General features: G+C 37.5%; 169 protein-coding genes, 1 tRNA gene, 1 other RNA gene, 4 pseudogenes, 1 riboswitch and 2 other annotated features (2 of these 178 cut by a window edge). Of the genes and pseudogenes, 50 read left to right on the forward strand and 125 right to left on the reverse strand.

The window, feature by feature from the left end:
• Positions 1-639, forward strand: the 3' portion of a protein-coding gene (locus KFD70_RS03440; RefSeq protein WP_336453385.1) for an EamA family transporter. The gene continues 264 nt to the left of window position 1, outside the view; only the last 639 of its 903 coding nucleotides appear in the window; its start codon lies beyond the left edge, outside the window; the stop codon is at positions 637-639.
• Positions 640-665: 26 nt separating this feature from the next.
• Here KFD70_RS03440 and metG read toward each other — a convergent pair whose 3' ends face one another.
• Entirely contained in the window at positions 666-2,300 is a 1,635-nt protein-coding gene (gene metG, locus KFD70_RS03445; protein WP_336453384.1) for a methionine--tRNA ligase, read from the reverse strand.
• A gap of 52 nt (positions 2,301-2,352) precedes the next feature.
• Positions 2,353-2,627 (reverse strand) — a binding site (T-box leader).
• Between the two features lie 117 nt (positions 2,628-2,744).
• Here metG and KFD70_RS03450 point away from each other — a divergent pair.
• A complete protein-coding gene (locus KFD70_RS03450) occupies positions 2,745-3,566 on the forward strand; it encodes a class I SAM-dependent methyltransferase (RefSeq protein ID WP_336453383.1) in 822 nt (273 codons plus the stop codon).
• Between the two features lie 215 nt (positions 3,567-3,781).
• Here KFD70_RS03450 and KFD70_RS03455 read toward each other — a convergent pair whose 3' ends face one another.
• The gene (locus KFD70_RS03455) at positions 3,782-4,867 is read right to left on the reverse strand and encodes a TIGR04053 family radical SAM/SPASM domain-containing protein (RefSeq protein WP_336453382.1); all 1,086 of its coding nucleotides are present in this window, start codon (positions 4,865-4,867) and stop codon (positions 3,782-3,784) included.
• A gap of 138 nt (positions 4,868-5,005) precedes the next feature.
• Between KFD70_RS03455 and KFD70_RS03460 the strand changes: the two genes are divergently transcribed.
• Positions 5,006-5,320: a metal-sulfur cluster assembly factor gene (locus KFD70_RS03460; protein ID WP_000076465.1), complete on the forward strand. Its 315-nt coding sequence runs from the start codon at positions 5,006-5,008 to the stop codon at positions 5,318-5,320.
• A gap of 47 nt (positions 5,321-5,367) precedes the next feature.
• Here the strand turns inward: KFD70_RS03460 and KFD70_RS03465 are convergent, their stop codons facing one another.
• The 4 genes from KFD70_RS03465 to KFD70_RS03480 all read right to left on the reverse strand — a co-directional run bounded on the left by KFD70_RS03465 (position 5,368) and on the right by KFD70_RS03480 (position 8,885).
• On the reverse strand, positions 5,368-7,017 hold the full coding sequence (locus tag KFD70_RS03465) for a M4 family metallopeptidase (protein ID WP_336453381.1): 1,650 nt from the start codon (positions 7,015-7,017) through the stop codon (positions 5,368-5,370).
• Between the two features lie 160 nt (positions 7,018-7,177).
• A complete protein-coding gene (locus tag KFD70_RS03470; protein WP_336453380.1) occupies positions 7,178-7,876 on the reverse strand; it encodes a pirin family protein in 699 nt (232 codons plus the stop codon).
• 49 nt (positions 7,877-7,925) lie between these two features.
• Positions 7,926-8,336: a MarR family winged helix-turn-helix transcriptional regulator gene (locus tag KFD70_RS03475; RefSeq protein WP_336453379.1), complete on the reverse strand. Its 411-nt coding sequence runs from the start codon at positions 8,334-8,336 to the stop codon at positions 7,926-7,928.
• Between the two features lie 114 nt (positions 8,337-8,450).
• Positions 8,451-8,885, reverse strand: coding sequence for a DUF3920 family protein (locus tag KFD70_RS03480; RefSeq protein WP_336453378.1), 435 nt, complete (start codon positions 8,883-8,885; stop codon positions 8,451-8,453).
• 217 nt (positions 8,886-9,102) lie between these two features.
• Here KFD70_RS03480 and KFD70_RS03485 point away from each other — a divergent pair, with 217 nt between their 5' ends.
• The gene (locus tag KFD70_RS03485; protein WP_336453377.1) at positions 9,103-9,540 is read left to right on the forward strand and encodes a Dps family protein; all 438 of its coding nucleotides are present in this window, start codon (positions 9,103-9,105) and stop codon (positions 9,538-9,540) included.
• A gap of 429 nt (positions 9,541-9,969) precedes the next feature.
• Positions 9,970-10,167 (forward strand): hypothetical protein, encoded by a 198-nt coding sequence (locus KFD70_RS03490; RefSeq protein ID WP_336453376.1) that lies wholly within the window; start codon positions 9,970-9,972, stop codon positions 10,165-10,167.
• 18 nt (positions 10,168-10,185) lie between these two features.
• Here KFD70_RS03490 and KFD70_RS03495 read toward each other — a convergent pair whose 3' ends face one another.
• Positions 10,186-10,764, reverse strand: coding sequence for an LOG family protein (locus KFD70_RS03495; protein WP_336453375.1), 579 nt, complete (start codon positions 10,762-10,764; stop codon positions 10,186-10,188).
• 73 nt (positions 10,765-10,837) lie between these two features.
• On the opposite strand from KFD70_RS03495, the gene KFD70_RS03500 reads away from it, so the two are divergent.
• The 3 genes from KFD70_RS03500 (at position 10,838) to KFD70_RS03510 (ending at position 13,068) form a co-directional block, all read left to right on the forward strand.
• On the forward strand, positions 10,838-11,161 hold the full coding sequence (locus KFD70_RS03500) for a MazG nucleotide pyrophosphohydrolase domain-containing protein (protein WP_336453374.1): 324 nt from the start codon (positions 10,838-10,840) through the stop codon (positions 11,159-11,161).
• A 55-nt stretch (positions 11,162-11,216) separates the two neighbouring features.
• Positions 11,217-11,723 carry a ferritin gene (locus KFD70_RS03505; RefSeq protein ID WP_016112449.1) on the forward strand — a complete coding sequence of 169 codons (507 nt, stop codon included), beginning with the start codon at positions 11,217-11,219 and terminating at the stop codon, positions 11,721-11,723.
• Positions 11,724-11,895: 172 nt separating this feature from the next.
• On the forward strand, positions 11,896-13,068 hold the full coding sequence (locus KFD70_RS03510; protein ID WP_336453373.1) for a DUF418 domain-containing protein: 1,173 nt from the start codon (positions 11,896-11,898) through the stop codon (positions 13,066-13,068).
• Between the two features lie 25 nt (positions 13,069-13,093).
• On the opposite strand, the gene KFD70_RS03515 is transcribed toward KFD70_RS03510, so the two are convergent.
• The 3 genes from KFD70_RS03515 to KFD70_RS03525 form a co-directional block, all read right to left on the reverse strand.
• Positions 13,094-14,275, reverse strand: coding sequence for a NupC/NupG family nucleoside CNT transporter (locus tag KFD70_RS03515; RefSeq protein ID WP_336453372.1), 1,182 nt, complete (start codon positions 14,273-14,275; stop codon positions 13,094-13,096).
• A gap of 529 nt (positions 14,276-14,804) precedes the next feature.
• The gene (locus tag KFD70_RS03520) at positions 14,805-15,986 is read right to left on the reverse strand and encodes a NupC/NupG family nucleoside CNT transporter (RefSeq protein ID WP_336453371.1); all 1,182 of its coding nucleotides are present in this window, start codon (positions 15,984-15,986) and stop codon (positions 14,805-14,807) included.
• Between the two features lie 324 nt (positions 15,987-16,310).
• Entirely contained in the window at positions 16,311-17,738 is a 1,428-nt protein-coding gene (locus tag KFD70_RS03525) for an alanine/glycine:cation symporter family protein (protein ID WP_336453370.1), read from the reverse strand.
• A gap of 315 nt (positions 17,739-18,053) precedes the next feature.
• On the opposite strand from KFD70_RS03525, the gene KFD70_RS03530 reads away from it, so the two are divergent.
• Positions 18,054-18,692: an NAD(P)-dependent oxidoreductase gene (locus tag KFD70_RS03530; protein ID WP_336453369.1), complete on the forward strand. Its 639-nt coding sequence runs from the start codon at positions 18,054-18,056 to the stop codon at positions 18,690-18,692.
• Positions 18,693-18,724: 32 nt separating this feature from the next.
• On the opposite strand, the gene KFD70_RS03535 is transcribed toward KFD70_RS03530, so the two are convergent.
• The 4 genes from KFD70_RS03535 to KFD70_RS03550 form a co-directional block, all read right to left on the reverse strand.
• A complete protein-coding gene (locus KFD70_RS03535) occupies positions 18,725-19,645 on the reverse strand; it encodes a thioester domain-containing protein (RefSeq protein WP_336453368.1) in 921 nt (306 codons plus the stop codon).
• A 139-nt stretch (positions 19,646-19,784) separates the two neighbouring features.
• Positions 19,785-20,345 carry a biotin transporter BioY gene (locus tag KFD70_RS03540; RefSeq protein ID WP_336453367.1) on the reverse strand — a complete coding sequence of 187 codons (561 nt, stop codon included), beginning with the start codon at positions 20,343-20,345 and terminating at the stop codon, positions 19,785-19,787.
• 149 nt (positions 20,346-20,494) lie between these two features.
• Positions 20,495-21,334 carry an aldo/keto reductase gene (locus KFD70_RS03545; protein WP_420792370.1) on the reverse strand — a complete coding sequence of 280 codons (840 nt, stop codon included), beginning with the start codon at positions 21,332-21,334 and terminating at the stop codon, positions 20,495-20,497.
• On the reverse strand, positions 21,334-22,518 hold the full coding sequence (locus KFD70_RS03550; RefSeq protein ID WP_336453494.1) for an MFS transporter: 1,185 nt from the start codon (positions 22,516-22,518) through the stop codon (positions 21,334-21,336). Before KFD70_RS03550 ends, KFD70_RS03545 begins: the two co-directional genes overlap by 1 nt.
• A 367-nt stretch (positions 22,519-22,885) precedes the next feature.
• On the opposite strand from KFD70_RS03550, the gene KFD70_RS03555 reads away from it, so the two are divergent.
• The 3 genes from KFD70_RS03555 (at position 22,886) to KFD70_RS03565 (ending at position 25,328) form a co-directional block, all read left to right on the forward strand.
• A complete protein-coding gene (locus tag KFD70_RS03555; RefSeq protein WP_336453366.1) occupies positions 22,886-23,233 on the forward strand; it encodes a winged helix-turn-helix transcriptional regulator in 348 nt (115 codons plus the stop codon).
• A gap of 431 nt (positions 23,234-23,664) precedes the next feature.
• Positions 23,665-24,105 (forward strand): DUF1641 domain-containing protein, encoded by a 441-nt coding sequence (locus KFD70_RS03560; protein ID WP_336453365.1) that lies wholly within the window; start codon positions 23,665-23,667, stop codon positions 24,103-24,105.
• 44 nt (positions 24,106-24,149) lie between these two features.
• Positions 24,150-25,328 (forward strand): NAD(P)/FAD-dependent oxidoreductase, encoded by a 1,179-nt coding sequence (locus tag KFD70_RS03565; protein WP_000043198.1) that lies wholly within the window; start codon positions 24,150-24,152, stop codon positions 25,326-25,328.
• A gap of 464 nt (positions 25,329-25,792) precedes the next feature.
• Here the strand turns inward: KFD70_RS03565 and tyrS are convergent, their stop codons facing one another.
• The 11 genes from tyrS to psiE all read right to left on the reverse strand — a co-directional run bounded on the left by tyrS (position 25,793) and on the right by psiE (position 36,804).
• Positions 25,793-27,055: a tyrosine--tRNA ligase gene (gene tyrS, locus KFD70_RS03570; RefSeq protein WP_336453364.1), complete on the reverse strand. Its 1,263-nt coding sequence runs from the start codon at positions 27,053-27,055 to the stop codon at positions 25,793-25,795.
• Positions 27,056-27,121: 66 nt separating this feature from the next.
• Positions 27,122-27,343, reverse strand: a binding site (T-box leader).
• Between the two features lie 74 nt (positions 27,344-27,417).
• Positions 27,418-28,335 (reverse strand): UDP-N-acetylmuramate dehydrogenase, encoded by a 918-nt coding sequence (gene murB, locus KFD70_RS03575; protein ID WP_336453363.1) that lies wholly within the window; start codon positions 28,333-28,335, stop codon positions 27,418-27,420.
• A 475-nt stretch (positions 28,336-28,810) separates the two neighbouring features.
• Positions 28,811-30,205, reverse strand: a complete 1,395-nt coding sequence (locus KFD70_RS03580) for a DUF4179 domain-containing protein (RefSeq protein WP_336453362.1) — start codon at positions 30,203-30,205, stop codon at positions 28,811-28,813.
• A complete protein-coding gene (locus tag KFD70_RS03585) occupies positions 30,175-30,735 on the reverse strand; it encodes a sigma-70 family RNA polymerase sigma factor (RefSeq protein ID WP_336453361.1) in 561 nt (186 codons plus the stop codon). The genes KFD70_RS03580 and KFD70_RS03585 overlap by 31 nt, the downstream gene beginning before the upstream one ends.
• 114 nt (positions 30,736-30,849) lie before the next feature.
• The gene (locus KFD70_RS03590; RefSeq protein WP_336453360.1) at positions 30,850-31,245 is read right to left on the reverse strand and encodes an SET domain-containing protein; all 396 of its coding nucleotides are present in this window, start codon (positions 31,243-31,245) and stop codon (positions 30,850-30,852) included.
• 163 nt (positions 31,246-31,408) lie between these two features.
• Positions 31,409-31,660, reverse strand: coding sequence for a DUF3955 domain-containing protein (locus KFD70_RS03595; RefSeq protein WP_336453493.1), 252 nt, complete (start codon positions 31,658-31,660; stop codon positions 31,409-31,411).
• A gap of 259 nt (positions 31,661-31,919) precedes the next feature.
• Positions 31,920-33,113: an MFS transporter gene (locus KFD70_RS03600; RefSeq protein ID WP_336453359.1), complete on the reverse strand. Its 1,194-nt coding sequence runs from the start codon at positions 33,111-33,113 to the stop codon at positions 31,920-31,922.
• A 47-nt stretch (positions 33,114-33,160) separates the two neighbouring features.
• Entirely contained in the window at positions 33,161-34,699 is a 1,539-nt protein-coding gene (locus tag KFD70_RS03605) for an ABC-F family ATP-binding cassette domain-containing protein (protein WP_336453358.1), read from the reverse strand.
• Positions 34,700-35,165: 466 nt separating this feature from the next.
• Entirely contained in the window at positions 35,166-35,495 is a 330-nt protein-coding gene (gene csaA, locus KFD70_RS03610; protein WP_098508589.1) for a chaperone CsaA, read from the reverse strand.
• Between the two features lie 96 nt (positions 35,496-35,591).
• Positions 35,592-36,314 (reverse strand): AraC family transcriptional regulator, encoded by a 723-nt coding sequence (locus tag KFD70_RS03615; protein ID WP_098508590.1) that lies wholly within the window; start codon positions 36,312-36,314, stop codon positions 35,592-35,594.
• Positions 36,315-36,399: 85 nt separating this feature from the next.
• Entirely contained in the window at positions 36,400-36,804 is a 405-nt protein-coding gene (gene psiE, locus KFD70_RS03620; protein WP_098508592.1) for a phosphate-starvation-inducible protein PsiE, read from the reverse strand.
• A gap of 219 nt (positions 36,805-37,023) precedes the next feature.
• Between psiE and KFD70_RS03625 the strand changes: the two genes are divergently transcribed.
• Both KFD70_RS03625 and KFD70_RS03630 read left to right on the forward strand, forming a co-directional pair.
• The gene (locus tag KFD70_RS03625) at positions 37,024-37,353 is read left to right on the forward strand and encodes a PadR family transcriptional regulator (protein WP_098508593.1); all 330 of its coding nucleotides are present in this window, start codon (positions 37,024-37,026) and stop codon (positions 37,351-37,353) included.
• Position 37,354: 1 nt separating this feature from the next.
• Entirely contained in the window at positions 37,355-38,122 is a 768-nt protein-coding gene (locus tag KFD70_RS03630) for an NADH dehydrogenase subunit (protein ID WP_336453357.1), read from the forward strand.
• A gap of 466 nt (positions 38,123-38,588) precedes the next feature.
• On the opposite strand, the gene KFD70_RS03635 is transcribed toward KFD70_RS03630, so the two are convergent.
• The 10 genes from KFD70_RS03635 to KFD70_RS03680 form a co-directional block, all read right to left on the reverse strand.
• Positions 38,589-39,461: a YitT family protein gene (locus KFD70_RS03635; RefSeq protein ID WP_336453356.1), complete on the reverse strand. Its 873-nt coding sequence runs from the start codon at positions 39,459-39,461 to the stop codon at positions 38,589-38,591.
• Between the two features lie 1,051 nt (positions 39,462-40,512).
• Positions 40,513-42,051: a pyridoxal phosphate-dependent decarboxylase family protein gene (locus KFD70_RS03640; RefSeq protein ID WP_336453355.1), complete on the reverse strand. Its 1,539-nt coding sequence runs from the start codon at positions 42,049-42,051 to the stop codon at positions 40,513-40,515.
• 86 nt (positions 42,052-42,137) lie between these two features.
• Entirely contained in the window at positions 42,138-42,485 is a 348-nt protein-coding gene (locus KFD70_RS03645; RefSeq protein ID WP_336453354.1) for a hypothetical protein, read from the reverse strand.
• A 22-nt stretch (positions 42,486-42,507) separates the two neighbouring features.
• Entirely contained in the window at positions 42,508-43,044 is a 537-nt protein-coding gene (locus tag KFD70_RS03650) for a hypothetical protein (protein WP_098508600.1), read from the reverse strand.
• Between the two features lie 12 nt (positions 43,045-43,056).
• The gene (locus tag KFD70_RS03655) at positions 43,057-43,371 is read right to left on the reverse strand and encodes a hypothetical protein (RefSeq protein WP_098508601.1); all 315 of its coding nucleotides are present in this window, start codon (positions 43,369-43,371) and stop codon (positions 43,057-43,059) included.
• Positions 43,372-43,453: 82 nt separating this feature from the next.
• The gene (locus tag KFD70_RS03660) at positions 43,454-46,963 is read right to left on the reverse strand and encodes a condensation domain-containing protein (protein ID WP_336453353.1); all 3,510 of its coding nucleotides are present in this window, start codon (positions 46,961-46,963) and stop codon (positions 43,454-43,456) included.
• A gap of 43 nt (positions 46,964-47,006) precedes the next feature.
• Positions 47,007-47,474 carry a thioredoxin family protein gene (locus KFD70_RS03665; RefSeq protein WP_098508604.1) on the reverse strand — a complete coding sequence of 156 codons (468 nt, stop codon included), beginning with the start codon at positions 47,472-47,474 and terminating at the stop codon, positions 47,007-47,009.
• A 3-nt stretch (positions 47,475-47,477) separates the two neighbouring features.
• On the reverse strand, positions 47,478-47,909 hold the full coding sequence (locus tag KFD70_RS03670) for a disulfide oxidoreductase (RefSeq protein ID WP_098508606.1): 432 nt from the start codon (positions 47,907-47,909) through the stop codon (positions 47,478-47,480).
• 179 nt (positions 47,910-48,088) lie between these two features.
• Complete coding sequence (locus tag KFD70_RS03675; protein WP_226608114.1) at positions 48,089-48,298, reverse strand: hypothetical protein; 210 nt, start codon at positions 48,296-48,298, stop codon at positions 48,089-48,091.
• 1,199 nt (positions 48,299-49,497) lie between these two features.
• Positions 49,498-49,971, reverse strand: a complete 474-nt coding sequence (locus KFD70_RS03680; RefSeq protein WP_098508609.1) for a Rok-like winged helix domain-containing protein — start codon at positions 49,969-49,971, stop codon at positions 49,498-49,500.
• A 1,455-nt stretch (positions 49,972-51,426) separates the two neighbouring features.
• On the opposite strand from KFD70_RS03680, the gene KFD70_RS03685 reads away from it, so the two are divergent.
• A complete protein-coding gene (locus tag KFD70_RS03685) occupies positions 51,427-52,677 on the forward strand; it encodes a tetratricopeptide repeat protein (RefSeq protein ID WP_336453352.1) in 1,251 nt (416 codons plus the stop codon).
• 951 nt (positions 52,678-53,628) lie between these two features.
• Here KFD70_RS03685 and KFD70_RS03690 read toward each other — a convergent pair.
• Complete coding sequence (locus tag KFD70_RS03690) at positions 53,629-54,546, reverse strand: DMT family transporter (RefSeq protein WP_098508614.1); 918 nt, start codon at positions 54,544-54,546, stop codon at positions 53,629-53,631.
• Positions 54,547-54,801: 255 nt separating this feature from the next.
• On the opposite strand from KFD70_RS03690, the pseudogene KFD70_RS03695 reads away from it, so the two are divergent.
• Positions 54,802-54,921: pseudogene (locus KFD70_RS03695) on the forward strand (GntR family transcriptional regulator); the annotation flags it as partial.
• A gap of 300 nt (positions 54,922-55,221) precedes the next feature.
• Here the strand turns inward: KFD70_RS03695 and KFD70_RS03700 are convergent.
• From KFD70_RS03700 to KFD70_RS03735, 8 genes and pseudogenes are all read right to left on the reverse strand, one after another.
• Positions 55,222-55,989, reverse strand: coding sequence for a thioesterase II family protein (locus tag KFD70_RS03700; protein WP_336453351.1), 768 nt, complete (start codon positions 55,987-55,989; stop codon positions 55,222-55,224).
• Positions 55,990-56,041: 52 nt separating this feature from the next.
• Positions 56,042-56,773: a 4'-phosphopantetheinyl transferase family protein gene (locus tag KFD70_RS03705; protein WP_336453350.1), complete on the reverse strand. Its 732-nt coding sequence runs from the start codon at positions 56,771-56,773 to the stop codon at positions 56,042-56,044.
• A gap of 61 nt (positions 56,774-56,834) precedes the next feature.
• Positions 56,835-67,118, reverse strand: coding sequence for an amino acid adenylation domain-containing protein (locus KFD70_RS03710; protein WP_431612935.1), 10,284 nt, complete (start codon positions 67,116-67,118; stop codon positions 56,835-56,837).
• A 29-nt stretch (positions 67,119-67,147) separates the two neighbouring features.
• Positions 67,148-74,743: an amino acid adenylation domain-containing protein gene (locus KFD70_RS03715; RefSeq protein ID WP_431612937.1), complete on the reverse strand. Its 7,596-nt coding sequence runs from the start codon at positions 74,741-74,743 to the stop codon at positions 67,148-67,150.
• A gap of 32 nt (positions 74,744-74,775) precedes the next feature.
• Positions 74,776-82,416 (reverse strand): amino acid adenylation domain-containing protein, encoded by a 7,641-nt coding sequence (locus KFD70_RS03720; protein WP_431612939.1) that lies wholly within the window; start codon positions 82,414-82,416, stop codon positions 74,776-74,778.
• Positions 82,417-82,465: 49 nt separating this feature from the next.
• A complete protein-coding gene (locus KFD70_RS03725) occupies positions 82,466-93,166 on the reverse strand; it encodes a non-ribosomal peptide synthetase (RefSeq protein WP_431612941.1) in 10,701 nt (3,566 codons plus the stop codon).
• 27 nt (positions 93,167-93,193) lie between these two features.
• Entirely contained in the window at positions 93,194-105,862 is a 12,669-nt protein-coding gene (locus KFD70_RS03730) for an amino acid adenylation domain-containing protein (RefSeq protein ID WP_431612943.1), read from the reverse strand.
• Between the two features lie 1,761 nt (positions 105,863-107,623).
• Positions 107,624-107,743: pseudogene (locus KFD70_RS03735) on the reverse strand (group II intron maturase-specific domain-containing protein); the annotation flags it as partial.
• Positions 107,744-108,772: 1,029 nt separating this feature from the next.
• Between KFD70_RS03735 and KFD70_RS03740 the strand changes: the two are divergent.
• The 3 genes from KFD70_RS03740 (at position 108,773) to KFD70_RS03750 (ending at position 114,693) form a co-directional block, all read left to right on the forward strand.
• Positions 108,773-109,000, forward strand: coding sequence for a mersacidin/lichenicidin family type 2 lantibiotic (locus KFD70_RS03740; protein ID WP_336451716.1), 228 nt, complete (start codon positions 108,773-108,775; stop codon positions 108,998-109,000).
• A gap of 219 nt (positions 109,001-109,219) precedes the next feature.
• The gene (locus KFD70_RS03745; protein WP_336451701.1) at positions 109,220-112,441 is read left to right on the forward strand and encodes a type 2 lanthipeptide synthetase LanM family protein; all 3,222 of its coding nucleotides are present in this window, start codon (positions 109,220-109,222) and stop codon (positions 112,439-112,441) included.
• Positions 112,442-112,509: 68 nt separating this feature from the next.
• A complete protein-coding gene (locus KFD70_RS03750) occupies positions 112,510-114,693 on the forward strand; it encodes a peptidase domain-containing ABC transporter (protein ID WP_098507776.1) in 2,184 nt (727 codons plus the stop codon).
• 727 nt (positions 114,694-115,420) lie between these two features.
• Here KFD70_RS03750 and KFD70_RS03755 read toward each other — a convergent pair.
• From KFD70_RS03755 to KFD70_RS03785, 7 genes are read right to left on the reverse strand one after another with little or no spacing between them, the layout of a single operon-like run.
• Positions 115,421-116,164 (reverse strand): ABC transporter permease, encoded by a 744-nt coding sequence (locus tag KFD70_RS03755; protein ID WP_062821225.1) that lies wholly within the window; start codon positions 116,162-116,164, stop codon positions 115,421-115,423.
• A 10-nt stretch (positions 116,165-116,174) separates the two neighbouring features.
• Complete coding sequence (locus KFD70_RS03760; RefSeq protein ID WP_336451700.1) at positions 116,175-116,951, reverse strand: ABC transporter permease; 777 nt, start codon at positions 116,949-116,951, stop codon at positions 116,175-116,177.
• The gene (locus KFD70_RS03765; RefSeq protein WP_098541833.1) at positions 116,951-117,874 is read right to left on the reverse strand and encodes an ABC transporter ATP-binding protein; all 924 of its coding nucleotides are present in this window, start codon (positions 117,872-117,874) and stop codon (positions 116,951-116,953) included. The genes KFD70_RS03760 and KFD70_RS03765 overlap by 1 nt, the downstream gene beginning before the upstream one ends.
• Positions 117,875-117,916: 42 nt before the next feature.
• Positions 117,917-118,585, reverse strand: a complete 669-nt coding sequence (locus KFD70_RS03770) for a GOLPH3/VPS74 family protein (RefSeq protein WP_098507779.1) — start codon at positions 118,583-118,585, stop codon at positions 117,917-117,919.
• Between the two features lie 16 nt (positions 118,586-118,601).
• Positions 118,602-119,078: a small multi-drug export protein gene (locus KFD70_RS03775; RefSeq protein WP_098507780.1), complete on the reverse strand. Its 477-nt coding sequence runs from the start codon at positions 119,076-119,078 to the stop codon at positions 118,602-118,604.
• Positions 119,079-119,093: 15 nt separating this feature from the next.
• On the reverse strand, positions 119,094-119,534 hold the full coding sequence (locus KFD70_RS03780) for a hypothetical protein (protein WP_336451699.1): 441 nt from the start codon (positions 119,532-119,534) through the stop codon (positions 119,094-119,096).
• Positions 119,535-119,539: 5 nt separating this feature from the next.
• Positions 119,540-119,743, reverse strand: a complete 204-nt coding sequence (locus KFD70_RS03785) for a helix-turn-helix transcriptional regulator (RefSeq protein WP_098507782.1) — start codon at positions 119,741-119,743, stop codon at positions 119,540-119,542.
• Between the two features lie 285 nt (positions 119,744-120,028).
• On the opposite strand from KFD70_RS03785, the gene KFD70_RS03790 reads away from it, so the two are divergent.
• Complete coding sequence (locus tag KFD70_RS03790) at positions 120,029-120,811, forward strand: 2OG-Fe dioxygenase family protein (protein WP_098507783.1); 783 nt, start codon at positions 120,029-120,031, stop codon at positions 120,809-120,811.
• Positions 120,812-121,224: 413 nt separating this feature from the next.
• Here KFD70_RS03790 and KFD70_RS03795 read toward each other — a convergent pair.
• From KFD70_RS03795 to KFD70_RS03830, 8 genes and pseudogenes are all read right to left on the reverse strand, one after another.
• Positions 121,225-121,605 (reverse strand): annotated as a pseudogene (locus KFD70_RS03795) (ATP-binding protein); the annotation flags it as partial.
• A 235-nt stretch (positions 121,606-121,840) separates the two neighbouring features.
• Positions 121,841-122,199, reverse strand: a transfer-messenger RNA (tmRNA) gene (gene ssrA, locus KFD70_RS03800).
• Positions 122,200-122,326: 127 nt separating this feature from the next.
• The gene (gene smpB, locus KFD70_RS03805; RefSeq protein ID WP_017153345.1) at positions 122,327-122,794 is read right to left on the reverse strand and encodes an SsrA-binding protein; all 468 of its coding nucleotides are present in this window, start codon (positions 122,792-122,794) and stop codon (positions 122,327-122,329) included.
• Positions 122,795-122,886: 92 nt separating this feature from the next.
• Positions 122,887-125,298: a ribonuclease R gene (gene rnr, locus KFD70_RS03810; protein ID WP_336451698.1), complete on the reverse strand. Its 2,412-nt coding sequence runs from the start codon at positions 125,296-125,298 to the stop codon at positions 122,887-122,889.
• Positions 125,299-125,836: 538 nt separating this feature from the next.
• On the reverse strand, positions 125,837-126,577 hold the full coding sequence (locus tag KFD70_RS03815) for an alpha/beta hydrolase (protein ID WP_336451697.1): 741 nt from the start codon (positions 126,575-126,577) through the stop codon (positions 125,837-125,839).
• Between the two features lie 199 nt (positions 126,578-126,776).
• On the reverse strand, positions 126,777-127,010 hold the full coding sequence (secG, locus tag KFD70_RS03820; protein ID WP_017153348.1) for a preprotein translocase subunit SecG: 234 nt from the start codon (positions 127,008-127,010) through the stop codon (positions 126,777-126,779).
• Positions 127,011-127,105: 95 nt separating this feature from the next.
• A complete protein-coding gene (locus tag KFD70_RS03825) occupies positions 127,106-127,798 on the reverse strand; it encodes an LrgB family protein (protein ID WP_336451696.1) in 693 nt (230 codons plus the stop codon).
• Positions 127,795-128,163, reverse strand: coding sequence for a CidA/LrgA family holin-like protein (locus KFD70_RS03830; RefSeq protein ID WP_174100998.1), 369 nt, complete (start codon positions 128,161-128,163; stop codon positions 127,795-127,797). The genes KFD70_RS03825 and KFD70_RS03830 overlap by 4 nt, the downstream gene beginning before the upstream one ends.
• A gap of 425 nt (positions 128,164-128,588) precedes the next feature.
• Here KFD70_RS03830 and KFD70_RS03835 point away from each other — a divergent pair, with 425 nt between their 5' ends.
• Entirely contained in the window at positions 128,589-129,539 is a 951-nt protein-coding gene (locus KFD70_RS03835) for a nucleoside hydrolase (RefSeq protein ID WP_336451695.1), read from the forward strand.
• Between the two features lie 48 nt (positions 129,540-129,587).
• Here the strand turns inward: KFD70_RS03835 and eno are convergent, their stop codons facing one another.
• The 9 genes from eno to KFD70_RS03880 form a co-directional block, all read right to left on the reverse strand.
• Complete coding sequence (gene eno / locus KFD70_RS03840; protein WP_336451694.1) at positions 129,588-130,883, reverse strand: phosphopyruvate hydratase; 1,296 nt, start codon at positions 130,881-130,883, stop codon at positions 129,588-129,590.
• Between the two features lie 33 nt (positions 130,884-130,916).
• Positions 130,917-132,446, reverse strand: coding sequence for a 2,3-bisphosphoglycerate-independent phosphoglycerate mutase (gene gpmI / locus KFD70_RS03845; RefSeq protein WP_336451693.1), 1,530 nt, complete (start codon positions 132,444-132,446; stop codon positions 130,917-130,919).
• Positions 132,443-133,198, reverse strand: a complete 756-nt coding sequence (gene tpiA / locus KFD70_RS03850; protein ID WP_336451692.1) for a triose-phosphate isomerase — start codon at positions 133,196-133,198, stop codon at positions 132,443-132,445. The genes gpmI and tpiA overlap by 4 nt, the downstream gene beginning before the upstream one ends.
• A gap of 32 nt (positions 133,199-133,230) precedes the next feature.
• On the reverse strand, positions 133,231-134,415 hold the full coding sequence (locus KFD70_RS03855) for a phosphoglycerate kinase (RefSeq protein ID WP_336451691.1): 1,185 nt from the start codon (positions 134,413-134,415) through the stop codon (positions 133,231-133,233).
• Between the two features lie 134 nt (positions 134,416-134,549).
• The gene (gene gap / locus KFD70_RS03860; RefSeq protein ID WP_000161231.1) at positions 134,550-135,554 is read right to left on the reverse strand and encodes a type I glyceraldehyde-3-phosphate dehydrogenase; all 1,005 of its coding nucleotides are present in this window, start codon (positions 135,552-135,554) and stop codon (positions 134,550-134,552) included.
• Between the two features lie 26 nt (positions 135,555-135,580).
• Positions 135,581-136,609, reverse strand: coding sequence for a gapA transcriptional regulator CggR (cggR, locus tag KFD70_RS03865; protein ID WP_336451690.1), 1,029 nt, complete (start codon positions 136,607-136,609; stop codon positions 135,581-135,583).
• Between the two features lie 135 nt (positions 136,610-136,744).
• Complete coding sequence (locus KFD70_RS03870) at positions 136,745-136,990, reverse strand: glutaredoxin family protein (RefSeq protein ID WP_336451689.1); 246 nt, start codon at positions 136,988-136,990, stop codon at positions 136,745-136,747.
• 9 nt (positions 136,991-136,999) lie between these two features.
• The gene (rpoN, locus tag KFD70_RS03875) at positions 137,000-138,307 is read right to left on the reverse strand and encodes an RNA polymerase factor sigma-54 (protein ID WP_336451688.1); all 1,308 of its coding nucleotides are present in this window, start codon (positions 138,305-138,307) and stop codon (positions 137,000-137,002) included.
• 511 nt (positions 138,308-138,818) lie between these two features.
• Positions 138,819-138,894 (reverse strand) — tRNA-Arg (locus tag KFD70_RS03880).
• A 182-nt stretch (positions 138,895-139,076) separates the two neighbouring features.
• On the opposite strand from KFD70_RS03880, the gene KFD70_RS03885 reads away from it, so the two are divergent.
• The 10 genes from KFD70_RS03885 to KFD70_RS03930 all read left to right on the forward strand — a co-directional run bounded on the left by KFD70_RS03885 (position 139,077) and on the right by KFD70_RS03930 (position 145,644).
• The gene (locus KFD70_RS03885; RefSeq protein WP_174101008.1) at positions 139,077-139,283 is read left to right on the forward strand and encodes a DUF1657 domain-containing protein; all 207 of its coding nucleotides are present in this window, start codon (positions 139,077-139,079) and stop codon (positions 139,281-139,283) included.
• 115 nt (positions 139,284-139,398) lie between these two features.
• Positions 139,399-139,887, forward strand: coding sequence for a YhcN/YlaJ family sporulation lipoprotein (locus KFD70_RS03890; RefSeq protein WP_336451687.1), 489 nt, complete (start codon positions 139,399-139,401; stop codon positions 139,885-139,887).
• Positions 139,888-139,921: 34 nt separating this feature from the next.
• Positions 139,922-140,398, forward strand: a complete 477-nt coding sequence (spoVAC, locus tag KFD70_RS03895; RefSeq protein ID WP_174101010.1) for a stage V sporulation protein AC — start codon at positions 139,922-139,924, stop codon at positions 140,396-140,398.
• A complete protein-coding gene (spoVAD, locus tag KFD70_RS03900; RefSeq protein ID WP_336451686.1) occupies positions 140,399-141,412 on the forward strand; it encodes a stage V sporulation protein AD in 1,014 nt (337 codons plus the stop codon).
• Positions 141,413-141,763, forward strand: a complete 351-nt coding sequence (gene spoVAE, locus KFD70_RS03905) for a stage V sporulation protein AE (protein ID WP_336451685.1) — start codon at positions 141,413-141,415, stop codon at positions 141,761-141,763.
• Positions 141,764-141,774: 11 nt separating this feature from the next.
• Entirely contained in the window at positions 141,775-141,981 is a 207-nt protein-coding gene (locus KFD70_RS03910; protein ID WP_336451684.1) for a DUF1657 domain-containing protein, read from the forward strand.
• A gap of 20 nt (positions 141,982-142,001) precedes the next feature.
• Positions 142,002-142,871, forward strand: coding sequence for a DUF421 domain-containing protein (locus KFD70_RS03915; protein ID WP_336451683.1), 870 nt, complete (start codon positions 142,002-142,004; stop codon positions 142,869-142,871).
• A gap of 251 nt (positions 142,872-143,122) precedes the next feature.
• Complete coding sequence (clpP, locus tag KFD70_RS03920) at positions 143,123-143,704, forward strand: ATP-dependent Clp endopeptidase proteolytic subunit ClpP (protein ID WP_174101014.1); 582 nt, start codon at positions 143,123-143,125, stop codon at positions 143,702-143,704.
• Positions 143,705-144,174: 470 nt separating this feature from the next.
• A complete protein-coding gene (locus KFD70_RS03925; protein ID WP_336451682.1) occupies positions 144,175-144,402 on the forward strand; it encodes a DUF1858 domain-containing protein in 228 nt (75 codons plus the stop codon).
• Between the two features lie 12 nt (positions 144,403-144,414).
• Positions 144,415-145,644, forward strand: coding sequence for a DUF438 domain-containing protein (locus KFD70_RS03930; RefSeq protein WP_336451681.1), 1,230 nt, complete (start codon positions 144,415-144,417; stop codon positions 145,642-145,644).
• Between the two features lie 176 nt (positions 145,645-145,820).
• Here KFD70_RS03930 and KFD70_RS03935 read toward each other — a convergent pair whose 3' ends face one another.
• From KFD70_RS03935 to KFD70_RS04040, 22 genes are all read right to left on the reverse strand, one after another.
• On the reverse strand, positions 145,821-146,078 hold the full coding sequence (locus KFD70_RS03935) for an HPr family phosphocarrier protein (RefSeq protein WP_006096515.1): 258 nt from the start codon (positions 146,076-146,078) through the stop codon (positions 145,821-145,823).
• Between the two features lie 22 nt (positions 146,079-146,100).
• Positions 146,101-147,051, reverse strand: a complete 951-nt coding sequence (gene whiA, locus KFD70_RS03940) for a DNA-binding protein WhiA (RefSeq protein WP_003201892.1) — start codon at positions 147,049-147,051, stop codon at positions 146,101-146,103.
• Between the two features lie 87 nt (positions 147,052-147,138).
• Positions 147,139-148,092 (reverse strand): gluconeogenesis factor YvcK family protein, encoded by a 954-nt coding sequence (locus tag KFD70_RS03945; protein WP_336451680.1) that lies wholly within the window; start codon positions 148,090-148,092, stop codon positions 147,139-147,141.
• A 3-nt stretch (positions 148,093-148,095) separates the two neighbouring features.
• Positions 148,096-148,977 carry an RNase adapter RapZ gene (rapZ, locus tag KFD70_RS03950; protein ID WP_336451679.1) on the reverse strand — a complete coding sequence of 294 codons (882 nt, stop codon included), beginning with the start codon at positions 148,975-148,977 and terminating at the stop codon, positions 148,096-148,098.
• A gap of 19 nt (positions 148,978-148,996) precedes the next feature.
• Entirely contained in the window at positions 148,997-149,455 is a 459-nt protein-coding gene (locus KFD70_RS03955; protein ID WP_001190078.1) for an NUDIX hydrolase, read from the reverse strand.
• Between the two features lie 193 nt (positions 149,456-149,648).
• On the reverse strand, positions 149,649-150,455 hold the full coding sequence (locus KFD70_RS03960) for a DUF368 domain-containing protein (RefSeq protein ID WP_336451678.1): 807 nt from the start codon (positions 150,453-150,455) through the stop codon (positions 149,649-149,651).
• A gap of 174 nt (positions 150,456-150,629) precedes the next feature.
• Entirely contained in the window at positions 150,630-151,586 is a 957-nt protein-coding gene (gene trxB, locus KFD70_RS03965) for a thioredoxin-disulfide reductase (protein WP_336451677.1), read from the reverse strand.
• Positions 151,587-151,663: 77 nt separating this feature from the next.
• The gene (locus KFD70_RS03970) at positions 151,664-153,175 is read right to left on the reverse strand and encodes a tetratricopeptide repeat protein (protein WP_336451676.1); all 1,512 of its coding nucleotides are present in this window, start codon (positions 153,173-153,175) and stop codon (positions 151,664-151,666) included.
• Positions 153,176-153,305: 130 nt separating this feature from the next.
• A complete protein-coding gene (locus KFD70_RS03975; protein WP_336451675.1) occupies positions 153,306-153,827 on the reverse strand; it encodes an acyltransferase in 522 nt (173 codons plus the stop codon).
• 21 nt (positions 153,828-153,848) lie between these two features.
• Entirely contained in the window at positions 153,849-154,487 is a 639-nt protein-coding gene (gene ppaX, locus KFD70_RS03980; RefSeq protein ID WP_336451674.1) for a pyrophosphatase PpaX, read from the reverse strand.
• A 65-nt stretch (positions 154,488-154,552) separates the two neighbouring features.
• A complete protein-coding gene (lgt, locus tag KFD70_RS03985; RefSeq protein WP_336451673.1) occupies positions 154,553-155,365 on the reverse strand; it encodes a prolipoprotein diacylglyceryl transferase in 813 nt (270 codons plus the stop codon).
• A gap of 23 nt (positions 155,366-155,388) precedes the next feature.
• Positions 155,389-156,318 (reverse strand): HPr(Ser) kinase/phosphatase, encoded by a 930-nt coding sequence (hprK, locus tag KFD70_RS03990; protein ID WP_174101025.1) that lies wholly within the window; start codon positions 156,316-156,318, stop codon positions 155,389-155,391.
• A gap of 162 nt (positions 156,319-156,480) precedes the next feature.
• On the reverse strand, positions 156,481-156,855 hold the full coding sequence (locus tag KFD70_RS03995; protein WP_336451672.1) for a phage holin family protein: 375 nt from the start codon (positions 156,853-156,855) through the stop codon (positions 156,481-156,483).
• A 444-nt stretch (positions 156,856-157,299) separates the two neighbouring features.
• Entirely contained in the window at positions 157,300-160,170 is a 2,871-nt protein-coding gene (gene uvrA / locus KFD70_RS04000) for an excinuclease ABC subunit UvrA (RefSeq protein WP_336451671.1), read from the reverse strand.
• A gap of 5 nt (positions 160,171-160,175) precedes the next feature.
• Entirely contained in the window at positions 160,176-162,152 is a 1,977-nt protein-coding gene (uvrB, locus tag KFD70_RS04005; RefSeq protein ID WP_336451670.1) for an excinuclease ABC subunit B, read from the reverse strand.
• Positions 162,153-162,312: 160 nt separating this feature from the next.
• The gene (locus KFD70_RS04010; RefSeq protein ID WP_336451669.1) at positions 162,313-162,741 is read right to left on the reverse strand and encodes a DUF4362 domain-containing protein; all 429 of its coding nucleotides are present in this window, start codon (positions 162,739-162,741) and stop codon (positions 162,313-162,315) included.
• 91 nt (positions 162,742-162,832) lie between these two features.
• Positions 162,833-163,453 (reverse strand): hypothetical protein, encoded by a 621-nt coding sequence (locus KFD70_RS04015; RefSeq protein WP_336451668.1) that lies wholly within the window; start codon positions 163,451-163,453, stop codon positions 162,833-162,835.
• A complete protein-coding gene (locus tag KFD70_RS04020; RefSeq protein ID WP_336451715.1) occupies positions 163,450-164,205 on the reverse strand; it encodes a MerR family transcriptional regulator in 756 nt (251 codons plus the stop codon). The genes KFD70_RS04015 and KFD70_RS04020 overlap by 4 nt, the downstream gene beginning before the upstream one ends.
• Before the next feature lie 104 nt (positions 164,206-164,309).
• Positions 164,310-164,537 (reverse strand): hypothetical protein, encoded by a 228-nt coding sequence (locus tag KFD70_RS04025; RefSeq protein ID WP_336451667.1) that lies wholly within the window; start codon positions 164,535-164,537, stop codon positions 164,310-164,312.
• Positions 164,538-164,578: 41 nt separating this feature from the next.
• Positions 164,579-164,794, reverse strand: a complete 216-nt coding sequence (locus KFD70_RS04030; RefSeq protein ID WP_336451714.1) for a hypothetical protein — start codon at positions 164,792-164,794, stop codon at positions 164,579-164,581.
• A gap of 21 nt (positions 164,795-164,815) precedes the next feature.
• Complete coding sequence (locus KFD70_RS04035) at positions 164,816-165,013, reverse strand: helix-turn-helix transcriptional regulator (RefSeq protein ID WP_336451666.1); 198 nt, start codon at positions 165,011-165,013, stop codon at positions 164,816-164,818.
• A 119-nt stretch (positions 165,014-165,132) separates the two neighbouring features.
• Positions 165,133-166,155 carry a YeiH family protein gene (locus KFD70_RS04040; protein WP_336451665.1) on the reverse strand — a complete coding sequence of 341 codons (1,023 nt, stop codon included), beginning with the start codon at positions 166,153-166,155 and terminating at the stop codon, positions 165,133-165,135.
• Positions 166,156-166,388: 233 nt separating this feature from the next.
• On the opposite strand from KFD70_RS04040, the gene KFD70_RS04045 reads away from it, so the two are divergent.
• From KFD70_RS04045 to KFD70_RS04055, 3 genes are read left to right on the forward strand one after another with little or no spacing between them, the layout of a single operon-like run.
• Positions 166,389-167,282 (forward strand): LysR family transcriptional regulator, encoded by an 894-nt coding sequence (locus tag KFD70_RS04045; protein WP_336451664.1) that lies wholly within the window; start codon positions 166,389-166,391, stop codon positions 167,280-167,282.
• A gap of 51 nt (positions 167,283-167,333) precedes the next feature.
• Positions 167,334-167,702, forward strand: coding sequence for a MerR family transcriptional regulator (locus tag KFD70_RS04050; protein WP_336451663.1), 369 nt, complete (start codon positions 167,334-167,336; stop codon positions 167,700-167,702).
• Positions 167,703-167,706: 4 nt separating this feature from the next.
• On the forward strand, positions 167,707-168,249 hold the full coding sequence (locus KFD70_RS04055) for a flavodoxin family protein (RefSeq protein ID WP_336451662.1): 543 nt from the start codon (positions 167,707-167,709) through the stop codon (positions 168,247-168,249).
• 369 nt (positions 168,250-168,618) lie between these two features.
• Here KFD70_RS04055 and KFD70_RS04060 read toward each other — a convergent pair whose 3' ends face one another.
• The 16 genes from KFD70_RS04060 to KFD70_RS04135 all read right to left on the reverse strand — a co-directional run bounded on the left by KFD70_RS04060 (position 168,619) and on the right by KFD70_RS04135 (position 188,164).
• Complete coding sequence (locus KFD70_RS04060; protein WP_174101036.1) at positions 168,619-168,930, reverse strand: heavy metal-binding domain-containing protein; 312 nt, start codon at positions 168,928-168,930, stop codon at positions 168,619-168,621.
• 120 nt (positions 168,931-169,050) lie between these two features.
• Positions 169,051-170,766: an ABC transporter ATP-binding protein gene (locus KFD70_RS04065; RefSeq protein WP_336451661.1), complete on the reverse strand. Its 1,716-nt coding sequence runs from the start codon at positions 170,764-170,766 to the stop codon at positions 169,051-169,053.
• Between the two features lie 150 nt (positions 170,767-170,916).
• Positions 170,917-172,119, reverse strand: a complete 1,203-nt coding sequence (locus KFD70_RS04070) for a PDZ domain-containing protein (protein ID WP_336451660.1) — start codon at positions 172,117-172,119, stop codon at positions 170,917-170,919.
• Positions 172,120-172,416: 297 nt separating this feature from the next.
• Positions 172,417-173,853 carry a S41 family peptidase gene (locus KFD70_RS04075; protein ID WP_479846052.1) on the reverse strand — a complete coding sequence of 479 codons (1,437 nt, stop codon included), beginning with the start codon at positions 173,851-173,853 and terminating at the stop codon, positions 172,417-172,419.
• A 118-nt stretch (positions 173,854-173,971) separates the two neighbouring features.
• Entirely contained in the window at positions 173,972-174,865 is an 894-nt protein-coding gene (ftsX, locus tag KFD70_RS04080) for a permease-like cell division protein FtsX (RefSeq protein WP_336451658.1), read from the reverse strand.
• Positions 174,855-175,541 (reverse strand): cell division ATP-binding protein FtsE, encoded by a 687-nt coding sequence (gene ftsE, locus KFD70_RS04085; RefSeq protein ID WP_336451657.1) that lies wholly within the window; start codon positions 175,539-175,541, stop codon positions 174,855-174,857. Before ftsE ends, ftsX begins: the two co-directional genes overlap by 11 nt.
• A 643-nt stretch (positions 175,542-176,184) precedes the next feature.
• A complete protein-coding gene (gene cccB, locus KFD70_RS04090) occupies positions 176,185-176,508 on the reverse strand; it encodes a cytochrome c551 (protein ID WP_336451656.1) in 324 nt (107 codons plus the stop codon).
• Between the two features lie 453 nt (positions 176,509-176,961).
• Positions 176,962-178,063, reverse strand: a protein-coding gene (prfB, locus tag KFD70_RS04095; protein WP_336451655.1) for a peptide chain release factor 2 whose coding sequence is annotated in 2 segments (ribosomal slippage) — positions 176,962-177,990 and positions 177,992-178,063 — 1,101 coding nt in all. Because the reading frame shifts where the segments join, the coding sequence is not laid out codon by codon here.
• A gap of 376 nt (positions 178,064-178,439) precedes the next feature.
• Entirely contained in the window at positions 178,440-180,950 is a 2,511-nt protein-coding gene (gene secA, locus KFD70_RS04100) for a preprotein translocase subunit SecA (RefSeq protein ID WP_336451654.1), read from the reverse strand.
• 338 nt (positions 180,951-181,288) lie between these two features.
• Positions 181,289-181,831: a ribosome hibernation-promoting factor, HPF/YfiA family gene (gene hpf / locus KFD70_RS04105; protein ID WP_336451653.1), complete on the reverse strand. Its 543-nt coding sequence runs from the start codon at positions 181,829-181,831 to the stop codon at positions 181,289-181,291.
• Positions 181,832-182,288: 457 nt separating this feature from the next.
• On the reverse strand, positions 182,289-182,486 hold the full coding sequence (gene cspC, locus KFD70_RS04110) for a cold shock protein CspC (RefSeq protein ID WP_001990088.1): 198 nt from the start codon (positions 182,484-182,486) through the stop codon (positions 182,289-182,291).
• A gap of 319 nt (positions 182,487-182,805) precedes the next feature.
• Positions 182,806-183,510 carry a ComFC family protein gene (locus KFD70_RS04115; protein WP_336451652.1) on the reverse strand — a complete coding sequence of 235 codons (705 nt, stop codon included), beginning with the start codon at positions 183,508-183,510 and terminating at the stop codon, positions 182,806-182,808.
• The gene (locus KFD70_RS04120) at positions 183,510-184,856 is read right to left on the reverse strand and encodes an ATP-dependent helicase ComFA (RefSeq protein WP_489618137.1); all 1,347 of its coding nucleotides are present in this window, start codon (positions 184,854-184,856) and stop codon (positions 183,510-183,512) included. The genes KFD70_RS04115 and KFD70_RS04120 overlap by 1 nt, the downstream gene beginning before the upstream one ends.
• A 416-nt stretch (positions 184,857-185,272) precedes the next feature.
• Positions 185,273-186,559, reverse strand: coding sequence for a C40 family peptidase (locus KFD70_RS04125; protein ID WP_336451650.1), 1,287 nt, complete (start codon positions 186,557-186,559; stop codon positions 185,273-185,275).
• A gap of 276 nt (positions 186,560-186,835) precedes the next feature.
• Positions 186,836-187,150, reverse strand: a complete 315-nt coding sequence (locus tag KFD70_RS04130) for a winged helix-turn-helix transcriptional regulator (protein WP_016112543.1) — start codon at positions 187,148-187,150, stop codon at positions 186,836-186,838.
• Between the two features lie 171 nt (positions 187,151-187,321).
• Positions 187,322-188,164 carry a DegV family protein gene (locus KFD70_RS04135; protein WP_336451649.1) on the reverse strand — a complete coding sequence of 281 codons (843 nt, stop codon included), beginning with the start codon at positions 188,162-188,164 and terminating at the stop codon, positions 187,322-187,324.
• A gap of 240 nt (positions 188,165-188,404) precedes the next feature.
• Here KFD70_RS04135 and KFD70_RS04140 point away from each other — a divergent pair, with 240 nt between their 5' ends.
• Both KFD70_RS04140 and KFD70_RS04145 read left to right on the forward strand, forming a co-directional pair.
• Complete coding sequence (locus KFD70_RS04140) at positions 188,405-189,046, forward strand: YigZ family protein (protein WP_336451648.1); 642 nt, start codon at positions 188,405-188,407, stop codon at positions 189,044-189,046.
• A gap of 25 nt (positions 189,047-189,071) precedes the next feature.
• Positions 189,072-190,181: an LCP family protein gene (locus KFD70_RS04145; protein WP_336451647.1), complete on the forward strand. Its 1,110-nt coding sequence runs from the start codon at positions 189,072-189,074 to the stop codon at positions 190,179-190,181.
• Between the two features lie 61 nt (positions 190,182-190,242).
• On the opposite strand, the gene wecB is transcribed toward KFD70_RS04145, so the two are convergent.
• Both wecB and KFD70_RS04155 read right to left on the reverse strand, forming a co-directional pair.
• Positions 190,243-191,361, reverse strand: a complete 1,119-nt coding sequence (wecB, locus tag KFD70_RS04150; protein WP_336451646.1) for a non-hydrolyzing UDP-N-acetylglucosamine 2-epimerase — start codon at positions 191,359-191,361, stop codon at positions 190,243-190,245.
• Between the two features lie 476 nt (positions 191,362-191,837).
• Positions 191,838-193,163 (reverse strand): UDP-glucose dehydrogenase family protein, encoded by a 1,326-nt coding sequence (locus tag KFD70_RS04155; RefSeq protein WP_336451645.1) that lies wholly within the window; start codon positions 193,161-193,163, stop codon positions 191,838-191,840.
• A 783-nt stretch (positions 193,164-193,946) separates the two neighbouring features.
• On the opposite strand from KFD70_RS04155, the gene tagO reads away from it, so the two are divergent.
• From tagO to KFD70_RS04170, 3 genes are all read left to right on the forward strand, one after another.
• Entirely contained in the window at positions 193,947-195,020 is a 1,074-nt protein-coding gene (gene tagO / locus KFD70_RS04160; RefSeq protein ID WP_336451644.1) for a UDP-N-acetylglucosamine--undecaprenyl-phosphate N-acetylglucosaminephosphotransferase TagO, read from the forward strand.
• A 194-nt stretch (positions 195,021-195,214) separates the two neighbouring features.
• On the forward strand, positions 195,215-195,952 hold the full coding sequence (locus KFD70_RS04165) for a polysaccharide deacetylase family protein (RefSeq protein ID WP_336451643.1): 738 nt from the start codon (positions 195,215-195,217) through the stop codon (positions 195,950-195,952).
• Between the two features lie 101 nt (positions 195,953-196,053).
• A complete protein-coding gene (locus tag KFD70_RS04170) occupies positions 196,054-198,729 on the forward strand; it encodes a sigma-54-dependent transcriptional regulator (RefSeq protein ID WP_336451642.1) in 2,676 nt (891 codons plus the stop codon).
• Positions 198,730-198,772: 43 nt separating this feature from the next.
• Here KFD70_RS04170 and KFD70_RS04175 read toward each other — a convergent pair whose 3' ends face one another.
• Positions 198,773-199,201: a CHRD domain-containing protein gene (locus KFD70_RS04175; RefSeq protein WP_336451641.1), complete on the reverse strand. Its 429-nt coding sequence runs from the start codon at positions 199,199-199,201 to the stop codon at positions 198,773-198,775.
• Positions 199,202-199,429: 228 nt separating this feature from the next.
• Here KFD70_RS04175 and KFD70_RS04180 point away from each other — a divergent pair, with 228 nt between their 5' ends.
• Positions 199,430-200,590, forward strand: coding sequence for a chromate transporter (locus KFD70_RS04180; RefSeq protein WP_336451640.1), 1,161 nt, complete (start codon positions 199,430-199,432; stop codon positions 200,588-200,590).
• Positions 200,591-200,813: 223 nt separating this feature from the next.
• Here KFD70_RS04180 and chbG read toward each other — a convergent pair whose 3' ends face one another.
• From chbG to KFD70_RS04225, 9 genes and pseudogenes are all read right to left on the reverse strand, one after another.
• Positions 200,814-201,518, reverse strand: coding sequence for a chitin disaccharide deacetylase (gene chbG / locus KFD70_RS04185; RefSeq protein WP_336451639.1), 705 nt, complete (start codon positions 201,516-201,518; stop codon positions 200,814-200,816).
• Between the two features lie 239 nt (positions 201,519-201,757).
• The gene (celF, locus tag KFD70_RS04190; RefSeq protein ID WP_336451638.1) at positions 201,758-203,083 is read right to left on the reverse strand and encodes a 6-phospho-beta-glucosidase; all 1,326 of its coding nucleotides are present in this window, start codon (positions 203,081-203,083) and stop codon (positions 201,758-201,760) included.
• A gap of 3 nt (positions 203,084-203,086) precedes the next feature.
• The gene (locus KFD70_RS04195; protein WP_241818773.1) at positions 203,087-203,410 is read right to left on the reverse strand and encodes a PTS lactose/cellobiose transporter subunit IIA; all 324 of its coding nucleotides are present in this window, start codon (positions 203,408-203,410) and stop codon (positions 203,087-203,089) included.
• 182 nt (positions 203,411-203,592) lie between these two features.
• Entirely contained in the window at positions 203,593-204,900 is a 1,308-nt protein-coding gene (celB, locus tag KFD70_RS04200; RefSeq protein ID WP_336451637.1) for a PTS cellobiose transporter subunit IIC, read from the reverse strand.
• A gap of 17 nt (positions 204,901-204,917) precedes the next feature.
• Positions 204,918-205,220 (reverse strand): PTS sugar transporter subunit IIB, encoded by a 303-nt coding sequence (locus KFD70_RS04205; protein ID WP_336451636.1) that lies wholly within the window; start codon positions 205,218-205,220, stop codon positions 204,918-204,920.
• Between the two features lie 484 nt (positions 205,221-205,704).
• Positions 205,705-206,118 carry a DUF3021 domain-containing protein gene (locus tag KFD70_RS04210; protein ID WP_336451635.1) on the reverse strand — a complete coding sequence of 138 codons (414 nt, stop codon included), beginning with the start codon at positions 206,116-206,118 and terminating at the stop codon, positions 205,705-205,707.
• A 4-nt stretch (positions 206,119-206,122) separates the two neighbouring features.
• A complete protein-coding gene (locus KFD70_RS04215; protein WP_336451634.1) occupies positions 206,123-206,572 on the reverse strand; it encodes a LytTR family DNA-binding domain-containing protein in 450 nt (149 codons plus the stop codon).
• A gap of 132 nt (positions 206,573-206,704) precedes the next feature.
• Positions 206,705-207,022 carry a PTS lactose/cellobiose transporter subunit IIA gene (locus tag KFD70_RS04220; RefSeq protein ID WP_336451633.1) on the reverse strand — a complete coding sequence of 106 codons (318 nt, stop codon included), beginning with the start codon at positions 207,020-207,022 and terminating at the stop codon, positions 206,705-206,707.
• Between the two features lies 1 nt (position 207,023).
• Positions 207,024-207,745, reverse strand: a pseudogene (locus tag KFD70_RS04225) (PTS sugar transporter subunit IIC); the annotation flags it as partial.
• 481 nt (positions 207,746-208,226) lie between these two features.
• Between KFD70_RS04225 and KFD70_RS04230 the strand changes: the two are divergent.
• Together KFD70_RS04230 and KFD70_RS04235 are read left to right on the forward strand one after the other, a co-directional pair.
• Positions 208,227-209,444 carry a dicarboxylate/amino acid:cation symporter gene (locus KFD70_RS04230; protein ID WP_336451713.1) on the forward strand — a complete coding sequence of 406 codons (1,218 nt, stop codon included), beginning with the start codon at positions 208,227-208,229 and terminating at the stop codon, positions 209,442-209,444.
• Positions 209,445-209,789: 345 nt separating this feature from the next.
• Positions 209,790-210,938 (forward strand): acyltransferase, encoded by a 1,149-nt coding sequence (locus KFD70_RS04235; RefSeq protein ID WP_336451632.1) that lies wholly within the window; start codon positions 209,790-209,792, stop codon positions 210,936-210,938.
• A gap of 17 nt (positions 210,939-210,955) precedes the next feature.
• Here the strand turns inward: KFD70_RS04235 and KFD70_RS04240 are convergent, their stop codons facing one another.
• From KFD70_RS04240 to KFD70_RS04250, 3 genes are all read right to left on the reverse strand, one after another.
• Entirely contained in the window at positions 210,956-211,780 is an 825-nt protein-coding gene (locus tag KFD70_RS04240) for a class C sortase (protein WP_336451631.1), read from the reverse strand.
• Between the two features lie 470 nt (positions 211,781-212,250).
• Complete coding sequence (locus KFD70_RS04245) at positions 212,251-213,336, reverse strand: transcriptional regulator (protein ID WP_336451630.1); 1,086 nt, start codon at positions 213,334-213,336, stop codon at positions 212,251-212,253.
• A gap of 108 nt (positions 213,337-213,444) precedes the next feature.
• Positions 213,445-213,588 carry a hypothetical protein gene (locus tag KFD70_RS04250; RefSeq protein WP_033664840.1) on the reverse strand — a complete coding sequence of 48 codons (144 nt, stop codon included), beginning with the start codon at positions 213,586-213,588 and terminating at the stop codon, positions 213,445-213,447.
• Positions 213,589-213,862: 274 nt separating this feature from the next.
• On the opposite strand from KFD70_RS04250, the gene KFD70_RS04255 reads away from it, so the two are divergent.
• Entirely contained in the window at positions 213,863-215,218 is a 1,356-nt protein-coding gene (locus tag KFD70_RS04255) for a cytochrome ubiquinol oxidase subunit I (protein WP_336451629.1), read from the forward strand.
• Positions 215,211-216,236, forward strand: a complete 1,026-nt coding sequence (locus KFD70_RS04260) for a cytochrome d ubiquinol oxidase subunit II (RefSeq protein ID WP_336451628.1) — start codon at positions 215,211-215,213, stop codon at positions 216,234-216,236. Before KFD70_RS04255 ends, KFD70_RS04260 begins: the two co-directional genes overlap by 8 nt.
• A 169-nt stretch (positions 216,237-216,405) precedes the next feature.
• Here KFD70_RS04260 and thiC read toward each other — a convergent pair whose 3' ends face one another.
• The 4 genes from thiC to KFD70_RS04280 all read right to left on the reverse strand — a co-directional run bounded on the left by thiC (position 216,406) and on the right by KFD70_RS04280 (position 221,891).
• Complete coding sequence (gene thiC / locus KFD70_RS04265) at positions 216,406-218,166, reverse strand: phosphomethylpyrimidine synthase ThiC (protein ID WP_336451627.1); 1,761 nt, start codon at positions 218,164-218,166, stop codon at positions 216,406-216,408.
• A gap of 417 nt (positions 218,167-218,583) precedes the next feature.
• Positions 218,584-218,699, reverse strand: a riboswitch (TPP riboswitch).
• 232 nt (positions 218,700-218,931) lie between these two features.
• Positions 218,932-220,593, reverse strand: coding sequence for an L-lactate permease (lldP, locus tag KFD70_RS04270; RefSeq protein WP_336451626.1), 1,662 nt, complete (start codon positions 220,591-220,593; stop codon positions 218,932-218,934).
• Positions 220,594-220,981: 388 nt separating this feature from the next.
• A complete protein-coding gene (locus tag KFD70_RS04275) occupies positions 220,982-221,476 on the reverse strand; it encodes a metal-binding protein (RefSeq protein WP_336451712.1) in 495 nt (164 codons plus the stop codon).
• A 49-nt stretch (positions 221,477-221,525) separates the two neighbouring features.
• A complete protein-coding gene (locus KFD70_RS04280) occupies positions 221,526-221,891 on the reverse strand; it encodes a YkvA family protein (protein ID WP_174100393.1) in 366 nt (121 codons plus the stop codon).
• A gap of 695 nt (positions 221,892-222,586) precedes the next feature.
• Here KFD70_RS04280 and KFD70_RS04285 point away from each other — a divergent pair.
• From KFD70_RS04285 to KFD70_RS04310, 6 genes are all read left to right on the forward strand, one after another.
• Complete coding sequence (locus tag KFD70_RS04285) at positions 222,587-224,515, forward strand: LTA synthase family protein (RefSeq protein WP_336451625.1); 1,929 nt, start codon at positions 222,587-222,589, stop codon at positions 224,513-224,515.
• A gap of 476 nt (positions 224,516-224,991) precedes the next feature.
• Positions 224,992-225,876 (forward strand): D-amino-acid transaminase, encoded by an 885-nt coding sequence (locus KFD70_RS04290; RefSeq protein WP_336451624.1) that lies wholly within the window; start codon positions 224,992-224,994, stop codon positions 225,874-225,876.
• 210 nt (positions 225,877-226,086) lie between these two features.
• Complete coding sequence (locus tag KFD70_RS04295; protein ID WP_336451623.1) at positions 226,087-227,787, forward strand: C40 family peptidase; 1,701 nt, start codon at positions 226,087-226,089, stop codon at positions 227,785-227,787.
• A gap of 487 nt (positions 227,788-228,274) precedes the next feature.
• On the forward strand, positions 228,275-229,486 hold the full coding sequence (locus KFD70_RS04300) for a NupC/NupG family nucleoside CNT transporter (protein ID WP_336451622.1): 1,212 nt from the start codon (positions 228,275-228,277) through the stop codon (positions 229,484-229,486).
• A 107-nt stretch (positions 229,487-229,593) separates the two neighbouring features.
• Positions 229,594-230,346 (forward strand): dGTP triphosphohydrolase, encoded by a 753-nt coding sequence (locus tag KFD70_RS04305; protein ID WP_336451621.1) that lies wholly within the window; start codon positions 229,594-229,596, stop codon positions 230,344-230,346.
• On the forward strand, positions 230,343-230,686 hold the 5' portion of the coding sequence (locus KFD70_RS04310) for a glycosyltransferase family 2 protein (RefSeq protein ID WP_336451620.1). Its footprint extends 952 nt past the window's final position; 344 of the gene's 1,296 nt are visible here — the first part of the coding sequence; its start codon is at positions 230,343-230,345; its stop codon lies off the right edge, out of view. Before KFD70_RS04305 ends, KFD70_RS04310 begins: the two co-directional genes overlap by 4 nt.

A 230,686-nucleotide genomic window follows, 5' to 3' on the forward strand; every position in this document is an offset into this window, starting at 1 on the left:
GAATTACCAGCATCTATTGCCGTTGTCTTACTCTTTCAATTTACATGGATTGGGGTAGTCATTGAAGCAATCGCGAACAAAACATTACCAAGTCGCGAAAAGGTGATCTCGATTATCATTTTATTTGCCGGAACATTACTTGCAGGTGGTGTGTTCGAAGGTCTTGGCCAAAACTTCTCTACAAAAGGCATTATTTTTGGACTATTAGCCGCTGTTTCTTTTTCCTTTTATATTTTTGCAAGCGGACGCGTTGCTACAAATGTACCACCGTATACGAAAAGCTTTCTGATGACAACAAGCGCTACACTTATCGTTTGCTTAATTTTCCCGCCAACCTTCTTAACAGACGGTGCCTTGCAAGCTGGATTATGGAAATATGCATTCTTCCTTGGACTCTTCGGTGTTGTTGTACCGGTCATTTGTTTCTCCATTGGCGTACCAAAAGTAGGAATAGGACTTGGAACGATTTTAGGAGCAGCTGAATTACCAACAGCAATCATCGCTTCCATTACACTTGTTCATGAAGTCGTATCGCTATTACAATGGCTTGGTATCCTTTGTATATTAATCGGTATTTTCACACCGCAATTTCTTATTGTACGAAAAGAGAAGAAACGTAATATAGAACAAAGCGCCTAAAAAAAGAGCACATCATGTGCTCTTTTTTACTTTAATGCTCCGTACAGCTTTTCTACTTCCCTTTCAATTTGTTTCACATCGATTCTTTCAAACAATGGCTGTACATGACCAATCTGCTTTGGCAACACATTCTTACATTCCCAGCTCACACTCGAAATAGATAATATGTTCCGCACCCTTTCACTAGAAAAAGGTAAAAATGGCTCAAGTAACTGCGCAAAGTTCACAATCAAGTATACACAGGTGTAAATCGTCTCTTCACAAGCAGCAGGGTTTTCCTCTCTTTGTTTCCAAGGTTGCTCTTCATCAAAATATTTATTGGCAAAGCGTACCGTTTCAAAGATTGTTTCTAACGCTACTTTAAAATGAGCTTGCTCAATTGCACGTCCTACACTGCGATATAATCCCTCCACTCTTTCTTGCAATTCTAAATTCACATGACCTTTTGGCACAGCACCATCATAATATTTCTCAATGAACTTTAGTGTACGATTTACAAAATTCCCATATGCCCCTAAAAGCTCACTATTATGGCTATAAATAAATTCGCGCCAAGAAAAATCAGTATCACGATTTTCTGGTGCATTAATTGTTAAGAAATAACGAATCGAATCTGGATTATATCGCTCTAATATATCCGGCACCCATACCGCCCAGTTTTTACTTGTCGATAATTTTCGTTTCTCAACAGTCAAATATTCATTTGAAACGATATGACGCGGGATCGCCTTTTCTCCTATCCCAAGTAATACAGCTGGCCAAATAATAGAATGGAACGGGATGTTGTCCTTCCCGTGCACATAGTATGTCTTCGCACTACTACTCCAGAACTCCCCATCATCTTTCCCTGTTTCTTTAGCCCATCGTTTACTTGCTGAATAATAACCTGACACTGCTTCAATCCACACATAGATTTTCTTATCCTCATATCCCTTAACTGGAATTGGTACTCCAATTGGTAAATCACGTGATACAGCTCGGTCCTGTAATCCTTCTTGTAAGTAACGCTCTGTTAGTTGAACCGCATTATCACGCCATGCTCCTTTTTGTTTCGCAACCGCTACTGCATCTTTCATCTGCTCCTGAAATTTATGCAACGCAAAGTAGAAATGCTCTGTTTCCTTAACTGCTGGTGTACTTCCGCATAACTTACATTTCTTTTCTAATAAATCAAGCGGATCTAAAATGGCTGAGCACGCATCACATTGATCCCCGCGTGCTGGTTCCTGACAATGTGGACAAATTCCTTCTACATATCGATCCGGCAAAAATTGTGTACATGTTTCGCAATATGCTTGTTCAACTGTCTTTTTATAAATGAATCCTTCTCCTAATAAGCGTAAGAAAATCTTCTGTACCGTTTCATGATGGTGCTGTGTATCTGTACGTGTATAACAATCATACGTAAACCCAAGATGCTGAAAACATCGCTGGAATTCTTCATGATAATGGTCTGCAATTTCTTTTGCGCTAACTCCCTCTTGTTTGGCCCGAATCGCAATTGGTGTTCCATTACAATCACTACCTGATACATAAAGGACCTGTTCACCTTTCGCTCTATAATAACGCGCTAAAATGTCCCCTGGTAATAAACTCGCAACATGACCAAGATGTAACGATCCATTCGCATACGGCCAAGCGCCTCCAATAAAAATACTCATCATCTATTCCTCCTTTTAAATATAAAAAAGCCCCGCCCCTATCTTCAGAAAAGATAAGGGCGGGGCTTTATAAACAGTCGCGGTACCACCTTATTTCGCCAGCTATTCACATAACCGACCTCATCAAGTACGGAGCATTACTTACACTCTTATACTGTGGTTTTGATAACGAGAACCAACTCTCGTCGCCGCCTACTATTATCATTTGATAAGTTCAGGACGCAGCTCAAAGGCCATTGTTCAAATGAATATTCTTGCTTCTTCTCAGCTCCCGAAGCTCTCTGGAAAGAATGGTTTCATTCTACTTTTCCTTTTCAACGCTTTTCATATATAACACGTATTTTACGACTAAACTACAGAAAAATCAATTTTTTATTTAGAGAAAAAAAGGAAATAGAAAACCCCTTCCGAATATTTATATGTTCAGAAAAAGGAGGAGTTCTATTGAATCAAAAGCAATTAAGCACAATGAATAAAAAAGGCTGGAGTGCAGCAGCCTATGAAGCATGGACAAATCGGCATGGCATTCCAAAAGAATACGCAAAGAAACTTATGCAAGATCCTGCTCATGAAGTAGCCTACTACTTACCTTATATACAAAACCCCAAAGGGAAACGAATCATCAATTTACTTGGCTCTAAAGGCAATAAAGCTGTCGCACTCGCATTATTAGGTGCTGACGTCACTGTTGTAGATATTTCTGAGAGCAACGCCAAATATGCAAATGAGCTCGCAAACGCCGCAGGAGTATCTATCGAATATATCGTTTCAGATGTACTAGAAATCACACCTTCTCCAACATTTGATGTTGTTTTGTTAGAACTCGGTGTACTTCATTACTTTTTAGATCTCAAGCCACTTTTCAAATTAATCTCAAGACTTCTAAAAGACGATGGGACTTTTATCCTTCGTGACTATCATCCTCTTTATACAAAATTATTAGCAATAGATGATCAAAAGTTTAAGGCAAGCGGAGATTATTTCTCTGAAGAAGTAATAGAGGATAACGTTGCTTATAGCATTCTACTTGATAAAGCGCAGCAAGAATCACTTCCTAAAACGATGATTCGCCGCTGGACGTTAGGAGAAATTATTACAGAAGTTGCAGGGGCAAATCTACGCATTGAAAAGCTTATTGAAGAGCATGGTCCACATCAACGCTGGGTCTTTCCTTCTTCAGCCCCAGAAGGAATGGAAGAACGTATTCCAGGACTTTACACGTTAATTACGACAACAGCATGCAAAAAAGGATCCCTTCACGGATAGGATCCTTTTTGCATGCTTAACGCATATAAGTTGAGGTTGGAGATTACCATAATTCTGTAGAATAGGACACAAGGTATTTCAACATTTTGTCTCTGACTTACGCAGTCAAAAGGGGTATGACCAACATAACGAAGAGTAATGTTTAGTTGATACTGATAATCGTTATCAACTAATTAGAAGTATACATGATGTATCCTAAAAAGACAATAGGAATTTCACATTTTTCTTCGTAAAGCTTTCGGTACATATACACAATAAGGTTCGCTTTCTAAATAATCACCAGTTATCGCATATGCTCTTGAACGAGAACCACCACAAATATAGCGGTATTCACACTTCCCACACTTCCCTTTATAGCCATCTGGATTACGTAATGCTTGAAAAATTGGGGAGTGACGATAAATATCCCGTAAACGTTTTTCTCTCACATTTCCAGTTTGAATTGGTAATAGCCCGCTCGGATACACATCGCCAATATGTGAAATAAAAACAAAACCGTTGCCATCATTCACGCCTTTTGGTGCTCGTCCTAAGCCATCAATTTTGCCGGTTAAGCCATTTTGAAGGGCATCTTCATAACGAATTTCTCGATTCTTTCTTTGTTGCATGATAACGCGCCGATAATGCTGCGCAGCTGTTGTCTTTATATCAAATGAAGCCCTTTTCCCTATTTCATATAATTTACGAAATACAAGTTCATGTTCTACTGGTGAAATCATATCTTCTACACTTCCCCTTCCAGTTGGAACAAGGAAAAACACGCTCCATAGTACACCACCTAACTTTTCAACAAGCGCCGCCATCTCTTCTACTTCATGAATATTGTACTTAGAAATAGTGGTATTGATTTGCACAGGAATCTGTAGCTCATTTAAATATTGAATCGCATCCATCGTAAGCTGAAAAGACCCTGCCACGCCGCGAAAACGATCATGTGTCTCAGCTGTAGCACCATCCACACTAAAAGCCCAGCGAGCAAGCCCAACCTCTTTTGCTTTTCGAATTGCCTCTTTCGTCACATTTGGAGTCGCACTAGGCGTCATCGAAACGCGTAATCCTTTTTGCACTGCATAATCTGCTAGTTCATAAATATCTTTTCTCATAAGCGGGTCCCCACCAGAGAAAACTAGCATTGGCTGATTCATTTCATATATTTCATCAATTAATCTCTTCCCTTCAAGAAAAGTCAATTCTCTCGGGTCTCTCCTATACTGCGCTTCAGCTCGGCAATGCAAACACTTTAGTTCACAAGCTCGTGTAACCTCCCATATCACAATAAAAGGATTTTCATCATAATTCATTTTCCATCTCGCTCCTCCCTACATACTTATAATCAGTATAGGGAAGATTCTAAAAAACACTGTGAGCTATTTCACTGCATCTTTATCTTATTTCCTTTATAATGAGAATGGATATCATTAATATTAGGAGTGTTGTGCATGTCGCAAGAATTCGAAGAGAAATTATATGCCAATTTAGAAGCGGTTATTGATCCTGAATTAGGCGTTGATATCATTAATCTTGGATTAGTATATGACGTTACAGCAGATGAAAATAATAATGCTGTTATTACAATGACGATGACTTCTATCGGTTGCCCGATGGCGGGGCAGATCGTATCAGATGTCAAAAAAGTATTATCGACAAATGTACCAGAAGTAAATGAAATCGAGGTCAATGTGGTTTGGAATCCACCTTGGTCAAAAGAGCGTATGTCACGTATGGCGAAAATCGCACTGGGCATTCGCGATTAGTTAATAAGAAAAGACCTGACTTTATAAAGTCAGGTCTTTTTCACGTCTTATTTTACACCAACTGCATCATAAGCTTTCGTTACAGCTTGTACTTCTTTAGAGTTTTTGCCATATAAATCTGTCGCAGATTGAATTGCAGCTTGACGCATCATTTTAAAGTTAGAGTTTGCAGTTAAATATTTTGAAAGCGCACGGTAATAAATTTTTTCTGTAGCTTCGCGGCCAACGCCATTTACTTTCACACCATAATGAGTGCCACCTTCAGACACTAAATATGCTGCTTTATTATTGATACTACTGTTAATATGAACGCCGCCGTTATCAGCTGTACCTTTATAACGTTTGTCGTAATGATCTGGATAGCCTTCAGTTGGTTTTAATGGGTTTGGAATAGAAGCAGGATCACTTAAGGAACGTAGTGAATCTCCTGGTTTACCTGGTGTATAAATATCTTCTCCGAGCTCCCAATCATCACGGTCTACCATCGCACCAAAAATATCTGATAACGATTCGTTTAGTGCACCAGATTCATCTTTATATACAAGATTTGCTGTGTGCTCTGTTACAGCATGCGTTAACTCATGGGCAATAACATCTAGACCTGCAGATAATGGAATAAATGTGTTTCCATCCCCATCTCCATACATCATTTGTATCCCGTTCCACGCAGCGTTATTCCAATTTTCCCCTACGTGAACAGAAGAAATTAACTTCGCACCTTGATTATCAAAAGAATTACGGTTAAATACCTTTTTATAATAGTCATATACTTTTCCTGCGTTTACATGCGCATCAACAGCAGCTTTATCTTCAAAGAACTTCGATTTACTTTCTACTTCTTCACCTGTATATCCAAACCATTGTGAGAAGAGATTAAACAAGTTCTCATCCATATTTTGTGCATCAAATGTATGAACACCATTTCCACGTTTACCATCAAATAAATTAAATGCTCCTGTTTTTTCATCTTGAGCAATTTCAAATGATTGTCTTTCTCCTAGCACACCATATCCAAAACCAGTAATATGATCGATTGCATTATATTTCTCAATCACATTTCCATTTGTTGCATCAACAAAGTAATGCCAGTAACCCGGAGCTGGTTTTGAAACAGATGCTTTTACAAGGTATGAAAGATAATATTTCCCATCTTTTTCATACACATATAAATCTTTTTTCACACCATCATATTGATTTACTTTGCCAATTTCTTTCTCAATATCAGCTTTCGCAATTTCTACCGCTTTCTCATCGGTAATGCTCGCTGCAGCTGGAATATTTTTATCTTCTAAATTCGGGATAACTTGCCCGAAGAATGCTTTCACATTATTGTCTTTATCAAGCGCAACTGTTTGATCAGATCCATACACAGGAATATTATTATGTTTCTCTACTAGTTTCACGTGTGTTGTACCCGATTCAGCATCCTTTTCTTCCCCTACAACACTAAAATGACTTTCTATATTTCCTGCTAGTTTAAACATATCCTTTTTGCTTTCTAAATACTGAAATACTGTTTCTTTTTTATCTAATCCTTCTGGTGCTTTCCATTCCTCACCTATGTAAGCTGGTGTTTTAAATTCTTGGTGATATTGAATTTGCCCTTCTGCCGCTTTTGTGTTTGTTGCTCCAAATGCTCCAAAACCTGAGGCGATAACGGATAAAGCTAATGCTGATGAAACGACTTGCTTTTTCAATCTAACACTCCCCATTCCCCAAAAATTTTTTGACACTCTTATACATTTCAAAAAAAGGAAAATATCTCCTGCCAAAAAAATATTGAGAAACATTTTTCTTATAATTTCATCCCCTCAAAAAAGAGAGTGTCACATTAGACACTCTCTTTTCATTCACTCATTATTGTTTTTTCATCTCAATCGCTAAATAATGTGATTGCTCTTTTGCTTGAATGCGAATGTCTTCTTCAACTGCTTCTGCTGCATCTCGCATCACAAGTGTTTCACCATTTACTACGCCACTTCCTTCAATTTGTACAAGGTACACTTGACGCCCTTCATCAACAGGTAAGCTAATTTCTTTTCCTGCTTCTAACGATAGAGAGTATAAGTTTGCATCTTGATGAATAGCAATTGGTGCACCGCCATCAACCGGAGAAACCATATGGAACCATACATTTTCACGCTTGTTCCAATCAAATTTAAACTCACCATAGTTTGGCTTGTGACCAGCACGATCTGGTAAAATCCAAATTTGTAATAAACGTAATGTCTCATTTCCTAAATTATGTTCACTATGAAATACACCTGTACCAGCACTCATATATTGTACATGTCCCCGCTCAATCGTACCGCGGTTTCCCATGCTATCTTGGTGTGTTAATTCACCATCTACAACGTAAGAAATAATCTCCATATCACGATGCGGATGCATATCAAATCCTGTTTGCGCTGCTACTAAATCATCATTAATAACGCGAAGTGCCCCGAAGTGCATATTGTCTGGGTTGTAATAATCTGCGAATGAAAAATGAAAATGTGTATTTAACCAGCCATGATTTGCTCTTCCCATATTTTTATGATCAATTTTTTTAAACATATCCTTCACCTCATATTATCTCGAATTCGAGATATTTATTTAAAATTTTTTATTGTAACTTTCGCAGTAATTCTAATAATTGTTTTTGTTCATTATGATCTAATTTATTAAATTGTTCTGCTTGAAACGTTTCTTGCGGCGGAACAGTTTCTTCATATAAAGTTTTTCCCTTTTCTGTTAACGAAAGATATTTCGTAGTCCCTTCTTGTTCTCGCTTAATCCAACCTAGTTGTTCCATCTTATTTAAAAGCTGCGTAATATTCCCTTTTGTAACAAATAGCTTTTTTCCAAGCTCCTGCTGCGTTAAGCGATCGTTTCCTCCGATTTGGGCTAACACATCAAACTGAGCAGCTGATAAACTCCACTCTTTCAAATGTTGATTTGTCTCGCGAATGCTCCTGTTATAAAAACGTGATAAACGAAACCATAATAACAACCCAAGTCTTTCTTCTGCTTTCATTTCATCACCTCGCTTGCTTGATATACATAGTTTAGAACTAAACTATGTAATTGTCAACTACTTTATTCTAGTAAGTAGAAAGGAAAAGTATAATGATGTTCCCACCACTATACTTTAGTTTATATTCCTGCGCATATATTCATTCATTTTACGTTCAGCAAATGTCCTAGCATCCCTTTCAATCCAACGTGCTTCGTATACTTCTTTTTCGATATACAATACATTGTTTTCATGCTGCATAGAATGACGAAACTCGTGTAATAAAGTTTTGAGCACTTGTTCATATTGTTCCCACATGCAAACAAAAATCATTTGTCTTTCTTTATGATAAAAACCGTTTAAAGGAAATAAAAATTCTTCCTCTTCTTCTCCTAAGTTCACGAGCACATCATTTGTATCACACGTATCGCAAAAAACAACTGGAATGTCGCGCTTCTCAATTAATGAAAACACATCATTTTGCACCTGCTGAATATCCCACGGAAATTCTGAATCCAGCACATACCAATTCCCAGCTTGCTGATATACGTTTTGAAACTGGAGTTCCATTGACCTCCATTCTCCTTTCTAAAATCCCTTTTCCTATACATATGCCACAATACGAAAAAAAATAAACACATATTGCAATATCACATTACACCTAGTTCAAAAAATGTTCAAAAATAATGTTTGGAAAAAGGTTGATTTATACAAATTACTAGATTATAATAATTATAAATTAATAAAAAATACAACATAATAAATAACTCAGAAGGAGATTGATCATATGAACACACAAGTAATCGAAGTATTAAACAAACAGGTAGCAGACTGGAACGTATTATTTACAAAACTACACAACTTCCATTGGTATGTAAAAGGACCTCAATTCTTTACACTACACGAGAAATTTGAACAATTTTATACAGAAGCAGCTGGACACATCGATGAAATTGCAGAGCGCATTTTAGCAATTGGCGGCAAACCAGTAGCGACAATGAAAGAATACTTAGAACGATCTTCTATTCAAGAAGCGGCTTACGGAGAAACTGCAGAAGGGATGGTCGAAGCAATTATGAAAGACTACGAAATGATGCTAGGCGAACTAAAAAAAGGTATGGAAATCGCACAAGACGCTGACGACGAAATGACATCTGACTTACTACTTGGTATCTACACAGAACTAGAAAAACACGTATGGATGCTACGTGCATTCTTAAACTAAAAGCGCAAGCGGCTCGTTTAGAACAGGAGGGCATTGGAACTCCTGATTCCGAGGCGCTTTTTGCCTTCTTATGCGGAAGGTTCTTAGACACGAAGAGCTTGCCACCGGAGCTGGATGCCACTAAAAGCGCAAGCGGCTCGCTCAGAATGTGAGGAGGATGGAGTTTCTGACGTAGAGGCGCTTTTTGCCTCGCAGGAAGAAGCGAAGCCACCGAACATTCTAGCCGCTGAAGCTGGATACCACTAAAAGCGCAAGCGGCTCGCTACGCTAAAGAACCCCATAAAACCCTCTCAATTTATGTTGAGAGGGTTTTATTATTATATCTATATATCTCAAACGTTTTTATGTTAAAATATAGAAAAGTCCGATATTTCCTTCTACGTAATATCATTTAGGTAGATATACCATTAAATGACGGGAGTGGTTCAGTTGAAAGACTATTTGATTCGAGCATTTTTCGCCTTATTAACTGTTGGAATTGCTTTAGGAATAGCGAATATTTTCAATCTGACCGTAGACACAAGAAGCTATCCTTTCCTCATTGTCCTCGCCATCGCTGGTGGTTGGGGCGGTTGGTACTTATATAAGAAAACTAAGAAAGACAACTCTAAAGGCATTCCTAAATGAACGGAATGCCTCTTTTTATTATGATAACTGCTTCCACTTATTCCCCATAACAGGTCGTTTATAATCTTGCATTTTCTGAATCAATTCATCCGCAGTAGTTGCTGAAACAATTAACTCTTTATTAGATGGATTCATAAATCCTTCTTCTGCTGCACGATCGACCATTTGCAGAATTGGCCCGTAAAAATCTTTAATATTTAATAACCCAACTGGTTTATCATGAATCCCAATTTGTGACCAACATACAACCTCGAATAATTCTTCAAATGTTCCATAGCCACCTGGCAATGCAATAAATGCATCCGCAAGCTCTCCCATTTTTGCTTTACGTTCATGCATTGTTTCTACTTCAATTAATTCTGTTAATCCTTCATGAACAATCTCCCCACGAAATAAACCACGAGGCATAACGCCCGTTACACGCCCGCCTAAGCGTAACACTTCATTGGCCACTTCCCCCATTAAACCAACACATGAACCGCCGTATACTAATTCACAATTATTTTGAACCAGCACCTCTCCAAGCTTGATTGCTTGCTCCTTAAACTCAGATCTCTCTCCTAAATTAGAACCTGCAAACACACAAATCTTTCTCATACCTACACCCCAAAACTATATATTGTTATGATACAATTAACATTGTACAACATATTGAGGGGATGAGGAAGAAGTGAATATAGTCGAATTTCAAAGATGGATCGAGGATTTTTACGAAAAACGAAGCTGGTCACAATATAACTCTTTTATTCGCTTAAATTTCTTAGTGGAAGAAGTAGGCGAAGTTTCACGCGTTGTGCGCGCGATTGAAATTGGACGTGATCGCCCAGATGAGCAGGAAAAGCAAGAAAAAGAATTGAAAATAGAGTTAAAAGAAGAACTTGGGGATGTACTTTCCAACCTCATTATTCTTTCTCAAAAATATGATTTAGACTTACAGGATATTATGGAAGCACATGTAGAAAAACTATCTAAACGTTTCCAAGAAACTAAATGAGAACATTTATCAATTATGATATAATATTCCCGATATTATACAAGGGAGGATTTTTATGTTATCTACTAAATTACACGATGCACTTAATGATCAAATGAACTTTGAATTTTACTCTGCCCATGTTTATATGGCAATGGCTGCTTACTGCACGGCAGAAAGCTATGATGGATTTGCAAACTTTTTCCTTGTACAAGCAGAAGAAGAGCGTTTCCACGCAATGAAGCTTTATAATTATATTAATGACCGCGGAGAGCGTGCGATTATTACTGGATTCGAAAATCCGAACAATGAGTACGAATCTGTTTTAAGTGCATTTGAAATCGCACTTGAGCATGAACGTGAAGTAACAAAGCGTATTTATAATCTATCTGATATCGCTTGGGATGAGCGTGAGCATGCAACAATTACGTTCTTGAAATGGTTCGTTGACGAACAAGTTGAAGAAGAAGCTTCTTTCGACAGCATCATTCAGAAACTAAAACGTATTACAAGCGATTCTAACGCTTTATTTATGTTAGATGCGGAATTAGAAAAACGTACTTTTACTCCTCCTGCTGAGTAATAAGCCGATCACCTTAACAAGTTTGTTAAGGTGATTTTTATTTTCTCTCCCCAATATCCACTTACCTTAAGCTTCCATTAAAATCACCTTAAATTTCCATTCATTCTGCATAGGACTTCCATTATTAATGGTATTATTTTCAAAGAAAAACAAAAAGAAAAGGAGAAAAACTATGAAACAACGCCTAGAGGCAATCGACTCAGTTCGCGGCTTTTCTTTATTCGGCATTTTGCTCGTTAATATGACATTAATTCAGTTTGGAATGTTTAGCGCTGACCAACCTACTTATGTGTTCGGAAAGATTGATGAAGGAGCCAACTGGTTTATTGAATTTTTTGGTACACACAACTTCATTTCCCTATTCTCCTTTCTATTCGGTCTTAGTATTATTCTGCTGCAAAAGAGCATTCTCGCAAAAGAAAAGCGTTTCTTTCCGATTTATATACGACGAATTATTATTTTACTAATTCTTGGATATATTCACGGTATATTTATTTGGAGTGGAGACATTTTATTTGCATATGGGATTGTAGGGATTTTCTTAATGATGTTCATCAATCGAAAACCAAAAACATTGCTTATTTGGGCCTTTATCTTACTAGCATTTACTATGTTTATTTCTTACCCTTTTGAGTCCAATGCAAATGTAGATGATTTTTCCTCCTATATTGAAAAAGAACAAACAGTCCACAAAACCGGGAGTTATACAGATCATATAAAATTCCGCCTCTACGAAAATCCATTCGAAGATATTGGAATCACTGGATTTTCCGGGGGATTTCTTCTAACCTTTTTAATGATCATTCTAATGGCTCCGCTGTTCTTGCTAGGAATATATGTCGGGAAAAAAGGATGGCTGTTTGAAATAGATAAACATGTATCTTCCCTCAAAAAACTTTGGCTTATCAGTGGTATCTTTTCTTTCACAGTAAAAATCTTAGCATTATTAACACAGCAACCGATCCTCATTATGCTAAAAGACAGTGTTTCACCATTAGGAATGGCCCTTTTTTACGGAAGCTCAATTATTCTCTTATTCCATTACAAAAAAGCATTACGCTTACTTGAGTATGTGGCTAATATGGGTAAAATGTCAGTTAGTAACTATTTAGCACAGACTATCATTGCTACTACGATTTTTTATGCGTACGGTTTCGGATTATATGGAAAAATCGGTTACTTCTTTGGCATCGTATTGACGATTGGAATTTATAGCATTCAATTATATGCTAGTACCTATTGGCTACAAAGGTATCGTATAGGGCCTGTTGAATACGTATGGCGGCTTGGAACTTATTTGAAAAGGCCTGCTTTTAAGCATAAGGTAATGAAAAAAAAGCAATGAGCCCAAGCTCATTGCTTTCCTTATTTTATAGCATAACCCCAACGATAACCGCTGATAATATACTTACTAACGTTGCACCATACACAAGTTTTAATCCGAAAGAAGATACAACATTCGCTTGTTTTCCATCGATACTCTTCGTTGCTCCTGCGATAATCCCAATAGATGAGAAGTTTGCGAAAGATACAAGGAAGATTGATAAAATACCTACTGTACGAGCTGATAAATCACCAGCTACTTTTCCTAAATCAAGCATCGCAACAAATTCGTTTGTTACTAATTTTGTTGCCATAATTTGTCCTGCTGCTAGCATCTCTGATGTTGGAATACCCATTACAAATGCTAATGGTGAGAACACATATCCTAAAATGCTTTGGAATGTAATGCCGAAAATAGAATCAAATACACCGTTAATTGCTGTAATTAATGCTACGAAACCAATTAACATCGCCGCTACTGTTACTGCGATAGAGAATCCAAGCATAATATACTCGCCTAACATTTCAAAGAACGTTTGCTTTTTATCTTCTTGTAATTCTAAAATGTCCTCTTCTTCACTAATGTCATAAGGATTAATAATATGAACGATAATGAATCCACTAAATAAGTTTAAGACAAGTGCCGTTACTACATATTTTGGATCAATCATTTTCATATAAGAACCGACGATTGACATCGATACCGTTGACATTGAAGACGCACAAAGTGTATATAAACGATTTTTTGGTAATTTACTTAATTGGTCTTTTACTGTAATAAATACTTCACCTTGACCAACGATTGCCGCTGCTACTGCATTATATGATTCTAGTTTTCCTAGACCATTTATTTTACTTAATACGAAACCGACTGCACGAATAATAATCGGTAAAATTTTAATATGTTGCAAAATACCAATCAATACCGCTAAGAAGATAATTGGTAATAATACCGTTAAGAAAAATGGTGCTTGTCCATCATTTGCTAAACCACCAAATACGAAATTAACCCCTGCTTCTGCATATTTTAAAATGGCACCAAAACCATCCGAAATTCCTTTTACTAATACAAATCCAATCTTTGTATTTAATAAGAAGTATGCCAATGCTAATTGAATAACAAGCATAATTGCAATTGGTTTATACTTAATTTTCTTACGATCTGAACTTACAAGGAAACCTAGTACAAATACAACAAGTAAACCAACTAGAAACATAACTAGTTTCATATGTGAATCCTCCACTTCCATAAGTTATCTGTCGTCCAACGAATGACGTCTGACCATTGATATTAAAAAAATAAGAACCCCTAAATACTATTTACTTTAAACTATAACCTAAAATCAGTAAGCGTTTACATAAATTGCAATTTATAACAGGTAGTCTCTTCTTCCCTACCGTATTTAAAGTCTGAAATTGATACCACCTACAAACCAAATTGTAAGCGTTATCTAATTGAAATGCAACATAAATTTCAAAGAAATCATATGTAAATTTATCCCTTCCCTCTCTCTCGATGCAATATACTTCTTGTCGTTATTCGCCGAAACATCGATATCCCTTGTCGAATCGCTGATATATTTTAATTTGCGCCGATATATGCTGAGAAATAGTCGATATATTTGAAAAATCGCCGATAAAATTTCATTTACTATTTTCTCGTCCCCTTCCCATCTATATAGTAACATGTTTTTTCTAATTATATTATTTTTAATGAATACAAAAAAGCAGTAAGCTCATGCTCACTGCTTTTTATTTCTATAACATAACCCCAACAATAATTGCTGATAAAATACTTACTAACGTTGCACCATATACAAGTCTTAATCCAAATGAAGAAACAACGTTTGATTGATTTTCATCAATCCCTTTCGTTGCACCTGCGATAATTCCAATAGATGAAAAGTTTGCAAACGATACAAGGAATACGGATAGAATACCAACTGTACGAGCTGATAATTCTCCCCCTACTTTTCCAAGATCAAGCATCGCAACAAATTCGTTTGATACTAATTTTGTCGCCATAATTTGTCCCGCTGTTACCATTTCTGCTTGTGGAATACCCATTACAAAGGCAAGTGGTGAGAAAATGTATCCTAGTATAGCCTGGAATGTGATACCGAATACAGAATCAAACAAGCTGTTAATTGCTGTAATTAATGCAACAAATCCAAGTAACATTGCAGCTACTGTTACTGCTATTGTAAAACCAAGCATAATATATTCGCTAAGCATTTCGAAGAACGATTGCTTTTGTTTATTTTCTAACTTAAGTGTATCTTCTTCTTCAGTAATGTCATAAGGATTAATAATATGAATAATGATAAACCCACTAAATAAATTTAATACAAGTGCTGTTACTACATATTTTGGATCAATCATTTTCATATAAGAACCAACGATTGACATCGATACTGTCGACATAGACGACGCACAAAGTGTATATAAACGATGCTTTGGAATTTTACTTAATTGATCTTTCACCGTAATAAACACTTCTGCCTGTCCAACAATCGCTGCCGCTACGGCATTATATGATTCTAGTTTTCCTAGACCATTTACTTTACTTAATAAGAAACCAACTGAACGAATGAATAACGGTAAAATTTTAAAGTGCTGCAAAATGCCAATTAATACAGCAAAGAATACAATTGGTAATAATGCTGTTAAGAAGAATGAAACCTCTCCTTTATTAACAAGACCACCAAATACGAAAACGATTCCAGACTCCGCATATGCAAGCAATGCTCCAAAGCCGTCAGAAATCCCTTTTACTAAAATATAACCAATTTGTGTATTTAATAAGAAGTACGATAATGCCAACTGAATAACAAGCATAATCCCAATTGGTTTATACTTAATTTTCTTTCGATCCGCACTTATAAGAAAACCGAGTATAAATACAACGAGTAATCCTACAAGAAACATAACAAATTTCATAGATAAAATCCTCCATTTAAACCTTATTCAACGCTCTAGAAAATTATTTAACGTTGAACGTCTGACCATAGAAAACAAGAAATAATCCGAACTTTTATTTAACACATAAAAATATGTATATTAAGAATTAAAACCGCCTTACCTCTTATCTGGAAAGACCTTATACATTCTAACATAAATTCTAATTCACATCTTCATATTTCTAAAAAAAATACATTTTCTTATAAAACTCAATTTAACGTTCGCTTTTCACCTCATCCCCTCTAACTTATCCCCACCAAAAAACGAGCATCAAGTTCGACTTGATGCTCGTTTTCCATTTCACTATACAGCTTTTTCTTTTTCAACTACTGGCTTGTCCCAACACTCTGTATTTGTTAAACCTGGAATAGAATCTGCACTGAAGACTGGATCTTTTCCTTGTTTCTTTTGCTTTACATAGTCTGCCAACGCAGCATATGCGAATCGGCCAAGAAGCGTAATCGCAATTAAGTTTGTGATTACCATTAGACCCATAAATAAATCTGCCATATTCCATACGACTTGAAGCGTCGCAACAGAACCGAATAGCACCATTCCAACTACCGCAGCACGATAAATCATTAACCAAGTTTTACTTTGTTTAATGAATTCAATATTTGTTTCACCATAATAATAGTTTCCTAGAAGTGAACTGAACGCAAATAAGAAAATAATAATCGCTAAGAAGCTACTTGCCCATGGGCCAATTTGCGAGCTTAGTGCTTTTTGCGTTAATTCAATTCCTTCTAAGTTCGTTGCCTTATATGCACCAGAACATAATACGATAAACGCCGTTGATGTACATACTAAAAATGTATCTACTAAAACTCCAATTGTTTGAATAAATCCTTGTTTCGCTGGATGCGTTACATCTGCTGTCGCAGCCGCATTCGGCGCACTACCCATACCTGCTTCGTTCGCAAATAATCCACGTTGAATACCATACTTCATTGCCGCTCCAATACCGCCACCTACAGCTGAATCTAAGCCAAATGCACCTTTAAAGATTTCTGTAAAAACATCTGGTAGTAAATAGAAGTTTTTAATAACAACAAAGATAGCTACTCCAATATAAAGGATTGCCATTGGTGGAACAATCATTTCTGACATGCGCGCTATACTCTTAACACCACCAAAAATAATAACTGCGACTAATACAGCTAATACGATCCCTACAACATAACGCTCTAAACCGAATGCATTTTTAAATGCTAGCGTAACTGTATTTGCCTGTACTGAGTTAAAAATTAAACCGTAACTAATTGTGATAAGAATAGAAAACCATATTCCCATCCAACGTTTATTTAAACCTTTTTCCATATAATAAGCAGGACCACCACGGAATCCACTGCCATCTTTTATTTTATAAATTTGTGCAAGTGTACTTTCTACGAAACTGGAAGATGCTCCAATAATTGCGATTACCCACATCCAAAATACTGCGCCGGGTCCTCCCATAGAAATCGCTAACGCTACACCAGCTAAGTTACCAATCCCAATGCGGGCTGCTGAACTCATACAGAAAGCTTGGAAAGAAGATACGCTGCCCTTTTTACGTGTCTTTCCAGTTAACCCGTCACTCATCAAACGTACCATTTCCCCTAAATGGCTAATTTGTACAAATTTTAACTTGATAGAAAAATAAAGCCCTAGACCTATTAACATTGCAATAAGAATATATGACCAAAGAATCGTATTCGTTGATGAAACGAACTGTTCTAAAATATTCATACGATTAGTCCCCTCCCTTTTCTCTTCATAAATTGAATTATATTCAAAAAATATTCAAAAATCAACATCTTTCGACAGGATATTACTTCCATATGTTAGATTTCCTAACATACACATGTTATATGGAAGAAAATCTAACTCTTTATTTTTAGAAACGCACATACTATATACAGAAATATTTTTCATAGACAAAGCAATTGACAAAAAATAAATCTGTAACTATAATAGTTACAACTAGTGGTTACAAACCTACTTAAAAGACATTCATTCATTTTTCAGATATACACTTATAACAATTATTTGGAGGGATTCCTTATGAAAATCGGAATTATCGGAGCAAGTGGAAAAGCTGGAAGTCGCATTTTAAAAGAAGCATTAGATCGCGGACATGAAGTAACCGCAATCGTAAGGAACGCTACAAAAATTACAGAAGATGATGTAAAAATTTTAGAAAAAGATGTTTTCGATCTTACCGCTAATGATCTACAAACATTTGATGTAGTAGTGAACGCATTTGGCGCTCCTGCAGGCAAAGAACATCTTCATGTAGAGGCAGGAAACGTATTAATTGAAGCAATGAAAGGTGCACCTAACACAAAATTACTTGTTGTTGGAGGCGCTGGAAGCTTATTTGTTGATGAAGCAAAGACAACACGTGTATTTGACACACCAGGTTTCCCGAAAGAATACCTTGCAACGGCTCAAAATCAAGGTAAAAACTTGGAAATCTTACAACAAACAAATGATATCACTTGGACATTCATTAGCCCTTCTGCCCTATTCGCATTAGGAAAACGTACTGGTTCTTACAAAGCAGGTAAAGATCACCTTCTTGTTAACGAAAAAGGCGATAGCTACGTAAGCTACGAAGACTTTGCCGTAGCAGCACTTGATGAAATTGAAAATCCAAAACATGTGAACGAACGCTTTACAGTTGTTTCTGAAGCTGAGTAATAATAAAAAGTGCTGGCAAACGCCAGCACTTTTTATCTTTTGTACGGTGTAGAAGGTTTATTAGGTTGATTCGGCTTCTGAGGAACTTCAGCTTTTTTCCAACTTACCGCTAAATCCGGGCTTGTTTTCTCTTCACTACGCTCTAATAACACTACTGCATCTTGAATCGTTTCCGTTCCCTTATGTTCAATACCTTGTAATTTCGTTAAATTACCAGATACTTTAAAGCTAAATTCACCAGATGGTGCCGCTTTTGGAATTAAAATACGGAACTTTTCACCTACGTTAAATTGTGTTTTTTCTTCGCCTTTTTCATTCACAAACTTAGCTCCTTGTGGCGCACCAGTTGCTTGCACTGTGTATGTTCCACTCTTTGCATTTGTTTGCACTGTATATAAAACAGTCTCAAAGAACTCACCTTTTAATACTGCTTCTTGTTTTTCCGACGGCGTAACGCTCATTGTGATTTCTTGTACTTCTTCACTACTATTTGCTTTTGCAACAATGTCTTTCGTTAATTTCTCTACATTTTTATTACGAAAATCTAAATCATCGATACTCACTTGTCCAAGCGCATTCCATACAGCAAGTTGCGTCGCATAGTGCGCCTCTCTCCAATCAGATACACCTAATTCTTGTGGACTTTTTTGTGGGTAACCATTTAACAATACACGGTACACACCTATGTCCACCTTACCTATTTCAGGTAAATCTTGACCGCTTGGTGATTTCAAAAACACATCTAAGCAGTACGCTATTTTTCCATCTGCTGTTTTAATAAGTTCCGTTCGGATTGGTTTCTTTAATGATTTACTATAACTCCAATCCATTTGATACTTTGTATGATCCATGACTTCTGCGGATGCTTTTTGGAGTGGGAATAATAAGTTCGCAAATACAAATAAAACACTCAAAAAAGCAACCAATAACTTATACGATTGTTTAATATTCATGTTTACAACCCCTTATGAAATAACAAATTTACTACTGTATAGTATCTAGTTAAAAGAATTTTTTATACATTACTTCCTCTTTCTTAGAACACTAAAAAAACACGCGCAGGAATCAGCTTGCGCGTGTTTCTACCATCATTTAGTTTTCTTGTAACAATAATTTTGAACGCACTAATGCTCCTCGCACTTTTATTCCAATCCATGCAGCTAACGCAGCTTTTATTACACCTACAATTAGGAAAGGAACAAAACCGCCCAGGAAAGCTGCTTGCCATCCTAATGAAGCCACATACTTTAAAAACACAGTTCCAATCGTTAATGTCACAAGCATCCCTAAAATATTTGCCATTAATGAATTCCAAAATGTTAGTTTTGTTTTTTCAGTTAATAAACCAATTAAAAAAGCCGTTGGGATAAAGGCTAACAGAAAGCCACCTGTGGGACCGAATAAAACAGATAGACCGCCACTAAATCCAGCATAAACAGGAATTCCAGTTGCACCAATTAAAACATATAATAATACAGATAAAGTGCCATAACGTGAACCTAAAATTGTAGCAGTAAGACCAATCGCTAGCGTTTGACCTGTTATCGGAACGAGCGGCAAAGGAATTGTAACTTGGGCCAAAATACCAATAATAGCAGCAAATAGTGCAGTAACAATTAACATGCGAAAATGGTTTGTACGATGATTATTCATATGTGCCTCCCTAGGAAAAGTTTATATTATAAATTTAAGATATCTTATTCAATATAAGGAGTAAACACTTTTGTTTGAATATTTAGTTTTCTAATAACACAAAAAAGGGCGCAAATCTTCTTTTTTGCACCCTTTTTTTCTATTCTCTATTAAAAATCAAAGTTATCTGGATCTGGACCAACGCGATGATTTTGGTTTAATGCATCGATTTGTTCCATATCTTCTTTTGTTAATTCAAAATTGAAGATATCCGCATTTTGGATAATACGATGCTCTTTCGTTGATTTTGGAATTGTTACAACTTCATTTTGCAGGTCCCAGCGCAAAATAATTTGCGCAGTTGTTTTTCCGTATTTATCTGCAATTTCTTGTAATGTAGAATTATCTAGTAACTGCCCTTGCATAAGAGGTGACCATGCCTCCATTTGAATACCTTGTTCACGACAGAAGCCCTGTAATTCTTTTTGGGTTAAACGAGGATGGTACTCGACTTGGTTAATCATTGGTTTCACTTCTGCACCTTCCATTACATCTTTCAAATGATGAATTTGGAAATTACTCACGCCAATCGCACGTACGCGTCCTTCTTTATATAGCTTTTCTAATGCTCTCCATGTATCTTTATATTTTCCCTCTACAGGCCAATGAACAAGATATAAATCTAAATAATCAAGCTCCAGCTTTTTCAGACTTTCGTCGTATGCAGCTAATGCTCCTTCATAGCCTTGATCTGAGTTCCAAACTTTTGAAGTAATGAATAAATCTTCTCTAGAAATTCCCGCTTCTTTTATCCCCGCACGAATACCTTCTCCTACAGCTTTTTCATTTCCATAAATTGCAGCTGTATCAATACTACGGTATCCTTCTTTAATTGCTGTTTTTACAGCCTCTACAAGTTCTGGTCCATCCTCTACTTTAAATACCCCTAAACCAAACCAAGGCATCTCTACGCCGTTATGCAATGTTGTTGTACTTTGTAAATTTTTCATTATACTCTTCTCTCCTTTACATTTTTCATTTGATCTCTCTTTTCTAAACTCATACTCCATGCCGTTAAAACAACTGCACCGACTACCATAATCGCACCTACCCACGCTGTATGAATTAACCCTAATGAATTCGTTACAATACCGCCTAAGTAAGCCCCAAGAGCGATTCCTGCATTAAAGGCCGCAATATTCATAGCAGATGCAATATCGACAGCGCTTGGTACGAAGCGCTCAGCTAATATCACGACATATACTTGTAATCCCGGAACATTCATAAACGCGAATAATCCCATTAAAATAATTGTAATTAACCCTGCTACCTTAAATGGCGCTGTAAATGCAAGCACAAATAACACAATTGCCTGAATGAAAAACATAAAAAACAATGCACGAATTGGGTTGCGATTAGATAGCTTACCGCCAATCATATTTCCAATTGCGATTGCAATCCCATACACTAACAAAATAACCGTAACTGTACTTGCTTTAAAGCCTGTTACTTCTTGTAATAATGGGGACAAATACGTAAACGTTACAAATGTTCCACCGTATCCTAATGCAGTAATAACGAAAACAAGTAATAGCCTTCCATTTGTTACAAGCTTTAATTGATCGCGAAAAGATACCGATGCACCTTTTCGTAAATTCGATGGAATGAGCATACCGTTAGCTACTAAAGCAACAACTCCAATTGCCACAATAACCATAAACGAAGCTCTCCAGCCAAATTGTTGACCAATAAATGTTCCAATCGGGACACCTGTAATGGTTGCAACTGTTAAACCCGTGAACATAAAAGCAATCGCACTAGCTCGTTTATGTTCTGGTACAAGAGCTGCCGCAATCGTTGAACCAATCGACATAAATACACCATGAGCAAATGCAGATATAACCCTCGCAACAAGAAGTACACCAAAACTTGTTGACATCCCTGCAATACTATTACCAATAATGAAGACAATCATAATCCACATTAATAACGTTTTCCGTGACATACTAGCTGTTAACGACGTTAAAACAGGTGCGCCAAATGCCGTTCCTAACGCATATAGAGAAACGGTTAAACCAGCCGTTGTAACAGAAACATGTAAATCTTTCGAAATAGATGGTAATAAACCGACGCTAATAAATTCGGTTGTACCAATGCCAAACGCACTAATTGCTAATGCTAATAAGGCAAACATACTTCTTCTATTCGTTTGAACACCAGAAGAAGGTACTGTATATGAATTCAATTGAACTCCTCCTTAATACGAGAAATCCAATCATAATAGTATGATAAAAAGGCCTTTTTATCTTCTAATAAAACAGTTTTACTGCTCATAACTGCTATTATGAATGGTTTCATTCTTTTTTGAAAGAACGCACTTGAAAGTACGGTAGGTACCTAAAAGTAACATAGGCACCTTTTAGTAACGTACTACTCATTTGCCTCTTACGTATGCTATTATGAAACATGTTCAACGTAAAAAACAGTACGTACTTTTAAGTACTATAGGTACTAAAAAGTAACATATGACTAGAAAAGACTCGTTAAAGGGGTTGTAATATATGAAGAAATACAATATTCCTGTAGAAGCAACCTTAGAAGTAATCGGCGGAAAATGGAAGGTCGTTATCCTTTGTCATCTAACAAAAGGGACAAAACGAACAAGTGAATTAAAACGTTTAATGCCTGGCATTACACAAAAGATGCTGACACAGCAATTGCGTGAATTAGAAGAAGATGGAGTTATTCAAAGAAAAGTATATAATCAAGTACCGCCAAAAGTTGAGTACTCACTTACCGACTATGGTTGGTCCTTAGAAGCCATTCTCGATTCCCTTTGCACATGGGGAGAGTGCCATCTTGAAAAGAACGGTAACACATCGATGCTAATTACAGGGGATGAACAATAAGAAAAAGGAAAAAATGAACATAAATTTGTCCATTTTTCCCTTTCTCTCTTTATATATATGTACATTTCTTATCTAAACAAAATAATTTATGCGCTTTCATGCCTTGTCAGTACTAGGTTATACGCTCAATATCAAATAATTAGGAATCATTTTTATGTTAACATAGGTGTATATAGTATATAATATAGGATATATATTATATACACTTTCCGATAAGGGAACTTTCCATTATGCGGACAAGCCATGTATCGGACAGTTCATAAATAATAGGTAAGACATTATGGTTTTGGATTTATGTTTTCAGCTTACTTGCTGTCATAAATTTAAAGGCATTTTATTGTGTTTTGTGAAACTTTGTATAAAGTTTCGCAAACGTTTACTATCTTACTTATCAAAAATAAGAGTATTGCTATCGTAAAGGAGAATTGGAGATGCCAGAAACTATGACTCAAACAAAGCCAGAACAAGAAACTGTACAAATTTCTGCTAGCCAAGGACAACTTGATGTACTTGATCAGTTGTTAAAACCTGAGGTACAAGAATCATTAACAACACTAGTGGAACAGCTTCCAAAATTAACTGAGCTTGTTAACATTTTAACTAAGTCTTATGACTTCGCTCAAACTGTTGCTACTGATGAAGTATTAAAAAGCGACACTGTTGGTGCAATCCAAGAGCTTGTAGAACCTGTAAAAGATACAGTAAAAAGCATGGCTGCAACTGCAATCGAAGCGAAAGATCGTGCTGACGAAAGCAACGAAGTTATCGGCCTATTCGGTCTATTAAAATTACTAAAAGACCCACAAGCACAAAAAATGTTCCGCTTCATCAATGCTTATCTTCAAATTAGTGCAGAACGTAACAATAAATAATTTAACTTATAACAACAATTAGTAAAGACGGGGGATATCATACTATGTCAAAACAAATTGTCATCTTAGGCGCTGGTTATGGCGGCCTTCTTGCCGCTTTAAACGTACGTAAATATTACAGCAAATCAGAAGCACAAGTTACAGTGATTAACCAATACCCAACACACCAAATCATCACTGAACTACACCGCCTTGCAGCTGGTAACGTGTCTGAACAAGCAATTGCAATGCCACTTACAAAGCTTTTCAAAGGCAAAGACATCGATCTTAAAATCGCAACAGTTGAGTCATTCTCAGTTGATAGCAAAGAAATCAAACTAGCTGGCGGCACTACTTTATCTTACGATGCACTTGTAGTTGCTTTAGGAAGTAAAACTGCTTACTTCGGTATTCCAGGACTAGAAGAAAACAGCATGGTATTAAAATCTGCTGCTGATGCAAACAAAATCTACAAACACGTTGAAGACCGTATTCGTGAATACGCTAAAACGAAAAACGAAGCTGATGCTACAATCGTAATCGGTGGTGGCGGATTAACTGGCGTTGAGCTAGTTGGTGAGCTTGCTGACATTATGCCTAAACTTGCAAAAAGCCACGGCGTAAATCCAAAAGAAGTTAAACTTCTTCTTGTTGAAGCAGGTCCAAAAATCCTTCCAGTACTACCAGACCACTTAATCGAACGTGCAACTACTAGCTTAGAAGCACGCGGCGTTACATTCTTAACAGGTCTTCCTGTAACAAACGTTGCTGGCAATGAAATCGACTTAAAAGACGGTCAAAAACTTGTTGCTAACACATTCGTTTGGACAGGCGGCGTACAAGGTAACCCATTAATCGGCGAATCAGGTCTTGAAGTAAACCGTGGTCGTGCAACAGTTGATGCATACCTACAATCTACTTCTCACAAAGACGTATTCGTTGCTGGAGACAGCGCTGTTGTCTTCGCTCCAGACGGACGTCCATACCCACCAACTGCACAAATCGCTTGGCAAATGGGTGAGTTAATTGGATACAACTTATACGCAGCACTAGAAGGCAAAGCATTCGAAGAGTTCGCACCTGTAAACTCTGGAACACTTGCAAGTCTAGGACGTAAAGATGCTGTTGCTACAATCGGAGCAAGCAATACTCCACTTAAAGGTTTACCAGCATCATTAATGAAAGAAGCAAGTAACGTTCGTTACTTATCACATATTAAAGGATTATTCAGCTTAGCTTACTAATCCAAATACTAGCCCGAATCATGATTCGGGCTTTTTTTAAATCCAAAAATCCCTTTCTTTTTGGGCGAAAGAGAGCATCCAGCCATGCATAGGAGCGGTCAGGGCCTTTTTCTGCACCATGCCATGTTTAAAACAAAAAGATACAATGAGTGCAAGGCTCCTTTTTTCTTCGTGGCAATGATTTACCTTTCAAAAAAACAAAGAAATTTATATAGATTACCATGAGTAACTTTTTATAAATATAAATTAAAGAACCAACATAAAAACTTTCCTGTTTGATGGAAGAGAGCATCCGCCCACTTCTTCTATTCTTCGTAACAACGATTTATATATTATTTTTATTCGCCACGAAAGCTAGATAAACCTCCGCAATAATCTTAATATACTGACTTTTTTGTGACGAAATTATGGATATTATAAAAGTAGAAGCAAGAACCCCTCTCACTTCTACTCTATAACAAACTTTAGGCTCCTAATTTCACCAAACTGTAATTCTTTTTACCTTTACGGATAATAATAAATCTTCCGTCGAATGAATTTTCCGCTGTAACATCTGTATTCACATCCGTTACTTTCTCTCCATTCATCAAGATTGCTCCATTATTAATATCTTCACGAGCTTGACGTCTAGAAGGTTCAATTCCTAAATCAACTAACCACTCGACGATATTTTTCGTTTCTTTTGAAGCATGGAAAGTTGGCATATCTTTAAAGCCTTGTTCAATTTCATCCGCAGTTAACGATTTAATATCCCCACTAAATAATGCTGCTGTAATTTTTACTGCTTGCAGTAAAGCTTCTTCACCATGAACAAATCGCGTCATTTCCTCCGCTAAGACTTTTTGCGCTTCACGTTTATGCGGCTCTGTTTGAACTTTAACTGCTAATTCATCAATTCTCTCTTTCGTTAAGAACGTAAAGTATTTCAAGTATTTAACCACATCACGGTCATCTGTATTCACCCAGAACTGGTAGAATTCAAATGGCGTTGTTTTTTCAGGATCTAACCATACGGCTCCGCCTGCTGATTTACCAAACTTCGTACCGTCTGATTTTAATAATAATGGAATTGTTAATCCAAATACTTTTGCTTCATGCCCCTCTAGTTTACGAATTAAATCTAAACCACTCGTAATATTCCCCCACTGATCACTACCACCAATCTGTAATTGGACACCTTCTTCTTTGTATAAGTGATGGAAGTCCATAGCTTGTAATATTTGGTATGTGAATTCCGTAAATGAAATCCCTGTATCCAAGCGGCTTGCTACGATATCTTTCGCTAACATACTATTTATACTAAAGTTTTTACCGTAGTCGCGTAAAAACTCAATAATATTGATTTGATGTGTCCAGTCATAATTATTTACCATTTTCACTTCACTATTGCCACCAAAGTCGAATAGCTTTTTCATTTGCGCTGTTAATGCATCCACATTCTGTTGTACTTGTTCCAATGTTTGCAATTGACGCTCTGTTTGTCGTCCACTTGGATCACCAATCGTTCCTGTCGCGCCTCCAATTAAAATAACAGGATGATGTCCAGCTAACTGAAAACGTTTCATCATCATAAACGGAATTAAATGTCCAATATGCATACTGTCACCAGTTGGATCGACACCACAGTACAAGGAAATCTTTTTCTCTTCTACTAGTTTTCGTAATCCTTCTGCATCTGTTTGTTGATTCACAGCATCGCGCCATTCTAACTCATCAATAATGTTCATGTCTTTCCATCCCCTTTATTAAATTTCCCTTGCAAAAAAACAAAAAGTCCCTATGTCTATACTAGACATAGGGACGATTATGAACCGTGTTACCACCCAGATTGCACAAATAGTACCAACGCTACTATTCATACCACTCTTAGCAATCATATCGTTTGCTACTCCGCTTAGCATTACCTAAGATACTCCAGAGTGTAATTCACAAGTTTGTTTGTGCTAGGTTCCATCAACCCCTAGCTTTCTCGATAACAGTGACAAACTGCTACTGGGCTCTTTCAACGTATTGAATATGTTAAATTATAGCCATTATAGTGAATCAAAAACACATTGTCAATTATACCCAAAAACTTTTTAAAAATTATTTAATTTAAATCTTCTCCAATAATCCGTACTTCTCTCTCTAACGTAACACCGAATTTCTCTTTCACTGTTTTTTGAACAAAATGAATTAAATCAATATAATCTTGTGCCGTTCCATTATCAACATTTACCATGAATCCAGCATGTTTTGTTGAAACTTCCACACCGCCAATTCGCGTTCCTTGCAGTTCAGAATCTTGGATTAGCTTACCAGCAAAATGGTTAGGTGGACGTTTGAAAACACTACCACATGAAGGGTATTCTAACGGCTGCTTCGATTCTCTTTTATACGTTAGATCATCCATTTGTGCTTTAATCACTGCATATTCACCTTTTTCAAGTTCAAATGTAGCTTCAAGTATGATGTAGTGGTTATTAGCAAATGTACTTTTACGATATCCAAAATCAAAGTCGTCTTTCGAAAGAGTAATTAACTCTCCCTCTTTTGTCATGACAACCGCTTTTGTTAATACGTATGCCACCTCACCACCGTATGCACCTGCATTCATATATAAGGCTCCTCCAACAGAACCTGGTATACCACAAGCGAATTCTAGTCCTGTTAAAGAGTGCTCTAGCGCCACTTTTGATACATCAATAATCGCTGCGCCACTTTGTGCTACAATTATTTGCCCATTCACAGTAATATCCGTAATATGTGTCAAACTCAATGTGATTCCGCGAATACCGCCATCTTTTATAATCACATTAGAACCATTTCCTAAAAACGTAATTGGGATGTTATGTTCAGTTGCATACTGTACCACTTGTTGAATTTCAGTATAGGTAGTGGGCTGCACAAACACATCTGCTTTTCCCCCTACTTTTATATGCGTATGATTCTTTAACATCTCATCTTGTTTTACATGTTCTTCTGGTAATACTGTATTTAAATATTCATATACTTTCTGCATATCCATTCTATGATTCCTCTATTTCTATTAATAATTAATGGCCTATCCTCTCGATAGTTCCAGCATTCTTAAAACTATTTCTCTTATTCTCTTCCATTCCGCTTACAAGTTCATTTACTACACTACATGTAATGCCATGCTGAAAATAAGTAGGTAATCGGCCACCACATAGATTACCTGAATAGTTTAGTAAGATAGCTTCCGTCTCTATCTTATCAAAAAATCGAGAAGAAAACTTTACCTTCAAAAATTTTCCGATATAACCAAGTTTAAGGCGAAAAAATTTAAAATCTAATCTCTTCCTTTACAAAACTCTATTATATCGCATGTTAATGTGAAAAAATATGGTTAAAGAAGGAACTTTTCAAACTGATAAAAATGTCTATATTTTGTCACATCAACAATAGATATTATAAAAGTGTAAGGCTCTTGTAATATAAAAGGATGCCTCTTTATATGTTAAGGGCATCCTTTTTTCATGTTATTTTAATTGAATTTTGACTAGCGGTAATGGTTTTTCAGGGTGATATGGTGACATTTCTATTTCTAATACATAATTCTTTAAACTAAAATTTTTCACACCATATTCCCCATCTAGCTGAAACGTCGCCTGGAATTGTAACTTCTCCTTATCCAATACCTTCACATCGCTGCCCTTTATCACATGACCAATCGGTGCAAATTCTTTATCCAAATATGAAGAATCTGTTAAATTCATAACTTCCCCTCGATTGATCAACTCATCCATAGAAATATGTTTTGTATCGACATTTTGAAGTGTATATTGCACAATTAATCGTTGTTTTTTATGTTGGATTTTATTAACAATGATCTTTAAATCGCTACGAGTACTTTGTATTTCAAATGGTGTCTTTTGATTTAAAGCCTGAATAGACGGTTTTTCAGATAACCTCACATTCGGATGTAGCGTAATAAATTCTGCGTTCTCTGGAACTTTTCCAAAAATAGATCTTTCATCAGATTCTATCTGAGTTCCGACTTTTTCTCTTCCAAATTCAATACCTGACGTTTTAAAATCAATTTCATTTCCTTTATCATCCGTCACCTTCCCAATTCTCGCTAAATCATTTTCTCCGGCAAGTGGATACATTGCTTTATAGTCGATTGCAATTGACCCTTTTCCAACTGTAATCTTTTCAAAGTTCAATGTATGTTCTTTATCTTCACTACTTACGGATGCTTGAGGATGAATCATTTTATTTTCCAATTGTTGTACGGGAATATCAAATTTCCAAATCCCTTTTGTGTCTCCGATAGACGTAATGGTAATTGGTAATGTTGTATTTTGAGGAAGCTCTTTTTCTGGATAATCAATATGAATATTCCCGAACCAACCGTCTTTTGTTATTTTCCCATCAAATGAAGCTGCACGCCCCCATTTCGGACTGCCATCAACAAGTTTAAAATCATAGTAAAAGCCATTTGCAAAAGTATTCTTTATCTCTACTTCGTCTGGATTATCTACTTTAAATGTAACACTAATTCTACCACTATCATAATACACACTGTTCATCGTTACACTAATCCCATTACTCACTGCCTGCTGATTTAATTCTGTTACAAGCTTACTTGCCGACAAGTTTTGACCAATTGTATCATGAAAATGCGAATATATTTTCCCGATAATCGGAACTTCCGCCAATACACGGCTCATTTGCGGAAATACAAATCCTGAGCCTAGTACCCCGATACAGATTGAAGCTGCAGTTAACAAAGCAATTTTTCTTCTCTTATATATCTTTTTAACTGGTTTTTCTGCCTTTGCCCTAGCAATCCCTTTTTGGATAGCCAGATTCAGTTCTTGCCCTGGAACTTCAACTTTATTTATTTCGTCATCAAACCGCTGTTTATCCAACTCTCATCACTCCCTCCTAATAATTTTTTTAGAGATTTTCTCGCCCGGTGTAAATATGTCTTTACAGTTCCCTCTGGTACACTCATTTGCCAAGCAATTTGATGAATTGGAAGATCATAATAATAATATAAAATGATTACTGTTTGATATTTTTCATCCAATCTTTGAATTGCTCCCTGCAAATCAATATTTTGCTCAATTTGATGTAGTTTGTTTGGTACCTCACCATATGTATCTGCTTCTCTTCCGTCCTCTATCTTCTTCACTTTTTTCTTTTCACCTAATAGCTGATAGGCATTATGTATAAGAATACGTGTCAACCATGTCAAAAAATAGTTTGGTTTCTTTAATTGCTCTATAGATAGATACGCTTTATATACTGTTTCTTGTACGACATCAAGCGCATCTTCTTTATTCTGCACATACAGATACGCAGTGCGGTACAACTGATCTTGATATAAACTAATGAGCTGTTCGAAAGCTGCATCGTCACCCTTTTTTGCTTTTTTGACTAATTTTATTTCATCCATTGTATCCCTCCTTTCACTTATTAGATAGATACAAGCACCGTTTGGTTTCAAAAAATTTATTTTTATTCCATACAAAAGAGCACACCCAACGGAATGTGCTCTTTTTACACTTAATTACTTATTGTTTTCTTCTTTTTCCTTATCAAACCATAATAATTCCTCATCATCAACGTCACCATTATAGTTGATCAGAATTTCTTCCCCTGCTTTTATATCCTTATAAGCATAGAAATCAAATGTATGATTATCAAAGTTAATTTCATACGTCGCATTTGGTTTATAAGCATGATTAAATAGCATACCGTATCCTAAAAGAATTGCCGAATGATTTATCCCATACTCAAATGCGTAGTCAGCAAGTAACGTTTTCTCTATAAATTGATGCTCCTCATTCGGATACGAGATAACTGGTGCTTCATGTAGAAGCTCCCCTTTTTTTATATCACGCGTTGCAAATACTCCTCTATTAAACTCTCCATCGCTAAGTGTGGAAGTCTTGATTTCAATCATATTCTTCACCTATACATTTCTTTCTCTGCAGTATTTTTTCTTCTTAAGCTTGGCAGATAATGAGAAGAAAAGCAATTGGTTTTATTTTTCCTTTACAATATATCTGCGATTCGACACAGGATATCGACCTTTCGACAAAAATGCTACAAACAATCCTTTTGAATCAATTACATTTCCCTTTTTTAAACACCGAAACGATCGCCACAAACAACACAGAAATAGTACCAGTTAAAAATAATACATAACTTACTGGAACTAAGAAGAAATAAGGTTCTATAAGCAAACCATCTGGTGCCACGCTACTATTTGAGGCATGGATACCAAGACAGATAATCCCTAATAATATTGGTGTAATAGCTAATAAGAATTTCTTTTTCATCATATATTCTCCTCGTTTTAAATAATTAAGATTCATTTTTTTCATATTCTAAAATGTCACATGGTTGGCATTCTAGAACTCAAGCAATAAAAAATGATTAACTTTAATCATACGGATAATTCTTTCTGTTTTATAAAAAAGAAACACCCTTCAATTACTAACCATATAATAATCCGAAGTAAATTATAAATCAACAAAATTTTATCGTAAAACAATAAATTATTATCACTTTAAATAAAAAAGTTTGCGAAACATTTACTGTTCCACAAACTTTTTTCACTTGAATCATACTGTTTTATACAATCAATCGTTTACTAAAGAAAATATAAAAAGCACAAAGTAAAACGAATGTCCCTGCATATATTAATAAACTTTCTACTTGTACAATATCAGCCAGTGGTCCGAATATAATCATCCCTAATGGCAAAGCACATGAGTTAGAAATTTGTACAAAACTAAACACCCTACCGTGCATAGAAGGTTCAACTTCCTCCTGCAATAAGACTGTAATTGGAGTGTTGAAACAAGGCATCGTTATCCCAATTAGGAAGTTAAACAACAAGTATACGACAAATATCGGTGCTATACCCAATCCAACCATTAGTAAACCGTATAAAGCACACGCAAGAGCTGTTGTATGCATGCGATTTCTAAAGCCACCCCACGCAGCGATTAAAATTCCTCCCACAGCAGCTCCAGCGCTGAAGGTCATTTCACTTGCTGTTAACCTCCACATTTCCGCACCAAAGGAACGACTCACCATTAAAGGTGTTAAAAATGCGGCAGGACTTGCTAAAATCATTACGATAATCAATAACACGAGCAATCGCTTAATGAACACATTTTCTTTTAAATAAGCAAACCCTTCTTTTATTCCTTGTACGTTAGACTTTTGTTGATTTTCCTTGTTTATATACGCTGGTACCTGAATCATAAACATGATGCCAATCCCGATGACTGCAGTCATAACATCAATAAAAAATGTAGCCTCAATACTTGCTATAGAGAGAATTGCTCCGCTTGCTGCCGGTGAAAGAAACATGATTAAAGATGTAATGCTACTGTTTACTCCATTTACTTTCATAAGATTATCTTTGGGGACAATCTGTGGAATCAAAGCATTAACAGCTGGAGTTTGTATCCCAGTCCCAGCCGACCGAATTAGCAATACAATGAAAAGTAACCAAATGCTCTTATAACCCGCTACAAATAAAATTGCTAAAATGAATGTCGCAAACGCAATTATCCCATCGGATAACATAATCATTTTCTTACGGTTATAACGGTCTATCCACACGCCGGCGAATAAAGAAATCGCAATTTGTGGAAGGAAACCACAAACAGTAGAAATGGTCAACATCATTCCAGATGATGTTGTAAGTGTGATATACCATATAATTGCGTACTGAACCAATGACGAACCAAACAACGAAATGGTTTGTGCTGTTAGGAATAGAACGATTTTTGTTTTCCAATTGTTATCATACATAAATTTATTTACACCTCTTGTTTCATTTCAAGTATTTTGAATAGGATTTACATTACGCCATTTTCTATATTGAAAATGCTATCTGCCCACTCACGATAAAAATTTTCTTCATGAGAAACGAGTAATACACTTCCCTTAAACCGTACTAAAGCGTTTTGTAAAGCTTTCTTTGCTTCCGCATCCAAATGATTAGTTGGCTCATCTAAAATTAAAAAGTTACAAGGAGTTAGTAACAGTTTGCATAATTTTACTTTTGACTGTTCACCACCACTTAATGTACGAATCTCTTGTGTTACATTCGTGTCTTTTACACCGCACTGCGCTAAATGATGACGAATTTCTTTCATATTCAGTTTTGGAAACTGTTCTGAAATAATCTGAATTGGTGTCATTGCCCCGTTTTCCCATTTCAAATCTTGCTCGTAATAACCAATTTTTATTGGGTCTGCAAAATCAAAATCTCCTGAAATACTCGGAATGCGTCCAACTAAAGTTTTTAATAATGTAGATTTTCCAATGCCATTAAATCCTGTAATAACAAGCTTTTGGCCGCCTATAACTGAGAAATTCAATTTTGGCAAAAGAGCTGAGTCATAACCCACCTCAAGGTCATTTATCGTAAGAACCGTCTGTTTTGAAAGATCAAGTTCACGAAAACGAATAGATGGTTTATGAGTAAAAGCAGGCGGGGCAATTCGCTCCATCCTTTCGAGCTGTTTTCTGCGCCCTTGCGCAATTTTAGAATTAACCCCAGCAATATTTCTTCGAATATATTCTTCCGTCTTTTCAATTTGTTTTTGTTGTGCGTGGTACTGACGAATATAATCCTTTCGTAAATGCTCCTTTTGTCTTAAAAAATCTGAGTATTTACCGTAGTACTTCTTAATTGTTCCAAACTCTATATCACATATACAAGAAGACACTTCTTCTAAGAAATCAAAATCATGAGAAACAACAATAAAAGCACCCTCAAACCCTACTAAATAACCAGCAAGCCATTCAACATGTTCTTTATCCAAAAAGTTCGTTGGCTCATCTAGCAACAGAACATTCGGTTTTTCAAGTAGCAACTTTGCCAAAATCACTTTCGCTCTTTGTCCACCGCTTAATTCTTCGATTCTACGATCCATACCAATCGCATCAATTCCTAAACCAGCAGCAATTTTATTTATTGTGCTATCTATCGAGTAAAATTCCTGTGCTTCAAGCTGTTCTTGATACTCAGCCGCTTGTAACAATTGCTCTTCACCGCCAGTTATCGCACTCTCCTCATATAACTTACTCATTCTTTTTTCCATTTCAAATAAATCTATAAAAGCCGTTTTTAAATATGCTAAAACTGTATGATTCCCATCAATTTCAGCATATTGATCCAAATGTCCAATTTGAATATTAGATTGCCATTTTATATCGCCGGCATCGGGAATAACTTCTCCCATCAATATTTTTATTAAGGTACTTTTTCCTGATCCATTTTGTCCTACTACTCCCATATGTTCTCCTTTGTATAAGTCAAAAGTAGCATTTTCATATAAGATTTTATCTATAAAACAATGTGATACATTTTCAACTTTAAGTAAGCTCATAATAATTCCTCTTTTCCTAAGAATAAAAAAAGCAGAGGGATAGCGTCATCCGACACTAGCCCTCTGCTTCGTAATTTTTGCTATACTACTCCAATTTGTAAAAGCTCATTGGAATACTATACACAAAGGGCCATAGACAAAGCATTGTCTATGGCCCTTTCATCTATTATTCATCAGCTAATAGTCATAACCAAATAAGCATAGCAAAACTACACTTTTTTCGAAGACTATTCAGCCGATGAATATGAGAGACATTATGCTCCCAGATTAAGCTCCGTACAACGCTTCACCGTATACATTTGTGCGGAGCAAAGTTTTCTAACGAGTTTTACAAATTTTATATAAAGCATTTCAAGCACCTTCCTTATTCTTAAAGGGGATTTTAGCATATGTTTCTGCAAAAGGTCAAGAAATAACCAAATACTGTAATCAAAAGCTACATACTTCTATTCGATTTTTTACACTCTTATGCGATTGGCGTTCCATTTGCAACAGGATCATCCGGCTTTAACAGCACAACATCCCCTTCTTCTGGTACACCGCCTACTACTAATACCTCAGATTTAAAACCTGCAATACGTCTTGGGGGAAAATTCACAACTGCAATTACTTGCCGACCAATAAGCTGTTCCGGTTCATATCTTCGCGTAATTTGAGCTGAAGATTGTTTCAAACCCATCTCACCGAAATCAATTTTTAATTTTATAGCTGGTTTCCGCGCTTCTGGAAATGGTACGGCTTCTATTACAGTTCCAACACGAATATCTAATTTCATAAAATCCTCAATGCTTGCCACATGTATTACCTCCCGTTTTTACAATATCCATATTTACATTTTAGACACATACAATGAGATTTTTTTTACCGAAAATCAGTACTTTTTAACCATATGTCATGTATTCGGTGCAAATGAAAAGTTACCTTTCCGATATTGACTTGGTGTGACTCCCTCATATTTTTGGAATAAACGTGTTAAGGAAGATTGGTGCTCTAATCCCACTTGAATTGCAATGTGCAAAATGGATAAATTGGTATTTTGTAATAAGTCTTTCGCCTTATTTAAGCGCACTTCTTGTATATATGCTGATGGAGATTTTCCTGTTTCTTTAAAAAACCAATCTGAATAATAGGAACGATTATAATGCTCAAGCTGTGCAAGTTTTTGTACCGTTATATTCTCATGATAATGTTCGTGAATATATTGAATCGACTTAGGTTGTTGCTCTTGGCGTAAACAATGTGAAATATACGGATAGAGCTCTTTAAGCGCAGGCCTTCCCTGTTCTATTTCATTCAGGATTAGATAGCGAATCCCTTTCCACTGATTCGTAAATTGATAAGAAATCCCCCTATTTTGTAACTCCCCAGCAGGAATCATAAAATGAGGAATATCCAGAACCAAAAATTCATTACGCACAGAAGAATGAAAAGTATGATCACACTCGGGAGGAACAAAAAATAATGTTTGTTGGTCTATGAGTAGATTTTGTGCCCCAGCTTTGATAACAAGTTCTCCTTGAAGGGGTAAAATGAGCTGGGCATAACTATGGGAATGTGTATCTTTAGCAGCTGTATAAATCCGGCGTTCTGCTACAATCTCTTTATATGTTTCCATTGCATTTTCTCCCTTTTCATATTTGGATTCATAATACCAAAAAAAGTAGTGCGAACCAATAGACTGGTCTGCACTACTTTTTTATTTAATGTTTCTTCAAATCCCTCATATTAGATATATATAAAGCAATCACTAAAATGAGAATAGCCCCTGCATATAATAATGTTTCAAATGGCTCTTCATGAGAAACAATAATTAATCGAATGAGGGCTGTGATTCCTATATAAATAAAATACCGTAATGGAAAATGATAATTTGATTTAAAATACTTAATAATTAATGCAATAAATTCAAAGTATAAGAAGTAAACAATAATGCTCTCAACTAATTTATACGATGTATATTTTTTCGTTGAAAATATGTACTGTATAAATGTGATTGTTTCATTAATTAAAAAGATAGATAGAACAATGGACAGGATAATAAGAGCTGTATTTAATATCCATTGTAAAACACTGGCAATAAATTCATCGACATTAAATGATCGCATTTTCTAGCACTCCTCTACAGGTGAATCATACTCATGTATTATAGCAAAATTATCCTGATATATAAATTTCAGAATTATTATATCATTAATCTAATATACCTTGCATTACAAGTTAATTCCATGTTATCTTCATTATAACACTTGTAATACAAGGTATTGTTATAGCCCTTTACCTTGTATTACAAGTTATTAAAAAAGATATACAACTAGGGGGCTAAAATGGCTGACTCAACACAAATGCTAAAAGGAATTCTGGATGGCTGTATTTTAGCTATCATTCAAGAAGGTGAAGTATACGGTTACGAATTAACAGAGAAATTGCATAGCTATGGTTTTCACTCTTTTAGTGAAGGTACAATCTATCCATTACTATTACGCATGCAAAAAGAAGGCTTGCTTACAAGCGAATTAAGAGAATCAACCGCTGGGCCTAAGCGAAAGTACTATCAGTTATCAGAATTAGGAGAGAAAGAATTAACTAGCTTTAAAGAGCGCTGGACCGATTTAAAGCTATCTGTGGAAAAAGTGATGAATAAAGGTGGCGAATAGAATGTTATCAACAAAATCTGAACAATTTTTAATCGAACTCAGAATGTATTTACTGCAGCGCGGAAAAAAAGATGAAGATATAAATGCAATAGTGGAAGAGTTAGAAGTTCATTTAACAGAAGCCGAATCAAGAGGACAAAGTGTAGATCATATCATTGGAAAAAGCCGTAAACAGCATATGAAAAATATCGGGAAAGAACTTCCTACAGACAAAGAAGGGTTGCTCGTAATCATTCCCGCTGCTATTTTAGTTATTATTGCTTATATGTGCTTTGCTCCAGCTCTTAGAGGAGAATTCAAAATTTCACAAAACATATTGTTATTTGGATCACTACCAGTATTCTTAACGATTGCTATATTTGCAGTTGTATTTTTCAAAGGACTTCCGAAAGTATACCCATCTAAGAAAAACTCAATAATTCTTTTAATCACAACGCAGTTCATTACCATCGGTGGATGGTTCGGCTTTTATTTTTGGTTAGATGGACGCCTTGATACAGATTACTTTGTAGCAACGACTATGCAAAATTATGCCATCGCTAGTGTATGTCTTCTTATTTTTATTTCATTCGCATTGTATACAAAATCATGGGCTACAATTTTAGCTGCATTCGTAATTTGTATCGGCCCACTTTTAGAACACGTTATTCCACCTGAAATAAACAAAGACCCGATGTATATTACACTAGCGGTTATCATTAGTGTGGTCATAGGTATTTTGCTAATCATCTATTTCTACAAGAAAGGAAAAGCCACTTCTAATGCTTAAGAAGTGGTTTTCTTTCTATTCCATAAAATTCAAATCATACTTTCTCCCCTTATTCTTACCTGTATAAGACAATTCCATCATTTAAATTAACCTTTTCGTTACTGAACTCGATTCGATATTTAGAAATTCTTTTACCTCTTTATTTGTAACCGTAGTTCCTAAAAGAAGTGCATAATCTTGCATGGCATATTTGTGTGCTTCTTTCAAAAAGATGACGCAAATAAATCGGTTGTTTCCGCTCTTTTATAATCATTCTAAGCACCCCTTTAAAATATATCGGCGCAAATTGAAATATATCAGCGATTCGACACAACATATCGACTGTTCGACAAAAACACTATACTTTTGGGCTATTAGCTAAATTATACATGTATACATTACAGCTATAAAACATTAAAAAATCACCTTGTCATCAAATGAAAAGGTGATTTTTTGTGAAACTCTATTAAAGTTTTCTAAGTTATACTTAATGAATATCATGCTTTTTGAAATTACCGCCCTTTACTTCTGCTACGTCATATACCGTAATAAAGGCACTTTCATCAATCTCATGAATAATTTCTTTCATTTTACTTTCTTCTAACCGGTTAATCACACAAGTGATTTCTTTAAATTTCTCTCTTGAATAACCGCCGTACACTTCATTATACGTTGCGCTTCGTCCTAAGCGCTCTCGAATTGTCTCTACCATTAATTCAGGCTCTTTTGTGATAATTTTAAATGTTTTAGAACCACTTAAACCTACTTCAACGATATGAATCACTTTAGAAGCGATAAAGTACGCAATTGCTGAAAGAATCGCCCCTTGCAGACCAAATACTGTTGAGACAACAATAAAGACAAACATATTTAAAAATAAGATGAGATCACTTGTCCCAAAAGGTAATTTTCGAGAAAGTAATACAGCTAACATATCGATTCCATCTAATGCGCCACCGTTACGCAATGCGAGTCCCATACCAAAACCGATGATAATACCACCAACAACGGTAACTAACAATGTATCACCGTGGATAATAGTTGGTACGTCATGCATCAAAACAGTACCGATTGCTAATGAAGCAATACCAATAATAGAATAAATAGCAAAATTTCTACCAATCTGCTTATACCCTAACCAAACAAAAGGGATATTAATAACTGCAATTAGCAGACCTAATGGTAGCCCAAATAATTGTGAACTAACGATGCTTAAACCCGTCACACCACCGTCAGAAACGTTATTTGGGATTAATACAGCTTCTAGTCCATACGCGGTTATAAATGCCCCTATAATAATTGCCAATACTTTTAAAACAACTTTTAGTTTATTAGGCCTACGCTTTTTAATTGTATTCATGTCATTCCTCGTTTCAAACTATTTTCTCTTTTTATTCCTAATAATTATTTTAACATATTCTCTTTTTAAGTAGAAACCTTCACAATCTCTTCTAAAATGTAAAAAAGATATCCCATTTTCTTTTAAACTGCTTTTCAATAAAATGGAACAATTGCCTGAACTTTTTTGTTTTTAAATCGACTATAAATAAAATATTATTTAGACCTTTAACATTCTTTTTTACAGGTAATGTAACAAATGCAAATGAGGGTGGCAGCTAATTGTCAGACAAGATAAAGTTAAAAATTCCATATTTTACATTAAATAAAAAAAGCAAAAGGGACGGTATGCACCATCCCTTTTGAAAAAATTTACTACTTTTTAACGTTTGAATTTCCAGATTTAATAACTCTTTGTTTCCTTTGTTAACGGAAAAGAAGTATTAAACTGTATTTTCAGTGATTTGGTGATAGTGATTGCTTAAAGCAAATTCGCCAAATTTTAGACACTCTTTACCCTAGGAATTCTAATACGAACATTTTGAGATGGATGAATTATTGAATACTGTACACTTGAATAACTTCATTTGTCCCAGCTGTCAAACAACTTTCTTCAGAATAAATAAGAATAGAACGCTGGTGAACATTCTTGTTAAAGCAATGACTTTTTAATACGCAAACGAATAGTTACTAGTTCTAACTAATTATGAGAGGCAGATATAGAGTATGGCTACATAGAAGATAAACATTGTTTCTTTTATATCCTCTCTATTATAGACGTGTACCATCTACCTTAGTTTGCATTGTACAGGCGAAAATACAGGTTATATTATACAACAAGTTTTATAACAATCGAAGGATACATTCTAGTATTTAAGATTTATCACCAAATGAAATTTTATTGGCGAGCTCAAACAGAGACGTTATAAATCAAAAAAATTTGCATATGAGGCAAGATTTATTTCTTGTCACATATGCAAAAAAGTAATCAGGTGAAATGAAATAACGATTTAAGGAGAGTATATATCTAAAATTTGAGGGGAATCCAGTTAATATATATCCAAAAAAACGTTTCATTTACTAATTTCAGTTAGCCATTTATCAGGAGCAGGAATTTTTTTCTTCACATCTTTTGCAACTTCCTGAATTAAGTTCCATAGACTTTCTATATCCTCAGCAGTAGTATGAATATTACCTATAGAAATTCGAATAACATACCCATCTTTAATAGTCGCATGAGAAACAAAGGTCTTTTTAGATTGATTAAGCCTTGTAAGTAATAATTGATTAAGCTCATCAATATATTTCTGTAGTATAATCTTTTGCTGCTCGTTTGCATCTTTCAGCCTTTCTTTTAATTCATAAGGAAAATACCGCAAACAAATAAGTGCATAAGGTGAAGAGGCTGTACATTCAAATTCAGGATGTTTATTTATTTCAGATTCCAACCATCGAGCCTGACGAATACTTTCTTCAAGACGTTTTGATAAACCATCTTTTCCAAAACTTCTAATAATCCACCAAATCTTAAGAGCTCGAAAACTACGTCCTAGTTGCAATGAATAATCCATATAATCAACTGAACCATCTTCTCTTTCAGTTTGTAAATAATCAGGAACTAGGCGAAAGCTATTTGATAGAGCTCCTCTTCTCTTACAAAACAATGTAGTAACTTCCAAAGGTGTATATAGACACTTATGAGGGTTGACAACCAGTGAATCTGCTACACAGAAATCTTCAGTATTCTCCTTTACATCTGGAACTAAATTCCAAAAACCTCCATAAGCAGCATCAACATGAAGCCAAATGTTATATTTCTTACAAATTTGAGAAATTTTCAAAATAGGATCTATAGCTCCTGTAGCAGTTGTACCTGCAGTAGCGACAACCGCTATGGGACAATAACCATTATTTAAATCATCTTGAATAGCTTTTTCAAGTTGATCCTCCATCATTTGATATTTTCCATTCGTAGAAATATGGACTACATTATCCGTTCCAATTCCTAATGCTATAGCTGCTTTATCAACTGAACTATGTGCCTGATCGGAAGTATAAATACGCATCTTAGAAACTCGACTCTCAATTAGTCCCTTTGTTCTTATATCTATCTCGGTACTTTGATCCCTAGCTGCAACCAACGCATAAAAAGTCGCTAATGAAGCTCCATTTAATAAAACCCCCTCCGCAGCTGGAGTATATCCCACCATTTCTGCGATCCACTTGAGTATAACTTTTTCTAATGCCGAAGCAGCTGGAGCTGCTTTCCACACCAAAGCATTTACATTTAAAGAAGAGATTAAAAGATCAGCTAGAATTCCAGGAGAACTGGCTGAAGTACTGAAATATCCATGGAAAGAAGGATGATTCCAATGAGTCAAATGAGGAATAATTTTCTCCCATGTGTCGTTCATTATTACCTCAAATGATTGAGAATGTTCTGGCAATGGTTGATCCAGCATCGCTAGTAAATCATTTGGAGAAATATTAGAAGTTACAGGGATTTCACGTATTTTTTCAAAGTGTTCACGAATCATTCCAAGTAACTCTATACCATGTTCCTCAAATTGTGCAGGGTTCCAGTCCCCCAAATTCTTTATGGAATTAGTCATACTATAACCTCCTTAAATATTTATTTTATTTTGATTAATAGATAACGATCCCTCCACATTCCCTAGTAAATTGCTACTTATTTGTATTATTTAGTAACATGATGATGATGATGATGATGATCATGCTCAACTTCGACTTCTAACTCATGATAATAATGTATTTCTCTCGGCTTGATACAATAATTTTGATTGAACTCAATTAATAACTTTTCTTCTTGATTAGCTAAATCTACATGAAGCTCTTTGCTTTTCCAAGGATATATTACTTTTATTTTATTCAATTCACTATCATCTTGATAAAATGATGCATGCCCTGCCCAACCAGGATGTTCATGTGCAGCTGGACCTAATAAATCATCCATTTGTTGCATTAATTCAATTGCTCGATCTTTTAATTCTAATTTCAAATACCAAGTCTCCATTACAGTAATCAATTCAATTCCTTCTTTCCTTAATTTATTTTAAGTGTTCTTTATTTTTATAAAAATCCTTAAGCAATGAAACACCATCATCTACAAACTCTCGACAAACGAAACCATGATTCTTCCGATTCCTTACTTGAGCCTTTGATAATTCTTCCCAAGACTCTATTATAGCAGCAGGCCATTCGCCCTTAGGACCGAGATGGTTTGCTAAGGTTTCATGCAATTCTTTAAACCCTTCTATCATAATTTTATGCTCTTTATTTTGAGTTCCACTAAATCCTGGGCTCAGGAAAGGAGGCATCATAGAAGGCCTTATAAACTCTTCATAAGATTCGACTGGAAAACTCACAGTATACTTCATGGAAACAGTCGCTGCATCATAAAGAGTTGAAAGACGGCCAAGAATAGATTGTAACTTAATAAAATCTCTATATTCCACTGCTTTTATAGCATCATCTAATAATGTATTCATACATACCAAAATAATATGGAACACTTGATGCCCTTGTTTCCACCGAAATACCGCTCTTTCATACGAAGCTGTATTAATATCAATCCTAGTTGTCATTTTTTCTTCTCCCTATTCTTTCTCACAGGATTTTATCCAATTCTCTAAAGCAATTTGAAAAATATTTCCCCAACCTTTTATTATTTCATATTTTTCCCTATCAGTTAAATTAGTTTCCTCTAAATCTTTAATGTGATTTTCATATATATCTATACAACTTTTTGACCATTCTAATAGATCTAATGCATTCCGCTGTAAGCGAAAATAAAGATCATATTCCTCATCAGTTGATACTGCACTTAGTGAATATGGTACTTTAGAATCAGGATGAATTGTTATAGGTTTAATAAGTCCATAATCTGGTAATATCTTCTCTTCATTACTCATATATTCTTCCCCTTCTAAATGTAATTTTAAAATTAATTAGTCTTTCCTTGATACTGATTATATGCCATATAATTTACATAAATTAATTAATATATAAAGCTACATTTTCCAACAAATTATAATACTGTTGCATAAAATTTTGCATGGTATCTTCATTGAATAAAGTAGTATTATATTCTAACTTTAAACGATATATTTCTTTTTCTTCATATACATGAAGTAGTAAATCATATTTAGATGTAAAGTTGCTCTCTAATGATAACTCTATATCAAGGTCATCAGTTTGGTATTTGTAATCAAATTTATTTTGATAATTAAATACAGTTTGAAAAATCGGCGTGTAACTTGGATCTTTCTCTTTTATCTCCTTAATTAACAATTCTAAAGGGATTTGTTGATGTTCCTGAGCCTGTAAGACCACCTGCTTAACTTTCTCCACTAGCCCTTCTAATGTTGACTCATCAGATAAGTCTAGACGCAAAGCTATAGAGTTTGCCAAGTAACCAATCAAATTCTCAGTATTAGGAGTCCTATTTGACATGACAGTTCCTACTATAACTTCTGTTTGATTTGTATAGTTACTAATTAGAAAGCCATATAGAGATAATAAGAGTACATAAGGTGTAACTCGATAATTTTGTGCCGCCCTTAATAGGTTCAAAGTTAAATCTGATTCTACTACTTTTTCTATTGTTCTTCCATCATAAGTAATACGTGAATGACGTGGATAATCAGTCGGAAATGCTAAAATCGGTAATGTACCAGATAAATTTTTCAACCAATATTGCAACTGCCTTCTAAAACCTTCTTTATTCTCATTAATGAAATAATTTTGCCATAAAATATAGTCTATATATTTTATAGGAAGTGGTTCTAAATCAGATGGTTCGTGTTGGCAAAAAGATTTGTAGTTTGCTAATATTTCATTAATTAGAACTTCTACTGACCAGCCATCAACTACAATATGATGAATAGATACTACCAAAATATGTTCTCTTTCTTTACATTTTAACAATTTAACTCGCATTAATTTTTCGGACTCTAAACAGAATGGAGTATTTATCTCGTTCTCTATATGCTCTTTTATGACTTGTCCCTTTTCTTCTGGTGGTAGGTTAGATAGATCAAAAGTTGGTAGCTCAATAATGAATGTATCTATCCATTGCCGAACTTCATTGTCGATCAAACAAAATCTTACTCTTAACGCTTCATGTCTCTCAATAACTGCTTGTATACTTTTTTGTAAAATATCTACAGATAACTTCCCATCAAATTTTAAAGTAACAGATGTTGTATAAACCGGGCTATTAGGATTGGTTTTATAGACAAACCATTGGCTTTTCTGAGACGGGCTAAGTGGATAAAATTTCTCCTTACTTAATTGAGGTACCGGATGCACTTCTTGTAATGCTTCAACTTTTCTCTTTTGATTCACAAACATTGATAAAGATTCTAATGTCGGATGCTGAAAAATATCACTAATACCAATTATAATTCCATGTTCTTTATTCAAGGCCGTAACCAATTGAAATGCTTTTAATGAATCCCCACCTTTTTGAAAGAAATGATCCTCTAAACCAATTTCATTAGTGTTTAATACTTTTTCCCAAACTTTTTTTAGTTTAAACAACATTCCATCGCTATGATTTTCTAACGCATCATCAATCTTATTGATTGCATTAACTTTCTGTTTAAATTGAATAAAAAAATTATCAATAGACTGTTTTTTTAAAAATTCCTTCAATTCAATATACATTTTTGCACGTGGAACATCTTCTTTCGAAAGGTAATCGATGGTTATTAATTCATTACAATATGAATCATCTGTGAATTTCAAAGCATATTCAGAAATTTCATTTAAGATACTGTCAAATTTCCCCTTTTGAAAATCATCTATCATTCCTAAACGCTGGACTTTCCCTGTCACTGTTTTCCGAAATTCACCTTTCTGTATAGGAATAACATGAGTAGGATGTATTCCTAGGTAGCGTGTGATATGTTTTTTAATGTCTTCAATTACGTAACAACTAAACTCTAGCTCAAAATGCATTGGTGTAAAGAAGACTATTAACTGATCATTCTCTTCTATATGATTTTGCACTCCACCTACCGCTAAATATGTCGGCTCAATCCCATATACTTCTTCAAGGATAGACTCCACCTCATAATTATAATAATTTTTAGCGTTAATAATCAGAATGTCTTTTTCACGACCAGTTAATGTTAATCTCCCTTGATATAAAAAACCCATGTCACCAGTTTTAAACCACCCATCAGATGTAAAAGTTTTTAAATTTTCCTCTAAATTAGAGTAATACCCATCTATAATCATGGGTCCTTTTAATTGTATTCTACCGATTTTTTTCTCATTAACTAATTGATCATTTTTATCAACAATACGAATTTGTAAACCCGGAAGACTTCTTCCTAAGTTTGTCAAGCACTTCACACCTGGATAATTTAAATTTTTATGTTCTATTGTACCTAATGACGAATCCACTTCTACATAATCCCATATCCACTGACTATCTCCAAAAGTAATAGAGCCGCAAGCTTCAGTCATTCCATATTGAGGACAGAAACAATCAATTTTCAGATCATATTTATCCATTAAACTAAAAAATGCTTGAATTTTTTCATATATAATAGACTGTCCACCACTAAAAATATATCTAACACACGAAAAATCCCAATTTTTATCCTCAAAATCTTGAGAACATTCATTCAATAAAGTGAATGCAAACGGAGGAGCCCATGTAATACTTACTCTACATTTATCTATCCACTCAAGCCAGTTAGAAGGTTTATCTAAAAAGAATTCAATACTAGTAAGTACTTGGTTACATCCTAAATACACCCCTAATATATGTTGATTAAATAAACTAGCCCCATGATATAATGGCATCCAATTCATAATTACTTCATTCTTTGTAGCCTGGATAACATTTACAGAAGATATAATATTAAAACAAACATTACTATGTTTATATTCTGCTGCTTTCGGCTTTCCTGTTGTACCAGAAGTTAATAAATATAAGGCAACGTCTTCCTGTGTCGCCTTATAAAGATCTTCTGTTGGTAAATTACTTCGCAATTCAGCAATGGATGTAGCCAAAAAATCCTTATGTTCCCCTTCACTAAACAAGTCATTTAATTTTTCTTTTGCTTCCTGTTCCGCTAGAATTACCGGTTTTCCAAATAATTCCCAACAATTGAGCAACTTTAATATATCTGCATTTTTTTTATGATACTCATTGGGTTCCTTTAATGGTATAGGGGTAATTCCTCCTAGAATACAAGCCCAAAATAAGGGAACGAATATTTCAATTTCATTTACTAATAAAATAGCTTTTTTTGAAGGTCCCAACCCCAATTTATAAAGACCATTTAAAATACATTTAGATTCTTCTAATAATTCTTGATAACTGCAAAATAACTTATTGCCATCCTTTTGGATGTAAGTAATACCCTTTTTTCTATCCATACTAGCCTTAAGAAACATATCAGTTAATGTTTTAACACCTTGATAATTAGAATCAAATTTAGGTTGATAAATGGCTAAAGGTATTTTATTTTCATTAATCTCTATCATACATTTTCAACCTCCTACTTGAACAATTTTATTCAACTGCATTTCATTTTAATTTAAATTCAAACCATTTCTTAAAAACATCCTCTTTTTTAGTTCCCTCTATTCTATCCACCTCTTTGCCTCCTTTAAAATAGAGAATGGTAGGAGTTTCTTTAATTTTATAATCATCCCAGCCTTCTTGAAATTCTAAAACATTATATAAAACAAGATCAACATTAAGGTCTTTGGCTAATGGAGTGACAATAGGGGTAGTCTCCTTACAGTGAGAACATGTTGGGCTGTAAAAGTAGACAAAGCGTTCCTTGTTTTTCTCTAAATCTTCTTGCAATTCTTCCGGTAAGATAATGTTCTGGTAATTGGGATCATCCAACTGTTCAACAGTGGCAGGATGAAGCTTCTCTTTGCCAAAAGGATTATGTTCTACTTTAACCGCTTGCTGTTTATTAGAAACAAAAGCAGTTATAATGAAGATGCCCACGATTAGAACAATAAACACTATTAATTTCTTCACTTTTTAGTTCTCCTTTAATCTTTTATAGATTATGTATGTACATAAGAAAATAATTATAAATGCTATTAATGCAAGGAATGGAATAGTGATAAAACCAAACCAATTAATATATTTCCCACTACAGGGAATCCTTCCACAGGAAGGAGAATTATCAGAGAAAAAAGAAATATTTTGTATAAGGTAATGATAAAAAGATATAATACCACCCATTAAAGATAAAACACTAGCATAGATACTAATCCAATACTCTTTTCTAATCACTGCTATTCCTAAAAGTACAGTGAATGGATACATTACGATACGTTGGTACCAGCAGAGGGTACAAGGTTCATACTGCCTGATTTCAGAAAAATACAAACTTCCGAACATCGCAATAATTGCAGTGGCCCACGCTAAAAATAGTAAATTATCATTTGAATTTAACTTTACTTTCATACTATGAATTCTCCTCTTAATCACTTTAAAGATAAAAATTGACTTCGTTTGCATAATTTTAGGATTGGCAAACAAGAAGCCACCCTATAACAAATGACTTTCTGCAGGTTCATATGGATTGAAGGAAAAGGCTCATTAAAGCTTGAATTATGTTTCATACATGGGATAAAAAGTAAAGATTAATTTAAATAGGTGCCTTTAACTAATAAAAAACCTCTTTTTTCTACTGCAGACGGCCCTTCCATGCAGTAAAATTCCAACTTATCAATCTCATTTAACCTAGTAAATATCATTTCCCTCTCATTTCTGAGCTGTTCGGCCAGATTTTTTTCATGTTCAGCCAATTGTTGAAGTCTCATTAATAAAGCGTTTCTTTCATTAAATTCCATAGTACTCTCCCCTAATATATGTTTAAACTAATTTTATCATATGTTATTAAATATCTTTTTTTTACAATTCAGTAAAATTATATATAATTTGTGTTTATCAAATTTTCCGAGGAAAATTTTATGAATTTTACAATAAATTTATACAATATTCACCAATTAAATCTCTTTATTTCTCAAACTATATATAAATGACTAATTTTTTCATCTTCTTATGCCTAAGCTTTCAAGTTATTATCTATACTGTTTGATAAGAAAAGAGGTACGGAAATAGAAAGACCTATGAAGCAGCTAGAAATTAAAAATCCCCATGGTATAGAAACTTCTAGTCTACGAAAACTTGAAAAACAAGAGAAAAAAGTCGATTCTCGAACACGAATTGAAGTTGTACCAATTATAATGTAAGGAAAAGTTGGTAAAGAAGCAGCCGAAATTTGTAATATACATCTTCAGTCTGTTTCCAAATATGCGAAGAGTTTTAATGAAGGTGGACTAGAGCTCTTTATTGGATCGTAAAATCGCTCCCTCCAGGACGTAAAAGTTTCCTTAATCAAGGTCATCAAAAACTCCTTAAAGGAAATAATTCTTACTAGTTTATCAAATGATCACGAACTAGGAATAACTCTATCTTGGACTATGCTAATTCTGAAAGTGTATATCCGTCACACCTACGATAGTGAAATAAGTGCAACTGGAATTTTACACATATTATTTCGTTTGAAAATTCAGTAGAATCACCTACCTTATACGCTTGCTAAAACCGCTTTGAAAAAACAGCATTTTTTTCGCATCAACCCCATATAACTTTAAAAAGCTGTTAACCGACAATATAGTACTCTTATATCAGGATGAAATGCATGCCAGTGTGACTATCTTTGGTACCGAGGAGGCACAAACAGGGGAAATCGTACACCGAGTCGCTTCTTCATGTAGAGAAGGAGATTTTTTAACAGTCCTTTAGTATGTATTAAACAAGTATAAAAATAAATTTAATTTTCATAGTTACAGTTGATGTTAAAATTAAGCATTTTAAGGTCGTTCAAGTTTTTATACGAGAACATCGTCATCACCAACACAAGCATCTATCAAAGAAGCGGTACAATCATTTTTTGAAGAAATTTCACAGGTACCTCAATCCGTACTACATAGGCTTGACTTAAGCTAAAGTAAATGTCAAAAATTCAAGTCAATTATATAGTGTACTAACTGTTATTCCCTATGTACATATACTGTCCATGGGTAGCTTTTACAATATTATCTTCCTTTTTCATTAAATTTGTCATAAATAAAGAAATATTGCTTAGTTCTACCCCAGTTTCTGTTTCAATTTCTTTCTTCAATTCCTTCAACGGCATTGCTACCTGGTGTTGTTTCAGTATATCTATAGCTGCATTTCTAAGAATCCATGTTTTTTGGTGATACCCTTTTTTCCTAAACTCATTTTTTTCCGAACTCTCTTGAATCTCCTCATCTAAGTTGTGCATTTGTTCATATTTGGTATCCTCTGCTTTACCTGAATGCCCCACTGTATAAGTAGATAATCTATCCTGGTTGTCCAGTTCCCTTAACCTGTTAAAAATTTCTTTCCTTTCTTCTTGAAACATTTTCCGATTTCTTTCTTCCATTTCAACAAGCTGTTCAAGCCTTACTTTTAAAGCTTCTCTTTCATTAAACATATTAACCTCCTATAAAAAATTTTATATGTTATAGACATTGAATCAATTCTATAACTTTGGAAATGACGTGCTAAAGGCTTCTAAGCACAAAAGATGGAGTATCTATCCAAAATTTCCAAATGAATAAGTACCACATAAATTCTAATATTGAAAGAAAACTCCTTATGACTATATTATACGACATGAAATCCTGTTTGACCTACAAGAGATTTAAAACCAATCCAACGATTTGAAGCTATTTTTTCTATTAATGACATTGATACCATCGTCGTTGTGATAACTAAGAAGTTACATTTTTATAAACTAATCGAACTTAACTATATGGCAATAAATTATTCCTTTTTCACTATAATTATAAAGAGGATTCCATTTATATCTAATTTTATCAAATGGTGCATCAAGCTGTTATTATTTATTATATTTTTGACAAAAACACCAAACAATTAAATACATTAGCTAAAGGAAATATCGAGATCCTCCTTTAGCTAATGATGTTCTCTATCAAAAGGTATACAAAGTGAAAATCGCAACTACTTAGATTCCTTCCAATACCAATAAAGTTAATTATATCAAAAATAAACTCGACAGCTATGTTTAGAATAATTCTATTTTTCCCGTTTTCATTACTTATTTTATGGATACAAATAAATTCTTTTTTTCTTTTTTAGTGTACTTAAAAAGCTTCGTGTCAGTGTAAAATTATGTGCACCTGTTCCACATTTTTCATGAACATACTGTGACATAACTTTATCTACACTCAACGCATATAACCATTATGTTCTTTTCACTTTCGGTTTATCTAGTCCATGGAATGAAAGTGGTTTATGACTGTTTGTAGAGTTTTTAATGTAAAATTCAAAAGCCGAAGCACGATTTGAAACAACTTGAAGTTATGGGGGAGATATTCAATTGTTTTTTCTTGTGATTTGAATAGGTAATATACTTCATTAGGCCTTTGATTATAAACTTCTAAAAATTATTTGTGGTTCACACACTTTCCCTCCTACTTTTTATATTTTCAGTGTTAACAAGAATTTGTGCAGGTAAACTTAAAAATCAATATAGCTCTTAGAAGATATAGAACACCAGTTAGAGTATCAAAAGTTTAGAAAACTATATTTAAGTGCCGTACCGCTCTGGAATGTGTAAATGCTTATCTCACGCAATTATTTCAATTGAACAATGTTCATTATTGAACGGGAAAATACACCAAATTTTACTTTTAACTAGTGACGTTAATTTACAATGTTTCAAAGTTAGCTGCCAACTGAATTAACGCTATCTTAAATCAACACCAAGTGACTGAGGCATAAAAACTTCAACAGAACCTAAATTCTGAGAGGATGTGCTTTTAGAAAATGAATTTTCCTGAAATATTAAATTCACTCTTTAAAATATTACAACATTTTTGTATACTAATTATTGTAAAAAAAATATTATCAGAGGGGTGAAATTTTGCACGTAGGGCAAAACATTAAATTTCATCGTACAAAAATGTCTCTTACTCAAGAAGAATTAGCATCAGGATTAATTTCCGTTTCCTACTTATCTAAAATTGAGAATGGCCAGATTACTGCTAGCTCTGATATTATAGAAGAATTGTTTAACAGGCTAAATATTACGGAGGATGTTCAGCAAGACCAAAAGCTGTGTGAGGAGATTCGTTTGTGGTATCAGCAAATAGTCGATAGAGATATAGAAAAATCTGCTGAAACCTATAATAACCTCTCAAAAAAAATTACAATTAAAAGCTCTTTTGAACCATACTCTCTATTTCAGCTTGTCAATATTAGATTTCTTCTAACTTTAGGAAAGCTTCAAGAAGCTAAAAATCTTTTCAAGAAAATTTCAGAAATTTCAAATAATTTTTCAAAAGAAATGTCTTTCTATTATTTCAAATTTAAAGGTAACTATGAATATATGAACAATGAGTTTGAAAACGCTTTTGATTCTTATAAAGAAGCTGAATCCCTTTTTAACAGTGATACACCTTCTCTTGAAAAAGCAGATGTTCTTTATTCATTAGGGCTTACTGCAACTAAAATTGAAAAACACTTTCAGGCAATCGTTTTTACCAATCAAGCACTTGACATATTCAGAGAGATTTATAATCTAGACCGTAGCAGCGAATGTCACCTACTTTTGGGTATTCTTTATCAGCGGATGGAACAATTTGATGAAGCTGAGACAAATTTCAACTGGGCAAACATACTTGCAAAGAAGGTCAGGAACGAAGAGGCTTTGGGCATTATCGAACATAATATAGGGCATTTTTATTATCTAAGAGGCGATAAAACCAAAGCATTAGATCATTACAAAAAGAGTTTGGATCTTAAACAGGAACATAATTACGATGGAAAATTAATAACTATATTATGTATCATAAAAGCACTGTATAACAAAAAAGAAAATAGACAATTACTTTTATGGATACAAAAGGCAGAAATATTAGAAAGGAAAACAAAAAATCTAGAGTTAAAACACGAGTATAAACTACTTAAGCATTTACACAACAAAGAATTTGAAGAATTTGTATATTACGCAAAAAAAATTGCACTTCCTTATTTTGAAAAGAACAGCTTGTACCGTAATGCCATCTACTACTCAGAACTATTAGCAGAATATTTTAAGAAAAACCAAAAATATAAGCAGTCTGCTCATTATTTTGAGTACTGTAAAGAAATTCTAAAAAAAATTAAAAAGTAAGGGTTTTTATCATAAAAATACTTACTTGCTTTTTCCATGATTATCCTAATTTTTGTTTGCTCTACGCAAGGAGTTTCCTCACCCCTTAACATTAACATAGTATAAAATAGAACTAGAATAAATTAATCGTAAGAGAAAACTGTTGTGAAATTCTCGATAGCCTTCTCTTACAATTAATTAAGTAGTTTTGATAAAATTTACTAAGAAGACCGAAACGTTTGGAAGGGATAACCCTTCCTCCAAATTTTCATAATCGCACAATATACAATAGGTTGTATGTAATAGGGCGAAAAACCGGAATCATGTAACTCTCAAATGGTTTAGCAGTCACAAATTCCCCATAAATTTCTCTAATTCCTAATAATATCCCCCTGTCCTTACAAATGATATGGGGTGTCAAATCTGCAGGATTGCCCCCTAGTTTGTAGCCATGAAAAACTCTATATAGATTTTACTTAAAATTAATCAAGTTACCGATGCTAATCTTGCAATTGGAATTGGAATGGATATAGCTAAACGAACTCATTACCCTAATCATCATTGATGAGCCAGGTCTTGTGCTACAAAAAGCATTTCCTGTTTCTTATGCAAGAAGGAATTGGACTGTTCTATCGGCGTATATTGGCAACTATGAAGGAATTTGACAAGACAGAAGTAATGATTGGAATCATTAACATTTTTTTAAGGATACAGATATCTTCTAAGAAATTTCGGGTGAAATTGTTCTCTATCTTTTTTACTTCCACCCGATGAGTAATTGCCCCTTCCCCCTTGAGATTAATAAATTCATTGATCCTTTCAATTGTAGAAAGGAGAAAACTATCTAGATCTCTGATTCGAGGTTTAAAATAAAAACCAAACATTCTTAATATACAGAAAATACCTTAGGTATAACTTACTGTACCTTCGGAAATCATAGTTATCTTCCTTTCATCATAAATCCTTACTTCCTTAGATTTTTTCTCCATGTTGTATATTTTGCTTTGCATTTTGTTGGAATTTATCTACTTTGAGTTGGATGAACAAAACTCCAAACAGTGTGACTCCCCCACCTATAACGGTAAGTAAAGTCGGTACCTCTCCAAGCCATATCCATGCAATAACAAATGCAAGAGCCGGTGTTAGGTAAAGAGAACTTGTAGCTTCCGAAGCACCAACACGTGATGTAACGTACGCTAATGCAAGGTAAGGAATAACCGTAGGGAAGAGACCTAAGTAAACAATGCTAAGTGTTGATTCTATAGATGATTTCATCATTTCACTCGTTAGTCCTGGGAGAAAAAAAAGCATAAAAAATGTCCCTGCCCAAATCGTATAGGTTGTAAATGCAAAAAATCCATACTTTTTTAAATAACGTGTTTGAAAAACAAAATATACACTTTCTGAAAAGGATGCTAAAAGAATAAACAAAATCCCACTAGTAATTTCAACATCTCCCTCTGTAGCAAATGAAATCAAAGCTACTCCCAAAAAACTTATAACAGATCCAGTCCATCTCGATAATCCAAACCGTTCACGCAGAAACCAAACAGCTAAAAGAGCCGAAAAAATAGGAGTTGTTGAAACAAGAAGACTCGCAACACCTGCACTCACTGTTTTCTCTCCAATGTTTAAAGCTGTATGGTAGACAGTAAAACCTAAAAAACCTAACAATAAAATAGCAGGAATATCCTTTAATTGTGGTAATCGCATACGAATGATTATAGCAATAAATACAAGCAATGCAGAGCCAATTAGTAATCGAAAAAGAGCAAGATGTTCAGGTGTATAGGATTCTAATCCAACCCGTATTCCTGGAAAAGCTGAAGCCCATAGAAAAATAGTAAGACCATAAGCCACTATAACACGAAAATCCCATTTGATTTCCATCTCATCACTTCCTCTTATAGAATTAGAAAGCAGCCAATATCTTTTCTACTTCGTTAATATTTCTCATCTTAATAAATACTTAGTAAAATGTCTCCAACCAGTTGAACAATTACTAACTCAACCACTTTGAATCGAAAACAATATGAAAGGAGAGTTTTTAGTGAGTAGTATCGTTTGTGAACACACCAAAATTTTCTTTAATATCAATAATTTTCTAATTTAAAAAAAAAAAAAAAAAACGCCTACGGAGAATAACCAATTAGAAGTAAAATTCCGAACCGGTGAAAATTAGCCGAGTCGTTTAAAGTAAACCGAAGTACTGTCATCACTGCTTTAGAAGAATTAATAGCAAATGGAGTGATTGAGGGAAAAATGAGAACAAGGATGTAACTCGTCACATATAGGAAGCGCATAGAATAAAGACCAGATTAAACTAGCTATCTACATCTGGAAAAAATAATCTATTCAGTATAGAAAAGACAAAATGAAGTCGTACAGACTTTACTACTGCAGATTGCTATAATCAAGAAATATAAGTGAGTAGGCTATCCTCACAGCCACTTTATAAAATATGGAAATGTTAATAAAAAATGCTGTTACAAGAAAAAGCATCCCTTTCTCAACAAGCAAAGGACCGTCAAAAATGACAGTCCTTTTCAAAATTAAGGAATGTTTTTACCTTGTTTTCTGAAATTTATAGGTTAGTTCTTCATTAACTACCTTAAGCAATTTTTTTTCATTTTCATAGATAAAAAAATGATCTCCCGGAAAAAGGTGCATATTAAAATGGTTTGTCGTAAGTTCTTTCCAATGTTTCAATTCCTCTGTTTTGATTGACGGATCATCTATACCACCAAAGACTGTTATTGGACAACTTAACATGCTTGATTTTTCATATTGATAATTATCGACAAGTTCAAAATCAGCTCTTAGAATCGGTAAAAACAGGTCCATTATCTCATGATTATCCAATACTTCTTCTGGTGTACCATTCATTTTTCTAAGTTCCTCGATAAATTCTTTTTTCGGAAGATTATATGTGGGTGTCTCCCTTTTAGACACTTGAGGAGAACCTTTCCCTGATAAAAATAGCCTTATAGGCATCTGCCATGAACGTTTTTTCATTTCTATAGCCAATTCGTAACTTATTAAAGCCCCCATACTATGACCAAAGAAAGCGTACGGTATAGGGCTGTTAAGAACAGGCTCCAGTTCATCTGCAAGGAAAGAGATTAACGTTGGCAGAGACCGAATAGGCTCTTCTGCTAGTCGATTTTCTCTTCCTGGAAGCTGTACCGGGCAAACTTCTACTTCTTCAGCAAGAATTTGATTCCATTGGCGGTAAGCCAATGCACTACCTCCTGCATAGGGAAAACATAAGAGCCGGACCAAAGGTTTTTTTTGAGGTTTATAATAATAAAAACTATTTTTATTGATACTCAAGCTGACTCCTCCTTTTTTATTTTTCTAACCTTGAATTTTATTATATTTTTACTTATTCATTTATACTGACATAGCTTGTCGACATCTGCCCGCTTAATAAGTCTGAGGCATCAAGAAAGTTTAGGGATTCAGGGAAGGGCAGTTTATCTGTACAAACCGCTAAACTATATCCCTTATCCAAATAAAAATCTTTACAATACCAAGAAGTGATAAAGTTCCCACCCAACAGGTAAACTTGATAACTGTCAGAAGCTGGTATAGGAACAAACTCCACTTTTTCCAAAGGATAGGATAATCCTGTTCCTAATGCTTTCACAAATGATTCTTTTCGAGACCATAAACTAAAAAAAGTAGGGATGGAATCTTCCTTGTTACCAGTAAGTACTTCTAACTCAGTTCTTGTAAGAACACTCTTAAATAAATTTATATCAATTTCCTCAATCTTCTCCGTATCTACTCCTATTCTCCCAGCCGAGGTGATGGCACATACTACCCATTCGCCAGAATGGGTAAGGTTAAAATCACCTTTCCATTCAGCTGGTTCTTTAAGAAAAGGCCGTCCATTTTCAAGACGCTCAACAATCAGTTCCTCCTCTGGCATTTGAAGAACAGTAGCAAGAGCATAGCGGGCTAGAAGTACTGCTAGAAGCGCCCTCATTTTGTCTTCATTTTTTTTAAATTTAAGGATTCTTACCTTGTCTGCCAGATGAATAGTCTCTAATATTCCATCAACTTCTATACTATCCCAACTTACCGAGTTTCTGACTGCATATAATGTAATCATGTTCATCACCCACTCTCTAGAGTGCCTATGCATTTTAAAACTGCATAGGCATCTTGTTTCACTAGTTCACAACCTTAATTTTTTCTTTGATCCAATTACCTATCTCTTCTACTATATACTCAGGAACATTACCAGGAAGCAGATACTCTTCCATAGTTCCAGGTCCTTCTCCCTCTACGTAAGCGTGATTTAACTTTTTATAATAGCTAAATACTGCATTCCTATTCTCCGACAAAACTTCCTTCCATTTTTCGAAATCATCTTCTGTTATATTAATATCCCTTCCTCCCTGAAGTACTAAGAACGGAAAATCTTTTAGTATCGGGGACTGGCTAGGAATATAATCTTTTAAACTATGCCACCATTTAACACTCGGAGCTAAGCGAAACTTTTCCGGGTTAATTTTATCGATAGGAAGATATTGAATCATCCTCAGTTGCTCTCTGCACAGTTTCAATTCTTCGGAAGATAAACCAGGTAAGTCTGTTTTATTCAGAAGCATCTCAACTGCAGAAACCTGGGGATTTGGAGCAGATAGTACAACTCCCCCTGCTATCCCTTCCATTTCTTTTCTATCCAAGATATCAGGAAGCATCCATCCTCCCCGACAGTGTCCGACCAGGAAAATGTCATCTACTTCTATTTTGTCTGTTTCCCTTAGAAACTTTACTGCCTGAACTGCATCTTCAGTAAATTCATCCGATACAGTATAGTCTTTAAAAAACTTAAAACGTTTGTTCGTTCGTTTTTCATAACGTAAAACAGCTATATTCTGGCTTGCCAGCCCCAGGGCAATATCTTTAAACGGCTTAAGTGCATATAAGCGCGAATCACGGTCTACCTCGCCGTCTCCAGGAATTAGGATTACTACAGGAATTGGACCTTTCTTCTTTGGTATTGTCAATGTAGCCGGAATTTTTATATCCCCTGAGCCTATAAGAACCTCTTGTTCGGTATATAATTCTGGCTTAACATAAGCTGGAATCTTATAAGACGGTTCAAAATTAGCAGTTCCTATTCCTTTTATCTCAGATCCAATCGGATCCTGAACGGTAAAGCTGTATTGTTCGGTATTCATTCTATTCCGTATGCTATCAGCTAAATCCTTCAAGATTGGGTATAGAAAAAGATCATTTAAGGTAAGCTTTATATTCAGTTCCTGCTGTAACCTTGAAACAAAGATTATGCCTTTCAGTGACTGTCCTCCCAATTCAAAGAAATTATCATTAATACCTATATTGGGAACATCAAGAATTTCTTCCCATAAATCCGATAATTTTTGTTCTATAGGATCAGAAAAAGAAAAAGTATACTTTCCGACCCTTCTTTGTTTAGGACTTGGGAGTCTATTCTTATCTATTTTTCCATTGCTAGTAAAAGGGAAAGAGTCTAGCTGCAGGAAGTGTTCTGGAATCATAAATTCCGGAAGCTTACTTGCCAGATAACGTCGCAGTTCACCTGCCTCCAATTCGCCGCTCAGAACAACATACGCACAGAGACTAGTATTTCCTTTTGTATCTTCTCGGCAGATAACTTTTACATCTTTTACATCAGGAAAATTCAACAAGGTAGCCTCTATCTCTCCAATCTCAATTCTATAACCGCGAATTTTCACTTGTTCATCCTGTCTGCCTAAATATTCAATTCGCCCATCTGGAAGCCATCTTGCCTGATCACCTGTACAATATATTCTCGCTCCTGGTAGTAGTGGATGATCAATAAAACGTTCCGCCGTTAGTGAAGGCTGATTTAAATATCCTCTTGCAAGTCCTTCACCTCCTATACAAAGTTCTCCAGGGACACCAATAGGCTGCAATTGACCTAATGGATTTATAATATAAACCTTTTTGTTATTTATAGGACGTCCGATACTTACTTTTTCCTCTACTTCATCAGAGAGTGTAGTACAAACCGTAGCTTCGGTGGGACCATAAGCATTTATAAATCGGCGATTATAGCCCCATTGGGCAATCAGTTCTTTCGAGCAAGGTTCTCCAGCTGTTACCAATGTAGTAAGGCTCGGCAATTCACTTTGCGGAAGCGCCCTTAAGTAAGATGGAGGCACTGTAAGAGTGTTTATGGATTTTATTTCCAGATATCGAACAAATTCTTCACCAGACAACAGTTGTTCTTTGCTACAAATAAATAGGGTAGCACCAACCAATAATGTGTGAAAAATCTCTTCAACTGATGCATCAAAGCTACAAGAAGCAAACTGAAGGACCCTGCTTCCCTCTCGTATGCCATATGTTTCAGCCATGAGCTGCAAATTACTTACGCCTCGATGCTCTATTAACACACCTTTCGGTTTTCCGGTCGACCCCGATGTATATATAACATAGGCCAGATCTTCTGCCTGATTGATATGTTCAAGATTCTCATCAGCTCCGTTATACACATGAGGCTGATCAATCAGAATAGTCTCTCCCGTAAAGCCTTCCATAATTTTCACACTACTTTGTGTTAAAAGGCGTTGAACCCCACTGTCTTCAAGGATATAGCGAATCCTTTCTTCAGGATATGACGGGTCAAGTGGGACATAAGCTCCACCTGCTTTTAGTACACCCAGAATACCGACAATCATTTCAAGAGAACGGTCTACCATGATTCCAACCAACTCTTCCCTAACCGTTCCTCTTTCTCTTAAAAGCCTTGCAAGTTGATTAGCCCTAGAATTCAACTCTCGATAAGTAAGCTGTTCGTCACCAAAAACTACGGCTACAAGCTCAGGTGTTCTCTGAACCTGTTCCTCAAACAGTTGATGAATTGCTTTACCATTCGGGAACGGCTTTTCAGTTTGGTTAAAAGTATACAGAAGCTGATGTTTTTCTTCCTCTGTCACCAGAATCATATCTGACAGCTTTTGTTCAGGATCTTCAACTATCTGATACAGCAGATGAAGAAAATGATCTCTCATTCTTTCTATAGTATCTTGGGTAAACAGGCTTGTACTGTATTCTAGTGTTATATAAAGAGATTCACCCTCTTGACATATCCAGCTTAGGTCAAACTTCGAGCTTTTCCATTCAATCTCATATGGCTTAAATTGCAGTTCCTCTCCTATAGCTATGTCCAGGTCAAAATTCTGCAAACTAAATGTCGTATCAAATATAGGATTTCGGCTAAAATCCCGTTTTAGATCTAACTTTTCTACAAGCTCTTCAAAAGGATAATTTGAATATTCGTAAGATTTCAAGGTTTCCGTTCTGACATTTGCAAGAAATTCACGGAAACTCAAACTTCCTTCCGGTCTATTTCTTAAAGCAAGAACATTAATAAATACACCAACTACTTCTTCAAGATCAGCATGAGGCCTACCGGCAATTGGAGATCCGACGATAATATCTTCTTTTTCTGTATATTTAGAAAGAAGTACATTATAGGCAGCTAATAAAGTCATATATAAAGTTGCCCCTTCTGAAGCTGAGAGTTCCTTCAACTTTTTCAAAATAGAGCTATCCACTGAAAATTCAAGGGTTTCTCCTTTAAACTGCCTTACAGGTGGTCGTGTAAAATCGGTAGGAAGATCCAACACAGGAAGCTCCCCTGATAACATATTTAACCAATATTCCTCATCGGTCTTTAACTTCTCAATCTGTTCATCTTCCTGCTGCCAAACAGCAAAATCTTTGTAGTTCAGAGTGATGTCCGGCAGGCTGTGCCCTTGGTATAAAGCACAGAAGTCCCTTAAAAGAATATTAGCCGAGATTCCATCAGCTATTATATGATGCATATCCATCATAATAAGTTGTCGATCGGGACTAATTTCAAGTAAAACAGCACGGAATAATGGAGCTTTTTGCAAATCAAACGGTACTATAAATTTATTTACAAGATTTTCAATTTCAGATTCTGATGCTCTAACAACATCCAAACTCCAAGGTATATCTTGATGATGAATAACTTGAGTAAGATGATTATCCTCCAAATGGAAAGACGTACGAAGAGCCTCATGTCTAGCTATCAATGACTTGAACGCTTTTTCAACATTTTCCGCACTCAGATTTCCTTTAGCTTCCATAACAATTGGCATATTATAATTCGTTCCATCGTTCTGGGCATCCAGCTGTTCGACTATAAACATTCTCTTCTGAGCGGCAGAAGCTGGGTAAGAAGGCCGTTCTGCAGCTTTCTGAATTGAAAGGTACCGAGTATTTTTTTCCTGTCGCATGAGCTGTGCTGTCCCAGAAACTGTAGGATTAGCAAAAAATTCACGTAATTTAATTCCTATGTTAAGCTGCTTATGAATCCTTGAGAGAAGAATAGTGGCATTAAGCGAATGTCCTCCCCTCTCAAAAAAATTGTCATGAACGCCAATTTGCTCAACTTTTAGGACATCCTTAAAAATAGCTACCAACTTTTTCTCAAGAGGATTACTTGGTGCTGTATATTTTGAAACCGGTAAAGTAAATTCTTTAACTTCTAACAGCTTTTTCTTATCTATCTTCCCGTTTGGATTTAATGGAATATGATCAAGTTGAATGACATGAGCTGGCACCATATATTCAGGAAGTTGTTCAAGTAAGAAACGCCGAATCTCACTGTAATCAGCTTTATTAGACGATACTATATATGCACATAAGTAATAACGCTTACTTTCACTCTCATGAGCCAAAACGACAGCTTCTCGAATTGATGGATACTGAAGTAGGCAGGATTCTATTTCGTTTATCTCTATTCGAAAGCCTCTTATCTTCACTTGATTATCTTGTCTTCCAAGAAACTCAATCTTGCCATCTGGAAGCCATCGTGCTACATCTCCAGTTGAATACATCTTACCATCTGAGTAAGGATTTTTCACAAATCTTTCTTCAGTAAGAGAAGGGTTATTCATATAACCTCTGGCTAACCCTCTCCCCGCAATATATAATTCTCCAGGAATGCCGACAGGCTGCACATTTCCATCGGGACTGAGAATTAAAATTTGGTTATTCCATATTGGTTGCCCAATCGGATATTCCATTTGATTTTCAAAGAGTGTGCAACTGGTTGCCACAACGGTATTTTCAGTAGGACCGTAATTATTTACGATTCTATATGGTGCGCTACTTACTTTTCTAACTTTCTCTCCGCCAATTAACAAAATTCTTAATGAGCTATTGTTGAGAGGGATGAACTGTTCTGCTAACTGGGTAGGCAGAAAGCTGATGGTTATTTCGTTTTTCTCAAAGTAGCTGTTTAAGGCAACTGCATCCCCCCTAATATCATCTTCTACTATATAAATAGAAGATCCGGCAATTAAATAAGGGAATATCTCCCATACAGAAGCATCAAAACCAAATCCCGCTAATTTTGCGCTTCGGTCTTTTGGCATGACTTGGAATTCGTGATTATGCCAAAAACACAGATTTACGAGAGAAAGATGTTCTACCATCACACCTTTAGGTCTTCCTGTTGTACCAGACGTATAGATAACATAGGCAAGATTGTCTGGCTTGATGATACTCTCAAGGTTCGGTTCATCTTCGTTTGATGAGGATAGCTGCTCTAAACAAAAAGTGTTCCCGCCATAAGATTCCGGAATTTGATTAAGCGTATGGACCACCAAATGATCAGCAGAACTGTCCTCAAGCATATAAACTTGTCTACCGACAGGCAATTTAGGATCAATTGGCAAAAAAGCCCCTCCTGATTTAAGAATAGCAAGAGTACTTACAACCATTTCTAAAGACGGATTCATAATTACTCCCACTACTGTCTCAGGACCAACGCCGGCTTTTCTCAACATTTTGGCCAGCTTATTTGATTGATTATTTAATTCCCCGTACGTAAGAACCTCATCTTTATATATGACAGCAGGATATCCAGGTGCTTTTTCCGCCTGTTCTTCGAAAAGCTGATGTATAGTTTTATTTGTTGGAATGTGTTTATAAGTGCTATTAAACTGTTCTAAGACCATATCCTTTTCATGCGGAGTGGCTATCTCAATGCTTTTTAATAACATATCAGGATTTTTAGTAATTTGTTCTAAAATCCATTCAAAATGCTTAAGCATTCTCTTAATAGTACTTCTTTTAAATTTTCCAGTATTATATTCCACTGAAATCCTTAAACTTTCCCCCTCTGTTGCAGCAAGTGTAAAATCATATTTTGAATTTCCCCACTCCCATTCGTAAGGGGTTACCGTAAGATCAGGAATTCCATCAGCAGACGAACTCTCACTTTGTAAAGTAAATATAGTATGAATAAGTGGATTGCTACCGGAATTTCGATAAAGATTCAGCTTTTCAACTAACATTTCAAAAGGATATTCTGCATGATCAAACGCAAGAACAGTTTCATTTTTTACTTTGGCAAGAAACTCATTAAATGTAAGACTAGAATTAGACTGCAAACGAATTGCCAATGTGTTGACAAACATTCCTACAATTCTTTCAAGATCAGTATGACCTCTACCGGAGATAGGAGTACCCACCACAATATCTTCCTGACTGGTATATTTAGAAAGGAAAATATGAAACGAAGCCAAGAGCGTTGTAAACAGCGTAGTTCCACTTCTGATAGAAAGGTCTCTTAATTTTTCCAGTAGAGTCGCATTTATTTCCGTATGAAAAGTCTCTCCCTTGGACAGTTTATCTGCACGCTCCGGAAAATCTGAAGGCATGTCCAAAACCGGTATCTCTCCAGTAAACCTATTTAGCCAAAATGCCTCCTGTTCTTGAATTTTCTGCTTCTGATCTTCTCTCTGTTGCCAAACACTGTAGTCCTTATATTGAACAGATAATTCAGGCAGCTTTTCGTTACGGTACAAAGATACAAACTCCTGAAATAGAATATTGGCAGACACTCCGTCAGAGATAATATGATGCATATCTAGACAGAGAATAAAATCTTCACTTGATTTCTCAATTAACGCTGCTCTAAATAGGCTACCACTTTGTAAATTAAATGGTCGTACAAACTGTTCTACCAGTACTGATTCATCTCTTCCTGAGGAAGAAATGATTTCAAACTGAAAATCGACACGCTGATGAATTTTTTGAACAATCTGCTCATCCTTAATATGAAAAGAGGTACGAAGAGACTCATGCCTATCCACTAATGATTGCATAATGGTCTCTACTTTTGTTTTCTGAAGTGCACCTTTAATTTCCAATGCAATTGGCATATTGTAGTGCGTGCTGTCATCCCCTTCAATTTCCTGAACCAGATACATCCGCTTTTGAGCATAAGATACTGGATAGAACTCGCTTTCAAGCGCAGGATTAATCGCCTCGAAGATGTTTTTTTCTAGAGAATTTATATGGTCTGCCAACTGCTTTACAGTTTGATTAGCATATACGTCTCTAAAGGAAATATCTACAGCTAATTCTTTAGATATTCTTGAAGTAAGCATCATTAATTTTAAAGAATGACCGCCTAATTCAAAGAAGTTATCATAGATTCCAATCTTCTCCCTGTTAAGAACTTCCTGATAAAGGACAACTAGCTGCTGCTCTAATTGTGTAGTTGCTTTTTGATGTCGAGGGTCATGAGTTTCCTGTATTTCCGGCAGACTGCCTTTGTCCACCTTCCCATTTGAGGTGAGTGGAATTTCATCCAGCTGCACAAATCTTGCAGGAATCATGAAACTAGGAAGCTTTTCCTGTAAAAATTTCTTCAACGCTACAGTTTCTACTTTCAACTCAGCCACATAATAAGCATATAAGTAAGATCCATTCGATCCTTCCCCTTTTAAAGCTACTACACAATTTTGTATGCCAGGATATTCAGCTAGCCTAGCCTCGATCTCGCTTAGTTCTATTCTATGTCCACGGAGTTTCACCTGTTGATCCGATCTTCCCAGATATTCCAAATTCCCATTAGGTAGCCAGCGTACTAAATCGCCAGTTTTATATACCTTACCTTCACCGAAAGGATTATCTATAAAGAATTTGTTTGTAAGCTCACTTTGATTTAAATAACCTTTGCCTACTCCATCTCCGCCTATATATAATTCCCCAGAAACACCCATTGGTTGGAGATGACCAGATTGGCTTACAACGTACAGCTGTGTATTATTTATTGAGCGACCTATAGGAATACAATCCAAAGAGTTTATTTGATGATCGGCTTCATACGTAGCAGCAAATACCGTTGTTTCGGTTGGACCATATACATTAATTATCCGGTTATCTCCTAGATAATTGACGGCTTTGCGAACATGTTTTATAGAAGCCTTCTCGCCGCCCATCAGGACTTTTCTCAAGTTTTTCAAACAAGATATCTGCTCATCTACAATTACATTAAACAATGCCGTGGTCATAAGGGATATCGTAATATTTTCCTCTTTCATTAACCTTGCAATTTCCTTAAGATCGCTAGCAGCTTTGTTTGGAGCAAGCACGAGTCTAGCTCCATTCAACAAGGCACTGTATATATCAAACACGGAACCATCAAAAGCATAATTCAATAACTGAAGAAAACGATCGTCCGTTGTGATTTCAATATAACCGTTATTTTTTATTGTTTTAATAACGTTTCGATGAGAAATTTGGCAACCTTTCGGTCTCCCAGTGGTACCAGATGTGTAAATAATATAAGCTGTGTCATCTGGTACATTTTCCTTTGCAAGGTCATCCTTTCCTTCCTGCATCCATTCGCCTTCTTCTAAAACAAGAGCATGACCTTTAAAGAAATTAGGAATTAGTTTTTGTACCTGAACGACTAAATGATCCGTACCACTGTCCTCCAACATATACTGAATTCGATCTGAAGGATATGTTGGATCGATAGGAAGATACGCACCACCAGCTTTTAAAATACCGAGCATGCTGATTATCATCTCTGCCGAACGTTCCATCAGAAGAGCAACTGTCTTTCCTCGAGATACTCCCGACTTTTGTAGATGTTTAGCTATCTGGTTTGCTTTTTCATTTACTTCTCTGTAGGTAATAGACCGCTCTCCGAACACTAGAGCTATCTGTTCAGGCAAGTGTTTTGCCTGTTCTTCAAATAACTCAGAAAGCACTTTATCCTTCGGATAATCTGTAGTAGTCTGGTTCCACTTCTCAAATATTTTTAGTTCTTCCTCTGTAGCAAGACTAATGTCTCCAATGGCAGTAAGAGGAGATTCTACTGCCACCTGGGCCAACTTCTCGAGATAAACAGGCAGTCTTTTAATGAGCTCTTTAGGATAGACAGCTCCGTTATATGTTATTTTTCCATTTAACTCTTCACCTGCATGGAGCTGAATCGCCAAGTCATAGTTTGTCTGTTCGTAGGCTTCCATTCCTGTTACAGTAAATCCAATCCCCCCCGTAGCATGTTCTACTTGCTCCGAAGAGTTTACTGGATAATTTTCAAAAGCCATAATATGGTCAAATAACATACCTGATACTTCCCCATTGCTTTGAATATCCGCAAGTGATAAATAATCATATTTTCCAGCAAGCAGGGATTGCTCTTGAACTTTTTTAATTAATCCCACCAGCGTTTCTTCTTCAGTAGCTGAAACCCTAACAGGAATAGTATTAATAAACAATCCGACAATCTTTTCGACCCCATAAATTTCTGAAGGCCTTCCCGAAACAACAGAGCCGAAAACTACGTCTCTGGTATCATTTAATTTTTGCAGGAGAATCCCCCAGAATGTTTGAATAAGTGTATTCATCGTAACCTGATTCATATTAGCCAACTGCTGTAACTGCCCCGTAAGAGATTCTCCCAGTCCAAAATGCAACTCTTCTCTAACATTTTCTGAAGAGTTAGATAGCTTATGATAAGGAATTCTCGATATCTCTTTATATTCGTGAAGATAGTTCTTCCAGAAAGATCTCGCCTCTTCTTCATTTTGTTCATCAAGCCACCTAATAAAGGAGCTGTACGGGATTGTTTTTTCAACTTTTACTGGGAGATTATTAAGATACATATAATAGAAATTGAATAAATCACTTAAAACAACATCCATACACCAGCCGTCCATCAGAATATGATGGCTGCTTATCAGTAGTAGATTTGTACTTTCTCCCGTTTTAAAAAGAGAAAACCGAATAAGCAGATCCCGGGAGAGGTCAAAACCTCTCTCCCGGTCTTTCTTTTTATATTCCTTTAGGTAAGCCGAACGTTGTGCCTCAGGCATATTTGAAATATCCTCAGTATAAACTGATGCTTCTCTGTTCTTTAATACAATCTGCATCGGACGCTTTATTTTTTCATATAAAAATATAGTTCTTAAAACATCATACTTTTCTATGAGAGCATTAACACTAGCTATTAGACAATCTATGTTCACAGAACCTTCTATATCAAAGGACAGTTGTTCAAAATACACTTGATTTTTCTGATCTTTAATTGTGTGAAATAACATTCCTTGCTGCATGGGGGATAACCGATAAATATCCTTGACGTTTTTTCTGTCAAACATCTACTTCACTCCTAATTTATTTATCTAGGCTATTTTTTTGATTCGAAAACTTCAAAAATATTGTCCAACTCGTCTAGAGTCATATCATTCTCACTGAAATCACTTGGAGTAAGCTCGATTTCATCTTTTTCGCTACAAAACTTCATCAGAGCGACTAGATTTTGACGATAAAGGCTTCCCAGCATCTTAATAGTTCTCTTACTAAATACCTTTGGATTGTAGCTGATATTAATCTGTAAAACTCCTCCTACCACCATTCCATTCCATTCAAGTAAATGCTCCTGATGGTTCTTTCCGCTAATTTGTCGGCCCATCGGCATGCTAGAGTAGAGTTGAACATCGTCTTCTTCAAAAGCTCCAAGGTAGTTAAAACTAATTTCAGGCTCTATCGTCTTTCCTATAGCTACACTTGAATTTAAATACTTGAAAACTCCATACCCAGCTCCCTTTTTTGGTACCTTTCGGAGGGTCTCTTTAACAGTCTTAATAACAGATGCCATATTGCCTGAATCCAGTTCAAAGATGACGGGGAATATGCTTGTAAACCATCCTACCGTTCTGCTTAGATCCATTCCATCTATCAACTCTTCTCTTCCATGACCTTCCAGACTAACGGCCAGAGTATTTTCTCCTGTCCACTCCTTTATTGTCATTGCGAGAGCAGCTAGAAGAAGATCATTAATTTCTGTCTGAAATACCTTGTGTACCTCAGTTAAAAGCATGATGGTTTCATTTTTGTTTAACAATATCCCTTCTATTTGTAAATCTTCATATAGATGCCTACCTGAATACTGATAGTCTTTAGGCAATGTTGGTATTGTCTTAGACTGAATGTTTCTCCAATAAACAACCTCTTTTTCATTTTTGCGACTCGATACGTATTGTGCAAGTCCATTAGCCCAATCCTGATAAGAAGTTGTTTTTGCCGGAAGAGAATCATCCCCTTTTTCATATAGGCGGTAAAAATCCTCAAGGAGGATCCTCCATGATACTCCGTCTATTATCAGGTGGTGAATGGCGATTAGCAAATGGCTACCTTCTTCTGTGTTGAACACTGCCAGCTTGAAAAGCGAGCCATTAGAAAACTGGATGCTTCCCTGTATTCGATTTGCCTCCTTCTCAATTAAAGAAACAGGATTTTCCATACCCCTAAAATCAAAGTTTTTTACAGTGCACTCAATCCCCTGTGTTCCCCGATTATACTGAGAGGAAGAATCCAAAGAAAAAGCAATCCGCAATGCATCATGATGCTCGCATAGTTTTCTGAAGCAGTTCTCTATTAATTCAGGCTTCCATCCTTCTTTCCTAAACAACATCATCGATTGATTAAAGTGCTCTGGCCTTTCAAATTCCTGTTCTAAAAACCAATGCTGTATAGGAGTAAGAGGAATTGTTCCCTCAATTGCACTCTGTTTGGCTTCTGTCTGGAAAGACTCAATAAATGGACTCAATTCATATATAGTTGGATTTTTAAACATTTCCATCATGTTCAGCTTTAAATTGAGCTCATTTAACCTTGCAGCGATCTGAATGGCTTTAATAGAGTCACCTCCCAGTTCGAAGAAATTATCATGGATTCCTACACGCTCCACCCGTAGAACTCCCTTCCATACATCTGCAAGCAGCTTCTCCATTTCAGAGAGAGGTGCAGTGTACTCCGTTCCTTCGTCCATCGTAAAATCAGGTTCTGGAAGAGATTTCTTATCTATTTTCCCATTAGGTGTAAGCGGTAGAGAATTCAGCCTTATAAAGTATGAAGGGATCATATATTCAGGCAGCTCTTTCTGCAGGTGCTGGCGCATCTCTGTAACCATCCAGTCTCTCTCAGAAACGATATAGGCACATAAATTACGATCCTTGAGAACAACGACTGCTTCTTTGACAAAAGCATGTTCAGTCAGCTTGGTTTCTATTTCTCCCAATTCAACTCGGTAGCCCCTGATTTTTACTTGCTCATCATTCCGGCCTAAAAACTCTATATTTCCATCGGACAGCCAGCGAACAATATCTCCCGTCCTATAAATCTTTTCATTCACTTGATATGGATTAACAATGAAACGCTCCTTTGTCATATCTCCTCTATTTAAATATCCGCGAGCTACTCCCTCTCCTCCTATAAAGAGTTCTCCTGGAACCCCTATAGGTTGCAGCTGGAGGTCTTTATTAAAGATATAAACACGCTTATTGGCAATTGGTTTTCCAATCACCACTTTATTCAGCTCTGGACTGCATTCGCCAATAGTAGCATCCACTACTGTTTCAGTAGGTCCATATGCATTTAAAAATCTCCTGTTTCTTCCCCATACTTTCACCAGATCTACAGGTAACGCTTCCCCGCTGGTGCTTAACGTATGTAAATCTGGCAGTTCAGCAAACGGAAGTGCTTTTAACATGGATGGGGGAATAAAAGGAATGGAATTTATCGCATTTTCTTCCAACCACTTAACAAACTCTTGCCCAGAAAGAAAAATCTCCTTATCACAGATATAAAGGGTAGCACCCGATAATAGCGTATGAAAAATATCTCCCACAGAAGCATCAAAACTGTAAGAAGCAAACTGAAGGACCCTGCTTCCCTCTCGTATGCCATATGTTTCAGCCATGAGCTGCAAATTACTTACGCCTCGATGCTCTATTAACACACCTTTCGGTTTTCCGGTCGACCCCGATGTATATATAACATAGGCCAGATCTTCTGCCTGATTGATATGTTCAAGATTCTCATCAGCTCCGTTATACACATGAGGCTGATCAATCAGAATAGTCTCTCCCGTAAAGCCTTCCATAATTTTCACACTACTTTGTGTTAAAAGGCGTTGAACCCCACTGTCTTCAAGGATATAGCGAATCCTTTCTTCAGGATATGACGGGTCAAGTGGGACATAAGCTCCACCTGCTTTTAGTACACCCAGAATACCGACAATCATTTCAAGAGAGCGGTCTACCATGATTCCAACCAACTCTTCCCTAACCGTTCCTCTTTCTCTTAAAAGCCTTGCAAGTTGATTAGCCCTAGAATTCAACTCTCGATAAGTAAGCTGTTCGTCACCAAAAACTACGGCTACAAGCTCAGGTGTTCTCTGAACCTGTTCCTCAAACAGTTGATGAATTGCTTTATCATTCGGGAACGGCTTTTCAGTTTGGTTAAAAGTATACAGAAGCTGATGTTTTTCTTCCTCTGTCACCAGAATCATATCTGACAGCTTTTGTTCAGGATCTTCAACTATCTGATACAGCAGATGAAGAAAATGATCTCTCATTCTTTCTATAGTATCTTGGGTAAACAGGCTTGTACTGTATTCTATAGAAATATAAAGCTCTCCTTGCTCAGTTTCAGCAATGTCCCAGTTAATATCATATTTTGTATTGTTATAATCCCAGCTATAGGAATTAAAAGATAATCCTGGTATTTCCAAGTTTTTCATTTCCATATTCTGCAAGTTCAACATTGTATCAAACAAGGGATTCCGACTAAAGTCTCTCTGTAAATTAAGCTTTTCCAAGAGTTCTTCATAAGGATAATCGGCATTTTCATAAGACTGCAACACCTGTTCTTTTACCTGAAGAAGGAACTCTCGGAATGTAAGTGTTCCTACAGGATGATTTCTAAGAGGGAGAACATTAATAAAAACACCTATTACTTCTTCCAAATCGGCATGTGTTCTTCCAGCAATTGGTGAACCAATGATTATATCTTCCTGCCCAGTATATTTTGAAAGGAGGATATTATAGGCTGCCAACAGCACCATAAAAAATGTTGACTCTTCTTCAGAAGAAATTTCTTTCAAACGAAGCACCAGTTCATTATTGACCCGAAAACTGAATGTCTTCCCCGAAAACTGTTTAATCGGCGGACGAATAAAATCCGTCGGTAACTCTAAAATTGGAAGCTCCCCAGAAAGTGTATTTAACCAATACTGTTCTTGTTTTTTCAATGATTCAACCTGACTCTGTTCTTGCTGCCAGACTGCATAATCTTTGTATTGTATTTGTAAGTCATTCAATTTATTTCCTTGATACAATTCTGCAAAATCCTGCAACAGAATATTTGTAGATACACCATCTGAAATAATATGATGCATATCCATCATTAAGATATTATGATCGTCCTTAATCTGCACAACTTTAACACGAAACAAAGGTGCCTTGCTAAGATCAAAAGGTTTGATAAAACTTTCAATAATATCTGGCATTTCAAATAATTCACCCTTGATTAATTCAAATGGGAATTCAACTTCTTCGTAAATTTCTTGCACAAGCTCTCCTTCTTTGAACAGAAACACTGTCCTGAGTGACTCGTGTCGGCTCATTAAAGAGCAGAACGCCTGATAAATCCGCTCTATATCAAGTTCTCCATTAACTTCAACAATAATCGGAATGTTATAACTTGTCCCACCTTTAGCTTCTTCAAGCTTCTGAGCTGCATACATTCTTTTCTGAGCAAACGACACCGGATAAAACGGCCTTTTGGATGCTTTTTTAACTGAACGGTATTCTTGTTTACCAGCAGCAGTAATAAAGGACGCCAGCTTTTCTACAGTTGGCGAAGAAAATATAGCCTTAATAGGAATTTCCGTATCTAGCTGCTTTTGAATCCTAGAGGCAAGGATCATAGCCTTTAGTGAGTGGCCACCAAGTTCAAAAAAGTTGTCGTAAAGGCCGACCGGCTGCACTCTAAGCACCTCTTCAAATATACTTGCAAGCACCTTTTCTGTTTCAGTTACTGGTTCAAAGTATTTCCTTTCTTTCTCTTTGAGAACCTGAGGTTTAGGAAGCTTACTTTTATCCACCTTCCCATTAGCATTGAGCGGCAACCTTTCCAGTTCCAAAATAAAAGTAGGTACCATATAGTCCGGAAGCTTTTTGGCAATACAATCACGAATTTCCTCGATATTGATTATTCCTTCAGCTGAAATATAAGCACATAAATAAGAATGGCCGTTAACATCTTGATAGTCCGTAGCAAAGGCTTTCCGTACAGCAGGGAATTCAAGAAGCTTTGTTTCCACTTCTCCGAGTTCTACCCTATGCCCTCTTATTTTCACTTGTTGGTCTATTCTTCCCAAGTACTCAAGGTTTCCATCTGGCATCCAGCGGACAAGATCCCCCGTCTTATAGATTTGATCGCCAGGCACGAAAGGATTCTCCACAAAACGCTCTTCTGTCAAGTCTGGTCGATTCAGATATCCGCGGGAGACTCCGTCTCCTCCGATAACCAGCTCTCCAGGAATCCCTTCCGGCTGAAGCTGACCACTAGGGCTTAAAACATAAGCCGATGTATTACTGATTGGCTTCCCAATCGGCACCGTATGGAGGTTAATCATAGACTCAGTAACAGGGCAAGCCGTGGCAAACACTGTTGTTTCGGTTGGTCCGTATACGTGAATGAGCCTGTCTTCTCCCATTGCCCTCAATGCTTTTCGCACATGTTTGACTGACACCATTTCACCGCCAAACAGGAGCTTTCGCAGCCCTTTTAGACTTTCAAGATCCACATCCACAAGCGTGTTGAATAGCGCTGTTGTCATGAACGAAATTGTTACCTGTTCTTCTTGGATTAGGCGTGAGAGCCGGAGAGCATCTCCAACCGTTTCCTTCGGAACGAGCACCAACCGCGCTCCATGAAGAAGTGATGCATAAATATCAAAGGTAGAACCGTCAAATGCATAATTGGACAACTGAAGGAACCGGTCAGTTTCTTTCACTTCCAAATAGCCGTTGTTAATGACCGTCCGGATGACATTCCGATGGGTAGTCAGATTTCCTTTCGGTTTCCCAGTAGATCCTGAAGTATAGACAATATAAGCTAAGTCTTCTGGCCCGGAAGCCCTACCTAGATTGGAAGAATCCCTTTCCTCTAAAGCTTCCTCAATTGTAAGAACCTTCCCTTCATAGGTGTCCGGAAGAACGCCTCCGTGAAGAATTACAAGTTCGGTTCCGCTGTCATCAATCATATATTGAATCCGTTCCGCCGGATAACCTGGATCGATCGGAAGGTAAGCAGCACCAGATTTAAGAATGCCCAGTATACCTGCAATCATTTCAAACGAGCGCTCCGTGAGAAGTCCGACCGTCTGCCCTTTCTTTACTCCCTGCTTTACCAAGCTACGTGCAATCTGATTAGCCATTCTGTTGAGTTCCTTGTATGTGAGAACCTTATTTTCAAACACCAAAGCGACATTATTAGGTGTTTTCGCTGCCTGCTCCTCAAAAAGTGAACAGATGGACTCTTCTTTTGGATATTGGCTACAGATGTTATTCATATCTATTAGTCTTTTTATCTCTTTTTCAGATATAATCTGTATATCTTTTATCTTGATTTCCGGATTCTCGATGATTTGAGTAGCAATCTCTTGTAAATGTCCGGGGATATTTTTCATCCATTCAGAGTTATAGACATTGCCATTGAATATTATCTTGCCGCTAATCTCATCACCAGAATGAACCTGAATGCTTAATTTATAATTTGTCTGTTCAAAAGCCTCGAATCCCACAATGCGGAAACCTAACTTTTGTTCTTGATTATGATCAAAATCATCCATAGCTACAGGAAAATTCTCAAAAGCTACAATATGATCAAACACCTGCTCACCAAATTTGGTGTTTTCCTGTATTTCTGCCAACGAAACATAATCAAACTGACTGGAAGCAAGTGCCTTCTCCTGTGATTTCTCTACTAACTGATGAAATGTATCATTCTCACTGCTTGTAATTCTTACAGGAATCGTGTTTATGAATAACCCAACAATCTTTTCTACATCTGGAATGTCCGCTGGTCTGCCAGAAACTATTGAACCAAATACAACATCGTCAGTGTTATTCAATTTCTGCAGCATAATACCCCACATCGTTTGAAAAACGCTATTTACTGTAACTTGTTTAGACATGGCAAGCTGCGATATTTTCCGAGTTATATCTTTATTAAAGCTGAACTTTATTTCTTGATGCATAAAATCTGTGGGTTCCTGCGCAGACCAATTATATGGAATTCCCTTAACACCGCTATAGCCCTCAAGAAACTTCTTCCAATACCCTCGGGCTACTACATCATCCTGCTCATCCAGCCATTGAATGTATGTACTATACGGCAGCCCTTTTTCCAGATAAATAGGTATCTCCTGAATGTAATCGACATAATACTTAAAAAGATCATTTAAGATAATGCTCATACACCAGCCGTCCATTAAGATATGGTGGTGACTCAATATTATTTGAAACTGGTTCATTTTTGTTTTTAATACGGCAAGGCGGATGAGCATATCACTTTGGAGATTAAAGCCCTTTTGTCGATCCCTCAATTTATATTCTTCTAGAAACATCGTTTTCTCTTCTTGGGACATATGTGAAATATCTTCAAAGCTTACTCTGGTTCTCCGGTCTTTTAATACAACCTGAGTTGGCTCTTTAATTTTGGAGTAAAGAAAAACCGTCCTTAACACATCATACTTTTCAATCAAACGATTGAAACTTTCTTCCAAGAAGGGGACATTAAGTTCCCCTTCAATTAGAAAGACCATCTGTTCAAAATAAGTATCATTATTTTCATCTTTTAGTGCGTGAAACAGCATCCCTTTTTGTGTCGGGGATAACTGGCATAAATCCTTTACCCTAGAAACGTCAAACATCAAATCACTCCAGATCGTATAGTATTTTTCAGTTACTTAACACTCTTTAAAGCCTCAAATACATCATCCAAATCTGATTGAGTCAGCTGACTCATACTAAAATCACTAGGTGTTGGTTCTGATTTCTCTTTTGCCACACAATGGTTGATAATATGAAGAAGATGACTTTTATACTGGTCAAGAATGTTTTCGACTGTCCCGACATTGTATTGGATAGAGTTAAACATAAGATTAAGCTTTAATTTCCCATCGGTAACAATTGCAATAAGTTCAATACCCGTGCCATGTTTATTCTCCAAACTAACTGGTTCTCCCATTGGCATCACAGGGTATTTCGCTTTGCTATTAATTTCAAACTGTCCCAGATAATTAAAAATAATTTCTGGTTTTATCTTATATTTTATTTTATTTTCTTCCGCTGGAACCAAATACCTGAGTACACCGTAACCTGCACCTTTGCGGGGTACTTTTCGTAATGTTTCTTTTACTCCTTTAATAACACTACCAAGATCGCTTGAAGGCACATCAAATACCACAGGAAACATGCTTGTAAACCAGCCAATCGTCCTACTTAAATCTGCTCCTTTTATGAAATCTTCACGACCATGGCCTTCTAAGCTGACTGCCATCCTATTTTCTCCTGTCCATTCCTGAACTGTTAGAGCAAGCGCCGCAAGAAGAAGGTCATTAATTTCAGTCTGGTAGGCCCGATGGGCTTCTGTCAGAAGCTGGTGTGTTTCTTTTTCGTCAAGGCTGAAGTGCAGAGCTTCTATTTTACTGAAGCTTCCATCGTTTTCCCTGTCCTTCGGCAGGGGAGCCACTTTCATAGATTCGACACCTTCCCAGTACGGAATCTCTTTTTGTATAGCCCTGCTCCTTGCATACTCAGACAGCCCACTTGCCCAAGCACGGTAAGAGGTGGACTTCGGTGGAAGAACTTCTCCTTTCTCATATAGACGATAGAAATCCTCCAGAAGAATCCTCCAGGACACTCCGTCTACCACAAGATGATGAATAATAATTAATAAATAACTTCCTACGTCAGTCTCAAAAATCCCCAATTTTATCAGCGGACCTTCTTCGAGATTAAGGCCAGCCTGGAGGTAATTCGCTTCTTTCTCAATTAAAGGTTTTGCATCTGTTACTCCCCTAAAGTCAAATCGCTGAAGAGTAAAATCAATAGCTTCCGTTCCCCGGCTGTACTGCTTCGAAGAAGGATAAACCATTCGGAGCGCATCATGATGCACGCAAAGTTTGTGGAAAGCCTCTATCACCGCTTCACTATTCCACTCTTCCTCTCGGAACAGCATCATAGATTGGTTAAAGTGTTCTGGTATAGGAAACTGCTGTTCAAAAAACCAACGCTGTATCGGCGTCAGAGGTACATCGCCCTGAATTAGGCCTTGCTCTGCAGATGCAGCTGCGAACCGAATATATGGAACAAGCTCGTATACTGTTGGATTTTTAAACAAGTCTTTCATCTCGAATTTCAATCCATGTTCGTTCAGCCTAGCTGCAATTTGGATCGCTTTAATGGAGTCTCCTCCCAATTCAAAAAAGTTATCATGAATGCCAACTCGTTCTGTCCGGAGTACTTCTTCCCATACAGTTGCTAAGAGTTTTTCCCTATCTGATAGAGGTGCTGAGTACTCTTCCCTCAGTGGCGCCGCACTTGTCGGCTCAGGCAGTGCTTTTTTGTCAATTTTTCCGTTAGGAGTAAGCGGGAAGGATTCGACCTCAACAAAATACGAAGGAATCATATAGTCAGGTAAAACTTCTCGCAGATAATTTCGAATGGAAGAAACCGTAACCTTCCCTAAAGAAACTATATATGCACAAAGATAGCTATAATCTTGCTCATCTATTACGGAAATAACAACGGCTTCCTTAACGGCACTATAAGTTAAGAGACGACTTTCAATCTCTCCTAATTCAATACGATGCCCGCGGATTTTGACCTGGTCATCCATTCTTCCAAGGTACTCCAGATTCCCATCTTCCAGCCATCGGGCCAGGTCACCTGTTTTGTACATCCGCTCTCCTGGTTGAAACGGATTTTCGACAAAGCGCTCTTCCGTTAGCTCTGGACGATTCAAATAACCTCTAGCCACACCTTCCCCGGCCACATACATTTCACCGCCAATTCCAACGGGTAGGAGGTTCTTCTGTCCATCCAGCACATACACCTGAAGAGTGGGAATCGGCTTTCCAATATTGCTGATGTTAGTCTCGATTTCTTTTTCAGTAATTTCCTTATACGTGACATGAACAGTCGTTTCCGTAATCCCGTACATATTAATCAACTGAGTAGAAGGATAGGCTGCTTTCCAGTCCTTCAGCTGCAGAGGGGACAGCTTTTCACCCCCAAAAATAACTTTACGGACCGGCATCTCGGCTGCCCTCACCTTTTTCATCTGGTGAGAAAGCTGATAAAATGCCGTAGGCGTCTGGTTCAAGATGGTCACTTTCTCTTTGAGAAGCAGCTCAGCAAAAGCCTCCGGATCCCGAGCCACAAAAGATGGAACAAGAACTAACCGGCCTCCATACAACAAGGCACCGTACATTTCCCAAACTGAAAAATCAAAACAATAGGAGTGGAACAATGTCCAAACATCTTCTTCCGAAAAGTCAAAGAGATTCTGATCGTTAAACAAGAGACGTATCACGTTTCGGTGTTCCACCATGACTCCTTTCGGCTGTCCAGTAGATCCCGAGGTATAGATGATATAAGCCAAATCATCCGGACCAGCTTCCGCTCCCAGATCCGCAGAATTTTCTTTCTCCCATTCCCGTTTCCAAAGCTCCAGTACCTGTCCGGAATAATGGGCGGGAACGTCTTCTGCATACTGGACAATCAACTTTTCGGCCCCGCTATCTTCAAGCATATAGCGGATTCTTTCCTCCGGATAATCCGGATCAATCGGAAGATAAGCTGCACCCGCCTTTAATATACCGAGGATACTTATAATCATCTCGGGTGAACGATCGACTAGAAGGCCTACTATCTGTTCGCGACCTACCCCCTGCTTCTGAAGAAAGCGGGCCACTTGGTTAGATTTTCTATGCAGTTCGCTATAAGACACAGAACCTTCTTTATACTGTAAAGCAACTTTATCTGGAACTTTTTTTACCTTGTCCATAAATATTTCATGAATAGTCTTTTCCCTTGGATATTCTGCCTCCGGAGGATTAAACTCTTTCAAAATCTGACTACTCTCATATGGAGTAGCTAATTGAATATTGAATATTAGTTTGTCTAAATCATCAGTAATCTGTGAAAGCAGATAAGAGAAATGAAGGTACATTTTCTCTACCGTTTCTTTTCTGAATATACTAGTACTATACTCTATCATTACCTTCAGTGAACTATCTTCTATTATGGTCCATGTGAGATCATATTTTGCATTCCTCCTACGCCAAGAATATGGCGCCACATTTAACCCAGGAATATGAATCTCATCAATTTTCATATTTTGCATAACCATCATTGTATTAAATAGAGGCTGACGACTAAGATTTCTTGGTATATTCAATTTTTCTATGAGCTCTTCCAGTGGATAATCCGCATGTTCAAATGCTTTTAGAATTCCAGATCGAACATTTGCAATAAATTCTCTAACAGATAAAACTCCTTTTGGTTCATTTCGAAGTGGTAAAGTATTGATGAACATCCCGACAACGTCTTCTAAATCTGAGTGTTCCCTTCCCGCTACAGGAGAACCTACCACAATATCCTCCTGTCCTGTATATTTAGAAAGCAGAATAGTATATGCTGACAAAAGAATCATATACAATGTAGAGCCTTCTGCTGCTGAAATACTTTTGAGCTTCTGATATAACTTACTATCCAGTTCAAACTCTAAGGTTTCACCAAAAAAGGACTGCACAGGAGGACGGGGAAAGTCTGTCGGTAGTTCAAGAACCGGCGGATCACTTTTGAAACAGTCCAGCCAATATTCTTCTCCGGCTTTTATTCTATTTTTATATTCAGCAGTCTGTTGCCATTCAGCAAAATCCTTATACTGAATTCTTAAAGAAGGCAGCTCTTTACCCTGATACAATTGGATAAATTCCTGTATAAGAATATTTACAGAAATGCCATCTGAAACGATATGATGAAAATCCAACATGAAAAAATAGCGAGTCGATTCCACTTTCACCAAAAGTGCCCGAAAAGGAAGGCCTGTTTCTAAGTCAAACGGTCGAATAAACTCATCAATAATTTGTGGCAATCTCTCTTCTGTTATTTCTTTTAGTTCAAACTCAAAATTGCAATGGGACTCAATACGCTGAATTAACCGATCATTCTTAAGGTGAAAAGTGGTTCGTAGAGGTTCATGACGGTCAACCAAGCTGGATAGTGATTGGTGAAGTCGATCTATATCTAATGTTCCTTCCAGCTCTAAAATTAAAGGCATATTATAATGAGTAGATTGTGTGCCCCCCTCAATTTGTTGGACTACATACATTCGGCGCTGAGCAGCAGAAACCGGGTAGTATTCCCTCTTTGGAGCCCGTTTAATAACATGGAAATTCTCTTTATCTGAATCCCTAATATATTGGGCCATATCCATTAGTATTGGGTTTTCAAAAATCTTCTGAATTGGGATACGGGTTTCAAACTTTTTGTGAATGGCCGCAGCCAACTGTGTAGCTTTTAATGAATGGCCACCAAGCTCAAAGAAATGGTCCCTTCTCCCCAGCTGTTTTATGTCCAGTACTTTACTCCAAATTTCAGCAAGCTCTCTTTCGGTATCATTAATTGGTTCCTCATACTTGCCAACTCTCTCTTTTTGTGGTTCTGGTAGTCCAGCCTTATCAATTTTCCCATTAAAAGTAAGGGGAAATCGGTCTAGAAAGACATAATAAGCAGGAATCATATATTCTGGCAGCATTCCCTTTAAGTAAGTGCGTATAGAATTTTGACTCCGTACTTCATTAGTAACCATATAAGCGCATAGATACGACTGCCCCTGATTGTCGTTCCTCGCAATTACACACGCTTCCTTAATGTATGGAACAGCAAGAAGTCTGGCTTCAATTTCTCCTAATTCAATGCGGTGCCCGCGGATTTTGACCTGGTCATCCATTCTTCCAAGGTACTCCAGGTTTCCATCTTCCAGCCATCGGGCCAGGTCACCTGTTTTGTACATCCGCTCTCCTGGTTGAAACGGATTTTCGACAAAGCGCTCTTCCGTTAGCTCTGGACGATTCAAATAACCTCTAGCCACACCTTCCCCGGCCACATACATTTCACCGCCAATTCCAACGGGTAGGAGGTTCTTCTGTCCATCCAGCACATACACCTGAAGAGTGGGAATCGGCTTTCCAATATTGCTGATGTTAGTTTCGATTTCTTTTTCAGTAATTTCCTTGTACGTAACATGAACAGTCGTTTCCGTAATCCCGTACATATTAATCAACTGAGTAGAAGGATAGGCTGCTTTCCAGTCCTTCAGCTGCAGAGGGGACAGCTTTTCACCCCCAAAAATAACTTTACGGACCGGCATCTCGGCTGCCCTCACCTTTTTCATCTGGTGAGAAAGCTGATAAAATGCCGTAGGCGTCTGATTCAAGATGGTCACTTTCTCTTTGAGAAGCAGCTCAGCAAAAGCCTCCGGATCCCGAGCCACAAAAGATGGAACAAGAACTAACCGGCCTCCATACAACAAGGCACCGTACATTTCCCAAACTGAAAAATCAAAACAATAGGAGTGGAACAATGTCCAAACATCTTCTTCCGAAAAATCAAAGAGATTCTGATCGTTAAATAAGAGACGTACCACGTTTCGGTGTTCCACCATGACTCCTTTCGGCTGTCCAGTAGATCCCGAGGTATAGATGATATAAGCCAAATCATCCGGACCAGCTTCCGCTTCCAGATTCGCAGAATCTTCTTTCTCCCATTCCCGTTCCCAAAGCCCCAGTACCTGTCCGGAATAATAGGTAGGAACGTCTTCTGCATACTGAACGATCAGCTTTTCGGCCCCGCTATCTTCAAGCATATAGCGGATTCTTTCCTCCGGGTAATTCGGATCAATCGGAAGATAAGCCGCACCCGCCTTTAATATACCGAGGATACTTACAATCATTTCTAAGGATCGCTCAGTTAAGATTCCTACAATCTGATTCCGCTGTACTCCTTGCCTTCGAAGGCTCCTTGCCACCTGATTGGCCATTCTATTTAATTTGGAATAGCTAACTTCCTGGTCACCAAAGACCAGAGCAGTACGAGAAGGCATCATAAGCACCTGTTCTTCAAAAAGTGCTGAAAGAGTCTTTGTTTTTGGATAAGTTCCGCCAGTAGAATTAAACTTTTCCAAAATTCTAGTTTTATCCTCAACAGAAAGCATATCTATTTCATCTACCTGTACATCAGGTGAATGAACAACCGTATTTACCATCATTTTTAAATGTGAAAAAATGGCATGTATTGTATCTTGTGTATACCTACGTTCATTAAAAATAATTTTTATTATTAAATCCTGGCCAGGTCCAATAAGGAGATTAAAGTCATAATTTGTCTGATCAAATGCGTCCACTTCCGTTAAAGTGAACCCGTATTTATCCATACCTTCTCTGCTTTGAATCGAATCATCAAATGGATAATTTTCAAAAACAACCATGTGATTAACCAATTGATTTCCCGTTTCTTTACCGGATTGAATATCAGCAAGGGAAACGTAACTAAAAGGTTCTGACCTAAGAGCCTCTTCCTGCAGCTGCTTAACTAGCTGCAGGAAGCTCTGGCCGGCAATTTTTTTAACCCTCACCGGCACTGCATTAATAAATAAACCAACGATTTTCTCAACACTAGGTATTTCTGATGGCCTACCAGAAACAATTGATCCAAAAACAGCATCCGTAGTATTGTTATATCTTTGTAGAAGAATGCCCCAAATTGCTTGGATAACCACATTTAAAGTGACCTTGCACTGTCTGGCTAAATCATTTAGCTTCTTGGTAATATCGGTTCCGAGCCTAAAAACAATCTCTTTCCTTTCATAACCTAGTAAAGCCTCAGAAGTACTTCTGCTTGGAAGGTTTGCAATTTGATTGTAGTCTTTTAAATAGTTATCCCAATAAACCCGAGCTTCTTTCTGATCTTGCTTTTGTAACCATGAAATATACTTACTGAATTCAGCTGGTTTTTCCAGCTTTGGCTCTTCCCCATTACGGATTTTCCCATATAAATCGAATAGTTCATTTAAAACAATTCCAAGAGACCACCCATCCATCAAAATATGGTGGAAGCTCCATATAAACGTATAATCTTCTCTACTAGTCTGAAAAACAGCAAATCTCATCAGTAGATCTTTCGAGAGATTAAAACCCTTCTTCTTATCTTGTGATTTATAGTATTCTATTATTGAAAACTGCTCTTCTGCAGGTTTAGAAGAAAGGTTTTGATAAGCAATTTTTATGCTCCTCTCTTTTAGAACAACCTGTTTAGGTTTACTAACCCCCTCATGAAGGAAGACGCTTCTGAAAATAGCATGTCTTTCAATTAACAAATTGAAGCATTTTTCAAACACAGGCAAATCTAAACTGCCTTTGAATTTAAAAGCCATCTGTTCAAAATAGGCATCACTATCACTGAGCAATGAATGGAAAAGCATACCTTCCTGCATTGGAGATAGACTATATATGTCATCAAATTTCTTCTCTTTCAAATTATCCCTCCATCCCATAAAGCTAGTGTAACTTTCTCAAGATGAGAATTTAGATATTATCTATAAGCTGAGATATAGCATCTAGCTCTTCAAATGTAAGTTCTTCATCAGAAAAATCACTAGGTGTTTTTTCTACATCTGTCTTTCCGGCACAATGATTGATAACGGCTTTTAGCCATTCCTCATATTGCCTAATTACACTTTCAATAGTCTTATAATGAAATTTTTGAGAATCATAACTTACTTGAACTGTTAATTGACCTGAAGTGATAAAACCATTGAAGTCCAGTCCATTTGAAAAATGATTAATCGGGCTTACTTGAAAACCCATTGGCATCGTAGAATGCGTCTGGGTGCCTTCGATTTCAAACCTACCAAGATAATTAAAGCTTATCTCCGGTTTTCTCTTTCCTTGCCATTTGAACACTCTTTTATCAGAAAGGTATTGAAGTATCCCATATCCTGCCCCTTTATTTGGTATTTTCCGCAATGTTTCTTTTACTCCTTTAATAACACTGCCAAGATCACTTGAAGATACATCAAATACTACTGGAAACATACTTGTAAACCAACCAACCGTCCTACTTAGATCTGCTCCTTCTATGAAATCTTCGCGGCCATGTCCTTCTAGGTTGACTGCCATCCTATTTTCTCCTGTCCATTCCTGAACTGTTAGAGCAAGCGCCGCAAGAAGAAGGTCATTAATTTCAGTCTGGTAAGCCCGATGGGCTTCTGTCAGAAGCTGGTATGTTTCTTTTTCGTCAAGGCTGAAATGCAGAGCTTCTATTTTACTGAAGCTTCCATCGTTTTCCCTGTCCTTCGGCAGGGGAGCCACTTTCATAGATTCGATACCTTCCCAGTACGGAATTTCTTTTTGTATAGCCCTGCTCCTTGCATACTCAGACAGTCCACTTGCCCAAGCACGGTAAGAGGTGGTCTTCGGTGGAAGAATTTCTCCTTTCTCATATAGACGATAGAAATCCTCCAGAAGAATCCTCCAGGACACTCCGTCCACCACAAGATGATGAATAATAATTAATAGATAACTTCCTACGTCAGTCTCAAAAATTCCTAATTTTATCAGCGGACCTTCTTCGAGATTAAGGCCAGCCTGGAGGTAATTCGCTTCTTTCTCAATTAAAGGTTTTGCATCTGTTACTCCCCTAAAGTCAAATCGCTGAAGAGTAAAATCAATAGCTTCCGTCCCCCGACTGTACTGTTTCGAAGAAGGATAAACCATTCGGAGCGCATCATGATGCACGCAAAGTTTGTGGAAAGCCTCTATCACCGCTTCACTATTCCACTCTTCCTCTCGGAACAGCATCATAGATTGATTAAAGTGTTCTGGTATAGGAAACTGCTGTTCAAAAAACCAACGCTGTATCGGCGTCAGAGGTACATCGCCCTGAATTAGGCCTTGCTCTGCAGATGCAGCTGCGAACCGAATATATGGAACAAGCTCGTATACTGTTGGATTTTTAAACAAGTCTTTCATCTCGAATTTCAATCCATGCTCGTTCAGCCTAGCTGCAATTTGGATCGCTTTAATGGAGTCTCCTCCCAATTCAAAAAAGTTATCATGAATGCCAACTCGTTCTGTCCGGAGTACTTCTTCCCATACAGTTGCTAAGAGTTTTTCCCTATCTGATAAAGGTGCCGAGTACTCTTCCCTCAGTGGCGCCACACTTGTCGGCTCAGGCAGTGCTTTTTTGTCAATTTTTCCGTTAGAAGTGAGTGGGAAGGATTCGACCTCAACAAAATATGTAGGAATCATATAGTCAGGCAAAGTTTCTTTTAAATGATGCCTGATTGCTGAAATAGTCCAGTCAGATTTCGTAATAAGGTAAGCACATAAGTAAAATTGAGCCTTTTCATCTCTATTGACTACAACAGTTACATCAGCAACAGCACTGTGTGACAGCAACCTATTTTCAACCTCTCCTAATTCAATCCGGTGTCCCCTAATCTTCACCTGTTGATCAATCCTCCCCAGGTACTCAAGGTTTCCATCTGGCATCCAGCGGACAAGATCTCCCGTCTTATAGATCTGATCGCCAGGCACGAAAGGATTCTCCACAAAACGCTCTTCTGTCAAGTCCGGTCGATTCAGATATCCACGGGAGACTCCGTCTCCTCCAATAACCAGCTCTCCAGGAATCCCTTCCGGCTGAAGCTGACCACTAGGACTTAAAACATAAGCCGATGTATTACTGATTGGCTTCCCAATCGGCACCGTATGGAGGTTAATCATAGACTCAGTAACAGGGCAAGCCGTGGCAAACACTGTTGTTTCGGTTGGTCCGTATACGTGAATGAGCCTGTCTTCTCCCATTGCCCTCAATGCTTTTCGCACATGTTTGACTGACACCATTTCACCGCCAAACAGGAGCTTTCGCAGCCCTTTTAGACTTTCAAGATCCACATCCACAAGCGTGTTGAATAGCGCTGTTGTCATGAACGAAATTGTTACCTGTTCTTCTTGGATTAGGCGTGAGAGCCGGAGGGCATCTCCAACCGTTTCCTTCGGAACGAGCACCAACCGCGCTCCATGAAGAAGTGATGCATAAATATCAAAGGTAGAACCGTCAAATGCATAATTGGACAACTGAAGGAACCGGTCAGTTTCTTTCACTTCCAAATAGCCGTTGTTAATAACCGTCCGGATGACATTCCGATGGGTAGTCAGATTTCCTTTCGGTTTCCCAGTAGATCCTGAAGTATAGACAATATAAGCCAAGTCTTCTGGCCCGGAAGCCCTACCTAGATTGGAAGAATCCCTTTCCTCTAAAGCTTCCTCAATTGTAAGAACCTTCCCTTCATAGGTGTCCGGAAGAACGCCTCCGTGAAGAATTACAAGTTCGGTTCCGCTGTCATCAATCATATATTGAATCCGTTCCGCCGGATAACCTGGATCGATTGGAAGATAAGCAGCACCAGATTTAAGAATGCCCAGTATACCTGCAATCATTTCAAACGAGCGCTCCGTGAGAAGTCCAACTGTCTGCCCTCTCTTTACTCCCTGTTTTACTAGGCTATGTGCGATCTGGTTAGCCATTCCATTTAGCTCTTGATAGCTAAGCTTCCTGTCTTCGAATATCAGCGCTACATTATCTGGATTTTTCGCTACTTGCTTTTCAAAAAGCTCCTGCAGCGATTTATCCTTTGGATAATGTTTCATAATATCGTTCTTTAACAGCAGCTGTTTCTTTTCTTTTTCTGTTAACAGTTCAATATCATCCAACAGACAATCTGGATTACTAATGATTTGTTGCAAAATATGATTATAATGATTAGCCATTTTTTTAATGGTTATTTCTTTAAAGAGACTAGATTTATACTCTACTGTAAACTGGAGTGTTTCCCTTTCCACAAATGCCCAGGTCATATCAAACTTTGAAATAGACCAGTTCCATTTATAAGGATGTAAATGAAGTCCAGGTATTTCAACTTGGTTATCTATATTCTGCAAAGTAAACATAGTATCGAATAATGGATTTCTGTCCAGAGTTCTGGAAATATCCAACTGTTCAATGAGTTCTTCGATAGGTATATCTGCATTTTCAAAAGCATTCAATACTTCATGCTTAACTTGTGATAGAAATTCCTGAAAAGATATATTCCCTGCTGATTTATTCCGAATTACTAATGAGTTAACGAACATACCAACAACCGGTTCTAACTCTGCATGCGGTCTCCCCGCTATTGGCGTCCCAATCAATATATCATCTTGGTTTGTATATTTTGAGAGTAAAACATGATAAGCAGCTAGTAGAATCATATACAATGTTGTGCTATCGTCATTTGAGAAGGCAGCCTTTAGTTTTGCAAGCTCACCAGCAGACACTTCAAAGTTTAGTGTTTTTCCCTCAAAGCTTTGTACTTTTGGCCGTTTATAATCCGTGGATAGCTCTAATACAGGTAGTTCTCCTGACAGGCGTTCAAGCCAGTAGGATTTCTGCTTTTTCAAATGCTCCTGCTGAGCTATTTCACGTTGCCAGCCCACATAATCTTTATATTGAACCTCTATTTTTGGAAGTACTTCCCCTTGATACAGGAGAGAGAGATCTTCTAAAAGCACAGCCACTGAAATACCATCTGAAATGATGTGATGCATATCTAACATCAAAATGAAGCGGTTATCCTTTAGTTTTACAAGACTTGCTCGAAAGAGAGGAGCGCAACTTAAATCAAAAGGCTGTATGAAAGACCTTATCAGTCCTGGCATTTCTCCTTCATCAGCCTGCATAAAATCCATACTCCATTTAACTTCAGAATGAACTTTTTGAGTGAGCTCCTGCTTGTTCAAATGAAAAGAAGTTCGTAGTGACTCGTGCCTACTTATCAGGGACTTTAATACAGAAGCTAACTGGTCGACATTTAAGTTTCCTTCTATCTCAATAATGGCCGGCATATTATAGTGAACTCCAGATTCTCTTCCCTCCAACTGATTCACAGCAAACATACGCCTTTGAGAAGAGGAAACTGGGTAAAAAGGTTTTTCTTCCATTGGAAGAATAGATTTATACTGTATTTCTTTCGAATCATAAATCAACCTGGTCATTTCCTTCAGAGTGGTCGAAGTGAATATCTGTCGTAGAGAGACTGCTTTATTAAATTCCTTCTGAATCCTATGGACCAGAACAGATGCTTTTAGAGAGTGTCCGCCTAATTTGAAAAAATCATCTGTGCGACTGACATTTTCGATACCGAGCAGTTCTTTCCAAATCTCAGCCATTTTTATTTCTCTTCCTACAGGTAGTTCGTAATCCACTTGGAGATCTCTGTATACAAAAGGATTTGGGAGCGCTCTTTTATCAACCTTTCCATTTGTCGTAAGCGGTAGTTCTTTCAATCTTATAATGCTAGTAGGGATCATATACTCTGGTAATTTCCTTTTTAATTCCATCTGTAGATCCTGTTCGGACCACTCTGTCTCTGACACTACATAGGCACATAAGTAGGATCCGTACTCGTGGCTATTTGCTGTTATCACAACAGCATTTTGGATATCCGGATTTTCAAGTATCCTGGTTTCAATTTCTCCTAGCTCTATCCGGTGTCCTCTCAATTTAACCTGCTCATCCATTCTTCCAAGATATTCAATATTTCCATCTGGTAACCAGCGTACCCAATCGCCCGTTCTATATAACGTTCCATTTCCAAAAGGATTTTTAACAAACCGCTCGGCCGTAAGACCTGGAAGATTTAGATAGCCTTTTCCTACCCCTTCTCCTCCAATACACAATTCGCCAGGAACGCCAATAGGCTGAAGCTGGAGATATTGGTTTACTACATATAGAAAAGTATTATTTAAAGGCTTTCCAACCGGAACCGTTCCTGTAACCTTTACTGCTGAATCTACAGCATATGTTGCTGCAAAAACTGTCGTTTCAGTAGGCCCATATCCATTAATCAGTCGGTTTTCTCCAAGGTAGTCAAAAGCTTTACTTACATGTTTAACAGAGGCCTTCTCTCCACCAAAAATAATTTTCCTCATGCCTTTCAAACAAGAAAGTTCCAAGTCGACAAGCGCATTAAATAGGGCTGCCGTCATAAAGGAAACAGTAATATTCTCATCCTGGATATATCCCGACAGTGCTTTCATATCTAATGCCGTTTCCTGTGGAATCAATACAAGAGTTGCTCCATTCAGCAGAGCACTGTAAATATCGAATACAGATCCGTCAAACGCGTAATTAGAAAGCTGCAGTATTCGATCTGTTTCTAAGATTTCAATATATCCGTTGTTTATAATTGTCTTAATAACATTTTGATGAGCAGTAAGATTTCCTTTAGGTTGTCCGGTCGATCCTGAAGTATAGATGATATAAGCTATATCTCCCGGTTCATTTTTATTCAATAGATTATGACTGGATTCCCGAGCCCACGCTTTCTCACTAAGAATTAAGACCTGACCCATATAACCCTCTGGAATTAATTGCTCACTCTGTACTACTATGAATTCTGTTTGACTGTCTTTAAGCATATAACGAACCCGTTCTGAAGGGCTGCTTGGCTCAATTGGGACATATGTTCCTCCCGCTTTCAAAACCCCGAGCATGGCTACAATCATTTCAGCTGATCTTTCCAAGATAAGCCCTACTGTATGGCCGCGAGCGACCCCTCTTTTCTGCAGACTACGGGCCACTTGATTCGCCTGTTCGTTTAATTCTTTATAAGTTAATAGACATTTCTCCATTGAAATAGCAATTTGATCAGGAGCTTCAGCTGCTTTATCCTCAAAGATCTCATGAATCGTTTTAGATCTCGGATAGTGTTCCTTTCTTCCACTGAACACCTCTACCAGAATATCGACTTCTTCTTTTCCAGCCAACTGAATATCAGCAATTGGCATCTCAGGACTGCTGATAATCTGCATGAGAATATGATTAAAGTGGCTTTGCATCCTTTCAATCGTTTCCCTTTTAAACAGGGCTGTACTGTATTCAATCGATATGGAAAGAGCGTCATCCTCAATCACAATCCAGTTCAAATCAAATTTCGCATTTCTCCAGCTCCAGTTATATGGATGAATATGTAATCCCGGAATATTCAACTTAGCAGCATCCATATTCTGAAAAGTAAGCATGGTATCAAACAGAAGATTTCGATTCATCGAGCGGTGTCCACCCAACTGGTCTGCCAGCTCTTCGATTGGATAATCTGCATGTTCATAAGCTTGCAAAACATTCTGTTTTACTTCGCTTAAAAACTTTGAGAAAGTCCATTTATCATCAAGGACATTCCTCAATGGAATTGTATGGGCAAACATACCGACGATTCCTTCAGTATCAGCATGAGATCGTCCTGCAACCGCTGTGCCAATAGCAATTTCTTTCTGTCCTGTGTACTTTGACAGCATGATATGATAAGCCGCTAAAAATGTCATAAATAAAGTGGCTCCGCTTTCGGTTGATACATCCTTTAGCTTCTGAATCAGATTAGGAGCTACCTCAAAGGTGCTAATCGCCCCCTTGTAATCCTTTTCCGCAGGTCTGCAGTAATCAGTCGGAATCTCAAGTATAGGCATTTCCTTCTGAAAAATATCTGTCCAGAAAGATTTCTGTTTATGGAGACGCTCTTTTTGAGTCGCACTCTGCACCCAGACAGCATAATCTTTATATTGAAGTGGAACCTCTGGAAGCTGATTCCCCATATACAGTTCTGCTAGTTCCTGCATAAGAATGTTCATGGAGATTCCGTCAGTAATGATATGATGCATATCAATCATTAGTAGGTGACGTCTGCTGCTCAACTTGATGATGCCTGCTCTTATCAAAGGAACTTTAGTAAGGTCAAAAGGCTGTATAAAAGAAGCTATAACTTGTTCAACCGCATCTTCTGTACACTCCGTGATTCTTAGACTAAAATCAGCTTTTTGATGTACTTTCTGCACAATCTCTTCTTCTCTTGCAATGACTGTTGTGCGTAGTGACTCATGTCTTTGAATCAGAGACATAAAAGCTTGATTTAATTGTTGCAAATCTAAATTACCGTGAATTTCAAATACACCAGGGACGTTATAACTTGTATTTTTTTTGTGCTCTTCAAGCTTTTCTACCAAATAAATTCTTTTTTGGGAGGATGTCGCTGGGTAATAATCACTTACCTTTACCGACGGAATTCGGTCAAAAGTGCCTTTCTGGTTGCTCTGTATATAATCAGCCAGCTCTTTTACTGTCGGCCGCGAAAATATCACCTTGAGAGGCAACTCGACTTTAACCTCTTTATGTAGACGCGAGGCGAGTAGCGTAGCCTTGAGTGAATGTCCGCCAAGTTCGAAAAAGTTATCATAAAGGCTCACTTTCTCGACACCGAGTATATCCTGCCAAATCTCTGCTATTGTTTTTTCTGTTTCTGTTTCTGGATCCTTATATAGTTCTATCACGCTACTAGGAGCAGGCAGCCTACCTTTGTCCACCTTCCCATTTGAGGTGAGTGGAATTTCATCCAGCTGCACAAATCTTGCAGGAATCATGAAACTAGGAAGCTTTTCCTGTAAAAATTTCTTCAATGCTACAGTTTCTACTTTCAACTCAGCCACATAATAAGCATATAAGTAAGATCCATTCGATCCTTCTCCTTTTAAAGCTACTACACAGTTTTGTATGTCAGGATATTCAGCCAGTCTAGCCTCGATCTCGCTTAGTTCTATTCTATGTCCACGGAGTTTTATCTGTTGATCCAATCTCCCCAGGCATTCCAAATTCCCATTAGGTAGCCAGCGTACTAAATCGCCAGTTTTATATACCTTACCTTCACCGAAAGGATTATCTATAAAGAATTTGTTTGTAAGCTCACTTTGGTTTAAATAACCTTTGCCTACTCCATCTCCGCCTATATATAATTCCCCAGGAACACCCATTGGTTGAAGATGACCAGAGCGGCTTACAACATACAGCTGTGTATTATTCATTGGACGACCTATAGGAATACAATCTAAGGAATTTACTTTATGATCAGCTTCATACGTTACAGCAAATACCGTTGTTTCCGTTGGACCATAACCATTAATTATCCGGTTATCTCCTAGATAATTGACGGCTTTGCGAACATGTTTTATAGAAGCCTTCTCGCCGCCCATCAAGACTTTTCTCAAGTTTTTCAAACAAGATATCTGCTCATCTACAATTACATTAAACAATGCGGTAGGCATAAAAGATATCGTAATATTTTCCTCTTCCATTAACCTTGCAATTTCCTTAAGATCGCTAGCAGCTTTGTTTGGAGCAAGCACGAGTCTAGCTCCATTCAACAAGGCACTGTATATGTCAAACACGGAACCATCAAAAGCGTAATTCGCTAACTGGAGAAGCCTATCGGCCGTTGTAATTTCAATATAGCCGTTATTTTTCACTGTTTTAATGACGTTACGGTGGGAAATCTGGCAACCTTTCGGTCTCCCAGTGGTACCAGATGTGTAAATAATATAAGCTGTGTCATCTGGTACATTTTCCTTTGCAAGGTCATCCTTTCCTTCCTGCATCCATTCGCCTTCTTCTAAAACAAGAGCATGACCTTTAAAGAAATTAGGAATTAGTTTTTGTACCTGAACGACTAAATGATCCGTACCACTGTCCTCCAACATATACTGAATTCGATCTGAAGGATATGTTGGATCGATAGGAAGATACGCACCACCAGCTTTTAAAATACCGAGCATGCTGATTATCATCTCTGCCGAACGTTCCATCAGAAGAGCAACTGTCTTCCCTCGAGATACTCCCGACTTTTGTAGATGTTTAGCTATCTGGTTTGCTTTTTCATTTACTTCTCTGTAGGTAATAGACCGCTCTCCGAACACTAGAGCTATCTGTTCAGGCAAGTGTTTTGCCTGTTCTTCAAATAACTCAGAAAGCACTTTATCCTTCGGATAATCTGTAGTAGTCTGGTTCCACTTCTCAAATATTTTTAGTTCTTCCTCTGTAGCAAGACTAATGTCTCCAATGGCAGTAAGAGGAGATTCTACTGCCACCTGGGCCAACTTCTCGAGATAAACAGGCAGTCTTTTAATGAGCTCTTTAGGATAGACAGCTCCGTTATATGTTATTTTTCCGTTTAACTCTTCACCTGCATGGAGCTGAATAACCAATTCGTAGTTTGTCTGCTCAAAAGCTGTAACTCCGGTTATTCTAAATCCCAGTTCAGGATCACCATTCACCCCAGACCAGTCCATTGGATAATTCTCAAATGCAAAAATATGATCAAATATTGGCCCTTGTGCTGCTTTCACTGATTGAATATCTGCCAGAGAAATAAAGTCATAGTTTTTCGCCTCTAATGAAGCACACTGCACCTGACTAAGGACCTCGACGACCGTCTCATCATCTAATGCTGCAATCCGGACAGGGATGGTGTTTATAAACAATCCAACAATTTTTTCTACTTCAGGAATATTTGACGGCCTTCCAGATACCACTGAGCCAAAGACAACATCATCAATATCATTCAACTTCTGAAGTAGAATTCCCCATAAGGTCTGGATAAGAATGTTTAATGTCACATGCTGTGATATAGCCAACTCTTTCAGCTTCCTTGTCAATACTGAATTTAATCTGAAATGAAGTTCTTCCCTTCTATATTCACTTGATAGATTGGATTTTTTATAGGGGATCCCCGACAGATTCTCATATCCATTTAAATATCCAGCCCAGAAAGCCTTTGCTTCTTCTTCATTCTGCTCTTCCAGCCACCGTATATAAGCACTAAATGGCATTGATTTCTCATTTTGGTTTAATTGGCCGTGCTGCTGACATCTATACTCCTCAAACAGTTCCTTAAGCAATAATCCGATGCTCCAGCCGTCCAATATAATATGATGAAAGCTCAACAGAATCTGATATGTAGCGTCTCCTGTCCGAATTACCACCATCCGAAAAAGGAGATCCCGGGAAAGATCAAATCCTCTTTCCCGGTCCTTACGCTTTAGGTTCATCAGAAAATCATACTGTGCACTTTTGCTTAGGTTGGATATATCCTCTACTTGAACAGATGTTTTTCTACTTTTTAGAACGAGCTGTGTTGGCTCCTTTACTTTTGAGTACAAAAAGACTGTACGTAAAACATCCTGTTTTTCAACGATTCTATTCAAACTAACTTCAAGATGTTTTACATTAAGATTTCCTTCTACCTCCATCGTCATCTGCTCAAAATAAGCATGGTCCTTTGGATGATTTAAACAATGAAATAGTATTCCATGCTGCATCGGAGATAGACGGTATAGGTCATTTACGTTTTTTTTATTAAACACACCCTATAACCCCCAATGTAATATAAATTAATTCTTCTCTTCAAAAGCCTCAAAGATATCGTCTAAATCACTTGCGGTCAATTTGGTCATGCTGAAGTCGCTTGGAGTCCTCTCTGTTTCTTCCTTACTTTCACAATGTTTAATCAATAAAGTCAGATAATGTATGAAACGTTCTCCAAAGAATTTTATGCTGCTGCTATAAAAACTCCTCTGATCATAAAGCAATATCATTCTTAGCTGCTGCCCAGAAACATAACTGTTCATTTGAATAGGATAAGGATTCTCATTAATCATACTAATCTGTTTCCCAATCGGCATGTTAAATATCTCATGGTTAAACTGACCTAAGTAATTAAAGCTGATTTCCGGTTTGAGATTAAATTTAAAGTCCGTATCGTTTTCAAGAGCCAAATATTTAATTACCCCATACCCCGCACCTTTATTTGGTATATCGCGAATGTTTTCTTTAACCGCTTTGATTACTGAAGAAAAATGGTCTGAGTCTAGTTCAAAAACAACCGGGAACATGCTTGTAAACCATCCCACTGTTCTGCTTAAATTTACTTTTTCTAACAGATTTTCTCGACCATGACCTTCTAAGGTAACGGCCATGCTGTTCTTGCCAGTCCACTCTTTAACTGCGAGAACAAGTGCAGCAAGCAAAAGATCATTTATCTCTGTCTGATAGGCCTGATGAGCATTTGTTAAAAGGATTTTAGTTTCTTCTTCACCCAGACAGAATTCTTCTAATTGAGTATTCCCGTAGAGAGAAGTCCCCGTAACACTTTGATCTTTTGGAAGAGGCGGGACAATTTTCGACTCTAATTTTCTCCAATAAGGAATCTCTTTTTGAAGCTTTTGGCTCTTTGCATATTTATATAGCTCTTTCGCCCAAGATTGATATGAAGTCGTTTTAGCAGGAAGAACTGATCCTCCTTCATCATGCAGATACGAAAAATCCTCCAAAATAATACGCCATGAAACACCGTCAACAACCAGATGATGGATGACTATCAGAAGATAACTACCTTCTTCGGTATTGAAGATAGCAAGTCTTACAAGCGGCCCCTCTGAAAGGTTAAGACTGCCCTGTATCCGTGTTGCTTCCTTCTCTATCAAGGCCTCTGCATTCTCCGCTCCATAAAACTCCAGCACTTCAATAGTTAAATCTATACCTTCCAGTCCTCTGTTATACTGTGAAAAAACTTCACGTGAGAAAACCATGCGAAGGGCATCATGGTGCTCACAAATCTTCTGCATGCTATCCTTTACGGCTATAGGATTCCAACGCTTTTTCCGGAAAAGCATCATGGATTGATTAAAGTGTCCTACTTCATGATACTGCTGAGAAAAAAACCATTTCTGCACTGGCGTGAGCGGAACATCCCCCTCAATCAATCCTTGTTCCTCATTAGCCTGGCTAGACTGTAAATAAGGGATCAAATCCGATATGGAAGGATTCTTAAATAAGTCCTTCATATCGAATTTCAACCGATGTTCATGAAGTTTTGCCGCAATCTGAATAGCTTTAATTGAATCTCCTCCTAGTTCAAAGAAATTATCATGGATACCAACAGCCTCAATCTGTAGGACCTCTTGCCAAGTTTGAGCCATTATTTTCTCCAATTCTGTTTTAGGTGCAGTGTAATTCTCAGCGCTCTTCTTTAATTTCGGCTCAGGTAGAGCTGCGTAATCAAGTTTTCCGTTTAAAGTGAGCGGAAAAGAGTCTAGCTCGACAAAAAAAGCAGGTATCATATATTCTGGTAGAGTTCTCAATAAATGAGCCCGTAGCTCTGAAACGCTCCATTCTTTGTTTGAGATCAAATACGCACAGAGGTTCAAGTTTCCGTCCTCAGTTTTTCTTGAAGAAACAATAGCTTCTTCAATTGAAGGATGGGCCAATAAGCAAGCTTCAATCTCTCCCAGTTCGATTCGGTAACCCCTTATCTTGACTTGGGAATCCTTCCTTCCTAAATACTCTAAATTTCCGTCTGGAAGCCAACGAGCGAGATCTCCTGTCCGATACATTCTTTGTCCAATCTCAAAAGGATTTGTCATAAACTTCTGACATGTCAACTCTTCCATGTTTAGGTAACCCCTTGCAACTCCTGTACCGGAGATGTAGAGTTCGCCTGGCACTCCTGCTGGCAAGAGATTTATTTGATTATCAAGTACATAAGCTTTTGTAAGTTCTAAAGGTGCTCCTATATTGCTGATATAAGATGTTTCAGCTGGATTCATCACTTTATATGTGGCATAAACTGCTGTTTCAGTTGGGCCGTACATATTAATAATCTGTGTATCAGGATAAACCTGTCTCCATTGCTCCAGTTGGTTGGGATATAGGGCTTCTCCGGCCAGCATAACTTTCCTTATCTTCAAGTTGTAGAAAGTTCTATTAAGTTCCGCAGACATTGGAACGAAGGAAGACGGTGTCTGACACATAATAGTTACCTTCTCTTTTTCCATAATTGTTAGAAGCTTTTCTGGGCTTCTGCTATCCATTTGAGATATTACAACCAACTTTCCTCCCCTCAGCAAAGAACCGAAGATTTCCCATACTGAGACGTCGAAACAATAGGAATGAAAGAATAGCCATATATCTTCTTCATCAAAATCAAATATGTTATTTTGATTACAGAAAAGACGCACTGCATTCCTATGCTCCACCATTACCCCCTTTGGCTTTCCTGTGGAACCTGAGGTATATATCAGATACGATAAATCTTCTGCTGAAGCAGTTTCACTCAGATTATGAACTTCAAAAGATGCAGCTAGAATATCATCGATTTTCAAAATACTTCCATTAAATTCTGTAGGACCAAATGTAGAATTAGTACAGACTAAAACCTTTGATCTGCTGTCATTGAGCATGTACAATATTCTATCCTCAGGATAGCTCGGATCAATCGGCATATAGGCTGCACCCGCTTTTAATACCCCTAAGATAGCTACAATCATGTCAATGGACTTTTCGAATAACAACCCTACAATCTGATTTTTTCCGATCCCTTTATTCCTTAAAGCTCTGGCCAGCTGATTTGAACGTGCATTAAGAGCTCTATATGTGATTTGCTCGTTGCCAGAAACAATTGCAACGTTGTCAGGGCTTTTATTCACCTGTTGCTCAAACAAGCCATGCAGAGTTTCAACTTTCGCCTGCTGAAACCCGGTCTGATTAAACTTTATAAGAACCTCCTGTTTTTCACTTTCTGTAGCCAGTTGGATATGACCAATCAGGATATCAGGATTTTTTAGAATCTGATCAAGAATATGAATGTAATGGGTAACCATTCTTTCCACAGATTGTTTTTTAAACAGACGAGTGCTGTATTCTACCGACAAACGGAGATTTTCAGTTTCATCTATAACCCAGCTAAGGTCGAACTTTGATGTATCCATTTCTAACTGCATTACGTTAAGTTGTAGTCCATCATGATCCGTTTGAAATTTCTCCATGTTCTGAAGAATGAACATTGTATCAAACAAAGGATTTCGATTTAACACACGTTGGAGCCCCAGTTTTTCGACCAATTCTTCAAATGGATATTCACTATGTTCTTGTGCAAGAAGCACCTCATTTTTCACCTGATTTAAAAATTCGCTAAATGATTGTCCAGCATTTGATTTATGACGTAGCGCCAGAGTATTGACAAACATGCCGACTACTTTTTCCGTGTCTGAGTGAGAACGCCCTGCAATCGGTGAACCAATCACAATATCATCCTGACCTGTATACTTATGCAGAAGAACATGATAGGCTGCCAGCATAGTCATGTAAAGAGTCACATCTGATTGAGAAGAAAAAAGTTTAATCCTTTCCGTAAACGCTCTACTAAAATCCATCTGCAGCAAATCACCGTCGAACTTCTGTACCTGTGGTCTCGAATAATCAGTATGCATATCCAGCACAGGAATTTCGCCTTCAAAACGTTTTTTCCAGAAAATCTCTTGACGCTTTAAGGAGTCAACTTGACTCTGTTGCCAAACCGCATAATCCTTATATTGGATAGTCGCCTCTTGAAGCTCCCGTCCGTGATAGAGATCATAGAACTCCTGAAGCAGTATATTTACAGATATTCCATCTGAAATGATGTGATGAAAATCAATCATGAGTATATGCGATTCAGCATTAATCTGTACTAACTGCGACCTTAATAGAGGGGCACAGCTTAAATCGAATGGTCGAATAAACTCTTTTTTAAGAGTATCAATATTTGGATCCTGCGCAATGACATGCACCAGCGGCCAATCCAAATTATTATGAATTTTTTGTACAAGCTGTTCTTCTTCGAAGTGGAATGATGTCCTTAAAATTTCATGTCGTTGAATTAGACAGTTTAATGATTCTTGAACCTTTTCAAGGTCCAGCTTTCCATCTACTTTTAACAGTATTGGAATATTATAATGAATTCCCTTTTCCTCCATCATCTGCAAAACATAAATTCGTTTCTGCGCAAAAGAAACAGGATAGTACTCTTTTTCGGTAGTACGCCTAATTGCCTCAAAAGAGCTTTGAGACTGCTCATCGATATGTTGAGCTAGCTTTTTAACTGTTGGGAAACTAAAAATTCGCTTCAGACTTACTTCTGTTCTCATAATTTTATGAATTCTGGCTGAAAGAATCGTAGCTTTAAGAGAGTGCCCTCCAAGTTCAAAAAAATTATCATTCAGGCTTACCTGCTCTACCTGCAAAATTTCCTTAAATATTTCGGCCAGCGCCTTCTCTGTATCCGTGACAGGTTCTACATAAAGCTTTGTTCCCTTATTTTTACTTCTTTCTGCGGGAAGCCTATTTTTATCCACTTTTCCATTTGGAGTAAGCGGAAGCTCCTCAAGATAGGAAAAATGAGTTGGAATCATGTAAGCTGGCAAGTGTTCTGCCAGATACTCGCGCAAAGAAGCTTCCAATACCTCTCCCTTCCAGACGATATAGGCACAAAGGTAAGAATGCCCCTGACTGTCTATTTTCATAGTGGCCGCCGCCTCGCGGACCGCTGGAAATTCTTTTAGTCGACTTTCAATTTCTCCAAGCTCAATCCGGTGACCTCTGACTTTCACTTGTTGGTCTATTCTTCCCAAGTACTCAAGGTTTCCATCTGGCATCCAGCGGACCAGATCCCCCGTCTTATAGATTTGATCGCCAGGCACGAAAGGATTCTCCAAAAAACGCTCTTCTGTCAAGTCTGGTCGATTCAGATATCCGCGGGAGACTCCGTCTCCTCCGATAACCAGCTCTCCAGGAATCCCTTCCGGTTGAAGCTGACCACTAGGGCTTAAAACATAAGCCGATGTATTACTAATTGGCTTCCCAATCGGCACCGTATGGAGGTTAATCATAGACTCAGTAACAGGGCAAGCCGTGGCAAACACTGTTGTTTCGGTTGGTCCATATACGTGAATGAGCCTGTCTTCTCCCATTGCCCTCAATGCTTTTCGCACATGTTTGACTGACACCATTTCACCGCCAAACAGGAGCTTTCGCAGCCCTTTTAGACTTTCAAGATCCACATCCACAAGCGTGTTGAATAGCGCTGTTGTCATGAACGAAATTGTTACCTGTTCTTCTTGGATTAGGCGTGAGAGCCGGAGAGCATCTCCAACCGTTTCCTTCGGAACGAGCACCAACCGCGCTCCATGAAGAAGTGATGCATAAATATCAAAGGTAGAACCGTCAAATGCATAATTGGACAACTGAAGGAACCGGTCAGTTTCTTTCACTTCTAAATAGCCGTTGTTAATGATCGTCCGGATGACATTCCGATGGGTAGTCAGATTTCCTTTCGGTTTCCCAGTAGATCCTGAAGTATAGACAATATAAGCTAAGTCTTCTGGCCCGGAAGCCCTACCTAGATTGGAAGAATCCCTTTCTTCTAAAGCTTCCTCAATTGTAAGAACCTTCCCTTCATAGGTGTCCGGAAGAACGCCTCCGTGAAGAATTACAAGTTCGGTTCCGCTGTCATCAATCATATATTGAATCCGTTCCGCCGGATAACCTGGATCGATCGGAAGGTAAGCAGCACCAGATTTAAGAATGCCCAGTATACCTGCAATCATTTCAAACGAGCGCTCCGTGAGAAGTCCGACCTTCTGCCCTTTCTTTACTCCCTGTTTTACCAAGCTACGTGCAATCTGATTAGCCATTCTGTTGAGTTCCTTGTATGTGAGAACCTTATTTTCAAACACCAAAGCGACATTATTAGGTGTTTTTGCTGCTTGTCCTTCAAAAAGTTGAGTTACAGTACGATCTTTCGGAAAGTCCACCGAAGTTTCATTAAACCGTTTAAGTAATTTGTCTATTTCTGCTTGTTCCAAAAGAGCAAGGGTGGAAATTTCACTTTGAATATCTTCAGAAAGCGCCTCTAAAATAAATTGAAAATACCTTAATAACTTTTTTAAGACAATCTCTGAGAAACCAGACACCACTCTTATTTCAAATCGGTCGAATGTAGTTGACACGGAAAAATCAAATAATGTATTCGTTTTCTCATAACTATTAACCCCATATGATAAAGGCGAACCTTCCAATCCGTTATACACATGAAAATCTACAAAATTAAAAACGGCATCAAAAATAGGATTTTCATTTACTTCTGTTCTCCCTATCAGCTCAGCAATTTTTCTAAAAGGAAAACGACCCTTGCTCTTTAAATCCACATGCTTACGGTGGACTTTCGTAAGCAGTGATTGCCATGTTCCAGATTCATCTATCTCTATGCGAAAAGGTGTTGTATTCAGGAAACAACCAAGTACCTTCTCTGCATCCTGTGTAACTGGCCTCGCATTCTCAATCAATCCTATCGTCAAATCATTTTCATAGGTAATCATCCGCATCATAAACAGATAGGCTGTTAAGCAAAGTATCTTTAGAGTCGTTCCTTCTTCCTTAGCAACTTTCTTCAATCTCTGCAGTAGGTCAGAGTCGAGCTCCATAATATAAGCTCCCACTTCTTGCTCAGCTCCATATGGAAGTTCAAGCCTTTTAAAATCTGACAACTCCTGCTGCCAATAGGTCGTTAGGTCTTCTTGCTGTGAAACAACCATCTGATCCACTACATAATCCTTATAGCTACTCTTCAGTCCTACCAATTCCACAGGGCCGATTTTTAACCTGAAATATACATCTACCAACGCTGTCATAAACGAGGCAACACTCCAGCCATCCATAATGGCATGATGGACTATCCAAGCAAAAGTGACCTGACGGTCGTTTAACCTATATACACGAAGCCTCCAAAGGGATCCCCCTTTTAGCTCAAACGGATTCTGACGATCTTCCAAAAGAGAACGCTCAATAAAATCCTCCTGCTCTTTTTCTGTATATACTGATAGATCATGCTCTATAATATCGACTGGAACTGACTGGTAGACAACTTGAAGAGGCACAGGTCCTTCATCTAAGAAAAAGCCCGTTCGTAAAATTTCATGTTTATTCATTAATAAGGTCATAGCTTCAGTTAATTTTCCCAATTCAAATGAATCATCCTCTAGCTGATAAACAAGTTGGTCGTGATAAAGCGCCTTTTCTGGATTTCTCATAGAATAAAAAACCATTCCCTGCTGGATATCACTCATTGGATAAACATCTACTACTTTATGAACTAGGGAAGTGTGTTCCTCAAGGAACCTGTTCTTCAGGTCCTGTAGTTCTTTTCTTTTTTCTATACGTTTACGTTCTTCTTCCAGTGAACCATTTTGTATACCAGCATACGCGACTAGCTCTTTTATAGTTGGATGTTCATACAAATCTTTGATCTGAATAGTCCAGTCCATTTTCCTGTTCATAAGACTAATCAATCCGATTGCTTTAATAGAGTCTCCCCCCAGATTGAAAAAGCTGTCACTTATGCCAAGGGAGGTACCTAAAAACTCTTCCCAAACAGACCGTATACGGCCTTCCAACGGATTCCGGGGCTCCTCATGGATAGTGCCTTTCACTTCTGGGGCCGGAAGCCTGTGACGGTCTACCTTACCATTGGCAGTGAGTGGCATCATTTCAAGCTGAATAAAATAAGAAGGAATCATATAAGACGGAACTTTTTTAGCCAAATCCGCTCGAAGCTCAAAAGTACTCAATTCCTCTTCAGCCGTATAGTAGGCGGCCAAAGCTTGCCCTTGTTCCTCTTCGAAGGCTTGTACAAAAATTTCTCTGATTCCACTACAAAGAAGTAGCTGGGTTTCAACCTCTCCTAATTCAATACGGTGCCCGCGGATTTTGACCTGGTCATCCATTCTTCCAAGGTACTCCAGGTTTCCATCTTCCAGCCATCGGGCCAGGTCACCTGTTTTGTACATCCGCTCTCCTGGTTGAAACGGATTTTCGACAAAGCGCTCTTCCGTTAGCTCTGGACGATTCAAATAACCTCTAGCCACACCTTCCCCGGCCACATACATTTCACCGCCAATTCCAACGGGTAGGAGGTTCTTCTGTCCATCCAGCACATACACCTGAAGAGTGGGAATCGGCTTTCCAATATTGCTGATGTTAGTCTCGATTTCTTTTTCAGTAATTTCCTTATACGTGACATGAACAGTCGTTTCCGTAATCCCGTACATATTAATCAACTGCGTGGAAGGATAGGCTGCTTTCCAGTCCTTCAGCTGTAGAGGAGATAGCTTTTCCCCCCCAAAAATGACTTTGCGGACAGGCATCTCGGCTGGCTTCATCTTTTTCATCTGGTGAGAAAGCTGATAAAACGCCGTAGGCGTCTGGTTCAAGATGGTCACCTTCTCTTTAAGTAGAAGCTCAGCAAAAGCCTCCGGATCCCGAGCCACAAAAGATGGAACAAGAACTAGCCGGCCTCCATACAACAAGGCACCATACATTTCCCAAACTGAAAAATCAAAACAATAGGAGTGGAACAATGTCCAAACATCTTCTTCCGAGAAATCAAAGAGATTCTGATCGTTAAACAAGAGACGTACCACGTTCCGGTGCTCCACCATAACTCCTTTCGGCTGTCCAGTAGATCCCGAGGTATAGATGATATAAGCCAAGTCTTTCGGACCAGCTTCCACTTCCAGATCCGAAGGATCTTCTTTCTCCCATTCCCGTTTCCAAAGCCCTAGTACCTGTCCGGAATAATGGGCGGGAACGTCTTCTGCATACTGGACAATCAACTTTTCGGCCCCGCTATCTTCAAGCATATAGCGGATTCTTTCCTCCGGATAATCCGGATCAATCGGAAGATAAGCTGCACCCGCCTTTAATATACCGAGGATACTTATAATCATCTCGGGTGAACGATCGACTAGAAGGCCTACTATCTGTTCGCGACCTACCCCCTGCTTCTGAAGAAGGCGGGCCACTTGGTTAGATTTTCTATGTAGTTCACCATACGACAAACAATCTTCTCCCAGAGTTAAAGCAATCTTGTCTGGCGCCTTATTAGCCCGCTCTACAAAAAGACTTACCAATGTTTTTTCCTGAGGATAGTCAACTTTCTGGTTATTAAACTGATGCAGAAGAGAAAATGTTTCCTCATTTTCGAGAAGCTGTTCATTCCTAAACCGCTGATCTAAATTATCAATCAAAATGTATAAAGCACGTTCAAAATAGCCTAAAAGTCTTTTAATAGTTAAATCCGAAAAAGAAGAAACAATCCTGATTTCAAATTGATTTAGAGTTGTAGAAATTGAAAAATCAAATAAAGTATTGGTTTTTTCATAACTCTCTTTTCTAGGGGTTATGGAATGCTTCTTGATATTTTCATATGTGTGAAAGTCTATGAAATTAAATAAAATATCAAAAACAGGGTTATCCAAAGCACTTGAAGCACCTATAGCTTCCGATATTCTTTTAAAAGAAAGACGTCCAAATTTTTTCTTATCAATTTGTTTTTTATGAACTTTCCTTAATAGCGTCTCCCAAGTCTCTTCTTTATCTATAGAAATCCTAAAAGGAATTGTGTTTAAAAAACAGCCGAGCATTTTTTCAGCATCCTCAGTAACCGGCCTTGCGTTCTCAACCAAACCTATAGTTATATCACTTTCAAACGTGATCAACTTCATTACAGAGAGGTAGGCAGTCAGACACATTGTTCTTATAGTAGTCTTCTCTTTTTTAGCAACTCGTTTAAGTTGTTGAAGAAGTTCTGGATTTAGCATTTTAGTAGTTGTTTTAGTTTCCTGTGTAGCTTCAAATGGAAGTTGAAGCCTCTTAAAATCTTCCAACTCCTTCTGCCAGTAAGTCGTTAAATCTTTCTGCTGGGAAACAATCATCTGGTCCACTATGTAATCCTTATAGTTGCTCTTCAGTTGAGACAGTTGTACAGTACCAGCTTTTAACTTGAAATATACGCCTACTAACTCCGTCATAAACGAGGCAACACTCCAGCCATCCATAATGGCATGATGGACTATCCAAGCAAAAGCGACCTGACGGTCGTTTAACCTATATACCCGAAGCCTCCAAAGGGGTCCCTCTTTTAGCTCAAACGGATTCTGACGATCTTCCAAAAGAGAACGCTCAATAAAATCCTCCTGCTCTTTTTCTGTATATACTGATAGATCACGCTCTATGATATCGACTGGAACTGACTGGTAGACAACTTGAAGAGGCACAGATCCTTCATCTAAGAAAAAGCCCGTTCGTAAAATTTCATGTTTATTCATTAATAAGGTCATAGCTTCAGTTAATTTTCCCACTTCAAATGAAGTATCCTCTAGCTGATAAACAAGTTGGTCATGATAAAACGCTTCTTCTGGATATTTCAAAGAATAAAAAACCATTCCCTGCTGGATATCACTCATTGGATACACATCAACCACTTTATAAGCTAAAGAGACGTGCTCCGCAAGGAACTTACTCTTCAAATCCTGCAATTCTTTTCTTTTTTCTATTCGTTCCTCTTCCAGTGAAAAACTTTTTGCACCGGCATACGCGACTAGCTCTTTTATAGTTGGATATTCATACAAATCTTTAATCTGAATAGCCCAGTCCATTTTCCTATTCATAAAACTAATCAATCCGATGGCTTTGATAGAGTCTCCTCCCAGATTGAAAAAGCTGTCAGTTACACCAAGAGAGGTGCCTAAAAACTCCTCCCAGATAGACCGTACACGGCCTTCCAGCGGATTCTGGGGCTCCTCATGGATAACACCTTTCACTTCCGGAGCCGGAAGCCTGTGGCGATCAACCTTACCATTGGAAGTGAGTGGCATCATTTCAAGCTGAATGAAATAAGAAGGAACCATATAAAATGGGACTCTTTTGGCCAATTCCATTCGGAGTCCCGAAGGACTCAATTCCTCTTCGGCTGTATAATAGGCAACCAAAGCTTGTCCCTGTTCCTCTTCAAAAGCTTGTACAAAAACTTCTCTAATTCCGCTACAGAGAAGTAGCTGGGTTTCAACCTCTCCTAATTCGATCCGATGGCCACGGATTTTAACCTGGTCATCCATTCTTCCAAGGTACTCCAGATTCCCATCTTCCAGCCATCGGGCCAGGTCACCTGTTTTGTACATCCGCTCTCCTGGTCGAAACGGATTTTCGACAAAGCGCTCTTCCGTTAAATCCGGCCGGTTCAAATAACCTCTAGCCACACCTTCCCCAGCCACATACATTTCACCACCAACTCCAATAGGTAGGAGGTTCTTCTGGCTACCTAGCACATACACTTGAAGGGTAGGAATCGGCTTTCCAATATTGCTGATGTTAGTCTCAATTTCTTTTTCAGTGATTTCCTTATACGTGACATGAACAGTCGTTTCCGTAATCCCGTACATATTAATCAACTGCGTGGAAGGATAGGCTGCTTTCCAGTCCTTCAGCTGTAGAGGAGATAGCTTTTCCCCCCCAAAAATGACTTTGCGGACAGGCATCTCGGCTGGCTTCATCTTTTTCATCTGGTGAGAAAGCTGATAAAACGCCGTAGGCGTCTGGTTCAAGATGGTCACCTTCTCTTTAAGTAGAAGCTCAGCAAAAGCCTCCGGATCCCGAGCCACAAAAGATGGAACAAGAACTAGCCGACCTCCATACAACAAGGCACCATACATTTCCCAAACTGAAAAATCAAAACAATAGGAGTGGAACAATGTCCAAACATCTTCTTCCGAGAAATCAAAGAGATTCTGATCGTTAAACAAGAGACGTACCACGTTCCGGTGCTCCACCATAACTCCTTTCGGCTGTCCAGTAGATCCCGAGGTATAGATGATATAAGCCAAGTCTTTCGGACCAGCTTCCACTTCCAGATCCGAAGGATCTTCTTTCTCCCATTCCCGTTTCCAAAGCCCTAGTACCTGTCCGGAATAATGGGCGGGAACGTCTTCTGCATACTGGACGATCAGCTTCTCGGCTCCGCTGTCATCAAGCATATAGCGGATTCTTTCCTCCGGGTAATCCGGATCAATCGGAAGATAAGCTGCACCTGCCTTTAATATACCCAGAATACCTACAATCATCTCAACCGAACGATTAACCAGGAGACCCACTACCTGTTCGCGGCCTGTCCCCTGTTTCTGAAGAAGGCGAGCCACTTGGTTGGATTTTCTATGCAGTTCACTATAAGACAGGTTATCTTTTCCTATTGTCAAGGCGATCCTGTCTGGTGTCTTCATAGCTTGCTCATGGAAAAGATCTACAATTGTTTTTTCTCGCGGGTATTCCGCCATGGTATTATTGAAATCTACTAATAACTTCTGTTTCTCCACGTTTGATACAATACTAATTTCCGAGAGTTTAATTTTCGACAACCCCTTCCATTAACCTTTTATAATATTCAAGAAAACGGTAAATAGTTTCTTCTCCTAAAAGAGTAGTGTTGTATTCCAGTCCTAGCAAAAAAGAATTTCCCAGTGATAAATATGTAAAAGAAAATCAAATTTGGATGTATAATTACTTTCAACTTACAAACCAATCTTCAGATCACCAATTTTGTAATAATCAATGAGTTCATTTTGATAAATGAACATCGTCTGAAATGATGGTGATATACTGTGGATTAGCCTGTATAGAGGTGCAGCAGCAATGAATAAAGAATAAATTTGTAAATATAAGGTGTAACATTTATTCTTTTACAATGTTGATGAATTTTTTCCAAAAGAGACTCTATCTGCATTTCCTTCATGAGTGAGTACGACTGCTTTTCTGGAATTATATAGAAATTCAATACAAGAAATCTTACATCTATCATTTTTCAATATTCAATCTTTTAAGAGAAGCAGCTCTCCTATCGAAGATAAAGTGGTTCAACCAATTAACGTATTATAAATACTGAAACTCAATCCTTTTAAGTGATGCTTCCCTTCCGTTTCTAAGCTGCTGATGTGTCCCTATGAGTTCTTTTTCAAATAAATTAGTGAATCACCCGTCAGTAATTATATGATTGACAGATTCATCCAGAATGGAATAGTCCCTGTCAATCATATAAATTTTTATACAAATTAATGAATCGTGTAACAAATCAAAAGGCGTATCAGCTTTTTTAGATAATCTCTTGCTTTTTAGATTCTTTGTTTCCTTCTACATAAGAAAAAAGAACCACAACGCGAATGGTAAATTGATAATTCTGATAATATAACATTGAGTTGTCACCAAATATTTCAAAATGAATCTGTTAATTCTCATGTCTATTTACCATTTATTGCTCCTTTAAGTACTCCACATGCAGTAATTCTTTAAAATGAGGGGTAAATGTGGAGGTATAGAAAGAAAAGTATGGGACTTTCTAATACACAAACTATAGACTTGTCTGCAAAGGCATCAAAAGAGTTCATCTCTTTTAATTTCATTAGAGTGCAGAAGTTCGGTATCATTATAATTGCAAAATAGCAAATTGATCTTTGCTTCCTCATTTGGAAGCAGAAAAACAAAACACCGGAAAGCTCTCATTAATATCTCAAGTAGAATACTGGGAGCGTCTTCAGTAAGCGAAATATCATTCTGGTAAAACGCTTCTGAACCGCATCCATGATCCATAGATTCTAAAGACTTGAACCGAGATACATTCTATGAGGAAACCGTAGAAAGACCTCCTATTCTGAGAGCAGTTTTAGTATTACAAAATGTAATTTTAAAATACTTTACATCGTCCATACTTCTTAGTTTTTCTTTTAAGACTTCAATAGTTTTAGAATCCCCTAAATATTCGACCTCCCTCAAAATATAAAAAACCGAATAATTTTATATAAAAAAACTACATTTTTCTCAATACAAGTAAAAGTTTACCACTATTTATTAACTTTTGAATAGAGTTTTTTTATATTATTAGTAATAATTTAAATATTAATAATAAATTTTAAATAAAATATAAAATCCCAACATATAATCAATTGAGATAGAGGTAGGAGACTAACTTCTGTCGGCCTCAAACCACCGTACATACGGTTCCATATACAGCGGTTCAAAATTATACGCAATTGTTCATAATCTTATCCTTAGGCTCTTCAATCCTTGTTTTCGCAGTATCCCTTTCAAAAAACTCTCTATTTGTATGCTTTCTCTCCAGCACCTAATTATTTACTTAGATTTTCGACTCCACTTCTTCGGTTCTTCCACTCCTTCCATAGAATCATTCTCAGTCTACGTGTAAACCCACCTTCAAGTTCTTTTAGTTTCGATGGTGTATCCATGAGTTTGTAGTATCCTCATTCAATAAAGTACTAATTCAATTCTTTTATTCGGTTTTCCATCTTTATATATTACTTTCTTAACATCATTTCCCGAGTTCTGCTTTGGATCTTAAAATACTTATTTGGAAAATACTGTTTTTTAAAATTTATCTAGAATAATATTAGATAAAAGCAGAATCAATGGACCACCGTATACAAAATTTATCATAAGCCTCCTTGTGAAGTTCCTTCTGTGTTTAGGTTGACTAATCCGTGTCCATTATTCCTGCTTGTAGGTATGTATAGATTAATCTAAGATGCTTAATCTTTTGAGAGTGTGTCATCATAGATCATAGGTCTGTCATAGTTTTACCTTATCGAAGAATTTTTCAAAATCTATGTCTATTACCACCTATAACCTTCTTCTATATAAACTTGCTCCAATCTGATTACATCATGTGAACGTTCCCCCAGACAAAATTCAAGACTTAGAAAAAAAACGGAGCGTATATACTCGTTAGAACTTTGGAAATAGACTGTTGAAAAGAAAGCTTACCGCCTTCCTTCAGACTATGATATACCCTTATCTTAAGCTACAGCTACTATCACCCTTACCTTACAGTCCAGATCTTCACCTAGGTCGGGTACAAAAAACTTTCAGCCAGTTTGCCAACAGCTCCTTAAGTGTCAAATGCATATGTAACAGATCATTTTCCCAAAATAAAAATATAAAATATAAAATGCAATTATATATTTTATATATAAATCACTGTATTTCTCACTATAAAAGAGGTAATTTCACAAATGATAAAATCATCTAATACTGAAATCTCCCAGCTAAGTGCCCTACTCTTTCAACAGCAGAACTTAGCAAAATACCAGTAATCCTCCCTGCAGGGAATGCTCTTACAAACCTTTCATCTGGCCTACCAATAGCTCTTAAGTGTCAAATACATATATAACGGATAAAATTTAAAAATTTCAAAAAATATAAAATATATATTGCTTTTTTATATAAAATGTTATAAATTTACTTCGAGGGGGGTGAATTACATGAATGATAAAATTATCCAATACTGGAATGATCCAGCTAAACGTTCTACTCTTTCAGCAGCAGAACTTAGCAAAATGCCAGTAAATCCTGCAGGAGATGTTCTTGCAGAACTTTCAGACGCTGATCTTGATAAAGTAGTGGGTGCTGCTGGTTGTGGTGGTACTTGTACATGGACAAAAGATTGCTCAATTTGTCCATCATGGTCTTGTTGGAGCTGGTCTTGCTAATAGCATAAGCTGTTCGAATCACGATCAGATGATTTAAACAGCTAGCACTATTACAAAAATACTTATTTCAGTTCTTTGCAATACCTTTAGAAAGAAGATAGCATTGCTATCTTCTTTCTAATTCTAAAGGTATTTTATATTTTTACATGATACCCCCAATCCTCTATTATTATTCTTACATAATTATTAAAGATTTTATTTACATATAGGAGTGATCCCATGCTTGCAAATCAAGCTTTAAAAAAGGCATTTTTCATAGAAGAAAGAGTCCAAAAGAGCACAACTAGTAATCTCGCTCAAGAAATGCAGCCTGATGACTATTCTAATCTCCGGATCAGCAACTGGATAGACGGGATAGGCAAAAACGAAGATCTCTTTTTAAAAAACTTACATTTACATAATATAGAACACAAGGATTTATATAAAATAATGATAAGTAATAACTATGACTTCGATTCCAGTGCTGAGTGGCTTGCTATTGTTGGTGAATTAGAAAGATTTAATCATCAGGAACCGGAATTGCCACACATTCTCAAAAAAATAATTACTCTTAATCCAAATGAGCCAATTGCTTTTTTTAATTTTTTACTCCCCTTTTTAAAAATTGGGGTTGAGAGAATAGAAAAAGCAGTTTCATTATCTGAAAAAAAACATGGTTTCTCATTATCAAAAGAAAAGGTACTTTTCCAGCTTGTGCGTAATTTGGCCGAAACACTCAGCAAAGTGAGCTTCCGAACTCTAACTTTGGAATTGAATATAGCAAGATTAAAAGAGCTTCTTGTCGGAGAAACACCTCAAGAGCGTTATAAATATTTTTCCTATACACTTTTAACCGATAAAAATTACTTAGCACAACTTTATAAGCAATACCCTGTCTTAGTAAGAATTCTTTCAGGAAAGACAATTAGATGGGCAGATAATTTTGCAGAAATTTACGATCACCTTCTACATGATAAGAAGACAATCGAACAGCATTTTTTTAATGGTACTCCTATAACGGCCATGGAGGATATAAAAACGAACATCTCCGATTCACACAACGGCGGGAAAGGAGTAGTTATCATAGAGTTCAACGGTAACAGGAATCTAGTGTATAAGCCAAGGCCTTTAAAAATCGATGAACAATTTCAACAGCTTTTGTGCTGGTTTAACGAACTAAAAGAGAAAAAATTGGAGCTTCTACCTATCACTCTACTAGATAGGGGTACATACGGCTGGAGTGAGTTTATAGAACATAAAGAATGCTCAACCGAACAGGAAGTAAACAACTTTTATCGTAGAATGGGATATTATTTGGCACTTTTATATTCTATAAATGCTATTGATTTTCACAACGAAAACCTGATTGCCAGCGGCGAATATCCAATGCTAATTGATCTAGAAACTCTCTTTAATCAAGATGCCGTACAGTCAACCGAGTCAGTTACTGCTCAAGAAGTAGCACTTAAAACACTAAGTCAATCTGTTTTGGCTACCAATATCCTACCAGTTTTCACGTTATTCAATAAAGCTGAGGGACGGGGCCTCAACATAAGCGGGATGGCTAACGGTGAGGAACAGATTTATCCTTCCAAAGTACCAGTTATCCAGTCGAATAACACAGATGAACAAAAAGTAGAACGTGGATACATTAAAATTCCTGCCAGCTCAAATTATCCAACATTAAATGGTAAAAAAGTAAGTGTCACTATGTATATAGATGACATGATGGCAGGATTCAAGGAAGCCTATGATTTACTGGCCGCGAACAAAGATTGCCTAAAAAATGAGATCAGCCGATTTAAAAATACAAAAGTAAGGCAGGTATTGCGGGCTACTAACAGATACGGAAACCTTCTCGCTATCAGCTATCATCCGGACTATTTACGGGATGGCCTAGACAGAGAGATGCTTTTAGGAAAATTATGGCTTGATACAGAAATGCAACCAGAATTAAAGCAGGTTCTTCTCGCGGAAAAAGCAGACTTGTTGGAAGGAGATATTCCGTATTTTACAACAGAACCAGGACAACCCCATATCTACGACAGCCACGGGCGTTGCTATGAAAACTACTATAAAACAAGTAGCTTGGCAAAAACACTCGAAAAAATAGATGGGCTTGGTCCAAAAGATTATGAAGAACAGCTACAAATTATTAAACTTTCAATGCTGGCACTTGAATCATCTCCATCAGATAAAAAGTCAAGTTACATCCCTTCCATTCCGGATAACCAAATAGATCGAGATCCGTTCTTAGAAGAAGCAAAAAGAGTAGCGGATTACCTGATAGACAAGTCTATACAAGGAACAAATAATGGACAAGAGGATGTCTCTTGGATTGGGACTCGCCTTACTGACAATGCAGAAAGCCTCTGGAGAATTGCTCCTCTAGGGAATGATTTATATGATGGAATAAGCGGTATTGCTCTGTTTTTTGGTTATTTATATAAATATACTAGAGATTCGAAGTATAGGGCCTATATACAAAAATGTTTACCTCCTATAAAAGACTCTCTTCAGGAGATATTAGCTTATCCTAAGTATGCTTCATTAGGCGCTTTTACTGGAGTATTATCTAATATTTATACGCTTAACCACCTAACAAAAATATTAGATGAACCTTCCTTAATGGAAGCTGTAAATAAAGTGATGCCAAAGCTCATTGAATCTATTCCATATATACAGGAAGTGGATATTATAGATGGTTCAGCAGGCTCACTTATTGTCTGTCTAGATCTTTACAAACAGACAGGAGATGAAATCTTCTTGGAAGCATCAAAGAAATTCGGAGAACATATTCTTCAAAAAGCTATACCTCAAACTATAGGCATTGGTTGGAAGATATCCGTCTCCGAAGATGCATTACCTGGTTTCTCTCACGGAACTTCTGGTATTGTTTGGGCCTTGCATGAACTTTATCAACTGACCGGGGAGCAAATGTTATATGATACCCTCAAACAAGGATTAGCTTATGAACGAAGTCTGTACATGGAAGACAAAAAGAATTGGGCCCTCCCAAGCGCTGCTGAGCTGCCTCAACTCCCTTGTGCTTGGTGTCATGGAGCATCGGGTGTAGTTTTATCTCGTCTGCTATTGAAAGAGGCAGGTTACTCCGATTCTCTTATTGACATTGAAATCAGAGACGGTTTAGAGACCATTATAAAAGAAGGATTCGGTAGAGACCATTCCCTTTGTCATGGAGATGTAGGAAATTTAGATGTGCTGTTGCTGGCAAGCAAAGTACTTAAAGAGGATATTTGGAAACAGTACAGCTATGCAGTAGGAGAACATGTATTGGATGAAATTCAACAAGGTGGTTGGAAAAGCGGTCTCCCTCAGTACCTAGAAACATATGGTGCAATGGTAGGCATTTCAGGTGTCGGCTTAGGACTACTTAAGCTTTATGATATAAACGGGGTTCCTTCAATAACTCACTTAGAATCTATAACAGCACTAAAATAAGTTTTGAATTTCAACTACCTATAGCTCTAGATATCTAGAGCTATAGGTAGTTTATAGGAGGTTAAATAATGTCATCTAGACAGAAGCAAAAAAGAATAAAGCGCTGGACAAATGTTCCGGTTATCAGGCAGGTGAGTCAAAACGAATGTGGGCCAGCCTGTCTTTCTATGATTTTTGCTTTCTACGAACTTAAAGTTCCTCTTTACATTCTTAGCGAAGAGTGCCAAGCATACAGAAACGGAGTCAGCGCATTAACTTTAAAGAACGTCTCAGAAAATTACGGATTCAAATGCCGTGCTTTTAAGATAGAAAAACTGGACCAACTCCATCAAATTACTTTGCCTGCTATCCTACACTGGGATCACAGCCATTATGTAGTTTTGGATAAAATCAAATCTGGATCAGCAATCATTATTGACCCTGCTCAAGGCAGAAAAAAAATAAACCTAACGGAGCTAGAGCAGCATTTTAGCGGAATAGTGCTTACGTTTGAATGCACAGAGCGAGTAAATAAGGGATCCAGTAATAAGAGCAGTAACAAAATGCTTCTCTATTACGCTATGATTAAACCGAAGTACAGCATTTTAATGATTATATTTTCCATCCTTGTTCAGGCCCTTAGCCTGACCGTACCCTTTATGATAGGTTATATTGTCGATAGGTATATGGATTTTGAAAAATCCTCTATAATCAGCAATATTTTTTTAATTATAGGAGCCATTTTTGTTACTAGCCTACTTTTTTCCTATATTAGAAGTATTCTATTTGCACAGCTTCAAAGACATATCAGTACTAAGCTATCTGCAGATTATCTAACACATCTATTAAAACTTCCGCTTACCTTTTTTGAACAACGGAATACAGGAGACCTTGCAACAAGACTGAACAATATCTCGATGATTCGGGAGATCCTATCAACTACCGGAATCGCAATAATTTTGGATGTAACAATGATTTTGATATGTCTAATTACCATGTTTACACAGTCAGTATTTTTAAGTGGAATAACCTTAATAATCGCCATAACTGAAATTTTTCTGATGCTTCTCTTTTTAGGTTCAATAAGAAGCTATTCACAACAAGAATTGGCGGTTCAGGGGACCGCTCAAAGTTATTTGATGGAAGGACTACGTAGCATTCTACTAGTTAAGTCTACACGAAGGGAAGACAAAATTCTTAATGGCTGGACAGAACTATTCTCGGAGCAAATGAATTACTTCTCCTTAAGGTTTTCTCGAAGTGGTCTTTTAAACAGCATTGTAAGCAGCATGGGCTTAGTTGCTCCGCTACTTCTTTTAATGCTGGGAATGAGGGAGATTTCTAATGGATTTATGACTATCGGTGCCCTAATAGCATTTAATTCTTTAGCTCTCTCCTTTTTAACGCCCATTAATTCTCTCATTACTTACTTTCAATCCTTTCAAATTTTGTTCAGTGCTTTTGAAAGGGTCTTTGATGTACTCTCTGCAAAAACAGAGCAAAATCTACAACTTAGCGGAAAAACAAAAATCGATTTTAAGAATACTCCTATAGTTTTTGATGATGTAAGCTTCGCCTATAAAGGAGAATCACCTGTCTTACATAACATTTCATTGAGTATAGAACCAGGACAAAAAATAGGTATTGTAGGACCGACTGGTAGTGGAAAAAGCTCTTTAATTAAATTACTGCTTGGGCTCTATTCCCCTTCCGAGGGCTCTATTTATTATGGATCAGAACATATGAATCAGGTGGATTATGAAGATTTGAGAACTCAAATTGGCATAGTCCTTCAGGAAACGTACCTGTTTAATGACACAATTTATAAAAATATATCTTTCTTTGAGGACTTACCTGTAGACCAATTGGAGCAAGCCGCCCAACTAGCATCACTACACGAGGATATCCTTTCAATGCCGCTTAAGTATAACACGGTTATCGGGGAAAACGGCCAAAATTTATCCGGGGGACAAAGGCAGAGATTAGCCATAGCCAGAGCTCTAGCTACGAGCCCTTCTCTTTTAATTTTAGATGAAGCAACCAGTCAGATGGATTCACTAACCGAGCAGAAGCTTAATGATACTTTCCGGAAAAATGGTATTACCCAGTTGGTTATCGCTCATCGTTTGGCAGCCATTACTGATGCAGATGCTATCATTGTTATGGATCAAGGGCGTATCGAGGCAATCGGCAGCCACGATACTCTGCTTAATGAATGTGAACTTTATCGCCTGTTGTGGTCACAACAAGCGAAAATGATAACATATAGTTAAAAAATAAACCCGCATCTCATCAGATGCAGGTTTATTTTTTTAATAAGCGTAAAGTGAGAATTAATTACTTAAAAGAGATAGTCTAATTTTATTGTACAAAATTTTTTCGTTGGATTAATCACGATCTATAATGTAAAATGCCTCTATACTCAAACAGGGGAACGATAAAAATTATTCTCTTCTCCATCTTCCCAAAAAACTCTGGTCTTTAAATTATCCTTTACACGCTTTAATATTTGATGAATTGTATTATTAAGTACGGCACTAAAAAACAATAAAGCTCATCCTGTCTCACAAGACCAATTCAATCAGGTGCTGCTTCTTAGTATTCAAAGACAAAAAAATATTTAGGGTGAAAAACTGCCCACAAAGCTTTTCAGTAGGAACTTTCGCACTTAGATTGACAAACTATAATTTATAGGAGGTGATTACTGAACTAAACTTTACACAATGACTAAATGAAATTTTTTATATAAATATCTCCTTTAGCTATTTCGTTTTTAAGGGCATAGAGATAGAATATGTTCTTAAAAACGAAATATCCAAAGTCTAATAAATAGACTTTGGATATTTCGTTTCATCTTTTACATCAAATTGTAGGTTATGCAAACATTTCCCCTAAAGGTCCAAAAAAGAACAAGATAGCTAAAACAACTACTGCTACCGCCATAATGGTAATAATGGTGCCTTTTTTCACTATAATTCCCTCCTTATTTTGGATAGGTATTTATTTCATTTCAGTACGCATGAAATTCCAGACTCCAGCTAAACTAAACAAGAGAAAACCACCTATTACTGCTAGGTACAAATCTTGGGTTGTCTGTGTAAATCCAAGTTGATTTTCGGGTGTCATAGCATAAGCAGGCTGTGACCAAGGATAATATCTTCCATACTTTGAACCTGTCACAAAGATATTCGGAATTATAAAAGCAAAATTCAAGGCAATTGGAAGAGAAAAGTTTTTCCATTGTATCGCCAGCCAGGTTTGAAGGGCTATAAGAGGCAGAATGGACAACCACCCATTTAGAAACAGGCCTAAAAATTCGAAATATGGAAATGTTCCTGTCACCCCCATCACTTTCCCTAATATAAGGAAATACAAAAACATCATAACATTTGTCATTCCTACCAACAGCCAACCCCATATCATCTTTGATAGATAAAAGTATACTTTTGGAATAGGATAGGACAAAAGTTGCTTCCACCCCCCATTTGCATGTTCAAAACGGCAGAGTATTGCCAGATACACACTTGAAAGTAGTGGACAAAGAACAGTTCCATACAAAAACTCGACTTGGGTCCATGCCCCCGTCCATCCTACCATTCCATTCTCTTCAAAAACATGGATATGAGTAACATAGTTGGCCACTCCAACAACAGTAAGAAATAGAGGTGTTATCAGAATAATCAGCCAAATTTGTGTATAGTTCCTAAGCTTCAGCCAATCATTCCATAATACATCTTTAAACATACTCTTCCTCCTAATCTACTTCTCTATTGGAAAAATGTATCGATCCAATGATAGTGAAAAATAAGCCCATGCCAAGGCTAATCCAAACCCATTCCCACTGGTAATTAGGGGAATTAACTATACTAGAAAAATCAGTAATGATATTTTCATTTGAAAATGTTACTTGGTATGGCAGGACCCACGGAAGATATTGTGTAACCCCCGGCAGCTGAATCAAAAATAGCCCCAAGGCTATTCCTACTCCTCCCATCATCATCGGTATCGCCTGATTATTTAATACCATGGATATCCATAGCTGCAGCCCAATAAGAGCAAAAGAAGTCAGATATGGAAACATTGTAAAATAAAAGATTCTGGAGGCATTAAATGTAGCGCTCCCTCCAAATAAAAATCCAGAAAGGCACATAGCACCCATTAAAAATAACCCCGAAAATAGTACACCAAAGCATATCCACATGTAGCGCGTCCAATAGTATTGAGTCTTGGATATTGGCATAGAAAAGATAAGTTTCCACGACCTTGCCTGGTGCTCTAAATTAGCAATATACGAGCATAAAATTGTAACGGAAAGGTGGATAATAAAATAGTTGCCGTAAAATGTAATCATCCATATGGTACCCCAAATGTTATAACTCCTACCTTCCGAGACCTCCTGCTGTATATCACCAGCATTCAGCAAAAGTAGCAGAGTTACCCCTCCTACTAATACAGCAGGGAAAAATAGGACAAGTCCCCAAAACCATGAACGTTTTATTTTAACTAAATCGGACGAGAATATCGGTCCCATTATAAGCTCTGTCCTTTCCCTGTAAGATCTAAGAAGATATCTTCAAGTGACTTTTTCATACCTTCCAGGCGGGAGACTGTAAATCCGGCCTCTACTAGTACCTTGTTGGCTTCCCCAGCTATAGATGGTGAAGATTCTTGAATATACACAGTCCCTTCTTCCTCTTCAAAATTTGCCTCAATGCCTTTATGTTTAAGAGAACTAGCTGCTTCCAAGGGCTTATCGACTTTTATTTTAATTTTAGGTTCACTTTCTTTCCTTAGAACCTCAATAGAATCTTGAAAAAGCATCTTCCCATTTTGAATAATACCCACCTGAGTTGCCATCAACTCTATTTCACTAAGTAAATGACTTGAAACCAAAACAGTCATTCCAAACTTTGCAGGCATTTCTTTAATAAGTTCACGTATTTCATGAATACCAGCAGGGTCAAGACCGTTGGTTGGTTCATCTAGAATTAAAAGCTGCGGACGATTCAACAAAGCAGTTGCAATACCCAACCTTTGTTTCATTCCTAGGGAATAATTTTTAACCTTTTTATCCTTGGCACCTTCTAGCTGAACAATTTTGAGTACCTCCTTTACTCTATCTGTATTATCTATTCGCAGCAGTCGCCTGGCAGCTTCTAAATTTTCATATCCGCTGAGATGACCGTAGTAGGTCGGTGTTTCAACAAGAGATCCAATTTTCCCTAAAATTGACAAGCGATCCTTCTTTAAATCCTGATCAAATATCTTCACATCACCTTTAGTGGGGCGAATAAGACCAAGCAACATACGAATAGTCGTAGTTTTCCCTGCACCGTTCGGACCTAAAAATCCGTAAATCTCACCTTGACTGACTTTCATGTTTAAAGAATCTACAACTATATTTTTTTTGTAGGTCTTTGTGAGATTATTTGTATTGATAATTAGTGAGTTCATTTTGTATCTCCCTTCACTATTTAATTAAGGAATAATTACCGTCTAAGGAGTCACTAGTGCCCCACCTAAAGAGGCAAGACAAGCTGTAATATCCTGTATGGCTTTTTCAATCCGTTGAATAGAATTTATATCAATTGAAAGCTGGTCTTTTTGCTCATTTATACAGTTCATTATTTCTGCTCTTTCTTTTGAGTTAAAATAATCTTTTAATAATCCTGTCTCTTTCAGCAAATATAAAAGAACAACTGTCTGTTCATCAGGAACTTTATTATAGATGAGCTGAGAATGAATCATTTTAACAACTTGTTCTCGCGATTGATTAATCTCGGTGATTTTTCGTAGAGGTAGAAAAGGAACTTTTAAACCTAAGGTGATTGCCCCTTTTTTTTGCAGTTCTTGAAGAATAGAATTGTGTATCTTTCCTCGTAACCGGGTTTTGAAATGGAAATACTTAATCCAAGCTTTTAATTTTCTCGTTCTAAATGATTTGACAAGAATAAGGATAACTTGGTCCAAATAATCATCTCCAGTTGTATCAGCATCAACAACTATAACTTTTCCCTTTGTATCCAACTCTATTTTCTTTTTTAAAAGTAATTCAATAAATATAGCCCCAATGCTATATGTTTCTGTATAGGAACGATACTTCAAACGAAGATGATTCGCCCCTAATAGAACTATTTCTTCTGGCAAAGAAAGCCGATGTTCCATAAATTCACCCTCTATATTAAATAATGTTTAGATAGCTAAAGCCATACATGGAACCAATAGTGAATATAGTTGTCCAAACAGCTAAGCTAACAGTCATCCAACTTATCACTTGCGTCCGAGAGGAACCAAATGTTAAGGCCAAAACAGCAGCAATGTCAGTACCAACAAAAATTGGCGCAAGAAGCGCTAGACCTGGAATACCGTATCGCTCCCAAATTTTTCTGGATCTTGTTTCTTGTTTGGAGGGAGCCGTAATCCCTTTTGCTTTTCTTCTTTTTTCTCTCCATGCGTAAAATTGCTTAAAGAAAAATCCTAGTAGTAAAACTAAAAGCAAGTTACCAGTAAAAGCCACTATTGCAACTCCAAACGGTGGCAGCCCCCATGCCACACCGATAGGAACTACAATAGATACATCCATCCAAGGAGCGAAAGCAACAACAAAAATTACAACAAATTGCAAGACAGTCGATTGATCTTGTGCCCATTCAAGCATTACATCACTTCCTTTTTAATATTTATTTAATTTACGAACCGTCAGCCAATACACCAGGTATTGACCAATACCCAAAAATCCAATGGCGAAAAAGGGAGTAAGAACAAACTCAGAAAATAGGAAACAAATTCCTGCAGTAACCGGCAATCCAACTGAAAAGAAGATATAAACATTTCTACATGCTTTATGAGTAACCCATTGCTGCCCTTCGTCCATGTCAAGAAATTCGGAAGGAAGAAGCCCAGAGAAGCGGATTCTGTTTTCAGGATGTTTTTGGTTATAGTATCTTATCAGGATCGTCCAAATAAAAGTTAAGGCAGTAAGTAGAAAGAGACATATCCTAGCCAACAACTGTTTTTCATCCTGAGGATTATACAGAGAAAAAATAAAAAAAGTAACTAACAGAATAAATAAAAACAGAGGAACAATAGGAGATTTTATTAGTTTTTGTAACATTTTGCTCACCCTTTCTCTTCGAGGAAAAAAACTTCTTCTACTGTAACTTGAAAAGCTTTGGCAATTTTTAAGACTAACGTTATGGAGGGTGCATAATCCCCTTTTTCAATCAACCCAATCGTTTGTCTTGTGGCCCCAATTTTTTTAGCCAAATCTTGCTGAGACCACTTGTGACGTGCGCGCATTTCTCTGACTCTATTAATTAGCATCCCACTAACCCTTTCCATAAATTAACTAATTTTAGAATAAATTAAATAATTATAAATGTCAATAATCATTTTCATTTTGCAAAGGATAATTGCGTAAATATAAAAAAAACACCCAAATTCATCATTTAAATATATTTATTTAATACAAAATATATATATTAATGGTTTTTTTTTACTTTACATATATAAAATTAAAGCTTATTATTATTTTATGAATATTTTGTTATAAATAGGGATTTTTTTCAACTTTTAAAGATTAACTTAATAATAAAGGTGGTGTACTAAATGAGTAATTTGTTCTTAAAAGAAAAGAAAGCTCTAGAAGTAAACGGATACAAGAAATTCCAACTTGCAGATTTACCTGTTCAAAACCTAGAAAAAGATTTTATGCAGATGACAGCCGAATTTGATCGATTACCGGTAGATACATACTCATTAGAGAGTCACAGGTACAGAAGATATTCACGCGCACTGATTAATCCTTGGGATAATCATTTTCAATGGCTTCCTAATCACTTTGACGAACAAGGGCAACCTCAATCTCTGTATTTTCAAGGAAGCTTTAACGCTGAATACCTCGCTGAGTACCGTGCTTTCCCTTCACTTAGCGAAGAAATAAAGGAAAACGAACTCTTAAAAGAAATAATAAAATATGATTTTAATGAAACATTCTGGGATACACATGACAAGTTACTTCCTGTTCATGTTGGTGTACATTTTGTAAAGTATATGGTCACAGAAGATGGTCAGGAGTCTATCGCTTCTCCAAATACCCTGCATCAAGATGGAGAGCCCTTCACCTTTGTCCACTTAGTCACCTATAAAAATGTGATTGGCGGGACTAGTACGATTGCCACCACGAATTGTGCCGGTTTAAAAAGGGAAGATGTTGATAAAAAATTCATTCTTGATGAGTTTGATCTCATAAATCCTCTTGACTCTTATGGTGTTTGTGACCAAAAGGTCAGTCACTATGTTAAAGGAGTGAAAAAAGGAAAGGAGCCGCAACCAGCTGAAAGAGGTGTCCTTCTTATTGACTTTACTCCTACTGTTATTGCAATCACCTAATAAATTATATAGAGCTTAAAATGGTTTCCTCTTAATTTTATATTTATTTATGTAACCACTATATAGTGACACTTCTGTTGTCTTTTTTTCCTCGCAAAAATCAATGATTCACAACTATCAAGAGAGAGGATCCTCCTCTCTTTTGACTTTTATTGAAAGTTTTATATTCATATCTGGTAAAGGGATATTCTATTCTAATACACTTGGGCACCTACTAAGAATAGATTTATACTTGAGGTAGCCTAATAAAATGGCATTTATTATATAAAGAAGAAAATATTCTATAGACATGAAGATTCGAAAATTTTGGATAAAGATCCTTCCACGACATACTCATCTGTAGATTCATTACGAAACCGTTAATTTATGCACCTTTAAAATAACTGTAAATGTCAACATAAACATGTACAAAGTTAATCATTTTCTTTACTGAAATGATCTTTAATTCGATACGATTGCCCCACAATGCTCACAACTGTGGCGTGATGTAAGACACGATCTAGTATGGCATTCGCGATTTTAGGATCTTGGAAGATTTCATCCCATGACTCGAAATTAACATTCTTAATTAAGATCGTACTTCGTTTTTCATAACGCATATCAATGAGTTTGAAGAATAGTTTTGCATCCTCCGGATCAATTGGTAAATATCCAATTTCATCAATGATAAGTAATTTATACTTTGTATAGTTTTTTAATCGTGATTCTAAGCGACTCTCAATTTTTGCACGTTTTAAATTTTGAAGTAGATCATGACATTTAATAAAATAAGTACTTGTTCGTTTTTTAGCTGCTGTCTATAATCACTAAGTAAAAACCTCATAGAGCTAAAGAAAGTTTATTAGTACCAATAACGTTGATTATGTAAATGAAAATTCCTTTCAGCACTTATGAAGAGACTTTTGTTGGAGTACTGTTAAAACTCTTGGGAAGCATAAATTTGTACAACAAAAAAAGAAGCATAAACCTGCATTTGATGCAAAGTTATGCTTCCTGTTATACAAAATAAAAAAACCACCAAATATGTATTGGTGGAGACGGTGGGAGTCGAACCCACGTCCAAAGATATTGGCACTTAAGCTTCTACGAGCATAGTCGATATATTGGCATTTCGCAAACTCTTCGGCCTATCGACAGGCTTCCAAGCTGCTAGTCTGATTGTTCTCTTCCTTCGCCCTCAGACGGCGAACTCCGGCGTAGTCCACTTAGTTTGAGTCCCTTACCCTACCACATGGACGATGGAGGGAGGAACCGCTAAGCTGTATTAAGCAGCTAAAGCGAAGTTGTTTTGTTGTTTGCCAGTTATTGGCTTTGACGTTTTAACGAGGCCGATCCCCTCGACTCGCAACTTAAGCTCAAACTACCCCTGTCGAATCCGTAACGTCCCCATATAAGAAATGGAGCATACGAAGTATATTCGTGATAGCTACTTAATGAGCTGTTTTTCAATGTTCACTGGCCTTACATGAATTATTATATCATACGTTCGACATTTTACAAATGTAAATTTCTGTATTACATTTTTTGACGATCACGGAATGCGCGAGCAATTTCACGTTTCGCTTCTTTTTCTTTTAAATCATGACGCTTATCATATTGCTTCTTACCTCGAGCTAAACCAAGTGCCATTTTCGCAAATCCATTTTTTAAATAGATTTTAACTGGAACAAGTGTATAACCTGTTTCTTTTGAATAACCGATTAACTTCTGAATTTCTTTTTTATGAAGAAGTAATTTTCTTGTGCGAAGCGGATCATGATTGAAACGGTTCCCTTGTTCATACGGACTAATGTGCATATTATGTACCCAAACTTCACCGTTATGTACACGAGCGAAAGCATCCTTTAAGTTAACGCGCCCAGCACGAATTGACTTAATTTCCGTTCCTTGAAGGACAAGCCCTGCTTCGTATGTTTCGTCGATGAAATAATCATGAAATGCTTTTTTATTTTGTGCAATAACCTTACCGCTACCTTTTGGCATTATCTGTCCCTCCTCTATTTGTACTATTTTAACAAAAGTTACGAAAAAGTGGAAGTGGCTTCACTTATATACTAAGCGAAGCCACCCCTCTCTTACTTACGCTTTTTCTTTTTCTTCTTAAATCCTGGAACATTTTCAAAGAATGGCTTTTTCTTTTTACCATTACCATCTTTTTGTCCTGGACGACCGGATGCTCCTTTTCCGCGACCACCACGCTCGTTATTACGTTCGCCACGACCACCGCGTTCGTGCTTACGGCCGTTACCACGTTCCTCACCACGTCCACTCCGTCTCTTTCTACCGCCTTTTGGCTGATCAATCACAACTGGACGATCTTTAAACTTACGTCTTGGCGTTCCCTTCATACCGACGATTTCAAAGTCAATTGCACGTTCATCTTTGTTTACGTTAATAACGCGAATTGTAATTTCATCACCGATGCGGAAGACGTTACCTGTACGCTCACCAATCATCGCAAAGTGCTGTTCATCATAACGGTAATAGTCATCCGTTAAATAGCTAACGTGAACAAGACCTTCAATTGTATTCGGAAGCTCTACGAATAAACCAAAGTTGGTTACAGAGCTAATCATGCCATCGTACTCTTCACCAATCTTATCAAGCATATACTCTGCTTTTTTCAGTTCATCTGTTTCGCGTTCTGCTTCAACAGCACGACGTTCCATGTTAGAAGAATGCTCTGCGATATCTGGTAACTTTTCACGCCATTTCGCTTGTGTTTCATTATCGATTTTACCGTTAATAATGTATTCGCGAATTAATCGATGAACAATCGTATCTGGATAACGACGAATTGGCGATGTGAAATGCGTATAGAATTCTGTTGATAACCCGAAGTGTCCTAGGCTATCTGCATCGTAACGAGCTTGTTTCATGGAACGAAGCATAACGGTTGAAATCACGACTTCTTCAGGTTGGCCTTGTACCATTTCAAGAATTTGTTGCAACGCACGAGGATGCACTTCATTCGCACGTCCTTTTACCGCATAACCGAAGTTTGTGACAAACTCAAAGAAACGCTCTAATTTGTCTTCTTTCGGATCTTCATGGACACGGTACATAAATGGTACGTTCATCCAGTGGAAATGTTCCGCTACTGTTTCATTGGCAACAAGCATGAACTCTTCAATTAGCTTTTCTGATACAGAACGATCACGCATGACAACATCTGTTGGTTTACCTTCTTCATCAACTAGTACTTTTGCTTCTTTAAAGTCGAAGTCAATTGCACCGCGTCTCATACGTTTTTCACGTAAAATTTGTGCTAACTGAGCCATTTCTTTAAACATAGGTACAAGTTGTTCATAACGCTTCATTAACTCTTCGTCTTCATCTTCTAAAATGCTTCTTACATCCGCGTATGTCATACGTTCTGTTGTTTTAATGACACTTTGGAAAATTTCGTGGCTAACAACATCACCAAGATTGTTAATTTCCATTTCACAAGAAAGTGTAAGACGGTCTACTTTTGGATTTAATGAACAAATACCGTTTGATAAACGATGTGGAATCATCGGAATTACACGGTCCACCAGATACACACTCGTTGCTCTCTCCGCTGCTTCCACATCAATTGGAGATCCTTCATGAACGTAATGACTAACATCCGCGATATGAACACCAAGTTTATAATTACCGTTCTCAAGCTTCGTTACAGTTACTGCATCATCCAAATCTTTTGCATCTGCACCGTCAATTGTAACAATCATTTGATCACGAAGGTCACGACGATCTTTTAAATCTTCTTCTGAAATCGTTTCTGGTACACTGTTTGCGTGTTCCATTACATCCTCTGGGAAAGCTAACGGTAAATGGTGTTTATGAATAACAGATAAGATATCTACACCTGGGTCATTTTTATGACCTAAAATTTGAATGACCTCACCTTCCGCACTTAAACGATCTTGCGGATAGCTTGTAATTTTCACAACAACTTTATGCCCTTCTACCGCACCCATAGATGCACTTTTCGGGATAAAAATATCACTTGTCCAGCGTTTATTATCTGGAATGACAAACCCGAAGTTTTTGGACTCTGTATATGTACCAACTAGTTCCTTCGTGCCACGCTCTACAATGCGAATAATTGTACCTTCTTGGCGTGATCCACTAGATTGTGAACTAATACGAGCTAATACTGTATCACCATGAAGTGCACCATTTAGTTCTGTAGGCGGAATGAAAATGTCGTCGTCCCCTATCTTCTTCTCTTCTGGGACAACAAAAGCAAACCCACGTGCATGCCCAATTAACTTACCGCGCACTAAATTCATCTTTTCTGGAAGGCCATAACGATTGCTGCGTGTACGAACAACAAGTCCCTTTTCTTCCATCATAACTAGCGCCTTTACAAAATCTTTAAAGCCAGCGGAATCTACAATACCAAATGCCTCTTCTAATTCTTGTATCGTTAGCGGTTTATACGCTTCTTCTTTCATAAATAATAACAACTTATCAACATGTTCTTGAATGATTTCTTCCAAGCAAAAATACCTCCTTTAAACCCTCATATTATTTAGTGTATCCGAAATACACACTATGTATAAAGTGAAACTTCTATAAACACTCGGTTTTTACCATTTATTCTGCTGCTTATGTGCAATAAAATTCTCATCTTAAAAGTTTATTTCTATATAAATACGTTTTGATTTAACGACATCTGAGTCGTAGCTTTGCAATCAAAAGAAGATTCCCACTCGTTTTCTCCTTTTGTCCTCATATGACATGGGGCTAAAATAAGCTCTGAGCGCTTCTAGCCACGGGCGGATCCTCTCTTCCACCTAAAAAGAATGCTTTTATATCTCTATTCCAATTTATATATATTTTGACTTTTAAGCACCTACTTCACGGCCTCGAAAACTAAAGAAGACCTTCTCTCATTTTCTCCTGCTGTTCTCACATGACATGGGGCTAAAATAGGTACTGACCGCTTCTGGCCAAGGGCGGATCCTCTCTCCCACCCTAAAAAGAGTGGTTTTTAAATGCTTTCAACACCCCATGAAAAAAAGAGGCAACTAGATCTTACCAATCTAGTTGCTCCAAGAAGTTATATACATCTTCGTGTAGCTCATCACGTTGTTTATCAAGCGTAATGACATGCGTAGAGTCTTCATACCACTTAATTTCTTTTAACGTGGATTCTACACCGTTATAGATAATGTTTGCACTATCTGTATTAATCATTTCATCATGGCGTGCTTGTACAACAAATGTTGGTGCATAAATCATATCCACATTGTTACGTACGTCACGAATTAAGTCTTGTAATGCTTTTAATGTATTCATTGGTGTCTGTTTAAATTCAAACATTTCTTTTTCAATTTGTTCTGGTGATTTTTGCTCACGCTTTTTATATTCGCGTGCATATGCCAATATACCTTGGTACATAATTTCTTCGCTCTTAATGTACATTGGCGCACACATTGGAACAACACCTAAAATCGGTAATGTATAAGAAAGTTTTAATGAGAACACACCGCCAAGTGATAATCCAACAGCTGCAATTTTCTCATATCCTAGATCTTTCAAGTGTTGATAAGCAGCCATAACATCTTTCCACCAATCTTCAGGACCTGTATGAACAAGTTGTTCTGGTGGTACACCATGACCTTTATAAATTGGGGCGTGGCAAGTATAGCCTTTTTTCTCTAAAAAACGCCCGAGCATACGTACATCAGCTGAATTCCCTGTGAATCCATGTAGTAATAAAACAGCACGGTCTCCACCTTCAAATGTAAATGGTTTCGGAGATGCTAATTTCATCATCTTCTTCTCCTCTTTCTCTTCTGTAATCTAGTCGCATTGTTTCTATCCTTAGTTTACCATAGTTCCATTTCCATAATCTAATTAGAAACTTTTTTCGAATAGTGGAATACAAATGAGCACAAAAAAAGAAGAACCATTAGCGCGAATCCGCTAACGCTTCTCCTCTTTTCATATCTTGTAAAAGCAAAGCCTTTTCTTATAAATTTAAGTACGTAACCCCAATTGTTAGTGCGAAGAATAATACAGCTAAAACAACTGTAATACGGCTTAATACAGCTTCAATTCCGCGTGCTTTTTGTTTACCAAATAACTGTTCTGCACCGCCTGAAATAGCACCTGAAAGGCCTGAGCTATTGCTAGACTGCATAAGTACTAAAACAATCATCAAAATCGATACAATAATAAGTAAAACTGATAATAACGTATGCACCTGGCGTACCTCCTACATAGATTCAGTTAGTTTAAATGTTAGCATAAATTCTATAGAAAAGCGAGAGCTGTTCCTATCACTCTCGCTTTCATCTATTACATAAACATAGTTGCAAATAACGGTCCAAGCAAACAAGTTAAAATCGCTGTTAATGTCATTGTTACCGATCCAATAACACCTTCATGTTCATTGTTTTTCATCGCTCTCATTACACCCATAATATGAGATGCACATCCAAAACCGATTCCTTTACCAACAGAGTTTGTAACGCGGCTCCATTTTAATAGAATTGGACCTGTAATTGTCCCCGTAATCCCAGCTACAACAACGAATGCTGCTGTTAATGATGGAACACCGCCAACTTGCTCTGATACACTCATTGCAACTGGCATTGTTACTGATTTTGGTAAAGAAGATAAAATTAAACTTTTATCTGTTCCCATAAGCGATGCAATAACGAAGTCACTTGCAATCGCCACTGTTGTTCCGACTAGTACACCACCAGCAATTGGTACAACATACTTTTGCAATACGTGACGCTGTTTATAAAGTGGAATGGCAAATGCTACAACACCTGGTCCAAGCAGTTTGGAAATCCAGCCGCCACCACTTTGCATATACTCTTGATATGGTATATCCAGCACAAGTAATAAAACAATCATTAATGCTGTTGCTACAAGCATTGGAATGGTAAATGGTGTTGGTAATACTTTATAAATCTTTTTAGATAATTGATATAATAACAATGTAAGAATAACCCAACCAATTCCGATTAATATTTGGCTCATCGCGTTTCTTTTTCCTTTCTATTCGCAAGATATTGTCCTGTATGTCCTGCGACAATAATAATTAAAAATGTACTCGCTACAACAGTAATGAAAAGAGAAATTCCTTTACTCATAAAAAAAGCACCGTAATTCATTAAACCAATTGTCGGTGGAATCAATAAAAACGGCATAATAGCAACGAGTGTTTCTGCTCCTAAATCAAACCATTTCACAGGAAGAACCTTAAGGCTTAGTAAAACAAGTAGGAGAAACATCCCAATCAAACTTCCTGGAATTGGAATATCCAACATTTCTTGCACCCATGTCCCAATCATGTAAAACACGTAAAGAGCTGCAACTTGGACAATAATCTTTGTAAACTTCATGTTCATCATCCCTCATGTTTATACGATCTTCACTTTATATCCTTATCATAGTATAAATTGTAAAAACCTGCAATTTATCAACTTGACAACGAAAATGACATATGTTATACGCTTACACCCTTGATATGACTGTATTTCCAGGCGAAATTTACGTCAAAAACATTGACCTAACATGAAAAGTTTATATTTTCTGAATTTTTATGTTGTTATTTCAATAAAATAAGTCTTCTGTCAGAAAGATGCCAAGCTTACTTCTTGCGAATAGAATCCATTTAAATGGATTCTATTCGTTCTGAAATGACATATATTTACTCATAGCCTCCAAAATGCTTTCAACTGCACAACATGTATTGCCTATATAAATAGGCAATACATGTCTATAAAACGTCATTCTCATTTTATTAAAAGCTACGGGTGGTGAACATATGACCAAAAAGATTTTGGTTTTTGCTGATCCTGGTATCGATGATACAATCGCTCTCATACTCGCATACTTTGCAGATGAAATCGAAATCGTTGGCATTGTTGCAGATTATGGAAATGTCCCCCAAAAAATGGCGGTGGAAAATACCTTATTCCTTCAAGATAAAGTAGGAGATACGAATATTAAAATATTTGGTGGTGCTACAAGACCTCTTACTAGTGGAAATCCCGATTTCTTCACAGATGTACATGGCATACATGGATTAGGTCCCATTATACCGGAGGAATCTCTTACAAATGGACAAATGGAGAATTTTCTTGAGGTTATCAATTTGATTAATAACTATAAAGATGAATTAATTATTGTTAGTATAGGACGTTTAACTTCACTTGCACTTCTAATTATTTTGTACGGAAGCTTGATGAAACAAATTAAATCTTACTATATAATGGGTGGTGCCTTTTTACATCCAGGAAATGTAACACCTGTATCTGAAGCAAACTTTTATGGTGATCCTGTCGCTGCCAATATTGTATTACAATCCATTCCTAACATGTCTATATACCCACTGAACGTTACACAATACTCTATCGTTACACCTGAAATGGCTGAATATATTGATGCAAAAGGAAAAGCACCTCTCATTAAACCTCTATTCGATCATTACTATTATGGGTATTATCAAAAAGCATTGCCACAATTAAAAGGTTGTCCTTTTCATGACACGATGCCTATTATGGCACTCCTTAATGATTCAATGTTTACCTATTATGAATCACCAGTTTACGTTATGAGTGAACAGTTCGCTCGTGGACAAAGTGTCGCCGATTTCCGCTCATTGTCCAATTCTAAACCCTTCATCAACAGACCTAAACAGCAAATTGCAATCGACTTTGATTACAACCAGTTCTTTAAACACTTTATGTCGATTATGACAGATGAACCATTTTAATAAAAAAACAGACCGTGATTTCTCACGGTCTGTCTTTATTTTCTACAATTATTTTTTTAGGTTGTAGAAAGATTTTAAACCATCGTAAACAGCGATTTCGCCTAGTTCGTCTTCGATGCGTAATAATTGGTTGTACTTAGCAATACGGTCAGTACGGCTCATAGAACCAGTTTTGATTTGGCCAGCGTTAGTTGCAACTGCGATGTCAGCGATTGTAGCATCTTCAGTTTCACCAGAACGGTGAGATACAACTGCTGTGTAACCAGCACGTTTAGCCATTTCGATTGCTTCGAAAGTCTCAGTTAAAGTACCGATTTGGTTAACTTTAATTAAGATTGAGTTAGAGATACCTTTTTCGATACCTTCAGCAAGTTTTTGAGTGTTCGTTACGAATAAGTCGTCACCAACTAATTGAACTTTGCTGCCAAGACGCTCAGTTAATAATTTGTGGCCATCCCAGTCGTTTTCATCTAAACCATCTTCAATAGAGATGATTGGGAAGTCTTTGCAAAGCTCTTCATAGAAATCAACCATTTCTGCAGAAGTTAAGCCAGTGCGGCCTTCGCCTGCAAGGTCATATTTACCAGTTTCTTTGTTGTAGAACTCAGAAGAAGCAACGTCCATTCCTAAGAATACGTTCTCGCCAGCTTTGTAACCAGCTTTTTCGATTGCTTCGATAATTACTTCTAATGCTTCGCGGTTAGAACCAAGGTTTGGAGCGAATCCACCTTCGTCACCTACTGCAGTGTTAAGACCTTTATCATGTAATACAGCTTTTAATGCATGGAATACTTCAGCACCCATACGGATTGATTCTTTGAATGTTGGAGCACCAACTGGTAAGATCATGAACTCTTGGAAGTCAACGTTGTTATCAGCGTGAGAACCACCGTTGATGATGTTCATCATTGGAGTTGGTAATTGTTTTGCATTGAATCCACCAAGGTAACGGTATAATGGAAGACCTACGAAATCAGCTGCTGCGTGAGCTACTGCCATAGATACACCAAGGATAGCGTTAGCGCCTAATTTACCTTTGTTTGGAGTACCATCTAATTCGATCATAGCGTTGTCGATACCAGCTTGGTCAGTTACGTCGAAACCAACGATTTCTGGAGCGATAATTTCGTTAACGTTGTTTACTGCATTAACAACACCTTTACCAAGGTAACGAGATTTGTCACCGTCACGTAATTCTACTGCTTCGTGCTCACCAGTAGATGCACCACTTGGTACGATAGCGCGTCCGAATGCGCCGCTTTCTGTGTAAACTTCTACTTCTACAGTTGGGTTACCACGAGAATCAAGGACTTCGCGAGCATAAACATCAATAATTGTTGACATAATATTTTCTCTCCTTTTATATATACAATTTAATTATTTAATAATTGTTTTACCTGTCATTTCTTTCGGTTGTTCAACACCAAGAAGTGTAAGCATTGTTGGAGCGATATCTCCTAAGATGCCACCTTCACGTAATTCAACATCATTTTTCGTAACGATGAAAGGAACCGGGTTCGTTGTATGAGCTGTCATTGGCTGTCCGTCTGAAGTTAATTCTTCATCAGCATTACCATGGTCAGCAGTAATAAGTGCTACACCATCTTTTGCAAGAATCGCTTCTACAACTTTTCCTAAACATTCGTCAGTTGCTTCTACTGCTTTAATTGTTGGTTCCATCATCCCAGAATGGCCAACCATATCACAGTTTGCAAAGTTAAGAATGATCACATCATGTTTATCATTTTCGATTTCATTTACTAAAGCGTCGGTTACTTCGTAAATGCTCATTTCAGGTTTCAAGTCATACGTTGCAACCTTCGGTGAGTTAATTAAGATACGCTCTTCTCCTGGGAATTCAGCCTCACGACCACCGCTAAAGAAGAATGTAACGTGCGGATACTTTTCAGTTTCCGCGATGCGAAGTTGTTTTAATCCCGCTTGCGCAACAACTTCACCTAATGTGTTATCAAGGTTCATTGGCTTGAATGCCACGTAACCATCTACTGTTTCACTAAAGTGTGTCATACATACGAATTCTGGAATGCGAGGTACTTTTTCACCACGATCGAACTCGCGGAAGTCTTCGTTTGTAAATACACGTGCAATTTGAATTGCGCGGTCTGGACGGAAGTTATAGAAGATAACTGCATCATCATCATTGATTGTTGCAACTGGCGTTTCATCTTCATTAACAATTACAGATGGCAATACGAATTCATCATAGATACCATTTGCATAAGAGTCCTCTACGCACTCATATGCTGATTTGTAAGTAGGTCCTTCGCCATTCACCATAGCACGGTAACATTTTTCTACGCGATCCCAACGCTTGTCACGGTCCATGGAGTAATAACGACCGGAGATAGTCGCGAATTGTCCTACGCCTGTTTCTTTAATTACTTCATTTGTTGCATCGATATAACCTTTTGCTGTTTGCGGTCCAACATCGCGGCCATCTAAGAATGCATGGATGTATACTTTCTCCACGCCTTCTTTTGCTGCTAAGCGAAGAAGTGCAAACATATGGTTCATGTGACTGTGCACACCACCGTCAGAAAGTAAACCGAATAAATGAAGAGCAGTACCTTTTTCTTTTACGCTTTTAATTGCATTTTGGAAAGTTTCATTCTTATCGAACTCACCTTCACGAATTGCAACGTTCACACGTGTTAAGCTTTGATATACTACGCGGCCAGCACCGATATTTAAGTGACCAACCTCAGAGTTACCCATTTGACCTTCTGGAAGACCTACCGCTTCACCACATGCTGTTAGCGTTGTGTGAGGAAACTTGTTCCAGTAACCGTCGAAATTAGGTTTCTTAGCTTGTGCTACAGCATTCCCGTAAGTTTCTTCACGTAGTCCGAAACCATCAAGAATGATTAAAGCTGTTGGCTTTCTCATTTTACCGCCTCCAGAAGACCTAAGAAGGAAGCAGGCTCTAAGCTAGCACCGCCAACTAAAGCGCCGTCGATGTCAGATTGTGCCATGTATTCTTTAATGTTTTCTGGTTTTACGCTACCGCCGTATTGAATACGAACAGCTTCTGCAGCCGCTGGAGAAACAGCTTCTGCAACAACTTTACGGATGTGAGCACATACTTCGTTTGCATCTGCAGAAGAAGAAGATTTACCTGTACCGATTGCCCAAATTGGCTCATAAGCGATAACAGCCTGTTTCACTTGTTCTTCTGTTAAGCCTGCAAGTGCTTTAGTCACTTGACCTGCTACTAGATCAAATGTTTTTCCGCTTTCGCGCTCTTCTAAAGTTTCACCACAGCAAACGATTGGTGTTAAGCCATGTTCAAATGCTGCAATAGTCTTTTTGTTTACTGTTTCGTCTGTTTCAGCAAACATTTCACGACGCTCAGAGTGGCCAAGTACTACGTAGCTCACTTTTAAGTCGCTAAGTGCTACTGGGCTAATTTCGCCAGTGAATGCACCATTTTTTTCGAAGTGCATGTTTTGTGCACCTACTTTTAAGTCAGTTCCTTCAGCCTTCGCTACTAAGCGCTCTAAGAAAAGAGCTGGAGAGCAAACTACTGCATCAACAGCTGTTGCTGCTGGGATTTGACCTTTTACTTCTTCTACGAAGCTAACTGCTTCAGATAGAGTTTTATTCATTTTCCAGTTACCTGCGATAATTGGTTTACGCATGCTTTGCACCGTCCTTTTTCTTTGGCTGCTACTTATTTGTCGTTAAGACAAACTACACCTGGAAGTTCTTTACCTTCCATGAATTCTAATGACGCACCGCCGCCAGTAGAAATGTGGCTCATTTTATCAGCCATACCGAATTTTTCAACAGCTGCTGCAGAGTCACCACCGCCGATAACAGAGTATGTACCTTCTGCATCTGCTAATGCTTGTCCTACTGCTTTTGTACCTTGAGAGAATGGAGTCATTTCAAATACACCCATTGGTCCGTTCCATACAACAAGCTTAGAGTTTTTAATTACATCAGCATAAATTTCACGTGTTTTTGGTCCGATGTCCACACCTTCCCAGTTTGAAGGGATAGAGTCGATATCAACAATTTTAGTTGTTGCAGTTTCAGAGAATTCTTCTGTAATTACAACATCAACTGGCATGTAGAAGTTTACGCCTTTTTCTTTTGCAAGTGCCATAAACTCTTTTGCTAGTTCAATCTTGTCATCTTCACATAGAGATAGACCAATTTCATGACCTAAAGCTTTAACGAATGTGTAAGCAAGGCCTCCACCGATGATTAAGTTATCTACTTTGTCTAATAGATGACGAATTACACCGATTTTATCTTTTACTTTCGCACCACCGATGATTGCTGTGAATGGACGATCTGGATTAGAAAGTGCTTTTCCTAATACTTCTAATTCTTTTTCCATTAAGAAACCTGATACTGCTGGTAGGTAATCCGCAATACCTGCTGTAGAAGCGTGAGCACGGTGAGCTGCACCGAATGCATCGTTTACGAATAGATCAGCAAGAGCTGCAAATTCTTTCGCAAGTTCTGCATCGTTCTTTTCTTCGCCCGCATAGAAACGTACGTTTTCAAGAACTAATACGTCGCCTTCGTTCATTGCTGCAACCATTTCTTGTACAGATGGTCCGAATGCTTCGTCTGCTTTTTTCACGTCTTTACCAAGAAGCTCGCCTAAACGTGCTGCTACTGGAGTAAGACGCATTTCTTCTACTACTTGGCCTTTTGGACGGCCTAAGTGGCTTGCTAAAATAACTTTCGCACCTTGCTCTACTAAATATTGAATTGTAGGAAGAGCTGCACGAATACGAGTCTCGTCTGTAATTTTGCCTTCTTTCATAGGCACGTTGAAGTCAACGCGGCAAAATACACGTTTACCCTTTAAATCTACGTCACGAATTGATTTTTTGTTCATTGGATTTCCCTCCGACTAGTTAGGATTGACAAAACCCATTCAAAAGCTTATCACATTTGCTCCTAAAACGAAAGAAGAGAGAGGGAACAAACCCTCTCCCTCGTTTTGTCATTGATAACTTATAAACTTAAGAATTAAAGACCTTTAGAAGTCATGTATGCAGCTAAGTCTACTACACGGTTAGAGTAACCAGTTTCGTTGTCGTACCAAGAAAGTACTTTAACCATGTTACCTTCCATTACCATTGTAGATAATGCATCGATTGTAGAAGAAGCTGTGCATCCGTTATAGTCGATAGATACTAATGGCTCTTCGCTGTATCCAAGGATACCTTTTAATTCGCCTTCAGCAGCTGCTTTGAATGCTGCGTTTACTTCTTCAACTGTTACTTCTTTGTCAAGTTCAACAACTAAGTCAACAAGAGAAACGTTAGCAGTTGGAACACGTACTGCGCCACCGTTTAATTTACCTTTAAGTTCTGGTAATACTAATGCTACAGCTTTAGCTGCACCAGTAGATGTTGGGATCATGTTTTCAGCTGCTGCACGAGCACGACGTAAATCTTTGTGTGGTAAGTCTAAGATTTGTTGGTCGTTAGTGTAAGAGTGAATTGTTGTCATCATTCCGCGTTTTACACCGAATTTTTCGTTTAATACTTTAGCGAATGGAGCTAAGCAGTTTGTAGTACAAGAAGCGTTAGATACTACGTTGTGGCTAGCTGCATCGTATTGTTCGTGGTTAACACCCATAACTACAGTGATGTCTTCGTCAGAAGCTGGAGCAGAGATGATAACTTTTTTAACTGATCCACCTAAGTGTTTTTCAGCGTCTGCTTTTTTAGTGAAACGTCCAGTAGATTCTACTACGATTTCTACTCCGTAGTCGCTCCATGGTAATTGAGCTGGGTCACGCTCAGCGATAACTTTGATTTCTTTACCGTTAACAACGATGCTGCTTTCGTTAGCAGATACTTCTGCATTTAAAGTTCCGTGAACTGTGTCATATTTTAAAAGGTGAGCTAAAGTTTTAGCGTCTGTTAAGTCGTTGATTGCTACTACTTCTACCTCTGGGTTGTTAAGAGCTGCGCGGAATACGTTACGTCCGATACGTCCAAATCCATTAATACCAATTTTAGTCATTTGAATTTCCTCCTTGGGGGATTATATTAAAGGGTAATACCCTTTGTTAACTGTTTTGCTGCACCTTCGTCTGTAATTAGAATCGAAGTGTGCCCTTGTTTAATTACAGCCTGTATTGCTTTTGCTTTTGAAGAACCTCCAGCGACTGCAACAACGTTAGATACATTTTGTAAATCTTTTAGTTGCATGCCAACCGTTTGTACTTTATGAACGACATTACCTTGTTCATTGAAGTAATAACCGAAAGCTTCGCCGACTGCTTCACTTGCTTTAATTTTCATCCAATCTGCTTCTGAAGTATTTCTGCGACGTGCCATTGTTAACGCATCACCTATTCCATGAATGACGATATTGGAAGATCGAATCAACTCAAGAACTTCTTTCACGGAAGGCTCTGTCACAATGGACGCATATGCTTCGCTACTAACATGGTCTGGAACATATAATAAGCGATAATTGCTCATCGTATTCTGTGCCATTTTCGCACAAATGGTATTGGCCTCTAATTCGACGCCTTCTCCAATTCCACCACGCGCTGGGACAAACAGCATATGTAAATCTTTGCAATCTAGTTGCATCATGTCCGCAACGGCAGCTAGCGTTGTTCCTCCAGCCACAGCAACGATATTATTCGCTGTCAGACGGTCTTTTATACAAGTAACACAAGCACGGCCCATCTCCAATTTGACCCAAGGTGATTCATCACTATCACCAGGGACAACGAAAACTTCATCCAAGTCTAATGTTTCCTTAAGCTGTTTTTCTAAAACCTTTAACCCGGAAATTTCTTTCATAAAGTCTTCCAAAGCAAGAACCACAGTTGTTCCTTCTTCTGTTAAAGTCATTCCAGAAGAGGCGACGTGAACTAAGTTTTGTTCTTTCAAAACTTGCACTTCACTTCGCAATACTCGTTCTGTCATACCAAGACTTGCGGATAAGTTTCTTCTTCCAATCGGCTGCATAAGACGAATGTGCTGAAGAATTTGCATTCTTGTTTGCATAACAGGTAGCAGATCAGGTAATAATTTTTTTGTATTTTGAATCCATGAGCGCATATCTTTTCTCCTCACTGCATCGGTTCATTTTCCCCTGTGGTCATTTTATGTCCCGTAGTGACATTTTGTGTCCCACTAGGTTTAAAAAAATAATCCCTGCTACGTGTATTATTGTAACAGGAGATAGAAACTTATTCAACTCTTAACTGCATTCTTTATATAGTTTATTATGACATCTTTGTGAATGACACCGCACAATGCCTGTTTTCCGTCAATTTCCACAACGGGAATCATAATTTGATACTTTTCTAAAAGCTCATCATCTTCATATATATCTATTTCCTCAATTTCAAAGGAATATTCATGTTGCACTTCTTTCAAAAGCTGTTTTGCTTTTTCGCAAAGACCACAGTCCGTTTTCGTATATAAAACAACTTTCATCTTCTTCACCTATCCAATTGTTTTTCTTAAAGAAGAAGCAGGAACGTTCATTTGCTCTCGATATTTCGCAACCGTTCTTCGTGAAATAACGATTTCATGCTCTTCTTCTAACAATTTCGAAATTTTTTGATCTGAAAGTGGCTTTTTCTTATTTTCTTGCTCTACAAGCGTCTGAATCAATTGTTTGACACGCTTTGTAGAAATCGCCTCATCTTCTGTTGTAACCACTGCGTTACTAAAAAATGACTTCATTTCAAACAAACCATGTGGCGTTTGCACATATTTATTACGTGTAGCACGACTAATAGTAGATTCATGTACGCCAAGTTCCTCTGCTACCTCTTTTAAAGAAAGTGGCTTTAAATACTCAGGACCTCTCCAAAAGAAATCACGTTGCTTCTTCATTATAATTTCCATTACTTGCAGAAGTGTTTGTTTTCGTTGCTTTAAGCTGCGCATAATCCATTGTACATGCTGGTACTTCTCAGATACATAGGTAGCAACTTCACTCTCACTATTATGAAGAAGCGCACTATACTCCGAATGAATTTCAATTCTCGGCATGTTACGTTCATTCATTTGCAGTACAAGCCGATCGCCTTCTTTTTTCACAGCCATATCAGGAACAATATAATGCGGCTTCTCAGAAGAAAACGCAAGCCCTGGTTTTGGCTGAAGCGATGTAATACAATCAACTGCTGACTGTAATTCCTCATTACTACATTTCATAAGATGAGCAAGCTTTCGCCAATCTTTCTTAACAAAATACGTAAAATATTCATCCACGATCATTTCTGAGAATGCATCTCTCTTTTGTAAGCGCTTCAATTGAAGTGATAGACACTCCTGAATATTACGCGCTCCCACCCCTGCTGGCTCTAATGACTGAACGAGCTCCATAGAGCGTTCTACTACATCAATAGGTGCGGTTAGTAACTCTGCTAATTCTTCATTCGTTTCTTGTAAATAACCATTTTCATCCATGTTCATAATGATGAAAGAAGCTGTTTTTCGCTGTTCTTCATCTATTTTATAATACTGTAATTGATCTAATAAATGTTGCTGAATCGACGTAGAATCTACACTGTAAATCTCCATTTGGTTATCGACTTGTTTGCTTGTACTTTTACTTTTGCTTGAACTCTTTTTCTTTTCCCGCTCAAAGCCATTTAACTCAATAAGGGGATTCTCCATCGATTGCTCATACAAAAACTCCGATAATTCCTGCACATTATATTGGAGCATTGTAATCGCTTGTCTTAACTCTTGTGTCATGGCCAAACGTAAGCTTTGTTCTTGTAAAAGACTTGCCTTCAATCTAATCTCCCCCTTGTTTCTATTGTACAATAAGTTTCCTAAAAGGAGAATCCTATGCAGATACCCTTTCCAAAATATTATTAATTTATATGTATTAATGACGTTTCCATCTTACAACCGCAAATTGAATAATATTGAAAGAAAATATTATAAATACAAATTAAAGAACTGATATAAAACCTTCCTTTTTGGGGTGGAAGAGAGCATCCAATCATGCGTAGATGCGGTTAGGGCCTTTTTTAACCCTATGCTAAGTGAAGAGAGTATCTCTTTTTGTTTTCATAGCAGTGACTTATACGTTTGAAAATCAAAATAACTACATAGAAAATTTATTACCTCATACCAATACTAACTCTTATAAGTAGATATAACAAGATAAAATCGCTTTTGACGAGATAATCATGGTGTATATGGTCAAACAGTTGATATGGTGTGCCGGATCACCTATATATCTTGGTAAGCGCTCAATAAAAAAAGTCCTAACCTACAAATGTAAGTTAGGACTTTTTGACGCGCCCAGAGGGATTCGAACCCCCGACAGACGTGGTACCGGAAACCACCGCTCTATCCAACTGAGCTATGGGCGCATGAATAATATACTGGTAATTATATCTTCTTATGTCCATGTGCGCAACTACTATTATACAAAAAAGGGCCTACGCCATTTCTTCAAAACTAACGCACAAACCCTAAATTTGGAAATCATATTTTCACCCCTATTCACAAATCATAACCTTTGAATTCATATTCCATAAGGAGGCTTCATTCGATGACTGTAATTACAAAATTAAAACAAACTGTCGCTGGGTTAAAAAGTGCACAAGCAAGCTTAGAGGGGTTCGCTCTTGATACGGACAACCAACAAGCGAAGCAACTTTTTCAAACAGCTGCGCAGCAAACACAATCCGTTATTGATACTTTAAATCCACGTGTAGAAGAAGTTCAGCAAGAAGAGCCTCAATACGGACAACAATAAGTGCAGGTACTGTTTAATCTTATAGTACTCACTGTTTGAGAAACAGAAAAAGGATGATTCCATATCATCCTTTTTCACTCGAATTACATAAAGCAATAGAAATGGAATGATTGCAATGCGAAAATTCAGCACAATTACCGTGTTATTTATACTCTTACTAGGCTCAACAACAGGATGTAATCATGCTTTAGATAAAGAAGTAAAACAAGAAACTCATAAGAAAACAAAGAAAAAAGAAGAACCGCAGTTAACGAAGGTAAGTATGGAAGAATCTTTTAATCAATCTATATCACATGACGCAAAAAAAAGGGTACTTGCCATGGAAGAAATACTAGAAGCTAGAGCTGCTAACTCTAACACAGATCTTTACGTAGCTGTTAAACCTGAGCATCATGAACGGCTTCAGTTAAGACCATTAAAGTCAAAAATCAAAAAGAAATTAAAAAAAGAGAACCCTACTTTCAATGTCTATGTCAGTACGGATCGAAAGATTTTCATCCTATTAGATAAACTGGAAAACCAAATTAAGAAAAAAGAAGCCGATAAAGAATACATTATAAAGAAATTAAAGACAGTTCACACAGAAATGAACTCTGATACTTAATTGTACGTTCTTTAAAGGAAAAGGAAGGATTCACATGCCAAGTAAAGATAAAGACTTAACACCAGTACAACAAGAATATAAAAAATTTGAACAACAACGTGAACCGAAAAGGCCTGTTTTAAAAAATTGCATAAAAGCTTTTTTTGTAGGTGGTTTTATTTGTTTAATCGGTCAACTTATCTCCACCTTTTATATTACCTATTTTGATTTTAGTGAAAGGTCAGCGGGAAATCCTACAGTAGCAACACTAATTTTTATTTCTATGTTGCTTACGGGCTTTGGTGTATATGACCGCCTCGCACAATTTGGAGGTGCTGGTACAGCGGTACCTGTTACTGGATTTGGAAATTCTGTTATATCCGCTTGTATTGAACATAAAACAGAAGGCTTTGTCCTTGGAGTAGGTGGCAACATGTTTAAATTGGCGGGGTCCGTTATTTTATTTGGTGTATTCGCCGCTTTTGTTATCGGTCTTATTAAAACCATCCTTATCCAATTGGGAGGGCTGTAAATGCTACAAGGACACCGAACATGGGTATTTGAAAATAAACCGGTCATCATCTCAACAGGGGTTATTGGAGGTCCATTTGAAGCAAAGGGAAAAATTCCCGAAGACTTTGATGCCCTTCATGAAGACTTATGGCTTGGGCAAGATTCTTATGAAAAAGCACATAAAGTTCTGTTTGAAGAAGCTTGTAATCGTGCAACCGAAAAAGCAAAGCTCCGCAAAGAAGATATTCAGTTCATTTTAGCAGGTGATCTTATCAACCAAATCACTCCCTCTAGCTTTGCTTGCCGTACGCTCGGTGCTCCTTATATTGGATTATTTGGCGCTTGTTCTACTTCTATGGAAGGCCTTGCTCTTGGGGCAAGTATTGTAAATGCAAGAGGTGCAAAATATTTATTAACAGGAGCATCCAGTCACAATACCGCTGTTGAAAAACAATTTCGCTATCCTACTGAATATGGCGGACAAAAACCCCCTACTGCTCAATGGACCGTCACAGGAGCTGGTGCCGCTCTTTTGAGCGATCAAGGAGAAGGACCACGTGTTACATCAGCGACAATTGGTCGAGTTGTCGATATGGGTTTAACCGATCCCTTTAACATGGGAGGTGCGATGGCTCCTGCTGCCGTCGATACAATCGAAGCTCATTTACGCGAAAGACAAATTGATGCATCCTACTATGACTTAATCGTTACAGGCGATCTCGGTCATGTCGGACGGGAAATTGCTTATGATTTACTGCATAAGCACGGGACGAAAGTAACAAGCGAACAGTTTCAAGATTGCGGATTACTCATTTATAGAGAAGGTCAGCCTGTAATAGCAGGAGCGAGTGGTCCAGGTTGTTCAGCGACCGTCGTATACGGGCATTTATTGAACAGAATGAAAAAAGGAGAATTCAAAAAAATACTTGTAGTGGCTACTGGAGCACTGCTATCTCCACTGACATTCCAACAGCAAGAAACTATCCCGTGCATTGCTCATGCCGTATCGATTGAAACTGGAGGTGCGCAATAGATGATCTATTTTTGGGCTTTTGTAATCGGTGGAATGATTTGTGTAATTGGACAACTTATGTTTGATGTCGGTAAGCTCACACCCGCTCACACAATGGCAACGCTCGTTGTTGCTGGTGCGATACTAGATGGATTCGGTCTGTACGAGCCTTTAATTGATTTTGCAGGAGCTGGTGCAACAGTTCCGATTACAAGTTTCGGAAACGCCCTTGTTCATGGAGCCATGGCTGAAGCAGCAAAACATGGTATTGTCGGGGTTATAACCGGAATGTTTAAAGTAACAAGTGCTGGTATATCTGCAGCTATTATCTTCGGATTTATCGGAGCATTACTATTTAAACCAAAAGGATAAGAGGTGTTTGTATGACTGTTGTTGCTAGTGTAAAAACATGTCTCGCTAGTTTAAAAAGTGCACAAGCAAGTTTAAGCACACTTTCACAAAACGCTGCTGAAGAAGAAGCAAAACAAGTCTTCCATGAATGTATGATGGAAATGGACAGTGTAATCGCTGACCTTAAAAGTAGAATTTCCGTATTAGAAAGAGAAGAACCACAATATAAAGGATTTTAGCTGAACGGGAGGGAATAACCATGCCTCATGTACCAGAATGGCTGCTTGTCATTATACGCTCCTTAGTTATTTTAGTTATTTTATTTTCAATGACAAAATTGCTTGGAAAAAGGCAAATTTCACAGCTTTCATTTTTCGAATATGTTGCAGGTCTGACAATCGGAAACATCGCCGCTGAAATTACATCAGGACTCGAGCGCAACTTTTGGCACGGTGTTTCTAGTATGCTTGTTTTTTCTCTTGTTCCATTTTTCGCGGGTATGGCTGCTTTAAAAAACAAGCGGCTCAGAAATTTCATTGAAGGAAAAGCCACTATTTTTATAAAAGACGGGAAAGTTCTTGAAGATAATTTAAAGAAAGAAAATTATACAATCGATGAGCTACTAGAACTTCTTAGAAAGAAAAATGCGTTTAGCATAGCAGATGTTGAATATGCTGTATTGGAGTCGGGCGGTGAATTAAATGTCTTGTTAAAAAGAGATAAACAGCCTCTTACCCCAAAAGATATCGGCTTACAAATAGCACCTGCAAAAGAAACACAAACGGTAATTATGGATGGAAACGTACTAGATGAACCACTTTCAGCTAGTGGTCATAATCGTGCTTGGCTTCACGCCGAGTTAGAGAAACTTGGCGTGGTGATAGAAAATGTCTTTATCGGGCAAGTCGATTCTTACGGACAACTTACTGTCGATATATATGATGATAAACTTCAAATGCCATCCCCTCAGGATAGACCATTATTGTTGGCTTCTCTAAAAAAATGTCAAGCTGATCTTGAATTATTCTCATTAGAAACAAAATCGAAATCGGCAAGTCAAATGTATAGCAAAAACGCAAAACAAGTTCAACATATTTTAAATAGAGTAACTTATCTCCTAAAAGAATAATACACAAAAGAACGCTTCTACAGAAAAGGCGTTCTTTTGTTTTTTGCGAATCACATACTTCTCCTATTACGTTTAAATTTATATAATTCGGTTATGATGTTGAAAGACACATAAGCAGGGAATTTCAAAAACATAGCGAATAAATCATGGTACAACTACATATTTTTTTGATTTAAAGTGGTTTTGTTTGACCTATATTGACCATAATTGTATTATAAGACTAAGAAAGCTTTCAAAGGAGGAAATAACAGATGAATTTAATTCCTACAGTAATTGAACAAACAAATCGTGGAGAACGCGCTTACGATATTTACTCTCGCCTATTAAAAGACCGCATCATTATGCTTGGTAGCGCAATTGATGACAACGTAGCAAACTCAATCGTTTCCCAGCTTTTATTCTTGGAATCTCAAGATCCAGAAAAAGATATTCATTTATACATTAACAGCCCTGGTGGTTCTATCACAGCAGGTATGGCAATCTACGATACAATGCAGTTTATTAAACCAAACGTATCAACAATTTGTATCGGTATGGCAGCATCTATGGGTGCTTTCCTACTTGCAGCAGGTGAAAAAGGAAAACGTTTCGCACTTCCAAACAGTGAAGTAATGATTCACCAACCACTTGGCGGAGCACAAGGTCAAGCAACTGAAATCGAAATCGCTGCAAAACGTATCCTATTCTTACGTGAAAAACTAAACCAAATTCTTGCTGATCGCACAGGACAACCATTAGAAGTACTACAACGCGACACAGACCGCGACAACTTCATGACAGCAGAAAAAGCACTAGAATACGGCTTAATCGATAAAATCTTTACAAATCGTTAATATACTTTAAAGCGAAAGCGGCTCGCTCAGAATGGGAGGGGGATGGAGCTTCTGACAAAGAGGTGCTTTTTACCTCGGCGGAAGAAGCGAAGCCACCGACCATTCTAGCCGCTGGAGCTGGATACAACTAAAAGCGAAAGCGGCTCGTTTAGAACTGCTCCAAAAAAGGCTATCGCCCATGCGATAGCCTTTCTTATTGACCACTTCTCAAAATATATCAGCGTTTTTTCCAATATACCTGCTTCTCATGATATATCGGCGCAAATTGAAATATATCGGCAATTCGACACAACATATCGACCATTCGACGAGATTACCTCTCCCCCACCCTCTCCATACCCATTATTGAATACAGAAAAAGTGACAAACCTGTTAAAAGAACAAACGTGTGATTTGGCTCACAATTTCATTCCAATCTTTATGTTACAGTGTAATTGATAATTCATATCAATTGTTTCGAGGTGAGAATGATGACAAAACAAATTAATTTTCATCATACTGTTTATGATTTAACGAATCAATATCCTGAAATTATTCCCATTTTAAAGAACCTTGGATTTGAAAATATAACAAAACCTAATATGCTGCAAACAGCCGGCCGTATAATGACTATCCCGAAAGGCTGCCGAATGAAAGGTATTTCATTAGACGGAGTAAAAGAAGCTTTTCAAAATAATGGATTTCACATTAATGAGTAGAGGAGAATCCTTATGAGTGAAATGATTAATAACCGTGAACAAGAAAATATAAATAACTCTGAACGACAAACAATCTTAAAGACTATTATTAAAGATCTTCATAACGGAAAAAACATTGAAGATGTAACAGCTCAGTTTCAAGAAGCAATTGGAAATATTACCGTAGCAGAAATTTCAAAGCTCGAGCAGGCACTTATGGAGGAAGAAGGCATTCCAGTTGAAGAAGTACAACGCTTATGCTCCGTTCATACAGCTGTTTTTAAGGGATCCATTGAAGAAATTCATCAATCTAATAAACAAGAAGAGCAACCAGGTCATCCCATTCATACATTTAAACTGGAAAACAAAGAAATTGATTTACTTGTGAATTTCAAACTTCAACTTCACTATGAACGTTTTGAAAAAGAAGATAGCGAAGAAAACATTTATAAATTAATAGAAGACTTAAATTTATTACTAGATGTTGATAAACATTATAGCCGGAAAGAAAATCTACTTTTCCCTTATTTAGAGAAATACGGCATTTATGGACCTACCCAAGTTATGTGGGGCGTTGATGACAGAATTCGTGCTGCTATTAAAGAAGCAAAACAAAAATTAGTAAATTATAATCAAGATAAAAAATCAGTCTTAGACAGCGTTTCTTTCGTCACCCATGACGTAACTGAAATGATTTTTAAAGAAGAAAATATTTTATTTCCGATGGCCCTTCAAACTCTTACAGAAGATGAATGGCTAAAAATCGCTCATGAAAGTGATGAAATCGGCTACTGCTTAACAAGCCCTACAACTACATGGAAACCAGAAAGAATAGCGATGCAAGAAGAAACAATGTCAGAAGGATTTATTCGTTTTGAAACAGGACTATTATCGTTACAACAACTAGAACTCGTATTAAATCACTTACCCGTTGATATTACATTTATCGATGAAAATGATGTTGTGCGTTACTTCTCTCATGGAAAAGAACGGATCTTCGCTCGCACGAAAGCTGTCATTGGTCGAACAGTGCAAAACTGTCATCCTCCCAAAAGCGTTCATGTCGTTGAAAAACTCTTAGAAGATTTCAAATCTGGAAAAAAAGATTGTGAAGATTTTTGGATTCAATTTCAAGATAAATATGTATATATTCGCTACTTCGCAGTGCGAAATGCAGATGGAAAATATATGGGGACCCTCGAATTTACGCAAAACATTCAACCGATCCGTGAACTTCAAGGAGAAAAACGGATTCTTTCATAATTTATCCCGTATTAACGGGCAGTAAGATCCCCACCTCAATATTCAGGGAAAAACGAGGAAGATAGGTGTAGGATAAAGCGAACCTTTAATCGACGATTGAATACAACACATCAATTACTCAAAAATATTCAACTGATTTATCCAATCAAAAAAGCTATCGCCCACGCGATAGCTTTTTACTGTTTATTTTGTACATATGCTGCCAGCGCTTCTAAAGCAGCTTCTGCATCTGAACCTTCTGTTATAATCGTTACGTTGCTACCAGATCCAATCGCTAAGCTCATAATCCCCATTATGCTCTTCGCATTGACTGTTTTTCCATCTTTCTCAATGAAAATATCAGCGTGAAAACGATTTGCCTCTTGTACAAACAACGCAGCCGGACGTGCTTGTAAGCCGTTTTTTAATGCAACCTCAACTTGTTTCTGAACCATAGCTCCCATTTCCCCTTTACCGTTATTTTTTTGCTACCGGTTCCCCCGCGCGTAATTTCTCTGCGATTTCATCGATTTTACGCAAGCGATGATTGATACCTGATTTACTTATTTTCCCCCCAGATACCATCTCGCCTAATTCTTTCAATGTTACATCTTGATAATTAATACGTAATTGTGCAATCTCTCTTAATTTATCTGGTAAAACATCGAGCCCAACCGTTTCATCAATGTAACGAATATTTTCAATTTGCCTTAAAGCGGCACCAATTGTTTTATTTAAATTGGCTGTTTCACAGTTCACCAATCGATTAACTGAATTACGCATATCACGAACAATACGAATATCCTCAAATCTTAACAATGCATTATGTGCACCGATAATGTTTAAAAACTCCGTAATTTTCTCCGCTTCTTTTAAATACGTAATGTACCCTTTACGCCTTTCCAGCGTCTTACTATTTAAATCAAATCCGTTCATCAGTTCACATATAGAATCATTATGTTCCTTGTATAACGAAAAGACCTCTAAATGATAAGATGATGTTTCTGGGTTATTTACTGAACCACCTGCTAAAAATGCACCTCTTAAATACGATCGTTTGCAGCATTTCTTTTCAATCAATTCCTGTGAGATATTGCGAATAAATGAAAAGTCTTCTCTAACAATATGCAAATCCGCTAATATTTCACGAGATTTCTCAACAAGCCGAACGATATATACATTATTTTTCTTCAGTCGCATTTTTTTACGAACAAGCAATTCTACCGTCACGTCATATCCCTTTTTCAGCAATGTGTAAATTCTTCTTGCGATTGCTGCATTTTCTGTTTGAATATCAATCGAAAGACGACGGTTTGAAAAAGAAAGTGATCCGTTCATTCGAAGCAATGCTGATAATTCTGCTTTCTCACAGCACTCCTTCATTTCAAGCTTCGTGAGCTCTTTCTTTGTTTCTGATGCAAATGACACAGCCCCACCTCCTTATACGATATTTTGGAACAAAAATCTTGTCCTATATGAATGAGCAGCGTTATCTCATACAGAGATAACGCATGCTTATAATAACGAATATAAAATAGAAGCTAATTTTAATGTATCATGTCTTACAACTTGATCATCATACTTTGCTAATTCATCTTGAATTAAGCGAATGTCATTTTCAGCAAAACGATGTTCATCAACCACAACAGGTTCAGACATTTCTTCTGCATACAATTTACGTAACACAGCAGGAATATCATGATTATTTACAATTGCTGTATCAATGAAAGGTACCCCAAGATGATCATGTAAAGCCTGCACATGATCAAATGCTGTATACCCCATCGTTTCTCCAGCTTGCGTCATAACATTACATACATATACTTTTTTCGCCTTTGCAGCAAGAACGGCTTTACCGATTTTTTCTACAATTAAGTTTGGCAAAATACTTGTGTACAAACTACCTGGTCCGAAGACAAGTAAATCCGCTCGCTGAATTTCCATTAATGTCTCATATAATGGTTCTACATCACCCGGTGTTAAAAACACACGATTGATTTTTTTCCCAAAGTACGGAATTTTCGATTCACCTGTTACAATTCGCCCATCTTCCAGCTCAGCATGAAGAACAACACTTTGATTGGCCGCTGGTAAAACACGCCCTCTCACATTTAACACTTTACTCGTTTCTGTAATGGCATGGAAAAAGTCTCCTGTAATCGACGTCATACCAGCTAATAATAAATTACCTAATGCATGACCCGTTAAACCTTCTCCGGATGTAAAACGATGTTGAAATAAAGCTTCCACAAGCGGCTCCACATCTGATAACGCAACAAGTACGTTACGAATGTCGCCTGGCGGTGGAATTTCTAACTCATCACGCAATCTACCTGAACTGCCACCATCATCAGCTACTGTAACAACCGCTGTAATATCAACAGGATATTTCTTCAATCCCCGTAATAAAACCGATAGTCCAGTTCCCCCTCCCATGATGACAATTTTAGGTTTTCTTTCTTTTTTCATCCCTTAATGGCCCTTTCTCTTCTCCACATCACGATGAGATATATGAACGATATATTCTGGTTTCAAATGTTTTCCAAGGTATTCAGCAAGTGTAACAGAACGATGTTGTCCACCTGTACATCCAATCGCAATTACAAGCTGACTCTTGCCTTCTCTTTTATAATGAGGAAGCATGAAAGTAATAAGATCCGTCAGCTTTTCTAAAAATTTATGTGTCTCATTAAACTTGAGCACATATGACGAAACTTCTTCATCCAGTCCTGTTAACGGCTTCATCTGTGGAATATAATATGGATTTGGTAAAAAACGAACATCAAATACTAAATCTGCATCAATTGGAATGCCGTACTTAAATCCAAATGACATCACATTGACACGAAATGCTTGCTCGTTTTCTGTTGAAAACAGATGAACAATTTTTTCGCGCAATTCTTTCGGTTTTAAATCAGACGTATCAAGTACAATATTCGCTCTTGCCTTCATATCTGTTAATAAATTGCGCTCGGCCTCAATTCCTTTTAACGGAAGTCCTGTCGGCGCAAGTGGATGCGAACGTCTCGTTTCTTTGTAACGCGTTACAAGCGTGCTATCTTTCGCATCTAAAAATAAAATATGAGGAATAATCCAAGTGCGTTCTGATAAATCATCAAGCGCTCCCCATAAATGCTCAAAAAATTCGCGACCACGTAAATCAATACCAAGTGCCACCTTGTTCATTTTTCCTTTCGAGTCTGCCATAAGTTCAACAAACTTTGGCAATAACATAGGTGGTAAGTTATCCACACAAAAATATCCTAAATCTTCGAAGCTTTGCAGAGCTACTGTTTTTCCTGCACCGGACATCCCTGTAATAATTACCATTTTAATATCATTATTTGCTGCCATTGTATCCCTCCTCGGCGGTTTAGCTTGGATCCAATCGATATGAAAGTAATTCAAAGTCTGGTGTATATACAAACGTACCGTAGATGATTCCATTTCCTTTAATTAAATAATCAATAATGTGATAATCTCCCGGCGCCATTGCTAGCTCATCAATTTTATCAAATGTATGCCAACCAATGATGCCTTCTTCGCTTTCTAATTTGTTTTCTCCTGCAAAATCTGTCGCTAAAAAGGAGAACATCATCCATTCAGAAACAACTTTATCACCTTCCTGGATGACAAAAGTGAAGACTCCCTTTAATGCTGGGTTCTTTAAATAAATACCTGTTTCTTCACGGTATTCGCGGACAACGGAATCCCTCACTGTTTCACCGCGCTCCATTTTTCCACCTGGTGCAACCCACCAGTTCCGACGAGGTTTTTGTAGTAGGAGAACTTCATTATCTTTAATTAACACACAGTTTGTTACTCTTTGCATGCTTCTTCACCTCAGCTACTTATGACGATTTTTTCGTCACATACTCATTCCATTATACTATCAAAAACAGTTTGCCACAATGAAGGAGACTAGCTCCGTAAATAAGTGAATTCCTACTAAGTAACAAGCTTATTCTTCCTAAGAACATAAAAAAATCCCCTTAACGAATTTTATCGTCAAGGAGATTTACCACTTATTTTTTACTGAAATACGATACAATCGCAAACCCTAAAATAAACGTAATAATAGAGTTTACAATCGACATGCCACCGGCTGGAATACCTGGGAAAACTACTGCAATCGATCCGATAACAAGTCCGATAATCGCTGCGAATGTTGCACTTTTATAATGTGATAACAAATAGCTAATTCCTTTACTACTCACAACAAATCCAACCATAACACCTGCACCAATTACTGCAATTAGTGGTAAGTTTAATGTTGTTAGCGCATTAATCGCTGTTGGATATACACCGATGATTAATAAAATAAATGAGCCGCTAATCCCCGGAAGTAGCATAGCCATACTAGCCATCCAACCTGCCAAGAATAATCCAATTGTATTTAAAATTGTTAATGTAGTAATTGGATCTGCCGCTTTATCCGGCTTAAAGAATGCTGTTACAGCTACAAGAACCGCTGCAACGATTAGTATAACAATATGTCCTGCTTTAAATGTTTCCTTTGCATTTGCTTCCTTCATTAACATTGGTAAAATACTCAAGATTAAACCAAGGAAGAAAAACTGAGTTGGCTCATAATGATTTGCTAATAAATACTTAATAACATGACTTAATGTTAAAAACGCTACTGCTACCCCAACAGCAAGCGGAATTAAAAAGCCTAAATGCTTTTTCCATTCGCGACTAAAGAATCCACTAATTGCCGCAAGCAATCTTTCATAAATCCCTAATACAACAGCAATTGTGCCACCACTAACGCCAGGAATTAAATCACTAACGCCCATACAAAAACCACGATATATATTACGCCATTCCATACTGAATAAACTCCTCATTTCTTATAGTCATTTTTCTCGTAAACTCTAGTATAACAATAAGAAATCTTGTAATCCAAAGAATTTTTGACAAACATTTTACATTTTAGGAAGAAAATAAAAAAGAAAGCTACCATTCATAAAAGTAGCCTTCTTCTCAAAAGGGAATTACATCCCTTATTTTTCTGTTACAGTTTTTAATTCCTCTAACAGCTCTTCTACGTAGTGTTGTGCACTTTGTGCTGCGATACTACCATCGCCAGTTGCTGTTACAATTTGACGAAGCATTTTTTCGCGAACATCACCAGCTGCGAAAATACCAGGAACTTTCGTTTCCATGCGTTCGTTTGTTTCGATATAACCATTTTCATTTGTAATACCAAGTTCAGTAAATGGTTTTGATAGTGGTAACATACCGATGTAAATGAAGACACCGTCAGCTTTGAATTCTTGCTCTTCACCACTGTTTACATCTACAAGTGTTACACTGCCTACTTTACCATTCTCTTCGTTAATCTCTTTTACAGTATGGTTCCAAATGAAATCTACTTTTTCATTTTGGAAAGCACGGTCTTGTAGGATTTTTTGTGCACGAAGCGCATCACGACGATGAACGATAGTTACTTTTGATGCAAAGCGTGTTAAATACACACCTTCTTCAACAGCAGAGTCTCCGCCACCAATAACAACAAGTTCTTTTCCTTTAAAGAATGCGCCGTCGCATACTGCACAGTATGATACACCACGGCCACCAAGTTCTTTTTCACCTGGTACACCGATTTTTTTGTACTCTGCACCACTTGCAACGATAATTGCGCGTGTTTTATATTCTTTTTTACCAGCTACAACCGTTTTATATTCTTTACCATCGATGACTTCTTTCACATCACCATATGCATATTCAGCACCGAATTTCTTCGCATGCTCGAACATTTTATTTGATAAATCAGGTCCTAAAATGGATTCATAACCTGGATAGTTTTCTACATCTTCTGTATTTGCCATTTGTCCGCCTGGAATACCGCGTTCAAGCATAAGCGTGCTTAAATTTGCACGAGACGTATACACTGCAGCTGTCATTCCAGCTGGTCCAGCACCAATAATAATGACATCATAAATTTTTTCTTCTGACACACTATTCACTCCTATTCATTCCTACCATGACTTACCCTCATTATACTGTTAGCACCTGTTTTTTCCCAATGATTTGCCTATGCATGAGTCCGCTTTACTACTTGCACATATTTTCTCACAGTTGCTACAGATACATTATATATATTTCCAAGTTCGGCCTGTGTCATTTTATTTCTCTGCTGGCCGCGCACAATATATTCGATTGCCGCAGACCACCCAAACACATTCGTAAAGACCGTCCCAGATGTATATAAACGTATAAATGTACAAAACCAAAAATGCAAGCATTCTTCAATCAATTCATCTTCTTTATTTGTATAGTTATATAAGGCATCCGAAATCCTAACGCATTGTTCAAACGGTTGTAACTCGCCTGGAATACTCTTATGACTACTCATTAAAAAGAAATATTTTGCCAGTTGCGAAACGATCGGCACACCATTTTTTTCCTGAGCCACCTCAAAGAAAAAGCCAATTTTCTCTGGTGTTGTGAGTTCATTCATTAAATACAGTGCTAGCATTTTCTCTTCTAACGTTTCACTTTGACTAAAAGATTTCCGCAGCTCTTCAAACAAAACATTCTGTCCTTCATCAGCTAAATGCAGGGCATTCCACGGCTCTTTCCCTTTTTTATCAGGGTGCAATTCTACAACAGATTGCCACATTTTTTCCGCTGTATGTTGATCTTGTATCATATAAGCAGAGTATGCAAACCAATAGTAAAAGCTGACATCTCCTTCATAACCTTGACGCTTTAATAACCTCAACCATTTATATGCTGATGCAAAGTGACCAATGCTCGCCAATGTTGTTCCTAGCTTCAGTCGATGCTCAAATGACATCGGATATACTGATTCTAGTTGCCCCGCTAACGCTTCTACTTGTTTATGCTCTCCAATTGAATATAGAAAAATAAGCGTATTACAAAGCGCATGCATATTACCAGGATTTTTCTCTAAAATCATTTCTGTTAACTTTAGTGCCTGATCTACATTTCCCGATTGGAAATGCGCAATTGCTAAGTTATTATAACCCGACCAAAATTCTGGATAATCCTTCGTTACAACTTCAAGCGTAGCAATCGCTTCCTCCAATTGTCCGTTACGAATATAGCGATTTGCCTCTTCCTGCATAACAATTAATTCATCTTCATCTTCAATCTCTTCCGTATCCAGCGATTCTTCTTCCATAATCTCAAGTAATTCTAACGTATCTTCTACAAATTCCTTTTCCGTTGCGATCTCTAAATATTTCTCCGCATACTTCTTTGCTTGCTGAAACAAACCGAGATATGCGTAATTATTCGCGATAAAATAATAGCACTGCTCAATATCAGAATTCGAACGAATCAATTTCAAGAAAATTTGGTTTGATTCTTGATACTCACCGACTTCAGATAATACCGTCGCTAATTGACATAAAATAAACGGCTCTTTCTCACTTTGTGCCGCTCTTCGAAAATATTTAACTGCATCTTGCAATTTATGACTTTGATAAGCTTTCATTCCTTTTTTATAAAAGAAATCAGCTAATTGATTAAAAGAGATAACTTGTCCGTTCTCCTTATACATCCGTTGATTTTTCCCCATATATCCTCCAGTTTTTTGTTTTCTTCGCTCATACATTTTCTATTTATAAGTATAAACGATTCCGTAAAAAACAAAACAGTATATTATAATCAATTATTTCCTTTTTATTCATAAAAAGAGAAGAGAAATGTTACATTTTTAACAACGCCCTTCTCTTCTCTGTCATTTCTTTCTGCGTATAAATGATACGCATCGGATTTCCACCTACAAAAGCACCACTTGGTACATCACGGTGAACAAGTGTACCTGCTGAAACAATGGCGCCGTCCCCAATCTTTACACCTGGCAATATAGTTGAATTTGCTCCAATCATTACTTCATTCCCTATAATAACTTCCCCGAGGCGATATTCATGAATTAAATATTCGTGAGCTAAAATCGTTGTGTTATAGCCAATTATTGAATTCGTTCCAATTGTAATCTTTTCTGGAAACATAATATCCGGCATTGCCATAAGCGCAAATGATGTTTGCTTTCCTACTTTCATTCGTAAAAATGTGCGATACAGCCAAATTTTCATTCGTAAAAATGGTGTATAACGTGCAATTTGAATGACAATAAAATTTTTCATTACCTTAAAGAAGGATACTGTCTTATATACATTCCATAGTGAATTTGCTCCTGAAACAGGGTAGCGCGTTGTCCGTCGCACTTTACTCTCTCCCCTTACCTACTATTCAGACAAAATGGATAGCAAGTCACTCATTTTATCTAATACATAATCCGGCTTATATGACTCTAAGTACTCTCTACCTTTAATCGTCCAGGCAACTGCCGCGGTTTTCGTACCTGCGTTTTGTCCGCCCACTATATCATGATGGTTATCACCAACCATTAACGTTTCTTCTGGATTTGCATGTAGTAACTTTAGCGCCTTTTGAATTGGTTCTGGATGTGGTTTCACATGCTGTACATCATCAATTGTAACAACAACATCAAAGAACTCATTTAATTTAGAAAGTTTTAAACCCATTTCTACTGTTTGTCTTGCCTTCGTTGTTACAATTCCAATTTTGTATCCTTGCTTCTTTAGCTCTTGGACCGTCTCATAAACAGTTTCATATTCTTCCACTAGTTCATCATGATGCTCATGGTTAAATTGACGATAACATTGGATCATCTCTTCTACCTTGCTCTCATCCATTGAACCGAATGTCTCATGCAAAGATGGACCGATAAATGACAATACATCTTCGCGCTTATACTGATCTGGATAGTACTTGTTTAACGTGTGTAAAAAAGAAGAAATAATAAGTTCATTTGTATTAATTAATGTTCCATCTAAATCAAATAACACTGTATTTATTTTCATATGCTAAGGTCCTTTCCTGCCTGAATATGAAAGAAGCAGCATCTCATACAAGATGCTACTTTTTTCTAGTTTTCTAAATATCTTTTATCAGCTTGCCCCATTTTACGTCTCACAATAATGAAAATGATCGAAATAACAACAAGCCCAATGGACATCACTTGTGCAATACGAAGCGGTCCTAACATTAAGCTATCTGTACGTAAGCCTTCTACAAAGAAACGGCCAATTGAATACCAAATTAAATACGTAAAGAATAATTCACCACGACGTAAATTCGCTTTGCGTAATAACAATAATAGAATTACACCCGCAAAATTCCATAATGATTCATATAAGAACGTTGGATGATAATACACACCATCAATATACATTTGATTCACAATAAAATCCGGTAAATGTAAACCCTCTAAAAACTGTCTTGTTACTTCACGGCCATGAGCCTCTTGGTTCATAAAGTTTCCCCATCGTCCAATTGCTTGTCCAAGTAGAATACTTGGCGCTGCAATATCAGCTAACTTCCAGAAGGAAACGCCACGTCTTTTCGCAAAGAAAATCCCCGTAATAACCGCCCCGATTAAGCCGCCATGAATTGCCAAGCCACCTTGACGAATATTAATAATCTGACTCGGGTTTTGCACATAATATTCCCATTCAAAAATAACGTAGTATGCTCTCGCACAAATAATCGCAATCGGTACCGCAAATAAAACTAGATCGACAAATGTATCTTTCGGAATACCTAATCGTTCACCTTCGCGAGTAGCAAGCCAAAGTCCAAGCAAAACACCCGTACCGATAATAATCCCATACCAATACACTGGGAATGGTCCAAGTTGAATTGCTACGCGGTCTAGCTGTGGTACAGACCCTAACAGCATATGGATGACCTCCTTCTCCTAAATTACTCCTGATTCCCTAGTTCAATCGCACTCATTAAGCGCTCTGAAAATTGTTGCGCTGCATTGACTCCCATTCGTTTTAACCTGAAGTTCATCGCTGCCACTTCAATAATAACAGCCAAGTTTCGACCAGGACGAACCGGAAGTGTAATCTTCGTAAGTTCTGTATCTATAATCTTCATTTTTTCTTCATCAAGACCTAAACGATCATAGTTTTTCTTTTGATCCCAAATCTCAAGGTTAATCACTAGTGTAATACGCTTATAATTCCGTACAGCACCTGCACCAAATAACGTCATAACATTAATAATACCTAAACCACGAATTTCTAATAAATGCTCAATTAAATCTGGTGAACTTCCGACTAATGTATCTTCATCTTCTTGACGAATCTCAACGCTATCATCTGCAACTAAACGATGACCACGTTTTACAAGTTCAAGCGCTGTCTCACTTTTTCCGACACCACTTTGACCTGTAATTAAAACACCAACACCGTAAATATCTACTAATACACCATGAACAGCAGTTGTTGGTGCCAACTTACTCTCTAAATAGTTTGTTAAACGACTTGATAATCTTGTCGTCGTTTGAGCAGAACGTAAAAGCGGCACGCCAGATTCACGTGATGCTTGCAATAATTCCTCTGGCACATCTTGACTACGCGTTACAATAATACAAGGTGTCTCTTCTGTACAAAGAACTTTCATTCTTTCTTGTTTTTGCTCACTTGTTAACGTCTCACAGAAGGTAAGCTCCGTTTTTCCAAGAAGCTGGACGCGATCAGCTGGATAATATGTAAAGAATCCTGCCATTTCAATTCCAGGTCGCGATAAATCACTTGTATCAATTGGACGGTGAATCCCTTCTTCACCACTTACTAACTCTAATTGAAATTGTTCAATTAAATCTTTTGTCCTTACTTTCGGCATATGTAAACCTCCACTCCGCTGCGGGTTCAGTCTCATTTGATGTAAAATTCCATTCTATCCGATATTGTACCATTTTTTTCTGTAAACAAGAAATGTGGTTTCTATTAAATAAAAAAAAACATTTCATGGAGTTCATGAAATGTTTTTCTTTTTGTCACTTTTCTATTTCTTTTCAGATAATGGCTCTACAATCACTTTATCAATCAGCATATTAAAAATAGAAATACAAATTGCCGCAATAATTGCTACACCAAATCCCGATATATTAAAAGCATCACCTAATAATGAATCTGTTATTTTTAACGTAATTGCATTAATCACGATTAGGAAGAATCCAAATGTCAGTACCGTAATCGGCAACGTAATTAAAATTAATAACGGTTTTACAAACACATTTAAAATCGCTAAAATAATGCTCGCAATAATTGCTGTTTGTATATTTTCTATGTAAAATGCGTCTGGTGCAATTCCCTTCAGAAGACCTGATACAACAATTAACACGACGCTATTCACAAGAAGTGATAGAATCCATCTCATTTTCTTACACATCCTTTTGACATATATACTTAATCATACGCTAATGGCTAGGAAACGCCAAGTGACCATTTAAAAAACGATACAAAACCTTTCTTTTTTAGTAAGAATAGAGCATCCAGCCATGCATAGCAGCGGTCAGGGCCTTTTTTAGCCCCATGCCATGTGAAAACAGAAGGAGGAAATGAGCAGAAGTCTCTTTTTTGACTTCGCAGCCGTGATTTGTATGCTAAAAATCAGAATCATTTATATATGAATTGAAAAAACGACATAATACCTTTCTTTTTTTGTGGGAAGAGAGCGTCCACCCATGCATAACCACCACTTATATTGCGCAAAAACAAAATAAAATCATATAAAAGCTTATTCCATTCTTCATACTTGTATACCTATCAAGCTAAAACTGGTTCTTTCCCAAAACTAAAACAAGGAGCCAGCCAAATCGGCTTAGCTCCCTACTTCAACTTCTTTCATTTTCTCTTTCATACGAGCTGTATCACGCTCTAAAATGCCTTTTAAATACTTCCCTGTATACGAACGCTCTTCTTTTACAACTTGCTCCGGAGTCCCTGAAGCAACGATTTGTCCGCCCTTGTCTCCACCTTCTGGACCAAGGTCAACAATATAATCAGCCGTTTTAATCACATCTAAATTATGCTCAATGACAAGCACAGTTTCCCCACTTTCAACAAGACGCTGCAGTACTTCTAGAAGTCGTGCAATATCATGTGCATGTAAACCTGTTGTCGGCTCATCTAAAATATATAACGTACGTCCTGTAGAACGGCGATGTAATTCAGAGGCAAGTTTCACACGCTGCGCTTCACCACCCGATAATGTCGTAGCTGGCTGGCCTAATTTCATATAGCCTAGTCCTACATCTACAAGCGTCTGTAACTTCCGTTTAATTTTCGGGATATTCGCAAAGAATTCTACCCCATCTTCAATCGTCATTCCTAGTACTTCAGAAATGTTCTTATCTTTATATTTCACTTCTAGCGTTTCACGATTATAACGTTTTCCATGACATACTTCACATGGAACATATACATCTGGTAAAAAGTGCATTTCAATTTTTATAATGCCATCACCACGACAAGCTTCACAGCGGCCACCTTTTACGTTAAAGCTAAAGCGTCCTTTTTGATATCCACGTACCTTCGCTTCATTCGTTTGTGCAAACACATCGCGAATATCATCAAACACACCTGTATATGTTGCAGGGTTTGAACGTGGTGTTCGTCCAATTGGTGATTGATCAATATCAATAACTTTATCTAAATGTTCAAGGCCTTTAATGTCCTTATGTGCGCCTGGCTTACTTTTCGCTTTATATAATTTTTGCGCTAACGATTTATATAAAACTTCATTGACCATTGTACTTTTTCCAGAACCGGATACACCTGTTACTGCTACAAATGTACCAAGGGGGAATGACATCTTCGCATTTTTTAAGTTATTTTCTTTTGCACCAATAATCTCAACTTTTCGTCCGTCCCCTTTCCGTCTTTCAAGTGGAACCGGAATAAACTTCTTACCACTTAAATATTGTCCTGTTAATGAATCATCATCATTCATCACTTCATCTGGTGATCCAGCTGATACAACTTGCCCACCATGAATCCCTGCACCAGGACCGATATCAAGTAAGTAATCGGCAGCCATCATTGTATCTTCATCATGCTCAACAACGATTAGTGTATTTCCTAAATCGCGCATTTCCTGCAATGTACGGATTAGACGGTCATTATCACGTTGATGTAAGCCGATAGAAGGTTCGTCAAGAATATATAATACACCCGTTAAACGAGAACCAATTTGTGTTGCCAGACGAATACGCTGTGCTTCACCGCCTGATAATGTTCCCGCCGCACGGCTTAATGTTAAATAATCAAGTCCTACGTTAATTAAGAAACTTACCCGCTCTTTAATTTCACGTAAAATTAAACGTGCAATCTTTTCCTGTTTTTCTGTTAGTTCAATGACATCGAAGAAATCATACACTTCTTGCACAGAGTACTTTGTTACATCAGAAATTGTTTTCCCGCCAACAAAAACAGCTAAGCTTTCTGGCTTTAAGCGACCGCCCTTACATTTCGGACATGCTTGTTCTGCCATATACTTTTCCATTTGCTCACGAATATAATCGGAGCTCGTTTCACGGTAGCGACGTTCAATATTTGGAATAACTCCTTCAAATAAAATCTCACTCTCTTTCACTTGACCAAAGTCATTCACATAACGGAAATAAACCTTCTCTTCTCCACTTCCATACAACACTTTATCAAATAAATCTTTCGGTATATCCTTTACAGGCATATCCATATCAATGCCGTAATGATTACACACCGATTGCAATAATTGCGGATAATATTGCGAACTAGTCGGTTCCCAAGGAGCAATCGCATGACCATTTAACGATAACTCCCAGTTTGGAATCACAAGTTCTAAATCTACTTCTAATTTCGAACCGAGCCCATCACAAGACGGACAAGCTCCAAATGGACTATTGAAAGAGAACATACGAGGCTCTAACTCTCCGATTGAGAAACCGCAATGCGGACAAGCGTGATGCTCACTAAATAACAGTTCCTCTTCTCCAATCACATCAATTAATACACGGCCACCGCCAAGTTTGAGTGCACTTTCAAGGGAGTCGGCAAGACGGCTCGCAATCCCGTCTTTCACAACGATACGGTCAATTACGACTTCAATGGAATGCTTTTTATTCTTATCTAACGTAATCTCTTCAGAAACATCAAGCATTTCTCCATCAACACGAACACGGACATACCCCTGTTTCTTTATATCTTCTAATACTTTCACGTGTGCACCTTTACGTCCTGAAACAATCGGCGCTAACACTTGTAATTTTGTACGCTCTGGGTATTCCAAAACACGGTCTACCATCTGTTCTACCGTTTGTGATGTAATTTCAATCCCATGATTCGGACAGATTGGCGTCCCAATACGTGCAAATAATAGACGTAAATAGTCATAAATCTCCGTCACGGTTCCGACCGTTGAACGCGGGTTACGACTCGTCGTTTTTTGATCGATTGAAATGGCAGGAGATAAACCTTCAATTGTATCCACATCCGGTTTATCCATTTGCCCTAAAAACTGGCGTGCATACGCGGATAAAGACTCCACGTACCTGCGCTGCCCTTCCGCATAAATTGTATCGAATGCTAATGATGATTTTCCTGAACCAGACAAACCTGTCACAACAACGAGCTGATTTCTCGGAATGGTTACATCAATATTTTTTAAGTTATGCGCTCTCGCACCTTTTACAACGATAAAATCTTTGCTCACTATTTTCACCCTTCCGCTTTTAATTCTAGCAGTAAATCTCTCAGCTCAGCTGCACGCTCAAAGTCTAGTGCTTTTGCCGCTTCCTTCATTTCTGCTTCCATCTTCGCGATTGTTTTTTCACGTTCTTTCTTCGTCATTTTCTTAGCCGGCGTTGTTTCGTATACTTCTGTTTCTTCTGCCGCTGTTGTTGCACGAATTACATCACGCACTTCTTTCTGAATTGTTTTCGGCGTAATACCATGCTTCTCATTGTAAGCTTCTTGCTTTTGACGACGGCGCTTTGTCTCTTCAATTGCAATATTCATCGATTTCGTGATCCGATCTGCGTACATGATTACATGACCATTTTCATTACGCGCTGCACGACCAATCGTTTGAATTAAAGATCGCTCTGAACGTAAGAAACCTTCTTTATCCGCGTCTAAAATCGCTACGAGTGACACTTCCGGAATATCGAGTCCTTCTCGTAATAAGTTAATACCGACAAGCACATCGAACTTACCAAGGCGAAGATCACGAATAATCTCAATCCGCTCTAGCGTTTTAATTTCAGAATGGAGATAGTTCACTTTAATCCCAACATCTTTTAAGTAATCTGTTAAATCCTCTGACATTTTCTTTGTTAATGTTGTAATTAATACACGCTCATTTTTCGCAATTCGGTCTTGTATTTCTCCTAGTAAATCATCAATTTGTCCTTCAATTGGCCTTACATCAATTTGCGGATCTAAAAGCCCCGTCGGACGGATAATTTGCTCCACAACTTCCGGTGTATGCTCTAGTTCATATGGACCCGGTGTGGCTGATACGTACACAACTTGATTCGTTTTCTCTTCAAACTCTTCAAACATAAGCGGTCTATTATCCATAGCTGACGGCAGACGGAACCCATGGTCAACAAGCACTTGTTTACGTGCCTGATCCCCGTTATACATCGCTCTTACTTGCGGCACCGTTACATGTGACTCATCCATAACAATTAAGAAATCATCAGGGAAGTAATCTATTAATGTGTAAGGCGTTGAACCCGCTGGACGGAGCGTCAAATGACGGGAGTAGTTCTCAATCCCCGAACAAAATCCCATCTCACGCATCATTTCTAAATCGTAACGAGTTCGCTGCTCTATCCGCTGCGCTTCTAGTAATTTACCGTTATCATTTAATTCTTTTAAACGTTCTTCTAATTCTTTTTCGATATTTTCAATGGCAACTTTCATTTTTTCTTCACGTGTAACGAAGTGAGATGCCGGGAAGATTGCTACATGTTCACGTTCTGCTAATACTTCACCTGTTAAGGCATTCACTTCACGAATTCGATCAATCTCATCTCCAAAAAACTCAATTCGAATGCAATGTTCATCAAGTGATGCTGGGAAAATCTCAACTACATCCCCACGTACACGAAATGTTCCACGCTGGAAATCAATATCATTACGGCCGTACTGTACATCAACAAGTTCACGAAGCAACTGATTACGATCCTTCTCCATACCAACGCGCAAAGAAACAACAAGTTCACGATATTCTTCTGGTGAACCTAAACCATAAATACAAGAAACACTTGCCACAATAATGACATCATCACGTTCAAATAAAGCTGATGTTGCGGAGTGGCGCAATTTATCAATCTCATCATTAATTTGTGCATCTTTCTCAATAAACGTATCGGTTTGTGGTACATACGCTTCCGGTTGATAATAATCGTAGTAACTCACAAAATACTCAACCGCGTTATTCGGAAAGAAATCCTTGAGCTCACTATACAACTGTCCCGCTAACGTTTTATTATGAGCCATTACAAGTGTTGGCTTCTTCACTTCTTTAATCACATTCGAAATCGTAAATGTCTTACCCGTTCCTGTCGCTCCAAGCAACACTTGATGTTTCTTACCATTTTTAATCCCTGCTACAAGCTGCTCTATCGCTCTTGGCTGATCACCTTGCGGGGAGTATTCAGAGACAATTTCAAATTGATGTTCCAAAAAACCGACCTCCTCGTAAAAAATCTGTATTCCCATTTTACCACGAATGCCCATAAAAAAACCAAGAAAACGAACAGATATTCGGTAAAGTTTTCGACAATATATACATAGAAAAAGGAAGGAGCCCTCTTCATATAAGTTCCTTCCTTTTTAATTTCATTTATTTTATTGGCAAACTGAACAAGTGATACCCATTATGATCAATCTCTTTCTTACAATCATGTAGCGTATACCTTATATCTTCACGAATATCTTTTATTACCTTTTTACAAGTATCAGAGTAAATTCTCTCATCTTTACCTGCAAATTTATCATAGGAACTATCTAAAGAATAGCTAATTGCTTTTCCATCGTATTCTAACGTTTGGAAGATTGGGTCTCCTTCATCTGTATAATTCACAATCCTTATTTTATCTCTGTCCCCTTTTTCAACATTTGTAACGAACTTCTCGAACTTATGTAAATTAGAAATTTCATGCCCTTTTGCAATCACATCATTTTTCTCATCGATCTTACTGTTAGACTGTGAACATGCTACTAAACTTACTATAAAAAGATATATCAAACTCGTTCTTTTCCTGATCGTCACCCTCCCCTATTCAAGTTATTTATATACACTGTAAAAGATTCTTTATAACTACTAGCACAACCTTTTATCAAATAAAAAAGTCACTCTTATTTTATAAAAGTGACTTCTCTTTCCCTTTCTCCTTCTTCGGAAAAAACACATAGGAAAATGTAATAATCGTATCAATAAGAAGGACAATGCCCCATATCTGACTTATACGACTTGCCGCCTTATTTAAAACAATACCTTTTTCAAGCCAATCGCCCCACTGTTCAACCGGAACAAGTCCATACATAAAGAAAAATACAATATGAACGGCAGTAAACAAAACAAGATGTAAAATCCACTCCCAAAGCTCCTGCTTCGTATGAGCCCGGCCCGTAACTTCTAATGGCTCCTCAATAATAGGCATCGGTTCATTTCGCCATTTAGCAACAAGCTTCTGCACGCGTATATCTAATTTTTTCAAATCTTTTTTTCCATAAAAGAGTGCGTAAAGTAATATCACTAAGGTTATAATTTGAAAATTAGAAAACTTCCCTGTGTGATAATAGTCAATAACTCCTAAAGTCAAAATAAATACTTCATTAATCAGCAATACAATTCCCATGATAAAACTTGCTTTCCGTAATCGAAACCCATAACGTAGTAAAAAAAATCCAATAGCTGATACCCAAAATACAACTTCCGCTCCAATTAAGAAATACCAACGATATTCTGCAAGTAAACTCATTTCGCCCGCTCCCTCTCATCATATATACGAAAAGCCTCATCCATATACGTTAGAAGCTCTTCTTCAATTGGATACATATTCATCTTCTGTGAATCTTCTTTTGACTTTCTTACTTCCCACAATTTATCTAGAAATGCTTCATCGCCATTTGCCATCTCCATACACTTCTCCATTAACCTTTTTGTAGCCTCTTGTACTTCATCATGAGATGCAGCTTTTCCTTCTTTCATAAAGATGCGTAATTCCTTGAATACATCCACCCATTCTCGAACATTTTCATCTTCCTCACTCATATTTGGCAAATTGCCCAGCAATTTTTGTTCTTCCTCTGAAAATATCTTTTTTTGAAACATTTCGCGTATACGAGGAGACTGTTTTGAAAGTTGAATCAGTTCAAACATGATTTTCCAATCCAGCTCTCCTTCAAGTTCTGCTGAATACACGACAGCCTGCAAAATCTTTTCCATCCGATTAAATTTTTTCTGCTCTTCTTGTACAAATTTAAGCTGTTTTGCCAACGATTCTTTCAAACTTAATTCATCTGTCATTAGCATATTCATAATCTCTTTTAGCGAGAAGCCCATTTCTTTTAAAAACAAAATTTGTTGCAACCGAATGACATCAGTTTCACTATATAGACGGTGTCCACCTTCTGTTTTCCCACTCGGTTTCAGCAAATCAATTTGATCATAATAACGGAGCGTTCTTACTGTAACTCCTGTTTCCTTTGTAAGTTCTTGAATCGAAATCATTCCCATCACCCTTTCCTCTTTCATTGTAAAAGATGACGTAACGTAACTTTCAAGTGTTTTTGTAAAAAAATGCAAAAAAGCTGATTACATGAATGAACCAGCTTTTACGGGAATAATATTTTTTGAATTGTACGTCCACATGTCAAAACAATCACACCAACTAAAACGCTTGTTGCTGTTTTATGATAGTGCGCTGATACTAGTAAATAATACGATAATCCAACAACTCCAATCACAACAAGCATACTCGGCACTGGATTGTGAACAAAATTTTGCATACCCCATATAAATGCAAATAACGCCGCTACCACACATAAAACCGCTAATCCCATTCTTTTTCCCCTTTATTTATCTATTTGTAAAACTTACCTCGCTACTCACTCTCTTCTACTTTTCTAAACTGCCACTTCGGCCAATAGTTCACAAAAAAGTATATAAACTGTCCAATCACAAAAAGAATAAATGGCGTCCCCGCACTCCCGTAAACAATCAAATTATACATACCCCATACCGCTAAACTGATTGCATAAAACAATCCTAAATATTTAAAAGCTTTATTCGATTGATGTCTTTCATACTCATCTTGCATTCTCATTCTCTTTTCACTCCTTTATTCCAATGTAAATATCTCCTCTACCCTCATCTCAAAATACTTCGCAATCTTCAGAGACAATTCCAAACTCGGGTTATAACGATGATTTTCAATTGCCACAATCGTTTGCCTCGTCACTTGCATCGCTTGCGCCATTTCAATTTGCGTTATGTAATTTTGCTTTCTTAGTTCTTTAATTCTATTTTTTACACCCATAGGCTCCACCTTTAAAAGTAAAGATATCTTTACTTTAATTATAAATATTTTCCAGAAATGAGTAAAGATATCTTTACAAAATAAAAAGAGACATATCAACTATGTCTCCTTCTTCTCCCTTACATAAACCCTAACGCATATACAAGAATATACCCAAGAATAGAAAGGCAAACAGACCCTACTAATCCTGCTACAAACGCTCTACTTCCCAATTTACGGAACGTCGTAAACTCTACATTTAAACCAAGACCAGCCATTGCCATCGCAATGAGCATATAAGCAATACTTACAATATATCCTGCAATTGCCTCAGGGATAATACCTAATGAATGAAATGCACTCATTGCCAAGAATCCTAAAATAAACCATGGAATTGGAATATCACGCCAAGAGCCTTTTTGCCCATTCCCTTCACTACGCTTAAACCATAAACCAATTAAAATCGCTACCGGTACAAGCATCGCAACGCGCGTTAATTTTACAATAACCGCAATATCAACAGATGCGCTCCCACCTGGTGCGGCCGCAGCGATGACGTGGGCGATCTCATGCAGCGTTGCTCCAGAAAATACACCGTAACCGTAAGGAGATAAACCGAGAATCGGATATAATAGCGTATAAATGAGAGTAAAAATCGTACCTAAAATAGCAATAATCGCTGCTCCAACTGCCGTTTCATCATCCTTTGCTTTCACCTGCGGCGCAATTGCCACGACTGCAGCCGCGCCGCAAATCGCTGTACCGCACGCCGTTAAAATCCCAAGCGTCTTATCTACTTTAAAAAAACGTGTTAGTGCGTATACAACAACAAGTGTAAATACAATAACGATCGCTGCAATAACTAACACTTTTGGCCCAGCCTTTGCAATATCAACTAGATTCAAACGCATTCCAAGTAAAATAATTCCGAAGCGAAGTAACTTCTTACTGGCGAAATTTGTTCCTAGGGTTGCTTCATAAGGTAAACTAATTATCGCTCTCCAAATCATCCCAATTAGAATAGCGATCACTAATTGCCCCATAATATTTAAAAACGGAAGCGTCGCTAAATATTTCGCAGCAATGGCAATTAATAACGTAATTCCAATCCCTTGCGAAAAACCGAGACGCTTCTTCTTTTGTATAACAAGTGTTTGTTCCACTTCGTACCACTCCAATAATCATATTGGAACATGCATGTTCTTTATATTTACATTATAGAAGGGTTTCAATGATAAGTTTAATACCAATATTCAATCTCAATCATCAGAAAAACTTATGATAAACTAGAAAAGCGGAAGCGGCTCGCCCAGCTCTAACCAGCTAAGGTTTTCCGCACACAAGGCGCTCTTTGCCATTCTGCCGCTATCCAAAAACAAAAAAAGGAGAGGACACAATGAACGTCGATATCTTAAAAATATTTGTGACTGTCGTAGAACAAAAGCATTTCTCTCGCGCGGCAGAACTACTCAATCTTTCGCAGCCCGGCGTCAGCATGCATATTCGTAATTTAGAAAACGAATTTGGTAATACTCTTATTCAGAGGTCCCCAAAGCATGTCCAAGTGACAGAGGCCGGTAACATTTTATATATCCATGCAAAGCAAATGCTATCTCTTTATGAAGAAGCAAAACAAGAAATTAACGAACTACATAATGTTGTTACAGGAACGCTTCGCATCGGCGCAAGCTTTACGATTGGTGAATACTTACTTCCGAAAATATTGGCGCGCTATGCCAATGAAAATCCACTCGTAGAAGTACATACGCTCATCTCCAATACAGAAGAAGTTCTCCAAAGCCTTCGTTCGGGCCAAATCGATATCGGCTTAGTAGAAGGTCAAGTCATATACACTGATATAGATGTAGAGACCTTTATGGAAGATGAAATGAAACTTGTTGTTCCACCAAATCACCACCTTCTGAGCATACATACAATCAACGAAGATTCCCTTCAAGATCAAGTATGGGTTCTGAGAGAAGTTGGCTCTGGCACACGTGCCTATAGCGATCGCTTTATCCATCATCATCATTTAAAAATGAAGCGCTTCTTTACCTTTAGCAGCATTCAAAGTGTGAAAGAGGCTGTTGCTGCCGGGCTTGGCATCGCCATCCTTTCTGACTGGACTGTAAGGAAAGAACTACAAACAGGCGAACTATTCCATGTCGAAGTTCCAACTGAAAAACTCATCCGTCCTTTCTCTATCGTACGCGGTAAATACTTTATCCACTCTAAAGCCATTCAAGTGTTTTTAGATCATGTTCAATTATTTGCACAAAAACAAAGTTGACCTTCACATTAGTGTGAAGGTTTACAATACATATGAAAGGGGTGAAGCAGAGTGCGAATTGGAGAACTATCAAGGCGAACTGGCGCAAGCGAACGCTCACTGAGACATTATGAAGAAAAAGGTTTATTACCTTCTAAACGCCTTGCAAATGGTTATCGTGATTTTAACGAAACAGCTATCGAAAAAGTCAAACTCATTCAAATGTACTTACAACTCGGCTTAAACTTAGAAGAAACTGCACGAATGCTGCGTTGTTTAGAAATTGAACCACATTTATACGAAAATCCATGCAGTAGCATCCTTACACTTTATGAAGAAAAACTAGCCGAAGTAACAAAGCAAATTTCGCTACTCTCTACTATCCAAACGAATTTACAAAAGCATGTTTCACTCCTAAAACAAGCGAAAGAAAAGGGATGATTATATGTTCGTTATACATGGAAGTTCTCGTCCAAATGGAAATACAGAAGCCTTCACACATATGATGATTAACGGCATCAATACTGAGCAAGTCTACTTACGAGATTATACTGTCCACCCTATTACAGACCAACGTCATGACGCTGACGGATTTCAACCTGTAAATGATGATTATCAACACCTAATTGAAAAAATGCTAGAGCATGACACGATTATCTTCGCTACACCTCTATATTGGTATGGCATGAGCGGGTATATGAAAAACTTCGTTGATCGTTGGTCACAAAGCTTACGTGACACATCCCTTCATTTTAAAGAAGAGATGAAAGACAAAAAGATGTACGTGGTCATTGTTGGAGGAGATAATCCAAAGTTAAAAGCATTGCCGCTTATCGCACAGTTTCAGTATATATTTGATTTTGTCGGCTCTTCGTTTGAAGGCTATATTATCGGTGATGCCAACGCGCCCCGTGAAATTTCAAAGGATAAAGAAGCATTAGCAAAAGTAAAACTATATAACGAACACTTTAAAAATAACGACCAATAATTGGTTTGACAAATATTGCGATTACAAACAAAACTAACGGAATTTATCGGACGCAGTTCCATGCCAAATCGCTACAATGACGTTGCACTTCTTGAGTAAGAATATGAAAGGTTATTGAAGAAAATTCGGAGTTGCAAGGAAGTACTATAATGTCTTCCCTATATATCGACGAGGCTCTCGCCATTTCCCAAGAAATATCGGCGATTTAACACAAGATATCGGCGATTCTCGAAATATATCGAACGTAACTTCAAATATATCAGCGATTTTTCGAATATATCAACGTTTCGACGCAGAATATCGGCGGGTCTACAACTTTCGACACACACAACCATACAAAAAAAGCCGTGCACCAAGCACGGCTTTACATTATACACGGACAGCAGTTCCACTAACCGCAACCATTAACATTCCTTCGCGAACTACTTCATAGTCTACATCAATGCCAACAATCGCATTTGCACCTTTTTGCTTCGCAAGAGATTTCATCTCTTCCATCGCAATATCACGTGCTTCTTTTAATTTACTTTCATATGCACCGGAACGGCCACCAACAACGTCACGAACAGAAGCGAATAAATCGCGAACGATATTTGCCCCCATAATTGCCTCGCCGTTTACAATATCAATATACTCGATAATTTCTTTCCCCTGAATAGTAGAAGTTGTTGTTACAATCATTTTTTTACAGCCTCCTATATATGTATCTTTTTGTTACCTACTTATATGGTACGCTAATTTCATTTAAATTACATATACAAAGTCCGTTTATTTGTGACAATGAACGCAATGTTCCACTTCTTAAGAATTAAACTGTGCTTCGTATAATCTGCTATATCCTCCGCCTTGTTCGATTAGTTGTTCATGTGAACCTTGCTCAGCGATACCATCTTTGTTTACAACGACGATACGATCTGCATTTTTAATTGTTGCAAGTCTATGAGCGATTACTAATGTCGTGCGGCCAACTGATAATTCAGCAAGTGATTTCTGAATCGCAAGTTCCGTTTCTGTATCGAGCGCAGAAGTTGCTTCATCTAAGATTAATATTGGTGGATTTTTCAGGAACATACGAGCAATTGCTAAACGTTGTTTTTGTCCTCCTGAAAGTTTCACACCCCGCTCACCAATGACAGTATCTAATCCATCTTGCTGCGAGTAAATTAAATCCTCTAATTGTGCACGCTTGACCGCTTTCCAAATCTCAGCTTCTGAAGCTTGTAAGTTTCCATAAGCAATGTTCTCTCGAATCGTTCCAGAGAATAAGAACACATCCTGCTGCACAATTCCAATTTGCTTACGGAGTGACGATAACGTCATGTCTTTTGTATCAATACCGTCAATTGTGATAGAACCACCTGCCAGCTCATAGAAGCGTGGCAATAAACTGCACAAAGTTGTCTTTCCAGCACCGGATGGGCCAACAAAAGCAACCGTCTCTCCTGCATTAATTTTCAAGTCAATATTTTTTAAGATCGGCTCTTGTTTGTCATATCCGAAAGTGATGTTCTTATATTCAATATCACCATGTACTTGTCTTACTTCTATCGCATCCTTAGAATCTACAATGTCAGGTTCTGTTTCAAGAAGTTCTACATATCTTTTAAAACCTGCAATTCCTTTTGGATAGCTTTCAATCACCGCATTAATCTTTTCAATTGGACGGAAGAAAATATTCGTTAGTAATACAAACCCAATAAATCCTCCGTATGTTAATTCTCCTTGCAGAACAAACCAAGTCCCACAAATTAAAACAAACAATGTCACAAGACGCATCAACATATAACTAATCGATGAATTTAAAGCCATGATTTTATATGCCATCAGCTTTGTTGTACGAAAACGAGCATTGTTTACCGCAAACTGCTCCTTCTCAAACTTTTCGTTTCCAAATGCTTGGACAACACGAATTCCACCAACATTATTTTCGATACACGCATTAAAGTCAGCAACATCTGAGAATAATCGTCTAAACGTCCCTGTCATCTTGCGGTTGAAATAAAGTGCTAACCATAGTAAGAATGGAATAACCAAAAACGTAAGAAGAGCTAACTTCCAGTTAATGATCATCATAAATGAAAAGGCCCCAACTAAAGTCATAATCGCAATAAATAAATCCTCTGGTCCATGATGGGCAATTTCACCAATTTCCATTAAATCATTTGTAAGACGTGAAATTAAATGACCTGTCTTGTTATTATCAAAAAATCGGAATGATAGCTTTTGAATATGATCAAATAATTTTTGACGCATATCTGTTTCAATATTAACGCCAAGCATATGTCCCCAATATGTAACAACATATTGTAGTCCTGCGTTTAACATATATATTGCGAATAGCCCTATGCAAGCCCATAAAATAAGTGTCCAATCTTGTCCTGGCAATAATTTATCAATGAACTGATTCACAATAAGCGGAAACCCAAGTTCCAGCAGGCCCGCGATGACAGCACAGGAAAAATCGAGTACGAATAAGCCTTTGTATGGCTTATAGTAAGAAAAAAATCGACGTAGCATACAGTTCCTCCCTCATTCAAAATAAAAAGACTTTGCATCATAACAAAGCCCTCCCTAAATGATAACCATTATCAAGTAATTATTCAAGCTATCTGTTTACAAATCTCTTATTCTAAATGAAAAGACCTTCATCGATGAAGGTCTTTTCATTTACACTGCTTCTGTATCCCACTTATGATCTTGCTCTACAAATACAATACCTAATTCATGATGTCCACCTGCATATAATGCAGTTTGAGCAAGGCGAAGCTCACCGTTTGTATCTAGTACTTCTAACTTACAAAACGCCCCTGTTGTCTTAGACTGAAGCGCATCATAAAACTCTTCTGTACTTTTAGGAATCACACCGTTTACTTTCGTAATAACCTCTCCAGGCTTCAGATCCATTTCTGCACCGACTGTATTCGGAATTGTTCCTAATACAACCAATCCATCATCGCGCGCTGCAAAGTACGCTGGACGCGTTTCATCAGCAATTCGCTCTCGCATTGAAATAGTAAAGCGACCAAGCATTGCAACTCCCATTGCAATAATCGCTAAAACAGGCCACCAATAACTAACTACACCTAAAATAAGAACAAGAGTTGCCAGTCCAAATATGCGCCTTCCCGTAAACAGCAATGCTTCCGTTGGCTCCTCACTTCTAATTGTTCGCATAAAACCAATTAAAAACGGAACAAGGAATAAGGAGTACGTTTGTGAACCAACAGAAACGACTGGCCACCACGAAACAAATTGCACGACAGCATCTCCCGGCACAAGAATAAAAATTGGCACAAGCCATAAACGCTTTGATTCATGTAATCCAATATTTAAACCGCGCTTTCCTTTTCGCATTTTTGGCGTTGAATATCGCACTGCATTTTTCGAAATTAATAACCCTTCTACTACTAACATCAAGCCAAGTAAAATGGCAAGTGATACAATCGTACTTTCTTCTCCTTCTCCAAACTGTAAGAAAGAGATTGGGAGCTTAGAAGATAATAAAGCTGCTACAATCGCCACGCTAAATGTATAAGCAGCAGATAAATATCTATACCCAGCAGCTAGTCCAAATACGAGTGTCCAAATTAAAATCATCCATATGCTTGCTTGCGACATAACCAGCCCGGCTCCAACTGTTATGATGGATACAATGAATCCATATCCAACACCTGCAAATAAGGATGTTCGTAGTTCAAACCAAACATCATATACTTTAAAAGAAAAATCTTTTCGTTCTCGTAATATACGTAAATATCCAACAAAGATGCTACTTATCAAAAACACATAGACAGCAGGGTGTAAGAAAAAACGCCCAACTGCTCGCATTATCTCAAAAGACCACGCCTCCACGAACTGCTTCACCACCATTTATATCATTCTTTCTTTTTATCTTATCATAAAGTGAAACTTTAATCAGTGGAGTTTTCTCCTTCCCACCTAACTCCTTTAGAAAAGCGGAAGCGGCTCGCTCAGAATCGCAGGACGCCCGCGCCCCCGACAGAGAGGCACTTTTTGCTCGTCCGAGGGGGCGAAACGACCGGAGATTCTAGCCGCTAGAGCTGGACAATGCTTTTGCTGAATTTTGAGGTGGGAATGTTACTGTCCGCAAATAGCGCGGTAAACACATACAAAAAAATACAGGCAATAACATGCCTGTATTTCTTCCTACTTTGCCATTAATTTTAATGCAGCCTGCAGTTGCAAGTCATTTTCGCCAGAGCGGATTTTTTCGATAATTTTATTTTGAATCGCTTCAGCTGTCTTTTTATCAAGCTTTCCTGTCGCTTCCATTTCATTTGCATTTTGGAATGCTTTTAAAGCCGACTCTGTTTCTTTACTAAAGTATCCATCTTCTCGTCCAGGTACATATCCTAAACTTTTCAGCATCTCTTGCGCATGCTTCACCTGTACATCATTCGCATTATAAGAAAGTGTTTTCTCAATTTGAATTGGCGTTGCATGATAATAATCTGGTTGTTTCACTTCTACCGTTGGGGCAATTCCTTTTTTATGAATCCAATTGCCATCCGGTGTAAGCCATTTAAACATTGTCAGCTTAATATTGCTACCATCTTTAAATGGAACAGCTTGCTGAACAGTGCCTTTTCCAAATGTTTTTTCACCAACTAAATCATATCCTTCTCCTTCTTGTAATGCACCCGCTAAAATTTCTGAGGCTGATGCACTTCCTTTATCAATTAATACTGAAATTGGATATGGTTTTCTCTCTTTTAATGTAGTTGAAAATTTCTTTTTCTCACCATTTCGTTGTTCAACTTGCATCATTGGCTTTTTGTCTGTCATGATTAATCCTAAAATATCTTGTACGCTATTTAAGTAACCCCCAGGGTTACCACGCACATCAACGACAAGGCCTGTTATATCTTTCTTTTCAAGTTCTTTTAATTGATCTTTAAATTCCTTCGCTGTATTTTCAGAGAAAGATGTAATTTGAATATAACCAATATTTTTCCCCTTCTCTTCCTTTACAGAACTAAATACAGTAAAAATCGGAATCTTTTCACGTTTAATTTTAAATTCGAGTGGATCCGTCACACCAGGCCTTTTGATTTCAATAGCAACGGTCGTTCCTTTCTTACCACGAATCTTTAAGACTGCTTCTTCACGTGATAAATCTTTTACACTGTTTCCATCTACTGATAGAATTTGATCATTTGGTTTAATGCCTGCTTTTTCTGCCGGTGATCCTTTAATTGGAGAGACAATGATCAGTTTCCCGTCCGTTTTGTTCACCTCAGCACCAATACCTTCGAGCTCCGGATCAAGTGATTGCTCAAATTGTTTCGCTGTTTCTTTATCCATATACGTGGAATAAGGGTCTTTCAGCGTAGACAACATTCCTTGTATCGCACCCTCTACAAGCTTGCCGTCCTTCACGTCTTCCACATAACGCGAATCAATCAATGCATACGCTTCATTAATTTTAGCTAAATCCCCTTGCTTCGTGCCGGTATTATCATTTGAAATTGTTTGCGCCATATACGATGGATTGATTCCAAACATATACATGCCTGCAAACATTCCGCCAGCACCAATTAAAAATGCAACAACCATTCCAATAATCGCAACTCTACGTTTCAATGCGGAATTCCCCTTTCCAAAACACACAGGTGGTGTAGCAAAAGGCATCACACATTGTGTGATGCCTTTACCTATTTCTACTATATGATAAGCTTGTACGAATTATGTTTGCAACTTTTTATACTTTTAAGAAGCGACGAATTGACATTACACTTCCCCACATACCGATTAATGCACCAATTAACACTAATAAACCGGACAGTTGGAATACAAACGGACTGTATGGAAGAAGTTCGAAAATCGTTCCCCCAAGTTTTTGGTTAAACATACCTTGAAGCGAATTATAAGTAGATAAAATCACGATAATCGGGAGAATTGAACCGAGTACCCCTAAGAATAAACCTTCTAGTAAGAACGGCCAACGGATAAACCAGTTTGTCGCTCCAACAAGTTTCATAATTTCAATCTCTGTGCTTCGTGCATAAATTGTAATTTTGATTGTGTTAGAGATTAAGAACATCGCTGTGAATAATAGACCTGCAATTAACACAATCCCAATATTACGACCTGTTTTCACTGTATCAAATAACTTTTCAACTTGGCCTTTACCATATTGAACTGTACTTACAAACTGCATTTTTTCAACTTTTTTCGCAATTGTAGCTGTATCTGTTGGCTCTTTTGCTTTTACAATAAATACGTTTTTAAGTGGATTATCTTGCTCAAACAACTCGAACGTTTTTCCGCTGTCACCTAAGCTTTTAATCAAACGTTTTAACTCTTCTTCTTTAGAAGAATATTTAACAGAATCTACTTTAGCAATTTTGCCCAGATCTTCTTCCAATTTCTTTTGATCCGCCTCTTTCGCTGCTGGATCAATGTGTATACGAATTTCTACATCTTGCTCCACTTTCGTTGCGAAGTGGTTCATATTCATAATCGCTGTTAAAAAGACACCTACAAGTAATAATGTAACTGTTACCGCACTTACAGAAGCAAATGTCATCCATCCATTACGGGATAGATTTTTTACACCTTCTCGTAAATGTCGACTAAGGGTTTTAGTCTTCATATCCGTATCCTCCCTCAATCTCATCTCGAACAATTTTTCCGCCTTCAATCGCAATTACACGATGACGAATTGTGTTTACGATATCTGCGTTATGTGTTGCCATAACAATCGTTGTCCCACGTTCGTTAATACGTTTAAAAATATTCATAATATCAAGTGCTGTCTCGATATCTAAGTTCCCTGTCGGCTCATCGGCAATTACAACTTTCGGCTTGTTTACAATCGCTCTTGCAATCGCTACACGCTGTTGTTCTCCACCAGAAAGCTCATTTGGAAGTGCATCTGCACGATCTTCAAGGCCTACAAGACCTAATACTTCAGTAACACGCTCACGAATTGCATCAGGTTCTTCTTCAATTACTTCTAAAGCAAACGCTACATTCTCATATACCGTTAATTTAGGTAGCAATTTAAAGTCTTGGAAAATTACGCCTAACTGACGACGAAAATATGGTACATCTCGCTCTGCTAACGTTTCAATTACAAGTCCATTCACATTGATAGATCCTGTTGTTGGTTTTTCTTCACGATACATCATCTTAATAAATGTAGATTTCCCGGCTCCACTCGGTCCAACTACGTATACAAATTCACCTTGCTTAATGTTAACTGTGAGCCCATCGATGGCTTTCATACCATTTGGATACTCCTTATAAACATTCGTCATTTTTATCATTATTTATCACCCAATACTTAATGATTTTTTTCGACATACTTTCTCTGTCTATCTGAACATGAAAGCAAAAGATTCCACTCTTACTTGCCCTCTGTTGTACTACAAATCTATAGATGTATTTCTGTTGTTTCAAAGAACAGTGAGAACATTTCCAGTCTATCACTGCTGCTTATGTACATGTTTCAGCAAAATTCTACAAACTACATTGTAACATCATTCGGTTTCCAATTCGGATACAATTTTGTTACAGTTATGTTACAGCATAAAAGAAACAAGAAAAAGCGCTATCTAACAATTCTTTTTTACCAATAAAAGATTCATCCCTAACTACCATATAACAATTTATAATATTTTATAAATATTCTCTATTAAAATATAAACTTATAATCTAGCTTTTCATAAAATGAGTACAAAATCCAGGTGAAATGAGAGGTGACTTCACTTCTTCCTACGAGGCAAAATGCACCTCTTCGTCTGAAGCTCCATCCCCCTCCTATTCTGAGCGAGCAGCTTCCGCTTTTCTTTTGTCTAGCTACTGCGGCTAAAATCTCCGGCTGTTTCACTCCCTCAGACGAGGCAAAAAACGCCTCTCTGCCGGGAGTTCCAACATCCTGCGATTTTGAGCGAGCCGCTTCCGCTTTTCTTATTTATGTTCTGCTAGCCATTCTGATACTTTTTTAGCATCCTCGCCTTGAATAATTCCTGGAGACATCATGCCACGGCCCTTTTCAATAATTTTTTCAATATCCGCCGCATCATATTTGCCACCTACTGTTCGTAAATCTGGTCCGGTTGCACCTGATAAATCATTAGCATGGCAACCTGCACAGCTTTTTTTGTAAATTTGTTCGGCACTATCCGTACTCGCTGATTGATTAGAAGACTTACTTTCCTCTTTCTTCCCGCACGCTCCTACAGCAAAAACTAATGTTGTTCCTAATGCAATAGCCAACAATTTCTTTTTCACTTATATCGCTCCCCGTTATTGATGTCCTTCTCATTATGGATGCAGCTATACTTTCATACAGCTCTCACTAGCCATTATAATAATTATCCTCTCACAGAAAAACCAACCTATAGAGGATATTTCTTACAAAAATGATGAGAAACCTACTGATACAAAGCTTCCAGCAATTGTTTCAATTCTGTGAACAGATACAAATTACTGTAAAGAACCCTTTTCTAAAAAACAGAATAAAAAAATCTTATGCAATTTCCTCATCAATTACAGCTCAGTTCTTTTATTTTCTTCTTTTTACAAAACAATATGCGACCTTGTATGATAAACCCAAGCTCATCAAAAAGAGAAGTTGTCACCCAACTTCTCTTCCTCCTTCTTCTACCACTATAGACAGGGTTATATACCTCTTTATCCCCTCTATCTCCTCACCGATAGGCCAACAGTCCGTTGGCTTTTTTCTTAAGAAATACGAGAGCGCAAATACGCATCAATAAATGGATCAATTTCTCCATCCATAACTGCTTGTACATTACCAACTTCCGTATTTGTACGATGATCTTTCACTAGAGAGTATGGGTGGAATACGTAAGAACGAATTTGACTACCCCAGCCAATTTCTTTTTGTTCACCACGGATTTCATCTAACTCTGCTTGCTGTTCTTCTAATTTCTTTTGGTATAGTTTCGCCTTCAACATTTTCATCGCATGCTCACGGTTTTTGATTTGTGAACGTTCTGATTGACAAGTTACAATCGTATTTGTCGGTATATGTGTAATACGAACGGCTGAATCTGTCGTATTAACGTGCTGTCCACCTGCACCACTTGCGCGATACGTATCTATTTTTAAATCTTCTGTACGCACTTCAATTTCAACTTCATCATTGAATTCAGGTACAACTTCACAAGATACGAATGATGTATGACGGCGACCTGAAGAATCGAATGGTGAAATACGTACAAGACGATGTACACCTTTCTCCGCTTTCAAGTAGCCATAAGCGTTATGACCTTTAATTAATAACGTTACACTCTTGATTCCAGCTTCATCACCTGGCAAATAGTCAACTGTCTCTACTTTAAATCCACGCTTTTCAGCCCATCTTGTATACATACGTAATAACATAGAACCCCAGTCTTGTGACTCTGTTCCACCTGCACCTGGATGCAGTTCTAAAATAGCATTATTCTTATCATAAGGATCACTTAATAATAACTGAAGCTCATACTCATTCATTTCTTGAACTAAAGATTTCACTTCAGATTCTAGCTCTTCATGTAAATCCTCATCGTATTCTTCTTTTAAAAGCTCGTGTGTCACTTCTAAGTTTTCAAACGTTTCATCTAACTGGCGAAACTTTCCAACCATATCTTTCAGTGCATTCGCTTCATTAATTACTGTTTGCGCACCTTGTTGGTCATCCCAAAAACCAGCGCCCATCATTGTTTCCTCTAATTCTGCAATGCGCTTTTCCTTTGCAGGAAGGTCAAAGAGACCCCCTAAAAGCCGCTAATCTCTTAGCCATTTTCTCTAATTCTTGCCTAATTTCTACTAATTCCATGCTCTTCACCTCTATGTAATTGCTTTCGCTTTTATATAAAACAAGGGAAACTCCCTCCGCTTGTTACAGAGAGAGTTTGTCCCTTTTTATTATATGGATATTCCTGAAATTTTTCCATATTGGACGTGAAACTTTACTGGTTTCACAGCAGCTAGAATACTCGGGGGCTTATCTTCTTCCTACGAGGCAAAAAACACCTCTCTGTCAGGAGCTCCATCCCCCTCACATTCTAAACGAGCTGCTTCCGCTTTTCCTTTGATCCAGTTCTGCCTCCTAGCCCCTCATGTCTAAGAACCTTCCACACAAGAAAGTACAAATCACTTTCTGTGCGAAAGAACCTTAGCCAACGGGGCTGAACAGTCGGCGCCACTTTTCTTTATTTCCCAATACCACAGCAGTTTTTATATTTTTTACCACTGCCACATTTGCATAGGTCGTTACGTCCGATTTGGTCACCTTTTACGACTGGTTTCTTTTTCGCTCCTTCACCATCATCTTTCGGATGAACTGCCTCACCTTGCGCTACTTCTTGACGCTCTAGGTTTTGTTCGATTTCTGCTTTCATAATGTAACGAGAAATCTCTTCTTCAATAGCAGCAATCATTGATTCAAACATTGAGAATCCTTCCATTTGGTATTCACGAAGTGGGTCAATTTGACCGTAAGCACGTAAATGAATACCTTCGCGAAGGTGATCCATCGCATCGATATGATCCATCCATTTCGTATCTACAACGCGGAATACAACAACCTTTTCAAATTCACGCATTTGTTCTTCAGGCAGAAGTTTTTCTCTTTCATCATAGCGCTCCATCAACTTGGCAATGATTGGTTCGCTCATTTCTTCCGGCGCAAGACGACGTAATTCCTCTTCTTTTACATCCCCTTCTTCAAGAAGGTTTGTATTTAAGTAGTCAATTAGACCTTTAATGTTCCAATCTTCTTCAATTTCCTCTTGTGTATGAAGAGCAACGGCACGTTCTACAGTAGATTTCATCATCCCTTCGATAATGCCTCGTAAGTTTTCAGATTCCATTACCTCTTGACGCTGTTTATAAATAACTTCACGTTGTTGGCGAAGTACATCGTCATATTGCAGAAGTTGTTTACGTGCATCGTAGTTGTTTCCTTCTACACGTTTTTGCGCAGATTCTACAGCACGAGAAACCATTTTACTTTCAATTGGTTGTGAATCATCCATACCAAGGCGATCCATCATTGTTTTCATATTATCAGAACCGAAGCGGCGCATTAGTTCATCTTCCATTGATAAGTAGAACTGCGTCACACCAGGGTCTCCTTGACGACCAGCACGACCACGTAACTGATTATCAATACGACGGCTTTCATGGCGTTCTGTACCGATAACCGCTAGGCCACCAGCTTCTTTTACACCTTCGCCTAGTTTAATGTCTGTACCACGACCAGCCATGTTCGTCGCAATCGTTACAGAGCCTTTAAATCCTGCTTCTGTAATAATATCCGCTTCACGCGCATGGTTTTTCGCATTCAAGACGTTATGACGTACCCCTTTGCGTGTTAACATGTTTGAAATAAGTTCAGACGTTTCAATCGCAACTGTACCAACAAGAACTGGTTGTCCTTGTTTATGGCGTTTCACAATGTCCTCAACAACTGCGTTGAATTTACCTTCCATCGTTTTAAAAATTAAATCAGCACGGTCATCACGAACAATCGGTCTGTTTGTCGGGATTACAATAACATTCATATTGTAAATGTTACGGAATTCCTCTTCTTCTGTTTTCGCAGTACCCGTCATACCTGATAACTTTTCGTACATACGGAAGTAGTTTTGGAATGTAATTGTCGCAAGCGTCATACTTTCATTTTGAATTTCTACGCCTTCTTTTGCTTCAATTGCTTGGTGTAAACCTTCACTATAACGACGACCTTTCATAAGACGACCAGTGAATTGGTCTACAATTACGATTTCACCATCTTGTACAACATAATCTGTATCGCGGTGCATAACAACGTGTGCACGAAGCGCCTGATTAATATGGTGAAGAAGTGCAACATGTTTTAAGTCGAATAAGTTTTCAATATGGAAAGCTTTCTCTGCTTTCGTAATACCGTCTTCTGTTAACATGACATTTTTCGTTTTCACGTCAAAAGAATAATCTTTCTCATTTTCTAACGTACGAACAAACGCATTTGCAAACATATATAGTTCTGTTGATTTTTGTGCTTGTCCAGAAATGATAAGCGGCGTACGCGCTTCATCGACTAAGATGGAATCGACTTCATCAATAATCGCAAAATGAAGCGGACGTTGAACACGTTGCTCCTTATATAGCACCATGTTATCGCGCAAATAGTCAAAACCAAGCTCGTTGTTTGTACTATATGTAATGTCAGCAGCATAAGCAGCTTGCTTTTCCTCACGTGACATACTATTTAAGTTAATTCCTACTGTTAAGCCAAGGAACTCATGTAGTTGTCCCATTTCACCCGCATCACGCTGTGCTAAGTATTCATTGACTGTAACAACATGAACACCTTTACCTGTTAAAGCGTTCAAATAAACTGGTAAAGTAGAAGTTAACGTTTTACCTTCCCCTGTTTTCATCTCAGATATATTCCCTTCATGTAAGGCAATACCACCCATTAATTGCACAGGATAAGGGCGCATATCAAGAACGCGTGTTGCTGCTTCACGAACAACCGCAAAAGCCTCTGGTAATAAATCGTCTACTGTTTCGCCTTTTGTAAGACGCTCTTTAAATTCAATTGTTTTCCCTTTTAATTGTTCGTCAGTTAACGGTTGAATCGACGATTCTAACGCTTCTATTTGATCCACAATCTTCTGCATACGTTTAATTTGGCGCTGGTTTGCATCAAACACCTTTTTTAAAATACCGATCATAGGAAATACGCTCCTCTTTTATTAAAATAAAACTTCTGATCGTGCTCTATATTACAGTTCACTAATCAGTCGTTATAAAACGCTAATTTATTTTCTACTATTTTTTCTCCTAATTAAAAAACAAAAAAGTATAAACCTAATGATAATTGTAACACTTGTTTTATAACTATGACAACAACCGACCAAACGCGTGGTCAAAATTAGCTGAAACTTTGCTCAATAAGAATTTTATAGACTGCTTTGATTCTCACTCAATTATAAACTAGGGTAGCCCTTTCCCATCATAACGGAGTAAAAAATAAAAAAACGCAGCCTTTTACAGCTGCGTTTTCTACTTATTATTTTGTTTCAATTAAACCATATTTTCCATCTTTACGGCCATATACAACATTAGTTTCATTTGTATCGGCATTTGTGAAGACGAAGAAGTTATGTCCTAACATATCCATTTGTAAAATGGCTTCTTCAACGTCCATTGGTTTTAAGTCAAATCGTTTTGTACGTACCAGTTCTAATTCATCCTCTTTTACTTCTTCCAGAGTTGCCGCTGGTTCTGTAAGGATGAATGCAGTTTTCGGAGAACCTTTTTCACGTAATTTACGATTTACTTTTGTTTTATGTTTACGAATTTGTCGCTCAATTTTATCAACTACTAAGTCAATTGCAGCGTACATATCGCTATGAGTTTCTTCTGCACGAAGTAATAAATCTGTAAATGGAATTGTTACCTCGACACGTTGCTTGTCAGAGTATACTTTTAAATTAACTTTAATCTCTGGAAATGTATCAAAATAACGCTCTAATTTGCTCAGTTTTTTCTCTACATATTCCTTTAATGCTGGAGTTACTTCAATATTTTCACCACGAATGTTGAATTTCATAGATGAATTCCTCCTTTCAAGCCTATGTATACAGTTTCGACACCGGCTTAAAAACTCCTTCTAACTTTATTTAAAAAGTTAGCGAAATTGCAATTTTTTATCGTTTTTTGTTGAAAAGAAAAGATGCATCGTTTCTATTTACATTTTATCCTATTTACATCGTAAATAACGAATATAAGTATGTACAATTCGTTACAGAAAAGAAACAACTTTTTGACAACGCTTTCCGTAGTTTGAAAAACTGATATAAAACCATTTCTTTTAGGTACGGGGAGAAGCGGTTCGTTCCTTTTTATACCTATGCCATGTAAAAAACAAAAGGAGACAACAAGTGGAAGCCTCCTTCTGTTCTTTATAGCCGTAATTTATATGTTGGAAGATCCAATTTAATATCTATATATATAAACCGTTACCGCATACGCAACTCTATGTTTCTCACAAAACGATTCATTCAAAATTATAATTTCACAACATTCGCTGCTTGCGGTCCACGTGCACCATCTACAATGTCAAATTCCACTTGTTGCCCCTCTTCTAACGACTTATACCCATCTTGTTGAATTGCAGAAAAATGAACAAAAACATCATCACCATCTTCACGTTCGATAAAGCCAAATCCCTTTTCTGCATTAAACCATTTCACTCTTCCTTGCATGTTCTTTCCATTCCCTTCACTCTAAAAATAAGGGCATTTACCCCATATTTTGACTATAACGAATGACAACATATCAAGTCAAAGAAGTCTTGTCGTCTTTTTATTGTATCTTTCGACATGTATATATATAAATCCATCTTGATTTTTCAATATATTAGCTGCGGTTATGAAAACAAAAACAGTTCTCCACTTATTTCCTCTTTTTGTTTTCACACGGCATGGGGCGAAAAAAGGCACTGACCGCTTCTATGCATGGCCGGACGCTCTCGCTCACCTAAAAGAATGGTTTGATGTTGGTTTTTTCATTTGGATTTATATATTACCCCCGGCAAAGAGTGAGGCTCGAAACTGTTTGAGCCCCTGCATCATACAAGCACTCTGCAGCTTGCCTCAACGTAATACCTGTCGTATACACATCATCAATGAGTAACAGATGCTGACCAGCAAACGTTTCTTCCTTTTGAAAGTAAAAGGGATTTGCTACTGAAAGCCTCTCTATACGCTTTTTTTTACTTTGTTTTTCCGTATCTTTTCTACTGAAAGATGTTTGTAAAATACCGATTGGTAAACAAGATGCTAATAATTCCGCTTGATTAAAACCACGCTCATATTCCCTCTCCTTACTCAGCGGAATCGGAATAACTCCATGGCAATCTGAAAAATACTTATGAAATACAGCTATAAATTCCGTCCGAAAAACTTCAACAAGCTTAGCGTCCCCTCGAAATTTAAACCGAGCTAACACTTCCTTCATCCAATCATTATAGACGTACACAGATCGATTTTTTATAGGTAGAAACTTCATCTCTTCCTTCCATCTTACACAATCTTTGCAAAGGTTACCCTCCCTATATTCCTCCGAAAGAGACGCAAAAGGCCTGCCGCAATCCTCGCAAATTTCTCCTATAATATAGGAAAGTTTTCGTTCACACCTCTCACATATGCACCGCTTTTCAGACTGAATAAAAAAAGAATACCAGCTAACACTCTCGGAAATAGAATCATCACAAAGTAGACAATGCATTAATCTATCAACCCTTCTTGCTTCGCCCTTTTATTCATAGATTGAATATGCTTTTTCGCACGTATCATCGCTTCTGTTTTTCCATAATGAAAATAAAAGATATCGCCATCTGGCCTGTGATGACTTCTCCCTGCCCTACCAGCAATTTGTACAAGTGCACTTTCTGAAAAAACGACTTCTTCCGCTCCTAACACAGCAACTTGCAAATTCTCTACCGTCACACCACGCTCCAAAATCGTTGTCGTAACTAATAGCGGAATATTCCCTTTTCGAAAAGCCGCCACCTTTTCTTTTCGCTTTGAATCCTCTGCATGAACGCCTTCAATTCGAATATCTAATGCTTTTAATAATGTACTTACTTCATCGATATAACATACGTGGGGAACAAATAGAAAAATAGGAGATTGTTTGAGGAGATGATACTTTAACCATTTCAAAACAACAGACGGAATTTCTTTTCTCTTTAACGCCTTTTTCCAATTGCCGCACCACTGAAACCTTGGGACTGGCAAAGGATGACGGTGATAGCGCCCTGGAATGATTACACCTTTTTGTTTCCCGCTCCATAACTTACGTTTCCATGCTTCTGGCGGAGTGGCCGTTAAATAAATTTGCGCAGCATGATCTTTACTCGCTTGCTCTACCGCATAATGCAACATCTTGTCCATCGCATATGGAAAAGCATCAATTTCATCAACAATCATAACATCGAAGGTCTTATAATAACGAAGCAGTTGATGCGTTGTAGAAATGATAAGTCTCGCTTCCTTTTCACGGTCCAAACTACCACCATATAGCGCAGCAATCGGCACATCCGGAAAAACAGTTTGCAGGCGAGGAGCTAGCTCTAACACCACATCAGTCCGCGGCGTTGCAATACAAACTCGTTCTCCTTTTTTAAGCGCCTCTTCGATACCATAAAAAAGCATCTCTGTCTTACCAGCTCCGCATACTGCCCAAATAAAAAAAGATTCTTTTCGCCGCACTGCCTCTATTACTCCATTAACTGCTCGGTCCTGTCCTGGTGATAATTTACCCTCCCAACATAAAGAGTTCAGCAAACTCTCCCACTCTACATTCCGAATACCACGAACGAGAACTGTACATTCTCCCACTCGCCCCATCGTGATACATTTTCGGCAATACGTACACATCTCATTGCACCTTTTACATAAAAATGATGCAAATAATCGTTGTTCTGAATTCCCACAGCGCTGGCATACATAGCGCGAAGATTTGTTGATTACCCCTTTTACCAAAGAAATATCTCCCTGTCTTTTCAAACGATCTAGTTCATCCTTTGACAACGAAAGCTCTTCTAGTAGCATTTGTCTTCCTGCTAGTATGGTTACCCCCTCCTCTATAAAGTGAAACTTTAATCAGCCCTCACCAATCGAATTTTTACTGGTAGCCCGCCCCCACCTATCCTCCTCATTTCTCTTTGAACCTTGAGGTGGGAGGTCCTACTCCCGTTAATACGGGATAAATCCATTTTGATTTTTAAACAGATAAATCACGGCTACCTCTAACACAAGCGGACCTGCTCTCATTTTCTCTTTTTGTTTCAAACTTGGCATGGAGCTCAAAAAGGCTCTGTCCGTTTCTATGCATCGCTGGATTCTCTCTCCTATCCATTTTTGCACTTATACAGCTTTACTATAATCCCTTTTCTTTATCTCGTAAAAAACCAAAAAAGCCGATAACCTACTTTTAAAATAGTAAGCTATCGACTTTATACACGTGTTTTATTTAGTTAAAAATCTTATAATCTACCGTAACCAGCAAAATGCGCTTGGTTATAAGGACTGCTCAAGCTAGAAACCGCAATACCTTTGTCTCCAGCATGAACCATTGTACCATCACCAACAACGATACCGATGTGAGAGATACCTTTTTTATATGTGTTTGCAAAGAATACTAAATCTCCTGGTTGTGGGTTATCAACTTTTTGCGCTGAGTTATAGAAACCTTCAGCTGTTTGTCTACCTACACCAAACACATATGAAATGAATCCACTGCAGTCAAAACCACTTGGAGATGCGCCGCCCCATACATAAGGAACTCCAATAAAGCTTTTCGCTTTCCCTACTACACCTGGTGCTGGTGTCGGATTAACAACCTTATTAGTTTCTTCTTTTTTAGGCTCTTCTTTTTTTGGTTGCTCTTTTTTAGGCTCTTCTTTCTTAGTTTCTTCTTTAGCTGGTGCAGCAGCTTCTTGTGCTGGCGCTGCTTGAGCTGCTTGTTGTTTCTGTGCTTCTTCAGCTTGTTTCTTCGCAGCTGCCTCTTGAGCCGCTTTTTCTTGTGCTTCTTGCTCAGCTATACGTTGTAATTGTAACGCTTGTAACTCAAGCTCTTTTAATTGACTTTCCGTGCTAGTCATGTTGTTTACAACTGTATCCATCTTACCGCTTAAGTCGTTTACTGCTTCTTGTTTTTTCGCTTTTTCAGCGTCAAGTTCTTTCTTGGCAGTTTCGATTTTTGCTTGTGCTTCTTTTAATTCTTTTTGTTTTGCTTTTACCGTTTCAACGTCTTTTTTCACAGTTGCTTGATCTTCTTGTTGTGTTTTCATGATATCTTCATCAGATTCAAGAATTTTAGAAACAGAAGTTAAACGATCTACTAAATCTGCAATGTTTTTAGAGTTTACAACAACTTCTGTTACAACGTTCGTATTTGGTTGCTCTTGAAGCGCTACTAAACGCTTTCTTAATAAATCTTCACGTTTTGCAATTTTCGTTTGTAATTCTGCAATATTTTGATTTTTCTTCTCGATTAACGCTTGTGCTTCTTCAACTTTTTTCGTTGTTTCGTCAAGCTTTGCAGCGTTTTCTTGAACAGACTTATCTAAACCTTGAACTGTTTTATTTAATTCATTCATTTGTTTTTGAAGCTCATCACGTTCTTGTTGTTGTTTATGTAAAGTGTCATTTTGTGCGTTAATTTCTGTTTTTACGTCCTCAATCTTTTCCGCAAACACACTTGGTGTTACTACTGAAAACATCATAAATCCTGCAGCCAATGCGCAAGATGCCATTTTTAGCTTTTTCATTTTGTTTTTTACACCGCTTTCCTTTATTTTATTTTCCGTATATAATCTATTAAAATTTATACCATATTTCAGGGGATATTTTACCAATGTTACGCTTTTGTAAAATAAATGTAATATTGTGTTTGTAATTTCCTGACACCCTTCATCTAATCCTGTACTTTCTTGTAGAATCTTAAGAAAATCACACTATTTTTCTAGCCAATTGTCATAGATTTGTTACAAAAAGAAAAAAACACAAGAAAGGTTTCTTGTGTTTTTTCATAAGAAAATACTCTATTATTTCACCCATTTTTCAGCCCAGTTTTGGACTTCATTCATAACGCTTTCTAATGCTTTCCCTTTATCTGTTAATCCGTATTCGATTCTAACAGGTACTTCTGGATAAACATTACGAACAACTACACCTTCACTCTCTAATTCCTTTAAACGCTCTGACAACATACGATCACTCATATTTGGGATAATATCCGCAATTTCTCTAAATCGTTTCGGCTCTTCTAACAAAGATTTAATAATTAAACCCGTCCACTTTTTACTAAGCAGTGTAAAAGCCGATTCAAACTTTGGACATAAACAAGAATTATGCTCCATATGTTTCACCTCTCCTTTATTATAAAATAGTTTCTTATAAAAAGTAAGCAATAAAACTTTCCTCATTTTAGGTTATGTACCATTTTATCACTTCCAAATATTAACTTGTCAAACATGCATACGTATATCCGTAAAAAAACTCTCTACAAAAAGAGAGCTTTTACACTTTTATTATTTTGTATACCAACCTAGACCTAGTGATCCCTCTCCTAAATGCGTTCCAATTACAGCACCAAAATAACTGATGCGGATTGTAACATGAGGGTACTTTTCCTCTAGCTCTTGCTGCCACTCTTTCGCTTCCTCTTCACGATTTGCGTGAATGATAACAGCTTCCATTGGCATACCTTTACTCGCATGTTCATCAAAGATTTCAACGATACGCTTTAATGCCTTTTTGCGCGTGCGAATTTTTTCAAACGGAATAATCACTTTGTCTCTAAAATATAACACTGGCTTTACTTGTAATAAGCTACCGATAAATGCTTGTGCGCTATTTAAACGACCACCACGTTGTAAATGATGCAAGTCATCCACAACAAAATAAGCATCTATTGTTTGTTTCATTTCATCAAACCGGGCTAAAATTTCTTCTGGCGCTTTTCCTTCGCTCGCCATTTTCGCACCTTCACGCACATAAAAACCTTGTACTTCACAACTAATTTCAGAATCATACGTATATACGTCAATCCCTTGAACCATTTGCCCTGCTGTTGTTGCCGTTTGATACGTACCACTAATTCCACTTGAAAGGTGGATACTAATAACCGCATCATATTCTTTTGCCAATTCTTCAAATAGCTCCACAAATTTCCCAATTGCTGGTTGAGAAGTCTTCGGAAGTTCTTCATGTTCACGTACTTTCACATAAAAATCATTCGCTGTAATTTCTGCTTCTTCTTGATAAGAGTTCGTCCCAAAAATTACATTTAACGGAATCATATGTATATTGAGTTCTTCACGAATATGCTTCGGTATATATGCTGTACTATCCGTAACAATAGCTGTTCTCATTTTCGTACCTGCCTTATAAAAAAGTTTTTATTTCCTAATTTTACACGAAAATAGGAAAAGGTGCATTAATGTATGAAAAATGCCGATTTAAGATTATAATCAACACTTGGGTAAATTACAATAAAAACGTTATGTTTATAATATAATTTGCTATATTTCTACAAAAAATGTTTGAATCTGAAAACTAGCCCTTTTACAATAAAAAGTACTAGTCATTTTGGAAGATAGGGGCGTATACCATTGCTATTACAATATTTAACAATCAAAGGCTACGGTGAACACGAAATTGTCATTCAAAAGTCACGGTTTATTTGCTACGTGAGCCGAGCGAAAACAGAAGAAGAAGCACAAGAATTTATTCAAAAAATAAAAAAACAACACTGGAACGCAACACATAACTGCTCTGCCTATTTAATTGGTGAACACGATCAAATTCAAAAGGCAAATGATGACGGTGAACCGAGCGGAACCGCTGGTGTTCCTATTTTAGAGGTATTAAAAAAGCGCGGGCTAAAAGATACAGTTGTTGTCGTCACACGTTATTTTGGCGGTATCAAACTTGGTGCTGGCGGTTTAATTCGCGCATATGGAAAATGTACAAGCGAAGGTCTTAATCACGTCGGAATTGTAGAGCGAAAACTAATGCGCATTATAAAGACAGAAGTTGATTATACGCTGCTCGGTAAAGTTGAAAATGAATTACGTCACTCAGCCTACGCGATTAAAGATATACATTACTTAGAAAATGTTACATTCGATACTTATGTAGAAGAAAATCAAAAACAAATTTTTACTGACTGGATGATTGAATTAACAAATGGGAAATGTACAATAAAAGAAGACAACATGTTGTATTTAGAACAAGACATTGGGCAACAATAACATATAATTTTAAAGGAGATTATGTATGGAAGAGCGTTATCATCATCTCCAGAAGAGAAGAATTAAAAAGAAGCGTAGACGTAGATTTTTCATCTATCTCATTTTTATAGGACTAATCGGCAGCGTAGGACTCTACATGTTTAATTCCTATTCTTCTCTCATGGAGATGTATAGTGGCTTCACTCGTGATAAATCAAAATTGCGTGCGGAAGATGTAGAAATCACAAAAGAACCTTTCAGCGTCCTTATTATGGGAATTGAAGATTATGCGACTGATGGACAAAACGGACGAACAGATTCGCTTATGTTCGCAACAATTAACCCAAAAACAAAAAATGTTTCTATCATGAGTATTCCACGTGACTCACGCGTTACGATCGCTGGAAAAAATAAAAAAGACAAAATTAACGCAGCACATGCTTACGGCGGAGAAAAAATGGCATTAGAAACGGTCGAAAACTTTTTACATGTTCCTGTTGACCATTATATTAAAATCGATTTCAAAGGCTTTAAAGGTATTGTTGATGCTGTTGGTGGCATTACCGTCGATGTTCCTTTCGATTTCGAAGAACGGTCTGATATAGATTACTATAAGCTGATTCAATTTAAACAAGGACAGCAAGAGTTAAATGGGGAAGAAGCATTGGCTTATGTCCGCATGCGAAAGCAAGATCCAAATGGAGATTACGGCCGCGCCACAAGGCAACGACAAGTACTTGCTGCAGTTGTCCATAAATTAAATTCTGCTTCCACAGTCTTTAAAATTAAAGACTTGGCAGAAGTTGTTGGAAAATATGTAAAAACTGATGTACCTGTGTCTGATGGACTTGCCTTATACAATAAATTATCTGGATTTGATCCTTCGAACATCCAGACGCTCAAATTAGAAGGTGAGGATAAAAAACTAAACGATATTTATTACTTTATTCCAGATGAGATGAACCTTCAAACTGTTCGTAATGAAATTTTGAAAAACTTAGGACAAGATAATACAAACGCAAATTCTACAACCAATTCAAGTTCTAACTCTAATACAGAGTCCACAAACTCATCTACTAAGACAAAAGAACAAGAGCCTCCTCCGTCTACGAACGCGAATGCGGAATGGTTAATGCGAAATCATCAGCAAAATTAAAGACTGCACAAAAAAGAGCCACTCTCTATCATTAGATATGAGGAGCGGCTCTTTTTTTTACTTACTTTTTATTAAAATATTGTAAAATTGCTTCTACAATACGCTCTGAAGCAAGACCGTCACCATAAGGGTTAGATGCTTGCGCCATTTTGTCATGCGCTTCTTTGTTAGATAATAATTCATCTGCAAGTGTAAAGATTGTTTCTTCGTCTGTACCTGCTAATTTTAAAGTTCCTGCTTCAATACCTTCCGGACGTTCCGTTGTATCTCGAAGAACAAGAACCGGTACACCAAGAGAAGGTGCTTCCTCTTGTACACCACCAGAATCTGTTAGCATTAAGTACGAACGCGCTGCAACATTGTGGAAATCAATTACATCTAGCGGTTCAATTAAATGAATGCGGTTATGTTCTCCTAAAATATCGTTAGCTGTTTCACGTACAACAGGATTCATATGAACTGGATATACAACTTGTACATCTTCGTATTTTTCAACAAGGCGTTTAATTGCACGGAACATATTGCGCATTGGTTCACCTAAATTTTCACGACGATGCGCTGTCATAAGTACAAGTCGGTCATTTCCAAGTTTCTCTAGTACCGGATGACTATACTCTTCTTTTACTGTCGTTTTTAGAGCATCAATTGCTGTGTTTCCTGTTACAAAAATACGAGATTCATTTTTATTTTCTTGTTGCAAGTTCGTTGCTGATTTCGCTGTAGGAGAGAAATGAAGATCTGCCATCACACCTGTTAATTGACGGTTCATTTCTTCCGGATATGGAGAATATTTATCCCATGTACGAAGTCCAGCTTCAACATGGCCGATTGGAATTTGATTATAGAAAGCAGCAAGGCTCGCAATAAAAGTAGTTGTTGTATCACCGTGTACAAGAACGATATCTGGCTTTGCTTCCTTCATTACTTTATCTAAACCCTCTAGGCCACGTGTTGTAATATCAATTAATGTTTGACGGTCTTTCATAATATTTAAATCAAAATCCGGCGTAATTCCAAAGATATCTAATACTTGATCTAGCATTTGACGATGCTGCGCTGTCACTGTCACAATGGATTCAATTTGCTCAGGATGTTTTTGCAACTCTAACACAAGAGGTGCCATTTTAATCGCTTCTGGACGTGTTCCGAAAATTGTCATTACTTTTAAACGTTCAGTCATTTCACTGCCTCTTTTCTTTCACTAGTTACAATATATGCTATATAAATACAAGTTAAAAAAACCGATACAAACCTTCCTTTTTTGGTGGGAAGAGAGCGTCCAGCCATGCATAGTAGCGGTCAGATCCTCTTTTAGCCCCATGCCGAGTGAAAACAAATGGAGAACACGAGTGGAAGTCTCTTTTTATTTTCATAGCCGCGACTTTTATGCCGGAAAATCAACATGGATTTATATACAATTCAAGTTGAAAACTAACACAAAACCTTCCCTTTTAGATGGGAGAGAGCTTCCGTCTATGCATAGAAGCGGTCAGATCCTCTTTTTACCCATGCCAAGTGAAAACTAAAAAAACGAGTGGAGATCTTCTTTTGTTTTCATAGCAGCGATTTATATGCCAGCAAATCAATATGGATTTATATAGTATTGTTACACTCACCATTATATATGAGAACACAAAAGGACAAAAGAAAGCTTTCTTAATAGACGGTAGAAACTCTTCTATTACAAACGCTCTTTCTTCCAATGGAATAGTAATCCATTCTATGTTTCTTAATATCCTCCCCAGTATAACAATTTCTCCCATCAACTAAAATAGGTTCACGCATAAGTTTCACATACCTTTCTAGTGGATACGTACGTATGCATTCCCAATCAGTTACGATAAACACTGCTTCTGCCCCTGTGACTGCCTCATCTAGATCCGTTGTGTATTTTATTTCATCTCCAAACAACTGCTGCACATGCAAAATAGCTTGTGGATCATATGCAATTACGTTTGCCCCCATCTCTATTAACTCCTTTATAATGGGAAGAGACGGTGCCTCTCTAATATCATCTGTACTCGGCTTAAAAGCCACCCCTAACACTGCAATCCGCTTGCCTCTCATATCCATTACACTTCTTGCTTTCCGAACAAGTAACATTTGTTGTTTGTTGTTCACTTCAATTACTGCTTTTAACAACCGAAAATCATGTGCAACATTACCTGCAATTTGGACGAGAGCATTTGTATCTTTTGGGAAACATGAACCACCATAACCAATACCTGCTTGTAAGAATTGAGAACCAATTCGCTGATCCATTCCCATACCACCTGCTACCTCTAACACATCTGCGCCTACCTTCTCACATATATTAGAAATTTCATTTATAAAACTAATTTTCGTAGCCAAAAAAGCATTTGAAGCATATTTAATCATTTCAGCACTGCGGATATCTGTAACAAACGTTTCAATTAGCAGCTTACTGTATAACTTCTTTACCTTTTGTGCAATTTCTTTTGTCTCCGCCCCTATCACGATTCGATCACCATGGAAAAAGTCATGTATACCAGAACCTTCCCGCAAAAACTCTGGATTGGATACGATATGTATAATATGTCGTCCTTGCAGCTTCTCTTGAATCCATTCTTTCATTTGATTGTTCGTACCAACCGGAACCGTACTTTTTGTAATTATGATCACATCTGAATTTGTATATATACCAATTTCATAACAACTATTACGAATATATGTTAAGTCTGCCGTTCCATCCGTTAAAGACGGTGTGCCAACTGCAACAAATATGAAATCTACATGTTTAAATGCTTCTATTGGATTTGATGTAAATACTAGCCGCCTTTCTTGGACCGCTGCATCTACTAATTGTTCTAGGCCAGGTTCATAAATTGGCATTTCTCCTTGCTTCATTCGTGCGATTTTCCCTTGGTCTATATCAAAACAAATAACATCATGGCCCAATGTCGCTAATCCCACTCCAGTAATTAATCCAACATATCCGGTACCTATTACCGTAATTTTCATTAGATTTTCCGCACAGGACCCTTAACATTTTGTGAAAATACTGTATGAAAGTAGCAAGACAAGAAATGTACATTTTTTGTGAATGACAACACTCCTGTGCTTCCTCCTTTCATTCTAAAAATGAATATAAGGCAATGTCTTTCAGTTACTCTTTTTCTGATATAAAGTGAAACTTTAATCAGCCCTCACCAATCGGGCTGTTACGGGCAGTAATACTCCCACCTACCTTCTTTGCTTTCGTCGAATTTTAAGGTGGGAGTATTACTGCCCGTTAATGCGGGACAAAGCGAAATGAAATATGATATGAGCTCTTACTCCCTATTATATGAGACGTCTGCTCTATTCTTTTTTAAGATTTTGTAAAATAACGCTCTCCATTTAGACACGTTTCTTTACAAACCACTTTATTACTGGCACATTTAACGTTTCCATATTTTAACGCGAAACGTACGTATTTTAACGTGTAACACTTATAATAAAGAAAATTGGTCAAATCCTACCATCCCTACTAGGAACAGACTTATATATGTCATCATTCTGTACTTTAGTTTCAAAACCCTGCGATATAAGTGAATGATAAAATATATTATAACCTCCTTGCACGACATTACGTTTAGGATGAATTTGTCATATATTTTATCTGTTTCCAATTACAGTGAATAGAAAAAAAGATTGAATTCTAATCTTTTTGTGATACCATATGTTATGAGCCTGCAAACAAACATCATAATTTTCAGACAAATAATCAAAAAACTACGTTAAAATATAAAAGGTGGGGTATTAATGGACTCACAAGTGATTTATGCCATTTTGGCATCTTTCATTACCGTATTGGTCGTTACTCCTTTAGTCATTAAATTAGCATTTAGAATTGGAGCGACTGATAAGCCAAACGCACGTAAAGTACACCAAAAAATCATGCCTCGTCTAGGTGGACTGGCAATTTTTATTGGTGTAGCCGTTGGATTCTTTGTTAGTGGATTGTATGAACAAAGAATGCTATCAATTAGTTTAGGTGCTGTCATCATTGTCATTATCGGTATTTTAGATGACATGTATGAATTATCAGCAAAAGTAAAATTCGGTGGACAACTACTAGTTGCTGCACTCATCGCAAAGAGTCAATTATTAGTACAGGTTCTTTATATTCCATTCTTAGGCGATACTGAACTGGGAATACTTGCATATCCAATTACAATATTCTGGATTGTAGGTATTACAAATGCGATTAACTTAATTGATGGATTAGATGGACTATCTGCTGGAATTTCATCCATTGTCCTTGCAACGTTAGCATATATGGCCTTTACTAGTCCGATTGGTACTGGCGCTGTCATTATTCTACCGCTTGCTCTCATTGCCCTTGCAAGTACACTTGGATTTTTATTCTATAACTTCCATCCAGCTAAGATTTTCATGGGGGATACAGGAGCATTATTCTTAGGATATTGTATTTCTGTTATCTCGTTACTCGGATTATACAAAAGCGTAACGTTATTTAGTTTCCTTGTTCCCATTATTATTTTAGGTGTACCTATATTCGACACACTGTTTGCGATTATTAGACGAGTTGTGAATAAAAAACCAATTTCTGCACCAGATAAATCACACTTACATCATCGTCTATTAGCAATGGGTTTCTCTCATCGCACGACGGTACTTATCATTTACGCATTCGGTATTTTCTTTAGCGTAAATGCGATTATTTTCTCTAGTGCAACGTTATGGTTATCCATTATTCTTCTATTCGCTTTAATCTTCTTCACTGAAATCGTAGCAGAAGTAATCGGTCTTGTGCACGAACGTTACAAACCAATTATTTCCTTCTATAAAAAAGTGAAAAAACGCGAAGAATAACTGTAGTATAGCCTTTTTTAGCAAAAAATATTCAAATAGCACTCTTTCTTTTTTAAGAAAGGGTGCTATTTTTCATTTCCAAAATATAGTTTGTTTGAGAGTTCTTCTATTGGAGAAAGATATACATATAAAGAGGATAATGAGACTACAATCTTAACTCCTTCTCCATCACTGTTAGACTGAGGGTGAGTATTGTGATAAAGCAAATGTTTCAATGGATGATTATATTCCTAAGTATTACTACATGTTCGATATCTTATACTGAAGCAGCCGCTAACTCCCCACTTATACATGACTCTATGATTCAGGACGCGGCTCTTCCGCAAAAAATTGCATACTTAACATTTGATGATGGACCGAATAAATACACATCACAAATTTTAAACATTTTAAAACAAAAACAAGGAAAAGCAACCTTCTTTGTAATTGGTGGAAAGGCTTCACATTACCCCCAAACAATGAAACGTTTAATTAAGGAAGGGCATTATATTGGCTTACATAGCATGTCCCATGACGTGAAACGTTTATATACTGGTGATCCAATCGCTTTAATTGCCGAAATGGAACAAACCCGTTCCATTGTCCGCCGCACCACAAATTTGGATACACACCTCGTGCGCGTTCCATACGGTAGTATGCCTTATTTAAAAAAGAATTATCGCGATGCGCTTGTTTCTGCTCGGTACAAAATGTGGGATTGGACAATCGATACATATGACTGGAAAAGTTATCATAATCCTTCTGCTATACTAGAGCGAGTCATGAACCAAAGCGACGAACAAGTGGAAGTTATTTTAATGCATGATTCTAGTGTCACAGTGAAAATTCTTCCAAAGGTAATTGACTATCTTAAAGCAAAAGGATATACACTTCTTCCTTATAATCCTTCTTCCCATTTAGAAGTAAACTTCTGGAAAGACACAAGATTGTAACAGCTTTAGTATAATACTAGGGCTGTTTATACTTTCCTCTTCCCACACTTCTCATTTTTGTGTAAAATTTTAAATAGTGATGAAGTTTCGAGGTGAAGAAAATGAAACGAATGGACCTCATTTATAATGCAATGCAAAAGGGGAATTACTCAGAAGGTGTAACAGCATCTGAACTCGCTACACTTCTACAGCTAGACCGTGCAAATGTAAGCAGCGATTTAAATAAACTTGTGAAAGATGGTCGTTTATCTAAAACAGGAACACGCCCTGTCCGTTTCTATTTAGGAGCTAACTCTCGTATGGAAACGCCTTCACAAAATGACACTTCGCTCAATGCCTTTGCAAGAGAAAACACAAGCCTCAAAATTGCAATTGAAAAAGCAAAGGCTGCTGTACTCTACCCTCCAAATGGTATGCATACATTACTACTTGGAGAAACAGGTGTCGGGAAATCTATGTTTGCTTCTTTAATGCATGAATACGCGATTGAAGTCAATCAGCTGCCAAAAGATGCACCATTTATCGTTTTTAACTGTGCAGATTACGCAAATAATCCACAGCTCCTGCTTGGACAACTTTTCGGGATCAAAAAGGGTGCTTACACTGGTGCAAGTGACCAAAAAGGATTAATCGAAAAAGCCCATGAAGGAATTCTCTTTTTGGATGAAGTGCACCGCCTTCCTCCAGAAGGTCAGGAAATGCTATTCACATTTATTGATCGCGGTGTGTATCGTCGCCTTGGAGAGACAGAGAACGAGCGCCGAGCACAAGTATTAATTATTACTGCAACAACAGAAGAACCGAACTCTTTTTTACTCAAAACATTTACAAGACGAATTCCGATGACCGTAACGCTCCCACCACTTCGTGAGAGAACACATCAGGAACGCTTTGCTTTATTGCAGCTCTTTTTTACGAATGAAGCGATTCGTCTGCGAAAAGAAATTCATGTCAGCCCAAATGCAATGCGCGCATTCGTCTTTTATCAATGTCCAAATAACATTGGACAATTAAAAACAGATGTACAAATTGCCTGTGCAAAGGCCTATTCTGACTTCGTTACAAAGAAAAGGGATTACGTACGCGTTTCTAGCACTGATTTGCCATGGTACATGAAGGAAGGCTTATTTATCGAAAGAAAAAGCCGGCATTTGTATCAAGTGCCAAACGAAACATTTGTATTTACGAGTGATGAAGGATGGAGTAGACATAAAACAGAAGATACACGTTCTTCCATTTATGATTACATCGATCACAAATATGAAGAACTTCAGGCACGCGGGATTGAAGAAGAAGAATTAGAGTTATTAATAGACAATGATATCCAAAGCTTTTTCGTTCATTATTTTAATCAAATATCAAAAAAGACAAATCATGAAAACGTCTTTAAAATTGTCGATCGTAATATTGTTTCTGTGTGCGAAAAAATAGCTGAACTAGCAGAAAAACATTTATCTAAGACATTCGATGAAAAAGTCTTTCTTGCTTTAAGTTTACATGTACAGACAACTCTACAACGACTGCAGAGCGGGAAACAAATTCATCACCCACAACTCAATCAAATTCGCACGAAATATAAAGAAGCCTTCTCAGTCGCTATGCAGTGTATTCAACTTTTAGAAGAAGAACTGCAAATCACAATGCCAATTGATGAAGCTGGATTTTTAACGATGTTTTTCGTCGTCGATCCTATTCCTGCTTCCCAAACAGAAGTAAAAGTATTGATTTTAGCTCACGGCAATGGTATCGCAACAGAAATGGCAAATGTTGCGAATGAACTTCTCGGTATTGATGAAGTAACAGGAATTGATATGCCGCTTCATGAATCACCGAAAGATTTCTTAGAACGAGTAAAAGTGTACATGAAAACGCTAGAACATATAAATGGTCTTCTCTTACTCGTCGATATGGGTTCACTTGCTTATATCGGGGATATACTGGAGACGGAATTTCATATCCCTGTACGTGTTCTCTCTATGACAAGTACACCACACGTATTAGAAGCAGCAAGAAAAGCGCAGCTTGGCTACTCATTAGATGCGTTATATGAAACGGTGAAAAACTTAACACCGTTTTACCTGAACGTACAAGAAGAAAAGAAAAAGCCGCTCGCTCCAATGAAATCAGTCATTTTAACAGCTTGTTTAACAGGAGAAGGAAGCGCGCTAGCTATTCAAAAAATGCTTGAAAACTATTTACGATTCGATAAAAATTTAATAGAAATTATTCCAATTAGTATCGTTCATGAAAAAGATTTAACAAAAATGATCGAAAATATAAAAAAAGAACGCAATATGATTTGTATTGTCACAAACTTTGATGTACAGGTACCATGTTTAACATATCATTTCCAAGACATCGTAAACTATAAAGCCATTCAGCCGATCCAAGAATTAATTACGTATGAAGAAACATATGCAAAAATGGCTGATATTCTCGGGCAACAAATGCAGCGTAATGATGGGGCTCTCATGATCAAAACAATCCGGTACGCATTAAATACTATTCAAGAGCTCATCTCCTTGCAGTTAAACCCTGATAGTTTAATGGGAGTTATTTTGCATATGAGCTGTATGGTTGACCGGCTTCAAAAAGGAGAAAAGCTACTCCCTTATCCTGACAAAGAAGCGCGTAGACAAGATGAATACTGGATGTATATGAAGGTCAAAAAAGCATTGCAACCAATTGAAAACACATTTGACGTGCAGATTCCAGACGATGAAGTTTTTTATGTGATGGACTTCTTCATAAAGAATCAACCAGAAAAAAAAGAATAAAGTAAACATGCCCGTGAATATTACTATTCACGGGCATGTTTATTTACCGGCTCATAGATCGGCTATATTCTTTTATCTTCCCACGGATTTCTCCCTTTGTAAATGTCCTCGTATGAACATTTACATATGCATTTACTTCGTCAATTGCCTGCACAAGATTCTCAAACGTCTTCCCTTGCAAAGGTCCTTCTTCTAAATCTTTCGTAGACACCACACCTGTTATCGTTCCTTCATTCACGCTAATTCCATGCTTTACAGGTCCATATAAGAATAAAACCACTGGTCCATCCTGATTCCCTTTCCCTAAATGGATTTGACAAGATGTTATTTTTTCAATATTTTTCAATATGACCCTATAATGTAGTTTTGTAAAAGTATCATTAAAAATAAGCTCTGCGACCCCATAAGCCTTTGTTTTTACAGGAGGTAACTCATTACCACCTTTCAGCTTAGCAACGAAATGTTTTGTCATACTAGCAACCTTCTCCTTATATGAATTTCAACTCGAATAGCTCTGGTATCTCTTTAACTAATTTATTGCCGGGACACGAGCAATTATGACTCTTTCAGGCGTGCTTTTTATGAGATATCTAATTCCCCTGTGTACATCTTTACAAAAACATTACATCATAACCATTCCTTTTGCCTAGGTGCTCCTTGTATAATGCATGTAGAATAAAAATTTTTTTGGGAGGTTCTCTTGAAAACAATTGTAGAAATTTTTCTCGTATCACTTAAACTAGGACTTACTTCTTTTGGAGGGCCTGTCGCTCACCTTGGTTACTTCCATCACGAATATGTCAAAAAAAGAAAATGGATGGATGAACGCAGTTATGGCGATTTAGTGGCACTCTGTCAATTTCTCCCCGGTCCTGCAAGTAGCCAAGTTGGAATTGGCATCGGTTTATCCCGCGGAGGATTCCTTGGTGCTATCGTTGCCTGGGCAGGCTTTACACTCCCATCCGTTCTTGTTCTTGTCTTTTTCGCTTCACTACTCCAACAATTCCATGTAGAAAATGCTGGATGGATTCATGGATTAAAACTTGTAGCAGTCGCGATTGTCGCTCATGCAATATGGGGAATGGCGCAGAAACTAACACCAGACCGAAACCGAGCAACCATTGCCATTACTACAGCGGCACTTGCATTACTATTTCCAAGTGCTTGGACGCAAGTTACGCTCATTCTACTCGCTGGCCTTATTGGCTGGTTCTTATATCGTAAACATGAAATTCCACCTGTTAACAAAACGCATATTCCTGTTTCGCGTATAGCAGGTACCATATGTCTCTTACTATTTTTCAGTTTATTATTCTTACTACCAATATTACGACCATTCTCGCACTGGATTGCCCTGTTTGATAGTTTCTATCGCTCTGGCTCACTTGTATTTGGCGGAGGACACGTCGTTCTTCCTCTTCTTGAAAATGAATTTGTATTAAATGGCATGATGACAAAAGAGCAGTTTCTAGCAGGATACGGCTTAACACAAGCTGTTCCAGGTCCCCTCTTTACATTCGCTTCTTATATAGGAACTATACTAGGCGGGACACTAGGAGCTACTCTTGCGACAATTGCTATTTTTCTCCCGGCATTCTTACTTGTCATTGGCGTACTGCCATTTTGGGATCAAGTTAGACGCTTGTCTTATGTACAAGGTGCACTACTTGGTATTAATGCTGCTGTTGTTGGTATTTTACTAGCTGCTTTTTACAACCCAATTTGGACAAGCTCCATCATAAGTACGGCTGACTTTGTCGTCGCTTCTCTCCTCTTTTGCCTATTAGCATTTTGGAAAGCACCACCATGGATCGTTGTTGTTCTTGGCGCTTTAAGCGGCTATATCCTTTCTATTATCTAGCCATACAAAAAGACGGTTTTACTAAACCGTCTTTTTGTACTATATACATCCATTTTGATTTTCAAGCGCACAAGTCACGGCTATACAGCCAAAAAAAGATTCCCTCTCACTTGCTCTTTTCATTTTAACTTGGCATGAGGCAGGAAAAGGATCTGACCGCCCCTATCCATGAGCAGATCCTCTCTTCCATCCAAAAAGAAAGTTTTTTAAATCTTCCTATACATTAAAATCTCACAAGTTCTATTCCTTCTGGTAAAACACTTTCCGTTAAAATCTGTAGTTCCTTCACACGATCCATTACATAGGAAGAACGCTTCACAAGCTCTGGATCAATGTAAGCAGGGTGCGCCATTACCTCTACTATTTTTCCATCCTGCACACGCTCTTTTAATTTAATAAAATAATCTTCCTGCACACCATTGCTATAGAAGTCACTATAAAACACATCAGAAAATGGACACACTGCCCTCTCTTCAGCACAGCGACGGATTGGTACATTATATTTTTCTGACAATCGCTTCAAAACATCGTGCAAAATCTGTAAACCATGCACATGATGATGGCTATCGAAATGCGTTGGTGTTAATCTATAAGATAGAAACTTTTCAATTTGAGCGGTCCATTCTCTTTCAACCTCTTCAGGGTTTATGTTTCCTTCTCTTACTACACTTTGCTTATGAAACAATCCATCTTCACTTACAAGAGACGGAACCTCTGTAAGAAGAGGTTTTCCCGCCGTTAAGACAAGATGCACTCCTACTCCTAATGTCTTATATTCTTTCGCTAAGCGTACTGCATGCTCCGTTCCTGGCATGTTCATCATCATCGTCGTAGAATTCACAATCCCATTTACATGGCCTTCAATAATGCCGTAATTGGTACCTTCTGTAAGTCCAAAATCATCTGCATTTACAATTAATCGAATCATGATTTTCCCTCCTACTATATATCCATCTTGATTTACTAACATATACTCCGCTGCTATGAAAATCAAAATATGACCTACACTCATTTTCTCTTTTTGTTTTAACTTGGCATGGGGCTAAAAAAGCACTGGCCGCTTCTATGCATCGCGGATCCTCTCTTCCCCCTAAAAAAGGTTTTATGTTGTTTTTTCAATTTATATTTATATAAATTGAAAAAAGCGGGCTTTATAAGCGCCGCTTTTTATTTCTCTACCTTTTTGAAGAACTGCGGAAGATATTCTTTATGCGCTTCCAACATTTCATCTAAAATTTGTTTTGCTACTTTATCTGATGGTACAAGTGGGTTAATTGTCATAGCAAGCAGCGCTTTATGATAATCACCTGTAACAGCAGCTTCAATTGACGTACGCTCAAATGATTTAATTTGCTGAACTAAACCGCGAACAGGAACCGGTAAATCACCTACCGCAATCGGCTTTGGACCATCCTTCGTAATGATACAGTTTACTTCAACAGCCGAATCATGCGGCAAGCTTGCAATTGTACCGTTGTTTCTTGTATTAACAGGTTGAATATCACCTTTATTATTATAAATAGACGTAATTAAACTACATGCTGCATCACTGTAGTACGCTCCTCCGCGTTTTTCTAATTGCGGTGGCTTAATATCTAAATTCGGATCTTTGTATAATTCAAATAAGTCATCTTCTAATTGTTTCACCACTTCTGCACGTGTGCCTTTTTCAATAGAAGCTTGTTTTTCTTCTTCTAGCATTTCACGTGTTTTATAGTAGTAGCGATGATATGGACATGGAATTGCACGAAGTCCGCGAATGAAATCTGGCTCCCAATCAAGCGCAGCGATGTTTTCCATCGTGATTTGCTTTTCTGGATCTGTTACAAGTTCTAATACACGGTCCATCACACTTACTCCATCTAAATACACATCTAATCCGTAGACCATATGATTTAAACCAGCAAAGTCAACATGTACACGGCTTGCATCTACTTCAAGTAGCTTTGCAAGTCCCATACGAATACCAATTGGAACGTTACATAATCCCACTACTTTTTTGATACTTGTATAACGAAGTACAGCCTCTGTTACCATACCAGCTGGATTTGCAAAGTTAATCAGCCAAGCGTTCGGACAAAGCTCCTCCATGTCTTTACAAATATCCAAAATAACAGGAATCGTTCTCAATGCCTTGAATAAACCACCAGGACCATTCGTTTCCTGACCAATCACATCATATTTTAATGGAATTGCTTCATCTTTCGCGCGTGCCTCTAATAAACCAACGCGAAGCTGTGTTGTTACAAATTCAGCATCCTTAAGTGCCGCGCGACGATCAAGTGTTAAATGAATATCAATTGGTAAACCAGCTTTTTTGACCATACGTTTTGCTAAGTTACCAACAATTTCTAACTTTTCTTTTCCAGCTTCAATATCTACTAACCAAATTTCACGAACTGGTAGTTCATCATAGCGCTTAATAAATCCTTCAATTAACTCTGGTGTATAACTAGATCCACCGCCGATTGTAGCAATTTTAATTCCGCTCATACCTTATTCCCCTTTCGCATCAAGCTTTTTATAAAGATCGATAAATTCCGCTGCTAATTCTTTCACAGTCATTGAATTCATTAAATGGTCTTGTGCATGAATTAAAAGAACACTAATTTCTGTTTTTTCTCCTCTTGCTTCTGATTGTATGAGCTCTGTTTGGAAATGATGTGCTTCATTAATCGCTTCTTTCGCTTTTGTCATCGCTTCATCTGCTTCTTCTAATTTCCCCTGTTTTGCATATTGCAAAGCTTCCATCGCGTAGCTTCTTGCGTTACCGCTGTGTAAAATTAATTGGAATGGAATTTGTTCTGCTGTAGTCATCATAATTACCGCCCTCTCTATATAGTTCAACCGACCTGAAATACCTCTTCAGTTTGAACGTGTCTATAAAAATATTATTTTCTTAAATTGGTTTTGGTGTTCTTCTAGATGTATGCCATCTTTCTGAACAAGATATAAAGTTATTGTTCTCACGGGATCTTTTCACCCGTGAGAACAATCATATATTACATAGGTACAGATTGATTATTTCCTTGTGCTGCAGCTTTTTCAGTTTTAACGATAGAACGGTCACATAATACAACGAATGGATAGTAAATGACCATTGCAATTACAAAGTTGAATAACTGTAGAATTGCACCTGAAATATGTCCACCTGTTACAAGATAACCACTAATGATTGGTGGTGTTGCCCATGGAATCATCACAACTGTTTTTGGTACCCAGCCAATAGATATAGCTGTATAAGAAGTAATTACTAATACAATTGGTGTTAGGATAAACGGTAAGAATAAAATTGGATTTAAAATAATTGGTGTACCAAAGATTGCTGGTTCGTTAATATTGAATGCACCTGGTCCAATTGATAAGCGAGATACACCGCGTAATTGTGCACTTTTTGCTACAAGTAATACCACTACTAAGAACGCTAATGTTGCACCAGAACCACCAAGATATACGAAAGTATCAAAGAATGGTTTTGTAACAATGTTTGGAACATCAAATGCAGATGTGCCACCTTTGAATAAATTAATATTTTTCTCTAATGCCGGTAAGTATAATGGCTCAATAATACCACCAACGATATTTGGACCATGTAAACCGAAGAACCAAAGAAGATGAACAAGGAATACAATGACAATTGCACTTGGTAATGTCCCTGCTAAACTTTGCAATGGTAGTTGAATCGTATTAAAGATAAACTCATGAACACTTGTACCAGCTAATTTCACCGCTAATTGAATACCTGCAACTGCTGTTAAGATAACAAATGCAGGAACTAAAGCTGCGAAAGATCTTAAAACTGCCGGTGGTACTCCATCGGGCATTTTAAAGGTAATTTCTCTTTGTACAAAGAAACGGAATACTTCAGTAACAAGGAGTGCCACGATAATTGCTACGAATAACCCTTGTGCACCTGTCCAAGCTAAGTTCAATCCGCCTTCTTTCGGTGTTGTTGGCGTAAGAATAATTAACGCACCAAATGAAATAATACCTGCTGACAAACCATCAACGCCGTAAGATTTTGCTAAATTATAACTTGTTGTAAATGCTATGATTAGTGCTAGAATTGCGAAAGAACCAGTCCACATTCCACCGCCAACTTGTTTCCACGTTTCACCAAACAAACCTTTCATGAAATCTTGGAAAGCTTCAGATGGAAAACCATTAATTAGTGATGCCAGTGCACCAACTAAAATAAGTGGCATAACTGCAATAAAGCCATCACGAATCGCAGCTAAATGACGTTGTGACCCGATTTTACCAGCGACTGGAACAATATATTTTTCCATAAATGCAATAAACTTTTGCATTTTCTTTCCCTCCCTAATTATTTTTTAAGTGTTAATGCGTGATCTAAAACTGCTTCTCCATTCATCATGCCGTAGTGCATTGGATTAATAACATCGATTCCAACATTTTTCTCATCCGCAAGCGTTTTCAAAGAAGAAAGCATGTAACGAACTTGTGGTCCTAGTAATAATACATCTGCTTCATCAATGTTGTTTTTCACTGCATCCCCAGATACAGCCCAAATCTTTCCTTCTAACCCGCGAGCCTTTGCAGCTGCTTCCATTTTTGTAACTAGTAAACTTGTAGACATTCCTGCTGAACAACAAAGTAAAATATTCATTAATAAGTCCCCCTATGCATGTAAACTATTTTTGTTATTTATTTTTCTTTACGCCTTTTATTAATGCAATTAGCGTGCCAACTTTTTAAACCGCCTAAAATTAACGCTTTTTTCTGTGTTTCTATTGTGTGTTACCGCTTTCAAAGAGTGTGTTACCCAAAATATGTATTGTGTGTTATAAAACAACACGCTTATAACACATAACTGTATGAAAATAGATTAGTGTTTAGTTGTCTAGTTGTGTGTAAAAACAAAAAAATATTTTTATAAATAAATTTTATTTTTCCACATGAAAAATCCATAAAAAAACAAATTTGTTCGTGATATAAGGGAAATAGCTAATATGAATGAACGATGAAGAGGAATTTCTTTGAATCATAATAATACCATCAGTGAAGTAACACTGATGGTAGGTAGGCATCCATACATAAAGACGTTCCTGCTCTCTTTTTTTCACTAGACTGCTTACTTCGCTTCGATCCCTCTATTTCAACTGCTTATTTAATCCCTCAATTTTTTTCTTCCAATATATTGTCATCGTAAACCATATAATGAAGTAAATAACGATAAAGCTACTTATGCAAATAAGAATCGGAACGAGATGATTTGGAACCCATCCAATCCAAATTGCAATCGGTAAGAATGTTCCTAGTAAGATGATAAAGTGAATGATTGTTTGTCTTAAAATGCTCCACTCTTCTCTCTCAAACACAAAGGAGGCAAATGAGAAAATCATCCCCACAATATTTGATGCCACAAGGTGAGTAAGCAATGTCTTTGTCTGTAATACATCCATTCCATTTGTATAACCAATTCCTAAAAACAATAAACTATATATCATCGCCATCGCCATTCCTGCGATCACTTTGGCACCTATTCTATCAAACAATGTAACCATTTCCCTAACCTCCTCCTATATTTAAAGCTTCTTTAATACGCGGTACATATTTTCTTGAAACGTATTCTTTCATCCCATTTGAAAAGTGGGCACACATACTGCCGCTAAAAGACATTTCAAAGCTTGTTACATGCTGCAGGTTAGCAAGTATCGACTTTGAAAATCGTACAAAGCGATCACCCTGTAACTTTGTTTCTAACTCATACAAACGTGATTTCACTTCAAGAATTCCTTTCGTCGTTTGCGCCATTACCTTTCGATCCTCTGCATAAAACCAATAAATATCTTTTAGCTCTAACAAATAATATTGCTGCTTCGACATTCCAACAATCTGCTTCACATTCCCCCCTTCTATCCTTTTTAAAAGATGCTGAACTTCATCTGTCACTTCTTTTGCTTTAACAATAATCTCTATTTCATCTTGTGATGGATTTAATTCAAGGTGAATTTTCACTGCCTCCCACCTCCCTTACACCTTTATTTTTACATATATTTCAAAAAAATAAATGGATTGGTGCATAAGTAGTGTTGTTTTTGTCATAACTGACTCTTTTTGAAACATAAAAAACCTTGCATACGCAAGGTCTCATTCTTTCGCTGACATTTTTTTATATAACGCTACAAATTCACTCGCTAATTCCTTTACCGTAATCGCATTCATTAAATGATCTTGCGCATGAACCATGAGCAGTGTAATCTCTGTTTTTTCCCCGCCAGCTTCCCTCTGTATTAAATCTGTTTGTAAACGATGTGCCTCTTGCAGTTCTTGCAAGGCCTCTTGTAATTTTGCCTCCGCTTCTTGAAATTCTCCGCGCTTTGCATAATCAATGGCCTCCATCGCACTGCTTCTCGCATTTCCCCCATGTAAAATTAAATGAAAAGCTTGCGTCTCTAATATATCCATCTTAATTCCCTACTCCCCCTTTTACTTCGGCTACTTTTTGTTTATCCCACATTTTCAAGAACGGTAATAAATCAAGAATGCAAGTATAAAGTTAACAATTTGCAAGGCAACACCTGAAACTTTCCCACCTGATCTAAAATATCCACTAAAAAGAGTTGGCGTTGTCCACGGTACTGCCGCACCGCTTGGCCGAGCAACAAGCCCCCATTCCATTGCGAAATAAGAAACAAATGTCATAACGACTGGAACAAGTATAAATGGAATGAGCAAAAGTGGATTCTGTACAATCGGCATTCCAAACGTGACCATTTCATTAATATTAAAAATACCTGGCTCAATTGATAACCGGCTTAAACTTTTTAATTGCTGACTCCGTGCAAATAATAGCATCGCTACAACGAGCGCAAGCGTAGCGCCAGAGCCACCGGTATAGATCCATAAATCGAAGAATTGCTCTGTTATCGTATTAGGTATATCTTTTCCCGCCTGAAAAGCAATACGGTTTTGATCCATAAGTGATAACCAAACCGGGCTCATAACACCGCCTACAATTGCAGCCCCATGAATTCCGCATGCCCAAAGTACACGGACAATAATAACCGCTGCTAATGCGTCTACTTTATATCGTTCTCCTAATCTGTAAGCGATTCCAAAAGTAGCTATTAAAGACATTATATTAAATGTTGCACTAACTGGATACCCTAACACCTTCGGTCTTTTCCATTTTCGTTACAAGTAAACTCGTAGATATTCCCGCCACGCAGCAAAATATTCATTGCACTTCCCTTCCTTATGGAATGAACCTAGGTATCTACTAGATTACAAATACATATGTTTAGATTTCATACCGTATACCACACATAAAAACAAAAATTTCTCCGTTTTCACGCTATTCCATCTATCCGTATTTTCCTAGTAAACTGCCCCACAAATCGCTATAATAATTCAGTATGATTTTTTACATTATATAAATCCAACTTGATTTCCCAACATATATATTCATTTTGATTTTCAAGCACCTAAGTTGCGGCTATGAAAACAAAAGAAGATCTCCACTTGTTTTCTCCTTTTGTTCTCACTTGGCATGTGGCTAAAAAAGGCACTGACCGCTTCTATGCACGGCCGGATGCACTCTCCCATCTAAAAAGAATGGTTTGATGTTCGTTTTTTAATTTGGATTTATATAGATAGGAGGAGATATATGATGAAGGCTTATCGCTTTCCAATTATTTTATTATCTTCCATCCTAATTGGTGGTTTCATTGGTTATTTCATGGGTACCGATGCAGTTGCTTTAAAACCGCTTGGTGACATTTTCTTAAACTTAATGTTTACGATTGTTGTACCTCTTGTGTTCTTTAGCATTGCTTCATCTATTGCCAATATGGATGGATTAAAACGTTTCGGAAAAATTATGTCTAGTATGGCAGGAACTTTCTTATTTACAAGTATTATTGCTGCAATTTTTATGATTATTGTCGTGAAAGTATTCCCGCCCGCACAAGGTGTTGTATTAGAGTTAACACAACCTGATAAGGCTGAAAAAAGCATTAGCGTTGCTGATCAAATAGTTGGCATCCTTACAGTATCAGATTTCTCGAAGTTACTATCTCGTGAAAATATGCTAGCTCTTATTTTCTTCTCTATTTTAATGGGAATCGCAACTTCAGCAGTTGGCGAAAAAGGAAAACCATTCGCTACTTTCTTACAATCTGGTGCAGAAATTTCAATGAAAGTTGTTTCTTTCATTATGTACTATGCTCCAATTGGATTAGCTGCTTACTTCGCAGCCTTAGTTGGGGAATTTGGACCACAGCTTCTTGGAACATATTTCAGAGCAGCAATGGTATACTATCCAGCTTCTCTTGTATATTTCTTTGTCTTCTTTACATTCTATGCGTACCTTGCAGGACGCAAACAAGGTGTACAAATCTTTTGGAAAAACATGGTCTCTCCTACAGTTACATCACTTGCAACTTGTAGTAGTGCCGCAAGTATTCCAGCAAACTTAGAAGCAACGAAAAAAATGGGCATCTCTTCTGACGTTCGTGAAACAGTTGTCCTTCTTGGTTCTACACTTCATAAAGACGGATCTGTTTTAGGTGGCGTTTTAAAAATTGCTTTCCTATTCGGGATTTTCAATATGGAATTCTCAAGTCCAAAAACATTAGCAATCGCTCTTGTTGTTTCTCTATTAGTTGGAACGGTGATGGGCGCAATTCCTGGCGGCGGTATGATTGGTGAAATGTTAATCGTTTCTCTATATGGCTTCCCACCAGAAGCATTACCAATTATCGCAGCTATTAGTACAATCATTGACCCGCCAGCAACGATGTTAAACGTAACAGCAGATAACGCTTGTGCCGTAATGACAGCTCGCCTTGTTGAAGGTAAGAACTGGGTTAAAAGTAAATTTGCATAATAAATAATAAGAAAAAACAGGGGCAGTTCATTCAGACAAGCCCCTGTTTTTTTCGTTGTTTGTCGGAAGGTCGATATCCTTTGTCGAAACGCCGATATAATTTCATTTACTAATTCTCCATCTCACTAATCCATCTCACTAATCCATCTCACTAATCTATCTCACTAATCTATCTCACTAATCTATCTCACTAATCTATCTCACTAATCTATCTCACTAATCTATCTCACTAATCCATCTTCTTCAACATCCTCCGTCACAAATTTGTTACAACTTTCACAAAGTTTCCACAATCCTTCCCTCTCCTTCGTACTATAATCATGTATGGAAAAGGAGATGGAGATCATGACACAAAATGCCCCAGAATTTAAAGTATTGCAAAGCATTGCGTTTCTTGCTGTTGTTTTACAAAGTTCTTTACTATATACAATGAACCAAGGAAATACTCTACTCGAACAATCTCTCATTATTGGAATGCTATTCAACCTCGCAAAATTTTCAGCGCCAGCATTCATCTTTATCGTTGGATTTCATTTAATTCGGCAGTATACAAAACAACTGGTATATAAAGAATACATATACGAAAAAACGGCACATCTACTTGCACCTTACTTATTCTGGTCTATCATTTACTTATTTACAACAACGGAGTCCGTTACCGTGCAAAGCGGAATAAAAAACCTATTGCTTGGAACAGCTGCACTTCACCTTTGGTATGTCATTATGATGTTTCAAATTCACTTGCTGTTCCCCTTGCTATGTACTTTATTTTATTGGTTTCAAAAACGAACACATAATCAGCATGACATCTACAAATATATGACTGCTTTTTCTATCATATATTTTCTGTTAATGTGGTATTCTTCTCACTATATTTTCAACGGAGAACGACTAACAAGCTCAGCTATTTTACATTATACAGATCGTTCATTCCTATTCTATTCATTCTACTTTGTCATGGGAGGAATTGCAGCGGTAGCACTGCCAGCTTGGCGTTTATTCGTCATGAAGCATATGCCACTTATAACAATCTTATTTTTTATTCTCTTCCTATTCATCAACTATGAACTATTTAGCTTTTATGGTGTAGATTCCATTCACCTTACTGTATCTACTTATTTAAAGCCATCCATGTTTTTGTACATTGTATGTGAAATTTTAATACTATACGCACTATCAATCATGATTGTTCAGCGACGAGGAGCGTTATATAAAACATTACGTTTTATCGGAAGCTATACGTACGGAGCCTATTTAGCACATTTTTTCTTTTTACAACTAATTACGAAATTATTATCTCTATTTACAATACAAGCCAATACAATTGTATATAGTCTATTGCTATTTCTTCTAACAGCAATATTCTCTATCATCATAATGGTTATATGTAGCACGATTCCACTCCATACATGGATTGCAGGTCCTTCTCCCGCGCCTTTCTTAAAATGGCCAACGCTTATTCCGTTGTTACCATTATTAAGAAGTAAAAAATAAAAGAAGCAAGCTTCTCTCTATTCAGAAGCTTGCTTCTTTTTCTTTCTTCTCTTATAAATAGCAAATAAAACCCCACTTGCAATCACTGCAGAAGCTGCTGCCATCCTTTTATCTATCATAAACGGCTTAGCACTCTCTTCTTTTTTCTTTTCCTTCTCATCATAAGGAACGCGGTGCCCTCTAATTAATAGCCTATGTGTATTCACCCCGTACGGCGTACATGTAATTAAGGTGGCATAATCTTGCTCTTTCACAATTGCTAAATCATCTATTTCATTTGGTAGCACAACTTTAACTTGATCAATTTTATAAGCAAGAACTTTATCCAATGCATGTATATAAAAAACATCGGACTCTTTTAGCTTATCCAAATCCGTAAACAAAACGGCAGAAGGTAATCCGCGATGACCTGTTAAAATCGTATGCGTTCCTTCTCCCCCAACAGGTAAAGATGATTTTTCTATATGACCGATCCCTCGGCTTAAAACCGCTTCTGAGGTTCCATGATAAATCGGAAGCTTCACATCAATTTTGGGTATCTCAACATACCCCATTACTTCTCCTAAATTTAAAACATCTACATATGACCTTGAATCATCATTTTTATTTTCACTAAACGGATCTGTAACGGTTTGATTCTCTTTTTGAAGCTTTTCATTATATTCCTTTGCTTCTCTTTCTCGGCGTTCAATCTCTTCCTTCTTAAGCGCCATTACTTTTTTATCATACGTGCTAACTTGAGAATAGTGCGCTCTTGTCGCGAGCCAATTACTTACAGTCGGGTATAAAAAAATACTAAGGCCTACTAAAAAAATACATCCAAAAATGATATTACGCTTCATAAAATACCTCTTTAAATATGCTAAAATGTCGAAAAAGAGGAAGCATTTACTCTTCCTCTTTTCACATTATATCACTATATTTCTCTATAACCTTAGTTTTTTGCTGGTTTCTTCCTGAAAACCACAAGTCCTATTGCAAGAATTACCCAGCCGCTTTTGTTGTTTTCTACTTCCAACTTCTTCATGTTGCTCATCAATCATTACTTTGATTAACTCTCCCGATCTTTGATAAGATTCTTTCTTACCACCTTGTTCCTTTGTTTCAACTTACTTCGACAAACAGATTATCATATAGCATACAGATTTCTCTTTTCTTGAACGTAATCACTCTAATCTTCCCACTATAGTTTTATCCCGCTACTTTAGGGCAGTAATACTCTCACCTCAAAATTCGGCGGGAGCAAAAAAGTTAGGTGGGAGTATTACTGCCCGTAAAGGCCCGATTGGTGAGGGCTGATTAAAGTTTCACTTTATCGCTTATCCATTTTCAATTTTGTCTCAGCTAACAACGGCAATACATTATCAAAAATATGTGTATTGTTCTCTTTCCCAGTTACATATCCACCATAAAATCTGCTGAATACATTGTCATTCCGAAATTCACTCATGCGCTCGTACAATTCCTTAGCAAATTTTATATCTCCCGTTTGTAACACATATAGAATCGTTAGCCCATATGCTGCTGGTGATTCAAAATCTACTACTGGTTTCCCTGTTTCTAAATTATAGCGACCATATAGCTTTCCATCTTTGCGGAATGCCTTTTTAATAAAATCTAAATATGCTTCTGAAGAAATTCCTCCTAAACTACGATGATAAGCAACATACGATTGATCAATTACATTCACCTGTTTTTCATATGTGAACGTGCCATCTTCTTTATATTCTTTCGGAAATGCCCAGCCCTGCCTTGGATAATCCGCTAAAAATTGAATCACTCCCTGATACTGCGCTTCTGAAATTTTTCCGTACTTTTTCATATAAGAGAATGCCCTTGGATTTATGTAAGACGTCGTTAATATGTTGTTTTGCATTCCATTATCTGCATCATAATAATCAACATAGTTTTTTCCTTTCTTATTATAACGAAGTACAGCATCACTCAATTGATCCGCAAAATATTTATACCGCTCTTCTTTATACATATCATAGGCACGATATAGCTGTTCGATAATACGAAGGTCATCAATAAGAGCATTCGTAGCTGCCTGTCTGTCCCCTGTTTCAGAAATCTTCCATAAAACAATATAAGCGGGATGTACAAAATAATTTTGGATCACCTTTACTTGTTCATCAAACAATGATTGATTGTCTATATCAAGCGTATATTGTAGCCATAACCCTGCTGATTCTGATAACGCTTCACGTCCAATTGCCTCATTCGTTCCTACTTTCGAATCAGCTATTCGATATGTTGCGAGCGTCTCATTCTCGTTCATCATATGTCTCATAATAAAATGTTCTGTCCGATTGCCTTGTAGTGCAGTCCAAAAAACAATTCCACCTAACACGATAAATAAAGTACACGCAATCCCTATATACAAACGCTTCCGCACATTTCCTCACCTCTATAATAAGACTAACCGTAATCTAGATAGAACATACAGAAACATAAAAAAAGACAATCCTTTAGATTGTCCCTCATTTTCTATCCTTTGCACATGTTAATTAGCCTCTTTTGTGGGGCGGTACAGTGATTGTACAAGATGATCATATTCACGCCGTGTAATTTCTTTATTGTATAACTTTAATAACAAATCTTTATGCTCTTTCGAAAACGCCATTTTTCTAATGACTTCAGGATACATACAAACATCCCCTCCGTTTCCCGTGGACTTTCAGCTTGTCCCTCTACAAATGAAATTCCCTTAATAGAACTAACGTTCGCATAAGCATTATAAAAGATTTTATTCTAAAACACAAATGAAATATTTCCACCTTTCTTTCGTTATTTTTCCTGAATATTCCAAAATCATAATATCATATTAAGTTTTTAAAATACATATATATATTTGGCATTTTTTTGAATAAATTTTCCAGTTCAATCAGAAAATAATGGCAAAAATGAAGAGGAGTAGAGTTATGGATACTGTTACATTGTCACGGGCTTTCTTTGGGTCATCACTAGCATTCCATATCATTTTTGCAACCCTTGGAATCGGACTATCTTTGATGATTTTTATAAGCGAAGTATTATATCACTGGAAGAAGGATTCAGATTACGCTGTTATGGCAAAAAGGTGGACAAAGGCTTTTGCCATCCTTCTTGGTGTGGCAATTCCTACTGGAACAATCGTCGGTGTACAAATTTCACTTCTTTGGCCTGGATTCGCCAAAATTGTCGGACAAGTGATTTCTGTTCCGTTTCAGATTGAGATTTTCGCATTCTTCTTAGAAGCTTTGTTTATGTCTATTTACGTATACGCAGCAGATAAATTGCCACCGTTCATGAGATTAATCTCACTTTTTTTTGTCATGCTTGGTGCAACTGCATCCGCCGTGTTAATTACTTCAGCAAATACATGGATGAATACACCAGCAGGCTTTTCTATGAATCCCGATGGCTCTGTTTTTAACGTTGACCCGTGGAAAGCATTCTTTAATCCCAGCTTTTTCACAAGCTCTTTTCACGTCGTCATTACAGCTTATGCAACCGGAGCAGCCGTCATTGCTTCTATCGCTGGATTTAAATTATTAAAACGAAATGTGAGCGCAAGGGAGATTGCTTATCATAAAAAAGGACTATTTTTAGGACTTGTTGTTACCTTTATTACAGGCGCAACTATGTGGCTTTCTGGACATGAATCAGCCATCGCCTTACATGAGCATTCTCCTGAAAAACTCGCATCAGCTGAAGCTTTATTTCAAACGACATCACATGCTCCCCTATCCATTGGTGGAGTTGTTGATCCTGAAAATCTTGAGCTAAACTATGCACTCGAAATTCCGAATATGCTCAGCTTACTCGTTGGTTTAGACCCTAATACCGTTGTAAAAGGGCTTAATGAATTCCCAAGAGAAACATGGCCACCGTTTTATACACATACACTGTTCAACTTAATGGTTGGTACAGCCGTATTCACCTTTGCTGTAGCAACCATTGCCCTTTTATATTGGTATTTTATCTATCGAAAAAAAGAAGCAAAGTTACCGAAGTGGCTGCTATGGGCAACTGCTGCATGCGGGCCGATTATGATACTCGGTATTGAATTCGGTTGGATTTTCAGTTGTAGTGGACGTCAGCCTTGGACCATTTATGGTATGCAACGTACAGTTGATGCTGCAACACGTGCTGACTTTGTTGGACCTTTATTCATTTTATTTATCATTTTGTATATCGGACTTGGCGCGTTAACAATTTTCGTGCTGCGGACGTTCTTTAAAAGACATCCGCTAAAAAATGATTTAGTGCAGCAAGGAGGAGATCCTCGTGCATGAGGCAAGTATTGCGATTATTATCTTATGGGCCATTATCTTCGTATACAGCATTTTAGGCTCCATTGATTTTGGGGCTGGATTTTGGGGTATGGCATACGCGAAGCACTCGACGCTAGCTGGAAAACTTGCCAATCGGTATTTATCGCCAACATGGGAAGTAACAAATACATTTCTCGTCTTTGTCGTTGTTGCATTCCTTGGCTTCTTTCCAAAAGCAGCTTTTACACTCGCAACAGTCATGTTTGTGCCGGTAACATTAATTTTAGTTCTCGTTGCCATTCGCAGTACATTCATGGTGTTTGCTTATTCTGTACCCAAATATGAACATGTTCTTCGCTCTATTTCTGGTATTACAGGCCTCTTAATTCCGGCCTTATTAATTACAGTTTTACCTGTTACAGAAGGTGCTTATATTACGACCTCTGGCGGAAAAGAAGTTCTATTATATGGGAAACTTTTATCGAGTCCAGTAATTTATTGGTATATGTTATTCGGATTAACTTCTGAGTTATTTCTGTCCTCTCTTTTTTTAGCTGACTTTGCGAGAGAACAGCGTTCAGAGGATACCTACCGTGTTTACAGACGAAATGCCATCATACTTGGTCCAGCAACACTCGTTACGGCCATCATCGCCCTTGTTGTAATGGATCCAGAAACACATTGGCTCATGCAAGGATTAATTAAACAGTTCCCTTGGTTCACAGTCTCCATTATTTTATTTGTAATCGGGTATTCTTCCCTTTGGTGGACAAATAAAAAATACGATTCACTTGGCTGGCCGCGCATCGCTGTTTTAGCAGTTGTTGCACAGTATGCATTTGCAAGCTACGCTTATGGCGTCGCGCATTTACCATATATCATTTACCCGGATGTTACTGTATTTACAAGCTTTACAACGAAAGAAACATTCTATGCGCTGCTCATCCTCTATGCAATCGGCATCGCCATCTTACTTCCAGGCTTTATTTTCTTCTGGAATTTATTCTTAAAGGATCGAACATTCCTAAAGGAAAAATAATAATAGCCCCCTTTGCTACCGTCTTAGCAAAGGGGGCTTCTTCTATATTTAAGTTAGGTACATGTGATCAATCAAGTAAAGAGGTGTTTGGGAGCAGTACATATTTCCCCCATCTCAAACACAAAGGAAGGAGAGAGAAAATAAACTCCCTGAAAAATCTCAAATTCAATTATTGATATAAGTGACTACCAGCTTCTTTAAACTCTTCTGCTTTTTCTTTCATACCTTTTTCAATTGCTTCTGTTGTTTCTAAATCATTTTCTTTTGCATATTCACGAATGTCGTGTGAAATTCTCATACTACAGAACTTCGGACCACACATTGAGCAGAAATGAGCTGTTTTTGCTCCTTCTGCTGGTAATGTTTCATCGTGGAAGTCCATTGCACGTTCAGGATCTAAAGATAAGTTAAATTGATCGCGCCAACGGAATTCAAAACGAGCTTTTGAAAGTGCATCGTCACGTTGCTGCGCTGTTTTGTGTCCTTTTGCAAGATCCGCTGCATGTGCCGCAATTTTGTACGTAATAACCCCTTCTCGAACGTCATCTTTGTTTGGCAAGCCTAAATGTTCTTTCGGCGTTACATAGCAAAGCATTGCAGTACCAAACCAGCCGATCATCGCCGCACCAATTGCCGATGTAATATGGTCATACCCAGGTGCGATATCCGTCGTTAAAGGTCCAAGCGTATAGAATGGTGCTCCTTGGCAAATTTCAAGCTCTTTATCCATATTTTCTTTAATTAAATGCATTGGTACATGTCCTGGTCCTTCAATCATGACTTGAACATCATGCTTCCAAGCAATCTTCGTTAATTCTCCAAGTGTTTCAAGCTCAGAGAATTGCGCTTCATCATTTGCATCCGCAATCGACCCTGGACGTAATCCATCTCCTAGAGAGAAGGAAACATCGTACTGTTTCATAATTTCACAAATCTCTTCAAAGTGAGTATATAGGAAGTTTTCTTTATGATGGAATAAACACCACTGCGCCATAATCGAGCCACCACGTGAAACAATACCTGTTGTACGTTTTGCTGTAATTGGAATGTAACGAAGTAGCACGCCAGCGTGAATTGTAAAGTAGTCAACGCCTTGCTCTGCCTGTTCGATTAACGTATCACGGTATACTTCCCACGTTAAGTCTTCAGCGATTCCGTTTACTTTTTCTAGCGCTTGATAAATCGGCACTGTTCCAACTGGTACAGGAGCATTACGAATAATCCATTCACGAGTTGTATGAATATTTTTCCCTGTTGATAGATCCATGATTGTATCTGCGCCCCAGCGTGTTGCCCATGTCATCTTCTCAACTTCTTCTGCGATAGAAGAAGAAACTGCGGAGTTCCCAATATTCGCATTTACTTTCACGTGGAAATTGCGTCCGATAATCATCGGTTCTGCTTCTGGGTGGTTAATGTTTGCTGGTAAAATGGCGCGTCCTTCCGCAATCTCTTTACGAACAAACTCTGGCTCTACCCCTTCACGAATCGCAACATATTCCATTTCAGATGTAATAATACCTTTGCGAGCATAGTGCATTTGCGTTACGTTTGCACCTTCTTTTGCGCGAAGTGGTTTACGATCCATTTGCGGAAACACAGGTGTATGATTAGATGCAACTTTCACACCATCATCTTCCGGTTTCATTTCGCGTCCTTCATACTCTTCTACATCTCCGCGGTCAACAATCCAACCACGGCGTGGCGTTGGAATTCCCTTTTCCAACTCTACTTTGTACTCAGGATCTGTATATGGACCACTTGTATCATAAACACGAATTGGTGGATTTGGTACACCATTTGTATCGCTTTGTGCAATCTCACGCATCGGCACTTTCATACCTTCATGCGGACCATCAACATAGACTTTCTTACTCCCTGGTAAACTCGACTTCAATTCAATTTGCTTAGCTGAAACAGATTGCTTCATAATTTGTGTTTCCTCCCCTTTATCATTTCAGTTGAATCTAACTTGCTCAGAGTCTTGGGCCATCTTCTGGACAATTCGATTCTTACTTCAGCGGCTAGAATGGGCGGGGGCTTCGCTTCTTCCGCCGAGGCAAACTGCGCCTCTTCGGCTGAAGCTCCATCCCCCTCTCATTCTGAACGAGCCGCCTCCGCTTTTCTTGTGATCCAGCTTCGCCTCCTAGCCCTTCACATCTAAAAACCTTCCGCACAAGAAAGTAAAAAACACTTTCTGTACGGAAGAACTTTAGCCGTCAGGGCTAAACAGTCGGCTCCACTTTACATGTGACAAGGACGAGATTAAACTTGTGGCCAGCGCATGCCAAAATAAAAAGAGCCAGGTCCATAGTAAAACAAGGACCTGGCTCATAAAGACATCGTTATGTAAAGCCGTTAACTTCCCTACGCTGGTACGAGCCAGATCAGGTCCAGAGGGTTAAGAAGTTCTCGCACTTCTCTCTCAGCCCAAGCTTCTCTTGGGCACCCCTAGTTTATCACTGATTTAATTTTCAATACTTTCTTATCATACACGATAATCAGAAAAATGCAAACGAATGAATCTTAATTTTTATGTGTCGTTTTTTGTATGTTGGTCGATATCCTTTGTCGAATAGTCGATATGTTAGTAGTTTCCGCCGATATATTTAGAGAAACAGTCGATATATTTAAAAAATCGCCGATATCTCAAAAAAGATGCCCGCACGCGCCCGCCCGGGCATCTTTTTCTTATTTACGGTATCATCCAAGTTAAATAATAAGCTTGTACATATGTCATAATCCCAACAATGATTACGAAGAATAGACTATGTTTTACTGTGAAGCGGAATAAATCAGATTCTTTTCCCGCTAATCCTACTGCCGCACAAGCTATTGCAATCGATTGCGGAGAAATCATTTTACCTGTTACACCGCCTGTTGTATTTGCCGCAACAAGTAATACTTCTGATACGCCAACTTGCTGCGCTGTAATAGCTTGCAGGTTGGAGAATAATGCGTTTGCCGACGTATCTGATCCTGTTAAGAATACGCCGATCCAGCCAAGGAATGGTGAGAAGAACGGGAATAATCCACCTGTTCCTGCTAATGCTAACGCGAGTGTTGACGATAAACCAGAATAATTTGCGATGAATGCGAATCCTAATACGAAACCGATAGATAGAATTGGCATTTTTAATTCTTGTAATGTTTCTTTAAATGTTTCAACTGCTTGTTTTGCGCTCATTTTAAGTACAAGGATTGAAATAATACACGCAATTAAAATCGCTGTTCCTGTTGCTGATAGAATATCAAACTTTAATACTGCATCATAAGGCGTTGGTTTATTTACAATTGGTTCTGCCTTCATTACTAAATTGTGCAGACCTGGAATTTGAAACTTAAAGACAAGACTTTCCAACGCCCCGCCTGGAGCAAATAACGCTTTGAAGAATCCTTGACTCCAAATCACAACCATCACTGTCAAAATAATAAATGGTGACCAAGCCTTTACAACTTTTCCTGCCGTTAATTTTGGCATAGATGTCGCAGTTGTTGTCGCTGCCACTTCAGCGTTCGCTTGATTAGATTGATAAATTTCTTTCGGTTGCCATACTTTTAGGAATAATGCTAAACACACTAAGCTGACAAGTGCTGATGTAATATCCGGAAGTTCTGGTCCTAAAAACGTAGCTGTAATAAACTGTGTAATTGCAAATGAACTACCTGCTACAAATAATGCAGGCCATGTTTGTTTAACCCCTTTGAAGCCATCCATTAAAAATACGATAAAGAACGGAACAAATAATGATAAGAATGGTAATTGATGTCCTGCCATTTGTCCGATTTTATGAGCATCAATACCCGTTACTTGCCCCGCAACTGTAATCGGAATTCCCATTGCTCCGAACGCTACCGGCGCTGTATTTGCAATTAAACAAAGTCCAGCCGCATATAACGGATTTAAACCAAGACCTGCAAGAAGCGCTGCCGTAATTGCTACCGGTGCACCAAATCCAGCTGCCCCTTCCAAAAATGCACCAAATGAAAAACCAATTAAAATAACGAGTAAACGATGGTCATTCGTAATCGATAGTACCGATGCACGAATCACATCAAACTGTCCTGTTTTGACAGAAATTTTATATAAAAATACCGACATCACAATAATCCATGCGATTGGCCATAACCCGTATAGGAAGCCATATCCAGTTGCTGCCATCGCCATTGTAAACGGCATTTTATACGCAAATAACGCAACTAAAATTGTTAATACAACTGTAATAAAACCTGCCACATACCCCTTCATACGAAACACTGCTAACGCCAAGAAAAAAAAGATAATTGGAATAAGTGCTACCGCTGCCGAAATCCAAATGTTACCAAACGGATCGTAAACTTGTGTCCATGTCCCCATTGTCCTCTCCCTTTCTGTAATCCCCTGTTTTAAAACCTTTATAATCCTATCAATAGACTATCCGGTCATCATACCTTTAAGCCTAAAATAAAAAACGTTTTAGGAAAACGTTTTCAATGATTGTATTTCTACTTTATCATATCATTTTTGATTTAAAAAGATTTTTTAAGCTAATTTTCTAATTTTTTTGTTAAATCACAATTCCGGATAAGTCCTATAATAGGAAAAAAGTCAATTTCATTTCCCCTCATTATTTTAAACAAACGTTTGATTAACGACTGAAAATCCTGTCACTCTGACGTATTTCACTTTAAACAAACGTTTGATTAAAAGTCTTATGAACACGTTTAGTACAAAAAAGAAAAAGCACTTGCAATTCGCAAGTGCTCTACCTTCTTCTTCTTTTTTTCTTTCGTCTCATAAGCTTTTTTCGGCGCGTGTTCAATCGATCCGCTATAATATGGAGTGCACTCGCAGCAATAACTCCAATTACAAATGTTGTTAAAGCAACATCATGTTCCCTTGCAATCTCAAGTAATCTTCCGTCTAGTACCGTTTTATTTAATATGTATAGGAATGGAGAGAAGACGAGAAGCATATACAATATACGAATGAGATCACCAATTATAATCGTATGTGTTAAGAAAGAACGATGCGGCATCACACATTGATATGGATACCAAAAAATACGAAGCAAGCCCCATTTGTTATAGGCGTTACTATGAGTATCCAAATCTGGTGTTAAGAAAAACGTGCCGATTAAAAACCCTATCGCAAAAGTGAGTAAAAAATCAAAATTTGTTAGTCCATACGAAACAAGCATAAACAAAACAATCGGAAGAGAGAGTAAGTTTATTTTCGTATGTGTTTTTCCTGATGGCATAGTACACTTCCCCGCTAATGTTTGCCCTGCCATTTCTGACAGTTCTCACCTATTGATCTAATTTTTGATCGATAAACGATGTGTCTATATCCGAACCAAACCAATCCGCTAATTTCATCTGTGCTTTTTCTTTTACATCTTCGTTTACATACATAGACGCTTGCACAAGTGCAGCAGTTAATGCACCTAAATCATCCGTATAACCTATTCCAGCTAAAAAATCCGGAATCGCATCAATTGGAGCAATAAAGTAAGCAAGTGCTCCAATAATAGTTGCTTTTACTCGCTTTGGAACATCCGGTCTTTGCATAACGTAAAACAGCAATAAACTCGCATAAATAACCGATTGTCCCGCTTGTTTCGCTACATGTTTCACCTTATTCCAAAACGCTTCGACTGAAAATTTTCGTTCCATATAAAGAGCCCCCATGTTTTGTTTTTTTCATTATACGAAAAAAGTAGATGCACCTTCAAAAATAAGGAACTAGCTCCATTAGTTAATAAAATGTTCATCAAATATACACATAACCTATCAATAAAAATTTATTGTAACAGACAACAGAGGAAAGAACAAGTGTTCGTAATCATTTTTCCACCATATAAATCACAGCTATGCAAACAAAAGAGGTTCCGCTCTCTTTTTCTCCCTTTGTGTTAAATGCGGCTTGGGGCTAAGAAAGAACCTGACAGCTTCTACGCTCTGGCGGATCCTCTCTTCCAAACTAAAAGAGCGGTTTTTATATTCTCAATATTTCTCAACATAAAATGTTCTATTTCTCTTACTATTCTTTATTATCTTTGTTATATTTTCTAGTTGACGAGCATATAAACCAATGTTAAAGTTTTCTCTGGCAGCAACAATAAAAAATACAAAAACTGTAAAATGTTATAGTGTTTCTAAGAATTGAATTTTGTTGTATAATACAGAAATGACGTTACGCTTATGGATCAACAAAAGAATTGGCAGGAAACCAAAAGGGTATGCATAGTTAAAGTCGTATATGGGGGATATAGAAAACTCTACTCATGGCCAAGAAAACTATGTATTTTTTATTTTAGCATTTTTCGCTCCAAAATCGACCAAGCCTGATAGAGAAAGGGTGGAAATGGATGAAGGAATCTTTAAAATCACAATTTCAAAATGTGCGCTTTACCTTGTTTGTTGCTTTGGCCTTATGGTTAAAGACTTACATCATAACGCGTACGAGCTTTGATTTGAAACTTGAATCTTTCATGCAAGAATTTATCTTATTCATTAGTCCATTGGCAGCATCATTACTGCTTGTGGGCCTTGCATTATTCGCGAAAGGAAAGAAACGTAATTATATAGCACTTGGAATTGATTTTCTTTTAACAATCGTTCTTGTTGGTAACGTAATGTTCTACGGATTCTACAATGACTTCGTTACTTTACCGGTACTTGGGCAAACATCCAACTTCGGACAGCTAGGATCCAGTGTAAAAGAACTATTCAATTACAAAATCATCGTTGCATTTGCTGATATTATTATCTTTTCGGTTCTATTAAAGAAAAAGAAAAACTTTGCAAAAACGGAGCGCGTATCACGTCCGATGCGTTCTTTATACTTCGTATCAACGGTTGCTATTTTCTTCGCAAACTTAGGTCTTGCAGAAACTGAGCGCCCAGAGCTATTAACACGTTCATTTGACCGCGTTATGCTCGTGAAAAACTTAGGTTTATATGCTCACCAAGTATATGATCTTGGCTTACAAGCAAAATCAAGTTCACAAAAAGCATTTGCTGATGGTAGCAAATTACAAGAAACAGAAAACTACGTAAAAACAATACAAAGTAAACCAGATCCAAATATGTTTGGTGCGGCAAAAGGGAAAAACGTAATCGTCGTTTCTCTTGAATCCCTACAAACATTCTTAATTGGTGCAAAAGTCGGTGATCAGGAAGTTACACCTTTCTTAAACCAATTTGCAAAAGAAAGTTATTACTTCGATAACTTCTTCCACCAAACTGGACAAGGAAAAACATCGGATGCTGAATTCTTAGTAGATACATCATTATATCCATTAGACCGTGGTGCTGTATTCTTTACACACGGTAATAATGAATATACTGCGACTCCAGAAATTCTGCGTCAGCAAGGATATTACACAGCTGTATTCCATGCAAACAACGCAACATTCTGGAACCGTAACATTATGTATCCAGCACTTGGTTACGATCGTTACTACAACGAGCTTGACTATAAAATTACTCCAGAAACAAAATTAAACTGGGGATTAAAAGATATCGAGTACTTTAATCAATCAGTGGATATGTTAAAACAAGTGAAACAACCATTCTATACTCGTTTCCTTAGTTTAACCAATCACTATCCATTTACGTACGACGATGATACAAAATTAATCGAACCTTATAATTCTGGTGACGGCGTATTTGACCGTTACATGGTAACAGCTCGTTACTTAGACGAAGCACTGAAAAACTTTATTGAACGTCTAAAAGCAGAAGGTATTTATGATAACTCTGTTATCGTATTCTACGGTGACCACTACGGTATTTCTGAAAACCATAACCGTGCAATGGCACAATTCTTAGGTAAAGAAGAAATTACAGCATTTGATCATATGAATTTACAAAAAACACCTATGTTCATTCATGTTCCAGGTCAAAAAGAAGGTAAAACAATTTCAAAACCAACTGGTGAAATTGATATTAAACCAACAATTCTAAACTTACTTGGTGTGGATTCAAGCAATGACGTTCGTTTTGGTCATGACGTATTTTCACCAGATAATAAAGGATTCGTTGTTCTTCGTGACGGTAGTTTTGTTACAGACAAATATATGTATACAAACAATACATTCTATGATCGTACAACTGGCGAAGTCGTAGAGGTACCAAAAGAAGAAGCTCAAGCAATGATCGATCGTGCTCAAAATGAACTGCGCATGTCTGATAAGCTCATTGAGGGAGACTTACTTCGCTTCTCTGAAAGCAACAAAATTAAAACGGGCGAAGTAAAAACAGCTATTAAAGAAGATAAAAAAGACGCTGAGTAATCTCAGCGTCTTTTTTTTAGTTACAGCCGAGATTCTTACTGCTCGCCACTAGCAGGATAAAATTACACAATCTTCACCAAATATTTACATAAAATTCATGAAACATCTCTATAATAGGATTTATAAACAATGTTCTGTCCATTCCCCACCTATCATTTTACAGCTTTTCGTTAGGTCCCCATGGGGAATACCAGAATCATTTGTGTAACAATGCCCTTGATATTACTGAGAAGTAACATCCATTATCTTAGTAAAGCCGACCTTTTTACTGGTCACCTTTCTAGGCTATACCAGGACAATATCCCTATGAAACAAGCTACCCTCCTTATGCAACATTGTTGCAAGCAACGTTCTGTATGAATGTTGCTTTTTTTTATTTGTAAAAAGCAGGATTCTCATTTCCCATTTGCGAATTTGTATATGCGAAATACAATAAATTGGAGCCCAACGCTCATCATTTAAACAATTAAGAAAGGATGGGAAGTAAAATGGCATACGAAAGGTTCGTATTATGGAACGATAAAATGATTGATACAAATAAAAAACAGCCGTACATACAATTAGAAGAACGTGGCTTGCAATTTGGAGATGGTGTCTACGAAGTCATTCGTATTTATAAAGGAACCATCCACTTATTAGATCCACATTTAACTCGATTATACCGTTCCATGGATGAAATAGAATTAACCCTACCTTTCTCTAAAGCAGAACTCATTACACTACTTTACAAATTACTTGAAAATAATAAATTTCAAGAAGATGGCACCATCTACCTACAAGTTTCTCGAGGAGTACAACATCGTACACACACATTCTCTTTTGATGTAACCCCAACCATCTATGCTTATATCTCAAAAAAAGAACGCCCCGCTCTATGGATTGAATACGGAATACGTGCCATATCAGAGCCTGATGTACGTTGGCTCCGCTGTGATATTAAGTCTCTTAATTTAATGCCAAACGTATTAGCTCGTACAAAAGCGGAACGAAAAGGTTGTAAAGAAGCACTTCTCGTTCGTAACGGGATCGTTACGGAAGGAAGTCACTCCAACTTTTTTCTTGTAAAAAACGGGACTCTGTATACTCATCCTGCTAATCATCTAATCCTAAACGGGATTATCCGCCAATATATTCTTTCTTTAGCTCATAAACTACAGATTCCTGTTCAAGAAGAATTATTCAGCATTCGTGATGTTTATCAGGCTGATGAATGCTTTTTTACAGGAACAACAGTAGAAGTACTTCCGATGACACATCTTGATGGCACCGCCATCCAAAATGGTCAAGTTGGGAAAATCACCAAATTACTACAAAAAACATTTGTCCAAAGCTTTTCAACTTCTGATATCCCATTACCTTAAACACAAATGTTTTCATCTTAAAATTCTCTTAATATACGTATTTTCATTTAAAATCAAGGTGGAACATGCACCTTGATTTTTTTTTGTAATATTCTTGACATATTCAGATTCCCGCATAAGCCTTGACAGTAATCGACATGCCTTTTAGAATTTTTAACAGTTGGTAAATATTTCATCACTACATTACAGACAGAAAGGAATCGACAAAACATGAAAAAATATCTTGCCGGTCTTGCGGCAGTGTCTGTAGCAGGAGGAGCAGCCCCGACATTAGATAGCGTTCAAGCTGCCCCTGAAAATACACAAAAACCTGTTGCACAAACTGTTCAAGCTGCGCCACAAAACAACTCAAATTACACAGTTACTGCTGACGTATTACACGTTCGCTCAGGAGCTAGTACTTCTCACGACATCATTTCTCGCGTATATGAGGGCCAAAAATTAAACGTAATCGCCGAAGAAAACGGTTGGTTTAAAATTAACCATAATGGGAAAACTGGTTACGTTAGTGGACAATTCGTATCAAAAAACGGTGCGAAAACAAGCGTAAATACAGGTGGCAAGAACAAAGTTACTGCTGACATATTACGTGTTCGTACAAGCCCAAATACTTCTAGTTCCATTATGGGACGTGTATATGAAGGACAAACATTGCAAGTTATTAGCGAAGAAAACGGATGGGTTAAAATTAACCATAACGGCAAAACTGGTTACGTTAGTGGACAGTTCGTATCTGGCGTTTCTTCAAATGCTGGTTCTTCTAATAACAATTCAAATGTTCAAGAAGCAAGCGGAAACTATACAGTCAATGTATCTTCTCTTCGCGTTCGTACAGGCCCTAGCACTTCTCATACAGTTTTAGGATCTGTTCATAAAGGACAAGTTGTACAAGTTGTCGGCGAAGTTCAAGATTGGTTCAAAATTAACTATGCAGGACAAACTGCTTACCTTAGCAAAGACTACGTAACAAAAGGTGGCTCTAGTAGCAACGTTAACCAAGGGAACAATCAGCAAGGAAATAACAATACAACTGTTCAAACTGGCGGTACTTATGTTGTTAATGCAACATCATTACGTGTTCGTACAGGCCCAGCTACATACCACGGTGTACTTGGTGGCGTATTAAATGGTCAAACATTAAACGTAGTTGGTGTAGAAAATGGCTGGTACAAAATTAATCACCATGGTAAGACTGGTTATGTAAGCAGTGAATTTGTGAAATTCGTTAAAGGTGGTACAACGACACCTGAAAAACCTGAGCAACCACAAACAACTGCTGGCGAATACTATATTAATGTGTCTGCATTAAATGTACGTAGCGGCGAAGGTACAAATTACAGCGTAATCGGTGCTCTTCCACAAGGTCAAAAAGTACAAGTTATTTCTGAACATTATGGATGGAGCAAAATTAACTACAACGGTCGCACTGGCTATGTAGGAACTCGTTTCCTATCTAAAACACCAGTTGATGGTGCTGTAGACAATAACAACAATAATAATAATAACAATAATAATAATAACAATAATAATAATACAGGTAACACAAGTGGCGATACATCATCTATTCTTGCATATGCAAAATCAATGGCAGGTGTACCATATGTATGGGGCGGCACTTCTGCTAATGGCGTTGACTGCAGTGGTTACATTTTCCACGTATTTAATAAATTTGGTCACAACATTAGCCGTCAAAGTGTTGCAGGATATTGGAGCAGCCTATCAAAAACTTCAAATCCACAACCAGGCGACTTAATCTATTTCCAAAACACTTATAAGCCAGGTCCTTCTCACATGGGTATCTACCTTGGTGGCGGAACATTTATTCAAGCTGGAGATAAAGGTGTAGCAGTCGCATCATTAAGCAATTCTTATTGGAGCAAGCACTTCTTAGGATATACAAAAGCACCTTAAGTCATAGTTTCAAAACCTTCTAGATTACTAGAAGGTTTTTTTTATAGATTTATGTTTCAACATATAAGTCCCTTCGAAAGAAGATCTGCACTCCTTGTTTTAACTTGGAATAGTGCTAAAAAAGCCCTGTCCACTTCTATCTACGGCAAAATGCTCTCTCCCTCTCCTAAAAGAAAGGTTTTCTATCGATTTTGCAATTTGTATGTATATAAATATGTTTCCATCCTCTTATTTCATACACCATATTCCTTAAAAACAGTTCATAACGTTACAATAATACATATATTCTCGCTAAAAAACATAACCTATTTTATCCCTATAAGATTGATATGTGTTTTCTTAGTGAATTTTCTTTCTATTTAAACTTTTCGGCAGACGTTTGACCTCTGATGTCCGGTGTGATACGTTACTTAAGATGCTATTTTCGTAGAAGTATAGACATCTATTAATTATACTTTTTTACTATGAGAGAGGAGATTTACACTGCATGAATGTTTTATGGGGAATTGGCGGCGTGATTGGAATTTTAGCAGTTGCATTTTTACTATCTTCCAACCGCAAAGCTGTGAATTGGCGCACAATTTTAATCGCGCTAGCATTACAAATTACGTTTTCTTTCATCGTATTACGATGGGATGCTGGAAAAGCTGGCTTAAAGGTTGCCTCTGATGGAGTTCAAGGCTTAATCAACTTTTCTTATGAAGGAATTAAATTTGTCTCTGGTAACTTATTAGATAAAGATGGTCCTTGGGGATTCATTTTTGTAATTCAAGCACTACTTCCAATTGTATTTATTAGTTCATTAGTAGCAATATTATATTATTTAGGTATTATGCAATGGTTCGTTAGTATCGTTGGTGGTGCATTAAGTAAACTTCTTGGAACTTCTAAAGCAGAGAGCTTAAATGCAGTAACAACTGTTTTCTTAGGACAAACAGAAGCACCAATTTTAATTAAACCGTACTTAACACGTTTAACAAACAGTGAGTTCTTCGCAGTTATGGTAAGCGGTATGACGGCTGTTGCCGGATCAGTTCTTGTCGGTTATGCAGCAATGGGAATTCCGCTAGAGCACTTATTAGCAGCAGCAATTATGGCAGCACCATCAAGCTTATTAATTGCAAAGCTCATTATGCCAGAAACAGAAACACCAGATAACGATGTAAAGCTTTCTACAGAACGTGAAGATGCGAACGTTATCGACGCAGCAGCACGCGGGGCTTCTGAAGGGATGCAACTTGTTATTAACGTTGCAGCAATGCTAATGGCATTCATTGCGTTAATCGCTGTATTAAACGGCCTATTAGGATGGATTGGATCTTGGTTCGATATTAAACTTAGTCTTGATTTAATCTTTGGATATCTTTTATCTCCATTTGCTATTCTAATCGGTGTTTCACCAAACGAAGCTATACAAGCAGCTGGCTTTATCGGACAAAAACTTGCAATCAACGAATTCGTTGCTTATGCAAACTTAGGTCCACACATGTCAGAGCTATCTGATAAAACAAATATGATTTTAACATTTGCAATTTGCGGATTTGCAAACTTCTCTTCTATCGCAATTCAATTAGGTGTAACAGGGACACTTGCTCCTTCTCGCCGTAAACAAATTGCACAGTTAGGGATTAAAGCAGTAATCGCTGGTACGCTAGCGAACTTCTTAAATGCAGCAGTTGCAGGTATGATGTTCCTATAAATAAAAATCGAGCTGATCCGAAATTTCGGGTCAGCTTTTTTTATGAATGTATATCACCCCTTCTAGCACATATTACATATAACACCCTATGTACTAGGAGGTCCGTGATGAAACAAATGCCAAATCAAATTATGATATTATGGATTGCACAAATTTTATTCTATTTCACCACAGTTCATATAAGCTCATTTCCTTATGCTTTTTTCTTTACGATTATTTATGTACTCATCAACTTACTATTTCTATTCATTTCAAATAAATTTGCTTTCACTTTATTTATTGCCGGAACTCTCCTCTCCGTCTTCTATTTATTTTATGAAGCATGGTTATATTTATGGGATACTTCTACACAACTTACCTACATCATCGTTCATTTCCTAGCAATTGTGAATTTCTTTCTTATCTATATATCGACTTATATGTTAAAAAAACTCTTGCATGAAAATAGACGCTTGCAACAACAAGTCCATACACTTGAACAATATATTGGAGAAACAAAGTTATTAACAAGGCAGGAATTTGAAAGACGTGGTTTATTACTCGAAGCGGCTATGAAAAGGCGGAGTGAAACAGGCATGCTTGTCTATTTTTCATTCGCCTCTTTTGGTAGCTATACAAAACGAAGCGTCATGGATCGCGTCGCCTCCCTCCTACTTGATACAGTGCGGAGTGATTTTGATTTAGTTGGAAAATATGATGACAATACATTAGTCATTTTACTCCAAAATACAAATGAAGCTGGTGCAAATATTGTTTTGATGCGCCTTGAAAATAAATGGGAAGAATGGTTAACTGAGGATGCTCTTTCAAAAATTATAATCAAACAAGAAAAATTTGGAGAGCAGGTGTTAACAACATGATGACACTTATTCTTCTCCTGCTATTTCTTCTATTTTGCCTACTTGTTTTTTGGATTAGCATCATTTTTTCTATTAAATATGTGCTTATTTTTACAGCTTTCTTATTTTCTGGCTTGCTCGTCTACTATTCCTTACTAACACTTGCTGGACTTGTTCATCGAAATCGCAAGCTAAAGAATCGGACATTAGAACATTACCCGAGCGTAGATATACTGATTCCTGCACATAATGAAGGCGTTGTGATTATGGATACGTTAACTGCGATGGCAAATATCGAGTATCCTGGAAAACTTACCATTTATTTATTAAATGATAATTCCCAAGATGAAACTGGAGAAAT

It is taken from the genome of Bacillus pfraonensis (assembly GCF_050768835.1).
Lineage (GTDB): Bacteria > Bacillota > Bacilli > Bacillales > Bacillaceae_G > Bacillus_A > Bacillus_A pfraonensis.

What these genes read in the sequence shown, in the direction of transcription:
- KFD70_RS03770 (WP_098507779.1), bottom strand. Translation starts at nt 118,585, where the DNA reads ATGGAACATCGGCTTTCTTTGCCAGAAGAAATAGTTCTATTAGGGGCG.
- murB (WP_336453363.1), bottom strand. Translation starts at nt 28,335, where the DNA reads ATGGATATGCAGAAAGTATATGAATATTTAAATACAGTATTACCAGAA.
- KFD70_RS03555 (WP_336453366.1), top strand. Translation starts at nt 22,886, where the DNA reads ATGAAGAAATACAATATTCCTGTAGAAGCAACCTTAGAAGTAATCGGC.
- KFD70_RS03640 (WP_336453355.1), bottom strand. Translation starts at nt 42,051, where the DNA reads ATGACTAATTCCATAAAGAATTTGGGGGACTGGAACCCTGCACAATTT.
- KFD70_RS03855 (WP_336451691.1), bottom strand. Translation starts at nt 134,415, where the DNA reads ATGAACAAAAAATCAATTCGTGACGTAGATTTAAAGGGTAAACGTGTA.
- KFD70_RS04170 (WP_336451642.1), top strand. Translation starts at nt 196,054, where the DNA reads ATGAAACGAATGGACCTCATTTATAATGCAATGCAAAAGGGGAATTAC.
- psiE (WP_098508592.1), bottom strand. Translation starts at nt 36,804, where the DNA reads ATGCGATCATTTAATGTCGATGAATTTATTGCCAGTGTTTTACAATGG.
- KFD70_RS04300 (WP_336451622.1), top strand. Translation starts at nt 228,275, where the DNA reads ATGAATGTTTTATGGGGAATTGGCGGCGTGATTGGAATTTTAGCAGTT.
- KFD70_RS03945 (WP_336451680.1), bottom strand. Translation starts at nt 148,092, where the DNA reads ATGAAAAAAGAAAGAAAACCTAAAATTGTCATCATGGGAGGGGGAACT.
- KFD70_RS03650 (WP_098508600.1), bottom strand. Translation starts at nt 43,044, where the DNA reads ATGACAACTAGGATTGATATTAATACAGCTTCGTATGAAAGAGCGGTA.
- KFD70_RS03910 (WP_336451684.1), top strand. Translation starts at nt 141,775, where the DNA reads ATGACTGTTGTTGCTAGTGTAAAAACATGTCTCGCTAGTTTAAAAAGT.
- KFD70_RS03935 (WP_006096515.1), bottom strand. Translation starts at nt 146,078, where the DNA reads ATGGTTCAGAAACAAGTTGAGGTTGCATTAAAAAACGGCTTACAAGCA.
- ftsX (WP_336451658.1), bottom strand. Translation starts at nt 174,865, where the DNA reads ATGAAGACTAAAACCCTTAGTCGACATTTACGAGAAGGTGTAAAAAAT.
- KFD70_RS03750 (WP_098507776.1), top strand. Translation starts at nt 112,510, where the DNA reads ATGTCATCTAGACAGAAGCAAAAAAGAATAAAGCGCTGGACAAATGTT.
- KFD70_RS03740 (WP_336451716.1), top strand. Translation starts at nt 108,773, where the DNA reads ATGAATGATAAAATTATCCAATACTGGAATGATCCAGCTAAACGTTCT.
- KFD70_RS04045 (WP_336451664.1), top strand. Translation starts at nt 166,389, where the DNA reads ATGAACGTCGATATCTTAAAAATATTTGTGACTGTCGTAGAACAAAAG.
- KFD70_RS03565 (WP_000043198.1), top strand. Translation starts at nt 24,150, where the DNA reads ATGTCAAAACAAATTGTCATCTTAGGCGCTGGTTATGGCGGCCTTCTT.
- KFD70_RS03780 (WP_336451699.1), bottom strand. Translation starts at nt 119,534, where the DNA reads ATGTTACAAAAACTAATAAAATCTCCTATTGTTCCTCTGTTTTTATTT.
- KFD70_RS03755 (WP_062821225.1), bottom strand. Translation starts at nt 116,164, where the DNA reads ATGTTTAAAGATGTATTATGGAATGATTGGCTGAAGCTTAGGAACTAT.
- KFD70_RS03455 (WP_336453382.1), bottom strand. Translation starts at nt 4,867, where the DNA reads ATGAATTATGATGAAAATCCTTTTATTGTGATATGGGAGGTTACACGA.
- KFD70_RS03815 (WP_336451697.1), bottom strand. Translation starts at nt 126,577, where the DNA reads ATGAAATTAGCATCTCCGAAACCATTTACATTTGAAGGTGGAGACCGT.
- eno (WP_336451694.1), bottom strand. Translation starts at nt 130,883, where the DNA reads ATGTCAACAATTATTGATGTTTATGCTCGCGAAGTCCTTGATTCTCGT.
- KFD70_RS04035 (WP_336451666.1), bottom strand. Translation starts at nt 165,013, where the DNA reads ATGGGTGTAAAAAATAGAATTAAAGAACTAAGAAAGCAAAATTACATA.
- KFD70_RS03960 (WP_336451678.1), bottom strand. Translation starts at nt 150,455, where the DNA reads ATGGAATGGCGTAATATATATCGTGGTTTTTGTATGGGCGTTAGTGAT.
- hprK (WP_174101025.1), bottom strand. Translation starts at nt 156,318, where the DNA reads ATGCCGAAAGTAAGGACAAAAGATTTAATTGAACAATTTCAATTAGAG.
- KFD70_RS04130 (WP_016112543.1), bottom strand. Translation starts at nt 187,150, where the DNA reads ATGGAGCATAATTCTTGTTTATGTCCAAAGTTTGAATCGGCTTTTACA.
- KFD70_RS03545 (WP_420792370.1), bottom strand. Translation starts at nt 21,334, where the DNA reads ATGAAAAATTTACAAAGTACAACAACATTGCATAACGGCGTAGAGATG.
- KFD70_RS03655 (WP_098508601.1), bottom strand. Translation starts at nt 43,371, where the DNA reads ATGAGTAATGAAGAGAAGATATTACCAGATTATGGACTTATTAAACCT.
- KFD70_RS04255 (WP_336451629.1), top strand. Translation starts at nt 213,863, where the DNA reads ATGGATACTGTTACATTGTCACGGGCTTTCTTTGGGTCATCACTAGCA.
- KFD70_RS04205 (WP_336451636.1), bottom strand. Translation starts at nt 205,220, where the DNA reads ATGAATATTTTACTTTGTTGTTCAGCAGGAATGTCTACAAGTTTACTA.
- KFD70_RS03495 (WP_336453375.1), bottom strand. Translation starts at nt 10,764, where the DNA reads ATGAGAAAGATTTGTGTGTTTGCAGGTTCTAATTTAGGAGAGAGATCT.
- KFD70_RS03705 (WP_336453350.1), bottom strand. Translation starts at nt 56,773, where the DNA reads ATGATTACATTATATGCAGTCAGAAACTCGGTAAGTTGGGATAGTATA.
- KFD70_RS03630 (WP_336453357.1), top strand. Translation starts at nt 37,355, where the DNA reads ATGTTATCAACAAAATCTGAACAATTTTTAATCGAACTCAGAATGTAT.
- KFD70_RS04250 (WP_033664840.1), bottom strand. Translation starts at nt 213,588, where the DNA reads ATGTATCCTGAAGTCATTAGAAAAATGGCGTTTTCGAAAGAGCATAAA.
- KFD70_RS04230 (WP_336451713.1), top strand. Translation starts at nt 208,227, where the DNA reads ATGAAGGCTTATCGCTTTCCAATTATTTTATTATCTTCCATCCTAATT.
- celB (WP_336451637.1), bottom strand. Translation starts at nt 204,900, where the DNA reads ATGCAAAAGTTTATTGCATTTATGGAAAAATATATTGTTCCAGTCGCT.
- KFD70_RS04065 (WP_336451661.1), bottom strand. Translation starts at nt 170,766, where the DNA reads ATGCTACGTCGATTTTTTTCTTACTATAAGCCATACAAAGGCTTATTC.
- KFD70_RS04055 (WP_336451662.1), top strand. Translation starts at nt 167,707, where the DNA reads ATGTTCGTTATACATGGAAGTTCTCGTCCAAATGGAAATACAGAAGCC.
- KFD70_RS03835 (WP_336451695.1), top strand. Translation starts at nt 128,589, where the DNA reads ATGACCAAAAAGATTTTGGTTTTTGCTGATCCTGGTATCGATGATACA.
- KFD70_RS03520 (WP_336453371.1), bottom strand. Translation starts at nt 15,986, where the DNA reads ATGAAATTTGTTATGTTTCTTGTAGGATTACTCGTTGTATTTATACTC.
- KFD70_RS03690 (WP_098508614.1), bottom strand. Translation starts at nt 54,546, where the DNA reads ATGGAAATCAAATGGGATTTTCGTGTTATAGTGGCTTATGGTCTTACT.
- KFD70_RS04115 (WP_336451652.1), bottom strand. Translation starts at nt 183,510, where the DNA reads ATGCATTGTCTACTTTGTGATGATTCTATTTCCGAGAGTGTTAGCTGG.
- celF (WP_336451638.1), bottom strand. Translation starts at nt 203,083, where the DNA reads ATGAGCGGAATTAAAATTGCTACAATCGGCGGTGGATCTAGTTATACA.
- KFD70_RS03600 (WP_336453359.1), bottom strand. Translation starts at nt 33,113, where the DNA reads ATGTATGATAACAATTGGAAAACAAAAATCGTTCTATTCCTAACAGCA.
- gpmI (WP_336451693.1), bottom strand. Translation starts at nt 132,446, where the DNA reads ATGAGAAAGCCAACAGCTTTAATCATTCTTGATGGTTTCGGACTACGT.
- KFD70_RS03930 (WP_336451681.1), top strand. Translation starts at nt 144,415, where the DNA reads ATGAGTGAAATGATTAATAACCGTGAACAAGAAAATATAAATAACTCT.
- KFD70_RS03525 (WP_336453370.1), bottom strand. Translation starts at nt 17,738, where the DNA reads ATGAATATTTTAGAACAGTTCGTTTCATCAACGAATACGATTCTTTGG.
- KFD70_RS03615 (WP_098508590.1), bottom strand. Translation starts at nt 36,314, where the DNA reads ATGGAAACATATAAAGAGATTGTAGCAGAACGCCGGATTTATACAGCT.
- KFD70_RS03715 (WP_431612937.1), bottom strand. Translation starts at nt 74,743, where the DNA reads ATGTTTGACGTTTCTAGGGTAAAGGATTTATGCCAGTTATCCCCGACA.
- KFD70_RS03995 (WP_336451672.1), bottom strand. Translation starts at nt 156,855, where the DNA reads ATGAGATGGATTCTATCACTTCTTGTGAATAGCGTCGTGTTAATTGTT.
- KFD70_RS03765 (WP_098541833.1), bottom strand. Translation starts at nt 117,874, where the DNA reads ATGAACTCACTAATTATCAATACAAATAATCTCACAAAGACCTACAAA.
- KFD70_RS03825 (WP_336451696.1), bottom strand. Translation starts at nt 127,798, where the DNA reads ATGAGCCAAATATTAATCGGAATTGGTTGGGTTATTCTTACATTGTTA.
- KFD70_RS04275 (WP_336451712.1), bottom strand. Translation starts at nt 221,476, where the DNA reads ATGCCATCAGGAAAAACACATACGAAAATAAACTTACTCTCTCTTCCG.
- rapZ (WP_336451679.1), bottom strand. Translation starts at nt 148,977, where the DNA reads ATGGCAGCAAATAATGATATTAAAATGGTAATTATTACAGGGATGTCC.
- KFD70_RS03775 (WP_098507780.1), bottom strand. Translation starts at nt 119,078, where the DNA reads ATGCTTGAATGGGCACAAGATCAATCGACTGTCTTGCAATTTGTTGTA.
- KFD70_RS03680 (WP_098508609.1), bottom strand. Translation starts at nt 49,971, where the DNA reads ATGTTTAATGAAAGAGAAGCTTTAAAAGTAAGGCTTGAACAGCTTGTT.
- KFD70_RS03460 (WP_000076465.1), top strand. Translation starts at nt 5,006, where the DNA reads ATGTCGCAAGAATTCGAAGAGAAATTATATGCCAATTTAGAAGCGGTT.
- KFD70_RS03595 (WP_336453493.1), bottom strand. Translation starts at nt 31,660, where the DNA reads ATGAATCTTAATTATTTAAAACGAGGAGAATATATGATGAAAAAGAAA.
- KFD70_RS03585 (WP_336453361.1), bottom strand. Translation starts at nt 30,735, where the DNA reads ATGGATGAAATAAAATTAGTCAAAAAAGCAAAAAAGGGTGACGATGCA.
- KFD70_RS04125 (WP_336451650.1), bottom strand. Translation starts at nt 186,559, where the DNA reads ATGAAAAAGCTAAAAATGGCATCTTGCGCATTGGCTGCAGGATTTATG.
- KFD70_RS04025 (WP_336451667.1), bottom strand. Translation starts at nt 164,537, where the DNA reads ATGGGATTAGCGGTTTTATGTGTGGTAGCGGCGTTATTTGCATTTATA.
- KFD70_RS03885 (WP_174101008.1), top strand. Translation starts at nt 139,077, where the DNA reads ATGACTGTAATTACAAAATTAAAACAAACTGTCGCTGGGTTAAAAAGT.
- lgt (WP_336451673.1), bottom strand. Translation starts at nt 155,365, where the DNA reads ATGCTGTTAGGGTCTGTACCACAGCTAGACCGCGTAGCAATTCAACTT.
- KFD70_RS03590 (WP_336453360.1), bottom strand. Translation starts at nt 31,245, where the DNA reads ATGATTGAAATCAAGACTTCCACACTTAGCGATGGAGAGTTTAATAGA.
- KFD70_RS03955 (WP_001190078.1), bottom strand. Translation starts at nt 149,455, where the DNA reads ATGCAAAGAGTAACAAACTGTGTGTTAATTAAAGATAATGAAGTTCTC.
- KFD70_RS04155 (WP_336451645.1), bottom strand. Translation starts at nt 193,163, where the DNA reads ATGAAAATTACGGTAATAGGTACCGGATATGTTGGATTAATTACTGGA.
- clpP (WP_174101014.1), top strand. Translation starts at nt 143,123, where the DNA reads ATGAATTTAATTCCTACAGTAATTGAACAAACAAATCGTGGAGAACGC.
- KFD70_RS03970 (WP_336451676.1), bottom strand. Translation starts at nt 153,175, where the DNA reads ATGGGGAAAAATCAACGGATGTATAAGGAGAACGGACAAGTTATCTCT.
- ftsE (WP_336451657.1), bottom strand. Translation starts at nt 175,541, where the DNA reads ATGATAAAAATGACGAATGTTTATAAGGAGTATCCAAATGGTATGAAA.
- KFD70_RS04305 (WP_336451621.1), top strand. Translation starts at nt 229,594, where the DNA reads ATGAAACAAATGCCAAATCAAATTATGATATTATGGATTGCACAAATT.
- ppaX (WP_336451674.1), bottom strand. Translation starts at nt 154,487, where the DNA reads ATGAAAATAAATACAGTGTTATTTGATTTAGATGGAACATTAATTAAT.
- KFD70_RS04220 (WP_336451633.1), bottom strand. Translation starts at nt 207,022, where the DNA reads ATGGATATATTAGAGACGCAAGCTTTTCATTTAATTTTACATGGGGGA.
- KFD70_RS03890 (WP_336451687.1), top strand. Translation starts at nt 139,399, where the DNA reads ATGCGAAAATTCAGCACAATTACCGTGTTATTTATACTCTTACTAGGC.
- KFD70_RS03625 (WP_098508593.1), top strand. Translation starts at nt 37,024, where the DNA reads ATGGCTGACTCAACACAAATGCTAAAAGGAATTCTGGATGGCTGTATT.
- KFD70_RS03470 (WP_336453380.1), bottom strand. Translation starts at nt 7,876, where the DNA reads ATGTTTAAAAAAATTGATCATAAAAATATGGGAAGAGCAAATCATGGC.
- chbG (WP_336451639.1), bottom strand. Translation starts at nt 201,518, where the DNA reads ATGATTCGATTAATTGTAAATGCAGATGATTTTGGACTTACAGAAGGT.
- metG (WP_336453384.1), bottom strand. Translation starts at nt 2,300, where the DNA reads ATGAGTATTTTTATTGGAGGCGCTTGGCCGTATGCGAATGGATCGTTA.
- KFD70_RS04020 (WP_336451715.1), bottom strand. Translation starts at nt 164,205, where the DNA reads ATGATTTCGATTCAAGAACTTACAAAGGAAACAGGAGTTACAGTAAGA.
- secA (WP_336451654.1), bottom strand. Translation starts at nt 180,950, where the DNA reads ATGATCGGTATTTTAAAAAAGGTGTTTGATGCAAACCAGCGCCAAATT.
- KFD70_RS03745 (WP_336451701.1), top strand. Translation starts at nt 109,220, where the DNA reads ATGCTTGCAAATCAAGCTTTAAAAAAGGCATTTTTCATAGAAGAAAGA.
- KFD70_RS03505 (WP_016112449.1), top strand. Translation starts at nt 11,217, where the DNA reads ATGTTATCTACTAAATTACACGATGCACTTAATGATCAAATGAACTTT.
- gap (WP_000161231.1), bottom strand. Translation starts at nt 135,554, where the DNA reads ATGACTAAAATTGGTATTAATGGATTTGGACGTATCGGACGTAACGTA.
- KFD70_RS03925 (WP_336451682.1), top strand. Translation starts at nt 144,175, where the DNA reads ATGACAAAACAAATTAATTTTCATCATACTGTTTATGATTTAACGAAT.
- KFD70_RS04295 (WP_336451623.1), top strand. Translation starts at nt 226,087, where the DNA reads ATGAAAAAATATCTTGCCGGTCTTGCGGCAGTGTCTGTAGCAGGAGGA.
- KFD70_RS04135 (WP_336451649.1), bottom strand. Translation starts at nt 188,164, where the DNA reads ATGAGAACAGCTATTGTTACGGATAGTACAGCATATATACCGAAGCAT.
- tyrS (WP_336453364.1), bottom strand. Translation starts at nt 27,055, where the DNA reads ATGAACATTATTGATGAGTTAGAATGGCGCGATGCTGTGAATCAACAA.
- wecB (WP_336451646.1), bottom strand. Translation starts at nt 191,361, where the DNA reads ATGACTGAACGTTTAAAAGTAATGACAATTTTCGGAACACGTCCAGAA.
- KFD70_RS04235 (WP_336451632.1), top strand. Translation starts at nt 209,790, where the DNA reads ATGACACAAAATGCCCCAGAATTTAAAGTATTGCAAAGCATTGCGTTT.
- KFD70_RS04015 (WP_336451668.1), bottom strand. Translation starts at nt 163,453, where the DNA reads ATGAGTTTACTTGCAGAATATCGTTGGTATTTCTTAATTGGAGCGGAA.
- hpf (WP_336451653.1), bottom strand. Translation starts at nt 181,831, where the DNA reads ATGAAATTCAACATTCGTGGTGAAAATATTGAAGTAACTCCAGCATTA.
- KFD70_RS03485 (WP_336453377.1), top strand. Translation starts at nt 9,103, where the DNA reads ATGAACACACAAGTAATCGAAGTATTAAACAAACAGGTAGCAGACTGG.
- KFD70_RS03660 (WP_336453353.1), bottom strand. Translation starts at nt 46,963, where the DNA reads ATGATAGAGATTAATGAAAATAAAATACCTTTAGCCATTTATCAACCT.
- KFD70_RS04195 (WP_241818773.1), bottom strand. Translation starts at nt 203,410, where the DNA reads ATGATGACTACAGCAGAACAAATTCCATTCCAATTAATTTTACACAGC.
- KFD70_RS04280 (WP_174100393.1), bottom strand. Translation starts at nt 221,891, where the DNA reads ATGGAACGAAAATTTTCAGTCGAAGCGTTTTGGAATAAGGTGAAACAT.
- KFD70_RS03670 (WP_098508606.1), bottom strand. Translation starts at nt 47,909, where the DNA reads ATGAAAGTAAAGTTAAATTCAAATGATAATTTACTATTTTTAGCGTGG.
- KFD70_RS03785 (WP_098507782.1), bottom strand. Translation starts at nt 119,743, where the DNA reads ATGCTAATTAATAGAGTCAGAGAAATGCGCGCACGTCACAAGTGGTCT.
- KFD70_RS04145 (WP_336451647.1), top strand. Translation starts at nt 189,072, where the DNA reads ATGGAAGAGCGTTATCATCATCTCCAGAAGAGAAGAATTAAAAAGAAG.
- KFD70_RS04210 (WP_336451635.1), bottom strand. Translation starts at nt 206,118, where the DNA reads ATGGTTACATTGTTTGATAGAATAGGTGCCAAAGTGATCGCAGGAATG.
- KFD70_RS04030 (WP_336451714.1), bottom strand. Translation starts at nt 164,794, where the DNA reads ATGCAAGATGAGTATGAAAGACATCAATCGAATAAAGCTTTTAAATAT.
- cggR (WP_336451690.1), bottom strand. Translation starts at nt 136,609, where the DNA reads ATGCGCTCATGGATTCAAAATACAAAAAAATTATTACCTGATCTGCTA.
- KFD70_RS03515 (WP_336453372.1), bottom strand. Translation starts at nt 14,275, where the DNA reads ATGAAACTAGTTATGTTTCTAGTTGGTTTACTTGTTGTATTTGTACTA.
- KFD70_RS03540 (WP_336453367.1), bottom strand. Translation starts at nt 20,345, where the DNA reads ATGAATAATCATCGTACAAACCATTTTCGCATGTTAATTGTTACTGCA.
- KFD70_RS03870 (WP_336451689.1), bottom strand. Translation starts at nt 136,990, where the DNA reads ATGAAAGTTGTTTTATATACGAAAACGGACTGTGGTCTTTGCGAAAAA.
- KFD70_RS03480 (WP_336453378.1), bottom strand. Translation starts at nt 8,885, where the DNA reads ATGGAACTCCAGTTTCAAAACGTATATCAGCAAGCTGGGAATTGGTAT.
- spoVAD (WP_336451686.1), top strand. Translation starts at nt 140,399, where the DNA reads ATGCTACAAGGACACCGAACATGGGTATTTGAAAATAAACCGGTCATC.
- cspC (WP_001990088.1), bottom strand. Translation starts at nt 182,486, where the DNA reads ATGCAAGGAAGAGTGAAATGGTTTAATGCAGAAAAGGGATTTGGCTTT.
- KFD70_RS04285 (WP_336451625.1), top strand. Translation starts at nt 222,587, where the DNA reads ATGAAGGAATCTTTAAAATCACAATTTCAAAATGTGCGCTTTACCTTG.
- spoVAE (WP_336451685.1), top strand. Translation starts at nt 141,413, where the DNA reads ATGATCTATTTTTGGGCTTTTGTAATCGGTGGAATGATTTGTGTAATT.
- KFD70_RS03535 (WP_336453368.1), bottom strand. Translation starts at nt 19,645, where the DNA reads ATGAATATTAAACAATCGTATAAGTTATTGGTTGCTTTTTTGAGTGTT.
- KFD70_RS03530 (WP_336453369.1), top strand. Translation starts at nt 18,054, where the DNA reads ATGAAAATCGGAATTATCGGAGCAAGTGGAAAAGCTGGAAGTCGCATT.
- smpB (WP_017153345.1), bottom strand. Translation starts at nt 122,794, where the DNA reads ATGCCAAAAGGTAGCGGTAAGGTTATTGCACAAAATAAAAAAGCATTT.
- KFD70_RS03760 (WP_336451700.1), bottom strand. Translation starts at nt 116,951, where the DNA reads ATGGGACCGATATTCTCGTCCGATTTAGTTAAAATAAAACGTTCATGG.
- KFD70_RS03475 (WP_336453379.1), bottom strand. Translation starts at nt 8,336, where the DNA reads ATGAAAGCAGAAGAAAGACTTGGGTTGTTATTATGGTTTCGTTTATCA.
- tpiA (WP_336451692.1), bottom strand. Translation starts at nt 133,198, where the DNA reads ATGCGTAAACCAATTATCGCAGGTAACTGGAAAATGAATAAAACTCTA.
- KFD70_RS03830 (WP_174100998.1), bottom strand. Translation starts at nt 128,163, where the DNA reads ATGAAGTTTACAAAGATTATTGTCCAAGTTGCAGCTCTTTACGTGTTT.
- KFD70_RS04070 (WP_336451660.1), bottom strand. Translation starts at nt 172,119, where the DNA reads ATGGTGGTGAAGCAGTTCGTGGAGGCGTGGTCTTTTGAGATAATGCGA.
- KFD70_RS03550 (WP_336453494.1), bottom strand. Translation starts at nt 22,518, where the DNA reads ATGTTTGCCTTATTAGCATTAGCAATTAGTGCGTTTGGCATTGGTACA.
- KFD70_RS04290 (WP_336451624.1), top strand. Translation starts at nt 224,992, where the DNA reads ATGGGAAGTAAAATGGCATACGAAAGGTTCGTATTATGGAACGATAAA.
- KFD70_RS03635 (WP_336453356.1), bottom strand. Translation starts at nt 39,461, where the DNA reads ATGAATACAATTAAAAAGCGTAGGCCTAATAAACTAAAAGTTGTTTTA.
- spoVAC (WP_174101010.1), top strand. Translation starts at nt 139,922, where the DNA reads ATGCCAAGTAAAGATAAAGACTTAACACCAGTACAACAAGAATATAAA.
- KFD70_RS03915 (WP_336451683.1), top strand. Translation starts at nt 142,002, where the DNA reads ATGCCTCATGTACCAGAATGGCTGCTTGTCATTATACGCTCCTTAGTT.
- KFD70_RS03605 (WP_336453358.1), bottom strand. Translation starts at nt 34,699, where the DNA reads ATGAGCTTACTTAAAGTTGAAAATGTATCACATTGTTTTATAGATAAA.
- KFD70_RS04240 (WP_336451631.1), bottom strand. Translation starts at nt 211,780, where the DNA reads ATGAAGCGTAATATCATTTTTGGATGTATTTTTTTAGTAGGCCTTAGT.
- KFD70_RS03790 (WP_098507783.1), top strand. Translation starts at nt 120,029, where the DNA reads ATGAGTAATTTGTTCTTAAAAGAAAAGAAAGCTCTAGAAGTAAACGGA.
- KFD70_RS03560 (WP_336453365.1), top strand. Translation starts at nt 23,665, where the DNA reads ATGCCAGAAACTATGACTCAAACAAAGCCAGAACAAGAAACTGTACAA.
- tagO (WP_336451644.1), top strand. Translation starts at nt 193,947, where the DNA reads ATGGACTCACAAGTGATTTATGCCATTTTGGCATCTTTCATTACCGTA.
- thiC (WP_336451627.1), bottom strand. Translation starts at nt 218,166, where the DNA reads ATGAAGCAATCTGTTTCAGCTAAGCAAATTGAATTGAAGTCGAGTTTA.
- KFD70_RS03710 (WP_431612935.1), bottom strand. Translation starts at nt 67,118, where the DNA reads ATGTTTGACAGAAAAAACGTCAAGGATATTTATCGGTTATCCCCCATG.
- KFD70_RS04060 (WP_174101036.1), bottom strand. Translation starts at nt 168,930, where the DNA reads ATGATTGTAACAACAACTTCTACTATTCAGGGGAAAGAAATTATCGAG.
- KFD70_RS04175 (WP_336451641.1), bottom strand. Translation starts at nt 199,201, where the DNA reads ATGACAAAACATTTCGTTGCTAAGCTGAAAGGTGGTAATGAGTTACCT.
- lldP (WP_336451626.1), bottom strand. Translation starts at nt 220,593, where the DNA reads ATGGGGACATGGACACAAGTTTACGATCCGTTTGGTAACATTTGGATT.
- KFD70_RS03675 (WP_226608114.1), bottom strand. Translation starts at nt 48,298, where the DNA reads ATGGAATTTAATGAAAGAAACGCTTTATTAATGAGACTTCAACAATTG.
- KFD70_RS03510 (WP_336453373.1), top strand. Translation starts at nt 11,896, where the DNA reads ATGAAACAACGCCTAGAGGCAATCGACTCAGTTCGCGGCTTTTCTTTA.